Below are 230,686 nucleotides of genomic sequence, written 5' to 3'. Positions count from 1 at the left end.
CGTTGCTTTGGCTGAAAAGCTAAACGCCGCTGCACCGGGAAACACGCCAAAGAAATCCATCTTTGTGACAACGGGTGCGGAAGCAGTAGAAAACTGCGTGAAAATTGCTCGTGCTTATACCGGTCGCCCTGGCATTATCGCGTTTAATGGCGGCTTCCATGGTCGTACCAATATGACGATGGGGCTGACTGGTAAAGTGAACCCTTACAAAGTTGGATTTGGTCCTTTCCCAAGCGACATATTTCATGTGGCTTACCCAAATGAATACCATGGCATCAGTATTGAGCAATCTTTGGAAGAGCTTAAAATGCGCTTCACATGCGACATTGAAGCGTCTCGTGTTGCGGCTATTTTGATCGAACCTGTCCAAGGCGAGGGTGGTTTCTATCAAGCACCTGCTGAGTTCTTACAAGCTTTACGTAAGATTTGTGATGAGCACGGAATTTTACTAATCCTTGACGAAATTCAGTCTGGTTTTGCGCGTACTGGAACACTATTTTGCCATGAGCAAGCAGGCATTGAAGCGGATCTAATGACCGCAGCCAAAGGCATTGCTGGCGGTTTCCCTCTTGCTGCTGTCGTTGGTAAAGCTGACATTATGGATGCTCCAATTCCTGGTGGATTAGGCGGTACTTATGGTGGTTCTCCTGTGGGCTGTGCTGCGGCACTGGCTGTTTTTGATGTGATTGAAGAAGAACAATTGTGCGCTCGTGCTACAGAAGTAGGTACTCACTTCGTTAAATATCTGACGGCAATGAAAGCAGAATATCCACAACTAATTGGTGACGTTCGTAATGCAGGCGCGATGATTGCGATGGAGCTTGTTCATGATGGCGATGCGAATAAACCAAATGCAGAACTAACCAAAGCCTTGTCTGCAAAAGCAGCGCAAAATGGCCTGATACTTTTGTCTTGTGGTATTCGTGGCAACGTTATTCGCTTCTTACCAGCTTTGACGATTGAAATGAATATCATTGATGAAGGCATGGACATATTCAAACGCTGCTTTAAAGAACTTGTTTAAACGTTAGTAGCGCTTATTGGCGTTAACCCCTCCCATTGGCAGGAAACATTCTTGCACTCAAGCCACTGCATAAACACAGTGGCTTTTTTTATTCGTCCATTTTTTTATATATCTATAACAGGTAAGCCAAGCGTTAACAGCTCTAAGTCACTAAAAAGCACAGACAATCATTAGATAAGCTTAAGGCTGTCTCTTATCATTTTCATGTCGTGAACTATAAGGTGGAAGTCCCATGTCCCGACGTAAATATTCAGGAAGCTTACGAGAAAGCATCATTTGTTGAATATGTGCTTTTTTAGATTTTCGCTTTTTATGGCCTAATTTTAAAGATTTATAGCCATTCATTGCCTTTTCATTCAGCCACACTAATAGAATCCACATATTCTTACTTCCTCTTGATAAGAACTTTATTTTGTCGTTAAAAAAAGGTAAAAACGAATGGTGTTTTCTTACACATAGGATTAGAAAATCTTATAGGAAATGATTTATGAGGAATAGGTTATGAGCTATCGCGTTACACACTTAAAAGCATCTCATTACTTTTCTGTTGCAAGCCAGACTTTGAGTTATACAAAAGCAGCTGAACAACTTCATGTATCACAAGCAGCTGTTAGCCAACAGATTCGATTGTTAGAAGAATACCTTGGTGTTGCACTCTTTTATCGTTCTGGTCGAGAAATGCGCTTAACCAGTCAAGGGCAAGCACTGGCGGAACATTTATCACTAGCGTTTGATCATATAGGAAAGGGCTTAGAAAGCGTTAAGCTTGAACCCCTTGAGGGAACACTCCAAGTATCAGGTTTGCAAAGCTTCGTGTCTCTTTGGCTAATGCCAAAGCTGTGGCGTTTTTCAGATTTGCACCAAGGAGTAAATGTTAAACTTTTTTCATCGGATGAAAGGGAGGATCTTCATTCAGGTTCAATCGATATAAGCATTGATAATAGAGTTAATATCCAAGACAACACAATACAAAGTCTAATTTTGTCTTCTGAAGTGATTCCGATCTGCTCACCTGAATTGGCCGCAAGAAGATCTCTTAAAAAACCTACCGACTTATTGCAGTGTTGGTTGATACAAGTAGATCTACCAGCCTATCGCTGGATGACTTGGTTCGCAGAGCAGCATATTTCATCATTAAACAGTAAAGGCATTCTGTGGACAGAAGTCAGCTCTTGGTACATGGGTATTAATGCAGTAAAAGCAGGTCATGGTGTATTTCTATGCCCAAAATTCATGGTACAAAAAGAACTTGATCAAGGAACACTCATACACCTTTTTCCAAATACCTTACAAAATAGCATAGAATTCTATGTAAATTACTCTAAAAACTCTTCTAGAAAAGCAAGAATAGAAGCTTTCGTGAATTGGTTATCGCATGAAGCTAACATCAACTCCTAATGCTATAAAAACACCTAATAAGTACAGTTTTTTTATTATTGCTTTAAATATGTACAACTTCCTTTGTTTAATTTCAGCGCCTCTATTGACGCTAATCAAACCTAAATGTATTTTGTATCCAATATCCTACAAATAACAAAGGCCTTCATAATGAACACAGACATTTTTAACGGCGTAATACCCGCCCTAATGACACCATGTAAAGCAGATCGCACCCCGGACTACGATGCCCTAGTAAAAAAAGGCAAGCAGATGATAGAAGCAGGGATGTCTGCTGTGGTTTATTGTGGATCAATGGGAGATTGGCCACTATTAACTGACGAAGAACGAATGGAAGGGGTTGAGCGCCTGGTCAATGCAGGTATACCTGTTGTTGTTGGTACCGGTGCCATTAATACAAAATCTGCCGTTGCACATGCAGCACACGCTGAAAAAGTTGGCGCAGCAGGATTGATGGTTATTCCTCGCGTTTTATCTCGCGGCTCAGTAATCTCGGCACAGAAAAACCACTTCAAAGCCATTCTAGATGCAGCTCCTTCTGTACCTGCCATTATCTACAATAGTCCTGTTTACGGATTTGAGACTCGTGCCGAGCTATTTTTCACATTACGTGCAGAACATTCAAACTTAATTGGTTTTAAAGAGTTTGGTAGCAAAGAAGCTCTGCGTTATGCAGCAGAAAATATCACCTCAAAAGACGATGATGTTTTGTTAATGGTCGGCGTAGATACTGCGGTGTATCACGGTTTTGTTAAGTGTGGTGCCGTTGGTGCCATTACAGGAATTGGTACCGCCTTACCAAAAGAAGTTCTACTTCTATGTGACTTAGCAAAAAAAGCAGCGACTGGAAATGCGGAAGCACGCCTTAGAACACAGGAATTAGAAGAAGCTTTTTCAGTTCTCGCTAGTTTCGATGAAGGTCCTGAGTTAGTGTTATTCTTTAAATACCTACTTGTCTTAAATGGTGAAGAAGAGTATCGCTTACATTTCAATGAAACAGATGAATTAACAGCAGCACAACGTCATTACTGTGAAAATCAATATACAATTTTCAAAACTTGGTTCCAAGATTGGGCAAAGCAAGGTGGAGTAATTACTGAATGCTTATCGTAGATAGTCATACGGAAGGTGAACCTACTAGAGTTATTCTTGAAGGAGGCCCTGATCTTGGATCGGGGCCTTTGTCAGAGCGCGCAGCATGCTTAGAAAGAGAGCATAAAGACTTCTATCGTTCAATGGTCGTGGAACCATACGGACAAGAAGCCATGGTTGGCGTCTTGCTAGTTGAACCTGTCGACCCAGAATGTGTAACCGGTGTCATTTACTTCGACGCTGCGGCTGTTATTGGAATGTGTGGTCATGGAACAATTGGGGTCGCAGCCACCCTTGCTTATATCGGAAAAATTGGAATTGGTAGCTATAAAATAGAAACACCTGTTGGTATTGTTGAGGTGACATTAAGTGATAAAAATACTGTCACAGTGAAGAATATAGACAGCTATCGTTTCCAAAAATCCATTACAGTTGATGTGGAAGGGATAGGAAAGGTAACAGGTGATATTGCTTATGGTGGTAATTGGTTCTTTTTAGTCGATGATAGTCCAACACCTGTATTACCAAATAATATTCGTAGTTTAACAGAAACTGGCATTGCAATTCGAGAAGCCATTTATGCTCAGAACATTACTGGAGACAATAGCGGAATTATAGATCATATTGTCTTGTATGGCCCAGCACTTACTCAAAAAGGTCATACACGTAATTTTGTTCTTTGTCCTGATGATGCCTACGATCGCTCGCCTTGTGGAACAGCAAGTTCTGCTCGTTTAGCATGCCTTGCAGCAGACAACTTACTTTCAGCTGGTGACGAAATTTATCAAGAAAGTACCATTGGCAGTGGCTATACATTGAGTTATCAAATGTCTACCAACCCCTCTTCATCATCCAAGGCTAGTATTGTTCCTTCTATAACAGGTCAAGCTTTTATTACTCGTGAAGCCACTCTTATATTTAACCCAAGCGATCCATTAAAAAATGGCGTAGTGCTAGAAGCCTAGAACACGCAAGGAGGAACTATGAACGAGGCAATAAAACCAGATGTTATCGTGATTGGTGCTGGGATTATCGGTATTAGTATTGCACTGAAATTACAGTTAGAAGGTAAGCAAGTATTGGTTCTGGATAGAAAAGGTATCGCCTCTGAAACATCAGCTGGTAACGCTGGTGCTTTTGCTTTTTCAGACGTTATTCCTCTTGCTACACCCGGCATCATGCGCAAAGCGCCAAAATGGCTTATGGATCCACTTGGCCCTCTTTCTGTATGCCCCACTTATGCCCTCAAGATTCTTCCTTGGATGTTCCAATTTTGGCGTGCTAGCTGGAAAGATAAATATCAAGCGGCACTCAATGCTCAAACTGAGCTAATGAATTTGTCCAAAGCGGCTTTAGAACGTCAAATCATAGCCGTGAATGGTGAGGCTTTAATTCGTCGAGAAGGGCAATTACAGCTTTATGAAGGTTTGGCCGAATTCAACGACAGTCTTGCTAGTTGGAAGACTCGCCAAGATTTAGGCGTGGTATTTGAATTCTTAGAAGGCCCTGAAGAAATTGCGAAAATACAGCCGGGTATCGATCCTCGTTTTACTCATGCAGTTTTTACCCCTGAGTGGAAAAACGTTGTTCATCCTGCAAAATGGACTCAACACTTAGCTAATGCCTTTGAAAAACTAGGTGGTGAAATAGCCATAGAGTCCATTCAGTCTATTGATTTAAAAGAAAAAAGTGTCGTTTTAAAATGCGATGATAAAGATTATGAGACTGAGCATATAGTACTGGCTGCGGGGGCATGGTCAAAAGCATTCGCCAAATCTATTGGTGACAGTTTACCACTTGATACAGAGCGAGGGTATAACACAACACTTCCGGCAAATGCTTTCGACCTCAAAACCCACATTACTTTTAGTAATCACGGTTTTGTTATTAGTAAAGTAGGTCAAGGAGTTAGAGTCGGTGGTGCAGTTGAGTTCGGAGGATTAGACCTAAAACCGAACTACAAACGCGCCGACGTATTGCTTAACAAAGCCGCCAGTTTTTTACCAGAACTCAATATCACAGGAGGAGTGCAATGGATGGGGTTTCGACCTTCTATGCCTGACAGCTTACCTGTAATTGACTACTCGACCCAATCTAAACGAGTAATCTATGCCTTCGGACACGGACATCTAGGTCTCACTCAATCAGCAGGTACCGCAGAGTTAGTGAGCGATCTTTTGACAGAGAAGAAGGCTAGTATTTCAATGACACCTTATTCAGCAACACGCTTCCAATAAAATTTACGGAGAAAGTATGAGCGATAATGTCACTCTAGGTTTGGCAGAAATGTATGAACTAAGCAAAACCATACTCATGGATAACGGCTTTAACAAAGACCACGCCCATTCTATCACTAATATAATGTATGCCTGTCAGCGTGATGATTGCCACTCACACGGTCTTCACCGTCTGCTTATGTGCGTTGACAGTATAAAGTCTGGACGAATAGATGGTACAGCAGAACCGATTATTACAGACGCAGGCCCTTCAGTTGTTCGAGCTAACGCCAACAAAGGAATGTCTTTACTTGCTCTGCAAGCAGCACTTCCACTGCTGATAGAGAAAGCAAAAACAAATGGTATCGCCGCACTGGCAATCAATAATTGTTACCACTTCTCTGCGCTTTGGCCAGAAGTCGAAAAGCTTTCAGAAGCAGGGTTAGCAGGTATAGCCATGGTTCCTAGCCACGCATGGGTCGCTCCTGCTGGTGGCACACGCGGAACATTAGGCACGAACCCTTTGGCATTCAGCTGGCCACGCAGAGAAAATCACCCTTTTACCTTTGACTTTGCCACTAGCCAATTTGCTAGAGGTGAAATTGAGTTATATCGCAGAGCAGGAAAACCACTGCCTGAAGGCGTTGCAATAGACAAAAATGGGAAGCCAACCACAGACGCAGAAGCCGCTATGGATGGTGCCATGTTGACCTTTGGCGGTTATAAAGGCTCAGCATTGTCTATCATGATTGAATTGCTTGCAGGGCCTCTTATCGACGACCTGACCAGTAAAGAAAGCATGGAGTTTGCTGAAGGTAAACCTGAAGCGCCTTATCATGGTGAAATACTCATTGCGATAGACCCTAATTTACTAAGCGGTGGCAGGGCAATCGCTAATGATGAGAGAGCAGAGCGACTGTTTGCAGACATTATTGAACAAGGTGCACGTTTGCCATCTCAACGTCGTTATGCCGCGCGTGAGCACAATATAAAGCGTGATGCCGTAGAGATTCCAAGAAAGCTATATGACGAACTTCTTGCTTTACGTAAGAACGCATAAAGAAAAATAGGTGCATAAAAAAAGCCGTGTTACTAACACGGCTTTTTCGTCTGTCAGACTAATAATAGCTCTAAGCTTCTTAAACACTTTACCTAACGATAATGACCTTAGATAAGGTCATCTGGTAATAATCCAGCAGGAATGTCTTGATAGCAGACAGGCCGTACGAATCGACGAATAGCCATGGTACCTACTGAAGTAGCGCCAAAATTTGTTGTTGCTGGATAAGGACCTCCATGAACCATACTGTCACATACCTCTACACCCGTTGGGAAAGCATTAGCCAATATACGACCCGCTTTACGCTCCAGTACAGGTAAAAAGTTTTTTGCAGCATTAAGGTCCAAGTCATCAACATGGATGGTACAGGTTAACTGGCCCTCTAAGTTTTTAGCCACTTCTAACATTTCTTCAATAGAGGATGCCAAAACGACAATACCTAATGGCCCAAATACTTCTTCTGCTAACGCTTTATTTTTTAGCCATTCAGCCGCTGTCACAGAATAAAGGTAAGGTGTTGCACCGCGAGACTCACAAGAGGTAGACAATACTTCACGAACGCCTGTTGATGCAGATATACGTTGTTGACCAACACGATATGATGCAGCAATGCCATCTGTAAGCATGGTTTGAGTAGGTACTGATGATAAACTTTCACCAACAGTAGACACAAATAAATCCGTTTCAGGCCCAGCAATTAATACTGCAACACCAGGGTTAGTGCAAAACTGCCCAGCACCCATCGTTAAAGAAGCCGCCCAGCCTTTTGCTAACGCCTCACCACGATTGGATACGGCATTAGGAAACAAAAACATTGGATTAATTGAACCTAACTCACCAAAAAATGGAATAGGTTCAGGACGTGCCGCACATAAATTAAATAACGCGCGCCCTCCTGCTAAAGAACCAGTAAAGCCAACCGCTTTAATTAATGGGTGCTGTACAAGCGCAGCACCAACTTCATAGCCATTATCTTGAATAAAACTAAAGACACCTGCTGGCATATTGCATTTTATGATAGCAGCGTGAACCGCTTCAGCAATAATTTCGCCTGTTCCAGGGTGCGCACTGTGACCCTTTACAACAACAGGGCAACCGGCAGCCAGTGCCGCTGCAGTGTCGCCACCAGCCGTAGAGAAAGCCAATGGGAAGTTAGATGCTCCAAATACAGCAATAGGGCCAATAGGGCGCTGTATTAGCTTCAAATCATTTCTAGGAAGAGGCTGACGCTCAGGCAAGGCCGCATCATGACGCTTGTCCAGATATTCTCCCTGCATAATATGCTGTGCAAATAATCTTAACTGACCACACGTTCGACCACGTTCACCGATCAAACGGGCTTCAGGTAAACCTGTTTCAGAACAACCAATTTTTGTAATGTCATCGCCACGGGCTTCTATTTCATCTGCAATGGCATTCAAAAAATCAGCTCGAGCTTCACGTGATAAATAACCATAATCAATAAAAGCAAGCTCTGCGGCCTCAACTGCATCATTAACATTTACAACAGAGCCTTTAGAAAAATCATATACTTCGCCAACAGCAGGGGAGGATGCGAAAGTCTGTTCTGAAGTGATCCATTTTCCAGCAATAAGATGTTTACCATGTGGCATGAAAGTCATGTAATTCTTGCTCCATTAAAATTAGTTCAAAGTAACTCTTAGTGGATATTGTATCCAAAAATACACATTGTACAAGAGTATAAGCATAATGAGCATGCAAGCAAGTAGATGACGTAAAGCGTATTAAGAATATGAAGGAAGGATACTGAATGATGTCTTCTTATTTTGACAACATCATTCAGTTAACACAAAAGTACTTATTTTGATCTCGTTGCAGCAATTAGTTCTAGTATCTGTGATTTAGTATTTTCAAGATGTGAACACAGTAAATCAGCTGCGGCATCAATGTCACATAAACGTGCCAAGCGTAATAACTCTCGGTGGTCATGCTCTGCATTATCCGCTTTTCTTAGTTGATCTATATGCATGCTCACATAACGATTAGCTTGTATACTGACTCGATCAAGCAACTGCATCGTTAATTTATGATTAGCAGCCTGATAAAGCAGGCCATGATATTGCGCATTTAATGGCCCCCAATCCGCTACATTTCTAGCAGCGTATGAAGCTTCCATTTCAACAAGTAAATTTTCACACAGATCGAAGTGATTTTCTTCCATCAAGGGAATGGCTTTTTTAAGCAAATCGACTTCTAAGAGAATTCTAACATCAAAAATTTCAGCTATTTCAGCTAAAGAATGCTTAGTAACAGTGGCACCACGATTGTTAATAAATACAACCAGGCCTTCTGAATCAAGACGTTTTAACGCCTCTCGAACAGGCATTCGAGATACATCATATTCTTCAGCTAATAGCTCTTGCCGGATAAGTTCACCTTCAGCAAGATCACCAGACAATATTCGATTACGTAAATCTGCAGTAATAACATCAGGTAAGCTCTGACGTATAACAGCTCTTTTTTGAGCCAATTTTTAATCCTCTCTTAAAATACGTATGAAAGCGCTATCTTATCGACCACTCTGCATTTTTCAATCTATTTTATTAAAACACCTTTTGTAGATTCTAAATACCCGGAAACGAGCCTTGCCTAAATGGTTAATTAATAAGGTGCAACCCCTAGCTCTTTTACAGTCTGGTGCAACACATTTGAAAATAACTCTCTGGGCTTATTCGGCTGCGAAGTTTTCTTGCAGATCACGGCAACCCCCAATGTATAACTTCTAGTATTGGATGCAACTGTAACGATATCGCCTTGATCAAGATAAGGCTGAGCATACAACTCAGGTAAAAAACCGATGTACTGGCCTGATAAAATAAGCGCTAAACGACTGTCATAAAAATAAGAAATCGCAGCAAGCTTTAACTGTGATATTTGCTCACTCATGGCTTCATGAGGTTTTAAACCAGCGTGAGTTGCTGGATAGGTATTTGCTTGTTCCGATTGCTCTTCTTCTGTCATCGCCACTAAATCATGACCCTTCCCGCAATACAAAAAACACGTATCACGATAAAGATGAACATAGTCCAGCCCTTCTAGTTTTCGATGATAAGGAATAAAACCAATATCTGCTTCATCATTCAAAATCATTCTTTCAATGTTTGCCATAGAGGCAACGTTCGTTGTGATAGAAACGTCTGGGGCCTGTTGTGAGAATCTTTGAATGAGCTCAGGGAAGTAACTACGAGGGTCAAGACTGATCGCATCAGAGAGAGCGATTCTTAATTTTCCGGTCAAACTAACGTTTAAGTTATTCACCGTGGTACGAAACGCATCTAACGACTCTAGAAGGTTATCGGTCATTTTATAAATGATTTCGCCTTCTTCCGTCAGAGAAAATCCGCCTCGGCCACGCTTACACAAAACAAGATTAAGGCGGTTTTCTAAATTCGAAATATGAAGACTGATCGTAGAGCGACCAATATTGAGAGCCGTTTCAGCTGCTGAAAAACCACCACAGTCGACAACCGTTTTAAACACCTTTAGCTGTTTAATCTCATAGTCGCCGACTTGACCTAGTGAATAGTTTTTAGCACTCATTCTCTCTCCATGGATTGTCTCTTAACCTAAAAAGGTTTTAGTACCTAAGCATTAAGCGAGCTTAAGCCCATTTAAAAAGACAGTTTAACAGATACAAGGCAATGAGCGATCCAAGATATAACTAACTTAGTAACGTTTTAAGATAAGTGCTGCGTTTACACCACCAAAACCAAAGCCATTACACAAAACGTATTCAACATTTTTTTCACGTGAAACCAATGGAATAAGATCTAGATCAGCCATACTTTCTTCTGGTTGCTCCAAATTAAGCGTAGGAGGAAGAATGCCTGTTCTTAATGCTTGAGCACTAAAAATTGCTTCGACACCACCAGCAGCACCAAGCAAATGACCGGTGGCAGACTTAGTGGATGAAATAGCGACTTGCTGTATCTTATCTTTGAATATTTGTCTTAACGCACCAATCTCACCACGATCACCAACTGGAGTAGATGTCGCATGAGCATTCACATAGCCAATTTGGTCTGCTGAAATACTCGCCATGGTTAATGCTGTTTTTATTGCGCGTGCTGCACCTTCCCCACTTTCAGGACCAGAGGTTAGGTGATGCGCATCAGCACTGGTTCCATATCCAACGATTTCTACCAGTGGTGTGGCACCTCGAGCTAACGCATGTTCCAGCGTTTCTAGTACTACTAATCCTGCACCTTCTCCCATTACAAAACCTTCTCTACCTTTATCGAAAGGACGAGACGCTTTTTCTGGATCATCGTTTCTTGTCGAAAGCGCTTTTAGTGCACCAAACCCTGCAAGTGATAAAGGGTCAATACAAGCTTCAGTTCCACCAGCTAAAGCAACTTTTGCTTCGCCTGTGCGTAATAAACGCATAGCATCACCAATGGCTTGAACACCTGCAGCACATGCGGTCACAGGCGTGCCGATTGGGCCTTTGAAACCATATTTTATCGACACATTACCTGCAGCAAGGTTTGCAAGAAAAGCCGGCACAGTAAATGGCGATAAACGACGAGCCCCTTGATTACTTAGAACCGATTGCGCATGAGTAATTGTCGGTAGTCCACCAATTCCAGTGGCGATAATAGTTGCCGTCGCTTCTTGGTCTTCCGTTGTGCTTGGTTGCCAATTAGCTTGCGTTAAAGCCTCTTCAGCAGCGGCAAGAGCGAAAAGAGTAAACAGATCTACACGCTTACGCTCTTTTGGAGACAGATAGTCAGATTCATTTAATCCGTTATCTTGTTCCGTGTGACTTGGAACTTGTCCTGCAATATGCGTATTCAATCCATCGGAAAGGGTAGTTGGTAGTGTACGAATACCAGACTCACCTCGAATCAATTTTTCCCAAACAGCCTCTACGCCTAACCCTAATGGTGAAACTAATCCCATTCCGGTAATAACAATTCGTTGTTCTAGTGACATGATAAAAACCTCTTTTACTTACGTCAGTGATACGACTAATTCGACTAGAAGAAAGTCCTCATGTTAGAGTGAGTCTTTATATGATCAAGATAATATTTAGGAGACTAAATATGCCTTACACACCAAAGCATAAAGAACAGACTCGTCAGCGAATTTTACAAGCCGCAGCAAAGTTGTTTTGCTCGAATGGTTTTGATCGCGTCACCCTCACACAAATCATGAAAAAAGCAAACATGACCCATGGTGCGTTTTATGCGCATTTTTCTGGAAAGAGCAGTTTGTATGAAGCTGCGATGCAATTCGCTACCTCTCATGGTTTCTGGGCTCGAGATGACAAGCAAACTGAAAGTAAAGAAACTCATCTTAAGGCGCTCGTCATTCGTTATTTAAGCTGGAGCAAAAGCGACAAAGAACATCCCTCACCATTGGAGTTCCTTGTTACTGATGCAGCTCACAAAGAAGAAAAAGTCCGTCAAGCTTATCAAGCGTGTTTCGATAACCTAGTCGAACGCCTGACCGAGATTTTACAAAAGCGTGGCGCAAAAGAAGCCAAAGCATTGGCAGAAGAAACGGTTGTGTCTTTGGTAGGTACCGTGGCAATTGCACGTTCTTTTGCTCAACCATTACAAAATGACTTTTTGAAGCGAGCTCAAGAACGTATTGTTTCTAGGCTCAATAGCGGCCTGAAAGTAACGAATTAATAGAAGAACTCTGGGATTGATTTGGTTATTTGATTGTTTTGTAAGTCAATATACTGATGCGTGTTTCACGTGAAACATGGTTCGGTGTAGTGTCTAAAAATTCTAATTGGTTATAGACATAAAAAGGGAATGCAAAAAAAAGACTAAGGCCACGCTTTAGTCTTTTTTTATACACATCAATCTTTTTTATACCAGTCAATTACAGTTGGAGCGATTTCAGGGCCAGATACAAAGAAATGCCCGTTGAGAAGAGTCTCACGCTGGTTATAACGAAAAGGCTTTCCGGTTGGTGTCACTAACATTCCGCCAGCAGCTTCGATAATAGCTTGCTGAGCAGCAGTGTCCCATTCACTTGTCGGCCCACGACGTAAATGTAAATCCGCAATACCTTCTGCAATACGACAACCCTTTATTGAACTGCCTTTTGGTAATTCTCGGACTTGTTCATAGGTTAACTTCAAAGTTGCTTTCAGGTCTTTTGGCAATGCAGGCCCGTGACTACGACTGGTCATTGCAATAATGGGTTCACGAGGCTCTCGTACATTAATGCTTTCATATTCATCACCTTGCCATTTTACGGCACCCACAGGTAGACCTCTCCATGGACGAGTCACACCAAAGTAACCTTCTGTTGTCGTTGGTAAATAGACCATACCAAGAATAGGTTCACCATCTTCAACAAGAGCGATGTTTATACTGAATTCACCATTACGCTTAATAAATTCCTTCGTGCCATCTAATGGATCAACAACCCATAACATTGGCCACTGAGAACGCTCTTCAAACGCCACTACACCTTCTTCAGACAAAACTGGAATATCAGGTGTAAGTGACTGCAAGCCTGCTAATATGACATTGTGCGCAGCAAGGTCTGCCGCCGTGACAGGACTGTCATCAGACTTTTGTTCGATACCTAAATCTGAACGTTGATAAATATCCATGATCACATCGGCAGCATCGTGTATGATTTTTTGAAGAGCTTGGAAAGTAGGGTGTGTATTAACGTCCTTCATGACAGCCTCAAATATGACAACAAAATAGCGTCAATGTATTTTTAATGAGTAAAACAGACTTATGAGTAAAGCAGAAAAGCAGTCTACACCACAAGCCGTTCGTTTAGATAAGTGGCTATGGGCCGCACGATTTTACAAAACACGTTCACTTTGTAAGGATGCAATAGACGGTGGCAAGGTCTCTTACAATGGCAGTAAAGGCAAAGCGAGCCGTAATGTGGAACTCGGAGCCTTGATTGGAATACGAGTTGGTTGGGATGAAAAGATTATTGAGATCAAAGCGATTAGCGCTCAACGTCGTGGCGCACCAGAGGCTCAGTTGCTTTATGAGGAAACGCCAGGTTCAATCGAGAAGCGTGAGCGTCGCGCCCTTGAAAACAAATCCTATGGTGGTCGAATAATGGCAGATCATAAACCTAATAAAAAAGAACGCCGAGACATAAAACAACTTAAACACGATATCTTTAGTGATAAAGAGTAGTAATTAAGGACTAGGCAATAATATAGAGTTCTTAATAAGAGCTCTATATTTGCCCATATTATTTCTATTCAATGCTATAAATTTCTAACTGCGATAGTAAAGTCCTTCACGATTCATCACGCACTCCGATAGTTCTAATTCCATTAAAACCTGCATCATTGCGCCAGCATTCATTTCGGTATGGCGAATAAGACTATCGAAATCTAGCGGAGTCACTTCTTTTTCTAATAAAACAGCGACACTTTTAGCCTCATTTGAAAGCGTGTCAGGCAAAGCAGAAATTGATTTTCCTTTAACCATCTCTGAAGAAGTACCCTCAGAAAAAACCTTTGATGCATCAAGTGCGGCGGAACATTCCTCTAAGATTTCATCAACATTACGAACTAAGGTCGCTCCTTGTCTCAATAATTGATGACAACCCTCTGACTGTAGATCTGATAGCCGGCCTGGAAAAGCGAACACCTCTCGATTTTGTTGTACCGCATAACTCGCCGTAATTAAAGAACCACTTTTAAGAGAGGCTTCGGCCACTAGCACTCCCATACTTAACCCACTAATAATTCTATTACGTGGAGGGAATAGGTGAGGTTTGGGGCTAGTAGTAAGTGGGCATTCACTTATTAGCGCGCCACCTTGCTCCAATATATCCTCGAAAAGACGCGAGTTTTGATTGGGGTAACGATGCTGTAATCCCGTCCCCATGACAGCAATAGTTGGTGTTGTTTTCTTATGAAGTGCACCTTGATGGGCGGCCGTATCAACACCAAGTGCACCACCACTAACAACACAGACCCCGCGACTAGATAATTGTTCTGCAAATTGAAAAGTTGCATCGCGTCCGTAATGGGTGCATTTTCGCGCTCCAACAATACCAATTTTTGGAAGCATTAATGCTTTCTGTTCACCTTCTACATAAAGAAATGCAGGTGCTACATGTATCTCTTTTAATGCTTTGGGATAAAGTTTGCTCTCTCGAAGTATTAAATGGTGATTAGCATCTTCTAGCCATAATAAGGTTTTATCACGCTTTATCTTTTGCTCATCTGTGAGTGTCGTATTAGATAAATAGTCCATCGCTTCTCGAGCTGTAATGTCAGGCCATTTCAAGGCCTTTAATACGTTATAATTGAGAATATCTGAGGAGTCGCTTTCAAATAATGAACGACTTATATCAAGAATAGGTGGTGTGAGACTAAGCCAATTTTGAGAGTCAGTATCTTTTAGGCTTTCAGTTTCTTGATGATTGATTTCACACTCTGGTGTTTGTAAGTTATCTAAATAGGTATAAAGTCGAGAGAGTCGAGAAGGGCCAATGCCAGATAAAAAGCTAAGGCAAAGCCAATCGGTTTCAGTTAAGCCTGCTGATCTAGATGTATTCATAATAAGTCCGCTTCCTTGCGCATATGCATGACAGAATATCGTCACACTTAATAAAAGATTTACTCGCCAATACTCTCACGTATCAAGCTCATTGATAGAAATCAGAACTAAGCATTCCTTGCTTCGTTCAAATAGTCTTTGCTATAAAAGTCATTCAATCATATTGCACAAAAAACCGCCATTAGAAGACTGCTCAATAGGCAGAGTTGCGTTATAATAAAAAAATGAAAAGAGTAGGAGAGACCGTCTCCTCTCATGAAAAAAGACACATCGTTGGAAAAGATCATGACTGTTTTAACCGTACTTGAATACCCAGATAAGCGCTTACGCAAAGTAGCTGAGCCTATTACAGAATTCACTGATGCATTACAAACTCAAATCGATGACATGCTAGATACCATGTACGATGAAAATGGTTTGGGATTAGCAGCGACTCAAGTGGATTACCATTACCGTCTTGTGGTTATGGATTTTTCTGAAGAGCATAACAAACCACTTGTTTTCATCAATCCTGAATTCGAAGTATTAGATGATGAAGCCAATGAATGCCAAGAAGGTTGTTTATCTGTCCCTGGCTTCTACGAGCATATTTATCGTGCCGCTAAAGTAAAAGTAAAAGCTTTAGATCGTCATGGTAAACCATTTGAATTAGATGTCGATCAGCTTATGGCGGTTTGTGTACAACATGAAATAGATCACCTTGATGGTAAACTTATGGTCGATTATCTGTCTCCGTTAAAACGCAACCGTATCAAAACCAAGTTAGAAAAAGCTCATAAATTAGCCCTAAAAGAAGGCCAATAAAACCAGTCTTACGAACTCGACTAGATATTTCTAAACCTCTAGATTATTAACATACGTATTTAAAATCAGGCCTTGGCCTGATTTTTTGTTAAGGAACCTTTATGCCAACATCTCCACTTCGCATTGTTTTCGCAGGTACTCCTGAATTCGCAGCGACAAGCTTGCAAGCACTACTAGAACAAAAAGCAGAAAATCAATATGAGTTAGTAGGCGTTTACACTCAACCAGATCGCCCAGCTGGACGAGGTCAAAAGCTAGTTCAAAGCCCTGTTAAGCAATTGGCAATCGCGAACAGCATCCCTGTTTTTCAGCCATTGAACTTCAAGCAAGATGAAGACAAGGATCAGCTCAAAGCACTTAATGCCGACATTATGATAGTCGCTGCTTATGGAATAATTCTGCCTAAGCTTGTACTCGATACCCCTAAGCTTGGTTGCATTAATGTTCATGCGTCCTTGCTACCCCGTTGGCGTGGTGCTGCACCTATCAACAGAGCTCTAATCGCTGGAGATTTAGAAACAGGCATAACCATCATGCAAATGGATGTGGGCTTAGACACTGGTGATATGCTGTTAAAAAGCCATTGTGATATCACACCTGCAGATACTTTCTCGACGCTTCATGATCGCTTAGCGACCATTGGTGGCGAAGCATTAATCGAGGCATTAGAATTATTAAAACAAGGTGCTTTGATACCAGAACAGCAAGATGAAAGCCAAACCTGTTACGCGGCAAAACTGACTAAGCAGGAAGGTAATATTGATTGGTCACTGTCTGCAGCAGAAATTGAAAGACAAGTCCGAGGTTTATCTCCTTGGCCGGGGGCCTACACAAACAGTCTTACTGGCATCATGAAGATTCATACTGTTCAGCTATCAGACGTAAGTGACGATTCAAATTGTCCTGGTGAAATCGTTGTGGTGAGCAAAGACGGCATTGTAGTTGCCACTGCGAAGGGTTCCATTCTCATTACTGAAGTTCAATTCGCTGGTGGCAAACGAATGAAAGTTCAGGACGCATTGAACGGTAAACACAAAGGCGTATTAGAGATTCGTCAAACATTTTCAAACAGCACGCCAACACTTTAGCCTTACCGAGCAAATATTATGACTACATCAAACCCAATTCCATACAGCGCAACACCTTCTGAAGTATTGTCTATTCAGCACAGCGCTCGCCAAGTCGCTATAAAAGTTATTACGAACATATTGCTAGAACATGGCTCACTCAGCACCCAACTTGCTCGCCATCAAACAGACGTTGCTAATGAACATATACCTCTACTTAAAGAGCTATGCTTCGGCGTATGTCGTCAATACCCAACATTGAACAGCGTAGCTTTGAGTTTGTTGGCTCATCCTTTTGAAGAGAAGGACACAGATCTATATGCAACCTTGCTTTTAGGTTTATATCAATTGACCTATATGAACACGCCAGATCACGCAGCTGTCCATGAAACCGTAGAAGCTTGCCGTCTCCTAAAAAAAGATTGGGCAACAAAACTAATGAATGCTGTACTACGTCGCTATCAACGTGAAGAACATGAAATCTTAGACAATCTATCGTCGATGCCATCAATTGAGTACAACCAACCAAAGTGGCTTGTTAAACGTATTAATAAACACTGGCCTGATGACCTAGAGCAAATCATTGAAGCAAGTAACACGCATCCACCAATGTGCATACGCGTAAATGAAAGTCGCGTTTCACGTGAAACATATCAAAAAATGCTTAAAGATAAGGGTATAGAATCTGAGATTGGAAAGTTTTCAACATCAGCTTTGTATCTACAAACAGCCGTTCGAGTTAGTCAGTTACCTGATTTTGAAGAAGGCTTTGCTAGCGTTCAAGATGAAGCGGCTCAGTTATCTGCACATATCCTTTCTCCTAAACCTGGTGAAAAAATATTAGATGCTTGTGCAGCACCAGGAGGAAAAACAGGACACCTTTTAGAGAGGGGAAATAACTCTGAAAATAAAGGAGTTGAGTTAACGGCAGTTGAACTTGAACCATGGCGTATGGAAAAAATTGAATCAAATTTAGAGCGCCTAGGTTATTCGGCACATTTGATTTGTGCTGATGCAGGTGATTTGGATGCTTGGTGGGAAGGCGAGCAGTACGATAAAATCTTATTAGATGTCCCTTGTTCAGCAACAGGTGTCATCCGTAGAAATCCGGATATCAAAATCAATCGAAAGCCTGCCGACATAAACGAATTGATCGTTATTCAGCGTGAAATATTGACTCAGGTATGGAAAACATTAAAGCCTGGTGGCTTTATGTTGTATGCGACATGCTCTTTAATGCCTGAAGAAAATGAGCAGCAAGTACATCAGTTTCTTGAAGCACAGTCAGATGCTAATGAAGTAAAACTAAATACACTCAATAATGATGCAAAGATTGAATGGGGAACAGAGGTAAGTCATGGTCGACAAATGTTTCCTACATTAGAAAGCCATGATGGATTCTATTATTGCTTGCTACAAAAAACATCTACTTAACATGTAAACGACTCATATTATAAATTCCAACTCTAGTAAGTTATTGCATACTTAGATTAGACACAGAAAAAAATCGGAAATATAAGCAGTTATCCACAAATGTCCGGTAAATTGTTTCACATGAAACACAGTTTTCTGGGCATTTTTTATAACCCAATGTGGGTCATAATGAACGTATTAAGAACCAAGGTTAAATTAATGGTTAGGTGTAGGTCGAACTGAGAAAATAATTACGAGTATTTTTCGAATCAAGTTAAATTATTGCTTTTATATGGGTACACTTAAACCATTGTAGAGCGAACAATTATTCGTTTGCATCCACACAACTTTATCCATCAATCGACTCTTAAGATTTAGTACTTCAGTGCTAAGGCAGTATATGAAAATTATCATCATAGGTGCGGGCCAAGTTGGCGCCACACTGGCAGAAAATTTGGCAAGTGAAGACAACGACATCACAGTCATTGATAAAGACTCAGATCGCCTTAGAGAACTTCAAGATAGACTCGACATACAAACAGTCGAAGGCAGTGGTTCACATCCTGATGTATTAGAACAAGCCGGCTGTAATGATGCTGACATGCTGATTGCAGTAAGCAACCAAGACGAAACCAATATGGTAGCTTGTCAGGTTGCTCATACCTTATTTAAAACACCGACGAAGATTGGCCGTATTCGATCAAGCGCATATGCTAAATATCCAGAGCTTTTTTGCGACCAAGCGTTACCAATGGATGTTCGAATCAGTCCAGAAAAAGAAGTTACCAAACATTTAAGTCGATTGATTCGTTACCCTGGTGCATTACAAGTAATGGAATTTGCTGAAGGCAAGGTTCAATTAGTTGTTGTGAAGGCAGAAAAGGGTGGCCCACTTATTGATCAGCCTATCAGCTTCTTAAAAGAACATATGCCATCTATTCAAACTCGTATTGCTGCGATCTATAGAGAAGGTCAATCTATTTCTCCTGATGGCAATACTCACATACGAGCTAATGACGAAGTATTTTTCCTAACCGCACAACGAGACGTATTAGATGTCATGAGTGAGTTACGTCCACTTGATACACCTTATCGTCGCATCATCATTGCAGGTGGTGGCAACATAGGCGAACGCTTGGCACAGAGTTTAGAAAAAGAATACCGAGTAAAAATCATTGAGCGTGATCCAGAACGTTGCCGATATCTATCTGAGACCTTAGATAACACCATAGTGTTAAACGGTGATGCCTCTAAACAAGAGTTGTTGCTTGAAGAAAACATTGAATCTACTGATGTGTTTTGTGCTCTGACCAACAATGACGAAGCAAATATCATGTCGTCAATGTTAGCTAAGGTATTGGGCGTTCGTACTGTTATGACAATTATTAACAATCCTGCCTACGTAGACATAGTTCAAGAAGGCATGATTGACATCGCTATCTCACCTCAACAAACAACCATTGGTTCTTTGTTAAGTTACATTCGTCGTGGTGATGTGGTGAATGTACATTCTATGCGTAAGGGTGCTGCTGAAGCATTAGAAGCAGTAGCGCATGGCGATTACCGTTCATCAAAGGTAGTGGGGCGCAGTATTGCCAACTTGAATTTACCTGAAGGTGCGACAATTGGAGCTATTGTTCGTGAAGAAGATTTGATTATTGCGACTGGTGACTTAGTAATTCAGGCAGAAGATCACGTAATTATTTTTGTAACAAACAAAAAACAAATCCCTGCAGTAGAGCTACTCTTTCAAGTCGGTTTGAGCTTTTTCTGATTTTTACTTTTTAATATTATTAAAACAAGTTCCTGACTTAGTTGTTCAATTTTAGTCAGTCAGGATCTAGGAACCCAGTATGCATTTTAGTGTTATTTTACGTGTCATCGGTTTATTGGTTATGGTGTTTAGCGTGTCGCTAATTCCTCCAATTATCGTATCTTTGATTTATGCAGATGGCGCACTAAATGCTTTTTTATCCGCTCTAGGCATTAACTTATTGGGTGGCTTTTTACTTTGGTTCCCGGTAAGGAATGCTCGTGGAGAATTAAAAATTCGAGATGGTTTCTTGGTAACTGTTTTATTCTGGACGGTATTAGGCTTGTTTGGTTCAGTACCTTTTTTCTTGGCAGAGAGTCCCGATCTTAGCTTCACAGACGCCTTGTTCGAATCTATTTCTGGTTTCACAACAACAGGAGCTACCATATTAACGGGAATAGATGACTTACCTAAATCTATTCTATTCTACCGTCAGCTTGTTACCTGGTTAGGCGGCATGGGTATCATCGTATTAGCCGTGGCAATTATGCCAATGCTAGGTATCGGTGGCATGCAGCTTTACCGTACGGAAGCACCTGGGCCAGTAAAAGATACAAAACTTACCCCTCGAATTGCTGGAACAGCAAAGGCACTTTGGTACATATACGCAACACTAACAAGCGTCTGTGCACTTGGGTATTGGATCGCTGGCATGAGCTTGTTCGATGCTATTTGTCACAGTTTTTCGACGGTGGCGATTGGTGGTTTCTCTACCCACGACGAAAGTATTGGTTACTTCAATAGTGTTGCCATCGAGATGATATGTACCTTCTTTATGATTGTCTCTGCTTTCAACTTCGCTTTGCACTTTTTCGCTTGGCGTCACAAAAGTGTTTGGCACTATTTGAAAGACCCTGAAGCGCGCTTCTTTTTATTAATTTTATTCAGCACAGTAATCTTATCCACCTTAGTACTGGCGATGACTTCAACATTTGATTGGGGCACATCCCTACGTTACGCTGTATTCGAAAGTGTCTCCATTGCTACTACCTCAGGTTTTAGTACATCAGACTTTGCCAGCTGGCCGCACTTCTTGCCTTTCTTATTAATCGTCACATCTTTTGTTGGTGGTTGTGCAAGCTCTACTGGCGGCGGAATGAAGGTAATTCGTATTCTACTTATCCTCAAGCAAGGGGTTCGAGAAATTCAACGCCTTATCCACCCTAATGCCGTCATCCCTGTAAAAGTTGGCGGTAAAGCGATTCAGGAAAGAGTCGTATCTGCAGTATGGGGATTCTTTTCCGCCTATCTAATGGTCTACGTTATTTTGATGATTGGTTTAATGGCGACAGGTTTGGATCAGGTGACAGCATGGTCAGCAGTAGCTGCTACATTGAATAACCTTGGGCCTGGTTTAGGTGACGTGTCATCAAGTTTTTCTAGTGTTAGTGATCCTGCAAAATGGATGTTGTGTTTCTCTATGCTGCTTGGACGTTTAGAAGTATTTACTTTATTAGTATTATTTACACCGATGTTTTGGCAAAAATAAGGTCAGAATAAATGACACCAGCCATAAACCAACTCAAGAAAAAAAAGGTTCTATTTAGTATTCATGAGTACGAACACGACCATAACTGCGCTAATTTTGGCGAAGAGGCTGCTGAAAAACTCAATTTAGATCCTGCCTGTGTGTTTAAAACACTACTCGTAAGCGACGATAAAAATCTCTTTGTTTGTATAGTACCGGTTACTGGTACACTGAATTTAAAACGTGCTGCGAACGCATTCGGTGTCAAGAAACTGCACATGGCAGACATGAAAGTAGCTGAACGACTAACAGGCTATTTAGTTGGCGGCATAAGTCCTATTGGACAAAAGAAAAGCTTAGTGACTTGCATCGATCAGAGTGCGCTATCTCATCCAACCGTTTATGTCAGCGGTGGACAACGAGGTTTAGATATTGGCTTAACTCCAAAAGACCTTAGCTCAGCTTGCCGTAATGCTTCCTTTGCAGATATTGGCGAAAGCAAGTAACAACTTATATTGGCCAACGCTTTATAATTGATCATTATTTCCAATTTATTACTTTCACAAAAAGGCATTCCCATGGCGCGAATCAAACCTATTATTTTGTTAGACAGAGATGGTGTCATCAATAAAGACTCTGACGCCTATGTGAAATCCGTCGATGAATGGCAGCCAATTTCTGGCAGTATCAAATCTATCGCGGCGCTATCCAAAGCAGGTTTTCAAATATTTGTTGTGACCAATCAATCAGGTATCGCTCGTGGCTATTATGACGAAGCAACGCTGCAAGCAATGCACAATAAGATGAAAAATTTGGTAGAAGCAGAAGGCGGTGTTATTTCAGGTATCGAATATTGTCCGCATGGGCCAGACGACAATTGCCAGTGCCGTAAACCAAAGAGCGGAATGATAGAGGCGATTGAAACTCAACTTGGTTTATCATTCCAAGAACACCCAGCGATTATGGTTGGAGACTCTTTGAGAGACCTCCTAGCGGGCGCAGCACGTGGATGCTCCCCAGTATTAGTATTAACGGGAAAAGGCCGCGAGACTCAATATAAGAAAATAGACATTCCATTTGACGTTTACACAGACCTAGCTGCTTTCACTATTGCGACTTTGCATAAATTTTCTTAGTCTCTTTTTAAAAGAAACATACAGTTTGTGAGCACTTACTCCTTTTTTATACACTAATAAATAAGAACTATTTATCTAAGTTCTTATTTATTAGCCCGTCATTTTCTTTCTCCCTTTAAACTATACGTGTACAAAAAGTCATCATTCTTAGATGTATAGTGAAAGTTCTTCAGGTACAATCCCCAAAACAAATGAGAATCATTGACAACAAAAACTTATGCCAACAACAGCCACATTAACTCGTATTGAAAAAGTATTGGACTACATTCATGAACATCTGGATGAGCCGATTAACGTGACTAACTTGGCTGAAAAAAGTTGCTGGTCTCGTTGGCAGTTCCAACGTGTATTTGGCAATGCGACAGGTCTCACTGTTGCACAATATGTTAGAGAACTTCGATTAAGTAATGCAGCAGAACTGCTACTAGAAAACCAAAGTAGGCACCTAGAAATTGCTTTAGCCTGTGGATTTGAGTCTGAGATAAGTTTCAGCAGGGCGTTTAAGCAAATGTTTCAATGCTCACCAAGAGAATATCGTCAAAGGGGCAAAAGAATCGGGCTTAGAACACCGCTTAAATACAGCACACCAAAACGTACATGGATTACTCCCACTGCATTTACTCAAATCCGTATTGAAAATCGAGCAGCGTTTAGCATTACTGGAAGTTCCGATTGGATATATGGACCCTTTTCTGAAAAACCGGATTTTATAGAACGAGTTCCACAAGTTTGGCGCGCGCTTTGGCAAGCCATTGAAACAAGAAATATTAACTGTTTAATGGACAATCCAATTGGCGTCATTGATAACCGAAAGCAAACCGAGCGACCAGAACAGCTTTTGTATTGGGCTGGCTATCCTAGTGAAGCACAACAAAAACGAATGGAAATATTAAACATTCCAGAACAAGAATACGCAGTTATTCCAGTGCATGGTGAAATCAGTGCATTAGAATCTGCAGTAGAGTGGTTTATTGGTCACTGGCTACCTGAATCTAATTACTCAAGTATTGCTGGCTTTGAACTAGAGCTCTATTCACCAAATTACGATCCTGCTAGTAAAGACAGTTACATGGAGTATTGGCTTCCGATCGAACCTAGACGAATCCCTGATTCTAGAAAATTCTAAGCAATCTGAATAATTTAAACTAATCATGCACCAAAAGGTTAAGTTTCTTCCCGCGGCAATCAATAGAATGAGATCCATTCTCAATATCATCTATATTGTATTCTTGGAGCCCGAATGAAACGATCACAATATTTCAAACCTACATTAATAGCAGTCGCTATTGCCACTGCTTCATCTATGACTTATTCCGCTGAACAAGATACAAATATAATTGAAGAAAGCGTATTGGATACACTGGAAGTAAAAGGCCAGACTTATCGTAACACGGCGACAAAAACTCAGCTTGACTCTGAAGAGACACCTCAGCCGATTTCAATTGTTACAAGTGAAGAACTAGAAGAGAGAGGTGTAGAAAGTCTTTCTGAAGCACTACGTTATTCATCTGGCGTTCATACTGAACTACGTGGTGGTGCGATTACACGTTTTGATTTTTTCAATATTCGTGGGTTTAGTAATAACATCGCCTATTACGACGGTCTTCAACTACTTTTCAATGGTTGGAATATTCAACCACAAATTGACAGTGCAGCAGTTGAACAAATTGAAGTATTCAAAGGACCTTCATCAACCTTATATGGTGCAACCGCTACTGGTGGAATGGTCAACATGATTAGTAAATCCCCACAAGAAGAGGCTCACAATAGTATTGAGGTATCTCTTGGCAGCGACAATAAAAAAGAAGTTCAATTCGATAGTACAGGGTCCATCAGCGATAGTGTTAATTACCGAGTAGTTGGCCTAGTTCGTCAAAAAGAAGGGCAAGCGGTTACCTCTGATGAAGAGCGCATCATGATAGCGCCATCACTTGATATTAAAATCAGTGAAGACACGCTACTGAACGTAAATATGTATTATCAAAATGATCCAAGTATGGGAGTTTACTCAGCATTACCTTCCAAAGGCACGGTTTACAATAACTCTAATGGACAACTAAGCTCAGACGCTTACGTAGGCGATGACAACTGGGACAGCTACGAGCGAGAAGTCTTACTATTCGGTTACAAGCTAGACCATACAATCAACGATACGTGGAGTTTCTTACAAAATTCTCGTGTAACCCTTGCTGAAGCCTACCAAGAAAATACCTATTCAACGAGCTTAGACAGTGACGAACGCACCTTAAATCGTCGAGCTTATTTAACCGATGAATCGACAGAAGGGTTTAATATTGATAACCAACTCTCTGCCGTTTTTGATCTGGGTGAAGCTGAGCACAACGTATTATTTGGCTTAGATTATCTTACCTTAACATCTGATATTAAATATGAAGATGCGGTTGCTCCAACGATTGATATCTATAACCCAGACTATTCACAAATCACCTTCAGTAGCTTGGATTTTGCGGCATCAGGTTATAGCAGTGACTTCACAATTGAGAGAAAGCAACTCGGTTTCTATATACAAGATCAAATTCGTTTAGATCAATGGGTCTTCATCGTTGGCGGACGCTATGATCGATATGACTATGAAGAGAGCGGTACGAAATACGGCGCTAGTGCAACAGATACAGTCGATGCAAGTGAGTTTACTGGTCGAATAGGCGCATTATATGAATTCGAAAACGGTCTATCACCTTTTGTCAGTTACTCACAAAGCTTTGAAGCCTTAAGTGGTTCAGACAGTGGTGGCAATGTTAACGAGCCATCCATGTCGGATCAATTAGAAGCTGGTATTAAATACAGAGCAAATGGCTTCAATGCTGGTATTACAGCATATGAAATCATTAAGGATAACTTTCTAACGCCAACGACTAGCACCTATGTCACAAGACAAGTCGAGGAAGCTCGCTCTCGAGGTCTTGAAATAGATCTTCAAAAAGCACTAACGTCAGAAATTAGCCTTGCGGTTGCTCTTACCCTACAAGATGTTGAAATAACCAAAGACTCAACAAACGCTATTGTTGGAAACACACCAATAAGAACACCGGAAAAGCTACTTAGCACATGGTTATCTTATCAGCCACAACAAGGCAAATTAGCAGGTTCTAATTTCGGTTTAGGATTACGATATATTGGCGAAACTCAAGTTGATGCAGCTAATTCCGATACCGTTCCTTCCTATACACTTGTCGATTTATCTGTCGGCTATGACTTGTCTCAGCTATCAGCTAATTGGAAAGGTGCAAGTGTTAGTTTTGCTGTTTCCAATGCCTTTGATGAAACCTATTACACATGCTACGACACCTCTAATTGTTGGTTTGGGGCCGATAGGTCTTTCGAAATAAGCGGGCGCTATGAGTTCTAAAAATCAAAATGAATGAGATGAAAAGCCCTTTAGAGCATCTGTTTAAAACTAGCAAAGCCTGTATCTCCGTTCTTCAAGGAAGAGAACTAGATACAGATTTGATTACCAATGAAAGCCTTCTGTCGATTCATTCGACAGAAGGCTTCTTGGCAAATTTGCATCGAGAACTCAATAAGGCACATCCGGAAGCGGGTGTGCCTTATTGGCGTGTACGGTCGTGGGGATTAAGCTGTTGGCAGCCTATCTATTTGGCACTTATCTGTGTCTACCACCTTAAGCTTGTACCCAATTCCTTAAGTCGTTTACATCAAAACCAGCAAGCCGCTTATATCGCGGGCTATGCTCTTCCTAATGAAGTAAATGATGAGAATTGGTTTTCTGGTGATCATCAGCAATTAGTAGAATTTGCAGCGGCTCAGCTCAAAACCTTATTCAATGCTTTACAAGAAGAGCACCTCAAACAATTTGGAGGTCGACAAGTCTTGTATCAAGCCTTGCTGGCCGACCAATTCATGACGTCGATGTTGGTCGCTCAACAAATGGCTTTCCATGACGTAGAGGAAAAACCTTCTACCTATGAAAATGAAAGAGCCATCAAAGAAGAATATACCTTGTGGGCACACACTCTTGGTTTACCGCTCACACCAATAGAGCGTATGTACCACGAAGAATCTGTACTCACTTTTACCCGTCGCAGTTGTTGCCTACATTATCGTCGTGATGATGGTGAATTATGCGCAGAATGCCCGCGCCACAAAAAGAACAAAATACACAAGGAACAAGATGTTCGAATTAACTAACGTCTGCGTCGAACGCAACCAACGACAGATTTTAAACATCCCTCATTTAGAGCTTCCCAGCGACAAGCTGTGTGTCATTCTTGGTCACAATGGCTCAGGTAAAACGACTTTAATGCAGTGCCTTGCTCGCCAACTAGTGCCTGATGAAGGGCACATTACCTTTAACAAACAAACTCTCAGTCAGTTTTCACAGAGGACCTTGGCCCAACAAATAGCATTTTTACCACAGCAATTACCTGCGTCTTCAGGGTTAACGGTGCAAGAGCTTGTGCAGCTTGGTCGTTTCCCTTGGAGAGGAACATGGGGGAGGTTGCAAAACGAAGATAACAACATCATTGAACAATCGATTGATCAGGTCGGTATTCGTCATCATGCCAAACAATGTATAGAAGACTTATCAGGCGGCGAGCGTCAACGAGCATGGATCGCAATGCTACTCGCACAGCAGTCTCCCGTATTGCTATTAGATGAACCTACCTCGGCATTAGATGTTGCTCATCAATACGAATTAATGAATTTATTACAAACCTTAAACCGAGAAACAGGGCAGGGAATGATATTAATTCTGCACGATATTAATCTGGCTGCACGCTACGCAGATCACATATTGGCTATGAAAAAAGGCGAAGTTTTCTTTCAAGGATCACCAGAAGAGATCATGCAACCAGATCGCCTAAAAGACTTATACGGCATTCCTATGTCATTAATTAACCACCCAAAACACAACTCCAAGGTAGCTATCGTATGTTAGTACTTACTTCTAAATTTTCACTTATTAAAGGATTATTTCCTCTTCTCATATTAAGTCTATCAAGCCTAAGTTATGCAGAGATTCGCATTCAAGATAGCCTAGGTGAACAAGTATTTTCAGAAACACCGGTGCGTGTTGCAGCCGTAGGTTGGGGGCTTACGGAAAGTGTTATAGAACTGGGTGTGACGCCTATTGCTGTTGGTGATATGAAAGGCTATCAAGAGTGGGTAAAGCGACCTGCTATTCCAGCATCAACAGAAGACCTAGGTGTACGTGAAGAGCCGAATTTAGAAAAGCTCGTTGAATTGAAGCCTGATGTCATTTTAATTGGCGCCGAATTAAAAGACATAAAATCAACATTGGAAAAGATTGCTCCCGTCGTTCTATTTGATAGCTACCAAGCAGATCACAATAATGCAGAGCAAGTCGATAAAGACTTCATGACACTTGCAATACTATTAGACAAAGAAGCCGTCGCTGTCAAAAAGCTGCAACAACGAGATGAAGCGTTCAAGTACCTTAAAACTCAACTCGAACACGCTTTTCCGAATGGTTTACCAAAAGTCGCCACCATGCGCTTTGCCAACACAACGTCTGCCTATGTTTATGGCGGAAACTCCATGCCTCAATATGCGTTGGAAGCACTCGGTATACAAAATGCGCTAACAATCAAAAACAGCCAATGGGGGCTGGAGCAAAAACGGTTAAAGTTCTTACGCACGGTCGATCAAAACATCTTGCTGTACTTCCAACCGTTTTACGAAGAAGAAAAACTAAACGCTTCACCTTTATGGAAAGCCATGCCATTTGTACAACAAGGTAACGTCGCATCAGTTGAATCAACCTGGACGTATGGTAGCTCGATGTCGTTACAATATTTAGCAGAAGCCATGACAGATGCTTTGCTCAAGCTGGCGAATAAATAATGAGATTGCCCAGCACAGCATTACAATGCGGAGCGATTTTCGTTCTGTGCTTTTTTACTATTATATTTTTGCAAATAGACACAAACTTAAGTTTTTCGACTCAATGGGGAATAGTTACCGGTGGTATTCCTCAAAGCCTTATTGCACAAGACTTTGAACGAGTCGATTGGGCGTATGCTCGCTTACCAAGACTCGTTATGGCGCTATTAGTTGGCGCAAGTATTGGCTTAATCGGCAGTGTCATTCAACAGCTCACTCGCAATCCTTTGTTGTCACCCACAACACTTGGCACCTCTAGCGGCGCATGGCTTGGGTTAATCGTTCTATCCATTTTTTGGCCAGAAGGGCAAACACATTTCCAAGCAATGGCGGCTATGACAGGTTCACTGCTCGCATTGGCTTTGGTGTTATTAATCAGCGGGATTCGACAGCTTACGGGTTTATCCATTGTACTGTCTGGCATGGCGGTCAATTTACTATTTGGAGCAATTACCACAGCACTCATTTTATTAAATGAGAAATACGCCCAAAATTTGTTTATTTGGGGCGCTGGAGATTTAAGTCAAAACGGCTGGGATAAGGTTCAGTGGCTGTGGCCCCATTGTTTAATCGGTGTTGCCATATTGGCTTATGCTGGTAAACCTCTCACCTTACTTAAATTAGGACAAAGTGGTGCAGCAGGACGAGGATTAAACGTTACGGCTTTATTCCTCATTTTAATGATCGCAGGGCTTTGGATATTATCCGCTGCAATTACCATGGTAGGCATCATTGGTTTTTTAGGTTTAGTGGCCCCAAACCTTGCACGGCTAGTTGGGGCAAGAACGGCCACTTCTGAGCTGTATTGGTCCAGTTTACTGGGAGCTACCTTATTAATTATGTCTGATAATCTCGCCTTGATTATTGGTTTATTTAGCTTTGATATTGTTCCGACAGGATTAACCACCGCATTACTTGGCGCACCATTGCTAATTTGGCTAATTCGACAACGTTTAAACCACGCTGATAACAGCAGCTTCCAAGCTATGGCAAGAAAACAAGCGTTTACCCAAAACCGCTTATTCATGGTATTTGGTGTTTTTAGTGCTGTGATTTTATTAGGTGTGTTTTCTCACTTTCAACAAAACCAATATGTACTCCACTGGCCAAACGCTTTCAGCTGGCAATTGAAATGGCCTAGGTTAATAGCAAGCCTCGCAGCGGGCGCAGCCATGGCTGTTTCAGGCGTAATTATGCAAAGACTGATTCATAATCCACTCGCCAGCCCAGACTTGCTGGGATTGTCTGCAGGCGCCGTACTTGCCATGGTTGGTTGCAGTGCTTTCTTTGGTATCCGCTTAGGAGAGTTAGGGCCACTTATCGCCTTTTCTGGCAGCATGAGTGTGTTGTTTCTTTTACTTTTATTAGGAAGGAAATTTCGATTTTCTCCCGCGCCGATGATATTAACCGGCGTGGCATTATCAGCGCTAATAGAAACATTTGTTCAATTTAGTCTATTAAAGGGTACAGAAGAAATTTATGACATTTTACGCTGGTTAGCAGGGTCTACTTATCGAGTGACACCAGACCAAGCCATTCTACTCATGGCCTGCTCAAGCGTGTTTATATTGATCACTCTTAGTTTACACCGCTGGTTAACGTTAATGTCGATGGGAAAAATGGCGGCCGCAGCACGAGGTATTGCAGTTAAACCGACCTTTGTATTGCTATTAATACTGGCTGCAGCGTTATGTGCCACAGTAACCGCATTGCTCGGCCCCATTGCTTTCATCAGTATTGTAGCGCCACATTTAGCCAGTTTACTCGGAGCACGAACGGTACTTATGCAACTGTCGTTATCCGCTTTATTAGGAGCAACACTGTTACAAGCGTCAGATTGGCTAGGTCAAACCATTATTTATCCTAACCATTTAGCCGCAGGCACTATGGTGACGATTTTAGGCGGCGCTTATTTCATCGTCTTACTGCTTAAAAATCGCAGGAATACAGCTGTATAGCAACCTCGCAATTTTCTAGTTACGGCAAGCCAGAAGCAACACATATTAACTTGATAACAAAAGCGACACTGGCGCGAACTATCCATGATGTGTTACTTCTGGCTTTCTATTGTTAATGCAAATAATAGAAGATTTTTTGTAAATTGAGATTCGTCCCGAAAAATTCTTTCAACCATCGAGCTTTGAACCTAGACAACTGACCCAGTCTAAATAATCACTGTTTGACGTATTGGACGTGATAGAGAAACAAAAAGCTTTTTAGTATCAATATTGGAAGAATGATAAGGTGCATGCATACTATTAAAAGTTTGATATCGTCTGAAGGAGAAAGGTATTAAGTATTGGTGGATGGAAAATATATGGATTGAGCTTCAAGCGTCTTTATTCGCATGATAAAAGTTCGCCGCTTTTGCTCGATTCCCACAACGCTCCATGCTGCACCATCGGCGTTTTCTCGAACGGGATGTATCCAAAAATAACAGAATGCATTTCTCGTTCGAGCAAGATTTGATTTGTTGGCTTTGTGGCGAGGTTAATAATTCAGCCGCTTCTTTGGCTATTTTCCCAAGCAATTGATCAAGTGTTAGCGTCTGATATAAAGACTGTAGCGTGACGTCTTCACCAATCGTCAGTAATTGTTGCTGAGTGGGTGCATGACACAAATACTTATTCACAACGTCTATTGCGTCTTTAGAAAGCACTTGTTGATCAATCCGATTTGTCATCAGTGTTTTTATCGCATCTCTTAGTAACCAAACAGAGTCCATTTCTGAATCGTCATTATTGGCTTCTAACTCAATACCCACCTCAGTGCCCCATTGGCACAGGTCATCATAACAAGAGAGCAGATTAACGGCTTCTCCATGACATTCAAACTGAGTATTTATCAGGTCCATAGCGAGATGGTTACCCACATGGATAAAGGATCTTTTATGATTTTTCATGATAACCATTATAAAACACCTTTACAGGTTATAACAGGAAATATAATATAACCTCTATAATATAATTATAACGGTTATATTTTACCCTGATGAATAATCAATAAGGAACAAACAATGACTCATACTCAAGGTATACATCATCTAGGTCTTACGGTTTCTGACGTAAAAGCAGCAAGTACATTTTTCATTGAGGCTCTTGGCTTTAAACAAGTAAAAGAAGTATCCGCTTATCCCGCTATTTTTGTGAGCGATGGCACCATCATGCTGACTCTTTGGCAAGCAGAAGATCCTGCAACAGCAACACCATTTGACCGCAAAGCCAATCTTGGATTACACCATTTTGCATTGCGCGTTGCAGAGACGACAGTATTAGCAGAACTACACGAACAGTTGGTTGCTCGTGATGATGTCACCATTGAATTCGCACCAGAAGCATTAGATGACAGTGGAATAGAGCACATGATGTGTCGTATTCCTGGCAACATTCGCCTTGAGTTAATCAAGCTTTAAAGGAAAGTTTTATGACGCTCCCCAATAGCAATCTTAATACCATGAATACTACGCCTTCAGCTTTCCATAAGGGCGAAATTCAGGCACAGAAACATGTGGGTATGCATGAAGAAATGGCTCATTGGGGAGCCAAAGCGATTCGTCCTTTTTTCATAGAACAACATCGACTTTTTTTCAGTGAACTTCCTTTCGCCGTCGTATCGGCAACGGACAAAAAGGGCAAACCTTGGGTGACGTTATTAACGGGTAAACAAGGTTTTATGCACTTCCCTAATGATAAAACACTGCATTTCGCCACCCAGCCGATTCAAGGCGATGCCTTAGAAGAAGCCTTTGTAGAAGGCACAGACATTGGCCTGATTGGTATTGAACTGAGTAATCGCCGTCGCAACAGAGCAACAGGTTCGATAGCGAGTAAAAACGAGCAAGGCATCACTTTCAAAGTGTCCCAATCCTTTGGAAATTGCCCTCAATATATTTCAGAACGTGTCTGGGAATATACCGAAACTAACACCAATGAGATGAGCTCAACGCACCACAGTAGATTAACTGAATCCATGCAAAAGTGGATTTCATCCGCCGATACTTTGTTTATTGGTAGTGGTTACAAGGAAGAAGGTGAGCATAGATCAAACGGTATGGATGCTTCTCATCGCGGTGGTTCCCCCGGTTTTATGAAGGTGCTCAATGAGCACCAATTGGTACTTCCCGATTATTCTGGCAATAATTTTTTCAACACCATAGGCAATTTAATACTCAACCCTTTAGTTGGTTTGCTATTTCTGGACTTTGAAAAAGGCAATATGCTGCAAATAACAGGACGGGTGGACATTGATTGGGATTCAGAAAAAATTCAAGAACACCCTGGCGCGCATCGACTGTTAAACATTGAGATAGATGAAGTGGTGCAACTGAATGCTGTTTTGCCTTTACGCTGGAGCTTACAAAACAGTATCAAAGGTGGATTGCGTGTTATCAAAAAAACAATCGAGAGTAATTCTGTTACTTCATTCGAGTTAGCTTTAGCAGAACCAATGAGTGCAGAAACGCTTCCTCGCTTTTATGCTGGCCAACATTTACCAATACAGTTACCTCTATCCGAAGGCAAGCCACCTATCGAACGTACTTACTCTCTTTCTAACTCACCAATAGATGATTATTATCGAATCAGTGTGAAGCGAGAAGACAAAGGCATAGGTTCAAGTTATTTACATGACCACATTGAAGTAGGCGATATCATTGAGGCACGAAAACCCAATGGCGATTTCACTCTCAAATACGCCACCAGACCGATTGTATTAATCAGTGCAGGTATCGGCATCACGCCTTTATTAAGCATGCTGTACTCACTGACTCAGACGCAAAAGTCGTGGCCTGTGTACTTCCTTTATGGTGCACGAAATGGCAAAGATGCACCTTTACTGAATGAAGTCAGAGAGTGTCACCGCCAACACCAAGCATTACAGCTTGATGTGGTTTTTAGCCAACCCAATGAGCAGGACACGCTCGGCACAGATTACGATAGAGAAGGTCATATAAATGCAGAACTCATTAAACATTATGTTCCCGACCTCAATGCCGATTTCTACCTTTGTGGTCCAACCCCTTTTCTAAATGATCTAACGTCTGAGTTGGAAGCACTGGGAGTCAAGCGCGCCGCCATTTACTACGAAAGCTTTTAAAGAAGCAGCCTTCTTCTTTATATTCTTGCTTTCTGGGTGCATAAGCCTTGAGTTAGTAAATGCTTACCCATACTATGAAAGTCTCTGAATTTGAGGCGATCGAGTATGTATATAGGAAAGGTAAGCCAATTAACGGGCGCAACTAGAAAAGCCATTCTTCACTACGAAGAGATAGGCTTGTTGCGGCATGTTAAACGTTCAGGAAGTTATCGTGTTTACGATCAGAACCACATTGTCGTCATATCCCTCATAAAACACGCTCAAAGCTTAGGGATTAAACTGGCTGAATTAACGCCCTTGATTGTTGCTAAAGAAGCACAACAGAGCTTTCCTCTCGATCTCGCCAACGACCTAATTACCAGTAAAAGAGATCAAATCAAAACAGAGCAACAAACCTTAAAAGCAAAAGACAGTGGGTTAAAATCCCTCCAAGCAGAGCTTCAAAAAGTCTTCTCAGGCACCTGAATTAGAACCCCTTCACCCCAAATAAAAAATACATTGAAACCTCTGTTGACTCGCCCCTTAAGGGTTGGGTTTACCATGCTATTTATCGTAACTTATATAGGATAAATACAATGGCAAATATCAGCTTAGTCACAGGCGCAAACGGCCACTTAGGCAATAATCTCGTACGAGACCTTCTTAAACAAGGAGACACGGTTCGTGCGGGCGTGCGAGACATCAGAAATGCAGGCATTTTGTCTGGTTTAGACTGTCAACTCGTTGAAGCCGACATGCTAGATCGAGATTCCATGGAGAAAGCCTTAGTTGGTGTGGATGTGCTTTATCATGTCGCCGCGGTTTTTAAACATTGGGCAAAAGACCCAGAAACAGAAATAGTTCAGGCAAACATAAAAGGTACAGAAATTGTTCTAGCGGCAGCGGCAAAAGCCAAAGTAAGGAAGGTGGTTTATGTCAGCTCAGTCGCAGCTATTGGTCATGACGGTACCCCTTTAACAGAAAAGAACTGGAATGACGATTTATCCAATCCTTATTATCGTTCCAAAATTGAATCTGAAAAAAGGGCGTGGGAGCTGGCGAAGCAATATAACTTATGGATGGTTTCCGTGCTTCCTTCCGCTATGGTTGGCGCAAACATCGGTCGTTTAACCGATACCATGCAATTTATTGATAATATCCGCACCAATAAACTGGCCATGAACCCAAGCTTCTTTTTTAACTTCGTTGATCCTAGTGACGTCGCAAAAGGCATGATTGCCGCGACAGAAAAAGGCACATCAGGGGAACGCTACATTCTCGCCAACGATCATTCTTCTTCTTTAGAAGAGATACTAACAGCCGCGAAATCCATTGGCCTGAAAGTCAAAACACCACCAGCTTTTCCGAAATGGTTGTTGTACGTATTATCGGGAGTATTGGGATTAGGCGCAAAAATCACCGGGAAACCTGCTGAACTGATCGCCAGCCAAGTCACCATGTTCTTCAACGTGAAACAAGAATACGACATTTCAAAAGCGAGAAAAGAACTCGGTTACCAACCGAAAACACCACACGATACTTTAGCCGACACGTTCAAATACTTAGAAAATCGTCAAATCAAAAACACATAATTACGTAGGGCAGATGAGGGAGGAACGACCGTAATCTGCCGTTTTTATTCGCGAGTAAAAAGTCACGATATATATTAATAAATAGTTTTATATACTGAATCTAGCAGGAAAATTAAAAACCCCTTAGTATTAATTAATGGAGAGTAATAACGCACCATATAAAATATTAAAATTTATGAGGTTTGAATGAATATTTATGGATGAATACAAACTATTAATACATATGCTTGAACTTTGTGAAGATAACGGTAATCGCCATAATCATGTTCGCTTCGACGTTAATGAAGCATTAATAGAGGATCTTTATGACAGGTATGGAATACAAGTACCTATAGATGAACTGAAAAAAATAGTTGACCGATGCTATGCTAGAGAATGGTTAGAACATGCATACTTGGGAAGCGGTCCACATAATGGCCTTAAATTAACGACCAAAGGATTGGGAGTTGCAACTTCAAAACGAAAATCCAATGAATTGCGCGAAAATAGATCTCTCCTTAAAAAAACATCGGATTATATTGAAGATCACAAAGGCATTTTTTTGCTTTTGGGCTCGGTTATTGGAGCATCTGGGTTAATTATTGGAATTATTAAAGGAGGTTCTGGAAATGGATAACAGTTATTCTATTGAGGTGGTTTGCTTATTTTGTGATGCACCTTTAAGGATTGAAGATAATAAAGAATATCAGTCTGGGGACATGATCAATTGCTTTGAATGTAAAGAATTAAATGATTATGATTCCGTCTTAGATATTGCAAAAGAAAAAGGTATTAAATTAGCCAAGGATGAGTTTGAAAAAGAAATCAATTCGAGCTTGAAAAACCTATTTAAATGAAGGTTTAGCAAACATAAACCTTCAGATTAAAACCACAGATAACGGATCATGAAGGGTTCGCGCCAGTGTCGTAATGATCCGTTATCTGTGGTTGTGTGATTCAAAGAAGATGATGTCAATCACATGGCAGGTTCAAGCACAAAAAAAGCGGTTAGAGTCTTATATCTAACCGCTTTTTTATTCAACCTGACAACTTAACGTTCAAGGCGTTATCTTAGGATAAGTTACGACGCGTTGTTGTTACTCGCTAACACCACAGATTTCAATAATGCATAGGATGTAAATCCGCACGCAATTCAGGAATTGTTCTTTGCGTACGCGTTCATCTGGCATGGTATTAAATTCACCGCCGGGGCCACAGACAACGCCTTCCATTCCCGCAGCAGCGAGATGCGCTGCATCGGTTCCAAAGAAAGCCGCAGGCGCTATTGGCCCCGTTGGTTGAGCGTATCCCATTACCGATTCAAACGCAGAATTCAGAGTTTTAACGATACGAGAATCACGAGACACTTCAAACGGCGGCATGCGCAAAGCATTCTCCGTTGGTCCGCCGACTCGAAGTGAAGTTTGAAGCTTTGGAAACTCTAATTTAAGCGCTTCTAACAACAATTCTAAATCATTGGTCACACTCTCAATGGTTTGACCTGGGCCATAACGGCATGACCCTTTTAGCTTGGCTTGATCGGCGACTTGCGGTGGTCGCCATTCGTGATATTCACGACCTAATCCAGCACGCAATGAACCCACGTGACCTCGGTTTACGGCAATTTGATCCGGTGTTATTGCCCCCGTAAAGACGAGTTTATTAATTCGTTGAGCAAGTACAGTGGCCGCCGCTAGGGCATCACAGGCTTCTTCTCGTTTAGACAAGTGACGAGTATCGCCCACCAGCTCAATATCAAACATCACTGAACCAGCATGCATTGTGAGTGCTTGTAAATCCGTAGGCTCGCTGTTAATAAAATAGTCTGCACGAAGCCCTTGTTCGATAGCACGAACCGTTCCGATACCAGCCTGAAGCTCACCAACAACAAAACTAAGAACCACATCGCCTTTCAACTTAATACCGGCTTTTAGAATGGTTTCAACGGCACAGAAATACGCGGCATCACCTGCCTTCATGTTAGAAACGCCAATGCCATAAATGAATTCATCGTCGATCAATCCTGACCACGGATCTACCGTCCAGCCTTCTGTGGCTGGGTTTGTATCAAGGTGTCCGTTGAACAGCAAGCTAGCGCCGCCACCTGTGCCCTTAAGGCGTCCAATCGCATTTACTCGATCATCAACAACAGGCTGTAATTCACTGCTCATGCCCAACTGGGTCATACGATCATGCATTACGCCAGCCAGTAATCGTTCGCCTTCCGTTTCTGTATAACTCTTATGCTGCACCATAGAGGAAAGTAAATTTAAGCAGGAATCGACGTCGATATAATCGAAAATATCAGTTCCATTCATAACGGTATCTCCATAGTAATATTAAGATCGAGCCTTTTGCACGGTGTCATGTGAACTTCCAAACAGGCTCAATGTGTTCAAGGTCAACAATTTCATGATGACATTTCAAAACGTGGGATGATTCAACAACCTCTTTCATTGGAGCAGGCTGTTCATGGCAAATATCACCAATACGTCTAGGACAACGGCTTTCAAAACCGCACCCAGTTAACAAGGACGTCCGCACAGGCAAACTGCCTTTGAGTCGTACTTGGCGTGTTTCAGTTTTTGGATCGGGGCTGCTTGCAGAAGACAAAAGCGCTTCTGTATAAGGGTGGTAAGGCGCGTGATCGAGTCCAGAGATTGAACGTGTTTCTATTATTTCGCCCAAATACATAACCGCCGTACGGTGGGCAATATGTCGTAAAATTGCAAGATCATGGGTAATGAACAATAGCGCCACACCGGTATCTTGTTGAATTTTACGTAATAACGCGACGATCGCGGCCTGTACAGCCGCATCAAGGCCAGAGGTGATTTCATCACAAATAATGACTTTAGGATCTGCGGCAATGGCCCGTGCTATAGCAACTCGTTGCTTCTCACCACCAGATAATTGGTGTGGGTAGCGATTGCGGTAGTGAGCAGGCAAACGAACTTGTTCAAACAATTTTTGAATGGCTTCACTGCGTTCGTCAGTGGCAATGTCAGGGCGGTAAAGCTTGATTGCTCGTGACAAAATAGTTTCTAGCGTGTGTCTAGGGTTCAATGAACTATCAGGATTCTGGAAAATAATCTGAACATCGGCACGATAAGCCTCATCTAAGGCTTTGATATCACGTCCATTCAAGCGTAATTCACCCTCGAATGAATTTAGTCCAACCAGTGCTCGGGCTAGACTGGATTTACCGCACCCACTTTCGCCAACCAAACTAACCGTTTCACCGCGATGAATTTTAAGGTCAATGTTGTTAACGGCATGAACCTGAGTCGCTTCTTTGTTAAGTAATTCATCTAGAAGAGAGGTTCGGCCTAACTTAACAGTTAGATTCTTCACTTCTAACACAACGTCTGTTGTGGCCGGTAAAATATCAGATGAACTTGCCTGTGTTTCGTCAACAGCAACATCAGGGCGTACACACGCCAATTTACGATCGCCTTGTACTTCTAAAAACACACGAGATTGGTCACAGATTGCTGGATCGTGTTTAGAACAACGGTGAGAAAAATTACAAGAAGGAACCTCTCCTCGTCGTGGTGGCGGCGTGCCTTCATCGACCTTAAGACCTCGTTTGTTTCTAATATCTGAAGGCCTAGGTAGGCTGGCCAACAAAGATTGAGTATAAGGGTGCTTTGGATTAGCGAATAAATCGTCTACTGTCGCCACTTCAACAATTCTGCCGCCATAAATAACCGCTACTCGGTCTGCGACTTCAGCAACAACCCCTAAATCGTGACTGATAAATAACCCAGCGACACCGATTTTTTTCTGCATTTCAGCAAACAGATCCAACATATTGACTGCTGTTGTGGCGTCTAGCGCAGACGTTGGCTCATCAAACAAAATAAGATCAGGGTTGGAAGAAATAGCCATGGCCAAGACAACACGTTGTTTTTCACCACCAGAGACTTCATGAGGATATTTATTTGCCATCAAGATAGGATCAGGTAAACCAACCAGCTCGAATAACTCGTACACGCGTTTAAGCGTGTCCTCCTTACTGGCCGCTTGATGAGCTTGTAACGTCTCTACTACATGGTCACCCAGAGATTGAGTTGGGTCTAATGCGGTCGCGGCATTTTGGAAAACCATAGAAATCTGTTTTCCACGGCGATGCATCAGTTCTTCTTCAGTCATAGTCATAAGGTCTTCACCTTTTAACCACATAGACCCTGTTTCTAACTCTACCTGTCCCGGTAAGTCACGCATCACAGAATAGGCAAGAGAGGATTTGGCTGAGCCACTTTCTCCAACTAGTCCCAACACTTCACCTTTGGCTATTTGAAGGTTTATGTTTTCAAGAATACGTATCGGGCCTGACTGCGTTTGATAGGTCAGACTGTAGTCTTTAATGTCTAATACCATTGTCTGCGTCATAGTTTTATTCCTGTGAATGGGGATTCAAAACGTCACGTAAACCATCCCCAAGAAGGTTAAATGCAATAGCAACAAGCGCGATGGAAATACCGGGAGCAAGAATAGGCCAAGGACTACGGAACATATGTTCACGCGCATCCGCAATCATCAAGCCCCATTCAGGAGAAGGAGGTTGAGCGCCTAAACCTAAGAAAGACAAAGTTGCCAGCGTCATGATGGCAAAGGCCACACGAATGGTTGCTTCGACGATGACTGGCGCGACCATGTTCGGCAAAATTTCAGCAAAAATTATCCACAACTTACTTTCCCCACGAGCACGAGCCGCAGACACATAATCAAGCTCACGCACCGCTAATGTGGTTGAGCGTGAAATTCTTGCCATGCCGGGAGCAAATGCCACACCAATCGCAATAACAGCGTTCAGACTTGATGATCCAAGTACGGTTAATATCATCAATGCCAGCAATAAGCCGGGGATGGCCATAATGGCATCGATGGTTCGCATGATAAGTTCATCTACCCATCCGCCAACAAAGCCAGAAAAAATACCAATCAAAGCACCAGATGCTGTCCCTATAAAGGTCGCTAATATCGCCAACAACACAGTAGAACGAGCACCTACTAAAATTCGGCTGAACAAATCACGTCCAAACCAATCGGTACCAAAAAGAAACTCAGCAGAGGGTGGAGCAAAGCGAGAACCAAAATTAAAGCTTTCAGGATCTTGTGGTGCGAGAAGCGGACCGAATACAGATATCAATAACAATAAAAAAACCAGTACAGTACCCACAGCACCTTGTGGACTGCGCATTAACGCGCGCAGCGTTTTTATTAAAAAGAGCATTAGTATTTAATCCTTTTATCAAGAGCACCGTATGCCAAGTCAGCAAGTAGGTTAGCCACGGCATAAGAAGCCGCCATGATAAGCGCACCTGCTTGTATCATTGGTAAATCTCGATTTTGTATGGCTAATATCAATTGTCGACCAATACCAGGAAAAGCAAACACCTCTTCAACCACAATGACGCCGCCGATCAGGTAGCCCACATCCAGCGCAATGACGGTAATCGCTGGCAACATCGAATTGCGAAGCGCATGACGAAACAGAACTCGTCGTCTAGACAATCCGCGTAAACGACCCGCTCGGATAAAATCCATTTCGAGAGTATCTGCCATTTCAGAACGAATCATTCGACTAATATGAGCCGTTAATACAATCGTCAAGGTCAATACGGGCAGAGCGATATGATGCAATGCACCCCAGAAATCTTCTGAGAAAGGTACATATCCGGAAGCAGGAAAAAGTCCAATCGAAGGGCTTGCTAGCCATACTAATAACAAGGTTGCCAACACAAACTCAGGCATGCTGACACCGATATAAGACACCAAGGAAACAGCAAGGTCTGTTGGTTTACCACGACGAGACGCCGCTAAAACCCCAAGCGGAATCGCTATGATACAAACCAGCACAAGTGATGTGATTGCCAAGATGGCCGATCTTCCAAACGCATTTAGAATCGTCGGTCCCACAGGCTGACTAGTACGAAGTGAGATACCAAAATCCCCCTGTACTACATTCCCCAACCAACGGAAATATTGAACAACAGCGGGATCATCTAACCCCAGTTTGCTGTTCAATATCGCCAACGCTTCATCCGTGGCGTATTCGCCAAGGATCATTGTGGCTGCGTTAGCTGGCAAGAGCTGCGTGACGCTGAACACAATCAGAGAGACCAATAAAGCGGTAAAAACCAAATAAATCAGTCGTTTTATTACATAAGAAACAGTCATGTTCAGACGCCTTGTACCTTAATTTTTTCAGAGCCACCAGCTTTTCGTTCTAAAGATCGATTAGCTTTTTGTAGGAGGATTAGAACCAACCCAAATTTTATGGAACGCAAAACTAGCGCCGCGTGGATGCTGTTCATATCCGTTTACATAATCTGCTTTTGCGCCAAGAATATCGAAAAAACATGGGATCAATGCAGGTACTTCTTTTTGCATCAATGACTGAGCATTCGCATAAAGTTCCTTACGTTTTTCCGAATCTGTTGTTTCATCTGCAAGACGTACGTATTCATCGAACGTCGTATTGTTCCATTTCGTTTCATTCCAAGAAGCGCCAGAGGTAAACAGCAAATTGAATGACATACCTTCCGTTGGCATCATGTTGTAGAAACCAACATAGAATTTGCCTTTTTTCCAAACCTGATCAAGGTAAGACGAGTGATCCATGGTCTTCACGCTGATATTAAAGCCACCCGCTTTCGCCATTTCACGAAGCACAACTGCCATCGTAGAACGGTAACCTGGTTTCACAGATGCGATCAGTTCAAGATCCAATCCGTTTGGATATCCAGCTTCAGCTAATAAGGTTTTCGCTTTTTTCGGATCATAAGATTTATGCGGTGCATCGGCGTAATAATGGTAAGCCGCATTAATTGGAGTATCGTTACCCGGCGTTCCGTAGCCGTCAGCAACCAATTCAATCATGGCTTCGCGATCAACACAGTAAGACAAGGCTTGGCGTACTAAAATATTGTCGAAAGGTGCAACGGTTGTGTCCATGACAACATCGAGGAAGCGACCTGATGGTGTGCGTAGTCCACTCACTCCAGAAGCTTGATCAATTCGTGCAAAGTCGGTAGGTTGTACGTCATGAATCATGTCGATTTCACCCGCCAATAATGCCGCAGTAGAGCCTGCTGCATCAGGAAAAGTCTTAATTTCGATTTGATTAAGATAAGGTAAGCCTGCAACAAAATACTCAGGATTCTTCACCAAAACAGCAACTTCATCCACTCGGAATTCTTGTAATCTAAATGGACCAGAACCCACAGGAACTTGTGCAAGACTGTCGAAATTCGTTGCAATAATGTCGGCAGGAACCACTTTGGCTGTTGGATAAGTCAAAGCAACAGGTAAATCTGCAAACGGCGTTTCGGTTGTTACAACAACTGTGTAATCACCATCAGCCTCGACCATTTTGATTGGACCAAGGTTACGTCGGCCCGGTGCACCTGTTTCTGGATCGAGTAGTTTTCGAAGTGAGGCAACCACGTCTTTTGACGTCAATTCCTGACCATTCGAGAATTTCACACCTTGGCGTAAGGTAAAACGCCACTGTGTCACATCATCATTGGATGACCATTCTGTTGCCAAATCTGGTTGTGCAGTCATATCTGTGCCTAGTGACGTAAGGCCAGAATAAAGCATTTCAGACATCATGTATTCTGCCGCTGCACGAGACAACATAGGATTCAAAACACCCGGCGTAATATTTACACTTAATCTGAGTGTGTTATCTGCTCTCGTTGCCGCAACAGAGATACTAGATAGGCCAGAAGTTAATGCAACTGAAGCTCCAGCCGCACAAAGTTTGAGTAATTGCCGTCTATTCAATTCAGTTTTCATAGTGTTGATACTCCTTGATTTGACAAAGTTGGTCATATTTCATTAATTTTTAATCAAAATTGGCGCTAAAAAAAAGTGCGATTGAACGTGCTAAGCCCAGCAGATCTTCTTTTGTAGTAAATTCATCGGCCGCATGAACATTACGGTCAGGTCGAGATAAACCTCCCAGCATGATTTCACGATGCTTTCCGCCAGCTTGCTGTATCCAGCCAAAATCTGATGATGTTGTTGACCCGAAAGCCACAAACTCATCCAATGACACGTTATAGCCAGCAGACATTGCTGCGGTCCAACGGGGAGACAGGACACCTTGTGTGTTTTCGACAGGCGGTAAATGGCCTATTTCTGATACAGTCCATCCAACAAGGTCTGAATTCTTTGCTGCAGCCTCTACACACGCTTGTATTTCAGAACGTACAGCTACGACATTTTCTTCCGGTGCATAACGACGATTCACCACCACTCGGCATGTACCAGGAAGTGCAGAGCCTTTATCGCCCCCGTGTATGGCGGTGATATTGAGCAGGGCATGTAAAGGTCCAGTTGCTGTTGGAGGAGGCGGCATAGCCGAAGTACGTTTTTCGACTTCCATTTTTAGTGTCGTTAAGGCATTCAATACAGGCAATGCCTGTTCTATGGCATTAACACCTAATTCAGGTCGACCCGAATGAGCAGCTTTTCCTTCAAATTCAAATGAAAAATCCAACGATCCAAAGCTACCTGCCCAAATACGTGGCGTGGCAGAACCGTTTAAATTGATAATGGTGTCGCTCACAAGGTTTTGTTCGGCTAGGTAACGGATACCAGGATAAACACCACCTTCTTCATCCGTACAAAATGCCAGCACAGGTTGAAATGAAAATGTGTGACCTGCTGAACGTAATGCCTCAAGTCCAGCCAAAGCGGCCGCAATCGCTCCTTTCATATCAGCAGCCCCGCGAGCATAGACTTTGCTGTCTTCACAGGTCATTTGAAAAGCAGGGCGCGTCCAACCATCACCTACAGGTGCCGTGTCGACGTGAAAATAAATAGTAACTTCAGGCGAACCAACTGGTGCTAAGTCAGGGCGCACAATTAAATTCGTTCGTGCGCCATGGGTACCCTGTACTTTCCATAATGCTTCAGGTACATCAACTCGAACGCGAGTTCCGCCAAATTTCATTGTCATCTTTTCAAGCAAAGTCGCCATTTCTGGATAACTCGACCCAGGAGGAAAACAGCTATCTAAAGCAACAAGCTCACTAAGCATGTTAAGTAATGCGTCTTCATCAACATTTACGTTTATATTTGATTTAATCATTACTATATAAGAATGAAATATCCTTTTTTTTGCAAGTTTTATTTTTTAAAGGGTACAGGTATACATACTAATTATAATTTATCCTATTGATTAATAAGGGTTAAATTTTTAAAAAATGAACCTATTAAAAACATAATAAATTTGATCTAATACATGTATAGAATAAAAATATATATGATTAAAAAGGTATTTAAAACAGATGAAATCAAAGATAGATCTCAAGATGAGAGGCAGTATTGGACGGACATCATCTGCGACACCATTATATGAACAGGTGAAGGATCAGGTGATGCATCTTATTTTAGATGGTACATGGTCTGAGGGGCATATTCTTCCAGCAGAAACCGAGCTGGCACGTCAATTTGGTGTGTCCTATGGAACGGCACGTCAGGCTTTACAGATCCTAACTAAGCAAGGTGTACTTTTACGAAAACCTCGCATAGGTACTGTTGTTACAGGTCGTACACCACACCATACACTTGATCGATTTTATAAATACTACCGTCTGCATAATACCAAAAATGAGCTAATCAACACGCAAACGATTACTAAATCTGTAGAAATACGGCCAGCAACAGAAGACGAAAAACGTTACTTGCGTCTCGATGAGACAAGCAATGTTATTTCGTTGGTTCGGGTGCGACTACACAACAACTCGCCTGTTATGATTGACCATATAGCCATCCCCGAATACCTTGTTCCAGATTTTCCAAGCACACCAGATAGTGTCCCAGCACTGCTATTAAATAATTTACGCGATGAATATGGTTTACGTATTAGTGCAGTACGAGAAACATTAAGAGCGGATATAGCCAGTGCTGAAGATATGGATCTTTTGAATCTAAGCGTAAGAGATAACCCTACAGCGGTATTGGTTATAGACGACATTTGCTTTGACAGCAAAAACCAAGCGTTACTGACTGCCAGCCACCGTGCCTTGTCTGATAATTATCACTATATAAACGAAGTTCGATAACAAACTCATTTAAAAAACGACAAAGCAAAAAAGCCCCGATTTCTTATGAAATCGGGGCTTTTTAATAACTCAACCTTATACGATCACACGTCTAGGTTGGCTACGTTCAAGGCGTTGTCTTGAATGAAGTTACGACGTGGCTCTACTTCGTCACCCATCAAGGTTGTGAACATTTGGTCAGCCGCTACTGCGTCATCAATCGTGACACGAAGCATACGACGAGCATCAGGGTCCATTGTGGTTTCCCAAAGTTGCTCAGGGTTCATCTCACCCAGTCCTTTGTATCGCTGTGTTGTCATGCCACGGTTAGCTTCTTTCATTAGCCAAGTTTTCATATCACTGATGGTTGTAACATCTTGACGACGCTCACCACGTTGGATATAAGACTCTTCACCAAATAATTCAGCAACGATTTCTGCCATAGCAACAATGCGTTTATACTCAGGCGAGTTAAAGAATGTACCTTCAAAACGGTAACGATTCATCACGCCGTGAGACATAATTTCAACGACTGGTAGGTAGATATTACGTTCTTCATCTTTCTCTACAGAGAAGTCAAAGCGGAAGCCTGTGCGTGCATCTTGTGGCATTTGGCGACGAATCGCTTCAATCCACTCTGCAACAACAGCTTCTTTTCCTAAATCTTCTTGTGTCAGTGCTTTACAGTACAGAAGCTTAGTCATTACATCTTTTGGATACACACGAGATAAACGATTAATATCTTCTTCAATGCGAATATAGTCACGCATTAGATCCGCTAGAGGCTCACCTTGAATGCCTGGAGCGTCAGTATTAACGTGCATATGAGCACCATCAAGTGCAACTTGAATAAGATGCTGATCCAATGCGGCTTCATCTTTGATGTACTGCTCTTGCTTACCACGTTTGATTTTGAACAAAGGCGGTTGAGCAATAAAGATATGACCACGTTCGATAATTTCTGGCATTTGACGGAAGAAAAAGGTCAAAAGTAGAGTACGAATGTGCGATCCATCCACATCGGCATCGGTCATGATAACGATGCTGTGGTAACGTAATTTGTCTGCGTTGAACTCATCACGACCGATACCACAACCCAGTGCGGTAATGAGTGTGCCGACTTCAACAGAGGCTAACATTTTATCAAAACGTGCTTTTTCAACGTTAAGAATTTTACCTTTAAGCGGCAAAATCGCTTGTGTACGACGATCTCGACCTTGCTTGGCTGAACCGCCAGCAGAGTCCCCTTCCACTAGGTATATTTCAGAAAGTGCTGGGTCTTTCTCCTGACAATCGGCCAATTTACCTGGTAGACCTGCAATGTCTAACGCGCCTTTACGACGAGTCATATCACGAGCTCGACGTGCTGCTTCACGAGCGCGGGCCGCATCAATCATTTTATTCACGATGATTTTAGCTTCACCCGGTTTCTCAAGTAGGTATTCAGCAAAGCGTTTACTCATTTCTTGTTCTACTGCCGTTTTTACCTCAGAAGAAACGAGTTTGTCTTTGGTTTGAGAAGAGAACTTAGGATCTGGTACTTTCACAGAAACAATGGCCGTCAGACCTTCGCGGCTATCATCACCTGTTGTTGCGACTTTTTGCTTTTTGGCTAAGCCTTCTTTTTCGATGAAGTTATTTAGCGTACGAGTCAACGCACCACGGAAACCGGCTAAGTGAGTACCGCCGTCACGTTGTGGAATATTATTGGTGTAACAGTAGATATTTTCTTGGAAGCCTTCGTTCCACTGCAATGCGACTTCAACCGCGATGCCATCTTCTAGGTCATCACGTTGGCAGATAAAGTGGAAAATATCGTTGATCGGTGTTTTGTTTGTATTCAAATGCTCAACGAAAGAACGTAAACCACCATCGTAGTTGAAAAAGTCTTCTTTACCCGTGCGCTCATCTTTTAATCTAATGGCAACACCTGAGTTCAAGAAAGACAATTCACGTAGGCGTTTCGCCAAGATGTCATAAACAAATAAGATATTATTAAACGTATCCGCTGATGGTTTGAAATGAACCGTTGTACCAGCTCCGTCAGAATCACCAATGACAGCCAAAGGCGCTTGAGGAACACCGTGTGCGTAATGTTGCTCGTACACTTTACCTTCTTTACGAATGGTCAATGTAAGCGCTTCAGACAAGGCATTTACAACAGAAACACCCACGCCATGAAGACCACCAGACACTTTGTATGAGTTGTCATCGAACTTACCGCCAGCATGCAAAACAGTCATGATAACTTCGGCGGCAGAAATGCCTTCTTCTTCGTGAATATCAACCGGAATACCACGGCCGTTATCTGAAACAGAAATAGATTCATCTGGGTGAATCAATACGGTGACAGTGTCACAGTGGCCAGCAAGGGCTTCATCGATGGAGTTATCCACGACTTCAAAGACCATGTGATGCAAACCGGTACCGTCATCCGTATCACCGATGTACATGCCTGGACGTTTACGAACAGCATCTAGACCCTTAAGTACTTTGATACTGGACGAATCGTAATTATTCTCACTCATTTAACTCTCCTGAAAACCATTATTCAATAAAGACATTTCGCCGTTAATCATAGAAAACTGGCGAACGTCTGTTGTATCGGCCCAAGTAAAATCTGTTGTATCAGGCTCAACACTGGTAATAAAAATTTGGCTATTTAATGACTCTAATAACTGACAAAGTTTTTGTCGGTGATTAGCGTCTAATTCAGCGGGTAAATCATCCACTAAAAAAACCAAAGGACGGCCCATATCGATCAGAAGTTGTCCTTGAGCTATTTTAAGGGCAGATACAACAAGCTTAAGTTGACCACGTGAGAGCGAATCTAACGCATCTCCAGTGGCTGTTTTTACACGTAAATCCGCCCGTTGAGGACCAGTATGTGTGTAACCTAGCTCTATATCTCTGTCTCGCCCAGCTTCAACCGCCATTTGTAAGCTTTTCTGTGAATCCCAGCCTTGGAAGAAATGTAAATCCACCGACAATTCCGAGGTTAATGAAGACAGTACCTTCACGAAATGCGGTATCAACTTTTCAACATAAGCTTTACGAGACACATTTACTTGCTCACCAAGTCGGATCAATTCCTGATCAAATGCCGCCAATAAACTGTTGGATATTTTACCACGTCTAAGCAAGGTATTCCGCTGTTTTAATGCTTTTTGCCACCCACGCCATGCTTGAATGAAGTCTTTATCGAAATGAAAGGCTCCCCAGTCAATAAATTGACGTCTAATACTGGGTGAACCCTCTAATAATCGGAACGCATCGGGATTAATTAGCTGCACAGGAAGACGTTCCGCAAGCTCAATGACAGACTGCGCTCGCTGCCCTTGAATACGAACATCTATTTGACCATCACGGTGACGTTGTAAACCAACTGGAATTGGACTGCCTTGTGGCTGATCAAGTTGGGCAAACACCAAACAATGGTCTGTTTCATGCTGAATATAGGTTTTGTGTTTATGGCTACGAAAAGAGCGTCCGAAAGACAATAAATGAATGGCTTCAAGTACGGAGGTTTTACCACTGCCATTTTTACCAACAATAACATTTACTTGAGGCGAAGGTTCAAAACGCACACTAGAAAGGTTGCGAACATGAGAGATGTCCAAACGCACCAGCGGCATAGCTCTTAAACCTTAATCAGGGTAGGGAAGGCCCGCTTGGTAGTGAATGTTACACATACCAAGTGGGCAATGTCGCTATCATCTCATTAGAGACGCATTGGCATAACAACGTATTGTGCTGCATGACTTTCAGCTTCTTCTATCAAGGCACTGCTGTTGGAGTCGTTTAGTGATAAACGAACTTCTTGAGTGTCGACAACACCAAGAACATCCAGCAAATAACCAACATTGAAGCCAACTTCAATGTTATCGCCTTGGTATTGAACCAAAACGGATTCTTCAGCTTCTTCTTGTTCTGGGTTGTTTGCAAACACTTGCAACATACCATTTGATAAAATAAGGCGTACGCCGCGATATTTTTCATTCGAAAGTATAGAGGCACGCAAGAATACTTGGCGTAACTCTAAACGGTCTGCAATGACAATTTTTTCGTTATTGCGAGGAATAACACGATGGTAATCAGGGAATTTCCCGTCAACCAGTTTAGAAGTAAACACATAATCGGCCACTTTCGCGCGAATATGGTTTGTACCTATAATAAGTTCAACAACTTCATCTGTATCGCTCAAAAGGCGGTTAAGTTCTAAAATACCTTTACGAGGCATGATGACTTGCGTTAGATCTCCGCTCACTTGAGCATCTTCAACGGCTGTCGCCAAACGGTGTCCATCAGTTGCAACAACTCGTAACTGACCATCTGAAACTTCAAGCAACATACCATTTAAGTAATAACGAACATCTTGGTTTGCCATGGCAAAACCAGTGCGATCGATAAGACGGCGTACACTGTTTTGTGCAATAGAGACACTAAGGTCACCTTGCATGTCTTGAATATTCGGAAACTCATCAGCTGGTAAAGTCGATAAGCTGAAACGTGAACGACCAGAACGAATAACGGCTTTTTGATCATCAAGCGTAAATTCTATAACAGCGCTGTCTGGTAAACTTTTACAAATATCCATTAGCTTACGTGCAGGCACGGTAATACGGCCTTCTTCGCACTCATCCAATGGAACATGTCCTACCAATTCGACTTCTAAGTCAGAACCGGTAAGGGTTAGGATTTGGTCTTTAACTTCTACCAATACGTTGGCCAAGACTGGCATTGTTTGTTTGCGCTCTACAACGCCTGCCACTAACTGTAGTGGCTTAAGAAGTGTCTCGCGGACGACTGAAAATTTCATTATTTTCCTCGTAAACTCAAAGTCTTAGACCATCAGGTGGTCAGAATTCGCATTAATTGTTTATAGTCTTCACGGATATCAGAATCCGTGTCTTGCAGCTCTTTAATCTTACGAATCGCATGTAACGCTGTCGTATGATCACGGCCACCAAATGCATCACCAATTTCTGGCAAGCTGTGGTTCGTTAGTTCTTTTGCTAATGACATCGCCACTTGGCGAGGACGTGCAACAGAACGACTTCGACGCTTAGAAAGCAAGTCACTGATTTTGATTTTATAATATTCCGCGACAATGCGCTGGATATTATCAATGTTCACCAACTTATCTTGCAAGGCTAAAAGGTCTTTTAGTGATTCACGTACAAAATCTGGCGTAATTGCTCGTCCAGTAAAATGTGAATTCGCAATAACACGTTTCAGTGCTCCTTCTAACTCTCGTACGTTAGAGCGTATCTTCTGAGCAATAAAGAAAGCAGAATCATAAGATAACTTGAGACCACTTTCATCTGCTTTACGCATTAAGATAGCAACACGCGTTTCTAATTCTGGCGGTTCAACAGCAACCGTTAAGCCCCAACCAAAACGTGACTTAAGGCGATCTTCCAAACCTTGAATCTCTTTTGGATAACGATCACAAGTTAGAATCATTTGTTGGCCACCTTCTAATAGTGCATTAAAGGTGTGAAAAAACTCTTCTTGTGTTCTGTCTTTGCCGGCAAAAAACTGAATATCGTCAATTAACAAAGCATCCACTGAACGGTAATAACGTTTAAAGTCATTGATTGCGTTCAGCTGTAGGGCTTTTACCATATCCGCCACAAAGCGTTCCGAGTGCAAATACACAACTTTGGCATTCGGGTTGCGACGCATTAACTCGGTACCAACGGCTTGCATTAAGTGAGTTTTACCTAAGCCAACACCGCCGTATATAAAGAGTGGGTTATAAGCACCACCAGGATTTTCGGCAATCTGTAACGCCGCGGCATGGGCAAGCTGGTTAGACTTACCTTCGACAAAGTTATCAAAGGTAAAAGAGTTATTAAGGTTTGCGCCGTGATTAATACCACCTTCCACTTGAACTTTACGCTTTGGAGCAACTAAAGGTAGCTGTCCTTGGCCTTGTTCGTTTGGCTCAAGTTCACCACGTAATCCTTTACCAGTAGGCGATAAGGTTAACGGTGCTTCAAATTCGAGATCTGCATGCGGTGTACTTTCTTCATAATCCATTACTCCGAATCCTGGTCGATAACCAGAAACTCTTGCCACTTCATTATTTAGAGGGCTAGAAACGGGAGCACTAGGAATAGGCGGAGGAGGCGGAGAAATAGAGTTAGCTTGTGCGAAGTTTTGTGCTTTAACCTCTAGTTGTAGAGGAGGAGCAAGATCATCACCAGCAAACTCAGACAATAATTCTTGGATGCGCGTTTGATATTTGTTACTCACCCAATCCAACACGAATCGGTTCGGTGCGCTTAGACGCAACTCTCCACCAGGCAACATTTCAGCCTGTAGTGGACGAATCCAAGTGTTAAATTGAGATGCGGAAAATTCACCCTGCAAGCGCTGCAGGCAAAGATCCCAATGTTCCAAAGACACTGTAGACGTACTCCCTGGTTGAGTGACACATAAGAGACGAATTTTACCTTGGACACCTAAAGTTATCCACACATAAATAGAATAAAAGTAAAACGCAGCTTGAAAACTAATAAATGTTAATAACAACCAACTTTATACACAGCGGTTAACAAAATTATTTTGATGTGCATAAACCGATAGGTTATACACAAGTTTTGCGCTTATTATTTTTCTTTTGTTCACAACTGAATAGAAATACATCTTTTTGATTTTTATACATAATAAAAACAAACAATAGTTTTTTGTGGATATCTTTTTATCTATCAAATTTTTTTATCCACTCACAGGGTAGAAGTCTGTGAGTAAGTGATTAATTGATTGTGGGATTATTTATTTAATAAATAACCCTCGCTAAGCATTGAATTTACTAAGAAAAGGCACTAAAATCCGCGCCCTGATTTAACAATCAAATGTAGAGGCTTGGCTACCGCTAACCCTCAAAACTGAAACACTGCTTCAGTGAGAGAAGAACAATGAAAAGAACATTTCAACCTAGCGTTTTAAAACGCAAACGTAACCACGGTTTCCGTGCTCGTATGGCTACTAAAAGCGGACGTCAAATTGTCGCTCGTCGTCGTGCCCGCGGCCGTAAGGTATTAAGCGCATAAACACGCTAATTACCGATGATTATTGTTTTCCTCGGCATGTCAGACTTCTGAATGCCGGGGATTATCAATCTGTCTTTAACGACACCTCCACGAAAGTCTTTGCAGGCGAATTCCTTTTATTAGCTCGAAAAAGAGATGATAACCAAACTCGGTTAGGTCTTATTGTGTCTAAAAAAACGGATAAACATGCTGTAGGCAGGAATCGTATTAAACGTTTAGTACGTGATTCTTTTCGCCACCACAAAATAACGCTTGCTGGTCTTGATATTGTCTTTTTGGCACGACAAGGCATTAAAGAGCTAAATAATGAAATTTTGCACGATCGCATCGATAAAGCATGGGATCAGTTGGCAAAAAAAGCATTAAAACCCTCTCAAAGTAAAAAACGCGTCCACTCTAAGTAAAAATAGGCTGAAAAAACTGCCAAAGGCTGGTTTAATAACGCGTGATTTTAATCAGGGTTCTGTGAACCTATCGTCCAACCAAACAAATTAGTTGAATACCATGGATTTCAGACGTTACTTTTTATGGGGTGCGCTTTTTATCAGTGGCTACCTACTGTTCTTACAGTGGAGTCAGGATTATGGTCCTCAGTCCACACAAAGCGTAGCTCAAAGCACTCAAACAGAAACAGACGCATCAGCAAGTAATGATTTGCCTTCGGCATCTCAAAATACAGCAGAAGCAAATGCAGACATACCTTCAAATGTAACGAAAGTTACATCAGGGAAACTCATTGAAGTAACAACCGATACCCTTCGCGTTGCTATTGATCCAGTGGGTGGCGACTTAGTAAAGGCTGCGCTCTTAGATTATAAAAAGGTATTAGGCGAGCCTGAATCTTTTGTCATCTTGGAAAACGGTGCGGAACGTACTTATGTAACGCAAAGTGGCTTGATTGGTAAAAACGGTCCTGACGCGTCAGCTGAAGGTCGTCCTGTTTACCGATCTGAAAGTACTTCTTATACCCTTGCAGATGGTCAAGAATCTCTTGATGTGAATTTATATTTCACTGATGCAAGTGGCGTAAAATACACTAAAACCTTCCGTTTCTTAAAAGGCAAATACCGTATTCGCCAATTAATTACGGTAGATAATACGTCTTCAAGTATTTGGCGTGGTAATTTGTTTGCGCAAATTAAACGTGATAATTCAGACGACCCAAGTCAAGCAAGTGGCATGGGCTTACAACCTTACCTTGGTGGTGCGGTTTCTGACGAAGAAAACAAATACAACAAAGTTTCTTTTTCTGACATGGAAGAAGAGCCACTTAAAGTTACTACAACTAAAGGTTGGGTAGCGGTTTTACAACATTACTTTGTGTCAGCTTGGATTCCTGAGCAAGGCCAAAAGGTGACTATAGAAGCACGTAATAACAATGGTTTTAACATCATTGGCTTTACAGGTTCTGCAGTTGAAATTGCGCCAGGTAAGCAAGGTACATTGAGTTCAACTTTTTATGTAGGCCCTAAACTACAGGATCAACTTGAAGAAACCGCCGATAACTTAGACCTAACTGTCGATTATGGCTGGTTATGGTGGTTGGCTAAACCTCTGTTCTGGTTGCTGACTTTGATTCAGTCTTTCGTCATTAACTGGGGTATTTCCATTATTTTGATTGTGGTATGTGTGAAGGCTATCTTCTTCAAACTGTCTGCTGCAAGTTATCGCTCTATGGCGAAAATGCGTAAATTTGGACCTGAAATTGCGAAACTGAAAGAGCAGTTTGGTGACGATCGTCAGAAAATGTCGCAAGAAATGATGTCACTTTATAAGAAAGAGAAAATTAACCCATTGGGTGGTTGCTTACCTATTTTGGTACAAATGCCTGTTTTCCTTTCTTTATATTGGGTATTAATGGAATCTGTTGAACTACGTCATGCGCCATTCTTCTTATGGATAGATGACTTATCAGCAATGGATCCATACTTCGTACTGCCTATTTTGATGGGTATAAGTATGTTGGGGCAACAAATGCTTAACCCAACTCCTCCAGATCCAATGCAAGCTCGAATCATGAAGATTATGCCGATTGCATTTACCTTCTTCTTCTTGTGGTTCCCGAGTGGTTTGGTTCTATACTGGGTATGTAATAACACCTTGTCGATCGTACAGCAGTACGTCATTACCAAGCGAATCGAAAGAGCAGCTTAGCTTTATAAATTATCTTTCATTTCAGTAATGATTTAGAAAGTAAAAGGCTTCCCATTGGGAGGCCTTTTTTATGTTTAGATTGCCATCACAGTCTTGCTATCGGACAATGGCAAAACTTCCTGTTTCATATCTCAGAGTTTGATTATGACTGATTTACAATACGCCACAGACCAAGACACTATCGCCGCACAAGCCACGGCACCTGGACGAGGTGGCGTAGGAATTATTCGTTTATCAGGCCCAAAGAGTCTGACCATTGCTAAACAAATAGTGGGATTTGAACCAACACCACGTTATGCCCATTATGTTCCATTCAAAGATGCCCAAGATGAACAACTTGATATGGGGTTGGCACTGTACTTTCCAGGACCAAACTCTTTTACGGGTGAAGATGTATTTGAACTACAGGGACATGGCGGTCCTGTCATTATGGATATGTTGCTAACGCATTGTGTGGCACTTGGTGCACGTTTAGCACGTCCAGGTGAGTTCTCTGAACGCGCTTTCATGAATGATAAAATGGACTTAACTCAAGCAGAGGCTATCGCAGACCTTATAGACAGTACGTCTGAACAAGCGGCAAAATGTGCATTACGTTCATTACAAGGCGCATTTTCAAAACGCGTCGACGAACTAGTTGAAGCGTTAATTCACCTACGTATTTATGTGGAAGCCGCCATTGATTTTCCTGAAGAAGAAATCGATTTTATTGGTGATGGTAAAGTTGCTAGTGAATTAGCAGGTATTCAGGCTAGATTACAAGTAGTACTAAAAGAAGCCAATCAAGGTGCATTGATTCGAGAAGGCATGAACGTAGTTATTGCTGGCCGCCCAAACGCGGGTAAATCGAGCTTATTAAATGCCTTGTCAGGCAAAGAATCTGCAATTGTGACGAATATTGAAGGAACTACCCGAGATGTATTACGCGAGCATATACATATTGATGGCATGCCGTTACACATTATTGATACGGCAGGATTACGAGATAGCCCAGATGAAGTTGAGCGTATTGGTATTCAACGAGCATGGGATGAAATTACCAAAGCTGATCGTATTTTAATGATGGTAGACAGTCTTTCCATTGATAGTAGGAATCCAAGTGACATTTGGCCTGATTTTATGGATAAATTAGGCAATGCTCAAAATTTAACTTTGGTGCGTAATAAAATAGACTTGTCGAAAGAAGCCACAGGAATAGAAATCATTAACGGTGTCTCTGTCGTCTCTCTATCAGCAAAAACAGGAGAGGGCGTTTCTGACCTAACTGAGCACTTAAAAACCGTTATGGGCTTTGATAACACGACTGAAGGTGGTTTTATTGCTCGTCGTCGACATATAGAAGCACTTAACAAGGCTAACCGTTTTCTAGAGGCTGGTGAAGAACAACTTCACGGTCATGGAGCAGGTGAATTATTAGCAGAAGATCTAAAAGAAGCACAACAGGCCTTAAGCGAAATAACCGGAGCTTTCACCAGTGATGATTTGCTTGGGCGCATCTTTGGGTCATTCTGTATTGGCAAATAGTACAATCTCGAACAAAAACCATTAACTCTTTGTTTAAGGGTTAATGGTTTGCCCTAACTTCATAATTGCAGCAATATTTCGGGACGTGTTCATTAGGTTTTTTTCCGCATCTGCTAAAACCTGTTCTAAGCTGTCTAGAGCAGGAATAATAGGAAAAGTTGCCATCATTCCATGACTCAAAATAGCGTCTGAGTCTGTTCCAAGAGTGCCAGCGATACCAATTGTTGGTACACCTTTTTTATTTGCCTGTTTTAAAACGCCCATAGGGGTTTTACCAAAGACAGTTTGACCATCAATTCGACCTTCACCAGTAATCACCAAGTCTGCTTTTTCCAATTGTTCAGCTAGTCCAACCGTTTCCATAACTATTTCAATTCCTGGCTTAAGCTCTGCGTTTAAAAAGGTTTTTACACCCAATCCCATGCCTCCAGCGGCACCAACACCAGGTAAAAGACGATGATCTTCCAAACCATTTTGTACGATAATATCGGCAAAATGAGCCAGATTTTTGTCTAATAGCTCAACCATTTCTGGTGTTGCGCCTTTTTGAGGCCCAAAAATCGCAGAAGCACCATATTCACCACACAATGGGTTATCAACATCACAAGCGACTTCTATACGGCATTGTAAAAGTAAAGGGTGAATGTGTGACGTATCTATATGCGCTAGCTTAGCTAATGCACTGCCACCAAATAGCACACTTTTTTTGTTTTCATCTTGAAAATGAATACCAAGTGCTTGCGCTAAGCCTGCACCGCCATCATTTGTTGCGCTACCACCTAAACCTAAAATAATGTGTTTAATACCTCGATCAAGAGCGTCTTTAATTAACTCACCAGTACCATAACTAGTAGTGTAAAGCGGATTTCGTTTATCTCGAGGAACCAAATGCAAACCTGATGCAGACGCCATTTCGATGACAGCTGTTGTCGATTTTTCACCTTGTAGCGTACCTAAAATACCGTATTGCGCCATGATGTTATTACCGAGTGGGCCGGTAACTTCAAGATCAATAAAAGAGCCATTTGTTGCATCGACCATAGATTGCACGGTGCCTTCACCACCATCGGCCATGGGCACTTTAACAAACTCAGCATCAGTAAAAACAGACCGAAAGCCTGACTCAATAGCATTAGCAACTTCAAGAGCAGTTAGACTTTCTTTAAAAGAGTCTGGAGCAATAACGATTTTCATAGTGATCCTTTTACTATCGTAAATAGAAAAAACGTTTTCTAAGATACAGCTATTCTAAAAAAATGGTCAATAACTGATTAACAAACAAACGCTTTTATAAAAACCGAGAGACTATTTATTATTGAACAAATCAAGATAGTCGAACCAACACTCGGCCACGTACTTTACCATCAAGCAATTTATGGGCCGTTTCAACCACACTTTCTAAGCTAATCTCTGTACTAATTGTTTCATAATCTTCGGGGCAAAGTAGCTCACTTAAACGCTGCCAAGCTTCTATTCTGTCTGCTTTTGGACGCATCACACTGTCAATACCAATAAGACGAACCCCGCGAAGAATAAAAGGCGCAACAGAACCTGGAAAATCCATGCCTTGTGCAAGACCACAAGCGGTTACCACTCCACCATACTTAGTACTGGCACAAGCGTTTGCCAAGGTATGACTACCAACACAATCAATCACACCTGCCCAGCGCTCTTTTTGCAAAGGTTTACCGGCTTCAGACAAACTTGCTCTATCGATGCACTGGCTTGCACCTAATGACTCAAGATAACTTGTTTGTTCCATTCGTCCCGTTGATGCGACCACTCTATAGCCTAATCTATGTAACAAACGAATAGCAAAACTGCCCACACCACCATTTGCACCAGTGACCAAAATATCTCCTGAATCAGGTCTGACGCCTTGTTTTTCAAGTGCTAATACAGACAACATAGCAGTATACCCAGCTGTACCTATTGCCATTGCCTGTTTTGGTTCTATACCTTTTGGTAGGGGAATTAACCAATCGCTTTTTAAGCGGGCTTTTTCTGCAAGACCGCCCCAATGTCCCTCACCAACACCAAAGCCGTTTAATAGAACCCAATCACCTTTTGAAAATTCAGTTGAATCTGAATGATTAATTTGACCAACTAAATCAATACCAGGCACCATAGGAAAAGAACGAACAACACGACCTTTACCCGTTATAGCTAAGGCATCCTTGTAATTTAAAGTGCTATAAGACACATCGACAAGTACGTCGCCATCGGGTAATTGATCATCGTCTAATTCAACAACTGAAGCTTCACATAATTTATCTTTTTGAGTAATCAATAAACCTTTAAACATAATTTCTCCAATTTTAGACCATTCGTCTATTAAATTATTTTAAAAAACCAAACACTTAGGTTTGGCTCTCTGTATTAATTTCTATAGCCTATAAAAAGGCTATTTAGATTGAACTGCTTTTATAAAAAATTCTAAAAAAGCACTCAAGGGTTGAGTGCTTTTAACGAGCCTTGAACGATGAACTGCACCTTCCCAACCTACCCAAAAAATTTGAGCCATATTTTCAATATCACATTCAATCGCTACCTGTCCTTGCTGCTGGGCCTCTAACAAACAAACAGCAACACGTGATTGCCAACTAAGGTAAGTGACTTTTAATTGTTCACAAAAATCCTCTGACAATAACGTAGATTCTTGCTCTAGGTTTCCTACCAAGCAGCCTCGCTTAAAATCATGACGGACCATGCCATCTTGTGCATCTTTCGAAAATTTTTTTAATCTTTCTAAAGGTAAAACATCACGGTTCAAAAGAAAGCTATCTAACTTACTTTCAAAATATCGACGATAGGATTCAAGCACAGCAAAACCAAACGCTTCTTTACTCGCAAAGTAATGATAAAAAGACCCTTTAGGAACACCAACAGACTTTAAAATAGGGTCAATACTGCTATTAGTAAAACCTGTTTGCGTTAACACCAACATACCTGCATGCAACAAAGACTCACGAGTATCATAAGAATTACTTAATGATCTTTTTGGCCGCCCACGACGAGGCTTACTGGGTAAGTCTCTGGTGAAAGACTTTTCATTAATTACACTAAGCAAATTCAGCTACCTATTAAGATAAAAGTTATAAAACTAATTTAGACCAACCGTCTATTAAAAACAATACCTATTAATATCAATACCCTTTTAAATTTATGAATTCATTAAGTAGGTAATTTTTCTAATATTGTGTAGGAAGAATGGAGTTTCTTAATTTAGACGCTTAACAACGGAATCTGTAGAACAAAACAGAAAATATTGTTTTAGACTTATCTCATATTCAAGCAATGGAGTGAACATTATGAGTCAAGCAAAATCCTATGCAGCAAAATCTGCAACAACACCTCTAGAACCATTTTCATTTGAACGACGCACGCTTCGTGAAGATGATATAAATATAGATATTCTTTACTGTGGTGTGTGTCATTCAGATATTCATATCGCTGAAAGTGATTGGGGTCCAAGTATCTATCCTGTTGTTCCAGGTCATGAAATTATTGGTCGTGTAACAGAAATTGGTAACAAAGTTAGTAAATATAAAGTGGGTGATCTTGTTGGTGTCGGTTGTATGGTGGATTCTTGCCAGCATTGCTCTCAATGTGAAGCCGATCTAGAACAATATTGTGATAACGGTTCTGTAGGAACTTATGGTTTTAAAGATTTAATAGACGGTTCTATTACGTACGGTGGTTACTCTGATCACATTGTTGTTCGTGAAAAATTTGTTTTATCTATTCCTCAAGCTCTAGATGCTAGTAAGGCAGCCCCACTTTTATGTGCTGGTGTTACGACCTATTCTCCTCTTCGCCATCACGGCGTGAAGGCAGGCGATAAAGTAGGAGTTTTAGGTATGGGTGGCTTAGGGCATATGGGAGTTAAGTTCGCCAAAGCTTTTGGTGCAGAAGTGACTATCTTTACTCGCTCTGAAAGTAAGGTAGCTGAGGCAAAACTGCAAGGAGCTGATCATGTTGTTGTTTCGACAGATGAAGCTCAAATGAAAGCCTCTGTAATGTCTTTTGATTACTTGTTAGACACTATTCCTGTTCAGCATGATTTAAACCCTTACTTAAATTGTTTAAAAGTAGATGGTACACACATTTTAGTTGGTCTCATTGAACCGATAGAACCTGCGGTACACGCTGCTAATCTTGTGTTAAAACGTCGTGTTCTTACTGGCTCTTTAATAGGAGGTATTGCAGAGACTCAAGAAGTACTAGATTTTTGTGCTAAGCATGATATCGAATGTGACGCTGAGATGATTAGTATTCAAGACATAAACCAAGCTTACCAACGCATGAAGCAAGGTGATGTAAAATATCGTTTTATCATTGATATGAAAAGCTTAAAAAACAGCTAATCTTAACCATTAAGTCTTCTTTTAACATACTACCTATAAAGCCTTTGATTTTTACTTAAGTAGTAGGTCAAAGGCTTTTTTATGCGCATATAAAATTATGCCTTCCTGTTGACTAATTAATCTATTTTTAGAGCATCTTAGTACCTTTATGTGACTCTTTTTTTAAAATTTAAGCATAAAACCAAAGTTACTAACAATTAAGAGTTTTAGAGAACAACCTTTCATTTTCTACACATTGTTAAAAACCTATATAAATCAGTACTTTTCAACATTATCAACTTTCCTAAAGTCATTTTATTTAACTAAATACCACTTTTTTTATTTTTTTACTTGTGGATTAAATTTTTAATGTCGCCCCTCTAAAAGGCCTATAAAAAATAGTAAAATTCATACAAAACAATAACTTGTAATTTAATAAAATATAGAAAAAGGCTGTTGATAAGTACGGTGATAGATTGATAGGAAGTTTTGCACAGTTTTTAACAACTTAGAGGTTAAATTTGATCAGTGTATAAGTAGTGCTTTTATACACAGGATTAGGTTATCCACAACACAGGAAGAAAGGGGGGTAATTAACAAGATATTATCGATCTAATAAACTGATATATATGAAAAAAAATGACTTATGTACAGATTTTCTCTTACTATATAAACATAACAAATATAAAAGATCTTATATACTTACTTATATATATTAATATTGATGACCGGTTAACTAGAGTTCGATCGCTTTCTTTTTGAAAATTTGCCTATATACTAAGCGGCCTAAATCAAGCGTTGATCGTTTTTTATTCATTTTATCTGTTAATTTTGTAATACCGAGGTTCCCGTGGATTTCCCAAGTCGTTTTGATGTAATTGTGGTTGGTGGTGGACATGCTGGTACAGAAGCCGCTTTGGCTGCCGCTCGCATGGGTGTCAAAACATTATTACTTTCCCACAACATTGAAACTTTAGGGCAAATGTCCTGTAATCCAGCCATTGGTGGTATAGGGAAATCTCATCTGGTAAAAGAAATTGATGCTTTGGACGGTGCTATGGGTTTAGCAACGGATCAGGCTGGTATTCAATTTAGAACCTTGAACTCTCGTAAAGGCCCAGCTGTTCGAGCAACACGTGCTCAAGCTGACCGTATTTTATACAAAGCAGCTATTCGACATAAATTAGAGAACCAAGAAAATTTATGGCTTTTTCAACAATCTGCTGAAGATTTAATTGTTGAAGAAGGTGCTGCTAGAGGTGTTATTACACAAACTGGTATACGCTTTAACAGTAAAACGGTTGTTTTAACGGCAGGTACTTTCTTAGGTGGTATAATTCATATTGGCTTGCAGAATCATTCTGGTGGTCGAGCTGGTGATCCACCGTCTATTGGTTTAGCTGAAAAATTACGTGCTTTACCATTTCGAGTAGATCGTTTAAAAACAGGAACTCCACCCCGTATTGATGCTCGTTCAGTTGATTTTTCTCAAATGCAAGCACAACCAGGTGATGATATAACGCCTGTTATGTCTTACATGGGCAATCGTGCAATGCATCCTCGTCAAATTGAATGTTTTATTACTCATACCAATGAACGCACTCATGATATTATTCGTGCTGGTATGGACAGATCACCTATGTACACAGGTGTGATTGAAGGCGTTGGTCCTCGTTACTGCCCTTCAATTGAAGATAAAATAGTCCGATTCGCTGATAAAAATTCACATCAGATTTTTATCGAACCTGAAGGTCTAACAACTCACGAACTTTACCCCAATGGTATTTCGACTTCTTTACCTTTTGATGTACAAATTGAATTAGTTCGTTCAATGAAAGGGATGGAAAATGCTCATATTATTCGTCCTGGTTATGCGATTGAATACGACTACTTTAATCCTCAAGATTTAAAATATTCTTTAGAAACCAAACACATGCCAGGACTGTTCTTTGCAGGACAAATCAATGGTACAACAGGTTATGAAGAAGCTGGTGCTCAAGGCTTACTTGCTGGTTTGAATGCCGCACTGCTTACTCAAGAAAAAGACGCTTGGACGCCACGTCGCGATGAAGCTTATTTGGGTGTTTTGGTTGATGACTTGATTAGCATGGGAACAAAAGAACCTTATCGCATGTTTACTAGCCGTGCTGAATACCGCCTAATTTTACGTGAAGATAATGCTGACATGCGTTTGACAGAAAAAGGCCATGAACTTGGCTTAGTTTCTGATGAACGCTGGGCTGCTTTTTGTAAAAAACGTGAAGCCGTGGAAATTGAAACTCAAAGACTAAAATCGACTTGGATTGTTCCTAATTCTCCAGAAGCTGCAATTATTAATCCTAAACTTGAAGTTCCTATTACCCATGAATACAACTTATTAGATCTATTGAAACGTCCTAATATTGTTTATTCAGATGTGGCTAATTTAAAAAATACTCCAGATGATAGTGTTGACGAACAAGTTTCTGAGCAAGTTCAAATTGCAGTTAAATATGCTGGTTATATTTCTCGCCAAGCGGAAGATATAGAGCGTTTACGTCGTCAAGAAAATACAAAACTGCCTGATGATTTGGATTACTCGAGTATGGAAGGTATGTCGAATGAGGTGAAACAAAAGTTGAACCAACTTCGCCCTGAAACACTGGCTGCAGCATCTCGTATTCAAGGGGTTACACCTGCCGCGGTTTCTTTACTTCTTGTTCACTTGAAAAAACGTGCCATTGCACGTAAAAGTGCCTAAAATCATCAGCCGATAATTCCTTATAGCTAATTCTTTATTGAAATGGATCGACTGTGCCACACTTTGAGACTATTCAAAAAGGCGCCCAACAAATGGGCGTTGTTTTATCTGATGAGACTATTCAGATACTTGTAAACTATCTTGCTATGCTCGAAAAATGGAATAAGGCTTACAACCTGACTGCTATTCGTGATGTTGAGCAAATGATTTCTTTGCATTTGTTAGACAGTTTAGCCACCTTACCTTATATAACAGGTGAAAATATTATAGATGTTGGTACTGGGCCTGGCTTGCCTGGTATGGTGCTTGCTATATGTTATCCTGATAAACGTTTCACCTTATTAGATAGTAATGGTAAAAAAACCCGTTTTTTAACTCAGGTTAAAATGGAGTTAGGCATTCATAATGTCACTGTGGCGAATGAACGAGTTGAGAAACATCAATATCAGGGTCAATATGACCATGTTATTTCTCGAGCCTTTGCTTCTTTACAAGATATGATTAATTGGACATTACCTCTTCCAAAAGATTCTGGTAATTTTTTAGCCATGAAAGGTGTTTACCCTAGTGAAGAAATAGCGGCATTACCGAAAGAGGTTGAGTTAGTTTTTGCTGAACCTCTAAATGTGCCAAATGTTCAGGCTGAGCGTCACATGGTAGTGATGACGCGTAAAGGATAAAGAATGGCAAGAACCATTGCAGTTACTAATCAAAAAGGTGGTGTTGGCAAAACCACTACTTGTGTAAATTTAGCGGCATCACTTGCTGCGATGAAACGCCGAGTTTTATTGATTGATTTAGATCCGCAAGGTAACGCTACAACGGGCAGTGGCTTGATTAAAGGCGAGCTAGATACAAGCGTATACGATGTATTAGTTGGCTCGCATGGTGTAAAAGAAGTCATGAAAAAAAGTATGCCTGGTGAATACTGGGTATTACCCGCTAATGGTGACTTAACCGGTGCAGAAGTCGCTTTACTGGATTTACCAAGTAAAGAAACCAGACTTCGTGCTGGGCTATATGAAGTTGACAATGATTTTGATTACATTTTATTAGATTGTCCGCCTGCATTGAATATGTTGACGGTAAACGCATTAGCAGCCTCTCAGGGTGTTCTTATCCCTGTACAGTGTGAATATTATGCACTGGAAGGACTAACTGCCTTACTGCAGACTATTGAGCGTATTACTCAAACACTGAACCCATCTCTGGAAGTCGAAGGTATTTTACGAACCATGTATGATCCTCGTCCTAGTTTAACTCATGATGTATCTACACAGCTTCATAAGCATTTTGGTGAAAAAGTTTATGACACTGTTATCCCTAGAAATATTCGTTTAGCTGAATCACCTAGTTATGGTTTACCTGTATTGCATTATGAAAAACAATCGCGAGGGGCTATTGCTTACCTTGCATTAGCTGGTGAATTTATCCGTAAGTGTGTTGCGTAATAACTGTTTAGATCATATTTTAATTATTAGAATTTAAGTACCAATTAGGGTTAGTGAAATGACGATGAAAAAAAGAGGCTTAGGTCGCGGCTTAGATGCTTTATTAGCACCACAAACTACTGAAACAAAAGAAGTAAATGGTGGCTCTAATAATGATCAAGTAAAAGGTCTAACGTATTTACCTGTTGAATGGCTTTCAAAAGGTAAATTTCAACCTCGTCGTGACATGAACCCAGCACAGCTTGAAGACTTAGCTTCTTCCATTCGTACACAAGGTATTATGCAGCCTATCGTGGTACGACCAAATGGTCATAATCAATATGAAATTATTGCCGGTGAGCGTCGCTGGCGTGCGGCAAAAATTGCAGATCTGACTCAAGTACCGGTTATTGTTCGTCATGTAGAAGATGCTGATGCTGTTGTATTAGCATTAATTGAAAACATTCAACGTGAAGATTTAAATCCTGTTGAGGAAGCCTTGGCATTACAGCGATTAGTTGAAGATTTTAATCTCACTCAACAAGAGGTTGCTGATACGGTTGGTAAGTCTCGATCTACTGTTGCAAATTTATTACGCTTGTTAGGTTTAACGCCTGAAGTACGACGTTTATTAGAGCATGGTGATATCGAAATGGGTCATGCTCGTGCGTTACTTCCATTAGAGCATGACAAACAAATTCAAGCCGCTTCGCAAGTTGTTACTCAATCCCTTTCTGTTCGTGAAACAGAAAAACTGGTTAAAAACTTCCAAATAACAAAAAAAATTGAAGACAATAAACCTGTCTTGCCTGATTTAAGTGCAGAAGCTGAACGTATTAGTCAAAAAATCAATGCTGCTGTAAAAATACAGCCTTCAGCAAAAGGTAAAGGTAAACTCGTTATAGAGTATCGTAATCCAGAACACTTGGAACTCTTGATCAATGAACTGCTAGAAGTCAAATAAAATAAATTTTAAAAGTTATTTTATTTGACTTAACAAGATGTCTAGAAAGTTATTTTGCTTATCACTTTAAGTTGAATACAGCTGCTATTACCCATATAATGCCTCGAATTTTATAAATCATCACATTGATTGCACTTTTATAGTGCGAATAGAGAGCTAGGTAATGGGAGTAAATAAGCCGCTAAGTGCAAGCGCAATTATAAGCGCGAAAAAGCAGGCTGTATTTCGCTTTATCTTATTACAGTTTTTACTTACTTTTCTTATATCATTGGGAATTTTTTATATCGCTGGCGGTCTAAGTTCATATTCTTTTTTACTGGGTGCATTTTCTAGTTTATGCCCCAGCTTCTATATGGCTTTTCGAGTCTTCGGACATAAGAAAATACGTCCAGCAAAAGAAGTTGTTAGATCATTTTATCGCGGGGAAGCTGGTAAATTAGTAATGACAGCAGTTTTATTGTCGCTGGTTTTTCTTTTGATAAAACCTTTATCTGCAGAGTACTTTTTTGCAGGTTTTGGTACGGCTATTTTGAGCCATTGGCTCAGTCCTTTTTTGCTGAAAAACTAAAGCGAGAAAGAAAAAGATTTTAATCATTAAAAGAGCGTGGATGTAATTATGGCAAGTGAAAATCCAAATGCTTCCGAATATATAAAGCACCATCTTCAGAATTTGACCTACGGTCAACATCCTGATGGCAGCTGGGGTATAGCGGAAACATCACAACAAGCATCTGATATGGGCTTTATGGCCATTCATTTAGATACTATGGGTTTCTCTATTGGTCTTGGTGTATTGTTTTTGTGGTTGTTCCGTATGGCCGCTAAGAAAGCTTCTACTGAGACACCAACAGGACTGCAAAATTTTGTAGAAATGATGGTTGAATTTGTAGATAACTCAGTAAAAGAAAGTTTTCACGGTAAAAGTAAAGTTATCGCTCCATTAGCGTTGACTATTTTTGTCTGGATTTTCTTGATGAATCTTATGGATTTAATTCCAGTTGATTTTATCCCTAAGCTTGCGCACGACGTGTTTGGATTGAGTTACTTTAAAATAGTCCCAACAACGGATATAAATGCTGCATTAGGTATGTCTCTATCTGTCTTTTTCTTAATTATTTTCTATAGTATTAGTATTAAAGGCATTGGTGGTTTTACAAAAGAGCTAACATTACAGCCTTTTAATACACCAATTATGATCCCGTTCAACTTTGTGTTGGAAATGGTAGGCTTGCTTGCAAAACCTGTTTCATTAGCATTACGTCTATTTGGTAACCTTTATGCAGGTGAGTTGATCTTTATACTGATTGCTGTTTTACCTTGGTTCGCACAATGGGCTTTGTCGGTACCATGGGCAATATTCCATATCTTAGTAATCACATTGCAAGCATTTATCTTTATGATGCTAACCATTGTTTACTTAAGTATGGCGCACGAAGAACATTAATGATTTTGTAATACCCTTGTTTTTTAAACCTTGTAAATTAAAACTTAAAGTTAGGAGTTAAAATGGAACTAGTAGTAAGTATGACGGCTATCGCAGTAGCAATGCTAATTGGCTTTGCTGCATTGGGTACAGCCATTGGTTTTGCCATCCTTGGTGGTAAATTTCTAGAAGCAAGTGCTCGTCAACCTGAACTTGCACCTATGCTACAAACTAAAATGTTTATCGTAGCTGGTCTTTTGGATGCAGTTTCTATGATTGGTGTTGGTATCGCTTTGTTCTTTACATTCGCGAATCCTTTTATTGCTCAGGTTGCTGGCTAAGTTTTCAACTTAATTTGAAAACTTTTTTAAACGACTTAGAGCGAGGATATTAGCGTGAATTTAAATCTCACACTTATAGGCCAAGCTATTTCGTTTGCGATTTTTGTCTGGTTCTGCATGAAATATGTGTGGCCACCAGTGATTGCTGCGCTCGAAGAGCGCAGTAAAAAAATTGCAGACGGTTTAGAAGCAGCAAATCGTGCTTCACGTGACCTTGAATTGGCGCAAGAACAAGCCACTCAACTTATACGTGAAACCAAAGATGATGCGGCCGATATAATTGAACAAGCCAATAAACGTGCTAACCAAATGATTGAAGAGGCTAAAGAACAAGTGATTGCTGATGGCAAACGCTTGCGAAAAGCAGCTCAAGCAGAAATTGAACAAGATGTATTGCGTGCTAAAGAAGCATTGCGTGCTCAGGTTTCAGTTCTTGCCTTTGCTGGTGCTGAGAAAATTTTGGGTGCCACAATTGACGAAAAAGCACATAGCGAGATCGTTGAAAAACTCGCTAAAGAGCTTTAAGCGAGGGTTTAATGGCTGAATTAAAAACAGTCGCGCGACCGTACGCTAGAGCCGCTTTCGAAGTTGCTCGCGAGCAAGGACACATTACAGAATGGGCTGATATGTTAAACATATTAGCTACTGTAACAGTTGATCCTAAGCTTAAAGTAGCACTTGGAAACCCAGCTTTTAGCGCGGAAGAGAAGGCAAACGCTCTAGCGGACGTTTGTGCTGAAGTAACAACAGAACAGGGTAAAGCATTTTTGCTTACTCTTGCTGAGAATAAGCGTTTAACTCTTATCCCAGCAATTTCTATGTTATTTCAACAGTTCAAATTGAATTTCGAAAAAGCCGTAAATGTTAATTTTACGTCAGCATTCGAATTATCAGCTGAGCAAGCACAAGCATTAGCCGCTTCATTGAGTAAAAAGTTAGACCGTACTGTTAACTTGATCAATGAAACTGACGCGAGCCTGATTGGTGGCGTGATTATACGTACAGGTGACTTAATCATCGACGGTTCAGTACGCGGTAAATTAGCGAAACTGTCCGAGGCGATAAACTCCTAGTGTTTCGTTAAATCGAAACCAGGGTTGAGGAATTTAGCATGCAGCAACTGAATCCATCTGAGATCAGCGAGATTATTAAGAAGCGCATCGACAACCTCGATGTTACTTCTGATGCCCAAAATGAGGGCACAATTGTCAGTGTGGCAGACGGTATCGTTCTGATCCATGGCTTGGCAGATGTTATGTACGGGGAAATGATTGAATTCCCTGGTGGTATTTTTGGTATGGCCTTAAACCTAGAGCGTGACTCTGTTGGTGCGGTTGTATTGGGTCAATACCAAGACCTTGTAGAAGGTCAAAAAGTTAAATGTACAGGTCGCATTTTGGAAGTTCCAATTGGACCTGAATTGCTTGGTCGTGTTGTTGACGCATTGGGTAATCCAATCGACGGCAAAGGCGATATCAATGCAAAATTAACTGATAAAGTTGAAAAAGTGGCGCCAGGCGTTATTGAACGTCAGTCAGTAGATCAACCGATTCAAACTGGTTATAAAGCCATTGATGCAATGGTGCCAATCGGTCGTGGTCAGCGTGAGTTGATCATCGGTGACCGTCAGATTGGTAAAACAGCATTAGCTATCGATACCATTATTGCTCAGAAAAACAGTGGCATTAAATGTGTTTACGTAGCGATTGGTCAGAAACAATCTACTATTGCAAACGTAGTACGTAAGCTTGAAGAAGCTGGCGCGATGGAATACACCACTGTTGTTGCAGCGGGTGCATCTGATCCAGCGTCTATGCTTTTCTTAGCGCCATATACTGGCTGTACTATGGGTGAATATTTCCGCGACCGCGGTGAAGACGCTTTGATCATTTATGATGATTTGACGAAACAAGCTTGGGCTTACCGTCAAATTTCTTTGCTTCTTCGTCGCCCACCAGGTCGTGAAGCGTATCCTGGAGACGTTTTCTACCTCCACTCTCGTCTTCTTGAGCGTGCGTCTCGTGTAAACGTTGACTATGTAGAAAAATTCACTAACGGTGAAGTGAAAGGTAAAACAGGTTCTTTAACTGCTTTGCCAATCATCGAAACCCAAGGTGGTGACGTATCTGCTTTCGTACCAACTAACGTTATCTCCATCACAGATGGTCAGATATTTTTGGAAACGAGCTCGTTTAATGCGGGTATTCGTCCAGCGATGAACGCCGGTATTTCGGTATCTCGTGTTGGTGGTGCAGCGCAAACTAAGATTGTCAAAAAACTTGGCGGTGGTATTCGTCTTGCTTTGGCTCAGTACCGTGAATTGGCAGCATTCGCTCAATTCGCATCTGACCTAGACGAAGCGACTCGTAAGCAGCTAGAACATGGTAAACAGGTTACAGAACTGATGAAACAAAAGCAGTTCTCTCCTATGGATGTAGCTGATATGGGCGTAGTTCTTTACGCTGCTAATGATGGCTTCCTTGAAGATGTTGAAACAAGCAAAATTGGTAGTTTTGAAACCTCTTTGTTGGGTTACATGAACAGCGAACACGCTGATCTGATGGCTGACATTAACAAAACTGGTAATTTTAACGGCGAGATTGAAGCGACATTTAAAGCGGCAATCGAGAAGTTCAAAGCGACGCAAACTTGGTAATTATTTTGGTGGCAGGCTAATTTAGCCAGCCACCATTTTGTTGCAGTTTGTGAAATAACATTCTCACAAGGGCAGTTCATTATGGCAGTCGGAAAAGAGATACGTACTCAGATTTCGAGCATTAACAATACGCGTAAAATTACTCGTGCTATGGAAAAAGTAGCTGCAAGTAAAACGCGTAAAGCTCAGGATCGTATGGCCGCTTCTCGTCCGTATGCGGAACGAATTCGCCAAGTAGTTGGTCATTTGGCTAACGCGAATCCTGAGTATAAACACCGTTACCTTATCGAGCGTGAGGCGAAGCGTGTTGGTTATATCGTGATCTCTTCTGATCGTGGTTTATGTGGTGGTTTGAACGTTAACGTGTTCAAAACAGCCATTAGAGACATGAAACAGTTTGCTGATTCAGGTGTGGAAATTGACATTTGTACAATTGGTTCTAAAGCTGTTTCATTCTTTCGTAACTACGGTGGAAATGTAACATCTGCTTTCACTGGCTTAGGTGATGCACCTAAAGCTGACGACTTAGTCGGTAGTGTGAAAGTTATGTTAGACGCGTTTGACGAAGGTCGTATCGATCGTCTTTTTGTGGTTTCAAATGAGTTTGTTAATACAATGACTCAGAAACCAACGGTTGAACAACTTTTGCCATTAAAAGCAGAAGAGAATGCAAAATTAAAGCACCACTGGGATTATATTTATGAGCCAGAACCTGTTGAAATTTTAAACGAGTTATTGGTTCGATATATTGAATCTCAAGTATATCAATCAGTTGTTGAAAATATTGCGTGTGAACAAGCAGCTCGTATGCTTGCGATGAAAAATGCGACGGACAACGCTGGTGATATCATTGATGAATTACAGCTGGTGTACAACAAGGCTCGTCAAGCAGCAATTACTCAGGAAATTTCTGAGATAGTCAGCGGCGCGGCAGCGGTTTAAGGTATTTAGGTTTTTAAGAGGATCCGAACATGAGTAGCGGACACATCGTACAAATTATCGGTGCGGTTATCGACGTGGAATTCCCACGTGATAACGTGCCAAAAGTATATGATGCCCTGACCATCGAGGGCAAAGAGTTGGTGTTGGAAGTTCAACAGCAACTTGGTGACGGTATCGTTCGTACCATCGCCATGGGTTCTACTGACGGTATGAAACGTGGTTTGGCTGTTGAAAACACAAACAGCCCAGTTTCTGTTCCTGTTGGTACTAAAACATTAGGACGTATTATGGACGTTCTAGGTAACCCAATTGATGAAAAAGGCCCAATCGGCGAAGAAGAGCGTTGGTCAATTCACCGTTCAGCTCCTTCTTACTCTGAGCAGTCTTCTAGTAATGAATTGTTAGAAACAGGTATCAAAGTAATCGACCTCGTTTGTCCTTTCGCAAAAGGTGGTAAAGTTGGTCTGTTTGGTGGTGCCGGTGTTGGTAAAACCGTAAACATGATGGAGCTTATCCGTAACATCGCAATCGAGCACAGTGGTTACTCTGTATTTGCTGGTGTTGGTGAGCGTACTCGTGAGGGTAACGACTTTTACCATGAGATGACTGATTCGAATGTAATCGATAAAGTATCTCTTGTATACGGTCAAATGAACGAGCCACCAGGTAACCGTCTACGTGTTGCATTGACTGGTTTGACTATGGCAGAGAAATTCCGTGACGAAGGTCGTGACGTACTTTTCTTCGTAGATAACATCTACCGTTATACGCTTGCTGGTACGGAAGTATCTGCATTGCTAGGTCGTATGCCATCTGCGGTAGGTTACCAGCCTACACTTGCTGAAGAGATGGGTGTTCTTCAAGAACGTATCACCTCTACTAAGACTGGTTCTATCACGTCTGTTCAAGCGGTATATGTACCTGCTGATGACTTGACTGACCCGTCTCCAGCAACGACGTTCTCTCACTTGGACGCAACAGTTGTATTGTCTCGTGATATCGCATCTTTGGGTATTTACCCAGCGATTGATCCACTAGACAGTACTTCACGTCAGCTTGATCCTCTTGTAATTGGTCAAGAGCATTATGACGTAGCACGTGGCGTACAAATGGTATTGCAACGTTATAAAGAGCTTAAAGACATCATCGCAATCTTGGGTATGGACGAGTTATCTGAAGAAGATAAGCAAACGGTTAACCGTTCTCGTAAAATCCAGCGTTTCTTGTCTCAGCCTTTCTTCGTAGCAGAAGTGTTTACTGGTTCTCCAGGTAAGTATGTTTCTTTGAAAGACACTATTCGTGGCTTTAAAGGCATCTTGGATGGCGAATTCGATGACCTTCCAGAGCAAGCGTTCTACATGATTGGTAGTATCGACGAAGCGGTCGAGAAAGCTAAGAAACTTTAACCATCACACGTAGCAAGAGCGTTGTAAGGCGCTTTTGCTAAGTATGACTAAGAGAGGCAACTTATGGCTATCACAGTACACTGCGATATCGTAAGCGCTGAACAAGAGATTTTTTCCGGTACGGTTCAATCTCTTGTGGCTGCAGGCAGCTATGGTGATCTAGGTATTTTTCCTGGCCACGCTCAGTTGTTAACAACTCTGCAACCAGGTCCTGTTCGTGTGGTTAAAGAAAATGGTGATGAAGAGCATATCTTCGTGTCAGGTGGCTTCCTAGAAGTTCAACCTCACCGTGTCACTGTTTTGGCTAATACAGCTATTCGTGCAAGAGACTTGGATGAAGAAGCGGCTCTAAAAGCTCAAAAGCATGCTCTTGAACTTTTAGCTGAGCAGAAACCTGACGTCGACTACACTCGTGCGACAGCGGAACTAGTGGAAGCTATGGCCCGTTTGCGTACAATTCAGCAGTTCCGTAGTAATAAATAAGCGGTAATGTTGAGTTTGAAAGTCAAAAAAAGCAGCCTAATGGCTGCTTTTTTATTATCTGCTTTTTGTCGTTAAGTCTATTTCTGGAGTGTTAAAGCATTTTCCAGAGTGTATCGAAGATAATTTGCTGAGCTTTGGCGATGTCTTTTGATTCTAAAACGACAGCAGAAGGAAAGTTGTTACTTGCCAATGAAATGATGGCACATTTTGGTGGATAAATAGCAATATAACTCGCGTCAACGGCACCTTCAGTTTTTATCCATTTACGTTCTGATAGTTCAGCTTCTTCGCCACCATCTCCTAAAGCTATTACCTTTACATTAATACCTAATTTTACTCGTTGCTTGGTGTAGTTTGGAAATGGGCGATATAAGAATGGGCGAATAGGTTTAGACGAAAATACACAGTATTCTTTATGGTCTTGTTCGGACACCACGTTTAAAATATCGCGCAGTACCCATTCAATACCGTCGTCTCCTTCGTAATAACGGACGTTAGTATGATGATAGTCCGGTTGCTGTTGGTGTAGGTTTGGAATAATCGAAGTTTTTAAGTTTTCAATGGTCTTATCTAATCGGTTACGCTTTTCTTCTGCGAGATTTAGCAAAATATCTGGGTTTTCAGCCGTAAAGAAGCGTCGTTTACCCTTAGGGAAATAACTAACAACGCCTTTGCTTTGTAATTGTTTAAGCGATTCATATGCCGTTCCTCGATTGATACCGCTGTGCTCTGCAATATCTCTAATAGAAGACGGGCCAAGCTTCAATAATGTTTGGTAAAGCTGAGCTTCTCTTGGTGTTAAACCGAGTTGTTCAAAAGCTTGTTGAATCATAAGGCTCACAGTATTTGGTCATAATTTGTAGAATGTAATCAGTATTCATATTTTTCAAAGAATACACGTATTGAAAGAAAAAAGCGCAAGACTATAGGCTAGTAAGGAGAAGAAAGTGACAGATGAACAACGATTTGGCGGCATTCGACGCTTATATGGCGATGCTGCATACGAGGCTTTTTCTCAAGCACATGTCTGTGTCATTGGTATTGGTGGAGTTGGTTCTTGGGCCGCAGAAGCATTAGCTCGTTCAGGTATTGGAAAAATCACACTAATCGATATGGATGACATTTGCGTTACCAATACAAATCGTCAGATACATGCTCTAAGTAGCACTATTGGTGAATCCAAAGTCGATGTTATGACAGAACGTGTTAAACAAATAAATCCAAGCTGTGAAATCACTCCGATTGAGGACTTTGCAACCGCCGATAACATGTCTGAGCTCCTCGCTGAGCCTTTTGATTACATTATTGATTGCATTGACAGTATTAAACCAAAAGCCGCTCTAGTGGCATGGTGTAAGAGTAATAAACGTTCTGTTATTACCATTGGCGGTGCGGGTGGGCAAACTGATCCTACCAAAATTCAGACGGCTGATCTGGCTAAAACCGTTGGTGATCCATTAGCGGCTAATTTGCGCAATTTTTTACGTCGTTATTATAATTTCAGTCGAAATACAAAAAGACGCTTTAACATCGAATGTGTTTATTCCATAGAACAATTGAATTATCCACAAGGGGATGGAACTGTATCTAAGCAGCGTTTAAAAGGGGATACAGAAACAAAAATGAACTGTGACACAGGTTTTGGCGCCAGTACTGCAGTCACCGCCACTTTTGGGTTTGTGGCAGTTTCTAGAGTACTTGAAAAGATAGCAAAAAAGGTTAGTTAAGTAGGGTGCAAGGCCTTTTGGCTCCCTACTTATTACTAGATTTTATAGTGATGATGACAATAATTGATGTACTTCATAAGCAGCAAGTACTGTTTCAGTTTGTACGGTGTGACCAGTAATGAAGTCTTTTCCATAAAGTGTTTCATCAGGGTATTCGGTGATAAGTTGCATTGGTATATCCTCTGGCTTGCTTTGAGATATCAGACAAGGGAAGCTATTTATTATGCGAAAATCTGTTTCACCTGCGTGTTGTTTATAAAGCTCAATTTGTTCGTTGTTAAAATCAAGCACACCCGGAATTTCAATTAGTTTTAACGTAACTAGGTGAGCAAATTCTTCTGCGTAGGCTGACCACTTTTCTTCTGGGTTATGTCGAAGAATTAGGAAAAAACCTTTAGGTATGGTCCACATATCAAAACCGCGAGGGACATAACCTGAAAGAGGGCGAGTCCATTCATGAGATGGATAACCATGAAGGTTTATGTGCAACTGAGCTTTACTAATCGTTCTTGCCTTATGGCGAATTTCCTTTTCATATAGGCGCTTTTTATTGCGATATTCTAAATCGTCGCCTAATGCTGTATATCGAGAAGCGTGGTGCATGTGAAAAGGGTTATCTGTAATTAATCTTTGGTGTAAAGCATAACCATCAGGGTTTTCTTGTGGAGAGATTGTAAAGTGGCTGCCTTCTTGTTGATTCAAAATTTTAGCTGCTCGCAATGTACCAATTACACCAGTTGTTTCATTCGCATGCTGACCTCCACTGATCATAACTGGAAAGTCTGATCCTTTATGGTAACGAGCGTTAACTATTCTTCCTGTTATGGTTTCTGCTGTAAAAGTAGACCCTATAATAGCCTCTAATTCTGTTTGAACTTGTTCCATACTTATTGGTGCATGGGCAATATCCAGCGTTTGCTGTCCTTTGGTATTTTGGACATTGTAAGGTCTAGTTTCTATAGAAATACTAAGGCTATTTTCATTTTTATAATTTATTTCAGGTACGATTTGTCCTGGTTGACCGTTTCTGTCAGTTGGGTTGTGCCCCGCTTTTACTTTGAACCATTCTTGTATCGAAAAGTACAAATCTTCATGTAAAGCTTCACTAAGACTGATTACTTCGTGTTTATAAGGAAGTGGCTGGTCTTCCCAAGGTAAAAATACCTGAATATTAAGTTCTTCAAAGTAAGGCTCTGAGTCTTTCCATGTGTATTCTGAAATAGCCTTCATGCCTTGAGAGAATAGATGCTCATAATCCGTCATGAGGCGCTTGTCTAAAGCAATATCACCTTCTAAGTTGGTTATTTTTAACCAACCAGTTGGAGATAGGTGAGTTTGCTTAATCAGATCTTGATGGAGAAAGTTCGGAGAAAAAACGGCATATTGAGTCTGAATACCAGTACTAGAATATAGAATAACCTGATAAGAATCGGTCGCCTTTTTATTGGCAAAAAAATGAATAGGTGTTTTTTTTATCAGTGAGGAAAGAGGATAGGTTTCTAGTAAAAACCGCTTCTCTGACGCCGCCTGATGCTGTGGATAATGCACTTCTACCCTATTAATATCGTTAGATAATAAATCTATATCTTCTAAAAAGAAGTGTAATAGAGGTTTATATGCACTGCGTAACTTGGCAATAATGCCAAGTTTTAAAAACGCGGCTTCAGCCCGTTGACGATTTTTTTGATCGTCAAATACCCATGCTTCTATAAGCTGACCTTTGTATTCTAGATTTCCAAATTCTTCTATTAATTGGTCTATTGTGGGTGTAATAGTGGTTGAAAAAATACAAGTCATCGAGAAGCCTTACCAGTAGGGTCAAGACTGTCACGAAGCCAATCACCTAATAGGTTTAAACCTAAAACTGTTAATAAAATTGCCAATCCAGGAAATACACTAACCCACCAAGCATTTTGAATATAAGTTCGGCCATCCGCTAACATACCGCCCCAACTTGGAGTGAGAGGGTCTACGCCAAGACCAAGAAAAGTCAAACTACTTTCTAATAGAATGTTATTAGCAACATTTAGGGTTGTTAGAACAATGACTGGGCCTATTAAATTAGGTAAAAGATGACGGAACAAAATATTGAAATGACTAACACCAATAGCTTCAGCTGATTGAATAAACTCTCTATCGCGTAATGAAAGAACCGAGCCTCTTACTAATCTCGCATATTGAACCCATTGAGAAATAATCAATAGAAAGATCATATTGCCTAGTCCACCACCGACAATGGCAATAAAAGTAATGGCCAATAAAATAAATGGCATCGCTAATTGAACATCGGCAAAGCGCATAACAATGACATCCCAAAAACCACGGTAGTAACCGGAAATTAGACCCATAATTACGCCTAATACAACGGCTCCAGCAACCGACAAAAAGCCAACTTGTAGAGATACCTTCCCGCCAGCAATAACGCGAGCCATAATATCTCGACCTAGAGGGTCTGTACCAAAGTAATGTTCTGAGTGGGTAAAAGGCTCTAATAAACGAGCGGATAAATTAATTTTATCCGCTCCTGGAAATAAGAAATCAGAAAAGATAACTAGGAAGCAAATACCGCCTGTGAGAAGAGCGCCCAGAATAAACTCTAAGCTCTTATAGTTAGATAGGGTTGTACTAAAACGTTTCACTGACATTTTATTACTCCGTACGAATACGTGGATCGATTAAGCCGTAGGCAATATCAACCAACAGATTAACGCCAACGATAAGCATCGATAGAATGGTGATAACGGCTTGCAATACAGGATAATCTCGACCACTTACTGCATCAAAAGCGAGTGTGCCAAGACCTGGCCAGTTAAAAACTCGTTCGATAACGACGATACCGCCTAATAGGCCACCGAATTGCAGGCCAAAATAGGTAATAAGAGGGATCGCACAATTACGTAAAGCGTGTTTATAAAGTACCGTGTTTTCGCTTAAGCCTTTTGCTCTAGCAACCATAATGTACTGAGCTTGAAGCGTTTCCAGCATAGAAGACCGTACTAATCGAACATTGGTAGCCGTTAGAATGATAGCCATAGTAAAGGCTGGCATTAGGAAGCTGGCAAATCCGTCCATACCACTTGGCGGAAGCCACTGTAGCCAGATAGAAAATATCAAGACCAGCATTAGAGCTAACCAAAAATTTGGGAAAGACAAGCCAATTAGAGAAACGATTCTTATTGTTTGATCAGCCCACTTACCTTTAGAAACAGCGGCTTTGATACCTAATGGAATAGAAATAATAATTGAGACAAACATAACGGTTGCGGCAAGCATTAAGGTAGCAGGTAAGGACTTACTAATGAGATAGGATACAGATGTACCTCCCATAAAACTGCGACCAAAATCAAAGGTGAATATGCCTTTTAGAAAATCGAAATACTGTACAAAAAAGGGCTTATTAATCCCTAGAGCTTCGCGAATCATCATAAGATCCGCTTCTGTCACACTGCCAGCGCCTTGGGTAAGCATAAGGGCTGGATCACCAGTTAGACGTATTGCAAAAGCAACAATTAAGGTAACGACCAGCAGCACAAAGATAGCCTGCAGAAATCGTTTCATTAAAAAGTTCGCCATGACTTTTCCTTTAATAAGAGAGACGATTCAAAAAATCGTCTTTCAGAAAACAGTGAGAACAGTTCAGCTATCGAGAAAGCAAATAACCAAACTGTTCTGTTGACCTCACTCTTCTTAAAACCTGTCTATAAACAAACAACTGACAAGCTGTAAGAGTTATAGGCAGAGTGTTTAGTCAACGGTTACATCATTTAAACGTAAACGGCTATCAGGTACAGGAGTGAAATTTTTTACTCTTGTAGATACACCGAAAATAGCGTTTAGATTATACAAAGGCATTTCTAAAGCACGGTTTGCAGCATAGTTAGCAATAGACTTAAGAATTTCTTCACGTTTTACTTGGTCAGTAATTGAACGTTGTGACTCTAGTAACGCATCTAGTTCAGGATCACTGTCATATGGGTTCCACTTTTCGCCAGTGTGGTACATGAAGTAAGCGGTATTATCATAATCAAGTGTCCAGCCACCCCAAGATTGCTGGAACATTTCACCAGTCTTACCAGCAGGAATAATGTCATTCAGCAGTACATTTGTTTCGTAAGGTTTTATGGTGGCATTCAATCCAATGACTTGTAGGTAACTAGCAACGGCTTGAGAAACTTCATTAAACGTCGAGTTATTGCCACGGATGTCGATTTGAATCTTAGTTCCAGGCTTAATTCCAGCGGCTTTTAAAAGCTGCATTGCTTTGCTTGGATCATAAGGCAAAGGTTTCATTGTTGGATCTTCACCAAACGAAATCGCACTTTGAAAACTAGCGATAGGTGCAGCTTGACCACCCAGAATGGAGTCTATGATTGCTTGACGATCTACTCCGTAGATCATGGCTTTACGAACTCGCTCGTCTTTTGTAATGCCATTTTTTGTATTAAAGCGCAAAGCATAGACTGTCGGACTAACGGTTGTAACAACCTTAAGCTTAGGGTCTTTTTCAATGGTAGAGATCATGCCAATTGGTATGGTTGGAGGGATAACCAAATCAACGCGACCTGACTGCAGTTCTGCAACAGCGGTAGAAGGTTCACTGATAAAGCGATAATTGAGGTTTGTTAGTTTTGGTGCACCGCCCCAATGATTCTCAAAGCCTTCTAATTTAATACCAACTTTAGGCTCGTAAGATTCGAATTTGAATGGTCCTGTGCCCATAGGGTGAGTATTAAAGAAATCTTCACCTTTTTCTTTAATATAGGCTGGCGGTACTATCATGGCACCATAGCCTGCCAGTTTAGTAAGTAATACAGGGTCTGCGGCTTTTAAGTGGAAATCGACTGTGTAGTCATCAATTATTTCAACTGACTCAATTGCTGCATAGTTGGAACGTTGAGGGCCTTTTCTGCCTTCATCACCCATTAAACGATCAAATGTAAATTTAACTGTGTTTGAGTTAAATGCCTCACCATTATGAAATGTGACGCCTTGACGTAGGATAAAACGAATACGAGTGCCGTTATCCAACTGTTCCCATGACGTTGCTAATCCTGGTTGTAATTTCAAATCTGGACCACGATAGGTCAAACCATCGTATATGTTGGTTGCAACAGCAGCCCAATTCACCAAAAAAGTATCAATTGGGTCCCAGCTACCTGGATCTTGCGGTGAAGAAACCGTTAATGTGCCAGCAAAACCCAAAGTAGCCATGGTTAAACTGCTTGTGACCGCGATGGCCTTAAATGCCTTCGTTAGTGCGCTTTTGTTATTCATTATTAACTCCGTTCTTTTGTGATTAGGGGTGGAAGTTATTATTGTTGTCATGGTGTGCCTGCGACAAAATGCCCCGGCGCTATTTCTCGGTGCGGAACAATAGAGGGCTCATTACCTACTTGACGTACTGGACTTGGAATTTCTCCACGAAGACGACCTAAATTGCGGACAATAGTGGGATCTGCAACAGGAACAGCACTGAGTAAGCGTTGGGTATATGGATGAGACGGTGTTTCAAGTACTTGTTGGCGGGAGCCTAATTCAGCTACTTGACCTAGGTACAAGACGGCAACTCGATGACTCATTTTTTCGATAACAGCCATATCGTGGCTGATAAACAAGTAAGCAATACCGTGCTCTTCTTGAAGCTCCATGAAGAGGTTAATAATTTGCGCTTGAATAGAAACATCAAGAGCTGATAACGCTTCATCTGCAATGATTAATTTAGGGTTTGATGCCAATGCTCTGGCAATACAAATTCGCTGGCGCTGTCCACCTGAAAACTGATGCGGGTAGCGTTCGGCGTGTTCTTGAGTTAAACCGACTCGTTCCAATAACTCATGAACTCTCTGTTGAATTTTTTGCTCGCCACGAATCAAATCATGAGTTTTGATCGGTTCTGCAATCGAAAAACCAATGGTTTTTCTTGGATCAAGAGAAGCCAAAGGATCTTGAAAAATATATTGAATTTCCTGACGTAAGCGCTGCTTCTCAGCCTTAGTCATACCGGAAAAAGGGTTACCCTCAAAACTTATATCACCGCTGGTGGCTTGTTGTAATTGCTGAATAGTCCGACCGATTGTGGATTTTCCTGAACCAGACTCACCAACTAGTGCAAGTGTTTCCCCATGAAAAATATCAAAACTGACTTTTTCCACCGCATGAACACGGTGAGTTACACGACCTAAGAAGCTTTTTTTACTATCAAACCGAGTGATAAGATCGCGTACTGACAACAAAGGTTTTTTATCATAACGTGCTGTTTCTTGAGTTTTCTCTTCACCAACTAAACGTGTGCCATCACCATCCATAACAGTAATAGGAAAACGTTTTGGGAAAGGCTCGCCTGCCATGCTTCCTAGTTTTGGAACCGCTGCCAGTAACGCTTTTGTATAAGGATGCTGAGGGCGAGCAAACAATTCTTTTACAGGGCCTTGTTCTACTTTTTTACCTTTCCACATAACAACGACATCATCTGCGATTTCGGCAACTACACCCATATCGTGAGTGATGAAAATGACTGCCATATTCAGTTCTTTTTGTAGGTCATTTAGGATGGTTAAAATTTGCGCTTGAATGGTAACGTCTAACGCTGTGGTAGGTTCGTCTGCAATAAGTACTTTTGGGCGACATGCCAAGGCCATCGCAATCATCACTCTCTGTCTCATACCGCCTGATAGCTGATGAGGATAACGTTTGAGCATATCCTCAGCGTCAGGTAGCCGAACCATTTTCAAGAGTTTAACACTCTCTTGGAGAGCTTGTGTTTTACTCAGTTTTTTATGCAAAGAAAGAGATTCTGAAATTTGATCGCCTATTGTGAAAACGGGGTTAAGCGATGTCATTGGCTCTTGAAAAATCATAGCGATATCTTTGCCACGAATAGAGCGCATTTCTTGTTGTGACTGAGATAAAAGGTCGATTTCTCCATTTTCTGTAGAGAATAGAATGCGTCCAGATGGGTAACTGGCACCGGTACTTTCGGCGAGGCGCATAATGGATTGTGATGTGACCGATTTTCCTGACCCTGACTCTCCGACAATGGCGAGTGTTCGTCCTGCCATAACAGAAAAATTAAGGTCATCAATAACGCGGGTATGACCGAACTCTACGGATAGATTTTCGACTGTCAGTATTGGAGAAGATGAAACATCTGTCACTAAATAATCCTTACTATCAAAGTGCGTTTGATTACAGGTACTTTCGTGTCATTGTGACCTGTTAAAACGGGTGTTTATTACGAATAATAACGACTCTATAAATATTCATATTTTTTACTTACTTTTATAATGTTAATTTAATGCCATGACTTCCACTTATATTATTGTATGCTTGATAACTAAATGTTATTGATTGAGATGTTAGCTATATGAAATTCAGACAAGTAGAAGCTTTTCGCTACATCATGCTGCGAGGAACAACCGCAGCAGCGGCGGCAGAAATGCATGTTTCTCAACCTGCAGTCAGTCGTTTATTGAGTGATTTAGAATATTCTTTGGGCTTTTCTTTGTTTGATCGTCGAAAAGGGCGTTTACATCCAACACAGGAAGCGACCGAGTTTTTTCGCTCTGTCGAAGAAAGTTTTCTTGGAATGGAAAAATTGGAATCAGTCGCTTCAAAGATTCGAACTCGTACCCCAAGTGAGTTAAATATTGCCAGTACATCGGCTATCGCAAGTACCTTATTGCCTCTCGCATTACAGGAACATAAGAAATACTTTCCCGATGAACGAGTGACTATTCATACCGATGCTATGTCTGCATTGGTTATAAAGCTCCAAACGAGTTCTGTGGATTTGGCTATTGGTTTAGAGCTGCCTCAGCTGATTGGTATTGAGCGTGAATTTATCGGCAATGCTCGCTTTGTTTTTGCTGCACGATCAGATCACCCTTTGGCTAAAAAAGACGTTATTACAGCGCAAGATTTGATTGGTGAATCTGTATTAACTGTTGTAGATGATTCACCTGTCTATTGGAGTGAATTAGGAGGCGCGCTTAGTTCTGTTAAATCGCAACTTAAACAAAATATTATGATAGACACTTCGCATACTGGCTATGCCATGATAGCCGCTGGTATGGCGGTTGGTGTACTAGAGCCATTTGCTGCAAGAGTTTGGGAAGGAAGGGATGTGGTCATTCGTCCTTTTGAACCTGCTATTTATTATCCTTATGGGCTTGCGTATCCAACGAACGCTCGACACCATAAATCCTTATATAGCTTTACTCAATCTATTCAGAAAGTCGCTCAAGGTATGCTTGAATTTAAAGTAGATCCCACTGCTATGACAAAATAGGCATAAACCTAGTTTGAGGCTATTTTTTTTAGTATTGCTAGTACGCCATTAGTACGTGAACTGGTGAGATAACTGGATAAATTAAGTTCTACCAGTTTATTTGTTAACTCTATTGCTTGAATCTCGGCGATGGTTTTTCCTTCAACCAAGCTTAATACTGCTACGAGTACGCCACGCATTAGTTTGGCATCACTGTCTGCTTTAAAGTGTCTTATATTGTTGGTTTCTTCAGTGATAAGCCAAACGGCGCTTTCACAGCCTTTTACTTTATATTCTTCGATTTTTTCTTCTGCCGAAAGACGTGGCAATTTTTTGCTCAAGGTAACCAAGGTTTTAAAGGTTTCTTCTTTACTACGACAAGCTTGCAGCTGCTCTTTTATGGCTAGTGTCTGATTTGAATTAGTCATTACTTGTTACTCATCGTCTAATAATAGGTCTATGGCTTCTAGTAAAACGTTGCAGAAACGATCCGCTTCTTCCATTGTATTATAACAAGCAAAGGATGCTCTTAAGGTGCCTACTACACCCAGTTGTGCCATTAAAGGTTGGGCACAGTGAGATCCTGCTCGAACGCCTATTCCTTGGCTATCTAGATAGGCATTTAAATCTAAGATATGAATATTGGGTACACTTAGAGATACTAGGGTTGTGTTTTTTTCAGGTGAGTAGATCTCTATATTTGTTTCTCTATGAAGGCGTGAGTAAACATGAGAAGCAAGTGATTGCTCCCATTTTAGTAATGCTGAACGATCTTGATTGCAAAGGAAATCACAAGCTGCCGCTAAGCCAATGGCACCTTCTATATTGGGGGTTCCTGCTTCTAGTCGATACGGTAAAATATTAAATTCTGTCGCTTGATAAGACACCTTACGCACCATTTCTCCACCGGTTTGGTAAGGTATGAGAACTTCTAACGCATGATTTTTTCCATAAAGCGCGCCAATACCCGTAGGACCATACATTTTATGTCCAGAGAATACATAGAAATCACAGTCTAAAGCCTGAACATCAACAGAGTAATGTGCCACGGCTTGAGCACCATCTACTAATGTGAAAGCGCCTTGTTGCTTTGCATAGTTGAGCATCATTTGTAGCGGGGTGCTGACACCTATTGCATTTGATACTTGGGTCGCTGCAAAAATACGTGTGCGATGAGAGAAGTACTGACTGAATTCGTCTTCCCATTCACCATTTGATGTCAGTGGAAGAACTCGCAATCGTGCGCCAGTTCGAAATGCTAATTGCTGCCAAGGGACTAGGTTGGCGTGATGTTCTAAACTTGTTATAAGAATCTCGTCACCTTTTTCAAGAAGGTGCTCTAAACCAAAGGCCACTATATTAATGGCTTCCGTAGTACCTTTACTCCAAATTACATGGCTTTGTTCTGGCGCATTGATAAAACGTGCGATGGTTTCTCTAGCTTGCTCAAAGTGGTTTGTTGCCCTGTTGCTTAGGAAGTGTGCCCCTCTGTGTACATTTGCATTGTTATTACGGTAATAATGCTGAATAGCATCTAAGACAAGTAATGGCTTTTGTGTGGTTGCCGCATTGTCTAAATAGATTAAAGGGTGGTCATTCGCTTGCAGTGACAGAATAGGGAAAAGGTGACGGAGCGATGAAGGGTCAAAAGCCATGAATATTCTTCTTTATATTAGAAATAGTTACTTTTAATGAAAACAATACTGTGTTTTTAACGAATGTTTGTTTTGTTAAAAAGCATAAAATTAGCCATAAACGAGTGAAATTGTACCTTAACACCCATCAAAATCGCGAAATATTGGTCTTTTACTTGCGTTTTTTTAAGGTAACTATAATGATTGATAACAGATACTAGATGACAAACTAGAAAAGGTACAAACTGTGGCGGATTTTTTATACAAAGGTGTGGTGGATTGGTTCCTAGATCAAATGTCTCAGGAAGCCATTGTTCCAGGTGATCGGATGCCTTCTCTACGTGCTTTATCGAAAGAGTTAGGCCTTAGCTTAAATACTGTGATTCATGGTTATGAACTTCTGACCACAGATGGTTGGATCGAGTCGCGACCAAAGTCTGGTTACTTTGTTTGTCATCGAAGTAATACAAAGCCTGCCTTATTATTAGCTGGTGAAGTCTTACAAGCATTACCAAATGACGGTTCTAAGCCTGCATGGTCTTGTCTTGCTCACCGTAGTGCATTGGTTGATCAAAGCGATGCATTTTTGACACCGATTACTCGTCAGGAAGAAGTGAATTTACCTATTCTAGGTAAAGGGCATTTAGTGGTACGTGAATCTGTTAGTGAATACCTGAAAGGTTTAGGTATTAAGTCTCATGCTTCTCAGCTTTGGCTAGGCCGTTCACCTCTGACTATGTTTACTCAAAGTGTGCAAAACCTCACCGGACGTGGTGATACCGTATTGGTATTAACCCCATGCGATCCTAGAATCACGACAACGTTGCAAAGCTTAGGGCGTAAAGTTATTGCTTTAAACACCGGAGAACGTGGTGCTGATTTAGATTTGGTGATTCAGTGTTTAAGAGATGAATCGATTAATCTTATTGTACTTCCCGGACAATTTTCGTTCCCGGCAGGACAAGTAGTAAGTAATTTAAGCCTGCGTCGATGGCTCGCTATTATTGAAGAAATGCAGTTGCCCGTGATTGAATGGGATCTGTGCTCTCATCTGGCATATCGTCCAGGTCCTATTTTGACCTATAAATCATTGGATCAATCTGATCATATTGTTTATATCGGCGGCGTAGAGTCAAAAGGCGTTGATCGCTCTGCTAGTTGGTGTTTACCAGGTCGACATCAAGCTGTATTAGAAGGGGCTTTTTTAGGCGCGGATATGGCTCTAAATGATGCACAACAAACTGCATTAAGTGATGCATTACAGCCTAATAGTAAACGCTCATTAACCAAACGAGCGAGAGCTGTTTGGGCCAATTCAGAACGTGTTAAATCGCATTTAGAAACCCGCTTAGGTGACAATGTTAGCTTTGCAACAAGTAAAGGCGGTATGTCACTTTGGATGCGTTTATCTAAATCATTAGATGTCACTAGCATTGCTTCGTTATTGGTTAACTTTAGACACGCTATCGTCCCTGGTACATTAGTTAGCCATGAACCTGATGCGGGTCATTGGCTTGCCGTGAACGTCACCTTAGATGACGTTGAGCCTTTGGCACAAAGTTTGGCTGAGCACTTGTCTATCGATGAAGAAAAGTCTGAAGAAACAGTGGCAGAAGTGGAATCAAAAGAAGTTGTTGAGCAAGATGAACCTATCTCAAAAGAGCAGGTTGAAGATGTCTCAAAATCGATAGAGAGCGATCTACCGACTGCTGATGAGAGTGATAAGAAAGCGTTGGATGCGACAACTGAGCCGCTTTATAATCCAATGCTAGATCTCATCAATCATGATTTTGGTTAAAGGGTAGGCACCATCACTATCTTCAATAAAAAAGGCGCTATGAAAGCGCCTTTTTCATTGTGTTTAACATGCTTGAATGATCTTTGTAATCCAACGGAATCGGGATTAGTTTATCGCCAATAAGCAAGGCCAACGAAGGAAACGAATTCAGCCCAAGGTGCCTTGCTTGTTCTATTTCTTCTTCTAATAACCCTTCACTTTTTACATGCGCCATGGCTTTTTGAAAACTCTCTGCTTTTAGGCCAATTTGCTCTGCACATTCCGTTAAAGTATCCAGATCAGATGGATTTTTTGCGTCTAGGTAATATGCTTTTTGAATTGCATGATACATATCGTCTTCTGACCCCATGTCTCGTGCAACGTAACATGCTCGACAAGCAGGGTAGGTAGAGCGACGAGGCGAAGCGGTACGCCAAAAATCAAAATTAAACTCTGTACCTAGTGTCGCTTGGATATTCTTCCAAGTGCTTTCAAGGCTCGCTTTCATACCTTCTGGCATAGGAACATCTGAATCAACCGCTAATCCACCAAGTAAAGGCTGAATGACTAGTTGATCCGAATCGACTAAGCCTTGTAGTGCTTTTTGTAATTTGGTCCAGGTTGGGCTAAATCCCCAACACCAGCTGCACATAGGGTCATAGCAGTAAATTAAAGTGGCCGTCATAATGGCTCCAGTATTAGGTATCGATAAAAAAGAATGCCATAAGGTAACAGCCTCTTTCACTATAAAACAACCGCCGGTAAGGATAGACCTAAAAAAGTATATAAAAAAACGGTTTTTACTGAAGAAGTAAAAACCGTTTTATGTTTCTAGATAACAATTTTCTATTGGAAACTAATTGTTTAAGATTTCGGCAATAGCACTACAAAGTGGTTCCATGTTGTCATGGGTTAAACCCGCAACACTAATACGACCAGAACCTACTATATAAATACCATAGTCTTTACGCAGCTGAGTCACTTGATCTGGCGTAAGGCCAGAAAAAGAAAACATGCCTTGTTGTTGAGATATAAAAGAGAAGTCTTGGCTAACGCCTTTCACTCTTAGTGTATTAACAAACAAACTACGCATTTCGTGAATGCGAATACGCATGTCTTTTAATTCACTTTCCCATAATGCGTAAAGCTCCGGATCATTTAGGATTTCAGCGACAATAGCTGACCCATGAGACGGTGGGTTTGAATAGTTTGTACGAATACAGCGCTTTACTTGTGTGAAGGCTGTTTCTGCTTGTTCTGCTGTTTCACAGATAATAGTTAATGCGCCAACACGTTCGTTATAAAGACCAAAATTCTTTGAAAACGAGTTTGCGATTAGCATTTCAGGAACGTGTTCCAAGAAAGTACGTAATCCTTTCGCATCGTCATTTAAGCTTTGACCAAAGCCTTGGTAAGCAAAATCAAATAAAGGCAAGAAACCTTGTTTACTGGAAAGCTTCGCTAGTTGATACCACTGCTCTGGTGTTGGATCTATCCCTGTTGGGTTGTGGCAACAACCATGAAATAAAACAACGTCACCTTCAGGAATCTGCGACAAGCTGGCAAGCATAGCTTCAAAGTCGAGTGATTTGTTTTTAGCATCGTAATAAGCGTAACTACCTACTTCCAATCCAACAGATTGGAAAACAGATTGATGGTTCGCCCAAGTTGGGTTACTGACCCAGATAGTTGCTTCTGGTAAATGCTTTTTAATAAATTCTGCTGCTACACGTAATGCTCCAGTGCCGCCAGGTGTATGGGCGGTTTGAGCAAGCTGCTTGTTAATAATATTGTGATCATTACCAAACAAAAGCTTTTGTACAGCGCTTCGATAAGCTGGTGCGCCTTCGATGCTAAGGTAACTTTTTGTTTTTTCTTGAGTCAATAAGCGTTCTTCAGCTTGTTTTACCGCTTTTAAGATAGGCGTATTGCCTTGCTCATCTTTATAGACACCAACACCCAAATTAATTTTATTAGGGTTTAGGTCACTTTTGTAAGCATCGTTCAAACCAAGAATTGGGTCTGCAGGTGCCGCTTGGATATGTTCAAACATGGTAACTCCCCCAAGAGGGTTATTGTCTGTTTTTATTGTGAATTGAAATATGTAAAAAATCAGAGCATATGTTACTCCAAGACGCGAGTAACCGCTATAAATGGGAAGGCAGAGTAAGGAAATTATTGTGCTTTCATTGAATTATTCCATAGAAGTCATGTTTTTTTGGAGTAAAGAAGTGTGATTACCAATAATACAGATTGGTAAAAAGGAGATTTTTGAGAGAAGCAGGTACATTCACCTAAATATATTGTTAGGCTAATATCTTTTCTCTATATGACTCGTTTGACTTAGATGAAACTAATCATCCCAACCATTCGAGGTATTATCGTGCAAACGTTTTTGTTCTAAATGCTGTTCAATTGCACGCCGTGCTTTTAACATACGTGCGGCATCTTCTTTTTGAGTTAGCTCTTTTTTTTCATTTTCTAAGCTAATCGAAGCATGAAGAATGTCAGTTTTTACTGTTGTTAAAGTTTCTGAAAGATTGCTCATCGTTATACCCTTTTGGCCCTTCAATGACATTCAAGTGAATTGACCACTGTCATCGCTTGTTGAAAAAAGTCAAAATACACAGATATCGCATTATTCAATGCTAATAAAAAACGTAAATCGGTCAAAAATCAATCTATTTTTGTACACGTGTTTTATTACAAAAAAATTAATTAACCATGGCGGAATGTAATGGACGTTTCTTTTATCCTCGACTCACTGAATGACAATCAACGAGAAGCCGTTGCGGCACCGTTGCAAAACAGCCTTGTTTTGGCTGGTGCAGGGTCAGGAAAAACCCGAGTATTAGTGCATCGTATTGCATGGCTAATGCACGCTTATGAATTATCGCCTTACAGTCTGTTGGCCGTAACGTTCACCAATAAAGCGGCTCGTGAAATGCAAGGTCGGATAGAGCAATTAGTTGGAGTGCCTCCACAGGGCATGTGGGTTGGTACCTTCCATGGTTTAGCGCATCGACTATTGCGGGCCCATTGGCGCGATGCAGGACTGAAAGAAAACTTCCAGATTATGGACAGTGACGATCAGCTTCGTCTTATCAAACGAATTATGCGGTCACTAAGCATTGACGATACTCGCTGGCCACCTAAGCAAGTTTCTTGGTTCATAAATGCTCAAAAAGACGAAGGACGCCGTGCCGCACATGTACCAGATAGCCATGACCCTTTCTCTAAAGGCATGAGAGAGCTTTATTATCATTATGAAGAAGCATGTGAGCGTGGCGGCTTGTTGGACTTTGGCGAGCTGCTACTGCGTGCTCATGAGCTAATGCTAAGTACGCCAGCATTGTTGCGTCACTATCAAGATCGTTTTAGACACGTACTGGTAGACGAGTTTCAAGATACCAACACGATTCAATACGCTTGGCTACGCGTCATGGTTGGCGATAAAGGCACGATTACCGCCGTAGGTGATGATGATCAGTCTATTTACGGCTGGCGTGGTGCAAAAATTGAAAATATTCAAAGCTTTACTAAAGACTTCAAAGACGTTGGAACCATTAAACTAGAACAAAACTATCGTTCAACAGGCCATATCTTGAACGCAGCTAACGGCTTGATTAAACACAACGATGATCGTCTAGGTAAAGAGCTTTGGACAGACAGCGGTGAAGGGGAGCCTATTTCTCTTTATGCTGGATTTAATGAACAAGACGAAGCTCGTTTTATTACCGGTATCGTTAAACAATGGCGTGATAAGGGCACGGCGCTAAGTGATATGGCGGTTTTGTATCGCTCTAATGCTCAGTCCCGCGTAATAGAGGAATGCCTTGTTAGGGAACAGATTGCGTATCGTATTTATGGTGGGCACAGATTCTACGATCGTTTAGAGATTAAAAATGCCTTGGCATACGCTCGATTGGCCATGGACCCTAATGACGATGGCTCTATGGAACGTATTATCAATGTACCGCCTCGCGGAATTGGTGAGCGTAGCATTGGTATGTTACGAGAGTTTGCTCGTGATCATGGTTGTTCCATGTGGAAAGCGGCTCAAGAAGTCGTTAGTCAGTCTCTGATGCCAGCCAGAGCAACGAATGCGATTAAAGCCTTTTTACAGCTTATGGAAGGCCTAAGCACAACCGTTCAACAACCTGATTTGAACTTGAATGATATCTTCGAGCAAATTATTGAAGAGGCAGGTCTGATCCCTTTCCATGAAAAAGAAAAGGGTGAGAAAGGCGAAGCTCGTATTGAAAACTTGAAAGAGTTGGTTGGTGCGGCTGGTGGTTTTAGCTGGAACGATGAAGACGAAGAGTTTAGTTCGCCACTCATGGCGTTTTTGGATAAGGCTGTCTTGGACGCAGGTGATGCTCAAGCAGATGAATATCAAGAAGCTGTGCAATTAATGACGCTTCACTCCGCTAAAGGTTTGGAGTTCCCGTTGGTATTCTTAACCGGTGTAGAAGAAAATCTTTTCCCAAGCAAAATGTCCTTTGAAGAGCCGAGTCGACTCGCAGAAGAGCGTCGTCTTTGTTATGTAGGCATCACACGTGCAATGGAAAAACTCTACATTACCTATGCAGAATCTCGTCGTTTGTTTGGTAGTGAGTCTTTCAACAGTCCATCACGCTTTATTAAAGAAATTCCACCTGAATGCTTGGAAGAAGTGCGTTTACGTTCTCAAATTAGCCGACCGGTTTCTTTGGAACGTCCAGATTATCAGTTCGAAAAGAATAAGCTGAAAAACAGCAGTGTCTTGAACAGCTACAAAGCACCTGAAATTACTGTCAGCATGGGAGACCGAGTGAATCACCCTGTGTTTGGAGAAGGTTTAGTCATCAACTATGAAGGCCAAGGCCCACAAGCTCGTGTGCAAGTTAACTTTGATGACGAAGGCAGTAAGTGGCTAGTGTTGTCGTTTGCTAAATTGGAAGTTTTATAACTTATTGAAAAATAAGCAATGTCAGGTATATGTCGCTTAAATGTCGTAACGGTATTTGTTTTTCTTAATTACTCTGGATTGAAACAGCGAAAGGACATTTAGCATGATTATAAAAAAACTAAGGTTGCAACGAGGTTGGTCTCAAGAGCAGCTTTCTCTATTGAGTGGGCTAAGTACTCGTACTATTCAACGTATTGAGAAAGGGCAAAACCCAGGTTTGGAATCACTTAAGTCTTTGGCTGCTGTTTTTGAAACATCCGTAGCTATTTTACAAGAGGAACCAGACATGAATACTGAATTTAGTGTGAGTATCGAAGAGCGCTTGGCTTTTGAACGAGTGAGAAAAATTAAAGATTTTTATCAGCATTTGATAAAATATTGTATGGTTGTTCCAATACTTTTTGCCATCAATTTTATCACTTCCCCAGGTTATGTATGGGCTTTTTGGCCTATGTTGGGTTGGGGAATAGGCTTAGCTGCCCATGGGATAAAAGTATTTAGTGTAATACAACTATTTGGCCCTGATTGGGAAAAACGTCAGGTAGAGAAGCAACTGAATAGAAAGTTGTAACGTAGACTCTACCTAGCTCTTTACAGGTATAAAAATAAATAAAAGGAGTAAGGCATGTCTATTCGAGTAGGTTTGATTGGTTTTGGTTTGTCTGGGCGTATTTTCCATGCGCCGTTTGTTATGAATGATCCAGAAATGGAGTTAGTGTGTGTTTGCACTAGCCAATCGAAAGATGTCACTGAGTTTGCACCTGAGGCTCGTATTGTGTCGACGGCTGAAGCTGTTTTTCAAGCTGATGATGTCGATTTAGTGGTGATTACTACTCCCAATGTATTGCACTTCGACCAAGCAATGCTGGCGCTGGAAAGCGGTAAACACGTTTTATTAGAAAAACCATCTGTAACCAGTGTTAATGAAATAGAAGCTCTTTGTACCTTATCTAAACAAAAAGGTTTGGTATTTTGTGTGTATCAAAATCGTCGTTTTGATGGTGATTTCGGACGTCTTAAAACCTTGTTGGCAAGTGGTGAGTTGGGTGAATTGAAGCATTTAGATTCTCGCTTCGATCGTTTCCGTCCTTTGCCACAAGTTAGGTGGCGTGAAGAGCCTGGTGTTGGCGCTGGAATATTTTGGGATCTTGGTCCCCACTTATTCGATCAGGCATTAAGTTTATTAGGCACGCCAGATTGGGTTCAAGCGAGTATCGATACTTTGCGTGAAGGTGCTCAAACACCTGATTGGTTTGAGTTGGAATTGGGTTACGGAAAAACGCGTGTTCGTCTCGGTCATACTTCATTTGAAGCAGGTGAGGTGCGCCGTTTTAATGCGCGCTTTACGAAAGGTAGTTGGCAATGTATTGGATTAGATCCGCAAGAAGAAGCATTACGCGCAGGCCAAATGCCATGGGAAGGAAACTTCCCATCAAAAGGTGAAAATCAAACTATTCAGCGTTTTCGCGCTCCTGATCAATTAACCATAGAAGCCATGTCTGAATCTGCAACAGCGGGTGAATATGTTGAGTTTTATGCCCAATTAAGAAAGGCTATTTTAGCTGAAGGTGAAGCGCCAGTTTCTTTAGTTGATGCCTGTCACTTGGTTTACGGTTTATGTCTAGCCGAGGAGTCTGCAAAAAGAGGACAGCGTTTACCTTGGCGTTATGTCGCTAATATTTAACCTTTTTACCCGCAATGTCCTGAAAAAGGCAATTATTCACGAAATAAGAACTTTTTTCATTGAAAAGGGTTGAGCAAAATTACTGCACTTCTTATTATCTCTCGCCCCTTACGTGTTTTATGCATATAAGGTGTGATTGTTTAAGGATAACTGTCTGTCTGATGCCATAATAAAAATACAATATTAGGCCGTGTTTAGAGCACGCCTTTTGTTGACTATATCAGGGCATTTTGATGCAAAGCATCATTTTTACATGCCATAAAACAGGTCCATATTTAGTAACTGGCTTCCTGAGGGAAAAAAATGCGTAATTTAATGGTATTAGGTAAATTGGCTATCGCCAGTTTATTAGCTTTGTTGTTGGTCGCTTGTGGCGGATCAGAAAAAAGTGAAGAACAGGTTTCATCGGTAAAAAAAGTTGAAACCTATGAGTGGAAAATGGTCACTTCCTGGCCGAAAAATTTTCCTGGTATTGGTACCAGCGCTGAGACATTAGCTAAAGATATTACAGAAATGTCTGGTGGCCGTTTAACCGTTAAAGTGTATGCTGCTGGTGAATTAGTACCTGCACTAGAAGTATTTGATGCCGTCTCTCGTGGCACGGCAGAAATGGGCCACAGTGCGTCTTATTATTGGAAAGGTAAGGTGCCTGCCGCACAGTTTTTCACAACGGTACCTTTTGGCTTAACTGCTCAAGAGTTTAATGCATGGGTTTACTATGGTGGTGGTTTAGAGCTGTGGGAAGAACTTTATGCACCGTTTAATTTGATTCCAATGCCTGCTGGTAATCCAGGCGTGCAAATGGGTGGCTGGTTTAATAAAGAAGTAAATTCGCTTGCTGATTTCCAAGGCCTAAAAATGCGTATGCCGGGTTTAGGTGGCGAAGTACTTAATAAGATCGGTGGTACGCCAATTAACTTGCCTGGTAGTGAAATTTTTACTGCCCTGCAAACTGGCTCTATTGACGCAACTGAATGGGTTGGCCCTTATAACGATCTTGCTTTTGGATTGTATAAAGCTGCGAAATACTACTACTTCCCAGGTTGGCATGAGCCAGGTTCTGCAGTAGAAGCTATTTTCAATAAAGATGCTTTTGAGGCGTTGCCAAGTGACTTACAAGCTATTGTTCGAGTGGCTGCGATGAAAGCCAACTTAGATATGCTTAGTGAATTTACAGCTCGTAATAATGCGGCGCTTAAAACATTAGTTGATGAGCACGGTGTTATTCTAAAAACGTATCCAAAAGACTTGTTAGAAGCGTTGAAAAAAGCGTCTGATGAAACACTGAAAGAAGTGGCTGCGAATGATCCAGACAGCCAACGTGTTTATAATTCTTTTAAAGCATTTTTAGACACGGTTAGTGCGTGGCACGATGTGTCTGAGCGCGCTTTTATTAATGCTAGGTCAAATGATTAAGCGTTAATAACGAATTAATGACCTGATAAAATTCAGCTATTTAATCTCTTTTAAAGCTCCGTTATCTAAGATAGCGGAGCTTTTTTAGTTTTTATATTGTGGTATTTAAATCTTGTAGACGGGAAAAAAATAAAAAATCGCTTGAGAGGTGAAGCATCAATCCATACTATCTCATTAACTTAGTGCATAAAATGTGTTTGAAACGTCGACATTTGTCCTTATTCTAAGGATGACTAATGTTATTAGAATCGTATTAAAAGCTGTTGTAGAGCGTTAAGTACTGAACAATAAAAATAATGAAAACTAGCCTCCTGAGGGACAAGCAATGAAAAAAATTAAAACATGGAGCAAACTGGCACTAGTCGGTTTAGCAACAGCTACTTTGGTAGCTTGTGGTGGATCTGAGAAAGCGGAAGATACTGCGAAAGTAGAAAAAAAAGCAGATGTAATTAATTGGAAAATGGTCACCACTTGGCCAAAAAATTTCCCAGGTTTAGGGACTGGTGCTGAAAGTCTTGCTAAAAACATCACTGAAATGTCGAACGGTCGTTTGAACATCAAAGTTTATGCTGCAGGTGAATTAGTGCCACCGTTGGAAGTTTTTGATGCAGTCTCTCGTGGTACTGCAGAAATGGGCCATAGCGCAGCATATTACTGGAAAGGTAAAGCGCCAGCTGCACAGTTCTTTACAGCGGTTCCTTTTGGTTTTACGGCACAAGAAATTAACTCTTGGATTCACCATGGTGGTGGTTTAGAGCTATGGGAAGAAATCTACGCACCGTTTAATTTGATTCCAATGGCCGCTGGTAACACAGGTGTTCAAATGGGTGGTTGGTTCAATAAAGAAATCAACTCTCTAGAAGACTTCCAAGGTCTGAAAATGCGTATCCCCGGTCTTGGTGGTGAAGTCCTGAAGAAAGTAGGTGGAACACCAATTAACTTGCCTGGTGGTGAAATTTTCACTGCCTTACAAACCGGTACTATTGATGCGACAGAGTGGGTTGGCCCTTATAATGACCTAGCGTTTGGTTTGTACAAAGCGGCTAAATTTTACTATTTCCCAGGCTGGCATGAGCCAGGTTCATCAATGGAAGCTATCTATAACAAAGATGCGTTTGAAGCTTTGCCAAAAGATTTACAGCTAATCGTTCGTTCAGCAACTCGTCAAGCCAATGCTGAAATGTTAGATGAGTTCACCGCGCTGAATAACTCTGCATTACAAACCTTGGTAAACAAGCATAATGTTCAACTAAGGCCTTTCCCTGCTGATGTATTGTCTGCATTGAAAAAAGCCTCTACTGAGACATTAGAAGAGGTTGCGGCAGCGGACCCAATGAGCCAGAGAGTTTATAACTCATTCAAAGAATTCCGTAATAAAGTAAGCGCATGGCACGAAGTATCAGAACGTGCTTACATTAATGCTCGAGAAGTTGAATAGTCTATAACGCTTAGCTTCAATCACTGTGAGTTATGTGTATAGGCTATACGCTGATTGAAGTAAGTTATTTAGACTGTTTTTTTAAAGCCCCGTTATTCTAGATAACGGGGCTTTTTTATTTTAAGGACCAAAATATAAAATAAAAGAAATCAAAAAGGTCTTGAGAGAGGGCGTCGCAGTTAATATTATGAATTTACTTAGTATTAAATATATCTAAAACGCCTTTTTTGTTTTTACCCCAGACATTGGCTTGATGCGATTATCGTTGCATTAACTGATTGTTTAGAAAGCTAAGCTTTGTAACCTTTAAGTATTATAAAAATAACTAGCTTCCTGAGGGAAAATAATGAAAACAATAAAAACATGGAGCAAGCTCGCATTAGTCGGTTTAACCGCTACCTTAGTTGCTTGCGGTGGATCTGAAAAAGCAGAAGATACGGCGAAGGTTGAAAAACAGGTAGAGGTTATTAATTGGAAAATGGTTACTACTTGGCCGAAAAACTTTCCTGGTCTGGGTACCGGTGCTGAAGGGCTGGCAAAAAGCATTACAGAAATGTCTGGTGGTCGTTTGAATGTTAAAGTATATGCGGCTGGTGAACTTGTTCCTGCACTAGAAATTTTTGATGCTGTTTCTCGCGGTACTGCTCAAATGGGACACGGCGGCGCCTTCTATTGGAAAGGTAAAGTACCTGCGTCACAATTTTTCTCAGCGGTACCTTTTGGCTTTACTGCTCAAGAGATGAACTCTTGGCTTCATAATGGTGGTGGTTTGGAGCTATGGGAAGAAATCTATGAACCCTTTAACTTAATTCCTATGGCCGCTGGTAACACAGGTGTGCAAATGGGCGGTTGGTTCAACAAAGAGATCAATTCTCTTGATGATTTTCAAGGTCTGAAAATGCGCCTTCCAGGCTTGGGTGGCGAAGTACTCAAAAAAGTGGGTGGTACACCAGTTAACTTACCTGGCGGTGAGATTTTTACAGCCTTACAAACTGGTACAATTGATGCGACAGAGTGGGTTGGTCCTTATAATGACCTAGCATTTGGCTTGCATAAAGTGGCCAAGTTTTACTACTACCCAGGTTGGCATGAGCCAGGCTCAACGATGGAAGCGCTTTTTAATAAAGATGCCTTTGAAGCCTTGCCAAAAGATCTTCAACTGATCGTACGTGCAGCGACTCGCCAAGCGAATGCCGTGATGTTGGATGAATTCACAGCGCGTAACAATGCTGCACTAGAAACTTTGGTGAACGAGCATAACGTTATCTTGAAGCAATTCCCGAAAGAGGTATTCTCTGCGCTGAAGAAAGCTTCTGCTGAAACATTAGATGAAGTGGCGGCAGCCGATCCAATGAGCCAGAAAGTTTATAATTCATTTAAAGATTTCAGTAAAAAAGTACGCGCATGGCATGAAGTGTCTGAACGAGCTTATATTAATGCACGTGCAGATAATTAAGCGCGACTGACTATTCGTTATTAATGATTTAGATCTTTCAATGCAAAAAGCCCCAATATCATTTGATATTGGGGCTTTTATTTTTGCTAGACTCTTTAGATTTTTTACTCGTTATTAGCTCGCTAAACTACAAACGAGATAAGTATAAACGATACTCTATAGGAGAAATTTCGGTACTAATTTCCTCTACTTCATTAAGTTTCACTTGAGTGAAAACGTGATGATAATCTTCTCCATATAATGATTTTGCAAATGCAGAGTTGGAGAAACGAGTAATGGTTTCAAGCCAGTTTGAGTCTAGTGGCTCTATGGCATTCTGAGAGTCTGTGTCTAATGGTGGAGTAAGTTGAGGTTTAGTTTTTAAACCATGTAACATTCCGCCAAGTATTGCTGTAATAGCCAAGTATGGGTTCACATCAGCACCACAGATACGGTGCTCAAGTCTGGCTCCTGGACCGTTAACTTCAGGAATTCGTATCGCCGCTCCACGGTGATCATATCCCCATTCTGGCGCATTTGGTGCGAAGCCATTTAGGCCAAATCGGCGTAGAGAATTCATATGAGGGGCAAAGACTGCTTGCATCTCACGCATAGTATCCAATACGCCAGCAACAGCATACTCAAGAGGTAGAGAGATATGTGTTTGCTCTTTATCCTCAGGAGTGAAAATATTTTTGCCATCATCGTCAAGAACAGAAACATGAAGGTGCATACCGCTGCCTGGATAGTTTTTATATGGCTTCGCCATAAATGTTGCTTCCAATCCATGTTTTTTCGCTACATAGCGGACAATACGACGGAATAGCAATGCAGTATCTGCGGCTTTAAGTATGTCATTTGTATGGTGGAAGTTGACTTCAAATTGACCTGGGCCAAATTCTGCAATCAAGGTGTCCGTGGCTAAACCTTGTTGCTCACTTGCTTGCAATATATCGTCGAGCATCCCCTGAAATCGACTGAGCGATTCCATATCGTAATTTTGAGCTTCTGGTGATCCAATCGGTGGTACAGGGGCTTCATTCGGGTCTTGTCGCTCCTCAATGACGTAAAATTCCAATTCCGCAGCAGCGACAGGGTGCCAACCATTATCATTGAAGTTTTTAGCTACGCGAGTCAGTTGTTCACGAGGTGATAAGTATGAAATCTCACCTGTTTCATCTAGCATATCTATCATTAATTGAGCGGTTGGCTCTTCTGCCCATGGCACTGGTTTTAGGGTTCCTAGTATTGGAACAATAATGCCATCTGGGTCGCCATTAACCAAGCCAAGGCCGCTAGAGTCAACTCCAACCCCCATTATGTTCGGCGCATAGGTTGATAATGGAAGGCGAACCTTGCCATTAATAAGATTGTCGACTTGATCACCAGGTAACCATTTTCCTCTAAGAACAGCATTAAGGTCACATAGCAAAAGTTCTATTCGTTCTGGCTTGCCATATTGTTGGCAATAATCTTCAAATTCTTTGATAAATGTCATTATAAATTCGCTCTAATTTTTTCACTTTCATATTTTTTTATGGACTGCTTAGAAATGATAGAAGCAGTAATAACGAACACAGTCACAATACCTATCATGATGGTAGATAAAGCATTAATTTGAGGGCTAACACCCAATCGAATAGATGAATATATTTTTATTGGTAGTGTCGTGGAGGACGGGCCAGCAGTGAAAGACGCAATGACTAAATCATCTAAAGACAGAGTAAATGCTAGCAGCCAACCTGAAGCCACTGCTGGCATAATGATAGGCAGCACTACTGATTTAAACGCATCAAATGGTGTGCAGCCTAAATCTAGGGCCGCTTCTTCTAGTGACTTGTCAAAACTAGTTAAGCGTGAAGAAACCACAACAGAAACAAAGCACATTGAAAAAGTAATATGAGCAAGAGTGATGGTTAGAATGCCTCGATCAAGGTCAATGGCAATAAAAAGTAACAGCAAAGATAGCCCTGTAATTACCTCAGGCATCACTAAAGGCGCAAAAATCATTCCTGAGAATAAAGCCCTCCCTGTAAATTTTTTTGTTCTTACGAGTGCATAAGCCGCCATAGTGCCGAGTACGGTAGCGGCCGTTGCCGAAAAGAATCCGACTTTGAGAGTAACCCATGCTGCTTGCATGAATTGTTCGTCTTGGAATAGCTCACCGTACCATTTTGTTGAAAATCCAGCCCATACCGTCACCAGCTTAGACGAGTTAAAGCTATAGATGATGAGTATCAACATAGGCAAGTATAAAAACGCAAAGCCAAGCACAAGAGAGGTCGTGTTAAACCAACTTAAAGAGCGATTATTCATTCATATTCTCCTTTTGCTGGTGACGTTGGAATAAAATAATTGGGATCATTAAGATTGCTAACAATACAACCGCAACAGAGGAGGCTACAGGCCAGTCTCGATTGGAGAAAAATTCTCCCCATAAAACCTTACCTATCATGTTAGTAGAGGATCCACCCAGTAAAGAAGGAATAACAAACTCACCAATAGCAGGTATAAATACCAACATACAGCCAGCGACTATACCGCTTTTTGCCATGGGTAATGTGATGGACCAAAAGGCACCTATACGAGAGCAACCTAAGTCTTCAGCAGCCTCAATTAAGCTAGAATCCATTTTTTCTAGATTGGCATAAATAGGCAGAATCATAAAAGGGAGGTAGGTGTAAACAATGCCTATATACACCGCTATATTGGTGTTTATTAGGCGTAAGGGTTGATCAATGATGCCAATCCATAATAAAAAATTATTAAGAATACCTTCATTCGCGAGAATCCCTATCCAAGAGTACACTCGAATCAAAAATGATGTCCAAAATGGAAGAATGATCAACATCATCAGCATTGGTCGTAAATGCAACGGCGCTTTAGCGATACCATAAGCAATAGGAAAGGCGACTATCAATGTGAAAACAGTAGAAAAGAAGGCTATCTTTATTGAAGTAAGATAAGACTTCCAATAAAGGTCGTCTGTAAGCAAGAATTCGTAGTTTTCAAAATCAAGTTGAGAGAAAAAAGTTCCAATAGCACTCCATCCGCCCGATAAATCAAAGTTTGGGGTATAGGGAGGAATAGCCAATGCGGGATCTGACAGTGATATTTTGAACACGATAATAAATGGAATCAGGAAAAGAGCGATTAACCAGAAATAGGGTGTGAAAATAAGAGTGAAACGACGAATATTCATAATTTGATTACCGCGTTAGCACGATACCTGCTGTATCGTTCCAGTTAAGCCATACTTCATCATCCCAGGTAAATTCTTGCTGACCTGTACGTAAAATATTGGTCATTTGAGCAGAAATTACCTGCCCAGATTCTAGTTTAATATGATAAATAGACAGGTTTCCTAAATAAGCAATATCGACAATCAGTCCTTTAACGTTATTTGGTAAAGAGACATCTTGTTCTTTTGCTATCCAAATTTTTTCAGGTCTTACTGCAAAAGAAACACTTTGTCCGTCATGAATCTGGTTGTTGGTATTTTCTGTTTGGATAGGTGCTGCGGTTTCTGAATAATGTATAGAAAGTAGTCCTTCAGCATCAATTTTGGCTTCACCTTCAATGATGTTTATATCGCCAATAAAATTAGCTACATATGTTGAGTTAGGCGCTTCATAAACATTATTCGGTGTATCAACTTGCAGTAATTTACCATTGTCCATTACGGCGACACGGGAAGCCATTGTCATTGCTTCTTCTTGGTCGTGGGTCACGATAACAAAGGTGGTTCCTGTTTTTTCTTGAATGTCCATCAACTCAAATTGTGTTTCTTGACGAAGTTTCTTATCCAAGGCGCCAAGAGGCTCATCGAGTAATAACAGTCTTGGCTCTCTCGCAAGTGAGCGTGCAAGAGCCACTCGCTGTCGTTGTCCACCTGATATTTGATGAGGTTTACGACTAGCAAATTTTTCGAGCTGTGTTAGACGTAGCATTTCTTCAACACGTGCTTTGATATCACTAGACGCCATTCTTTTTTTAGTACGTTTTAAACCGAAAGCAATGTTGTCCCAGACATTAAGGTGAGGAAATAACGCATAACTTTGGAACATCATGTTGATAGGACGTTCATTAGGTGGCGTGTTACTAATTTCTTCGCCGTCCAACCAAATTTTACCGCTGGTAGGTTGTTCAAATCCCGCAAGCATGCGTAATACAGTACTCTTACCTCCGCCTGAAGAACCTAGTAATGCAAAAAATTCCTTTTCATAAATCTCTAAATTAAAATTTTCTACAGCCGTAAAATCACCAAATTTTTTGGTAATGTTCTCAAACTTTATTAGAGGCTTATTGTCTCGGTTAAGCCAAGGGCTAAATACATTCGTGGTTTGTTTTGCTTGGGTCATCAAGAATACCTATTTCGCCTAGATTCTAATTACTTTTAGTGTTTTGTAGGATCAAACCTCGTAAGAAAGGCTTGATCCTACATTGTAGAAAGTATTAGATTCCTGACTTTATTTTTGTCCAAAGACGGTTTACAAAACGCTGAACCTTTGGTTGGTAAGTTGTTAGTGTATAAAGGTTATCAAGTGTTGCCTTATCAGGATAAATTGCAGGGTCTCCGATAACGTCTTCTTCTAAGTATTCTTGCGATGCAAGGTTACCATTTGCGTAATACACGTAGTTCGATGCCGCTGCCATATTTTCAGCGTCCAATATAAAGTTAATAAACTTATGAGCGGCTTCAGAATTTGGGGCATCAGCTGGAATCGCTATTTGGTCAAACCACATAAGAGCGCCTTCTTTAGGGATGTTGTAGGCAATTTCAACACCATTATCCGCTTCATCGGCACGGTCTCTTGCTTGAAGTAAATCACCTGACCAAGCAAAAGCGACGCAGATTTCGCCGTTTGCTAGGCTGTTAATATATTCAGAACTGTGAAACTTACTTACGTAAGGTTTGATATCTGATAATATTTTTTCTGCTTTTGCTATTACCTTAGTATCTTTTGAATCTGGGTCTTCACCAATATAGGCAAGCGCTGCAGGGATAACTTCAGTAGGTGCATCAAGGAACATCACGCCACACTGAGCAAGTTTTTCCATATTCTTTTTGTTGAATATTAGATCTAGGCTATCGATAGGGGCATCTTCACCAAGAACCTCTTTCACTTTGTTTACATTGACGCCGATACCTGTGGTTCCCCACATGTAATTGATAGAATATTTATTGCCTGGGTCATATGGCTCAATACGAGCTTGAACAACGTCCCAAAGGTTTTTTGAATTTGGTAGCTTGCTAAAGTCTAGCGGTTGAAAGGCGCCTGCAATAATTTGTCGAGATAAGAAATCAGCGGTTGGAACAACAATATCATATCCAGTTTTTCCGGCTAAAAGCTTCGTTTCAAGTACTTCATTACTATCGAAAACATCATAAATTATGTCAATTCCAGTCTCTTTTTCAAATTTTTCCAACAGAGCGGTATCTATATAATCTGACCAATTGTAAACATGAACTTCTTCAGCAAGCGCTGTCGTGCTAGATAGCGCTACTAAAGCGAGGGATGCAAAACCTTTTCCAGAATACTTCATATCGTTAATGCCTCAAGAGTTAATAAAAACTTATCAAAAATCATGAACTGAAAACATTTGATCAAATTGTATATAATATTGCAAGATGAAATTCCTATGATCATCTATTACAATATTGTTTATATTTTATTGATTATAGCTGGAGTAAAAATTGAGCATAGATGCTGATAATCTTAAGCAGCCGGTTCACTTACATGTTTATCAACGTGTACGAGACATGATTCTGTTTGGAGAGCTGACCCCTGGAGAAGCGGTAACTATTCAAGGGCTAACGAATGTACTAGGTGTGGGAATGACCCCAGCTCGAGAAGCTATTCGGCGATTAACGACCGAAGGTGCATTGGAGTTTCTAGGAAATCGTCGAGTATGTGTTCCTTTATTGACGATAAGTGCATTAGAAGAATTAGCATTTGCCCGCTGTGCTATAGAACCTAAGCTCGCTTACTGGGCTACAGAGAACATGTCGGCTAGTAAAATTAATGAGTTAAATATAATTGATCAGGCCGTCAATTCTGCTGTGTCACACGGTAACGTCAGAGATTATTTGATTCAAAATCATCGCTTTCATATGGCCATTTATCGTCAAGCAAATAAGCCTGAATTGTTATCAATTATTGAGCGTTTGTGGTTAAAGACTGGGCCTTCTATGCGAGTGATCTGCGGACGAATTGGCACTCAAAACCTGCCTGATACCCATCAGATTGCGTTAGATGGTTTGCGTAACAATGATGCAGAACAAGCAGAAAAAGCCATCTATGATGATATTTTACAAGGGGTTGATAGCCTCAAAATCATACTTAAAGAGTCTGAAAAACAATAAATTTGATCAAATCGCATTGACATTATTTTTTTTGATCATATTCTATTAGGCAACGTTAGCTCTTAGTTTGAGAGTTTTTAGTGCAGATTTTTTAAAATAAATATGCAATTTAAGTAATTTCTAAATAGGTGATTTGTGATTAAGCAAAATAACCAGAGTTGGTTGGCGGACTTGCCTGAAGCGTTTCAAAATATTAGGCAAGGTAAACGAATTGAAGAAGTCGAGTGTATTATTCCTGACATAGTTGGCTTGTCTCGGGGTAAGTCGATGCCCTGCTACAAGTTCTCTCCTGATGCTACTTTCTTCCTGCCTGTGTCGCTATTTTATCAGACGATTACAGGTGATTATGTTGAGCTTGAAGAGATAAAGGACCAATGGACTGAAAAAGACATGGTGCTTCATCCAGACATGAGTACTGCTTCCGTTGTTCCTTGGGCTGATGATTTAACGTTACAAGTTATTTGTGATTTAAAAGATCAAAATGGTGACCCGGTTGATATATCGCCTCGAAACGTTCTAAAACGTGTGCTATCTCTTTACGAAGAAAAAGGCTTGAAACCAATCATCGCGCCTGAATTGGAATTTTATTTAACCAAACCGAATACAGATCCTAATGAACCGATTGAGCCTCCTGTCGGGCGTACAGGCAGGCCGGGAGCTGGGCGTCAAGCTTACTCTATGGTTGCCGTGGACGAATACGGCTCAGTAATTGACACCATTTATGATTTTGCCGAAGCGCAAGGCTTAGGTATTGATACCTTGATACATGAAGGCGGCGCTGGCCAGATTGAGATTAACTTATTGCATGGCGACCCATTAGCCTTGGCAGATCAGGTTTTTTACTTTAAGCGAGCGATAAAAGAAGCCGCTTTAAAAAATGGTATTTTTGCAACGTTTATGGCGAAGCCTATGCGTGATGAGCCTGGCTCAGCGATGCATATTCACCAAAGCATTATCGATATTAAAACAGGCAAGAATATTTTCTCTGATGCTGAAGGAAACGTTACGCCAGAGTTTTTTCATTTTATTGGTGGCTCACAAACTCACCTTTTAGAAATTGTTCCGCTATTAGCTCCTTATGTTAATAGTTATCGTCGTTTAATTGGTGGTGAAGCCGCTCCAGATAATTTGGAATGGTCATGGGATAACCGAACTACAGGGTTACGTATTCCTATTTCTGGGCCAGAAGATCGACGAGTTGAAAACAGAGTCACTGGGATAGATGCGAATCCTTATTTGGCCATTGCTGCCAGTCTTGCGGCAGGTTATTTAGGACTAGTAAATAAGATTGAACCTAGACCAGAAGCCGACGGTGAAATTTGGAGTGCAGAGGGCGAAGGTGAAGATCTAGCCGTAGAGGCTGTTTTACCTGAAGGCGCAGCAGAAGCATTGGCAAAGTTCAATGATGCAAAAGAGATGAGAGAGGTTTTAGGTGAATCTTTTTGTAGCCTTTTCGCGGCCATTAAAAATGCTGAGTTAGATGAATTCCGTCGTGAAATCTCTACTTGGGAACGTGAGCATTTAATGCTTAATGTCTAGTTTAACTTAAGGTTTTTGATATGAAATCAATTGATTCTACTGAAAATTTACAACGTATTGATGCTGCTCACCATATTCACCCATTTACAGATGGGAAGCAGCTTGCCGAAATAGGCACTCGAATTATTACCAGTGCCGATGGTGTTTTTCTTAAAGACAGTGAAGGTAATACGTTATTAGACGGCATGGCAGGCTTGTGGTGTGTTGCTATTGGTTATGGACGTAAAGAATTAGCCGACGTTGCTGCTCAACAGATGTTAGAGCTTCCTTACTATAATACCTTCTTTCAAACATCTCATGTTCCTGCGATTCAACTATCAAAACGATTGGCTGAACTGGCACCAGGTGATTTGAATCATGTCTTTTTTAGTGGTTCAGGCTCTGAAGCCAATGATACTAACTTACGATTAGTGCGACACTATTGGGCTGCTAAAGGTAAGCCTAATAAACAAATTATTATCTCTCGATGGAATGCTTATCACGGCTCAACTGTCGCAGCCGCTTCGCTTGGCGGTATGAAAAGCATGCATAAGCAAGGTGCTTTACCTATTTTCGGTATTGAGCATATCAATCAGCCTGACTGGTGGAGCGAAGGCGGAGATATGACGCCTGAAGAGTTTGGCCTTGCGCGAGCTCGCGAGCTAGAAGCAAAAATTCTGGAAGTCGGTGAAGAAAATGTTGCTGCGTTTATTGCTGAGCCTATTCAAGGTGCTGGAGGCGTTATTATCCCTCCAGATAGCTATTGGCCAGAAGTACAGCGGATTTTAAATAAATACGAAATATTGTTCATTGCAGATGAAGTGATTTGTGGCTTTGGGCGTACTGGTGAGTGGTTTGCTACACAGGTTTATAACCTTAAACCTGATGTAATGACGATAGCAAAAGGATTATCTTCAGGTTACGCACCTATCGGTGGTTCCTTGATTAGTGATGAAGTTGCCGAAGTTATTAAGAATGCTGGTGATTTTAATCATGGCTACACTTATTCTGCACATCCTGTATCTGCTGCAGTAGCGTTAGAGAATCTACGCATTTTAGATGAAGAAGGGATTGTCGATCGTGTCAGTGACACCTTAAGTTCATACTTCGCTAAAAAGTGGGCCAGTTTAAGTGAACATCCAATGGTTGGTTCTGCCAATAGCAAAGGTTTGGTTGCTTCCTTGGTATTAACGCCAAATAAAGAAAGCCGGGCTAAATTTGCTTCAGAAGCTGGAACCGTAGGACTTATTTGTCGTGAGCGTTGCTTCTCCAATAACTTAGTGATGCGACATGTGGGCGATAGAATGATTGTTTCTCCACCGCTTATTATTACCGAAAGTGAAATCGATTTACTGATTGAGCGTGCCTGGAAGTCTATTGATGAAGCCTACGAACAAGTTAAGAGCCAAGGGTTATGGAATGAGGCTTAATTCACCTATTAACGAGACAGCATATTAATGGATATTTTGACAATCAATGACGAGATTGGTAAATACCCAAACTCTTATTATGCTGGAACCGCAAAATTACCTGATTCATACCCTCAAGCTGAGGGTGAAATCAGCGCGGATGTTTGTGTTGTTGGTGGTGGTTTTTCAGGTTTATCTGCGGCATTGCATTTAGCTCGTCAAGGGATGAATGTTGTCTTGTTGGAAGCAAACAGACTTGGTTCTGGTGCATCAGGTCGTAACGGAGGCCAAGTCGGTACAGGCCAACGAGTAGAGCAGATCGAACTAGAAAAAAAAGTCGGTATGGAGCAAGCTCAAACCTTATGGGATATGAGTCTTGAATCGGTTCAATTGGTAAAAGATTTAATCAGTGAATCTGAAGCCGACTGCAAATTTGTTAATGGCATTATTCATGCTAATCACAGGCAGCGTTATACAAAAGAAACTGAGCATTTTGTTGAGCACATGAGCAGAGTGTATGGCTATGACCAATTTCGATTTTTAGACGAAACAGCCATTAAAGAAGAAATAGGTTCTCCTGATTACCATTCAGGGTGCTTAGATTTAGGCAGTGGTCATATAAACCCATTACTGTATGTCTTTGCACTTGTGAAACTAGTAGAGAACTCTGGCGTGACAATATACGAACAATCTCGTATGACCCAATATACCAAGGGCGATGAGGTTAAAATCCAGACAGACAAAGCCGTTGTTAAAGCAAAATACGCTGTATTTGGCCTTAATGGTTATCATAATAATATTGACCCTTCTTTGGTTTCTAATGTGATGCCAATTAATAACTTTATTTGTGCGACAGAGCCCTTAAGTGACGATTTGGCGCAATCACTTATTCGCAATAACTATGGTGTAGCTGACAGTCGATTTGTTATTAATTACTTCCGTTTGTCAGAAGATAATAGATTATTGTTTGGGGGTGGTGAGTCCTATGGTTATAAATTCCCAGCGGATATAAAGGCGAAGACTCGTAAACCTATGTTGGAAATTTTCCCAAATCTTAAAGACACTCGCATTGATTATGCATGGGGTGGAACATTAGGTATTACTATGTCTCGTCTACCTCATTTTGAGCGTGTGGATAATAATATATTGTCAGTTGCTGGCTTTTCTGGACATGGTATTGCAATGGCGACATTAGCTGGAAAAATGGCAGCGGAAACCATTTCGATCCAAGCGACAACATTCGACTTCATGGCGCAGCTGCCTTCTGCTACTTTTCCTGGCGGTGTGTTACTGAGACAACCTTTATTGGTGTCGGCTATGCTCTGGTATAGCATGCTTGATAAACTGTAATTCATTTCAATTTCTGAATCTAAACACTGAAAAATAAGAGTAAGTAATGAATCATTTACACACTAACAAATTTTATATTAATGGCTCTTGGGTACAACCTGATGGGACAGACACATTAGATGTTATTAACCCAGAAACAGAGAAGAGTATTGCTTCTATTGCGATGGGCTCTGCTAAAGATGTGGATAACGCCGTTGCGGCTGCAAAAGAAGCCTTTAAGCATTTCTCAAAAACGACTAAAGAAGAACGTTTAGCACTTTTAGAAAAAATACTGGAAGTTTATGAGCGTCGCTCTGATGAAATGTCGCAGATTATTACAGCGGAATTAGGTTCTCCTATTTCTCTTAGTATAAATGCACAAACGGTAGTGGGCTCAGGGCATTTAAAGGCAACTATAAAGACATTAAAAGCCTTTGATTTTGAAGAAACGAACAGTGAAGGTGATTTAATTATTCGTGATGCAATAGGTGTGTGTGGACTGATTACACCTTGGAACTGGCCTATGAACCAGATTGCATTGAAAGTATTTCCAGCGCTTGCTGTTGGTTGCACCATGGTTTTAAAACCATCGGAAGTAACACCACTTAATGCACTATTATTTGCAGAAATTTTAGATGAAGCAGGTGTTCCAGCTGGTGTTTTTAATCTAGTGAATGGTGAAGGTGCGATTGTTGGTTCTACGCTTTCAAATCATGAAGATGTTCAAATGATGTCGTTTACTGGCTCGACTCGTGCAGGAACATTAATTACCAAAGATGCTGCTGATACTGTTAAGAAAGTGACATTAGAATTAGGTGGAAAATCACCGAATATTATTCTTCCTGATGCGGATCTTACTGCGGCTATTTCGCGAGGCATCAAACACTGTTTCCAGAATACTGGTCAGAGCTGTAACGCACCGACTCGTATGTTGATTCATGAAAGCCAATATGAAGAAGCGATTGCCATCGCAGCCACCATCGCGCTTGAAACTAAAGTCGGATCACCTAGCCAAAAAGGTGGCCATATTGGCCCACTTGCTTCAGAAATGCAGTTCAATAAGGTTCAAGCATTAATTGAAATCGGTATAAAAGAAGGTGCTGATGTTCTTGTTGGTGGCCTTGGTAAGCCAGAAGGTTTTGAGACGGGCTACTTTGTGAAGCCAACAATCTTTATTAATGTAAATAATGATATGGAGATTGCTCGAGAGGAAGTATTTGGTCCTGTCTTGGTAATGATTCCTTATAAAAATGAGGAAGAAGCCATTGCTATCGCTAATGACACGCCTTATGGCTTAGCCGCTTTTATTCAAGCAGGTGATGTTGAAAAAGCGAAGTCTGTTATGCGTTCTTTACGTGCGGGAATGGTTCGAATTAATGGTACCGATATTGGCTATGCTTCCCCATTTGGTGGTTATAAACTATCAGGAAATGGTCGTGAAGGTGGTCTATTAGGGCTAGAAGATTTTTGCGAAGTAAAAGCAGTATCTTACCCTAAATAACGCTATCTAATAGAGCCAAATACAGGTGCATTTCTGATCTGTATTTGGCTCTTTTTTTTATGTCTAATCGTCCATGCTACCCAATTCAAGCAAGGTCGCATTACCGCCAATCGCCGTCGTGTTATTCGACACTGTACGTTCCGTCACAAAACGTAGTATGTAATGTGGCTTAGCAATGGTGCTTAGCTGCTCTATATCTGTTTCTTCTATCAATTGGCAGATAAGCCCTTGTTTAGCCGCAAGTCGTTGGCTTAACTGTTGTGCTTGTGTGTCATCACACAATGTAGCCACACCAGCAAGGTGATCTGCTTCAATCAAAGAATCCAGTGCTGAATCAGCGATGTTCTGGATCACACCTTCTGCAACATATGGAGTGATTTTATCCATGATGTCTTGGCCTGCTTGGCCGACAGTAATCACTGGGTTTCCAGCTATTAAAGCGGTAAAAACTTGTCCAACTAACCCTGTTGTTACTTTGTCATTCTCAAAGAATGAAGTGCAAAGAAATGGGCCGCGGCCTTGGCTAGAAAGCTCATTTCGTTCGCCTGTTGGCCCTGGCATTACTCGTGTTTCTGCAATGGATTTTTTGGCATTTTCTATTTGCCAAGAGGCCATTTTTTGCTGTTCATCCGTAAACGATGAAAGGCTTTTCTGCAGTTTTTCTGCGCGGCCGTTTACACCGAGTGTATCCCATTCTTCAAAAGTAGCTTGAGCGACCTTAACTTGGATAGGTTGTACGATTGTCATTATCTTATCTCCTTAAAGGTCTTGCTCAATGGCAAAGCGTTGTAGGTAGTGTGGGCCGCCAGCTTTAGGACCTGTGCCAGACAAACCTTGTCCACCAAAAGGCTGAACGCCGACGACGGCACCAACTTGGTCTCGGTTAATGTACAAGTTACCGACGCGAGCTCTGTTTGCAATGCGCGCGCAGGTAGTTTCGTTACGGCTATGAACACCCATAGTCAAACCAAAGCCTGAGCAATTAATTGTGTCGATTATTTTGTCCAGATCACGTGCTTTATAGCGAATTACATGCAAAATAGGGCCGAATTTCTCGTCGGTTAATTGGTCAATACTGCTTATTTCAAACGCGGTTGGTGCAACGAAGGTGCCCTTATCTGCAAAATCAGGTAATGCAGATTGAGCGATTAATGTGCCAACTGATTTCATGTGTTCAATGTGTTCTAACAGTATAGTTTGTGCTTTTTTATCGATCACAGGACCTACGTCAGTGCTGTGTAAGTAAGGCAAACCAACACTTTGTTCTTGCATCGCACCTCTGATCATAGGAATAACACGATCCGCAATGTCTGCTTGAACAAACAAAACACGTAATGCCGAGCAACGCTGACCTGCTGATGCGAAAGCCGAATGAACAGCATCACGAACTACTTGTTCTGGTAATGATGTGGAATCTACCAACATGGCATTTTGACCACCCGTTTCTGCAATCACAGGAACCGGTGCAACACCACGAGCAGCCAACGTTCGGTTGATTAATTGTGCGGTACCAGTAGAACCTGTAAACGCCAAACCTGCGATACGTTTATCGCTGGTTAACGGTGCGCCGACAGTCGCGCCGTCACCAGGAAGAAGGTGAAGTGCATCCGTTGGTATGCCTGCTTGATGCATCAATTCAATGGCACGCATGGCGATTAAGCTAGTCTGTTCGGCTGGTTTAGCAATAACCGTATTACCAACAACCAGTGCTGCAACGATTTGACCTGCAAAAATAGCCAATGGAAAGTTCCAAGGGCTGATACAAGTAAAAACACCACGGCCTTTAAGTTGTGCTTGTTTGTCCTGACCTAAGAAATCGATGTAGGTCGTTGGTGCCGCAAAATGACTGCGAGCTTGTTGTGCATAGTAACGACAAAAATCCACCGCTTCACGAACTTCATCTATGCTGTCTTGAATGGTTTTACCGGCTTCGCGATGGCAGAGTGCAATCAGTTCAGCGTAGTTATCTTCCATCAAATCTGCAGTACGGTCTAAGCAATCAGCACGCTCTGATGCTGAATGTGCAGACCAAGCTGGAAATGCGGCCTGTGCAAGATCAATGGCTTTACTGACAGTATTAGCATCCGCCCAATCAAGTTGACCTGCTGTTTGACTGTGATCGTAAGGGCTTTGTACTAAATGGGTGTTACCTGTTTCGACTTTTTCCCCACCAACAATTGGATAAGCACGCCATTGCTTGTCTTGTCCCATGAAACTATCGATTTTAGCTTTGAATGGAGTCCATTCAGATTCAATTTCGATATTAGGGCCAAAAGAATTTTTGCGATCGTCGAACAGATTACCCGGTAAATTAATGTGTGGATTTGCTAATGATTTACGGCTTTCTAACGTAGTAACAGGATGATCAACCAAGTCTGTAATTGGGTAGCTCGCATCAATCAAACGATGTACGAAAGAGCTGTTTGCGCCATTTTCTAGAAGGCGACGAACCAAGTAAGGTAGTAAGTCCTTATGGCTACCAACAGGTGCGTAGATACGGACACAGATATCATTTTCTTTTATTAAGTGGTTATAAAGTGCGTCACCCATTCCATGCAAACGTTGGAACTCAAACTCTTCTGACGTCGCACCTAGCTGCTTAGCTAAGCAGCTAATCGTCGCAATAGTATGAGCGTTATGGCTGGCAAATTGAGGGAATATATTAGCGCGAGTGTGCTCGCTTAATAGGAAATTTGCACAGGCAAGGTAAGATACATCAGTCGATTCTTTGCGTGTGTAAACTGGGTAACCATTAATGCCACGTTGCTGGCATAGTTTAATTTCTGAATCCCAGTAAGCGCCTTTAACAAGACGAACAGGAATGCGGTCACCGTGTTCTTTTGCCAATGCGGCAAGCCACGCCAAAACAGGTAGGGCACGTTTTGAGTAAGCTTGTACAACCAAACCAAATAAACCCCAACCGGAAGTGGATTCATCACGGAAAAGCTTCTCAAAGAGGTTTAGAGAGAGTTCCAGACGGTCTGCTTCTTCGGCATCTATGGTAATACCAACGTTAAGCGCACGCGCTTTAGTGATTAAGCCTTTTACGCTGGTGAAAAGCTCTGTCATGACACGCTCTTCACAACCTACTTCATAGCGAGGATGTAAAGCGGAAAGCTTAATGGAAATGGTCGGGCGATGCTTTTGGCTGTAAGTATCTTTACCTACAGATTCGATGGCTTTTTCATAAGACAGTAGATATTTTACCGCGTCGTCAGACGTTAATGCTGCTTCACCTAACATGTCGAAAGAGTAGGTGTAACCTTTGTCACGATAACCTTTGCCTCGAGATAAAGCCTCTTTGATATCACGACCCAGTACAAACTGGTGTCCCATGATCTTCATTGCTTGATTCATCGCTTTGCGAATTACTGGCTCCGATACACGATTGACCATGCGATTGACAAGATTGGCTGGCGTGCCATCTTTGTTTTCATCCATAGTGACGATTTTGCCTGTTAGCAATAATCCCCAAGTAGAAGCATTAACGAAGAATGAATCTGAATTTTTTGCGTGAGAAGCCCAATCTGCAACACTTAAACGGTCTTTGATAAAAGCATCGGCAGTTTCTTTGTCTGGAACACGCATTAACGCTTCGGCAAGGCACATTAGCAAAATGCCTTCTTTAGTATCCAAACTGTATTCTAATAAGAGAGCGTCAATCATCGACATGCTGTCGTCGTCTTTGCGCACTTGGGTAATTAGTTGAATGGCTGAATCAGTTTGCTCTTTTAACTCTTGGTCTGTTGGCTTTGCTAAAGGCAAAAGCTCTTTCAACCAGCTTTCTTCATCTGCCTTATAAAGGGGAGAAATAAGTTGCCATAACTCATTCAATGGACGCTCAATAAAGTTAGGCTGTAACACCTCAATCGCTTTAAACATGGTTGACTCTCCCGCGTAATATAAAAAGCAGCATGGCTTTTTATTAAGGCTGTATATGGTTGTAAATAATGCAGCCACTTTAGTGACAGAGGGGATAAAGTGTCTTTCGGAAACGTCGGTTTTTTTTATAAGAAAGTCTGGCTTAATGTACGAATTTAACAATAAATTTATGAGTGTTTAATTGTCGTGCGAAAAACCTTGGTAATGCCCATCAATAGGGCGCTTCAGTAGATTAGTGATATAGGCTTAACGGGTACCAAATTGTTTCTGATATTTGAGTGGCGTGATCCCAAGAGCTTGTGAGAAAAGTGTCGTCATAGCGCTTTGACTTGAAAAACCGCACATCTCTGCCACTTGAATAGGTGGGAAGCCTTCTTGCAGTAAATTTTGTGCGCGCTCTAAGCGTTTACGCATCAAATACTGGTGAGGAGTGATGCCTGTTTTATCTTTAAATCGCTCATGAAATTGACTGACACTCAAAAAACAAAAATTAGCGAGCTGATCGATGTGCACACGACGTGATAAGTTGAGCTCAATAAATTGATCTAACTTGTCTATATCAAGCTGATTACCACGGGTGCGGACGTCTTTGTTATTGATCTGATGGCGAATGGCGCTAAGCAATGTGTTGCCACAGGCGCGAGCGAGCGTCGTGTCATCTGGATATTGTTGTAATTCACCAGACAACGCCGACGCCAATACTTGTAACCGTGGCGTTAACTGAAAGTAAGCGGCTTGATCGAATAAGCGAGAGACTATTTCGTATTCTTCATCGGTGATCGCTTTTTGTGGTGGAATAGGAAGATTCACCACCATGATTTGATTTTCCCCCAGACCTGCAAACGCATGACTGTTCTCCGAAGGAAGAATACAGCCTTCGCCAGAATGCAGCTGTTTGCCTTTGCCTTGTATATCGAAATCGGTATTACCATCAAGCACAACAACCAATTGATGGTAATCGTGATCATGGGTATCGGCTTCGCTTGGCAAGCTGAAAACATCAGAGTCAAGGTGAGTCAAAATGCGCCTTTAAGTGTAAATGGTTGTTATTAGTATAATCACCTTATGTGTAATTGAGTAGAGAGGGGGCGATAATTCCAAATAATATTACGTTTTAATCTGTTTGGAATCGTTAATATTAATAGGGTTACTTAAAACTGAGTTCCAGTTTTTTTGCAATGCTAAGGAGCTTTGTATCATCTCCGTTTGCAGCGATCAGCATGACACCAATATGATTTCCTTGATGCTGATAAGGTATAGAGATACTGCAACCATCTAAAACATTCGCTAGGCTGGTGTTACGTAAACACAAGTTATTGATGCGATCGTAATCATCATTTGATTCTATTGTACTTAACCTTGGAGGTAAGATAGCGACAGTGGGTAATAACAAAATATCGTTATTTTCTTCTTCCGCATAGCGATGAATTAATGCCTCTTGCTTAACCTTTGTCGCTTTAAAATCACTATCCTGTAAGTGATCTGCTCTTTTTAATCGGGAGGCGACTCTAGGGTCAAGCTGCTCCCATTGGAAATGGAACCTTTCTTCATAATAATGTTTTGCCTCGAATGCTGCAAAATGCCAAATCGGTAACGTTTTATAATCGTCTAAAAATGAAAGGTGCTTTTCTTCTATTGTGATGCCTTCAGTTTGCATTAATTGAAGCTTCATTGCTTGAAAAGCATTTTTGACTTCTATATCTAAGTCGTCAAAGCCAAAGTTGGTTGGGACAACCAATTTAGCTTGTTTTGCCACCGAACTAGATGTTTTAACATCCGATAAAATTTGCCAAACATACTCACACTCAGAAACGTTATGAGCAATCGGGCCAATGCTATCTAGGCTAAATGATAAAGGTAAGCAGCCTTCTCGTGAGACACTATTTTGAGAGGGTTTAAACCCAGTGACACCACAAAAAGCCGCTGGAATACGTAATGATCCACCTGTATCTGTACCTAAAGCAATGTCTACAATACCTAACGCAACAGATACTGCTCCGCCACTGCTTGATCCGCCAGCAATACAGCCTTTATACAAGGGCGTTTCTGGCGTTCCGTAATGAGGGTTAATCCCTAGCCCTGAGAAGGCCAATTCCGTCATATTAGTATGACCTAACAATGTCGCACCTGCCGCACGTAACTTTTGTACAGCAACGGCATCTTGTGTCGCTATATCTGTAGCCTCTAAAAATTTCGATCCTGCTTTCGTTTTATAGCCAGCGACATTAATTAAATCTTTAATACTAACCAATGCATTGTCTAATGGCCTATTCTTATCAGCCTGCTCTGTTTTCACATCAAAAATTTGAGTAAAAACAAAATGACCTTTAGCCTTAATTAAGGCATATGACTTAGCCAATTGCTCTGTTATATTGCGGTTCTCCCAAGGAAAGGAAGTTTTTTTATTATTCATTATAAAATCCCCAAGCATTAGGTTAATAATTAATTTGAAAATGAAAAATCACCATAATTTAGGTGCTTCAGAGCTTAGGCCATATATTTCTGGGAAAAATAACATGGATGCTAGTACGGCTATTTGAATGAAAATAAAAGGTATAACACCTTTATATATGTCTAAAGTTGTCACTCCTTTGGGAGCTATTCCTTTCAAATAAAATAAAGCAAACCCAAAAGGTGGTGTTAAAAAAGAAGTCTGTAAGTTCATTGCGATTAAGATAGCAAACCAAACTGGATTAATCTGTAGCGCTTCAACAGCAACGTATACTAAAGGTAAAACGATATAAGAAATTTCGATGTAGTCTAAGAAAAATCCTAAAAGCATTATTAGTGCCATTGTGAATATTAAAAATCCCCATTTTTCTCCAGGAATACTTAATAATAAATCTGCGACTTCTTCTTCTCCACCAGTGTAAGAAAAGCCCATAGAAAAGATAGATGCGCCTATAATGACTGCAAATACCATCGCTGTAATTTTTAATGTTTCTTTAGAACTTTCCCATATCATATTAAAAGAAAATTTCTGATAGGCAACAGCCAAAATAGTTGCGCCTAAACAACCAATAGCAGAAGACTCTGTTGGTGTCGCGATACCAAAAAATATTGATCCTAGTACAATCAAAATTAACATTAATGGAGGAATGACTGCTGTTGCGGCATCAATAATGACTTTTGAGCGAGATGTATTTTCATTTTCCAGTGGAATGGGTGGCGCTGATTCAGGATTAATAAGGCAATAAATTACAATGTAAGCAATATAACAACCGATTAATACTAGACCTGGTTTAATTGCTGCTTGAAATAAATCTCCTACGGGTATATTTAATACGTCACCCAATACAATCAGTACAATGGATGGGGGGATTAATTGTCCAAGCGTACCAGAAGCACAGATAGTGCCAGCTGATAGAGATTTACTGTAGCCATAGCGTAGCATTATTGGCATAGAAATTAGGCCCATAGCAACAACACTGGCACCAACAACTCCCGTAGAAGCCGCAAGTAGTGAGCCGACTAAAACAGTCGAAATAGCCAAACCACCACGAACCGAACCAAATAAGCGTCCCATCGATTCCAATAGTTGCTCTGCTAGTTTCGTGCGCTGCAGAATTAACCCCATAAAAATGAAGAGAGGTATGGCCATTAATACTGTGCCACCACCGCTTTCACCCATGTTTGAGAAAATTCGATAAGGTATCTGAGCTAACTGATCCGGTTCCGAGAAGAAAACAATAAATATGATGCCAACACTGGAGAAGGTAAATGCTACAGGAAAGCCGAATAACAGCATAACCAGCGCTAATACAAAAATAGAAATCCCAATCATTTTTAAACCTTAAATGTAATTTTTTATAGATGTTTTTTAATGAAAATAAATAAAATTTCTTAAGGGGTCACGCCTGATTCTTCTTTGCTCTGACCCATTAGAATATTTAAGTTTTTAAGGAAAAAAGACACAGTACTGAGTGCCAGTAATAAAAAGGATAAAGGAATCATACCTCTAATAATAAAGCGGTTTAATAGTCCTCCAGGATCTGAGCTTTTCTCGCCAATTCCTGTTGTGAAAAACTGCTGTAACCACCCAGAAATAGTGTCAGGATGCGAACCTAATTGATAGGAATCCATCATGAAGCCCCATCCGTAATAGATAACAATCAAACACAAAGGAAACAAAGCAACCAATGAACCTACTACATTGATGATTGACTGCGTTTTGATGGACAGGTTTTCGAAAATAATATCAACACGAACATGGGATTCCGTTCTTAATGCATAGGAAATTCCCAATAAAAATAGGGATGAATATAGGTGCCAAGAAAACTCTTCTAGGGCTACTGAAGATATGCCGAATGCATAACGGCCAACTACATTATATGAAATAACTAAAACTAAAATAATTAATAACATGCCGGCAATTACTCCAACAGCGTCTATTAATTTATTAATAGAATTTTCAATTTTTAATAGCATGGAAAATACCTGATAATTAACATAGTTTTTTAGTTGTTATTAAATATATTTAATTTCTATATTAGAAAAAGCACTCTGAATTTTTAATAAAGAGTGCTTTTTTTTGGATATTAATTATTAAGGTATGCTTTATCTGAAATATTTGTCCAAGTACGCACTTTTCTTAAATACTCTCTTTGCGATTGAATGATTTCAGCCGTTAAGCCACCTTGGTCCTCAAGTTCTCCAATAAGCTCGCTATTTGCAGCTCTAAGTGCTGACATAACTTCTGGTGGAAATGTCTTTACTTCAATATTAGGATATTCTTTTTGAATCTTATCCCAATTCTCGGAATGTTCGTGTGTCATACGATTAGAAATACTGAAAGCAGAGCTCATCATGGCTGATTTTACTATGCCTTTTAAGTCATCTGGTAGTTTAGCAAAGGCTTTATCATTAACCATATACTGTAAACCAGAACCTGGCTCATGCCAGCTTGTGTAGTAATAAGGCGCTATCTTATGGAATCCCATGCGTAAATCCATTGCTGGACCAACCCATTCAAGAGCATCGATTGTATTGCGTTCTAGCGCTGTATAAAGCTCTCCTGGTGGAATATTAACAACCGCGGCTCCAACTTTAGCCATTACTTCACCCGCAAAACCTGGGATTCGCATTTTTAGACCTTTAATGTCATCAATACTATTTATTTCTTTTTTGAACCAACCACCCATTTGGTTGCCACCATTACCACCTGGATATTGAGTGATACCATATTTTCCATATACTTTTTTCGCGAGTTCAGCACCACCACCATAGTAATACCATGCAAAACGTTCTGCTGTGATCATTCCAAATGGCATGGTTGTAAAGAACAAGGTATTGATGTCCTTTCCTTTCCAGTAATAGGACGCAGAGTGGCCCATTTCATACTGTCCTGATCTTACTAAATCAAAAATACCTAACGGTGCTTTGTGTTTATTTGCAGAATCAATAGAAATAATCAATCTACCGTTGGACATTTCTTTTACTTTTTCTGCAAATTCATGACTTCCTTCGCTGTATATAGGTAAGCCTGCGGGCCATGTTTCAGCTAATCGCCATTTAATAACCTTATCTTCGGCTACTGCTGCTATTGAAGTGGTTGCAGTAAAAAATACTACACATAAAGATATTATTGCTTTCTTCACAGTTATACCTACCTTGAGGAAATGAGTTCCACGTTTGTCAGAGGGAGAATTTTTCATGAATAATGAAAAAAAAATGAATCAAAAAATATTTTTTAGCGCTGAAAATACATTAATGATTATTTATTGGATTAACAAACAATATATATTGATCATTAGTGATTACATTTTTAATGATTTTTCCTCGTGATTATAGGTTTAAACTTTGCTCATTTAGCTCGATAAATATGAATTGATAGATTGATAATCTTGAGTGATAGTTCACAATAAAGGGAGGCTTATTGCATTTTTAGAATGTATATTTTTTATTGCGTATAGATACTGGTTTTTTATGAATATTAGGTTTATTGAAGCTTTTCTTTGGGTTGCTAAACTACAAAGTTTCCGTGCCGCAGCAGAGAAACTTAATGTATCTCAGGCTACTATTTCAAGTCGGATTTCTTCGGTAGAAACTGAATTTGAGTGTCGATTATTTGATCGAGATAAAAGGGAAATAACGTTAACAAATCAAGGCAGTTTACTACTGGATAAAGCAGAAAGACTATTGATGGCAGAGAGTTCATTGATAGATTGCTTGAAAAATCATACAGACATCGTCAGAAATGTGAGGATAGGAGTAATAGAGTCTGTCGTGCATACATGGTTTGGTGCGTTTATAAGCCAGTTGAAATTGACTTATCCTAATATCGAATTTGAACTAACGACAGAAACCACTGTGCATTTAAAGTCACTTTTTAATAAAGGCGCGCTTGATATTATTATTCAAACGGATCCCATTTTAGACAGTTCCGTAATTAACACAGAAGTAGAGCCTTTAGATTTCAGGTGGGTTTGTTGTGAAGGAAGCGCTTTTGTACATAAAGAAGTGCAATTAACCGATATTGCTAATGCAGAAATTATGACATTTACTCGAGGCTCTCTTCCTCATTTGAACGTTGTTTCTATGTTTCAAGAAGCAAGGTTAAAGCCATTAAAAGTGCATTGTATTTCGTCAATCGCTATTATAAGTCAACTTGTTCAACAAGGGTTTGGTGTTGCAACGCTTCCTGCTGCTGCGATTATTAAAGACCTAGAGCAAGGCAAATTGGTTCTGCTTAAAGGAGTAAAACCTCCTGCTCCTTTGCGGTTAATAATCAGCTGGCAAAACTTATCTGATGGGGCAATGAACACAAATATAGTTGAAGTGGCAAAGTCTATATCAAAAGCATTTTCACAGGAAAATACTCTTGATTAGACCTTTATAGTTGGAATTACTGAGTTTTTCTACGCAATACGAATAACCAAATTACCTAAAGCACCCGATTTCATAACGTCTTCATGGGCTTGTGGCAATTCTGTGAGCGCATAAGCATGACGAACGACAGGCTTCAACACCCCTTTTTCAAACAAAGGACGCAACGCTTTAGCAATCAAGGCTAATTCACTTGGTTTAACATTCGCTAAGGCCACACCGACAATAGACGCATCGCGAGACATTAAGTCTCTTGGATTAATCTCCACAGTTCCACGGTTACCAATTACAGCAACACAGCCACCAAAGGCTAAGGCTTTTAGGTCTTGGTCTAGGTTATGGTTAGCCAGCATTTCGATAATGATATCAAAACCATCGGCATTGCCTAATGTTTGATAAGGCGCAAGGTGATCGGTTTCGTTGTGCATGATAACCGTATCGACACCTTGGTTACGCAATAATTCTGCGCCTTCAGGTGTACCTGCACTGGCAACCACATCCATACCAGCCGCCAAGGCTAACTGAATTGTTGCGATACCCACAGCACCTGTTGCACCGTGAACCAATACTTTGTCACCTGTTTTCGCGTGAGCTCGGCCAAACAAGGCACGATGCGCTGTCGTATAAGGAACACCAACACAGGCACCTTCTTCAAAAGATAAAGCATCTGCTAAAGGGTAGGTATGAGTGGTCGCACAAGTCGCAAATTCAGCAGAAGAACCCGTTAGGTTACGGCTAAAATACACACGTTGGCCAACGTCAAATCCCGTCACATTCTCGCCTAGTTCAACAATGGTACCGGCACCATCAGAACCCGGTGTGTGAGGAAACGTCGCTTTATAATTATTCGCGCCGGAACGGATGTAGGTATCTACTGGATTAACGCCAGCGGCGCCTACTTTCACTAAAATTTGATCTGAATTAATACTTGGTGTATTGGCTTCTACCAGCGAAAGATCACTGGCTGGGCCGTAAGCTTTTATTTGCATTGCTTTCATATTGTGTGCCCCTAACGGTAATGAATTTATTTTTTTAAATCGTCAGTCGTTTTACTTATTAATCTGCATAAACTTGTTCTGGTAACCACGTTGCTAGCTCTGGCCAGAGAGATAACATCAATAAAACAAAAAGCTGGATAACGATAAAAGGCAACACGCCTTTATAAATAGATTGTGTCTTGAGCTCTGGTGGCGCAACACCACGTAGATAGAACAAAGCGAAACCAAATGGCGGCGTCAAGAAAGATGTCTGTAAGTTAATTGCCATCATAATGCCCAACCAAACAGGATCTAACCCCATAGCAAGTAATACAGGAGCAACAATAGGCACCACAACGAAAGTTATTTCAATAAAGTCTAAAATGAAGCCAAGGAAGAACATTAGCAACATAACGACAATCATAGCGCCAACTACACCACCTGGGAGCTGTGAAAAAAAGTCTTGAATTAATTCTTCACCACCAAACCCACGGAAGACTAAAGAGAAAAGTGATGCACCGATAAGAATCATGAACACCATGCAAGTGACTTTAGTTGTCGAATAGACTGCGTCTTTTAGTGTTGGGAAGCTAAGCTTGCCACTTGCCCACGCTAATAAGGCCGCGCCTAGTGCACCAACACCAGATGCTTCCGTTGGTGTTGCAACACCACTAAGAATTGATCCTAAAACCGCGAAAATCAAAGCTAGCGGAGGCACTAAACCTTTGATTAACTGAACGGCCAAAGATTCCGTTGATCCATTACGCAATTCTTCACGAGAAACGGCAGGAGCTTTATGAGGTTGTAGCCAAGCGACAACAAGAACATAAGCGATATACAGAGCTACCAAGATCAAACCAGGAATCAAAGCACCAACAAATAAATCACCCACAGAAACGGTTTTAGGAGAAAAGATCCCCATTTCTAATTGTGCTTTTTGGAAGGCATTGGACATAACATCGCCCAATAAAATCAACGCAATAGAAGGTGGAATAATTTGGCCTAATGTACCTGTTGCACAAATAGTACCAGCCGCTAAAGAAGGGTCGTAGCCACGACGTAACATGGTTGGTAATGAAATCATGCCCATAGTTACAACCGTTGCACCAACAATACCTGTGCTTGCGGCTAGCAACATGCCTACTAGAATGACAGAAATACCCAGACCACCACGCATGGTGCCAAACAGCATTGCCATAGACTCAAGTAGCTTTTCAGCTAGTTTGGATTTCTCTAAGAGCACCCCCATCAAAACAAATAAGGGAACGGCAATCAGTGTTTCATTACCAATAATGCCGAATAAACGGTTTGGTAACGCTTCAAGGAAAACACCATCAAAGGTGCCAAAAAGTGATCCTACTGCGGCAAAGATTAGCGCGGTTCCGCCCAATGAAAACGCCACAGGGTAACCAAACAATAAGCAGGCACAAACGCCAGCAAAGAGCCATAAAGGGAGAAATTCGGCCATGACTTAAGTCCTCTTAGCGGATTTAACGGCGTTAATAATGCCAATATTTTTCACAATATCCGCTACACCTTGAATAATAAGACTCACCATCATCATAGGAATCAGTGTTTTTAGTAGATATACAAAAGGTAAACCACCCGGTTCTGCGGAGGTTTCTAGTACTCGCCAAGATGCGCTTACGTAATCAATGCTTAGGTAAGCGGTATAAAGTGTAAATGGCAGTAACAAGAAAACTCCGCCAATAATATTTACCCATGCTTTTTTAGAAGTAGAAAACTCACGATAAAACACATCCACACGAACATGCTCGTCGTCTTTAAAGGTATAAGCCGCACCTAACATAAAAACTAAAGCGTGCAGGTAAAGGACAGATTCTTGTATTGCAATAGAGCCTATATCAAAACCATAGCGTAGCAGTACGATGAGGCAAGTCAGCAGCATCATCATTAGAGTAAGCCAAGCAACACATCTCCCTGTGTATTGGGAAACGGTGTCGGCCAAACAGACCAGTTTGTTTAACATTGAAATACCCACAGTGTTTTTTTCATCATTGTTTTCCCAGTCTTTTTTAAGATGCCATCTAAATAATGAAATAAAGAGTAAAAAACCGGATCGCTAGTTTATGGGATATCGCCACGCATGTGAATGTTTCAGTGGGCTACAAGAGGGCGTTAGGTGGTTTTTTTGTATAAAAGTGCTCTAAAAGAGGTTTTTTATAGTATTTAGGGCTTTATGCTTCGTTCAAGCGCTTTGTATCAACTCGCCTCTTTCCGCCCTGCTGGGCGGGTAACTTTTCCCCAGAGCCGCAAAAGTAACCAAAAGGTCTCTTTTAGATCTTTAACGTCTCATTGCTTATAGATACGACGAACACTTCCTAGTCGATATTTTACGTAAGGTATGGATTAGCACTATTGGATTGAAGAGAGAGCGCCATTCAATGACTAATAAATTCCGTGTAGTCGTTCAATCGGGATTGAATCGAATAATTTCCGCTGGATGTTTGAGCGGTTAATAATGAATAAAGTACTTAATCCAATACAGATAAGGCTTTTCAGTTTTTAAGCAATAACTGCGTAAGTGAAGTTCGGTTCTAATTAAGTTAAGAGAAGGGGTCAATGGCATCACACACTCCTTGTGGATAAAATTAAAAAAACGGTATTAATGCACAGTCTATTTTTCGATAGCCAGTTCCTTGCTCGTTTTGTCTAAAAAATAATCATTGATTTGCGCGTTTGTACTGGTAGATAAATAAAAAGTCTTTTAATATCAATGGATAAGGGTTTTCAGCGCAGAGATAACGCGCTGGGGATAAAAATGATAACGCGCATGCGCACTATTAAGCTGTTAGGTGATCGAATGGGATTGTTCAGTATATTCAAAAGGAAAAAGCAAAAACCTGACTTAGAGTTTGAAAATTGCGCTAAGGAGGTAATGGACGATTTCCAAAGAAATGATTTTCTTGGCAAGGCTGCTGAGGCTGGCCACAAGGCTAAGGCGGCGGTTAAAAATAAGGAATATGATAAGGCCTGGGGTCATTATCAAGAGCAAAAATCATTCTATATGCAGCACGCTAACCGATCAGGGTTTACTGCTAATCAAGCTCTAGCGCTTGACGCCAGCGTCCATGAAGATATGGCCAATATTTTAAGGCTGGAGGACAAGCATGAAGATGCATTTGTTAGTATCGTGTATTGGATTTTAGCTGGGGCTGATAGGCCTATCAAACGACACCAACAAAAGCTTAAAAGCTATTTTAATAGGTGCAAACTGAAAAATACTGAATTATCTGAGGCAGAGAGAATTATCGCCTCTAATACGAAGTTACCTGAATTCACGCTTGCAAGGTCTATCGTCTCTGAATGGGTGTCTCGTGGGTAATCACCTAACAAGGTTGTCATGCGGGACTTCCGTTTCGTTGCCGCTTTTTGTGGTGGAAACCACAAAAATCAGCAACTGCACTCCAGCCCCATACAACGGCGTTGAGGCTGTAGAATTTCTCCAAAAAGAACATTTCCATGTTCTTTTTTTATTGCTTCGAGTTTGTACGATAAACGAGTCTGATTGAATCGTTCGTCTGTTATCTCATCACTATTATTCGTCCTAAAGGGGCAGGCCCTTTCAAAACAATTATGTCTTTCGGCTTAATTTGATCCTCTCTTCAAATTTTTTTTGAAATATTTCACTATGTAACATTATTGTCACATCCCTTTTTTATAGTAACCCCATCGAACGAGATATGAGCAGCCGCTCATTAATTTTTGACTATAACCATTGGGGTTTATGTGATGAAAAAACTAGTTGCAAGTTTAGCAGTAACTGCGGCAATGGGCGTTTCTGTTAACGCTATTGCAGATGTTGATTCAGGTCTTATGTCTTACAACAAGGCAAGCGGCGTTTCAGGAAATATTTCAAGTGTTGGTTCTGATACGTTGGCCAACCTTATGACATTGTGGGCTGAAGACTTTAAACGTCTATACCCAAATGTAAACATTCAAATTCAGGCAGCAGGTTCTTCAACTGCGCCACCAGCATTGACTGAAGGTACTTCTAACTTCGGCCCTATGTCTCGTACTATGAAAGACAAAGAGATCGCAGCGTTTGAGAAAAAATTCGGTTACAAGCCTACTGCAATCCCTGTAGCGATCGATGCATTAGCGGTTTTTGTTCATAAAGATAACCCAGTAAAAGGTTTGTCTCTTCCTGAAGTAGATGCAATTTTCTCTTCTACTCGTAAAGGTGGACACAGCGAAGATATTACAACTTGGGGCAAAGCTGGTTTGACTGGTGCTTGGGCTAACCGCGACGTGCAATTGTTTGGTCGTAACTCAGTATCTGGTACTTACGGTTACTTCAAATCAAACGCCCTTTTCAAAGGTGATTATAAAAACAGTGTAAACGAACAGCCTGGTTCTGCTTCTGTTGTTCAATCTGTTTCTACATCACTTAACGGTATTGGTTATTCTGGTATCGGTTACAAAACATCTTCTGTACGTGCGTTAGCATTGTCTAAGAAAGAAGGTGACGCTTTCGTTGAAGCAACACCAGAGAATGCAGCAACAGGTAAATACCCACTGTCTCGCTTCCTTTACGTTTACGTAAACAAAGCACCGAACAAGCCATTAGCGCCTCTACAACGTGAGTTCGTTAAAATGGTTCTTTCGAAAATGGGTCAAGAGGTTGTTGTAAAAGACGGTTATGTCCCTCTACCAGCTAAAGTTGCTGACAAATACCTTAAAACTCTAGGTATTAAATAAGTAAGCTTAGCGATTCGGATGAAATGCAAAAGCAGGGTGGCGTAACGCTATCCTGCTTTTTGCTGATCCTTCCTTGTCATAAAATTGTCACACTAAAAAGATGAATTCGGATGACTAAACCAACTGACCATCAAGTGCCTGAGCTGGATTTCAATACACCTGCTCTAAAGCGCCATCGCAAACTTCGAGCCTTAAAAGACAAAGCGGCTGGAATGGGTATTGCCATTGGCGGTAGCAGCGTAATTCTTGCTGTATTGCTGATTTTTTTCTACCTTCTTTATGAAGTGGCTCCTTTGTTTTCAGGTGCTTCTATCGAAGCTAAGGCAAGCTATTCTTTACCTGCAGAAGATCAAGGTGAAAGCCTTTATTTAACAACGGAAGAACAGTCTGAAATAGGGATGCGTGTTGCAAGTAATGGCAGCATTGTCTTCTTTACGATTGCTGACGGTTCTGTTCTTAATACGATTGAAAGCCCTCGTGATGAGAAAGTAACAGGTTTCACGGTAGAGTCTGATACAAACCATTTACTAGCTTTTGGTTATGAAGACGGTAAGGTTTTGATCGTAAAACATAATTACCGGATTACTTATCCTGATAGTGCTCGCTTAATTACGCCTTTCCTTGAGTATCCTTATGGTGAAGAGGCCATTGATGTAGCGGACTTCGCGATCAATAGTCTTGCGATTCGTGACAGTGAAGACGGTTTAACTATCGCGGCATTGGGTGCTTCTCAAAGCGCTATTTTAAAAGTGACGAAAGACGTTAATTTCATCACGGAAGAAGTTGAGCTGACTGAACAGCGTGAGTCTCTACCCTTTATTACAGACGTTAAAAGCGTATTGATCAGTGGTAATCAACGCTCTTTGTACGTGGCGACAAGTACGGGTGAGTTGAGTGAGTTTGATCTTCGTGACTTTGATGACATCAGTCTGAAAGACAGTATCTCTTTATTAGAAGGCGACGCCAAGCTGGTTTCTATGACGTACTTGTTGGGTCAGACATCGGTTATGGTGGCAGATTCTTCTGGTCGTGTGAGTCAATGGTTTAATGTTCGTGATGATGCAACCAATGAAGAAAAATTGCATTTTATCCGTGATGTTCAGCAGCCAAAACCCTTGGTGAATATCGCAATGGAGCAGCGTCGTAAAGGATTTGCGACAGTGGATGATCGTGGTTTAGTCGCGATTTACAATGCAACCTCTACTCGTAAAGTGATTGATGAACGGTTGAGCGATGACACTGCGCGACTCATTAGTTTTGCACCACGCGCAAATGGATTGTTGTTAGAAGACGGTAAAGGTTTGCATTTTTATCATGTTGATAACGAGCATCCTGAAGTATCTTGGTCTTCCTTGTGGTCACAGGTTTGGTACGAAAGCTACCCAGAACCGACTTACACTTGGCAGTCTTCCGCGGCCAATAATGACTTCGAGCCTAAATACAGCTTGATGCCTTTGGCATTTGGTACGTTAAAAGCCGCGCTTTATGCGATGTTAATGGCTGTGCCATTGGCGATTTGTGGCGCGATTTACACGGCTTACTTCATGGCGCCAGCGTTGCGCCGTAAGATCAAACCTGTGATCGAGTTAATGGAAGCCTTACCAACCGTTATCTTGGGTTTCTTAGCGGGTTTATTCTTCGCTCCTTTCTTGGAAGAGAACTTGGCAGCGACCTTTAGTATTTTGGTTGTTTTGCCGGTGGGTATTCTTTTATTCGCTTACCTTTGGTCGCGTTTACCGACAAACATTCGTTGGTTAGTGCCAGACGGTTGGCAGCCATTGTTATTGATCCCTGTGATCGTGTTCCTTGCGTGGTTTTGTTTGGCCTTGAGTCCAATTATTGAATTGAACTTTTTTGGTGGAAACGTACGCGGCTGGATCACACACGATCTTGGTGTGACTTTCGACCAGCGTAATGCGTTGGTGGTTGGTTTTGCGATGGGCTTTGCGGTTATTCCGACGATTTTCTCTATTACCGAAGATGCGATTTTCAGTGTGCCAAAAGCGTTAACGCAAGGTTCATTAGCCTTGGGTGCAACGTACTGGCAGACAATGACTCGCGTGGTATTACCAACGGCGAGTCCAGGTATTTTCTCTGCAGTGATGATCGGTATGGGTCGTGCGGTAGGTGAAACCATGATCGTTCTTATGGCGACAGGTAACACTCCGATTATGGACTTCAATATCTTCGAAGGAATGCGTACCTTGGCGGCGAATCTTGCCGTAGAAGTACCTGAGTCCGAAGTAGGAAGTTCACATTATCGTATCTTGTTCTTGGCAGCGTTTGTTCTGTTTATATTTACCTTTGTAGTGAATACGATCGCTGAAACCGTGCGTCAGCACCTACGCAAAAAATACGGATCATTGTAATGAGTAGCGAAATTAAGATGGAAAAGAAAACCGTATCCGAATGGGTGAAATCTGGTGATCCATGGGTGTGGTTGAATGCAGGTGCTGTGGCGATTTCTGTCATCATGGTTGTGGGTTTATTATTGTTGATTGCTGTTCGTGGCTTAGGGCATTTTTGGCCAGCTGACGTAATGCAAGCAACGTATTCTTTACCAGGTGAGAAAGCTTACACGGTAGCAGCTGAACGCGTTGAAAGCGTTGATGTAACCTCTGCTCAATTGCGTGAGGCGGGTGTCAATCTTCCAGAAAATGAAGATGCGATTTTGCAGCGTACATTATTGAAAATGGGTAACCGTGATGTATACGGTGCGGATTTTGGTTGGGTACTTGATAAGTATTTAAGCGATATCAAAACACCAAGCATGTTGTTTGCGGCAGAGCGTCATGAATGGGGCAACCTTTACGGTTACCTTAAGTCGGTTAAAAATGACGGACAAATTATTTCTCAAACAAATGATTTAACGGAAACTGATTCTTCATTGGCGACATGGGCTGCGTTTGAGAAAAGCATTGAACGCGCGTCAACTATCCATGAAGACATCAAAGAAATCGAAAAGTCAGAAATCGGCACAATCAACTATGCACTTGAGCGAATTAGACTTAAGCAGCGTCGCCTTGAATTGAGCGGTGACTTGACGCCAGCAGTAGAAGCCGATTTAGCGGTTGAACGCAGTGTTCACGATGCTGAATACGCTGTATTGCAAGAAAAATTAGCCGTTCTTTATCAAGCTATTAATCGTGATTCTTTCACGGTTCAAGTGATGGATGGAACGCTTCATGAGGTGCAAGTTTCTAAAATCGTTCATGCTTTCCGTCCTAATGCGATGGGTGTTACGGCGAAACTGGGATTCTATTTCAATAAAGTATGGGAATTCCTAACGGACGATCCTCGTGAGGCAAATACAGAAGGTGGCGTTTTTCCTGCGATCTTCGGTACGGTGATGATGGTATTGTTGATGACCGTTTTGGTTACGCCTTTTGGTGTTGTCGCTGCGGTTTATCTTCGTGAATACGCTACACAAGGTATTGTGACTCGCATTATTCGTATTGCTGTAAATAACTTAGCAGGTGTGCCATCGATTGTTTATGGTGTATTTGGTCTGGGCTTTTTTATCTACTTCCTCGGCTCTGGTATTGATGAAGCTTTCTTCCCAGAAGCACTTCCTTCTCCAACGTTTGGTACGGGTGGCTTGATGTGGGCATCGATTACCTTGGCGCTATTAACTGTGCCTGTGGTTATTGTAGCGACAGAAGAAGGTTTATCACGTATTCCTCGTAATGTTCGTGAAGGCAGCTTGGCATTGGGTGCGACAAAAGCAGAAACCCTATGGCGTGTTGTCTTGCCAATGGCGAGTCCTGCGATCATGACGGGTGTTATCTTAGCTGTGGCTCGTGCCGCCGGTGAAGTGGCGCCACTGATGCTGGTGGGTGTGGTAAAACTTGCTCCAACCTTGCCATTGGATGGAAACTACCCATTCATTCACTTAGATCAGAAGTTCATGCACTTAGGCTTCCATATCTATGATGTTGGTTTCCAAAGCCCGAACGTGGAAGCGGCACGACCGCTAGTTTATGCAACAGCGTTCTTACTTGTAATGGTTATTGCTTTGTTGAATTTATCAGCAGTAACGATCCGAAATCATCTACGTGAAAAATACAAATCGCTAGAAATGTAAGCGGTGGAGAAGAGATTATTATGAGCGAAGTAAAAACACACTCAATTGATATTTCAGCAATGCAACGCAGCCAACAGGCTTTGCGCATTGAAGATGAAAAAGTTTGTCTTTCTGTAAACGATTTGCACCTGTATTACGGTGAAAAAGAAGCGTTAAAGGGAATAGATATGATTATTCCTGAAAAAAAGGTTACCGCGTTTATCGGACCGTCTGGTTGTGGTAAATCAACCTTGCTACGCTGTTTTAACCGTATGAATGATTTGGTGGATAGCTGTCGTATTACGGGCGAAATTAACCTGCATGACAGTAACATTTATGCGAAAGGCACAGATGTGGCTGAATTGCGTCGTCGTGTTGGTATGGTGTTCCAAAAGCCAAACCCATTCCCAAAAAGCATTTACGAGAATGTTGCCTACGGTTTGCGTATTCAGGGTATTAATAAGAAACGTATTCTGGATGAGACGGTTGAGTGGGCATTGCGCTCTGCGGCATTGTGGGACGAAGTAAAAGACCGTTTACACGAAAGTGCACTTGGTATGTCTGGTGGTCAGCAACAGCGTTTAGTTATTGCGCGTACGGTTGCTGTGAAACCTGAAGTTCTGTTGCTAGATGAGCCTGCTTCTGCGTTGGATCCAATTTCTACGCTTAAAATTGAAGAGCTTATTCATGAGTTGAAAAAGGACTTCACTATTGCGATTGTGACGCACAATATGCAACAAGCGGCTCGTGTATCGGATTATACTGCATTCATGTACATAGGGGATTTGGTTGAATTTGGAGACACAAATACCTTGTTCACAAATCCAAGTAAGCAACAAACAGAAGACTACATCACAGGTCGCTACGGCTAGGCGGAGGACGAACTATGAAAGAACTAACAACGGATCATATTTCTCAGCAGTTTAACAATGAGCTGGAAATGCTACGCCAACACTTTTTAACCATGGGTGGTGTGGTCGAAACACAAGTACAAGATGCTGTTCAAGCTTTGCTAGACAGCAATGGCGAGTTAGCGGAAGTCGTGAAGGGAAAAGACGCAACGGTTAATCAGTTAGATGGTTTGATTGACGAAGAGTGTCGACGTATTTTAGCAAAGCGTCAGCCTGCTGCATCTGATTTACGCATGGTCTTATCGATCAATAAAGCGGTTAGCGAATTGGAGCGTATTGGTGATGAGGCGAAAAAAATTGCCAGCTTAACCCTGAACCTAATTCATGAAGGTGAGTCCCCACGAGGTTATGTGGAGATTAATCGAATTGGACAAAAAGTGTCTCGCATGATCCATGATGCACTTGATGCATATGCTCGATTGGATATTGACGCGGCGATTAAAGTCGTAAAACAAGACCGTGACGTAGATAGAGAATACGAAGCGGCACTTCGCTCATTAGTGACTTATATGATGGAAGACCCACGTAGCATTTCCAGTGTAATCAATGTGATTTGGGTGCTCCGTTCTCTTGAGCGTATTGGCGATCACGCTCGTCATACTTGCCAACATTTGATATTCATGGTGAAAGGTATAGATGTGCGTCATGTCCATGTAAACGATCTGGCTAGTGAAGTAAAAGACGTTTAGGAGATGCCGACCTCTTGTTATTGATACTAGTGTTGTCTTGTATTGTAATCACAAGGGGTCGATTCTTTCTTAGGCGTTTTATTTTTCTCTTTTACATACTTTGCTATCATCAATTTTTTATTTGATCTGGTGTAAAGTTCGATGTTTACCATAAAAGTTGATTCTACTGTTTCTCCTCAAGATAACTACAACGAACTCAATGTTCAACTAGCCGCTTTGTTAAGTGGAGAGCGTGATTTAATTTGTAACGCCGCTCAGTTTGCTGCTTTTGTCATGCAAACTATTCCAGATCTTAATTGGTCTGGCTTCTATTTTTCTCGTGAAAAGTTAGTAGACGGTAAATCCCTTGGTGAAAGTGAGCTTGTGCTTGGGCCTTATGTTGGCAATGTTGCTTGCACTCGTATTCCTTTTGGCCGAGGTGTTTGCGGTAATGCTGCTAAAACACTTGAAACACAGCGTATTCATGATGTGCATGCGTTTGAAGGGCATATCGCATGCGATGCTGCATCCGCATCTGAAGTAGTAATACCTGTTGTGGTTGAAGGGAATCTTGTTGCCGTATTTGATATGGACAGTCCAAGTGTGGGACGCTTTTCAGAGATTGATCAGCTTGGGTTGGAAAAGTTTGTTGTTACCTTTATTGAAGCGACTGATTTTACATGGAGCTTTCCACTTAAAGCCTAGGTAATCGAATGACTCAATCGATAAAGTAGGCTTGAAGCTCTTTTAACGATTGCTGATGTATTTCGGATAAGCCATCCATCACGTTGGCTATATCCAGTTCATTTTTTTGTCCTGCAGCATTTTCAATACATTGACACTTTGCTGCAAAAAATTGCATTCCCATGTTCAAGCTGGAAGATTTGAGTGAGTGGCTTATGTGTTGAAGTTGTTCATAATCTTTTGTATTCCAAGCCTCCTCTAACCCTATCATTTTTTGTGTACTGTCTTCCTCATAATCTAATCGAATTTGGTTTATAACACTTTTTCCTAATAAATCAGTGAGAGAGTCTAAGTGAGAAAAATTAATCATGTTTCTTTGTCCTGTGTACTCTCTTGAGTGCTAAATAGATCACAAATAATCTTCTCTAGCTGACTTTGTATTAATGGAAAGTAAAGAGGCGTGATAGGTCGTTGAGCTTCTTTAATAACTTGAGGGTAGTAGCTGAGTATTGGAAAACCCCTGTCACTCCATTGCTGAATTGCTTCATGACCATAGTGTTCAAACCAAGTCATATTGCCTAGAATGATAAGGTCATAATGCTTGTTTTCATAAATGTTAACTTCTTCTAAACATAAAGCCTCAATATTTAAAGCAGCTAGCTGTAGTTCTATTACTTGCGCTAAATGTTTATCTGTTTCTATTAATAATGCTTTTCTTTTGTTTTCTACAACAATGCTCGTATTCAATTTGGCTTCGTTATTATTACTGGTGACATGAAAGGGAATGTCGAGCCAAAATTCACAACCTTTTTGAGGAATGCAGGAAAAGTGCATTTCTCCTTTCATTAGATGAATTAACTTATGGCACAAGGCCAAATTTAAGTCGACCTTACTTAGTATAGGCTCTTCAGGCTTTATCAATAAAGAAGGGTTAATTCTTAACTTTTGTTGAGACTGGTTAGACATGCCCAGCCCTGTGTCCTTGATTGCGATCTGCAGCATTTTTACTTCTTGTGTATTTATTGGTGGGGGCACAAGCGGTGCGCTTAATAATGAGGACCTGATTTGCACACTGATACTGCCAGTAGGGGAATGGATAATGGCGTTTTGAAGTAAGGCTGTAATAATCTCTTTGACTCGAATAAAGTCAAAACTCACATAGGTTGATAACGTAGGATCAATGTAAACAATACTCTGTAGTCCTTTACGAGACATCTGAGGCTCCAGAATAGAAATACAGGCTTCAATATTGTTTTGTAAGTGCTCAGTAGTGGACGATAACGTCAGCTTGTTTGCTTCAATAAGAGCCAAGTCAGAAAACATTTCTATGGTTTGAAGTAACTGGAGTCCAGACTCTTCGATGTTTTTAGACAGCATCATAGGAGAGTGTATAGCTTTGCTGTTTTTTAGCGATTTAGCGATGCTCAAAATAGCGTTTATTGGATAGCGGACTTCCTGGTGAATAAAAGATAATATGTTTGCTTTATCCTCATTGTTTGTTTGTATTATGCCTTTGATTTTCTCGTTGTCATTGATTGCTACTTTTAGCTCAGACAATATTTTCACGGTGAAAAAACAGAGTAATAATAAACAAGTAAGCAAGGTAATAGAAAGGAGTTCAATCGCGTTTAAGTTATTTTTTAGCTTCTGATTTTGATTGTTTTTGTACTCAATATTGCCTTTGTTAATCAATGTCATTAATTCGTTGATTTGTTTTTCAATACGCTGAATTCGACTAATTAAGTTTGGAAGGTAGGAGGTGTCTCCATTTTCTAGCTGAGAGACATTAAAACTAAGGAGTTCCAACTCACCATTAGCAATGTTCATCAATTTAACAATACGTCCTTCTTCGAAGCTACGAATGAGGGAACCGACTCTACTTTCTGTAAGTAAATCGACCCGACTCATTAATAAATCATATTCAAAAAGTGCATTGCCATTCAGAGGGTAGTCGCTGTCCTCAAGTTCAATTAGGTAGTTGAGAAAGCGGTATGACTGTATTTGTAGCTGAAGAGCGTTCCATAGCGAGTTTTCGAGCACTCTACGATTATTATCTTTAGCACTGTCATTGGTGTAGGTGATGATGCCGGATACCGCCACCGCTATTGCTATAATAAGTGTAATAAAGCCATATAAAATCCATTTTTTTAATTTTGATCGCCACGCATTCTTCCCGAATAAAGGCACTGTTCATTACTCCGTTATGATAAGTGTATTTATCTGGCTAACCTGCCAAACGGAACGACCATAATACACTTCAGTTTTAAGGTCGTTGTTGGTATCAAATGGATAGATGACCATAATAGGACCGAGCTTTCTGACGCTCATTGGTTTACCGTCTTGATGGGTCGCAAGAATAGCACCTTCAACTGTGTAGTCCTTCAAAGGTGCCTCCGTCATGTATTGATTGAGGGCAGAAATTTGCAATAGAGTACCTTGGTTACCCAAACTGTCTAGTAAATCTTTAAGAGAAAAGCCTTGATAGGTATGTTCACCTTCAGTCCATGGATTGTGCGTTGTAATAGTATGTTGTGGCAGTGCTTGTAGCATCTCCAAATCAAATTGAGCCTCTTGTCCTACATTCGTTGTACTTATTGCTCCTGATATGGTCAATATCACTCTATCTTTTGGCTTGTCTAACGCATAAGACGATGCAGATAGAAGAGAGAGAAACAGTAATGTTGAAGAACATAAAAAACGCATAATAAAAAACCTTAAATTCCACTTCATAGATTATTTCTCTATCATAAACAAAAAAAACATATTTGTGTGATTAATACACAGTGAATAAAGTGGTATTACATTATTCACTGTACTGTGTGGAGCCATGAAAGCGGTCGTGATATTCTGCACCTAATTATATTAATGAAAACAAAAGGCAAGAGATTCTGTGATTACACACCCCTTTAAAGCCGCGAGTGCTTTTTTAAGAGCTTTACCCTTAGTCCTATCAAAAGAATTACGATTGTTTATATTAGTACCGCTATTGGCGAATTTTTTTCTGATGGGCTTAATCTATATGGTGGCATTCAGCTATTTTCAGAGCTTATTAGATTCCGCTATGGGGTACGTGCCTGAGTGGGTCTCTTTTTTGAATTGGCTGTTTTATTTGATTTTTGGCGCGATTATTAGTGTCCTTTTATTTTACAGTTTTTCAGTCGGTATCAATATTTTAGCGGCACCGTTTATGGCATTTTTGGCTGAAAAGGTAGAAGAAAAACAAACAGGAAAAATATTTGATGAAGAATTAACGGCAACGGTGGTTTTATTAATCATTGGGCGATCCTTGCAAAGAGAGCTTCAAAAGATACTGTATTTCTTACCTCGTTTTATTTTGTTACTTTTGTTGTCTTTTATACCAATAGTGAATGTTATTGCGCCTGTTTTGCTATTATTGTTTTCATGCTGGATGTTATCGATTCAGTATATGGACTATGCATTTGATAATAATAAAGTGAAATTTCATGACATGAGAATGGCATTACGTACTAAGCCTTTGTTGTGTTGGACTTTTGGAGGGATTGTGATGGTGGGCTTAACCATTCCTTTCTTTAACTTATTTGTAATGCCGATTGCTGTTGTGGCAGCAACACTTTTGTGGATTTCGGTTTTTAGATCAGAACATGGCGATTTTTCAGCCTTGCTAGATCGCTCTAATGGAACATTGTGATGTCGCTAAAAATATTGGTTGTAGATGATGCTTCATTTACTCGTGATTTAATCCGTCGAGCTTTACGAAAGCAATTTCCTGCAGTTGAGGTTGAAGACGCGATAAATGGCCGTAAAGCACAGCAACTTCTTTTAAAAACGAAGTTTGATATGATTTTATGTGACTGGGAGATGCCTGAAATGACAGGTGTTGAGTTACTTAAATGGTGCCGAGAACAGCCCGAATATAAAAAAGAAGATGTCCCCTTCGTCATGATTACTAGTCGTGGTGATAAAAGTCATGTGGTGGAAGCGGTACAGGCAGGTGTGACAGATTATCTCGGCAAGCCATTTTCAGGTGATCAGCTGGGCAGTAAAGTACTTTCAGCCGCTAAAAAACATGGTTTAGAAAAGCGTTTGACGGCAAAAGACCCTCGAAGCTCTGGCGGGGCTGGTGGTGTGCAAGCAGCTTCTATTGATGTGTTAATGGGCGCTAATAAGTCATCGAAGCCGGTGGAAGCGACAAAATTCACTACACCAGAGGCACCAGTAAAAGCCGAAAAACTCCTGAAAGATCCCTCTATAAAAGACGTCAAGGTTCCAACAATTGTTCGTTTTGAAGGTAAGCAATTTCGTTGCATGGTCATTCAGTTTAGTAAGCAAGTAGCGACTATGTTGATCAAAAGTGATGACGTTGTTCCTCAAGTGTTAGGGCAGGCTGTATTGGATTTAGAACATAAAGGTACTGTGAATCGTTTGAACTATTATATTCAAGCTGTAGCGACCACTGAGAAGAAGCATGACTCAACGTTTTTGACGGTAACACTAGGTTTGATAGATCAAGATAAGGAAAAAGAAGACTTTATTGGTCAGTTGTTTGATAGTTTATAATTCAATTTAGAGTAATTAAAAAAGGGGAGTTGGTATATTGCTAGCTTCCCTTTTTCATTTTTTACATGGTTGGCTCATCATTATGAGTGGGTGATATCGTCTGAATACTGTCCGTTCTGGTCCTGCTTACTGGGAAGTGACATGAAAAAGTACTTCCGTAATTAGGTTGACTCCGTATCTGTAGCTTCGCGTCATGGTGTAGTAATACATGCTTGACGATAGCTAGACCAAGACCTGTTCCTCCTGTTTTAGAGCCCCGACCTTTATCTACTCGGAAAAAACGTTCTGTTAATCGAGGAATGTATCTAGGATCAATGCCTAATCCAGAGTCCTTAATAGAAAAAACACCATTTAAATCACTCGATTCCCATTTTATCTCTATGTTGCCACCATCAGGTGAGTATTTCACTGCATTGACGATGAGGTTAGAGAATGCGCTGTATAACTCTTTATAAGAGCCGTATAAACGTGCGTCATCGGGAATATCGATAATCAGCGTATGCTCACCAGTCAGAATCGGTTCTATTGCTTTCTGAATAGACTGAGTTAAATCTGATATTTTATGCCATTGATTTTCTTCTCGTTTGTCATCGCTTTCTAAGCGAGAAAGCAGCAGAAGATCTTCAATTAGCTGTTCCATACGTTCAGATTGCTCAGACATGTTGACGATGCCTTTCTGCATGCTTTTTGGCAAACTGTCTGCAAACATACTAAGCGTTTCTAAATAGCCTTTGATAACGGTTAGAGGGGTTTTGAGCTCGTGAGATGCATTGGCAACAAAGTCTTTACGCATTTTTTCTAATAGGTGCAGACGGGTTACGTCACGAACAAATATTAAATGATCGTTTTTATCGTACAGTGTGGTTTGAATTTCTAAATAAACGCCTTCTTTGGCTGGAGACTGAATAACCAAAGGTTCACCAAAACGCTTTTGAGAAAAGTAGCGGAAAAACTCAGGACTGCGGACAATGTTGGTAATTATTTGACCTCGATCTACAGGACGCATAAGACCGAGAAAATGCGCAGCGGAGTTGTTCCACCATTCCAAATTACCCTGATTATCCGCCATGATGACACCTTCTTTTAAGGCGGTGGTCGAGCTTTCAATTCGAGTTAGGGCTTGGCGCATGCGACGCTTAGATTTACGTTGTTTTTTCTGTAAACGATAAACAGCATCAAATACTTGCCCCCAAATACCACTGGCTTCAGGAGGTGCCGCTTTTCCAGAGTAGCGCAACCAATTATGGAACTGGTAGAGCTGGTAAAGTTGCCAATACAGAGAGCCTAGAACATACAGCAGCAAAACACCGAGTAACTGTCCAAGAATAAGGCCGATGACAACACAGGCTGCTAATCCGATGAGCCAACTAATAATGGTGTTTCGCCAAACGTTTTTCATGCGGACCTTTTTGCTGAAAATCGGTAACCTGTCCCTCGCACTGTTTGTATCAAGGAGTCATGGGAGCTGCCAATGGCTTTACGTAATCGACGAATATGAACATCAACGGTACGTTCTTCCACATAGACATTACCACCCCAAACTTGATCCAAAAGCTGTGCTCTGGAGTAGGCTCGTTCTTGGTGAGTCATTAAAAATTTTAGTAATCGATATTCCGTTGGTCCCATGTCTAATGGGCGGTTTCCGATGGTTACTCGCTGACTAATTGGATCAAGAGTAAGGCCCTCAATTTCAATTGGCTCGTCAATACCTTGAGGTGTTGCGCGACGTAATACTGCTTTCAACCTTGCAACCAATTCACGAGGTGAAAAAGGTTTGGTGATGTAGTCATCCGCACCGACTTCTAGACCTTGTATTTTGTTGTCTTCTTCACTTTTTGCCGTCAGCATAATCACAGGGATTTCAGCCGTGGTGGTGTCTTTTTTCAGACGGCGCGTGAGCTCAATGCCACTGCCGCCAGGCATCATCCAATCCACAAGAATAAGATCAGGTCGATGGTCGACAATGATTTCATGAGCTTGCTGGATATTTTCTGCTTCCAAATACTCGTAACCTGCCATTTCAAGTGCAATGGCAATCATTTCGCGTATGGAAGATTCGTCGTCAATTATTAATACTTTTTTACCGGTCACAGGATATACCCTCATCTCAGGAACGGTTTCATTAAATCGACCTTATGTGACAATTAGATTACATTGTCACAACTTTGCCATATATTACATAAAAAAGTTCGCGGCTAAACCAATGAATACACAATAACCAACACGGTTATTGTCTAAAAAAGACCGAAAACAAGCCTGTTCTTCGCGATCTTTGGCTTGTTGGAATTGCTGATAAAAGAGTCCAACACAAACCAATAGTGAAATAAAGTATAACCAATGAAGTCCTGCTAGTAAGCCAATACACGTCAAAAGAGACAGGGTTAAAGCTTGCAAGCAAAGGATGACAAATAAATCATATTCTCCAAATAAGATCGCCGTCGACTTTACGCCAATTTTTAGGTCATCTTTACGGTCTGTCATCGCATAATATGTGTCGTAAGCAATCGTCCAAAAACAGTTGGCAACAAATAGCATCCACAATATCGGGTCACTTAAATCACCACCTTGAGCACTGTATGCCATTGGGATCGCCCAAGAAAAGGCCAAGCCAAGGAACAATTGAGGTAGGTGCGTATATCGCTTCATAAATGGATAAAGAGCAGCAAGCCCTAGTCCGACAACAGACAATAAGATCGTTCTTACATCAGTGAAGAGTACTAAAACAAAGCTTAATATACAGAGTGCTGCGAAAAGACCTAAAGCTTCTTTTTCTGACACACGACCCGATGGCAAAGGTCTATTTTTTGTTCGCTCTACACTGCCGTCGACTTTTCTATCTGCGTAATCATTAATGACACAGCCAGCCGACCGCATACTAAATACCCCTAAAACGAAGATAATTATTAAGTGCAAATCAGGTATGCCATCAGATGCTAACCATAATGCCCACAATGTTGGCCACATCAGTAAAAATGACCCAATAGGGCGGTTAAAACGCGTGAGCTCTGTATAATCTTTTAGCTTACTCATAAAAATCCAAGCGGCGCTGTTAGGTGATTAATTTCATCAAAGAAGGCTTCATTGACTAATATTCCCGGACCGAACTGCTGAAATACTGAGCGTCTTGCCCATAAAGGCTCAGGCTGGTTTGGGAACATGCTTTTAGGTAATTGAGTGACCTCTATACCGCTTCTAGTAAGCGCTCTATGTTGAAATAAATAGCCACCCAATGGTTTATCTTTTAAATGTTTTACCTGTCGCCAATGTCCTCGTAGAGATCTTGCTGGAATAATAGAGCGCGCATAAATCACTGCAATTCCATCTACTTTTAATAATACGGTACGAATTCTAGCGGCTTCACGAGGGCGCAGGTTAAGACGTCTCCGCTCGCGGGTTGTAGGTGTTCCCCATGCGTCATCAATGACTTCAACCGCCAATGTGCCAAGGCTTTGTAACTTTGCAGTGAGAGAGGTCTGAGTGATCAACCAAGGCCACAATGCTTGGGATACTTTTATCTTATTAATTCGATGTATAGGCGCCCAGCGGTAGTCAAACTGTAGCGCGGCCGATTGATTCATCAAAGTCATAATAAAATTAAGCGCTTATGTTATTAATTAAATCAGCCATTTTATGTAGCTCAGCGGACGATTGATAGACTTCTTGCTGACATGCTTCTGCTTCTTCAAGAGACAGGCCTATCTGGCTTAGTACTTCAGGTTCAATCTCTACATCATTACGAAGTTGGTGTGATACATAAAGTAGCTTTGCCAAAATAGCGTGTTCCCCATAATAGTGGGGCTTTTTACTGTATCGAATGGCTGTCCAAATATTATCTGGTAGGCTCCAATAGCGTAATAACCAAGACCCTAGCTGCTCTTTTGTGAAGTGCAATATTTGCATCTCAATCAGCTCAGCCGGTAGATGTGAATTCGCTTCTTGATATCGAGACAGAATAGAAAAATGAGGTGGTAAAATAGTGCTGATGGCTAAGAAGCCAAAATTATGCAACAAGCCAGCAAGGTACGCGTGACCAATTTTAGGACGTTTTTCTGCGGGCATTGCTTTTACTAAGGATTCCACTAAAACAGCGTTGGTTACAGAGTCTAACCAAAAATCTTGGTAATGTCGTGGTCCTTCTTCTGGTGTTTTGAAGGCATTTTTCATAGAAAGCCCCAGGGCTAAATTCATCACCATTTCAAAGCCTAATACACGAATAATAGCGTCTTCAACAGATTCTATTGACCCTGGGGCTCCGTAATAAGGAGACGATGCCCAGCTGACAACTTGTGCCGCCAAGCTAGGGTCTAACGCGATAACGTCGCACAACTCATCTGTACCAGAACTGTTATCAGATGAAAGGCGAATAATCTTATTTGAAGATGCAGGTAATGGTGGAATTTCCAATGTCTCTTCAAGTCGTTGTTTAAGACGAATAGACTGAAACCGTCCCAGTGCTTGTAGAATTTGTTCCTCATCATCTTCATGATTATCGACGGGCTTTTTTATCAAGGGTGCGTCAATAGATATATTGTTGAAGCTGTTTAATGGTCCAGAAAATAGCTTTTTCAATTCACTACTAGAGATATCTCTACGCTGACCATTACTTTTGGTGCGAATTGAAAAAGAGCTACCAGCAAGCATATCTGCTTCTAATATTGTCATCACGCTGTTTGGCTTGATAAGAGCATCACCATTACTATGGGAATGTGCAATAGGCTCAAAGCGACGTTTAGTAATACGAGAAACAGCCGCAATATCGAGCATGCTACTTTCTGGAAAAAGAACCTGTAGGCGACCTGTGTGATCAGCTAAATGCACAACACGTATTTTTTGACTGGGCTGAAGATCTGAAGGTTGTTCCATAAAAATCTCTGCTAAAACATGCATTAAGTGACAGATGTAAAAAAGCCCCTCTCGGGGCTTTTCAATATACCAGATTTTAAAACCAAGTTATCAATTAGTGATTTAGAATTTGGCTTAAAAACATTTGAGTACGGTCGTGTTGAGGATTATCGAAGAATTCGTGAGGCTCATTTGCTTCAACAATTTCACCTGCATCCATAAATACAACACGGTCAGCAACGGTTTTAGCAAAACCCATTTCGTGCGTTACACACACCATGGTCATGCCTTCTTCAGCTAACTGAACCATAACATCCAATACTTCTTTGATCATTTCTGGATCAAGTGCAGAGGTTGGCTCATCAAAAAGCATGATGCGAGGCTGCATACACAAGCCTCGTGCAATCGCTACACGTTGCTGTTGACCACCAGAAAGCTGACCTGGATATTTCAATGCTTGGTTAGCGATTTTTACACGCTCCAAATAATGCATAGCCATTTCTTCCGCTTGCTTCTTAGGCATCTTACGAACCCAGATTGGTGCCAACGTCAGATTTTCTAGAATCGTTAGGTGAGGAAACAAATTAAAATGCTGGAAAACCATGCCCACATCCTTACGGATAGCTTCGATGTTCTTCAAGTTATTGTTCATTTCTATACCGTCAACGATGATTTCGCCTTTCTGGTGCTCTTCAAGGCGGTTAATGCATCGTGTCATTGTAGACTTGCCTGAACCAGAAGGTCCACAAACAACAATACGTTCACCTTTCTTGATACTGAAGTTAATGTTCTTCAGTACGTGGAAGTCACCGTACCATTTATTAACATCGTTAAATTCGATGATTGATTTCTCGCCCGGCGCAAGTTGGGCACGAGCCATATTCATGTCTGTCATTGTATTGACCTCAAATTCTTAACTAATTTCGCTTGTGCCCAGTTTCTAACTTACGCTCGATTCTCATACTGTAGCGAGACATGCCAAAACAAGCCGCCCAATAAATAAATCCTGCGAATGCATAGCCTTCGATTGTTGTACCTAACCAGCTTGCATCATGAGTCGCCGCTTGAATCCTGCCAAGTAAATCAAACATACCCACAATGTAAACTAGGGTAGTGTCTTTAAACAAACCAATGAAGGTGTTTACGATACCAGGAATAACCAATTTCAATGCTTGTGGCAAAATGACTAAAACCATTGACTGCCAGTAGGTTAGTCCCATTGCATCAGCTGCTTCATATTGACCTTTCGGGATAGCTTGTAAACCACCACGAATAACCTCAGCCATGTATGCCGCAGAGAATAGGGTAATACCGATCAACACTCGTAATAGCTTGTTAAAGTTCATGCCTTCAGGCAAAAACAATGGAATCATTACTGACGCCATAAACAAGATAGTGATTAAGGGAACAGCACGAATCGTCTCAATGAAAACGATACAAACAGATTTCGCTATAGGCATATTAGATCGGCGACCCAGCGCCAATAAAACACCTAAAGGAAATGAAGCTACAATCCCAACAACACCTAAAAGAGTTGTTAAGAACAAGCCTCCCCATAACGAGGTTTCAACGACTTCCAGTCCGAATACACCACCGGCAAACAAGAAGTAAGCGATAACAGGGTAAACAACGATAATCCCAATGGATAAATACAACTTATTAACTGTTTTAACAGCAAAAGTACCTATTAAAATCACCAACAAAATCAAGGCTAAGTTGATACGCCAAGTTTCTTCTGATGGATATAAGCCATACATGAACTGATCAAAGTAAACTCCAATGAAAGCCCAGCATGCGCCGCCGCCAGTACATGCTGCTTTAGATGCACCATCAAAAGTTGCAGTGAGAATACCCCACTCGACAACAGGTGGAATCAGTAAATATAAGACATAAAAACTGAATAACGTTAAGAAAATGTTAAGCGGAGACGACAATAAGTTTTGACGAATCCAGGCCACAGCACCAACAGAATTCACTGGTGGTGGAAGGCTTGGTAATGGTTTAAATTCAATAGCCATGATCTTCCTCCTAGCGTTCCATTAATGACATTTTTTTGTTATACCAGTTCATGAACATTGAAATAGTAAGACTTAATGTTCCGTAAACCAACATACAAAGACCTATGTTTTCTATCGCTTGACCTGTTTGGTTCAGCGTCGTCCCCATAACGACAGCAACTAACTCAGGGTACGCAATAGCGGCACCCAGTGATGAGTTTTTCGCTAAGTTTAGGAATTGGCTAGTAAGCGGTGGAATAATGACTCGTAGTGCTTGAGGTAAAACAATTAAACGCTGAGTCAAACTGTCTTTTAAACCTAAAGAACGAGCAGCTTCCGTTTGTCCCCAATTTACAGACAATATGCCAGCACGGACGATTTCGGCAATGAAGGCTCCTGTATAAGTAGAAAGTGCGACAAGTACTGCAACAAATTCAGGAGGAAGAACCATCCCGCCAGTGACGTTAAAACGACTCTTTTGTGGAAGATCAAATTCAATAGGGAATCCAGATACAACCAAGGCTAGAAAAGTAATAACGACGATCACACCAAGGGAAGACCAATAAGCAGGAAACCAAAGCCCAGTTCGAGTTTGGCGTTTCTTCGCCCAAACAATTAAAGCAATAGAGGCAATAATTGATAGGATAAAGCCAGCTATTACAATACCAAAACCGTCTTGAAAAATAGGGTTTGGAGAGTAAATACCACGTTTATTTAAGAAGAAATCTGCAAATATAATACTGTTTTTAGGGTGAGGTAGCGTTGCTAGAACAGCGAAATACCAGAAAAACATTTGTAACAAGAGAGGTATGTTACGCAAAGTTTCAACATATACCGTTGCTAGGCGTGCTACTAACCAATTATTAGAGAGTCGGGCTAAACCCATGACAACACCAATAACAGTGGCTAAAACAATACCCATTAAAGAGATAACAACAGTATTAATGAGGGCGACAATAAACGCTCGTCCGTAAGTGTCAGCCTCGGTGTATTCAATTAGGTGAATAAGAACGGGAAATCCGGCTGGTTGGTTTAAAAATCCAAAACCAGTGGAAATACCTTGATCAGCTAGGTTAGCTTGTAAGTTACTAAATAAGTAATAACCTACGAAGACTACCAGAGCGAGAAGCACAACTTGAAAGATTAGGGCGCGATTGCCAGCGTCATTCAAAAAGCTTTTGTTACTTGAAGTAGTTTTATCGGTCATCTTGGTTCAGGCAAATGAAATGCTCGTCAGATGTGGTAGGAAAGGGGGAGAAACTCAGCGACGAAGACGCCGCTGAGTGAATACCCTAAGCAGGTGCTTTTAGGTATTAAATATTAACGTACTGGTGGCGCGTACATAACACCACCTTCAGTCCATAAATTGTTAATACCACGTGGAAGACCTACTGGAGTAGATGGTCCAACGTTACGTTCAAACACTTCACCGTAGTTACCTACTTGAGCGATGATGTTGTAAGCCCAATCAGCTGGAAGACCTAGCTGAGCGCCCATATCACCTTCAGCACCTAGAAGACGTTTAATACCTGGATCAATTGTTTCGCCTTTGATTTTAGCAACGTTTTTAGACGTAATACCCATTTCCTCAGCGTTAACTTGAACGAACATAGCCCAAGTTACGATATCTTTCCACTGGTTATCGCCATGGCGAACTACAGGGCCTAAAGGCTCTTTAGAAATAGTTTCAGGAAGAATCATGTGAGCATTTGGCTCTGCTAACTTAGAACGGTGAGCAGCAAGACCAGATTTATCTGTTGTGAATACATCACAACGACCAGAAGCATAAGCAGCTAGAGCTTCGTCTGCTTTCTGAACAACAACTGGAACGTAAGATAGTTTGTGCTTACGGAAGAAATCGGCCATGTTCAATTCTGTTGTTGTACCTTGCTCCGTACAAACAGTCGCACCGTCAAGATCCATTGCAGATTCTACGCCTAGGTCTTTACGAGCCATGAAGCCTTGACCGTCATAGAAGTTAACCGCTGTGAAGTCTAAACCTAGAGACGTATCACGAGTATAAGTCCAAGTTGTGTTACGAGATAAAACATCGATTTCACCAGATTGAAGAGCAGTGAAACGTTCTTTAGCAGAAAGAGGTGTGAATTTTACTTTTTGAGCATCACCGAAGATTGCAGCGGCAGTTGCACGACAAGCGTCTACATCAATACCTGTCCAGTTACCTTCAGAATCAGCATTAGAGAAACCAGGAACGCCTTGGCTTACACCACATTGGATAAAACCTTTTGATTTAACGTCATCTAGTGTAGATGCCGTTGCTGCAGTACTAATAGTCGCTGCAATAGCGGCGGTAGAGAGTAATTTACCAACATTTGATTTCATTATATTAAGCCTCCCAGGCGTTTTTATATATTTTATATATATGTTGTTATCTTGCTTAACTAAACGGCAGATCTAAAATCTGTGTAGATAAAATAAAGCAAAGTTAGTGCCAACATGTAATTATTCTTGTTGTTAGATATATGTAGATGATTCCTCTATAAAGACCATCACATACCCCTATAGAAGTACTCTTTTAGAGTGTAGTCAAGAATAAAATATTATAACGATAGTCAATTTTGCGTATTTCTTACACCTTTTGTCTGCTCTATAGCGTTTTTTTCAAATCTGGAAACCGGTATTTTGTTAGCTAAAAGCAGTAAATATAAGGCTTTGAGGTTTTTTTTATGAATGTTGCACAAAAATGGAGCGAGTTTTCAGAAAGAATGTTCTGTTTTGTACTAAAAACAGTTTTCGCATCGATATGGTGCTTTCGACGTGCGAAGTAGGCTATAGACATAATATATTGAATAAAGCATTTTCCATAATTTGTTATCTGCATGGTAGACTTAAGAATCAATTGAAGCCATGTAAGGAGATCCACATCAGATGGATAACTCAGCAAAACCACTTGATCGCTTAGATAAAAAAATTCTGCGGGAGCTACAAATAAACGGTCGTTTATCTAACGTAGAATTGGCGAGCCGTGTCGGGCTAAGTGCCACTCCTTGTTTAGAGCGTGTACGTCGTTTGGAGCGAAATGGCTATATTACAGGCTATTGTGCGTTAGTAAATCCTAAGAAAGTGGATGCTGGTTTACTGGTTTTTGTCGAAATTCGTCTTAAGACTACATCGCCTGAAGGCTTCAATGAATTTAAAACGGCCGTTGCTGAAATTCCAGAGATCTTAGAGTGTCATTTGATTGCTGGGGATTTTGAGTACCTTTTGAAGGCGCGAGTATCCAATATGGATTCTTATCGAATATTGTTAGGTGAGACGTTATTGACGCTGCCACATGTTCGAGAATCTCGCACTTACGTTGCTATGGAAGAAGTTAAAAGCACCACGGTTGTCAATATCCCTTAATTCTATTGAATGAAGATACGAGTAAAGAGTAGTTGTTCGTATCTTCATTCAAAGTCCTATTTAGCCTGCTAATTCAGCAAGTATTTTCTTCAGCATGGCTGGACCTATTCCTTTTATATTAAGAATGGCTCTTTCTGATTGAAAAGGGCGCTCTAAAATTAATTTTTCTAGTGAGGCTTTCGGTACGCCTTTCACATTCAAAATTCTTTGTGCCTTTGATTTGTTAATCGCCAGATAACCTTCAACTAAGCCACTATCCTCCACTTTATCGACTTTTTTACGTCTTCGTTTTTGTGACTTCTGAGGAGGCACAATTGAAGGTGTTAATGTTTGAGTATCTGGAACTAAACTTGATTTCGTGACTGGATTCATAGAGTCAATATTTAGGTTTTGTGGATTAGGTGTGGCTTGTTCAATCGCTGTATTTTCAAGAGAGACGTTACTTATAGTAGTGCTACTTATTGGTGTTTGATAAGGAATATCGAAATAAACAGTATCGTATAATGCGTAATCTATACCATTCCACTCGCTCAGCTGTAATGCTAATTGCCAAATGCCGGTGGATGGTTGTTGGAAAATTAAATCGTAGTGACCATCGGGAATAAAGTGTTGGCCTTTGATTTCACCAATGGTTGTCGAAGCCAAGACTTCATTTTCTAAAGCATTCATATTTTGTGGGAAAGCGCATAATTGAAGGCGTAATGTTCCACTGATACTGTCTTCGCTTCTATGGTTCCCAATATGCTCAATAGAAATAATGACGCGATCATTTTCGATTCTATAGCCACAACCTTGGATGCTTAGTGCTGTATCTTGATATATTTGATTAAGTGAAGTCATGTCTGTTCCTTTCGATGAATAAGAGAATACACAGAACTTTATTAGCTTGAGCAATCTTTGATTATATTTTGTTCATGTGCAAGCAAATATAAAGCCAAAACTGATATAGATAGAAAAGGCAAAGAGCGAAATGCACTAGTTGACAGGTGTCTAGCTCAAAAATTAGACGTTGAGGTATTGGTCATGATTTGGCAACCATCTCGATAGAAGTGGAGACACACACTCTGGGTGATGCGTATGTAATAACGTGGCAGCTATTTGAACGTTATCTAGTAACTCTTTATCTCTTTGTAAATCTGCAACTTTAAACTCCCAGAGACCCGTTTGTCTGGTTCCGAGTAACTCCCCAGGGCCTCGTAGCTCAAGATCTTTTTCTGCGATTTTAAAACCATCACTGGTCTCGCGCATAGTTGAGAGGCGTTCTTTACTGTTCTGACCCAAAGGCGATTTATAAAGCAATACACAGTGGCTGGCTGCCTTACCTCGTCCAACGCGACCGCGTAATTGATGCAGTTGAGCAAGTCCAAGTCGTTCGGGGTTCTCAATGACCATTAAACTGGAATTCGGTACATCGACGCCCACTTCAATCACCGTAGTCGCGACTAATAATTGAATATCACCCGCTTTGAATTTTGCCATAATATCGGCTTTTTCTTGAGCTTTAAGCCGCCCATGAACCAGGCCAATAGACAAATCGCTAAGTTGCTCTTGAAGTAATAATGCTGTGTCTTCTGCTGCTTGGCACTGCAATGCCTCAGACTCTTCAATTAGTGTACAAACCCAATACGCTTGTTTTCCCTCTTCGCAACCACTTTTGACCCTATCAATGACTTCTTGACGGCGTTGGTCTGATACCACAATGGTATTAACAGGCGTTCGTCCTGGTGGGAGTTCATCAATTATGGAACAATCTAGATCTGCGTAGGCTGACATAGCTAAGGTTCTGGGTATCGGCGTCGCTGTCATTATTAATTGATGTGGCTGAAAACCGTGCTTCATACCTTTTTCACGTAACGCCATGCGTTGATGTACACCAAAGCGATGTTGCTCATCAATAATAGCGAGTGCTAGGCGATCGAATTCAACGGTATCTTGAAAGAGGGCGTGGGTTCCAACAACGATTTGAGCTGTACCAGAAGCAATATCAGCAAGCTCTTTCTCCCGCGTTTTCCCTTTTAACTTACCTGTCATCCAAGCAACCTGCAGACCTAATGGCTTGAACCACTGGGTGAAGTTGATGTAGTGCTGTTCGGCAAGAATTTCCGTTGGAGCCATTATAGCCACTTGATAGCCAGCCTGAACAACCGAGGCCGCTGCCAACGCTGCGACCAATGTTTTTCCTGATCCAACATCACCTTGTACTAAGCGAAGCATTGGATGACCTGTATTTAGGTCTGTGAGTATTTCCTGAAAAACACGTTGTTGGGCATTGGTGGGTGAGAAGGGCAGGTTACTTAATAATCCTTCACTGAGTGCGCCAGCGGTTGATACCTGAATCGCTAAATCCTTTTTGGCTTCAATACGTTTTCCGATCAAAGACAGTTGATGCGCCATGAGTTCTTCAAATGATAAACGATATTGTGCTGGATGCTTGCCAGATCTTAGTAAGTCTAAGTCTGCTTCTCGTGATGGGTGATGTAAAAACTGAATGGCGTCGCTAAGTTGTGGCAAGCTGAATTGTAAGCGAATATCTTCCGGCAGCCACTCTTGTAAGTTGTAAGGTGTTAAGCGTTCTAGAGCTTGCTCGCACAGCTGGCGTATCTTGTTTTGAGTCAAGCCTTCGGTAAGTGGGTAAATGGGTGTGAGCTGAGAGGACTCTTCTTGTGTTTCGTCTTCGCCAATGACTTTGTACTCAGGGTGATAAATTTCGAAGCCTGAGCTACCTCGACGAATCTCTCCGAAACAGCGAACATGCTTACCTGACTCTAGCTGTTTCTTTTGGGCGGCAGAGAAGTGGAAGAATCGTAAACATAAAGTGCCCGTAGTATCTTTTATACGACATAACAAACTGCGACGTTTGCCCATTTTGATTTCGCAGCCAGTAATTTGGCCTTCAATGACGGCCTCATCACCGAAACGCAGGTGACCAATAGGAACCACTCGAGTTCTATCTTGGTAGCGAATCGGCAAATGAAACAGCAAGTCTTGAACCGTGTTCAAGTGAAGCTTGGCCAATTTCTCAGCCATCGCATCACCTACCCCTTTTAGTTCGCGAACATCCTGAGTGTCTAATCCATCAATCATGCTTGTCTCTACAAATTTAGATGTTTACAAGCGTCACGGATGGATTGGCTAACCGCTTCGATGGCTTTAGGGCGAGGAAAGCTTGCTCGCCAAGCTAATGCAACGGTTCGCTTTGGTGCAGGTGCAGAGAAAGGGCGCACTTCTAGCATGTCATGGTTGATATTAGTGACGGCCGATTTAGGTAATACAGTCACTCCTAAACCAGATGCAACCATGTAGCGAATAGTTTCTAGTGAACTGCCATTCACGACCGTACGTCCATCATCAAGGGAGCTGGCTGTTACTAAAGGACAAGCTTCTAATACCTGCTCACTGAAGCAATGGCCCTTACCAAGAAGCAACAGGTTATCCGTAGAAAGTTGGTCTGTTTCTATACTCTCTAATTTAGTCCAAGCATGGTCTTTAGGCATAAGCACGACGAACTCTTCTTCATAAATCGGCTGAGTAACTACATCTGGTTCATGAAAAGGTAGGGCTACAATGATCGCATCTACTTCGCCATTGCGTAACTTTGGACGCAAGTTTTCAGTAAGATCTTCTTCAATAACCAGTGGCATGCCAGAGACTATTTTATGTAAAGAAGGGATCATAAAAGGAAATAAATAAGGGGCAATAGTAAAAATAGCACCAATTTTAAGAGGGCCTTTTAGTTGGTTTTTACCCGATGCCGCTAACTCTTTGATCATATTTGCTTGATCTAAGACCCGCTTGCCTTGGGCAATGATTTGTTCGCCCAGTGGTGTGATATAAACGGAGCTTTTACTACGCTCAAAAATAGCCACACCTAACTCTTCTTCGAGCTTTTTGACGGCAACACTTAATGTAGGTTGTGATACATAGCATCGTTCAGCGGCACGGCCGAAGTGTTTTTCTTCGGCTAGCATTACAATATATTTCAATTCCGTTAATGTCATAACTCACCTTTTTGATAGGCTGATTCATTGTTAATAGCTATGATAATACACCATTCAATAAAGTATACTCGTTCATTTTTGAATTGCTGATTATTTCTTCATTTCAAGCTTATTGTCCGTTTTATACCGTTAAATAATGAAAAATAGTTATTCTGGAGGCATGACATGGCAAACATATTGATCGCAGGTTGTGGAGACCTAGGTGCGGGTTTAGCAATAGATTTGGTCGCACAGGGTCATCATGTCACAGGCATTCGTCGGACAGGAAAAGAGTTTCCAGTTGGTGTTAAAGGTATCACAGGCAACCTTGTTGATATGAAAGGCGATGACCTTCCTGACGCTGATGTTGTGTTTTTGATTGTGACGCCAAATGGTCGAAATGAAGCTGCGTACCGTGCTGCCTATTTTGATACGGCACAAGCCTTGATACGACGGTATCAAACAGTGGAAAAATCGCCTAAAGTATTTTTTGTCTCAAGTACCAGTGTGTACGGGCAAAGCCAAGGTGAATGGATAGATGATACAACAACAGCAGAGCCGAAATCTGCTACGGCCAAAGTGTTAATTGAGGCGGAGCAGGCATTGGCGTCGGTGTTTCAAAGTGTGGCAGTACGTTGTTCTGGTATTTATGGCGCTGGGCGATTTCGACTATTAGAAAAAGTAGAGCGCGAAGATGATTGGGGGCCGAACAGTTGGACAAATCGCATCCATCGGGATGATGTTGTATCTGCTTTAGTTGGATTGGCTAGGTTAGCACTAACTGACAGCAGCTTACCTGAGCATATTATAGTGACAGATCAAACGCCCGTTTCTATGTGGGAAGTAAAGCTTTGGTTAGCGACTCATTTAGACGCAAAGGTCGCGGTTAGTAACATTAATGACTTCAACCCCTCTGCGGGCAAACGTATACAAGGCCAGTATCTTTTATCCCAAGGCTGGACGCCTCGTTACCCAAGCTATGTGTCTGGTTATAAGCCCCTATTACGTGAATACAGAAACGAAAATTAAAAGTATAAAAAAAGAGGCCTCGGCCTCTTTTTTTGCATTTCTTTGTTCTGGTGTTGGAGGAGATTAATCCTCTAATACCATGATGCCTTCGATCTCAATTTGTACGCCTTTTGGTAATGCACGAACACCCATAGCAGCACGAGCTGGGTAAGGCTGTTTAACGAATTGAGTCATTACTTCGTTTACTGTGGCGAAGTTGCCTAGATCAGTCATGAAAATGTTGAACTTCACTACGTTCTCTAAAGAGCCTCCTGCCGCTTCACATACTGCTTGCAGGTTTTTAAAGACTTGTGTCGTTTGTTCTACGATGTCTTCGCTGATAATTTCCATGGTCTCAGGAACCAAAGGAATCTGACCCGAAAGGTAAACAGTGTTGCCTGCACGAACAGCTTGAGAGTAAGGGCCGATAGCCGCTGGCGCGTTTTCAGTATGAATAACTTGCTTTGACATGGTGAGTAATCCTAATAGACATCAAACATTGCTACGGTAGACACCGTAACGCATAAAATATTTTATTTATTAATAGGTTAGCGACCAACAATGGTTTCGCGTGATACTTTTTCAACACAACGAACTGCTTTGATTCTACGCATTACATCCGCTAAACCAACACGGCTAGAAATAGTAATGTTAAGCCGTAAACGACTGACTCGTCCGCGTTCAATAATATCAAGGTTCGATACTTGGAAATCAGTATCACTTATTGAGCTAGCGATATTAGCTACCGCGCCACGTTCGTTAATGTAAGTAACGATTAGGCTAATGTTTAGCTCTTCTTCAATGTCTTTGCCCCATGCCATATGGATAAAACGTTCGGGGCTGGATAAATGATCTTGAACATTTGGGCAATTAAGGTGATGTATTAAAATGCCTTTATCAACCTGTACATAACCGACAATAGGGTCGCCGGGAATAGGGGAGCAACATTTTGCATAAGAAATAAGCATGCCTTCAGAACCATTTACTTTAAAGGACTTAGGCGTAATTAAGGTGTTCTCATCGTAATTCGGGAAGAGCTCGCGAGCCACTAAATAACCTACATGACGACCTTTACCAATGGATTCTAATAAATCGTCCATAGAAGGTAGTTGGTGGGTTTCTAATACTTGCGCTATTTGTTCTGTTGTTAATTCATCAATGTTCGTTTTAAACGAATTTAAAGAACGCGTTAACAGACGTTGCCCGATAGATATGGCATTTTCGCGTTGTTTATCTTTTAAGTAATGACGAATGTTAGCGCGTGCTTTACCTGTAATGGCAAAACTGAGCCAAGCAACATTAGGTTGCGCATTTTTAGCCGTAATGACTTCAACGGTTTGACCGCTTTCAAGCTGAGTGCTTAATGGTGCTAGACGACGGTTAATTCGACAAGAAATGCAGGTATTACCAATTTCCGTGTGAACGCCATATGCAAAATCGACTGGCGTTGCGCCAGAAGGCAACTCAATAATTTGTCCATTAGGGGTGAAAACATACACCTCATCAGGGAATAGATCGCTTTTTACGCTATCAACAAATTCGATAGGGCTATGGGCTTTCTGTTGTATTTCCAACAGGCTTTTTACCCATTTTGTCGCACGGTCATGGTTACTTGGTGTGTTTGATGTGCCGTTGGCTTTGTAAGCCCAATGTGCAGCAATACCGTTGTTGGCAACCAATTCCATTTCTTCGGTACGGATTTGAACTTCCATTGGAATACCGTTGGTACCCAATACTGTAGTATGAAGAGATTGATATCCATTGGACTTAGGAACGGCAATGTAATCTTTAAAACGCCCTTCAATAGGTTTGAAGAGTGAATGGATAACACCCAGTATTCGATAACAACTGTCATGACGGTCTGTCACGATTCGCACACCAGTAACATCCATTATTTCATCTAAAGAACGGCGCTTCTTGTCCATCTTTTGATAAATACTGAAGATATGCTTTTCTCGAACACTAATGCTGGCTTCAATATAGTCAGCCGCCAGCTCTGATCGAATTGTATCTTCAATCTTTTGTGTGTCTTTAATGCGCTGTTGGCCATACTTTTTATGAATGGCTTTTTGCAACATGCGTGCGCGCATTGGGTAATAAGCTTGAAAGGCCAGAGATTCCAAATCGACTCGTACATTGTACATGCCTAGACGATTTGCAATTGGTGCGTAAATATCTAAGGTTTCACGGGCAATGCGGCGCTTTTTATGAGCGGGCATAGCGTCCAATGTACGCATATTGTGTAGGCGATCGGCTAACTTAACTAAGATGACACGAATGTCGTCTGCCATGGCCATGGCCATTTTCTGGAAGTTATGCGCTTGTTTTTCGATTTGGCTATTGAATTCAAGGTGGGTCAGCTTACTAACACCATCAACAAGACTCGCTACGCCAGCTCCAAATTGTTCCGTGAGAGCGTCGCGGCTAATGCCAGTATCTTCAATTACGTCGTGCAGAAGTGCCGCTGTCAATCCATCACAATCCATTCGAAGTTCAGAAAGAATTTCGGCGACAGCGAGAGGATGGGTGACATAAGGCTCGCCACTTTTACGTCGCTGCCCATCATGGGCTTGCTCGGCGTAATAATAGGCGCGCTTTACCTTAGCCACTTGGTCGTAAGGTAAATATTGGCTTAACGTTAGTGCTAAATCTTCAATGGTATACATCGCTCACCTCACAAAGGCAAAAAGGAAGTGCGACAGCTGTGCAATGAGCGACACCATTGAAATTAAAACTCGTGAATTGGGCGTTTTTGTAGATCAACATTACCTGCGTTGATTACATTTTCTGCTATTTCACGTAGTGCAACTACAGTCAATTTGTCGCCTTCTAAAGGGACTTTTGCTTCTTCGCCACCAGTGGCAAGTTGACGGGCACGTTTTGATGCGACCATAACCAACTCAAAGCGGTTATCAACATTTTCTAAACAATCTTCTACGGTAACTCGAGCCATTTTGACCTCTGCAGTCTGTTATCTATTTTTCCAAGGGTAATTCTACTTAACGGTCTCTTACATTGACAAGAGATCATTTATAAGATTTGTATGTTTTTGCTCTATAACAGATGTTTTTGAGCGCATTGCCATAAAAATAGACGCCATTTGAGAAAGCGCGTCTTTTAAATCGTCATTTACGATAACAAAATCGTATTCTTTGTAATGAGACATTTCATCAACTGCTTTTGCCATTCGTCGTTGAATCACATCATCAGTATCCGTTGCTCGACCTTTTAGACGTTCTTCTAATGCTTTTAATGATGGTGGAAGGATAAAAATACCAATGGCTTCAGAATATAATTGGCGAACTTGGCGAGCGCCTTGCCAGTCGATTTCTAAAATGACATCTAAGCCTTGTTCTAGCATGTTAAATATAGACGTTTTTGAAGTACCATAATAATTATCAAACACTTGAGCGTGCTCAAAAAAAGCATCTTCGGCAATCATGTCTAAGAAAGATTCAGGGTCGGTAAAGAAATATTCACGGCCATCTTCTTCACCTTCTCGTGGTGCTCTCGTTGTATGAGAAACAGAAATACGTACTTGTTGATCTTGCTTCAACAACGCCTTGTATAAGGTAGACTTACCCGCACCAGAAGGTGCCGATAAAATGAATAAGTTGCCTTTTTTTTTGTCCATGAGATTTCTTTAATCCACTATTTGATGTCTTTTTACGACCTATTACTATATCACAAACTAATAAAAACAGAGTGTTCAGATTATTTTCTCACCTGGTACCGTCTATTCTGGCTTTGGGCTGGCGATCCAGCCAAATACCATCCAAATAAAGCAAAGTACTAGAAGAATATATAAAGGTATTTGCCAAGATTGCTGCCAATCGTAAATCATACCGATTAGAAACGGGCCTATTGCTGCTAAAGTATAACCAATTAATTGGGACATCCCAGATAGTGCTGCGGCTTGTTTTGGGCTACTTGTTCTTAAACCAATCAAAGACAAGCCTAAAATAAACCCCATACTGATACCAAAGCCAAAACAAACAGACCAAATACCAGACCAATTTGGTATGTATAAGAAGCCAAGTAAGCTCAGCCATGTTAACCCTGTAGCAAACAAACAAAGCCGTCTCTGGCTGCCCAGACGATGAATAAAGGGCGTTAAAATTAATGAAGGTAAAACCCCGGCGAGCTGTAAATAGCCTTGATATAGACCTGCTGTTGAATCAGCATAACCATTACTCATTAATATAGACGGCATCCAAGCCAATACTATGTAACAAACTAATGAATTGAACGCGAGAAACCCCGACACTTGCCAAGCGGTTTTAGAGCCCCAGATAGACCCTCCTCCACTTACTCCGCTCATTTTAGGCAATTGATGCTGTGTTATTTTACAGCTAAACCAAACAACAATAGGCAAAACAATGATTATGGTTTGGCAAGCCAGTGCAAATGACCAGCCGCTCATATTTAATGGAAAATTTGGTCGTTCAGCGAATTGGCTTAAAGGAACCGCAAAGCTTGCCATCAAAAAACCACCTATGTTCATCATCAATACGTAAACAGCGGTTAATTGAACGATGTGATTAGGGAATTGGCGCTTTAATAAGCTTGGAAGCAAGACATTACCGATCGCAATCCCCATTCCAATAAAGGTTACTCCCAAATATAAAGTACTGGTAAAACCAAAAGATCGTGTAACCATACCTATAGCGATTAATCCCACGCCAACCGCTAATACTCGCTCAATAAGAAAGCGCTGAGAGAGCCAAGAAGCAACAGGTGCAAATAACGCAAAGGCCAGCAAAGGCACACTTGTCAGTAAACCAGATTGAGAACTGCTCAAATTCAAATCAATACTGATACGTTCGAACAGAGGCGGTAAACCTGTGATTGGGCCTCGTAAATTTAATGCTACTAAAAAAATAAACAGCAGTAAGTAAGCGGCATCGTGTTGCATTAAACGTTGAAGCGGTTTCATGTGAGGTCCATCAAACGATAAAAATAAGAAAAATGTAACAATCAGTCTGGTATTATAAGTGAAAAGCCCTTAACCGCTTCGATGTAATGAAGGAATAGAGCTGAACTTTGAATGATATTAATGTTTATTTCGTTTTTACATCATTAAAGTGATACGTTTTCTAATATTAAACGTAAGTACACTGGTTTCTGAATTTAATCGTATCATCCTAAATAAAGGGGTTATTGTTATGAAAGCTAAATCACTTGTTACCGCACTTGGTCTGTCTATTCTTAGTACAAGCGCATTGGCTTTCGATGCTAAGTTGTCTAATTCAGCATGGGATGGCAAAACAGTTCCAGCCGCAGAACAATGTCAAAAATTCGGTGGCCTTAGTCCTGCTACGCCGGAGTTGTCGTTGATGGGCCTTCCAAAAGGTACCAACACTATTGTAATGGAATACAGTGATCGTGATTCAAAAGGCATGAATAATGGCGGACATGGTCAAATTAGTTACAAATTAACCTCTACTGAGCCATCTGCTGAGATTCCAGCGATGTTAGGTCATACGTTTGATTTGCCTGCGCCATTTACTATGATTGCAGCGCATCGCGGTCCAGGTTGGGATAAAGCAGGCGCATACATGCCTCCTTGTTCTGGTGGTAAAGATCATGCTTATTACGTAACTATTAAAGCCGTAGAGGGTGCCAACGTTCTAGCAACAACTGTACTTGAGTTAGGTAAGTACTAGATTTATACCTGTTTAGAATGAATAAAGCAGATTAGTAGTTATGCTAATCTGCTTTAGTTGTTCTAACGCGCACACTTAAATTCAGCCCCATTCGATTTTATTTCTTCCAGACTCTTTTGCTTTATATAGTGCTTTGTCTGCTCTTTGGAACCACTCTCTAAAAGATTCTTTCGGTTTTACTGTTGCTATACCTGCACTAAAGGTTAATCGTCCAACGGGGTCGAAATTTACCTTTGATATTTTTTCTCGTAGCGCTTCGATATACGTTGAGGCGATATTGGACTGTGTATCAGACAGTAAAATAACAAACTCCTCGCCACCCCAGCGACAAATAAGATCTTTATTGTCATCATTGGCGAGCTCTCGAGCTAAACGGTATAAAACATCATCACCAACATCGTGTCCGAATTGATCATTTATCTTCTTGAAATGGTCAATATCTAAAACAATAAGAGTTGCAGGAATGTCATGATGATCAGCTTGCAGCATCTCTTCGTCAATTAAGGCACTGAATGCACGGCGGTTGTACAACTTGGTAAGAGAATCTGTAGACGCAATTTTTTCGAGCTGATCATTTTTCTCTTTGAGTATTAAATTCTTTGCTGAAATTTCTTTGGTTCGATTACTCACCATTTCTTCTAAGTAGTGAGTATGTTGATGGATTTTTTGAGTCGTTTCACAAAAGGCTTTATAAAGCTGGCCGATTTCATCATTAGAATGTATGACGGTAAATTGTGAGTTTTTATTATCAGCAGACAATTTCACGTCTTTAGTAAGCTGTATAAGAGGCTTTGTTATTTTCCCTGAAAGCTTAATAATGATAATTAAGAAGACAATCATTAAGAAGAAAGAGGTAATTAGTACATTGTATAAAACCTCATAAATATCATGAAAGACTTCAGTCTCTTCTGTCGTTACAAACAAATTCCAACCAGGGAGGTTCTGTATTTTAGAAAAAGTGACGATTTTCGATTCATTCATATTTTTGTCAAGGTACTGTCCATAACCATCTTCCTGCAGCGCCGCCTTTCTAATAAGGGACGATAAACCAATGAAGTTGTTATCGGATGACGAGCTGATTTTCGTCATAAGGAAATCTTTATTCGGATGGGATACGACAACATTCTCTGAGTCTGCTATCCACGCATAGCTTCCTTTTGCCACTTTAATGGCGGACAGTTTTTCATCAATAATCTTAATAGGTACAGCCGCTGCAATGGTTCCTACCCACTCTTTTTTAGAGTCTAAAATAGGGACAGCAACAAGAATAACGGGCTTTTTTTCGAATCTACTAAACAAAGGTGTAGTGATGTTATGTTTTTTTCCTGTCCATTGATCTCCCTTAAGAAAAAAGGGATGAGTCACTTTGTTTTTGTTTCCATGTGAATCAATTAAATTCAAATTTATATCGACATAGACTGTATTAATGAAGTCACCATCACCTACCGTCATTAATCTTTTTAGTTGTGATTGGATTTTTTCTAAGTCATTGGATTTTATTTCTGAGCTATCACTTAATACTTTTAGCATCGCAATGTATTGACTAAATTCTTGGTTAAGTAGCTCAGCGTGCATTTTAGAGATCTCTGTCGATTTTTCTAATGCTAGCTCAAGTACACGGCTGCGCTCATTGAAAAAAGTTGACAATAAGAGCGTCGATATAAAAGCGACCATAACCAAAGAGTATGTGATTATGATTTTAGTTCTTATTGTTTTAAGCATGCCGCCTCTTAGGATTGCTGCGTGTAAAGTATGAAAAATAAGCCAATGTAATATGTACGATATGAAAAAATTCTAACGTTCAGTTTTCAAGAAAAGAAATCGATTTAGCACCCTCAGATAATCATAATGGATACTAAATACACAATTATAAAGGGTTTATTTAATAGACTTAAACGAACAATTACTACTGTTCTTTTGTAACCAAAATCGAAAAATTGTGAACTCAAGTACTGAGGTCAAAAAGTATATGAAAGGTTGGTCGTGGATTACTTTAATAACAAGCATTCAAGGGCTGTTATAGTGCTATATTTCATGAAATTAGGATAAATTAACTAGCAGACCATTTTACAAATTCTAGTTTCTCTATATTTGAATGAGATACTTTTAATCGATATCGTTCTATTTTTTTACTATTTAGACGAACAATAATATTAAGATCATGCAATCTTGAGAATTTACGTTTTACGAGCGCTCCCTTTTCAAAGCTAGAATACCTTAGGGTAGTGTCTGGCAGCAGCTCAAGCAGTGTATTAAGGTTTATATTCATAGTATCTCGAAGCTGAGAAAAGCCGTTTAAGAAACTGTCATTCGCATCGTATTTTTTCTTGTAATAGAGAACGACTTCTCCTTCTTCCTTCTTAGTAAATTTCCCTTTCCCTCTTATGGCTAGTATGTCTTCATCGGGTGTTGTAAATTCAGCAAGGTCATAACAATGGGCAACAACTTGTTCCTCACTATCAATCAAGGTGCTTTTGACACTGAACTTTCCTTTGCCCATTTTTTTAGCAACATAATTACGAAACAATTCTTTAAATCGATCCTTAAAAATGTAGCTGACACAAAGTGCCATAAATACAGCAAATGACACTGTGCCGTAACCTCTTTGAAAATAGAACACGATTAATGTGGTTAACGACATCGATAAAAAGGCACTGATACTAAAGGCAATTTGCTCTCTCATTAAACCTAACGCTCGATTTTGTTGAGATATATTGATGGATTTACAGAAGAGATCTTCCTTTTTACGCATGTACTGAGCTTCTTTAGACTTTAACCCGTATTTTTGCTTTCGATATTCCCGCTCTTCACTAACAAAACTGACAAGCTCATCAAAGTTTACTCCACTGACTTTTCTCTTTTGGCATTTATCATAGTAGGTAAGCGTCATTTGTTCTGCGTAGTAAGAGCAAAGCTCATCGGCAGAGCAAAAATCTTTAAGATTAAAATCTGTTGTTGGCGTGCTTCTAAGGTCACTCAATAGTGACTCGGCGACTTCTAAAAACTCTCTATTTTTAGTCTTAGCATTACTAGCGGTAATGTCTTGAATCATCTTAGAAAGTTTTAGCTTGAATGCTTTCAAAAAAACGGGAAAGTCACTCTTACTTCCAGGTTTTTCTGCTTTTAGCTTAAGCAATGGAAATTTAGATTTGGAGACCGAGTAATGGTAGCGAGAAGCTTTTGAATCTAATAACACGCTGGCAGGGATATCACGCTCCCGTATAGCCATGTCTGTTGGTAAAAATATGAACATCTCAAGCAATGATTCTTTATTTTTAGTAACAGTCGTTCTTACTTCAATAGAAGTGTCTAATACTTCAACGTCTAACTTCACGCAGCGATTCACTCCTCAGATGTGTTTTTAATGAATGAGTATAGACCAGAGCATCATCTTATTGATCTGGATGGTTTATTCCCAATTACTTAAATTTCCCCTAAAAACGTCGAATTTTCAAGTAACTTATATTACTCAATATTATAGGTTAGCTCGATGACCAATAGATAAGGCCTTAATTTATTGAGCTTGAGTAATAGTTTCAAATAGAAAGTGAAATACTCTGCAAGACGGTAATGTCGTTGGGGTGGTTGTTCACATGATTGATATCAATTGCAAAAATGGAGTTTCTAATATTTAATAAATACCCCTATTTTTAACGAATTATTAAAAAATGGTAACTTTTGGGGGTATCTTTTTTTAAGAGATTGTCAATTTGATCATTTTTCTACACTTATAGGTAGCGTATGAATCATATGCAAGACAGGGCGTTGAGCGAACTTATTAGAGTGGTTGGACAGGCGAATTTTCCTGAAACACTGAGTTACTTTTTTAGCAAACTAGCGTCTTTTGATAATCTGTTAGTAATTGCTTATTACAAAGACCATAACCCGCATATTTTGTATCGAGAAAGGCTAAACCCAGACATCCACAAGAATATTGATAGCCACTATATAAAAGCCGCTTACTTACTCGATCCTTTTTATCATGCTATTTGCAATGGTATACAACGTGGTGTGCATCGCCTTTTTGACATAGCACCGGATAAGTTCAAACAAACCAGCTACTTCAAAGAATATTATCAACAAACAACTAATCTCGACGAGGTCGCCATTTTTGCACGTGTTAATCATGACACGACCATAACAGCCTGTTTTGGTCGTGACTGCACCAGTAATAAAGCTTTTACTAAAAATGAAATTAACTTATTGAAATCATTTGAAAAAGTACTAATTACCTTATGTGAAATGCAATGGAAAAATTATCAGCCGTCAGAAGGCAAAGGTATAATACTCGGGTCGGTAGTTAGTCGACTAAGAAGTTCATTGAACAATAATACGGGTATTGCTCTAAGTCCTAGACAAGCCGAAGTCGCCTTGTTGATATTACAAGGCCACTCGTCATTGTCGATTTCATTAAATCTGAATATCAGTAAAGAGACAGTGAAAGTCTTTCGTAAGCAGCTTTATGGCAAATGCAATATTAGCTCTCAAGCAGAGTTGTTTGCTCTGCTGCTACCAATGATGTCTTTGCTCTAGCGGAATTGCTTTACGCTACTTTTCCAATCAACTGAAAACCTAAGTCGCCTGCAAAAATCCTTTTAAAACATTAGCCGTGTTATAGCCAATATCTTCCACAGCATAACCACCTTCCATAATGAATAACGTTGGTAACTCCAGGCTTGCTAGCTTCTGCCCCATTTTCAGGTACTCATCCGTCTTTATTTTAAAGGAACTGATCGGGTCGTTTTCGAACGTATCTAGCCCTAAAGAGACAACCATAACGTCGGCGCCATACGCTTTAAAAGCAATTAGACTTTCTTCTAGTTTGGCTTCCCACTCACTGTAGGACGTGCCAGCAGGCAATGGATGGTTTAAGTTATATCCAAGACCTTCCCCAGCACCTTTTTCTTCGGCATAGCCTAAATAATATGGAAATTCATGAGTAGGATCACCATGTATAGAACTAAAAAAGACATCTTTTCGGTCATAAAAAATCGCTTGAGTTCCATTACCATGATGAAAGTCGACATCCATTAAAGCGACTTTTGCAAAGCCGTTGTCTAATAAATATTGCGTGGCGACTGCCGCATTATTGATAAAACAATAACCGCCATATTGATCTTTAGATGCGTGATGACCCGGTGGTCTAGCGAGTGCAAAGCAAGACGTTTCACCCTGTACAATAGTGTCTGCCGCTGTCAGTGCAATGTTAGAGGAAAGCCAAGCCGAACGAGCGGTATTCGCTGCAATAGAGGTTTCCCCCGCCAATGCGTAATAACCTAACTTACCATCTATAAACTCAGGGATACGAGGGCTTGTCATCGATCTTGACGGCCATGCAGTAGGAATTGCCTCACCCTTCATTCCCGCTGCTTGCCATTCTTCCCAACAGCTATCCAGAAATTCTAAATAGTTCTTAGAATGAATTTTTTCGACATGAGATCGAGGATATTGACGTGGTTCAATCAGAGGCCCCAAGTCATATTCTTTTAATGCTTTACAGATGTATTCCATTCGATCTGCACACTCAAACGGACTAACCAACTCGCCACCTGACAATTCCGTTTTGGTGTTGTGCTGGCTGTGCTCTGGCGAATATATAATTTTCATTTCAGCTCCTACTTCCCGTTACCATGATGCTCTTATAGTAAGCAAATAGATCAAGAGCAAACAATAACCTTAAAGGGTTATATGGTTTGCCTTGATGAGTGACGAAAAGTTAATAGCATTAAGCTTACAAAGCGTCTTTTTTACAAAGTCATCACTCAATATTCTGGATCTGTTCTCTCATCTGCTCAATCAATACTTTCAGTTCTACCGCGCTTTGTGTGGTTTCAACGACGATAGATTTGGACGACAGGGTGTTGGCTTCGCGGTTGAGTTCTTGCATTAAGAAGTCTAAACGGCGGCCGATTGGGCCTTTTTGTTGCAGTTGGCGGCGCACTTCTTTGGTGTGTGTCGCAAGGCGATCCAGTTCTTCCGCGACATCGGCTTTTTGTGCCAACAAAACGATTTCTGCTTCTACGCGCATTGGATCAAGGTCGGCTTTTGCAGCTTCGAGTTTGTCTATAAGGTTTTGCTTCTGCGCGGCGATGATTTCAGGTAATTTGGCTTGTACTTCGACGACGATGGCGTCGATGGCATCTAAGCGTTGCTCAATAATTTCTTTTAGCTGCTCACCTTCGCGTAGTCGAACTTGAATGAGTTCATCCACACTTTTGTTAAACAGTTCCACAACGGCTTTCTTCATCATCTCGGCCTCTGTGCCTTCTTCGCTTAAGATGCCTGGCCATTTTAGTATATCCAGTGGGTTTGCTGGATCTAGGTCTTTAAACCAAGTGCCAAGCGTTTCAACCGCAGTTGCTAGCGCTTGGGCATTAGTTGGGTTAATTGTCAGGCTGGTTGACGCTTTGTCGACTGCTTGAAAACGCAGTTGGCATTCTAGTTTTCCGCGATTCAGTTTTTTGCGCAGTACATCTCGAAAAGAAAACTCAAGTTCACGGAAGTTTTCTGGTAGACGAAAGTTAGGCTCTAAGTAACGTTGATTGACTGAGCGAACTTCCCAGCTGATTGTGCCCCAGTCGTATACGGCTTCTTGGCGTGAGAATGCTGTCATGCTTGCAGTCATGTTGAGTACCTAGGTAATAAATAGAGAAAACAAAGGCGGTATTGTAGCGCAACGATAAGGGGTTCGACAGTTTCTCTTGCTGTAGGTTTTTCCGCTTATTGTGATGCTTTCTGATTGCTGAGCGCGCAATTTTATATGGGTTCGTTATAATTGTCCCTTTACGATATTAACCAACAGAGAGAGCCAGTATGCGCCCAAGTGGAAGAGCAGTAGATCAATTACGTCCCCTTAAGATTACACGTAATTTTACAAAATACGCCGAAGGGTCGGTATTGATTGAATGTGGCGACACTAAAGTAATTTGTACGGCGACGGTGGTTCATGGTGTGCCGCGCTTTTTAAGAGGCAAAGGGCAAGGTTGGATCACGGCTGAATACGGTATGTTACCTCGTTCTACTGATAAACGGGTGGATCGTGAAGCCACTCGCGGTAAACAAAATGGACGTACGATTGAGATTCAACGTTTAATTGGTCGCTCTTTGCGCGCCGCTGTTGATCTTAAAAAGCTAGGTGAAAACACCATCACGATTGACTGCGATGTTATTCAAGCCGATGGAGGAACTCGTACTGCGTCTATTACGGGTGGTTTTGTTGCCTTAGCGGACGCTATGAACAAGCTAGTGGAAAGTAAAAAAGTAAAAACAAACCCCATTGTTTCTCAAATCGCTGCTATCTCTGTTGGTGTTTACAAAGGAGTTCCCGTTTTAGACTTAGATTACCCAGAAGACTCTAATGCAGAAACAGATATGAACGTGATCATGAACGACAAAGGCGGTTTCATTGAGATTCAAGGTACGGCTGAAGGCGAAGCATTCAGTGATGAACACATGATGGGAATGCTGGCTGTAGCGCGTAAAGGTATTGCTGAAATCATTGCCGCGCAAACAGCTGCTTTAGCTGAGAAATAAGTCACCATTATTTTTAGTTCTTCTAAAACCTCGCTTCGGCGAGATTTTTTTTCTCTTTTTTGAACTTTTCGATTTGTTTATTCTGATATTTTTCCTACATAAACTCTGATAATGCTTGAGTGCTCAGAAGTTCTGCTTCATATTGATATAATTGGTATTTTTACGAAACAAAGACATTTTCCTGATACTTCATTAGCCAACAAAAGTGAGGAGTTATGTTAGCTCTGCGTAAACGTCTTTCTTATAGGCAAGCTAAATGGGCTTTGTTGCTTTTATTTATATTGAGCTTAACCATTAGTGCCTTTCAGGTTTTTACAGACTGGGAAGAAGAAAAAGCAAACATTCAAAGTAATGTCATGTCGACGCTTTATATTATTGAGAACTCGGTCACGGAAGCGGCATACCTGTTAGACGAAGACTTTGCGAAGAAAGTACTTCTTGGATTAATGCGTTCCAATGACTTCCATAAAACAGAACTTAGAGATGATTTAGGAAAAGTACTTGCCAGTACCTATCGGCCTTTGGTACCTCTCTCGTTTCATTGGGTCTCTGAAAAAATATTTAGAGGCTTGCCTCTGCAATTTAGTTTACCGCTTGTACATAACGAACGCTTGTCACCTGTTGGAACTCTCACGGTAGAGATTGATAGCGGTGTTGTTAAAAACAGTTTTATTCAACGGAATGTTCGTTTGATTCTCACTTCTCTTATGTCGGCGCTGCTACTTGGTGTCACCATATTCATGTTGTTTTATTTTCAAATTTCTCGTCCACTTTCACGTTTAATTGAACGTTTGAGTTTGTTAGATAACGATGAAAATGATCCAGTGCAGTTGAAGTTTAAACAAACTGCGCGTGAAGATGAATTAGGTATTTTAGCACGAACCATTACCGCTCTTTGGCACAAAAGAAGAAAAGTGGAAACGAAACTTGCGAAAAGCGAAGCCTACTTTAAAGCGGTTTTGCATCAGTCCAGTGAATCTATGTTGCTCACTGATTTGAACGGAAAGATTTTAGACAGTAATGATCAAACTTGTCGGTTATTAGGCTATGACACAGAAGCACTCCTTACCTTAAATATCCAAGAAATTGATCCTGAACAAACTCCCAGCTTACTCAAACAATGGTCTGACGCTTCTATTCAAAAGGCAAAGACCTATGACGCCGATTATTTCAGAAAGAACGGTGATCGATTTCCTGTAGAAGTGTGCGGAAATATAATCACCTTGGATCAAGATGATTATTTCTTAGCGTCTTTTAGGGACATTACTCAACGTAAAAAAGACGAAGAACAGGTTAAGTTTTTAGCCTATTACGATTCATTGACCAATTTACCTAATCGACGATTTTTGAATCAGAATCTAGAAAAAGTAATCACTCAGGCTCGTGAAAACGGTTATGTTGGTGGCTTGATATTTCTCGATTTAGATCGTTTCAAGAGTATTAATGATTCTATGGGACATCATGTTGGCGATTCGCTTTTAGAGGAGGTCGCCCAGCGCATTATTTCTGCTTTATCTGAGCCTGAGATCGCCGTCCGCATTGGTGGTGATGAGTTTGTTTTATTGCTTCCTGAGCTCGGTAAAAATTTTGAAGAAGCGCGATATAAAGTGACTCAATTGGCTGAGTCGTTGTTGTTCAAACTCTCACAAATGTTTCGGTTAGATGAAACGGATGTGTTTATTTCAGCCAGTATTGGTATTAGCTTGTTTCCGTTTGAAAATGAGGACGATGCTCAGATACTTCGCCAAGCCGATACGGCTATGTATGAAGCGAAGATGAAAGGGCGTAATCAATACTGCTTCTATCGACAGGAGATGCACCAAGAAGTGGCAGAGAAACTGGCACTGGAAAAAGCATTGCACGGGGCCATAAACAAAAATGAATTTATCCTAGTCTATCAGCCTCAAGTGAATACCCACGGTCAATTGATTGGTTTTGAAACCTTATTACGCTGGTTCAATGATGAACTTGGACAAGTACCTCCTAGTCGCTTTATTCCTGTGGCTGAAGAAGCTGGACTAATTGACGAGGTTGGTTATTGGGTACTAGACAATGCTTGCCGACAATTAAAAATATGGCAGGAAGAAGGTTTACCATCTCTGTTTGAAAGCATCGCAATTAACATTAGTCCTTATCAATTTGCCAAAGACGATTTTGTCGATACCATTAAAAAAGTAATAGAAAAGCATCAAATTGATCCTAGCTTATTGGATCTAGAAATTACAGAAGGTATGTTGGTAGAAAAGATATCTTCAGTGACTGAAAAAATGTGGCAACTCAAAGAGCTAAATATACGTTTTTCTATCGATGACTTTGGTACAGGTTATTCGTCATTACGATATATACAGCATTTTCCGCTCACTCAATTAAAAATCGATCAGTCATTTGTTAGAGATCTTTCTGGTGATAGTAGTAATAGCTCGATTATTAATACGATCGTTTCCATGGCGTCTCATATGGCGTTATCCGTCTTAGCGGAAGGTGTGGAGAATCTAGAGGAAAAGGTATTGTTAGATCAGGCCGGCTGTTCGCGATATCAAGGTTATTATTTTTCTAAACCTCTTGAAGAAAGTATGGCCAGCCAATGTTTACATGAAAACGTTCGGTTTCCTTTGATCTCTCATGTATAAGAAATAGCTACTTTAATGGGAAATTATGATTGATTACCGTTTTATCTGAAGCAAAAAAATCCCCAGTAGACGATGTCTATGGGGATTTTTTATTGCCTCTCCTAGCATTAGAGAATCCTAACTATAGGGCGCTATCACGCCTTCTAGGAAATGGATATTAACGCTTAACAGCACCTGTAGGCGTAAACTTAGCACCATCAAGTGGGTAGTTGTTTTGAATGTATTCAACCATAACATCAGCATCTACATAACCAGAGTTAACGTAGTTTGGATGGTCTGTTACTTTAGGGTAACCGTCACCACCTGTTGCAACATAATTATTGATCGCAACACGGTATGTTTTGCTTACATCTAATGGGCTGCCATTTACTACGATATTGGTTGCTTTGCCGTCTACAAGAGTAAGCGCAACACCATCAAATTGGCCGAATGCGCCAGACCCTGCTTCTTTGCTAGCAATAACAGAAAGGTAATCTGTCAATTCTGTTGCGTTTAGATCAACGTAAGAAACTGTGTTACCGAAAGGTTGTACTTGTAAAACGCTTTTATAAGTCACAATACCTTTTGCTAGGTCGTCACGGATACCACCAGAGTTCATTACACCAATGTCAGCGTTTACTTTTTCTTTCATCGCGCGTGCAATTAAGTTACCCAAGTTTGTTTCTTGTTTACGAACAACACTACGATCACCGATGAAATCAGCGTTTGAGAAGCCAATTTCAACATTAAGTTCTGTCTGACCTTTTTCTTGGAAAGGCGTTAACATAGCTAACATTTCAGGGTCTTGTGCAATTTCATTTTCAATGAAAACGCGAACAGATTTGCCTTCAGCGTCTTTTACTTTTTTCTTCAAGTTAACAGGGATCAGGCGATACTCAGAAGAAATGATTTCACCATTTTTGATAACAAGATCTAAACGGCCAACATATTTACCCCATTCGTGAGCTTGTAGAATCAAGGTGCCGCTTTGTACATCTGGTTCGAACAGTGGGTTTTGAGAGTGTCCACCAACGATAACGTCAATACCAGGAACCGTACGCGCTAACGTCACATCACCTGGTGCATTACCACCGTAGTTACCATCTTTGTAGTGACCCATATGAGTCGCTGCGATAACAAGGTCTGCTTTTTTATGTAATTTAGGAATCAAATCTTTAGCGACTTCTGCAGGAGGTAGAATGCTAAGACCTTCTAAGTATTCAGGGTTACCAATTTTTACAGTGTCGTCTGTCGTGAAACCAACAACGGCAATTTTTAGATTATTGATGTCAAAAATTTTATAAGCATCAAATAATGGCTTGCCAGTATCTTTTACCAAGATATTAGCGGATAAGAATGGAAATCCAGCCCAATCACGTTGCTGCATTAGCACGTCACGAGAGTTATCAAATTCATGATTACCTAATGCCATTGCATCGTATTTCAGCATGTTCATGCCTTTGAAGTCAGGCTCTGCATTTTGTAAATCGGATTCAGGTACGCCAGTGTTAATGTCGCCACCCGATAAAAGTAGTGATGAACCGCCATTTAAAGCAACTTCTTCACGAATATTGTCGATCAAGGTCTTACGTGCCGCCATACCGTATTCGCCGTTTCTGTTTTGCCAGAAGCGACCATGATGGTCATTCGTATGAAGTATGGTTACTTTATATTCTTGATCTGCTTCCCAAGCTGGCTGATATCCACCTAGTGATGAACAACCTGTTACAGCAATGGCGATTCCGGTTATTGCTAAATGAGGAAGATAGCGTTTTATTGGTTTCATTATGTTGTTTCCTAATGTGGTATTAATCGTCGGTCATTTCAGTAATTAATCGCAGCGCTATTAGTTATTGAATTGCGTTATTGAGCAGCATGGTTAATTACAGTTAGCAAAATGTATCTCATATTTGCGACAAGTTCGAGACACTGTGCAGTAATTTTGACCATTTGTGCAAAAACAGAGCTGTTTTTTATCAAAAACAGTAATAGAGAGAAGAAAGCCGTCAGATAAAAACTCTGACGGCTCTTTTAGAGAGGTGTTTTAAATCAGTTATTTCACTAAAGGTGTAGGTGATTACTTATCAAGACGCTCACCTGATTTTTCATCAAAAACAACCGCTTTGGATGTGTCGAACATCATTTTAATAATAGAGCCTGATTCTGCTGGGTAAGCTGGATTTGAACGACAATTAATCTCTGCGCCATTTACACGAGTAAGAATCATCGTATCAGCGCCCATTGGTTCGGTGACTTCTACTTCAATTTCCGTTGTCGTTACAAAAGGTTGACCTTCTTTATGAGGCTGAGGTTCAGTGATCATTTCAGGACGTAGACCAAGTAAGATGGTTTTACCTACGTGCGCAGTTAAAGATTCTGGCTTAGGGAAAGGCAAAGCAACTGCTGAGTTGGTCGCTAGCTCTAACATTGGAATGTCGTCTTTTAAGATGACGTTAACAGGAACAAAGTTCATGGCTGGAGAGCCCATGAAGCCAGCAACAAATAAATTAGCTGGATTGTCGTAAATCTCTTGCGGTGTACCTAGTTGCTGAACTTCGCCGTCTTTCATTACCGCGATACGATCCGCTAAGGTCATTGCTTCAATTTGATCATGAGTTACATACACAATAGTTGTGCCTAGTTTTTTATGCAGCTTCTTGATCTCTGTACGCATTTCTACACGTAGTTTAGCGTCTAGGTTGGAAAGTGGTTCATCAAACAAATAAAGCTGAGGGCGGCGTGCTAAGGCACGCCCCATGGCGACACGTTGACGCTGCCCACCAGACAATTGAGCAGGTTTACGGTTTAGAAGATGACTAATTTGCAACATATCAGCAACGCGTTGTACTTCGGTTTCACGCTCTTCTTTTGGTACTTTACGCATTTCTAAGCCAAATGAGATGTTTTGTGCAACCGTCATGTTTGGGTACAAAGCATAAGACTGGAAGACCATAGCGATGTCACGGTCTTTTGGACTGGTGTAAGTCACATCGTTGTCTGCGATTAAAATACGGCCTTCAGTGACATCTTCAAGCCCAGCGATAGAGTTCATCAGTGTAGATTTACCACAACCAGATGGCCCAACCAAAATTAAAAATTCACCCGCTTCAATAGTGATGTTAATACCTTTTAATACTTCTGTGGTGCCGTAGCGTTTTTTAACATTTTCAATGACGAGATTAGCCATGTTATTACTCCAAATTTTGTCTAATCACTCATGCTGTGAAACGTAAAAGGCACGAGTGTTTTTATTTTTTGAGATTAAATACTTTTTAAGATTAAAGATTCTTTAATCTAGAAGGTTTGAGTCTAGTTAGTTAGCCCTTCACCGCACCAGCGGTTAAGCCACGAACAAAGTATTTACCTGCAAACACGTAAACCGCGAGTGTGGGTAGTGCTGCGATAATCGCTGCAGCCATGTCTACGTTGTACTCTTTACCGCCAAAACTGGTGTTGACCAAGTTATTGAGCGCAACGGTGACTGGTTGAGTGTCAAAACCAGAGAAGGCCACGCCAAATAAGAAATCATTCCACACTTGAGTAAACTGCCAGATCACAGTCACCACAATAATGGGCGTGGAGACAGGCAAAATAATGCGGTAAAAAATGGTAAAGAAACCAGCACCATCTAAACGAGCTGCTTTTACTAATTCGTTAGGGATAGACTGATAAAAGTTACGGAAAAATAGAGTAGTAAACGCTAATCCATAAATAACGTGAACAAACACTAGGCCCATTGTTGTGTTTGCAATGCCCAACCAGCCCAATGTACGTGCCATAGGTAACAAAATAACTTGGAATGGAATGAAGCAACCCACTAATAACGCAGCGAAAAAGATATCACTACCACGGAATTTCCAGAGTGAAATAACGTAACCGTTTATCGCTCCTAATAGAGTTGAAATCACCACCGCAGGAATCACAATTTGAAATGAATTCATCAAGTAAGGTGAAATACCTTCACAACTACTACCAGTACAAGCACCAGACCAAGCTTTTGACCAAGAATCAAAATGCAGTGAGGTAGGTAAAGAAAGCAAGGTTCCAGTACGAATTTCTTCTACATCCTTGAGAGACGTAATCAGCATGACGACAAACGGCATCAAATAGAAAGCTGCGACAATGATTAAAACCGCATACAAGGCAAAGCGTAAGACTTTATCTAGGCCAGAGGTTTTACGGCCAACCGTGTGATTACTCATGACGCTCACCTCGTAATTCTGAATACAAATAAGGAATCAATATGGCCAACACACAACCAAGCATAATCATGGCAGAGGCTGAACCTAAGCCGACTTGGCTACGGGTAAATGTATGTGCGTACATGAAATTGGCTGGTAAATCGGAAGAGTAACCTGGGCCGCCATTCGTTAACGCGGCAACCAAGTCAAAGCTCTTAATCGCAATGTGCGAAAGAATGACTAAGGCGCTGAAAAAGACAGGTTTTAGTGATGGTAAAATAATACGACGGTATGTCGTGAATGTGTTCGCACCATCAAGATGAGCGGCTTTAATTAAGTCGCTATCAACTCCGCGAAGGCCTGCGAGGAATAATGCCATGACAAAACCAGATGCTTGCCACACGGCTGCAATCACCAAGCAGTAAACAACCATGTCTGGATTAATAAGCCAATCAAATTTAAAGTCTTCAAACCCTAAGTTGACCATCATTTTTTCTAGACCGTTGGTTGGGTTAAGCAGCCACTTCCAAGCGGTACCTGTGACGATAAAAGAGATCGCCATAGGATAAAGATAGATTGTGCGAATTGCGCCTTCGGCACGAATTTTTTGATCTAAAAAGATCGCAAGTACAACGCCAAGGAATAAACAGATAAGAATAAACAAACCGCCAAAGACACCGAGGTTTGTCAGGGATACGATCCAGCGATCATTGTTAAAAAGACGTTCATATTGATCGAAGCCAACAAAGTCATAAGAAGGCAACATGCGAGAATTGGTAAAGGATAGTATGGCCGTCCAAATCATATACCCGTATATGCAGACTAAGGTGACAATCATCGTAGGGGCCATTACGATTTTTGGCATCCAGTCAGCCAGACTTAGGCGTGCACGACGTCCTGACTGAATCGGTGAGGATTCAGAATTGGTGGCGTTAGTATTCATAATTGATGCTTCACTACTGAGGATAACGAAGAGGCTGGTCACAAGACCAGCCTCGTGTACTTTAAGTGCTAGTAACGCTTATTACATGCTTGCTTTAACGGCACGCGCTAGTTTGTCTACCGCTTCTTCTGATGTCATAGATTCATCGTTGAAGAAGTTAGTTACTACGTCAAAAATAGCACCTTGAGCCATAGAGTTAACGGCCATTCCGTGAGCCATACTTGGCAATAACTGACCTGTAGTAGAACTTGCTAAGAAAGCGTCCATTGAAGACTGTGCGCAAGAATCAAACTTCTCACGAGACATATTCAAGCGAGTTGGAATAGAGCCTTTATTCAAGTTAAATGTTTCTTGGAATTTAGGTTCTAGAATCAAACGAGCAAGGTCTTTTTGAGCCGCTTGTCTTTCGTCGCCGTCTACTTTGAACATTGCTAAAGAATCAATGTTGAAAGTGAACGCGCCGCTTGTGCCTGGCGCTGGGTAACAAACGTAATCAACACCTGCTTTTTTGCCTGCAGCCGTAAATTCGCCCTTAGCCCAATCGCCCATGATTTGCATTGCAGCATCGCCATTGATGACCATAGACGTTGCTATGTTCCAATCACGACCAGAGAAACCTGGGTCAACGAATTCACGCATTTGTTTAAACGTTGAAAATACATCGATCATGTCTTGGCTACGTAACGCTTTATCCGACAATGCAAGGAAAGCGCTGTTATAGAATTTAGTGCCTTTTGATAACGCAATGGCTTCAAAAAGAGTGGCGTCTTGCCAAGCTTGACCGCCATGAGCAAGAGGAGTGAAACCTGCCGCTTTGATTTTTTTCGCTTCTACAATGAATTGATCCCATGTTGTTGGGATAGATGCGCCTGATTTACGGAATACTTCAGGGTTTGCCCACATCCAATTTACACGGTGAACGTTTACAGGAGCTGCAACATAGTGACCGTCGTATTTCATTACTTCACTGACAACACGAGGTAAAATTACATCCCATTCGCCTGCTTTGGCAACATCATCAAGATTGGTTAGAAAGCCTAGGTCGCCCCATTCTTGGATTGTTGGTCCTTTGATTTGAGCAGCAGCAGGAGGATTGCCAGCAATGGCGCGAGATTTTAGGACGGTCATGGCTGATTCACCGCCACCACCTGCAACAGCAAAATCTTTCCATGTATGGCCAGCGTTGACCATTTCTTCTTTAAGTACGTTGATCGCAGCAGCTTCACCACCAGATGTCCACCAATGTAAGACTTCTACGTCGCCAGCTTGACTTGTTGCTGCTGATAGAGACAGTGCAACCGCGGTTAAACCGAAAGCAATTTTTTTCATGATAAAAACCTTTTTTATTTTTTTATGGTTATGTTGCGACATCAAATACCTTAAGTACTGTGATATTGCTTTAGTCATTTCGACCTCGTGTCCTGTTAATCAGTTTAAGCGAGCGGTCGAGTTATCGAATTTAGCAAAGGATTTAGCAAGAGGGGGTAAAGTAGAGCAACCTATTGTAACGAAACCTTGCATTGTCTGTTTTTATGGTGAGAAATTAGTGTCTAGGTAGCCAGATTTTTGCTTCGAGTCCTTTCTCTGGTGCGTTGCTTAGCGTGACCTCTCCTCCATGCGCTCTGGCGATATTACGCGCAATACTTAAGCCCAACCCCATGCCTCCGGGGTGGCCAGAATGATCTGGTGTCAGTCGAGTATAGGGTTGGAATACCTTATCTATCTTATCAACTGGGATGCCGGGGCCTTGGTCGCAGATACGAATGCAAACTTCATCTTCGTTATCTTCGATAAACACCATGGCTGTTTTACCATAGTACAAGGCATTATCTACGAGATTCCCGAGACAACGTTTAATTGCTAAGGGTTTACCAATGAAAGGGTGTTTTAACTCACCGATAACAGAGAGCTTTATGTCATTCAGGTTAGCAGTGGATTGCATGTCTCTGAGCATACGAGAAATATTTACTTCGATACGATTTTCATGAATGTCTGTTTCTTTTACGCTCTGAAGGGCTCCTTTTACTAGCATGTCTAAATCTTCTAGGTCGCGAATCATGGCGTCTCTGATGTCATCTTCATCTAGCATTTCTGCCCGTAAATGCAGACGAGTTAAAGGGGTTTTCAAATCATGTGAGATAGATGCAAACAGCCTTTCTCGATCATTTAAATAACGTTGTATGCGTTGTTGCATATCGTTGAAGGCTTTCGCTGTATTGCGTACTTCGACACTGCCTATTTCCTCAATAGGTTTCCAGTCACCCTGACCAAAGCGTTCTGCTGCACGCGCTAACGTGGCAAGAGGGCGAGTGACTCGCCTTAGTATAAGAATGCTGAGTAGCAATACGGTAATGACAGACATAGCCATGGAGAACAAACGGTCGCCACTGAGCGCAGAAGTGCCATCCAAGAAATAAGGGTCTGGCATTAAGCTAGCAAGGTACAGCCAATCTTTGTCGTTGATAGGAATTTGAATAACGATAATGGGTGGTGTCAGTGGTTTGACTAATAAACTGTGATGCCCCCATCTTTCTGGAAGATCAGCTAGACGAGTGTGGTTATTGATAACGTGTAAATCGTTCGGATTAGAAAAAGCTATCTGTGCGTTGTGAATGCCAAGCTGTTTTATTAGGGTTGATCGTACTTCATTTTTTACAATATCTTTTAGAGGTGAATCGGGGATGTTATTAATCATGATTTCTTCTTTGTTTAGTGTCACAAAGAAGCGAGTACCGCCCATATCTTGGAGTTGATCGATAACGATATGTCTGTAATTAGTGGGTAAAGATGTGAAGTAACTGACGGTGGCTGCAATACGGAACGCCATGTGTTTGGAGACTTCTAAGACATTTTTTTCAGTATCAGATTCTAGTTGGCGTAACCAAATAGTAGAACTGATGAACTGTGCGCTGGCCACACCTAATGCCATAATGATGAGTATTTGTCCTGTTAAAGACTGAGACCAGCGTTTTATGTATGAACGCTTTTTACCTGTTGAATTAACTGGCATCACTGACTGCTTGAACGTTAGAGGTTAAAATATAACCTTGACCACGAACGGTTTTAATTAACATCGGCTGTCGGGCATCTTCTCGTAAGCGTTGACGTAAGCGGCTAACATGAACGTCAATAAATCGGTCCAAAGGTGCACTGTCTCGTCCTCGTGTATTTTCTGCAATGAGCTCGCGCGTTAAGACTTCACCAGGGTGAGTGAGAAACAACATTAGTAAGTTGTAATCTGCCCCAGATAGAGACTCTTTTTCATCTGCAAACTGCAATTCTCTGGAAAGTGTGTCTAAAGTGAATTGTGCGAAATGATAAAAACGATGTGCAACAGGCGATGGTTCAATGACTTCGCTGTGCTCCATACGTCGTAAGATGGCTTTGATACGCGCTAACAACTCACGCGGGTTAAACGGTTTGGCGAGATAATCATCGGCACCAATTTCTAAACCAATAATACGATCCATTTCATCTGAATTCGCAGTGAGCATAATCACAGGCACTTGAGATTGAGTTCGCAGTGAACGACAAACGCTAAAGCCATCTTGACCAGGAAGCATGATATCTAGAATAACCAAGTCAAGGTCTGGCGCAGATTTAAAGTCAGCGAGAAAGGCTTCTCCTGAGTCTGCGGTGAGTACCGTAAACTGATGCTTTTCTAAGTAGGCTTTGAGCAAAATTCGGATGTCGTCGTCATCGTCTACAACATAGATGCATTTGGCTTTGGTCATACGGGTGCTCAATGATAAGTGAGTGTTTTATTTATTATATTTTGGAGTCTAGCAAGAAAGTGCTAGTGAACCAATTCAAGAAAATCTAGTGAATCTTGAAAAGGCATTAACAAAAAGTTAAATAAATTAGATTGATTTAATATTTTCTCCCCCGCATAATTTTTAGTCTAACCTAATTTATATCCGTGTAATTACAGAGAACAAAATAATGACAACAAAAGTAATGGCGTTCGGTGAAGCCTTAATCGACTTTCTTTCCAATGGTGCGACTCAAGTTGGTGAATTGGAGTCTTTCACTAAATTCCCTGGTGGCGCGCCTGCAAACGTTGCTGTTGCCGTTGCTAGATTAGGTGGAAATAGTCATTTTGTTGGTCAAGTAGGTGACGACGCTTTCGGTCACTTTCTGAAAGATTCCCTCGATAGTTACGGTGTTAATACGACTAATATGTTGATGACGACGGAAGCCAAAACCGCATTGGCTTTTGTTAGTTTAGACGATACAGGTGAACGCAGCTTTGAATTTTATCGCAGCCCATCTGCGGATATTTTATTCCGTGAATCTGATTTTAACGCGATGTGGTTTGCTGAATCTCAAGGTGTTTTCCATACCTGCTCAAATACATTGACCGATGCTGATATTACCAAAGCGACATTGGCAGGTGTCAGTATGGCTCGCTCTGCGAACTGGGTTGTGAGTATCGATGTGAACTTACGTTCTAACCTTTGGCCAAATAAACAAGTAGACAGTCAGCGTGTTATTGATTGGATGCAAAGTGGCGATGTGGTGAAAGCCAGCTTAGAAGAGCTTGAGGTATTGTCAGACGAACCGTTTACTTTAATTCAGCAAACTTTGGCTGCTGGCGTGACGTTATTTGTATTAACGGACGGTCCAAATTCTATTCGTTTTTATACTGCTGTTCATGGAGAGAGTGTAGTTGCAACACCAAAAGTTGAGGTGAAAGATACAACAGCAGCGGGTGATGCGTTTGTTGGTGGTTTACTTTATAAATTGGCAGAAGAAGGGGGCGATCGTGTTACTTTATCTTCTTTGTCTCAACAATCATTGATCAATATTGTTCGTTTTGCGGCAGCTTGTGGTGCTGATTCAGTGACTAAATTAGGAGCGTACCCTTCTTTGCCTTCTTTATCTGAAGCTCAAGCGCAACTTAAGTGTTTTTGATGAATAAAAATCAATACAAAAGGTTCTATTTTATTTAGATTAAAGCTTTAAAGTGAAGCTTAGGATTTTAAGTAAGATAAAAAGAGCGTGCCCAAGGTGCGCTTTTTTTGGTATAGGAAAAAGTTGTGTGTATGCAAAAACGAGCTTAAAAATTGATACTTTTTAATGGTTTTTTAATCGATAACTTACTGAATTTATAATGAAATCCCTCCTTATTCGAGTTTTAAGTAATATGCTTAGAAAAAAATCACTTGAGTATTTCTTCTCTCTATTACTAAGCTTCAGAAATAATTAAGACAATATTAAGGGCTTTGTGTGCTTGATGCTCAGGTTTTGATTGTTAATAATCATTTTTCTTCTTAATCCTTATAGAAGACATGTTTTACCTTGTTTCGACCTATAATAAAAACAAAGGCGTACTAGGGAAGGAAGCCTTCCGAGTGAGCCTGTAAGGAGCACTTAATTATGAAAAAATTATTATTGTCTTCGGCAATCGCCGTGACTCTCTCTGTTAATGCCGCGCATGCTGCTGACTTATTTATTAAACCAGGTGAAGATTCTCGTTTTAATTGGGCTAGTTATGATGCTCTGAAATCTGTTCAATTGTCAGGTGAAACTGTTTCTGTGTTTGGTCCGTGGATGGGCGATGAAAAAGCCAACTTTGAACGAGTTGTTGCTTATTTTGAACAGGCTACAGGTGCAAAAGTTAATTACGCAGGTTCAGATTCTTTTGAACAACAAATTGTTATTGATGCCCAAGCTGGTAGTGCACCGAATGTGTCTGTATTCCCACAACCTGGCTTAGCGGCGGATTTGGCTGCGAAAGGTTTTTTAACCCCTCTTAGTGATGATGTAAAAGCTGCTGTCGTAAAAGATTATGCAGCAGGTCAATCTTGGGCAGACCTTGCTACTTTTAAAAACAGTAAAGGAAAAGAAGACTTTTACGGTGTTTTCTATCGTGCTGATTTAAAATCTTTGGTTTGGTATTCACCAGATAACTTTGCTGATGCTGGTTATGATGTACCTGAAACAATGGAAGACCTAAAAGCATTAACTGAAGAAATTGTTGCTGATGGTGGTACTCCTTGGTGTATCGGTCTGGGTTCCGGTGCGGCAACAGGTTGGCCAGCAACAGATTGGGTTGAAGATTTATTACTTCGTACACAGCCTGCTTCTGTTTATGACCAATGGGTAAGCAACGAAATTAAATTTGATGATCCACGTATTGTGGGTGCTATTGAAGAGTTTGGTTGGTTTGCTCGTAATGATGCCTTTGTTGATGGCGGTGCAGGTGCTGTGTCCTCTACCGATTTCCGTGACAGCCCAAAAGGTATGTTCCAGTCTCCACCTAAGTGTTACTTGCATCGTCAAGCGTCTTTCATTCCAGCTTTCTTTCCTGAAGATGTAGAGCTTGGAACTGATGCAGATTTCTTCTATTTCCCATCGTACGAGTCTAAAAAGCTAGGCAACCCTGTTCTAGGTGCTGGTACGTTAGTAAGTGTCACTAATGATTCTAAAGGCGCTCGTGCCTTTGTTGACTTCATTCGTTCGCCGATTGCTCATGAACTATGGATGACACAAACGGGCTTTGTATCGGCTCATTTAGGGGCTAACCCAGAAGTGTATGCTACTGAGGTGGCTAAAAAACAAGGTGAAATCATACGTTATGCGACCACATTTCGTTTTGACGGATCGGATTTAATGCCTGGTAAAATCGGTGCAGGTTCTTTTTGGACTGGCATGGTTGATTATACTGGCGGTAAAGACGCAAAAGAAGTGGCTAAAGACATCCAAAAAACATGGGATGCATTGAAATAAGTCCTGATAAAGCCCCTAGGTGAGTAATCGCTTAGGGGCTTTTTTTATTTGTTACAGAATTAAGTGTGGATAGTATTTAGCATCAACCGTTCTCAGAATAGGGGGGTGGTGATTCATCCACGTGACTATCGTTTTTTGGAGATTCTATGGCTCAGCTCGCTTCTGCGTTAATGACCATGATTGTAGGTATTTTAGGTTGCGTCGTTTATTTTTACGGCTCTAATATCTTGCTAGATAAAATTTTCCCTACAAAAAATCGACCAGCACAAGATGTTGCTCGTAATTTGCGCATTGCTAATAATGTCCGTCCTTGGTTGTTTTTAGGGCCAGCGGTTCTATTACTGACGTTTTACTTGTTTTACCCTGTTATTGATTCCATTCGTTTGTCATTCTTTGACCGTAGTGGTGACGAATTTGTAGGCATTTCAAACTACGTTTGGTTATTTGGCAACGATGAATTTTTCGAATCTTTTCAGAACAATATGCTTTGGTTAATTGTTGTTCCTACTATGTCGACTTTCTTGGGCTTGGTTATTGCAACCATGACCGATCGTATTTGGTGGGGCAATATTGCAAAAAGTTTGATATTCATGCCAATGGCGATTTCCTTTATTGGCGCATCGGTTATTTGGAAGTTTATTTATGATTTCCGTAGCGGTGGTGATGCTCAAATTGGCTTGCTAAATGCGATAGTTGTCTTTTTTGGTGGCGAACCTCAAAACTGGATTACTATGCCGTTTTGGAATAATTTCTTCCTAATGGTTATTTTGATCTGGGTACAAACAGGCTTCGCAATGGTGATCTTATCCGCTGCGTTACGTGGTATCCCAGACGAGACAATTGAGGCCGCTGTGTTAGATGGCGCGAGTGGTGTACAAATATTTTTCAAAATTATGGTGCCGCAAATTTGGGGAACCATCGCTGTGGTGTGGACGACGATTACTATTCTTGTATTAAAAGTATTCGATATTGTGTTGGCCATGACAAACGGTCAATGGGACACACAGGTTCTTGCCAATCAGATGTTTGACTGGATGTTCCGAGGTGGCGGCGACTTTGGTCGTGGTGCGGTGGTCGCGATTGTTATTATGGTGATGGTGATACCTATCATGGTTTGGAATATTAAGCGTGCGAACGCAGAAATGGAGGGTCGTTAATATGATTACATCATCAAAACGATCTCCATTAACCTATTTGGTTCATGCCACTGTGTTGTTTCTTGTGGTGATTTGGACGATACCTACGGCAGGTTTATTTATCTCGTCAATTCGTGATAAAGATCAGTTGTCTGTTTCTGGCTGGTGGACTGCGCTATCAACGTCTGAACAGCGTATTGTTACTCGAGCTAATGACCCTGAAACACAAACTAAAGAAGGCGATCTCTTTGTTATTCGCGGCAACTTATTAGAAGGTGGCTCCGGTGTAGTTGTTAAATTTGGTTCAAGCTCTTTGAAACCAGAAGCCTTTAACGTTGAAACATTGGCTGAGCTTAAAAAAGGTAAAACCTTACAAGTATCTGAGAACGGCGATTATGTTCTTTCTTCGCCTGACGAATGGAGGGGCTCTCGTGGTCAACGTATCTTCTATACAGCTGAGATTCCTCCACGCTTCACGCTAGATAATTACCGAGAAGTTTTAGGTACTGAAGGATTAGGGCAGTCTTTTCTCAATTCTTTGACTGTGACTATTCCGGCGACAGTCATTCCTATTTTAGTGGCCGCATTTGCAGCTTATGCGCTGGCTTGGATGCGATTCCCGGGTCGTGCATTATTACTTGCTTCGGTTGTTGGTTTGTTGGTTGTTCCTTTACAAATGTCACTGATTCCTTTATTGAAAAGCTATAACCTAATCGGTGAGTTTTTCGGTGTTGGCTCAAAAACCTATGTGGGAATTTGGCTCGCTCATACAGGGTTCGGTTTGCCGTTGGCTATTTATTTGCTGCGTAATTACATTGCAGGTTTACCGAGGGAAATTATTGAATCGGCTCGTGTTGATGGTGCATCAGACTTTGATATTTTCCGTAAGATCATTTTACCTTTGTCTTTCCCTGCATTGGCGTCATTTGCCATTTTTCAATTCCTTTGGGTTTGGAATGACTTATTGATTGCGATGGTTTTCTTGGGTAATAACGAAGAACATTTAGTGTTAACTGGACAGCTTCGTGAGCTTTTAGGGTCACGCGGCGGCAATTGGGAAATTCTCACCGCGTCAGCGTTTATCACCATTATTATCCCTTTGTGTGTCTTCTTTAGTTTGCAGCGTTATTTAGTACGTGGCTTGCTGGCAGGCTCTGTTAAGTAATCTATTTTACGAGAGTGAGTTGAGCTCTGCTCCTCACTCAAGACCAGTATAAATTGAGGCAATTGAATCATGGCAGACGTTAAATTAACCCATGTTAAAAAAATATATTCCAATAAAGTAGAAGTGTTAAAAGACATCAACTTAGACATCAAACAAGGCGAGTTCATCGTGTTTGTTGGACCATCAGGTTGTGGTAAATCTACTTTGCTTCGCATGATTTCTGGCTTAGAAGAAATAACTTCAGGCACATTGGAAATTGACGGTCAGGTTGTGAATGATGTACCGCCAGCGTTACGTGGCATTGCAATGGTGTTCCAGAGTTATGCTCTGTACCCGCATATGTCTGTGTATGACAACATGGCATTTAGTTTACAGATTGCGAAACTTAGTAAAGAAGACATTGATCAGCAAGTGAGAAAGGCGGCGGATTTATTGCAACTTACGCCTTATCTAGATCGTTTACCTAAAGCGCTTTCTGGTGGGCAACGTCAGCGCGTCGCAATTGGTCGTGCGATTGTTCGCCGTCCTAAGGTCTTTCTATTTGACGAGCCTTTATCTAATTTGGATGCAGCGTTGCGCGTTGCGACTCGTATGGAAATAGCGAATCTGAAAGAAAGTATGCCTGATTCGACTATGATTTATGTGACCCATGATCAGGTAGAAGCAATGACATTAGCAGACAGAATTGTTTTATTGTCTGGTGGTGACGTGGAACAGGTGGGTCCGCCATTAGATTTATATGAGCATCCTGCGAATGTGTTCGTTGCGAAATTTATTGGTTCACCTTCGATGAACGTTGTGCCATGTAAAATTGAAAAGGCAGGTGAGCAAACTAGTGTGTCAATCTGTCCTTCTATTGTGGTAGATACGCCGATTGTGACAGACGTAAAGGAAGAATCTAAAGCGGCTTTCTTTGGTATTCGTCCAGAAAATTTAGTGGTTGTTGAAACTGCAGAAGAAGGCTTTTTAACTGGTGAAGTGACGTTTGTAGAATCATTGGGTGAAGCAACATTATTGTATGTGAAAGTGCCAGGTTGTGACGAGGCGATGATTGCAAAGCAAGCCGGTACGCTAAACATTAAGCGTGGTGATACAGTGCATTTATCTGCTTTGCCTGAAAAAATGCATTTATTTGATAGTAATGAATTGTCTTATCTTCGTTAAATCTTAAAAATGTTTTCTATGTAATTTTATAAGGATGATGCTTTGCATCATCCTTAGTTTTATCTGTTTTTGGAGAGTCTTTATGACAACTAATTTGAATTGGTGGAAAGGTGGGGTTATTTATCAAATTTACCCACGTAGCTTCATGGATGCTAATGGCGATGGTGTTGGCGATTTAGCAGGCATTACAAGCAAGTTAGATTATGTCGCGTCTTTGGGTGTAGATGCCATTTGGTTGTCCCCTATTTTTACGTCACCGATGAAAGACTTTGGTTACGATGTTTCAGATTATTGCGACATCGATCCTATGTTTGGTTCTTTGGATGATTTTAAGAATCTGATTAATCGCTCTCATGACTTAGGTCTTAAAGTAATGATTGATCAGGTTATTAGCCATTCTGCTGATGTTCATCCTTGGTTTGAAGAAAGCCGTCAAGATAAAACCAATGAAAAAGCGGATTGGTACGTTTGGGCTGACCCCAAGCCAGACGGTTCACCACCTAATAATTGGTTGTCTATTTTTGGCGGCAGTGCATGGAAATGGGACAGCCGTCGTTTGCAATATTACTTACACAATTTTTTAGAGTCTCAACCGGACTTGAATTTTCATAATCCAGATGTTCGCCAAGCACATTTAGACAATATGCGTTTTTGGCTGAAGCTTGGAGTAGATGGTTTCCGTTTAGACACTGTGAACTTTTACTTCCACAGTGAAGGTTTAGAAGACAATCCACCGGTTCCTGTCGGTGAGCCTAAAACGATGGGTGCCCCACACGATAATCCATACACCTATCAGCGTCATGTTTATGATTTGAGCCGTCCTGAAAATCTGGATTTCTTGAAAAGCTTGCGCGCTATGATGGACGAGTTTCCTGGAAGTACAGCAGTTGGTGAAATTGGTGATGATTTCCCTTTGAAACGTATGGCTGAATACACTTCTGGCGGCGATAAGCTTCACATGGCCTATACATTTGATTTTCTTAATACGCCTCATTCTCCAGAATACATTCGTGAAGTATTGCAAAACATGCAAGACATTGTGGGTGATGGTTGGCCTTGCTGGGCTTTATCTAACCATGATGTGGTTAGGTCTCGTTCTCGCTGGGGGGCGGATGAGGATGGTGAAGCGTATCCATTAATTACATTGGCTTTGATTTTGTCTTTGCGCGGAAGCGTATGTTTGTATCAGGGTGAAGAACTTGGCCTGCCAGAGGCTGAAGTGCCTTTTGAGCGTATTCAAGACCCTTATGGCATTCCTTTGTGGCCTGTGTTTAAAGGTCGTGACGGTTGTCGTACGCCAATGGTATGGGACAAGTCACCACTAGGTGGCTTTTCAACTGTAGAGCCTTGGTTACCTGTTGACCAAAAACATTTGTCATTGAGCGTTGCTGAGCAAGAATCAAATCCAGATGCTTTATTACATAAAGTACGTCAACTTATTCATTGGCGTCAGCAACAACCAGCATTAGTAAATGGCGAGCTGTCACAGCTTGATGTTGGCAATCCAAAATTGGTGACTGTGGTTCGTGAATATGATGGCGAGCGTTTGTTGGCGGTACTGAACATGACGAATGAAACACAGCAAGCGACATTGAATTGTGGTGAGATTGAACTCTTGCAAGGTCATGGTTTCCAATCAATATTGGAAGGTCAAAACTTGACGTTACCAGCTTATCAAGCATGCTATGCTAAGTTATCTTAGTGATAATATTACTGCGTTTTTTAGCCAAACCAATTTACGTGTTACGTAAATTGGTTTGTTTTTAGAGACTCTGTATTTAAATGGATATTTAGTATGAAAAAAGGGACGAAAAAATTAACACTTAAAGACGTTGCGGAACGGCTGGAAGTGTCTACTGCAACCATTTCTAATGCTTTTAACCGACCTGATCAGCTGTCGGCGAGTTTGCGCGATAATATTTTGAGTGAATGTGAAAAAATGGGGTATTTTGGCCCCAATGCAGCTGCCCGTAGTTTGCGTACTGGCCGTACTGGTATCGTCGGGATTGTGCTGTCTGATGGTCTTAGTTATAGCCTGACAGATCCTGTTGCCAATCAATTCCTGAAAGGTATGGCGGAAGTCTTTGATTCTAATGCTTATAACATGTTGCTTTTATCCTCTGATGAAATTGAACAAGATGCGCAGAGTCGCATGCAATCGTCTATGGTCGATGGCTTTATCGTTTATGGCCATAAGCCTCAGCAATGTCAAAATGCACCTTGGCTAATGCCTCATAAAAACATCATCACGGTTGATAGCTTTATTCCTGGTACGACTTCAGTAAACGTCGAGAACCATCGTGGAGCCTACATAATTGCAAGTCATGCTTTAGCACATAAGCCAAAAGCCGTCGCTATTTTAGGTTTGAGTCTAGTTGATACCGACCGAGTATGCCGGATACGAGAAGATGAGATGTTTGACCGCGCTGCTTCTATTTCTATTCAGCGTTTGCACGGTTATTTTGAAGCGTTGAAAGAACATAATTTGTCAGTTCCTTCTGAATGTATTTGGAATATTCCAGAGAATAATCATCGATTAGCTTATCAGGCTGCCCGCGAAGCGTTAACAATGGCAAGTCGCCCTCAGCTGTTATTGTGTATGAGTGATTGTATTGCTATTGCTGCAGTGCAAGCTGCCTTGCAAATGGGATTGCGTGTCCCTGAAGATTTACAAGTGGTTGGATTTGATGGAATTGCAGAAAGTGAAAACTTCCATCCGTCTATTACGACCATGCATCAACAAACGGTAGAAAAAGGCCGAGTGGCTGCGGAAGTGTTTCTAGGTTTAAGAGAAGCAAAAGACATTCTTTTAGAAACCGAACTAGTGGTACGAGAAAGCTGCCCTTCTGTTTGAGGGGGAGCCTATTAATCTAGTTTGCTTTGATTGAGTATTATATCCAATAGTCTGAAATGTTGGCATTAGAGTCTAAATGATAAGCAATTTGCGCTTGCAATAACTCTGCAGAAGAAAGCGCATCCGTTAGTGCGTGATGAGCCTTGTAGCGAGGTAGTTTGTAACGCTGTCGACAGGCATCTAAGCGTAATGATGGGGGCCTGCCAAAACGTTTCCACCAAGGTTTATAGGTCGCCTGTCTTTCAATATCCATCGTATCTAGTACTGGGAAGTACAGGGGATAGCCGTAAGTTTCCATTGCCGCTTTTAGTAAAAACTGACGCTCTATTGAAACACAATGAACCACCACAACTTTATTCGTGAGAGCGATTAATATTTCATCTAGAATAGCTCGAAGAGGCGGAGCTTCTGCTAGTTCAGCATGGGTGATTTCATGAATAGTAACCGATTCTGCATGCAGAGAACGCTCCGGTTTTGCCATCCAATACTGTGCCCCTTGGCAACGAATCGTTTTGTGGCTGAGTGGGATTAAACCAAGGCTGATAATTTCATCTTTTTGAGAATCTAATCCGGTTGTTTCCAAATCCAGCGCTAACAAAGGCGTGTCTTTCAATAGCGTATTCGGCGCTATCATTCCTGCAAGATAATAATTTTTTAGCGGACCTTCTGGTGCTTCTTCCGCCCATTCGGCGAACATGGCTTGCCAGTCTTGGGTGTCAGCTTGTGGTTTCTTCTTAAATACAGTCATCTAGCTTCGCTTCCCTGCATAGCGGAATTTAATAAATTCCTGCTGGCGAGCAACAATATGAAACGCATCTCTTAAATGGCGCTTTTCAAACGATGATAAATTTTCAGGGTTAACGTGATTATTTGGTTGTTCGCCAGCCTCAATTTGGTCTTTTTGATGGCGAATTCGGACTATACCTATCATTTCTAACGCTAAGGCGAGGTCTTTGGCTCGTCCATCTGGCAGTAATCCCGCGGCTTCTATATCTTCGATTCGTTCTAAGGTATTTAGCTTGTCACTACCACAGGCAAGTGCATGTACTCGAACGATATCTATAATAGGAGCGATGCCTCTTTCTTTAAGGTTAAAGGTACGTGATTGCTTACCTTCACCGTCTAATACAAACTGTCTGAAAAAGCCTAACGGTGGCTTTCGTTGATTCGCATTACGTGCCAGAAAGGTTAAAAATCCAGTATGTTGTTTGGCTTCTTTACGTATGTGTTGGTTAAGTTGTTTGGCTAATACTTTATCGCCATAGACGCCGCGTAAGTCAAAGAATATAGACAAACGCAAAAGTGCCTCTGCTTTAGGTTGCTGTATCCAATCGCTAAAGTTTTCTTTCCAAACACTCAACGGCTGACGCCAGCGGGGGTTCGACGCCATAATATCGCCTGAGCAAAGTTCGTAACCGCATTGATCAAGGTTATGACAAACCCAATCGGTAAAGGCTTCGAAGTATTCTCCGTGTATTTCTTTGTTATATTTATCGCTTAGGATGAGAGCATTGTCTTGATCCGTTTTAATTGTTTGTTCTTCTCTGGCTTGTGAACCAAGTGCAATAAAGCAATAAGGGATAGGTGGTGGACCAAATTTTTCTTCAGCAAGTTGAAGTAGTCGCTTCACAAAGGCCGTGCCTATATGAGACATAGCGTTGCCTATCATTTGAGTATTTGCATCGGCGACGACAAGCTGAGTGAAGGTATGAGTCATTTTATGACTAATGGCTTTCAAACCTTCAATGCTGGTTTGGTTAAAAATATCACTGATTAAATAAACGCTGCCGTGACTCTCTTTTTGGACAATATCACCAGTGCTGACAACGCCAATTGGTCGACCATTTTTGATAATGGGGATGTGATGGATATTTTTTGACATCATTTTCAAAACGGCTTCTGAAGCATAATCGTGGCTGTCCATTACAACAGGGTTACGAGTCATGATTTCCGAGATAGGGGTGTCATAAGCAAGGCTTTGAGCAACGGCTCTGGTGCGTAAATCTCTGTCGGTGACTATGCCAATAAGTTCGTCGTTATCTGTGATTAATAAGCTGGAAACATGTTTTTCAGTCATTACTTGTGCGGCTGAACGAATGTCTGCATCCATGTGTATGGTGATTGGTGGTCGTCTCAATAAACTGGCAATAGGGCAGGTCATTAAGGACACTTGGGAGCTTTGAGAATCCATGGCGACGCGCAAACGAACTTCACGAGCCAGTTCAAAGAAGTCTGAGAAGGTATCGTTTTCTTCATAGAATTTAATAAACCAACGGGCTGGAATACGATACAGCAGACTGTCTTCGATGGTTCGCATGGATTGCGAAGATTTACCGCCACGTAATAAAGAGGAATAACCAAATATTTCGCCTTCGTTCATGCGACGAATTAATTTCTCTTCTTTGCTGAGAACTTCAATTGCACCACTGCGAATAAAGAAAAGTGTTTTATTCAATGAATTAGGCTCTATAACCCATTCCCCAGAACGTAAATACTCTATTTCTATCTCTTTTGACATGTCACTAAGTTGCGGGTCTTCAGCAATCTCATTAAAGGGTGCATGCTGGCAAAGTGCTTCGAGTATTTCTGTTAATTCGACTTCCATTGTAAGAGTCCTATTTAGCGAGCAGAGGCGACACCATGGTCACGACTCCTATAATGAGAAAGAGTAAGCAGGCAAGTTGTCGAGTTCGTTTGGCATTTACCTTGTCAATTATCCATCGACCTGCACAAACAACAGGTACATTGGCGAGCATCATACCAATAGTTGAACCTAATAAAACCATCCAAACACCGCCATAATGAGCGCCTAATAGAACGGTAGCGATTTGTGTTTTGTCGCCTATTTCGGCAAGGAAGAATAGCACCAAGGTGGCACCAAAAGCGCCGTATTTTAAGACTTTTCTGTCTGCACTTTCGTCTTTATCTGGAATGAGTAACCATAAACCGACCAAGATAAAGCTTAACCCAACAATCCAACTTATCCAGTCTTGAGGGAGCCAATAAGCTACTTCAACACCAAACCAAGCCGATAAAGCGTGATTGAGTAGTGTGGCCAGTAATATGCCAAATACAATGGATAGTTTAGATGAAAAGCGGGTTGCAAGAAATAATGCTAAAAGTTGGGTTTTATCGCCCATTTCAGCCAATGCAACCGTTGAGATAGAAGTAAGTAAGGCTTCCATTTTTTGATGATTTCCTAGGTGGGCAATAAAACAAAAGACAATCCACTTACGCCCACCAGAGCTAAGTTGTTGTCTTAAGTCTCACCAATCCCGAGAATTCGTATCGAATCAGGACTTCTTTACCATGAGCATGAGGCTCAATTATGTTGATAAAGAATCTCTGCAATACACGTATTCGTATATTCAAAGAAGATTACTCCCTTAAGAGGGCACGAATCATAGAATATTTACCTTTATAAAACAATGCGAACGACAGTCAGACCATCGTTCGCATTTCATTTTCTATCAACACCAAATATCAGTGCTTTATCTTTATAAGTAAAAAATTACTTATAAAGATGCATATCACTTTTCAGACCTTTCCATAGGCTGATACACATGATCAACATTAGGAAGGTGAAAGGTAATCCGATAGTGATCGCTGCGGCTTGAATTGCGCCAAGTGCTTCTGAACCACCGCCGATTAGCAAAGCAATCGCAATGATACCTTCTAGAACAGCCCAAAAAACACGTTGAATCATAGGGGCGTCAGTTTTACCGCCTGCTGTGATGCCATCGATAACCAAAGAGCCAGAGTCAGAAGAGGTTACAAAGAAAACCAATACCAAGACAATCGCTACAAAAGAAGTGATCGAAGTTAATGGCATACTTGCAAACATTTGGAACATAGCAAGAGATGAATCACTAATGCCATTTGCTAATGCACCAACACCTGCTTCTGCTTGTTCTAATGCAGAGCCACCAAAGATAGCCATCCAAACAATGGACACAACAGTAGGTACTAATAATACAGCCACAACGAATTCACGAACTGTACGGCCGCGAGAAACGCGAGCGATAAACATACCAACAAATGGTGACCAAGAAATCCACCAAGCCCAATAGAATACTGTCCAGCCATGGTAGAAGGTTTCGTCTTCACGGCCAATCCAGTTACTTAGAGGAATGACATTTTCAACATAGTTTAGGAAGAAAGAACCTATCGCTAGGAAGATTTCGCCAGTATGTCCAACAATAACAATAAACAAAGCCAAAACAGCTGCGATGATCATGTTGATATTAGATAGTAGCTTAACACCACCTTCTAGACCCCGTGCAACAGAGATAATTGCCACGGCTGTTACTGCACAAATAACGATAATCTGAGTTGTTAACGTATTTGGAATATCAAACAAGAAGTTTAAGCCACTGGTTGCTTGTTGAGCACCAAAACCAAGGGACGTTGCTAAACCAAAGATAGTTGCAATCACCGAGATAACATCGATGAAATGACCAATACCGCCCCATACTTTTTCACCAAATAATGGGTAAAAAGCAGAACGAATCGTCAGTGGCAAGCCTTTGTTGTAAGCGAAAAAGGCTAAAGATAAACCAACAACAGCGTAAATAGCCCAAGGATGAAGACCCCAATGGAACATGGTGGCTCCCATCGCTAAATCTTTTGCTTCTGGTGTGTTTGCAATTGCATTAAAGGGTGTGCCGTACCAGCCTGTGTAATAAGCCACTGGTTCTGCAACACTCCAGAACATTAGGCCTATACCCATGCCTGCTGCAAATAACATTGAAAACCAAGACATGGTTGAATGGTCAGACTTTGCTTCTTTTCCGCCAAGGCGAATTTTACCGAATGGAAGAACAATTAGGGCCAGACAGAAAAGTACAAAAATATTGCCAGAGACCATAAAGAACCAATCAAAATTATTGATGGCCCAATTTTTTGCTCCGGATAAAATTGCGCTTGCATCAGTAGGGAATAAAATACTCCCAATAATGAAGGCAAAGATAATAATGGCGCTTGTACTAAATACTGGATTTAAAACATCCAAACCAAGAAACTTTACGTTATCTTGCCCTACTTTGTAGGACGTGTTGTATTCTGAGCGACCACTGTCGTCAGGTACTTTATTACTCATAAACATTCTCCCGAATTAGTGAGTATCTTCCCAATCTTTCTAAACGAAAACCAACATGAGTTTTTTATGTAATTTCGTTACTTCACACTAAAAGAATTCACATTGTTAGAGTGTTCTTAATGCGACGTATTTTGTTCTCTTTCAACTGAGAGACGATAATTTCATGTTGTAAATTATGCCTTTTTTATTCAGCGCGTCATCACAATCGGATGTAAAGTAGGTAACTACTAAATCGCTGAAAAATAAGACAAAAATTGATCGTATAGGAAGCGATTCATTCGCTTAAAAAGATATTTCATAGAAAAATATTAAGTTATGTATTTCTAAAAAAAGTAAAAAAGGCCATCTAAGATGGCCTTTTTTGCTTTATAACGGTGCAAGGGTCACATCAATTTACTTAGATGTCAAATTATAGTCAGAAAAATGATCTGTTTAGGGAAGGAACAACTCAAGTAACTCGTTAAGAAATAATTTGCCTTTTTCGGTTGTTTTGACTCGATGTTTTTTCCATTCATCCGCATCTAGTAAATCCCGCTTTATCGCTATTTCACAAGCATTTATTAAAGATATAGGCGGTTTTTGGTAGGTAAATCGCTCATAATCTTGCAAGTCAAATGTTTCAAATAAACGTAATCGGTTCATCATAAATTCAAGAGGCAAGTCTTCTTGTTCTATAGCATCTTTAATAACTAAAGCTTCAGGTAAATTATTGAGGTAATGACTTGGGTGGCGAGTCTTTCGTGTACGAAAGATTTGACCGTCTTCCAACGTGATTTTTCCGTGTGCGCCAGCACCTATTCCAAGGTAATCACCGAAGCGCCAGTAATTCAAATTATGTGCAGCACGATGATTTACTTTTGAGTTGGCAGATACTTCATATTGCGCATAACCATGCTTCGCTAGTAGGTCTTGGCCTGCGTCTTGAATCCCCCAAAGTGTATTATCTTCAGGTAAAGCGGGTGGGCGGCGATAAAACTCAGTATTTGGCTCTATTGTAAGTTGATACCAAGATAAGTGCTCAGGATTCAGGTCAATAGCAATAGATAGATCCTCTATCGCCATTTCTAGATTTTGGTCAGGTAAGCCATGCATTAAATCTAGATTAATATTGTCAAACCCAGCGGCTCTCGACTTGTCCACAGCGTGTATGGCTTCTTCACGATTGTGGATTCTTCCTAGGGTTTTCAACAGGCTTGGCTGGAAACTTTGAATACCAATAGATAATCGATTGATACCCGCTTGGCGAAAGTGACTAAATTTATCTTGTTCAAAGGTGCCAGGGTTCGCTTCCATAGTAATTTCAGCGTTATAAACCCAAGTAAGCTTTTCTCGTAGTGCATCCATGAGCTTATAGTAAAAGTCTTCACTCATTAAGCTTGGTGTGCCGCCACCAATAAAAGCTGTTTGAATCGAACGGTCTGCCACATAGGGTAAGTCTGCATCAAGGTCCGCTAGTAGTTGTGCCAAATAAGCGTCTTCTGGAAGGTGACCGTTTGTTTCAAAACGATCAGCTTGATGCGAGTTAAAGTCACAGTAAGGGCATTTTCGTACACACCAAGGTAAGTGAATATACAAACTCAATGGTGGTAAGGGTTTGCTCACTGTGCATTGCCTTCTTTTTGGAAGGCTGCAAATAATTGTTTCAATGCTTTTCCACGGTGACTAATCTGATTTTTGACTTCTTTAGGAAGACTCGCGGCACTACAACCACATTCTGGTACGTAAAAAATAGGGTCGTAGCCAAAACCTTCTTGGCCTGTGCTCGATTCCAGAATACGGCCTTCCCATGTGCCATGAAACACTAATGGTGTTGGGTCATCTTTATGGCGCATGTAAGCCAAAACACAATGGAAGCGAGCGGTACGTTCTAACTCGTCTACGCCTTCTAGTTTTTTTATTAGTAAATCGTTATTCGCTTGGTTGTTGCCGTGTTCACCAGCAAAGCGAGCAGAATAAATACCAGGTGCACCATTAAGGTAATCTACCTCAATACCAGAATCATCTGCTAATGCGGGCAAACCTGTATGAGCGCAAGCGTTACGAGCTTTTAGAATCGCGTTCTCAATAAAGGTTAAGCCAGTTTCTTCCGCTTCCACAACATCAAATTCACTCTGTGGTTTTACTTCAATACCCATGTCACCGAGTAATGTGTTGAATTCTTTGATTTTACCTGCATTGTTGCTGGCTAATACGATGGCTTTGTTCACCGGAGTATCCTCTTAATGTGTCAGACACTAAGATTCTTTTAGAACCTTAGTGTCTGTATTTTATTGGTTGAGTTGGACGTTTTAGATTATCGACTAATGTGAAAAATTGCAGTTTCACTGAATAGGTTTGGCATAGAGCGAATCCACCAATGGTCTTTCAACTGACCATCGACAGCGGCCCAACGTACAATTTTTATGTTCTTTTCGTGGCATAAACGTTCGAAGTCTTGAAAGGTGAAAAAGTGAATGTTTGGTGTGTCATACCAATTGTAAGGTAAAAACTCTGACACCGGCATGCGACCTTTCACCGCGAGATGGATTCGGTTACGCCAATGACCAAAATTTGGAAAGGTAATGATGCATTCTTTACCGATGCGAAGCATTTCATCAATCAATAGATCAGGGCGACGAAATTGCTGTAGGGCGTGTGTCATCATGACTAAATCAAAGCTTTGGTCTTCGAAATTTTGCAGTCCTTCATCAATATTTTGTTCTAAAACTGGAATTCCTTTTTCGATACAAGTATTTAAGTCTTTGGCGCGAATTTCCAGACCATAGCCACTAACCTTTTTATTTACCATTAGGTGATGGAGCAATTCACCTGGTCCACAGGCCAAATCCAATACACGGCTATTTGGTTGAATCCATTCATCGATTATTTCTAAATCAGCGCGCATTATTTGCTCTCCGTCGTTAAATTATTGGCAATACGGGTTAAAAATGCATTTAACACAGCCATATAGCGAGGAATAGGGAACAAGAAGGCATCGTGACCTTCAGATGCTTCTATTTTTGCATAAGACACGGGCTTTCCTGATTTCACCAAGGCATTAACGATTTCTTCACTGCGCTCTGGCGCAAAACGCCAATCTGTTGTAAAAGACACAAGTAAAAATTCGCAAGTAACCTGGCTTAATACTTTTGCCAGATTATTGTCGGCTTTTGCGGCAGGATCAAAGTAGTCGAGCGCTTTTGTCATCAACATATATGTGTTGGCATCAAAACGTTTTGTGAAGGCTTCGCCTTGGTAACGTAAGTAACTTTCAACCTCAAAATCAATATCATAATTGTATTGGTAGTCGGCGTGACGCATTTGACGACCGAACTTCGCACCCAATGCATCATCAGACAAATAGGTTATGTGTCCTAGCATGCGAGCTAAACCTAATCCGTTAGTAGGTATGGTTTCATTATTTAAGTAGTTACCATCAAAGAACTCAGGATCTCGACGTATGGACTGGCGCGCTACTTCATTAAAGGCAATATTCTGAGTCGATAGCTTAGGCGCAGACGCGACAAGTACCGCAGATTTCAAACGATCAGGATAACGAATGCTCCATTCAAGAGCTTGCATGCCTCCAAGGCTTCCGCCCACAATGGCTGCAAATGTTTGAATGCCGAGTAAATCGGCTAAACGTGCTTGGCTTACCACCCAATCTTCAACTGTAACCATCGGAAAAGTCGCTTCCCAGCGTTCACCAGTGTCTGGATTGATGCTAGATGGGCCAGTTGAGCCGCAACAACCTCCTAAATTATTTAATGCAATGACAAAGAACTTATTGGTATCGATAGTCTTTCCAGGTCCAATGGCAGAATCCCACCACCCCGGTTTTTTATCAGACATGTCATGATAGCCAGCAGCATGATGGTCACCACTAAGTGCATGACAAATGAGAATGGCGTTAGATGCACTGGTATTTAGCGTGCCATAGGTTTCATAAACGAGTTGGTACGACAACAGAGTTTGTCCGCAAGAAAGCACCAAGGGTGTTTCGAATTGCGCAATCTGCGGCGTAATAATACCAACAGAGTCGACGGGAATGACGTCCGGCATAGCGTTTGATTATCCTAATGAAGGTACTCGAATTCCCATTTTAAAAAGTGGGAAGATTCATCGATGAATGATGATGTACAGTCTAGCGGTTGCGACTAGTGTCATCAAGGGATTGCAGGATAAAACAAGAGTAGAAAGAAAAATGCTTCTATCATTCATGAGACGAAATGATAGAAGCATTTTGATAGAAAGGATTAAGCTTAAACGAGCGTAAATACTTGTGTTTTACTCGCTAGTTGCTCTGATATTTTTTGAATTTGTTTGGTTTTATCCGCCATCATGTCAATTGATAGAGTGTCTTTAGTTAATTGCTGGGCGATTTGCTCCATCTCTGTACTCATTTGAATTGCAGTACTTGCTACGTCTTCAATAGCACCTGCCATAGAGTCGGTAGATTGAGATCCAGTCATGGCGTTATTTTCGATATCACGCATGGCTTCTTCAGCTTTACTACCATTATCACCAATGATCTTAAGGTTATCTTGGCCACTGGCCATGGTAGTAATAGCGGTTTGGGTCGAGTTCTGAATAACATTAACGATATCCGTAATGCTTGATGTTGCCTCTACGGTTTTTTCAGCTAAAGAGCGAACCTCGTCAGCCACAACAGAGAACCCTCGCCCAGCTTCGCCGGCTCTTGCTGCTTCAATGGCAGCATTTAACGCGAGTAAGTTAGTTTGACTCGCCAAGTCATTGATCATACCAATGACATTATCAATATCTTTAGATAACTTACCTAATTCATTTAGCTGATTGCTTGTCGTATTGACGATAGTAACAGTGTCAGAAATACTACTGAGTACTATTTTTATGGTATCTGCGCCAGATTTTGCCGATTGGTAAGTATCATTAGAGTGTGCTTTAAGAGTATTTGTTGTATTCGACAGCTGCGTTAATCTATTTGAGATGTCGTCTGTTGCTGTAGCTAATGAGTGAGTGCGTTGATTCACTAAATGATTGCTGCTAGCGATGCTACCGATAGTGTCGTTTAAGTCAGTGGACATAGCACTAACATCATCCGTTGTTAGGACTACATCCTTGAGTACAGTACTCAACCCTTCGGTCATTTCATTCAACGACATACTTAACTGATCAAATTCGTCGTTACGCTTCAAATTAACTAACGCTTTAGAAGACATGTCGCCTTGTTTTACTTTGTTTAAATCCGCAATGATATTTTGTAGTGTGCCGTTCACACTACGGCCAATGGCAATCATAAGTAATGTAGAGAAGAAGATGACTGTTGCACTGACTCCCAAAAGCATTGCATTTGCTCTGCTTGCGCTTTCTTCTGCACCGTTTTCTGCTCGTAGCAGTTGTTCATTAATAAGCTTATTTGCTTTAAGCTGGCTTTCATTAAACTGATTTTTTTGGTTTGTGAAGCTAACTTCTGTGTTATTTAAAAGCTCGTATTCTTTACCATATTGAAGAAGTGCATCTCGGTATGCATTTAACTTTACGCCATGCGTTTCTTGAAACCCAAAGTTCTCGATACGACTGTCAAGGCGTGAAAAGCTGGCGGTGAAAGAAGCCAAATTTTCTTCCGCAGGCCCACTTAAGTAACTGGCTTCAGCTTGACGTACGTTGGTAAATTCACGCTTTAATAGACTAAGTTTTTTAATATCTTCACTGATTTCCGCGCCCATTTTATCAATGCTACCGCGTAAGCCTGAGGTGGAGTCAAAGCCAACAGTATGTCGTTTATTAGTAAGATCTATCAATGCTTGGCTGTATAAGTTTATTTCAATTAGATTTTCTTCAAGGGCATTTTTTAATGTTTGGTTTACCGCTTTTTCAATACTGTTATTGATCGTATTGGTGTTTTGTTCGATTTGTTGATTAACATTCTCTAGGTAGTTGGCGTAATTATCCTCAGAGATAGCACGTAATTTATCGGTAAGTTCTAACATCTTGATACTAAGCTGGTTGTTTGATGTCTGGATTTTTGAGAACTTTCTTAGTTCGTTATTGGCTTTTTGCTCGGAAGAAAGCCCTTCCATGGCAACGGATGTGACAATGATAAATCCTAAAATAGCTGTGATGAGTAAAAGTAACAGTTTGGTTTTAAAGGATAAATTTACCAGCATGATGATTTTTCCTGACGACTGAGTGATTAAAAAATATTCAAAAAGTGTGGTGCTTTATACAGAGCAAGTACTGCAATTGTAGACTATGCAATCATCATGCTAACAATAGAATTGGTAAATATATGGTGGTGTTTATTGAAAGGATATATAGATTTTTTATCGGGCGCACTATTTTTGTGCGATCGTGTTGTGAGATCTAAAAGAACGCCCTGTTTCGGATAGGGCGTAGAGCGCTGTTTATTTACTGATTTCAAATAAACGATAAACTAGTTGCCCTGCTACTTTTTCTTTAATCAAAGACCAGTGCACAGGCAAAACAGGAAGGGCAGCTTCTTTCTCCATTTCAATATAGATAAGGGCGTCATCAGTCAGCCAGCCTTTCTCTAACAGAGGAATAATTTGCGCCAACCAGCCTTTACGAAACGGCGGGTCTAAGAATACGATATCTAGAGGTGTTGGAGTGGCTGAGTCTAAAAAAATCGCCGCATTTTGAGCGGTCACATCAGCATTTTCTGCCTTTAGGGTTGCTAGGTTATCGGTCATTTGCTGAATGACGACTCGGGAGTTGTCTACAAAACTTACGTGTTTCGCACCCCTTGATAGTGCTTCTAACCCTAGTGCGCCAGAACCACAGAAAAAATCGCCACAAACTGCGCCTGGAATAGAGTAATTAATCCAGTTAAATAAAGTCTCTCGTACTTTGTCTGGTGTTGGCCTTAACCCTTGTACATCTGGAATAGGTAACTGACGTGAGCGCCACTCTCCAGCGATAATACGTAACTTAGAGGCTTTGGCTTTGCTGTTATTAGATGCTTGTTTTTGAATACTTTTTTTCATTGGTAGACCTGAATCTCTTGGTATGTCGATTGCTTCAATAGGTGTTTTAGAGAGCGCTGATAATCTTCCATTGTAAAAGTATCAATGGCTTCTTTGTAATTATTAGCAAACTCCTTCAAGGTGAGTTGTTCGCCTTCATGGGTGACTTGTGTCGCAATGTAGCTCCACCAAGTCGGCGATTGTGTCTGTTGTTCTAGTTGTGTTTTAAATGTCTCTAATAATGTAGAAAAGGCTTTTTCATTGTTGAATGATGGGATTTTTTCAGTAAAAACAAAGCGTTTAACGGCTGCTAATTGTTGGTCCTGCTTACCTTGAATATTTTCGTCAGTAACTAGGTGGTTAGCATATTGAGTGTTCCATTCTACCCAAGGCCGTTTTGCTGAAAGGGTTAAACCGAGTTGTACAAAATCGATGGAAGGTTGTTTGTTTAATGTAGACACTAAGTCTGCGCCCCAAATTTGTAAGCTAACCCATTCTGTTACGGATGATAACGGGTTGATTGCCACAGCACTTCGGCTTTGCCATAGTGTGCTTGTTTCTTGTTTGTTGATTTCAATTATTTGGCTATCGATTTGATTTTTTTCACTTTTTTCTACTAAGTTTGCCAAGCGATAGTTTTGGCTAATAGTGTCGAGTGCTTTTTCTACGGCAAGTTTTGCTGTTGGTGGCATGTCACCAATCACATAAATGGCAATAGAAGAGGACTTCAGTGCTTGGTAATGGCTTCTGACTTGATCTAATGAAATTGGTGTCGTTGCCGTTATATGTTCTTCAGTAGATGGCTGATTCGTAACGTTTTTTCTTGTAAATAAAAGTTGCTCAACAGTCTGTTTAAATGAATTTTTTTTATGCTGTCGTTGCCAGCGGTCGAAGGTTCGCTGCTTGAAATCAGGTTGCTTAAGCCAGTTGGTGACTAAGGAGAGGGTTGGTATTAAATACTGAAGTTGATTGCTTAATGTGAGGCCAATTATTTGACTCTCATGGTCATAATGGCTGTTTGCATGCGCTGCCAATGGCACTAACCTTTGATTGATTGAGGCGGTGCTTAACGGTAGGGAGTTGCTCATTAACATGGCTAGTGTCGTTTGAGAAAGAGCAGCGTCTGCTGTGTTAGATTGAAATACAAATCTGATTTCCAATTTATCACCGTATTTCCAGTCAGTTTGCTTTAACCAGATGACTGGAATGCCAGAAGTGGTATTCCATTTTTCTATTTCAGGTGTCGGTAATTTGCTACTAGGAGCCGTTAAGCTTAATACCCAAATCGCTAAGGTACAGAAAAGCATGACCATTGCTAAAACAGGTCGACTAAATAGAGGTTTGTTATTATCAGCCATGAAAGAGCCTTGAAACAGTGTGTTAGGTGTGTTTTTCGATGAAACTAGGCCTGTTTGCGAACCAGAATGATGATAAAATAATCATTTTAGCTGTCAATGTTTGATGGCGCTGATACCAATCATAGCATTTCAATAGTGTTTTCGGCATCAGTCAAAATAAAGAGACTAATTTAATAAAAGTAAAAAGAGACCAATTTAATGGAAATTGTTAATCAGATTATTATTTTTTTCACACCTTATCTTGGTGAGTATGCTCGTTATGTTCCTATTGCGATAGGAACAATATTGGCAGTCATTGCCTTTGTTATTCGTCGACGTTTTACGAAGAAAATGAATGCCAGTATTACGGCAGCTAAACGCCAAGACAAAGCTGTTAAAAGCTCGCTTCAAAACGAGCCTAGCGAAGAGATATCTGACGTTAACGAGCTTCCTGAAGAAGTCGATAATATTCAGAATTCCAAAGAAAAGGAATCCGAAGCATTAAATGAATCCATTGAACCTCTTTCTTGGACACAGCGTATTAAATCTGGCTTATCGCGAACACGCGGCGGTCTTGGTAATGGTTTATCTTCTGTTATTTTAGGCAGTAAGAAAGTAGATGATGATCTGTTGGAAGAGCTTGAAACTCAATTGCTGATGGCTGATGTGGGTATTGATGCGACACAGACATTGATAAACGGTTTAGCAGAGAAATTAAATCGGAAAGAGCTTAAAGACGCTGATACGTTACTCACGACATTGAAAACAGATATGACTGAAATACTTGGCCGATCACAGCAAGAGCTTGATCCAACCGCCGTTGGTGGCCCTTTTGTTATATTGATGGTTGGAGTAAATGGAGTTGGTAAAACGACCACTATTGGTAAGCTGGCTAAGAAATATCAGGCCGAAGGCAAAAGTGTTATGTTGGCCGCAGGTGATACATTTCGGGCTGCAGCTGTAGAGCAGCTTCAAGTTTGGGGCGAGCGTAATAATGTCCCTGTTGTTGCACAGCATACTGGAGCGGATTCTGCGTCTGTTATTTATGATGCAATTGAGTCTGCGAAAGCTAAAGGTGTTGATGTTGTTATTGCTGATACAGCTGGGCGTTTACAGAATAAAGCCAATTTAATGAATGAACTGTCAAAAGTCGTTCGAGTAATGAAAAAATTAGATGTAAATGCACCTCATGAAGTGATGTTGGTGTTAGACGCAGGTACCGGGCAAAATGCCATTAGCCAAGCTCAACTTTTCTCGGAAGCTGTCGGTGTCAGTGGTATTTCATTGACGAAACTAGATGGAACAGCGAAAGGCGGTATTATCTTCGCGATTGCTAAGCAGTTTGGTATACCTATACGTTACATAGGCGTTGGTGAGCAGGCAGATGATTTGCGACCTTTTATCGCTCAAGAGTTTGTTGATGCGTTGTTTGATAGTGAATAAGTGGTTTGGTAGAGAATAAAACAGTTTGATAGCGAAATAAGAAGAGTTGAATGATCTGCTCGATCATCATTCAAGGCTTCTTTTTCCAATTTAAGGATAGTGGGTCGACGTGGAAATTGAATTTCAGCGAGTGGGCAAAAAATACGAGAGCGGACAAGAAGCGCTGTCGAATGTGAATTTTCATTTACAGCAAGGTGAAATGGCATTTCTGACAGGGCATTCTGGCGCCGGTAAAAGTACCTTAATGAAACTCATGATGATGATTGAGCGTCAAACGTCTGGGCAAATTTTAGTTGATGGTATTGATTTGCGAACTTTGAGCCGCCGAGCAATCCCTCAACATAGGCGCCGCGTTGGCGTGGTTTTTCAGAATCACCAGCTACTATTTGATCGAAGTGTTTTCCATAATGTCGCTTTGCCGTTACAGGTGAGTGGGGCAGACCCTCAGCAAATTGCTAAGCGAGTACGAGCGGCACTGGATAAAGTAGGCCTTCTGGATAAAGAAAAATACAATCCAATGGCCTTATCTGGTGGTGAACAACAGAGAGTTGGCATCGCGAGAGCAGTGGTTAACAAGCCTGAGTTGTTATTGGCTGATGAGCCAACAGGCAACTTAGACCCCAAGTTATCTACTGAAATTATGAATCTTTTTCAAGAGTTTAATCGTGTTGGTGTTACGGTTTTAGTGGCGAGCCATGACTTGGCGCTAGTGGCTCGTATGCGTCATCGTGTATTGACCTTGAATCAAGGTCGTATGGTGAATGATGGAGGATTTGGCTAAATGGCACAAAAACCAAATCAACAACGAGGCGCAACAAGAGAATCGATTAAAGCGACGAAGCACAATTTGCAGACACGCTCTTCTTTTCATCTAGGTAAGTACTTGAGACAACACCAGACGACATTAACTGAAAGCTTTATGCGTTTAGTTGGTTACCCCTTGTCTAGCGTGATGACTGTTATGGTAATAGCTATTGCCTTGTCTTTACCTGGTGGTCTGTATGTTTTGTTAAAAAATGTTCAGTCTGTGACGGATCAATGGGAACAACAGTCAGTTATTACTCTCTATTTGTTCCCCGGGCTAGAAGATACTCAAGCGCTTGCTTTATCTCATCGAGTGTCTGCTCAGATAGATGTTGCATCAGTCGAATATATTTCTAAAGAAGAAGGCTTAAGGTATTTCGAGCGTTCTAGTGGGTACGAACAAATTTTGTCTGCATTACCCGAAAACCCCTTGCCGATAGTTTTGCGTGTTATCCCCAAAGAGTTGGTTGATGTGACGACTTTATCAAATTTACAGGCATTGCGAGATCAGCTAGCATCACAAGAAGAAGTTGAATACGCTGAATTAGATGCACAATGGTTACAGCGTCTTGCGAATATACTGAGTTTTGGGCAGCGGTTTGCTTATGCGTTATCGGTTTTGCTGGTTGTTGCTGTATTTTTGATAGTGGGCAACACCATTCGAATGGCAGTAGAGAGTCGGCGAGATGAAGTCCTAGTAATGAAACTGGTAGGTGCAACAGATGCCTACATTAGGCGGCCATTTTTATACATGGGTTTTTGGTTTGGTGTTCTAGGCGGGTTCTTTGCCAGCCTTTGTATCTTCTCACTTAGCTGGTGGGTAAGTGCTCCTGCTGAGAGGTTGATAGACCTGTATCAAAGTGGTTTTCAATTGCAGACTTTTAATGCAGATGAGATCGTTTTGTGTTTAACTATTAGTGCATTTGTTGGTGTGATTGGAGCTTGGATTGCTGTTAATCGCCATATAGCAAATATTGAACTGCAGTGAGCATAAAGGGCTAAAATCAGTATTGAGGTAATAGCCATAGTTTATTCACATTTATGTCACACATATGCAGAGTTTACTTGGTAATATTTTGTCATACACAGTATGAACAATTAGAAAGGTGGAAATAGAGATGAGTAAAACTCTCCAGCCTACAGATATGATGATCCCAGGTCAGAACCTTGAATCTTACATACAGGCCGTTAGTAAAATTCCAATTTTATCAGCTGATGAAGAAAAGACATTGGCCGAGCGTCTGTACTATCAAGAAGATCTTGAGGCGGCGCGTACTCTTGTTATGTCGCATTTGAGATTTGTTGCTCACATTGCAAAAAGTTATTCTGGCTATGGTTTAGCCCAAGGCGATTTGATTCAAGAAGGTAATGTTGGCTTGATGAAAGCGGTTAAACGCTTTAATCCAGAAGTCGGTGTGCGTCTTGTATCTTTTGCTGTGCATTGGATCAAAGCTGAAATTCATGAATTTATTCTAAAAAACTGGCGCATCGTTAAAGTTGCGACAACAAAAGCTCAGCGTAAAATGTTTTTCAATTTACGTAGCGCGAAAAAAACTTTGTCTTGGTTTAGTCATTCAGAAGTTGAGTCTGTTGCCAGTGACTTAGGTGTTACGCCTGAAGTAGTTCGTCAAATGGAAGGACGTTTAAGTTCGTCTGATATGGCGTTTGATGCTTCTGCAGATGACGATGACGAAAGTGCTTTTAAAGCACCATCACAGTATCTAGAAGATCATAGTGCCGACCCTGCGACTTTGCTCGAAAATGGCGATTGGACGGAAGACTCTAACCAGCGTCTTCAAGAGGCTATGGCTGATCTTGATGAGCGTAGCCGTAATATTTTGGTTCAGCGTTGGTTGTCTGATGCGAAATCAACATTGCATGAATTGGCAGATGAATATGGTGTGTCTGCAGAACGTATTCGACAGCTTGAAAAGAATGCAATGAAAAAAATACGTTTTGCCATGGGCGACGGTCAATTTGATTAATACTGAGATCTAATCTATTTTAAAAAAAATTGATGTAAAAACAAAGAAACCCTCCTAGTGAGGGTTTTTTTATACTGGTTTGAAATAGCTTGGGTGATTTTTATAGGAAGGGCTCGAAATGACAATGGTTTAAGAGTGTAAGTTAATAACTAGTGGGGTAGAGCGTGAGGTGGGTTATAAACTACGTAATTGGTTACCTGGAACAAATCGCCAAGTACGAATGATTTCGAGCTTATCGACTTCTTTTTTAAGTTCACTAGGAAATGCTTGGAATGGTGCGGCTAAACGAACAATACGCATAGCTGCATCGTCTAGCACTCTCATGCCGGATGAATGTAAGATCTCAATGTCATCAACATAACCATTGGGTAGTATAATGACGGCAAGACGTAACTCGCCATACAAACTATTACGTTTTGCTTCTTCCGGATAATGAATGTTACCGATACGCTCAATTCTACGTCGCCAATCGTCTAAGTATTGTGCGTCTATGGCTGCCTTTGCAGACACAGAGGTCAAGCGGCGAATTCTCGGCCGTTTGGCATAAGATTGTCTCTGTTGATCTAATAATGCTTCTAATGTGGCAATGTCATTTGATAAGTGGCTTGGGATTTGAGTTTGTCCACTAAATTGTTCTTCAAGTGTTTTAGGCTCTTCTTCTGGCTCGTCAGCAATCTCAAATATCGCTTCTTGGTCTTTTGAAGCCAATAGACTTGGCTCATCATTGGGCTTTGCTGATGCAAGCTGAGGCTGAACGGGAGGAGATATCTCTTGAATGGTGTCTGATAAAAATTGAGCGTTTTCTGTTGTGGTAAGCTTTTGTTTGCGTAATTCTGTGCCACTAGCTTGCTGATTCGCTTGAGCAATGAAGTCCGCATCCTTAGGTGCTTTTGTCGTATGTTGAACCAAGGTGATTTCCAATGTTTTTGGCTTTGGTGTAGGAAGCTCAAAATCAAAGCCAACGATCATCACCATTAGTACATGAAAACTAATGGCGATGAACAGTGCGACGGAAAACTTATCGATTACTCGCATACTGGATTACTGAAGACGCTCTTCAATAGCTTCTATTAACGTCATAGCAATGTTAAGTCCAAACTGGTCGTTTAACTCACGAACACAGGTAGGGCTAGTAACATTTATTTCAGTAAGGTAATCACCTATTACGTCTAAGCCAACAAACATTAAACCTTTCTCTTTCAGAGAGGGAATAATTTGATCGCAAATCCAACGGTCTCTATCGCTTAATGGTCGACCTTCACCGCGACCACCTGCTGCTAAGTTACCACGTGTTTCTCCAGATGCAGGAATACGGGCAAGCGCGAAAGGTACTGGCTCACCGTTTACGACTAAGATGCGTTTATCACCCTGTTTGATTTCAGGAATAAACTTCTGCGCCATGATTTGTTCTGTACCTAAGCTGGTTAGTGTTTCAATAATGACACTGACGTTTGAATCATCTGGCTTTAAGCGAAAAATAGCGGTTCCACCCATGCCATCTAATGGTTTGAAAATAACGTCACCATGTTCTTTGTGAAAACTCTTTAGCAAATCGGCACGTCGTGTCACTAATACTGGTGGGCAGCATTGAGGAAACTGAGTTGCAAATAATTTTTCATTGCAATCTCGTAAGCTTTTAGGGTCGTTGACGACCATGGCACCATCTCGCTCAGCTTGTTCTAAAATCATGGTGCTATAGACGAATTCACTATCAAACGGAGGGTCTTTACGCATCAGAATAACGTCAATATCGCCGAGTGGCATTTTACTTTCTTCGCCTAGGTCATAGAAGTGTTCTGGGTCTTTATGAACGCTAAGTGGACGAGCCATGGCATAAGCTTTGCCATCGTCTAGGAACAAGTCTTTTTGCTCCATATAAATTAGTTGCCAGCCTTTTTCAGCAGCAGCCCATAGCATTGCAAGTGACGTGTCTTTTTTGTAATTAATGGACGAAATTGGATCCATTACTATGCCGAGTTTGATAGTCATAAGGCGGTTCCTAAAGCAAAATTAGCGTGTTTGTGCTTTGAAAAATAAGTTGATAGGTATTGATGCTATAGAAATATGGGGGCACTGAGAAGAAAAAACACCCATGCTTTGCAGATAGTTACTCTGGATGTCGAAAATAGAGATACGTGAAAGAGTTATGGAAATCAACAAGACGCTCGAATTGTTTCATATCGTCCTGTTGATTCAGTCTTATTATTTAATCTAAGCGTGAAAGGTTACCAGCTTCCACTATTTTCATCAGCATCCAAAAACAGTTCACTTTCAACATCGTTTGTGTTGTTTTTTATTATCGGTTCGCTCTGTACTGTATTCTCGACTTCTGTTAGTTCTTCTATTGCACTGGTTTTTTGCATTGAAATGTCTTTTTCATCAAACGCGTCATTGAAGCCAAGTAATTGAGGGCGGTAAATACGGAATGCACGCATTAATTCACCTTTAGCATTAAACAAACGGAATTCTGAAAACAGCTCATCGTAGTCCGCGTTAACGTAGTCTTGACGTGCTTGGAATAGCTCGTTTTCACTATCAAGAACGTCTAGCAAGGTGCGTCGACCTAAACGGAATTGCTTTTCATAAGCGACTTGTGATTCCTTGGTTGCAACAACGTATCGTTGGATATGCTCTTTTTGTCCTGTTGTCGCCTCGTAAGCGGCCCACGCTAATCGTACTGTTAGTTCTGTATCTCTTATAGTATTGCGACGTATCTCTGTAGCCTGAATATATTGTTGTGTTGCTGCTTCTTTTTTGTGTTTGTGAGAGCCGCCACTGTAAAGGTTATAATTCAATCGCACCATGGCTAATAAATCTTCACTTGAGCCTTCATCACCGTCCAGATTATTGTCCCAAGTTCGCTCTAAAACAAAGTTAATTGTTGGGTATTTATCTGCATTAACAATGTCTTGAAGGCTTTCTGTGGCTGCAATATCCCAATATGCGCCTTCAATTGCAGGGTTTTTCTTTAAAGCTTCACTAATTGCCGATTCTAGGTCTTGTGGTAATAAATCACTATCTGGCACTGGGTAAATTAGCTCTTCAGGAGGAAGTTCTCCTATAATGTTTTGATAGCTACTTTCTGCATCTCTAAGGTTGTTAACCGCTGCAAGGTAGTTTGAATGAGCTTTAGCAAGGCGAGCTGTTATTTGACTAAGGTCTGATTGACGACCTATACCAGTATCACTTTTTAATTTGATTTGGCCGTAAATGCGTTCATGTGTTTCAAGGTTGAGTTTTGCTAGGGTGACAAGCTCTCGATAACGTAAAACATCAGCATAAACTTGGGCCACTTCTAATGCTGTATTTTCAACAGAAATTAATGCTGTCCAGCGATCTGCTTGAGCTTCTCCGTTGAGTCTTTTGATTTCATTTTGAGTTGAAAAGCCACTAAAAATAGGCTGATTAAGAGATAATGTTAATTCTCGACGAGTAAGATCTACGTCACTTGAGCTGTTGTCATCAGCGTAGGTCGTTTCACGGCCTATTCCAGCAGAAAGATCGACACTTGGGTAGTAGCCAGTGCTGCGAGCAAGGTCGGAGTTTTGTTGTGTTTCACGATATTTCGCAATTGCTTGTCGAACTTCAGGGTTACTTTCTATTGCAGTATAAGTCGCCTCTTCAAGCGTGATTGCTTGGGCTGTCACAGATAAAAAAGCCACCCCTAGGCAGCTCATTGAAATCATAACTATTTTGTAAAACATGTGTTCATCCATTCCTTATGTTACATATGATTTAAATTTTAAAGCTATTAGGGCCGTTAATATGTAGTGATTGTGTTAGTTATACGACTATTTATACTCCATATTATTTAAATTAAATATCACCCCATAGCGTATTAATCACACTCAGGGCGACAATAGGAGCGGTTTCTGTTCTGAGTACTCTTGGGCCTAGTGTAATAGCATTAAATCCATTGCTTTCAGAGAGTTGCACCTCTTTCTCGCTCAAACCTCCTTCAGGCCCAATAAGTAACGCTACTTGCTTATTTGCTGGACATTCGAACTTATTTATAGGCTTTGCACTGTGGTGATGCAAGGTGAGCTTTAACATATCTTTACATTCAACCAACCAATCGGTCAGTTCTGCAGGTGGATGAACAACAGGAACAATACCTCTACCACATTGTTCTGCGGCGCTTATTGCAACTTGTTGCCAATGTTGTAGACGTTTTTCAATTCTGTCACTTTGTAATTTTACTTCACATCGTTCACTAAACAAAGGTTGAATGGCATAAACACCAGCTTCAACCGATTTTTGAATGGCATAGTCCATGCGCTCGCCGCGGGATAAAGTTTGTCCAACAGTGACGAGTATGGGAGATTCATTATTAAGTGGCTCGAATTGAGTGATAGATATGCTGGCAGAGCGTTTTTCCACATCACATAGCGTGGCATGATATTGGCCGCCTCTACTATTAAATATACGAAGTGGGTGATCGGACTTTAAGCGTAATACTTTACAAACGTGTTGAAAGGTAGAATCGGGCAACGTAATAGTCGTATTCTCATTGAGATCTGTGTCGATAAAAAGTCGTGGAATACGCATACTTTGTCCTATGAGCGTGAATTTAAGCGGAGAATACATAAATAGCGGACATAAAAAAAGCTTTCTACCGTATTAAGTGTACTCGGTAGAAAGCTTTATAGAGTGGTAGGTCAGAAAGTTATAAGCCAGCTGCTTTACGTAATGCTTCAGCTTTATCTGTTCTTTCCCATGTGAAGTTCTCACCTTCACGGCCAAAGTGACCATAAGCGGCTGTTGGTAGATAAATTGGGCGTTTCAGATCCAACATCTTAATCAATCCAGCTGGACGCAGTTCAAAATTCTCGCGAACAAGCTGACTGATTATTGCATCACTTACTCTACCGGTACCAAATGTATTGATACTGATCGATGTTGGTTCAGCCACACCAATAGCATAAGAGATTTGAATTTCACATTTATCAGCTAAACCTGCAGCAACGATGTTTTTCGCTACATAACGGCCCGCATAAGCGGCTGAACGGTCTACTTTGGATGGGTCTTTACCAGAAAACGCACCGCCACCATGACGGGCCATGCCGCCGTATGTGTCTACAATGATTTTACGACCCGTTAAACCGCAGTCACCAACAGGTCCACCAATGATAAATTGGCCTGTTGGATTGATAAAGTATTTGGTGTCTTTGGATAACCATTCTGCTGGTAAAACAGGCTTGATGATTTCTTCCATTACTGCTTCACGAAGGTCCGCTTGTTTTACCGCTGCACTGTGCTGTGTTGACAAAACAACCGCATCAATCGCGCAAGGCTTACCATTTTCATCATAGCGGAAAGTAACTTGGCTTTTTGCGTCTGGGCGAAGAAAGTCTAACGTACCATTTTTACGAACTTCAGCTTGACGTTGAACAAGGCGATGGGCATAAGTAATAGGAGCAGGCATCAATACATCGGTTTCGTTTGTTGCAAAACCAAACATTAGACCTTGATCGCCCGCACCGAGTTCTTTTTCGCTGGCTTCATCGACACCAACAGCGATATCAGCAGATTGTTTACCGATGGCATTCATGACAGCACATGATTCCCAATCGAAGCCCATTTCTGAACTGTTATAGCCAATATCACGGATAACGCCACGAGCAATTTCTTCAATATCAACCCAAGCGTTAGTACGGACTTCACCCGCAACCAGAACCATGCCTGTTTTTACCATAGTTTCACAAGCAACACGGGCTTCAGGGTCTTCTGCAAGAATCGCATCAAGGATGGCGTCAGACACTTGGTCTGCAACTTTGTCTGGATGGCCTTCAGAAACGGATTCTGAAGTAAATAACGAATATTCTGACATATTTAATGTCTCCTCTTAATTAGCTGAGTAAGTCACCAAACAGGCATAAAAAAACCTGTTTGGCATCTAAAAGTGCTAAACAGGTCTAACTGAATCTGTTTAGCAGCATTTATATAGCGTCCGCAAGCCGAGACAAATCGACGCTTTTATTTAAGTGTTGATAATGAACTAGAGCTGTTTAAATATCAACCCAATAAGCAGATTTTAGCGAGTCATGGCATGGTTTTTTTGTTAGGATGGTGCAACTTTTATATTATTTCATTTTCTTTGCCCATTCTTTGGGCATAACAGTGGTGTCAGCATTGTATGGTGGCTCTATTATGAAGAAAATGTTCTTTTTATCATTCGTTAAGCTATCAGGAGTGGAATAACCATGCCGTCTCGTAAACAACTTGCTAACGCCATACGCGCATTAAGTATGGATGCCGTACAAAAAGCTAACTCAGGTCACCCAGGTGCACCGATGGGAATGGCGGATATCGCTGAAGTATTATGGAATGATTTTCTAAAACATAACCCTAATAATTCAAAATGGGTTGATCGTGATCGCTTTGTATTGTCAAACGGACACGGTTCTATGCTTATCTATTCTTTGTTGCATTTGTCTGGTTATAAATTATCAATTGAAGATTTAAAGCAATTTCGTCAGCTGCATTCTAAAACACCAGGTCATCCAGAATATGGTTATACCGACGGTGTTGAAACGACAACGGGCCCTTTGGGGGCAGGTGTTAGTAATGCTGTTGGTATGGCGATTGCTGAAAAAACCTTGGCTGCACAATTTAACCGTGAAGGTCATGATGTTGTTGACCACAACACCTATTGTTTCCTTGGTGATGGCTGTTTAATGGAAGGTATTTCCCATGAAGCATGTTCATTGGCTGGTACACTGGGTCTTGGTAAGTTGGTCGCGTTTTGGGATGACAACGGTATTTCTATCGATGGTCATGTTGAAGGTTGGTTTACAGATAATACGCCACAGCGTTTTGAAGCGTACGGCTGGCATGTGATTGCTGACGTAGATGGACATGATCCTAAAGCGATCAAAGCGGCTATCGAAGCGGCAAAAGCAGAAACAAACAAACCAACATTGATTTGCTGTAAAACAGTTATTGGTTTTGGTTCTCCAAATAAATCAGGCAGTCACGATTGCCACGGTGCACCATTAGGTGACGCTGAAATTGCAGCGGCTCGAGAATTTCTTGAATGGCCGTATGCGCCATTCGATATTCCTGCAGATGTTTACGCTGGTTGGGATGCGAAAGACACTGGCTCTGTTCTTGAAACTGAGTGGACGGCTAAGTTTGACGCTTATAAAGCGGCTTACCCAGAATTGGCGGCTGAATTTGATCGTCGCGTTGTGAAAGGCGAATTGCCTGCAGACTTTGAAGCGAAGGCTCAAGCCTTTATTCAAGAAAGCCAAGACAAAGGCGAGAATATTGCGAGCCGTAAAGCCTCGCAAAATTCTATTGGTACTTTTGGTGCCATGTTGCCTGAATTGTTGGGTGGTTCTGCTGATCTTGCAGGTTCTAATTTAACACTTTGGTCTGGCTCAAAAGGTATTCAAGAAGACCCTGCTGGTAACTATATTTATTACGGTGTACGTGAATTCGGCATGAGTGGCATCATGAATGGTGTTTCTTTACATGGCGGTTTCATTAACTACGGCGCGACTTTCATGATGTTCATGGAATATGCACGTAATGCGGTTCGTATGTCTGCTCTAATGGGTATTCAAAATATCTTCGTTTATACCCATGACTCTATTGGTCAAGGTGAAGATGGTCCAACGCACCAGCCGGTTGAACAGCTTGCTAACTTGCGTATGACTCCAAACATGATGGTATGGCGTCCATGTGATGCAGCTGAAACGGCTGTTGCTTGGACGGCTGCGATTCAGCGTCGTGACGGTCCAACGTCTTTGATCTTTTCTCGTCAAGGCTTATCTGCGCAAGCACGTAACGCTGAGCAATTAGATAATGTTGCGAAAGGTGGTTACATCTTGCAAGACTGTGCGGGTACGCCTGACCTTATTCTATTAGCGACCGGTTCTGAAGTCGGATTGGCGATGGCATCTGCTGAAGCATTAACGGCAAAAGGCAAAAAGGTTCGTGTGGTTTCTATGCCGTCAACGAATGTCTTTGACGCGCAAGATGCGACTTATAAAGAATCTGTGCTGCCACGTAATGTGACTAAACGTGTTGCAATTGAAGCGGCGCATGTGGACTTCTGGTTCAAATACGTTGGTTTTGATGGTGCAACGGTTGGCATGACAACGTTCGGTGAATCTGCTCCTGGTGGCGATTTATTGAAACACTTCGGCTTTACGGTTGATAACGTTGTTGAGACAGCTGAGAAAATTTTAGCTGTTTAATTCTTATCATTGAATGGTAAGTGGTTCGATAAGAAAAAAGGGGCGGTATTTTATCCACCCCTTTTTCCTTTTTCCTTTTTTAGAAAGAAAAGTGAAAACGATAGTAGATCGTTTTTCGATGAAGTAGGGCTTATGTTGCGAGTCGCTATCAATGGTTATGGTCGTATAGGGCGTTCAGTACTGCGTGCTCTCTATGAAAACGGTTACCGCGATCACATTCATGTGGTGGCGATCAATGAGTTGTCTGATATTGAGACAATTAGTTACCTTACACGCTATGACACAACACATGGTCGCTTTCCACTTCCTGTTACAATAAAAAACAACGCCTTAATTATTGGTGATGATTCCATAGAATGCTTCGCCTGCACGAAAGCAAGTGAGCTCGATTGGGCATCTCTTAATTTAGATATGGTGTTTGAATGTTCGGGGAGCTTTGCAGATAGGGATGGTGCTCAGGCGTATTTGGATGCGGGAGTGCCTCGTGTACTACTTTCTCAGCCAGCCGCAGCGGATGTAGATGCAACTATAGTCTATGGTTTTAATCATGAGGACATTCAGTCTGATGATTGCATTGTCTCTGCAGCCTCTTGTACAACAAATTGTTTGATTCCCGTTTTGGACGTGATTAAACAGTTTTCTGGAGTTGAGCACGGTACAACTCAAACTATTCACTCTGCAATGAATGATCAGCCTGTTATTGATGGATACCATACTAAAGACTTACGTTTAACGCGTGCCGCGCTAAGCTCTATTATTCCTGTTGATACGGGGTTGGCTAAAGGTATCACTCGTATGATGCCGGAGCTTGATGGGAAAATGGGGTGTAATGCTGTTCGTGTGCCGACGTTGAATGTTTCTGTTATTGATTTAGTGTTACGCACAGGTCGAGATGTAACGGCAGAGCAAATAAATAAACAATTAGAACAAGCAGCCAACGGTAAATACGTCGAATTAATGGGGTTTTCTAAAGAGGCGCATGCCTCTGTTGATTTCAACCACGACCCTCGCTCTGTCATTATTGATAGTACGCAAACGCAAGTAATAGATAAGCGTATGGTTAAGCTATTGTGTTGGTTCGATAATGAATGGGGCTATGCTAATCGTATGTTGGATGTTGCTAAATATTGGGCTAATGTGATTAAACTCTAGTATTTGTATTACAATATAAAAATTAAATGACGAGGACATCGTACATGACTGTAATAAAGATGAAAGATTTGGATTTGGCAAACAAGCGCGTATTAATTCGGGAAGATTTAAACGTGCCACTGAAAGACGGTAAGATCACAAGCGATGTACGTATTCGCGCAGCATTACCAACAATTAAGCTGGCCCTAGCGGCTGGTGCAAAAGTGATGGTGATGTCTCATCTTGGTCGTCCTACAGAGGGTCAATATGAAGAGGAGTTTTCTCTTCAGCCAGTAGCAACACATTTGTCTAGTCTATTAGGTCAAGATGTTCCTTTGGTGAAAGATTGGTTAGAAGGTGTTGATGTAGAAGCTGGTCAGCTTGTTTTGGTTGATAATGTCCGTTTCAACGTCGGTGAGAAAAAAGATGATGATGCTTTGTCTAAAAAAATGGCAGCCTTGTGTGATGTGTTCGTAATGGATGCATTTGGTACTGCACACCGTGCTCATGCTTCTACTCATGGTGTGGCAAAATTTGCTCCTGTTGCTTGTGCTGGGCCGTTGTTATCAGCTGAATTAGAAGCGCTAGGTAAAGCATTAGATAACCCTGCACGCCCTTTAGTTGCGGTTGTAGGTGGTTCAAAAGTATCAACGAAACTGACCGTTCTAGAATCTTTGTCTAAGCTTTGCGATCAACTGATTGTGGGCGGCGGGATTTCAAATACATTTGTTGCGGCTCGTGGTTACAATGTAGGTAAGTCTTTGTATGAAAAAGATTTAATTCCCCAAGCACGAAAGCTGATGGCGGATTTAGATATTCCAGAAGTCACTGATGTACGAGTGGGAACAGAATTTTCGGACACAGCTGTTGCAACGGTTAAACCTGTTGATCAAGTGGCTGATAATGAAGAGATTATGGATTTGGGTCCAGATTCTGCTCAAGTAATGGCTGATATCTTAAAGAATGCAAAAACCATATTGTGGAATGGCCCATGTGGTGTATTCGAGTTTGATAATTTCTCTAAGGGCACAGAAATAGTTGCTCAAGCCATTGCAGACAGTGATGCATTCTCTGTTGCTGGTGGTGGAGACACGTTGGCAGCAATTGATAAGTATGGCTTAGCTGATAAAATTTCTTATATATCAACGGGTGGTGGTGCTTTCTTAGAGTTTGTTGAAGGAAAAGTTCTTCCTGCTGTCGCTATGTTGGAATCTCGCGCAAAAAATTAATATCAAAGAATGACATTAGATTATTCTAAATTATAAAGGCGAAAAGCCTGTTTCGTTAACATTGTTTAATGTAGAAAGAAATTAATCAATGTTAACGATCATCAAACTAGAGCGTAACTTATTCGGCGTTAAGATCGAATATGACAAACACTATAAGGCGTAAGCCACATGATTGGTTATTAAGCTGAATCATGATTATAAAGATCGGAACATTAGCTCACACCCTAATGTTGTCCGTGATAAATACAATATAAGACAAACTGTCAGAGGAAAATTTGTATGCCTTTAATTAGTATGCGCCAACTGCTAGATCATGCTGCGGAACACAGTTACGGTTTACCCGCTTTTAATGTGAATAACATGGAGCAGGTTAAAGCGATCATGGAAGCCGCAAATGAAGTCAATTCACCGGTTATTATGCAAGCGTCTGCTGGCGCTCGTCAGTATGCTGGTTCACATTTTTTACGTCACTTGATTGCGGCTGCTATTGAAGATTACCCTCATATTCCTGTGGTTATGCATCAAGATCACGGCACCTCACCTGCTATCTGCCAGCGTTCTATTCAGCTAGGCTTTTCATCTGTCATGATGGACGGTTCTTTAATGGCTGATGGTAAAACACCTGCAAGCTATGACTATAATGTCGATGTCACTCGCCGTACGGTTGAGTTCGCACACGCTTGTGGTGTGTCTGTAGAAGGTGAATTGGGTGTTTTAGGCTCACTTGAAACCGGTGAAGCAGGTGAAGAAGACGGTGTTGGTGCTGAAGGTATTTTGACGATGGATCAAATGCTGACAGACCCTAAAGAAGCCGTGGATTTTGTTAATGCGACGGGCATTGATGCTTTGGCTGTTGCTATTGGTACAAGCCATGGAGCATACAAGTTTACTCGCCCACCGACTGGCGACATTCTTGATATTGAGCGTATTGCAAAGATTGTTGAATTGTTACCTAACACGCATATCGTGCTGCATGGCTCTTCTTCTGTACCACAAGACTGGTTAGAAATTATCAATGAATTTGGTGGTGAAATTCCAGAAACCTACGGGGTTCCTGTTGACGAAATTGTGAAAGCAATTCGTTATGGTGTTCGCAAGGTTAATATTGATACAGATTTACGTCTGGCGGCAACGGGCGCGATTCGTCGTAGCTTAGCGGAGCACAAAGGTAACTTTGATCCTCGTAAATATTTAACGGAAAGTATTAAAGCGATGAAAGCAGTTTGTATTGACCGCTATGAAGCGTTTGGTTCCGCTGGCCAAGCTTCTCGAATTCAAACGATGGATTTGGAAGAAATGGCTGTTCGTTATGAGCGTGGTGAATACCGTAACGGACGCTCATTTTAACGGATATCTATGAGATGGGTGAGTAAAATAGGCTTATGTTAGTGTTTTTTAGATCATTTTAATAAATAATCAAAAAAACTATTGACCGAAAAAATCATTTGCCTATAATGCTCGCCATTCCTTGCGGGAGTGGTGGAATTGGTAGACACGCTGGATTTAGGTTCCAGTGCTTCACGGCGTGAGAGTTCGAGTCTCTCCTTCCGCACCAAATTTAAAAAAAGCTGACGGTATGTCGGCTTTTTTTATGTCTAAATTTTATCTTAATACCTCATTTATTTAAGATTGACTGTCTTTGTCCATATTTTATTGCTCTTCCTCCCACGAAAGTTTGTTAATTTGGTTAGAATAACAACTCTATGTGTTTTCACTGGGTGCAATAATGCGAAGATTACGTTGTTTTATTTTGTTGACTGTTCTTGGAAGTTTTGCCGTTACGGCACATGCTTCCAGAACCATGCTTAACCTGATGGATAGCGATGATTTCTATCAGGCTAACCTCGAACAGATTTCTTTGGCCGAACAATTTACATCAATGGTCTATTCTCTTTCTATACCTATAAGAATTCCTCAAAAAAAAACTGTACGTATTGCTGTGTTGTTATTTGGGGAAATAGACTCAATAGGCAATAGAGCGCTTCTGCTATCTTTTAAAAAACGTATGCGGGAGTTAAAGATCGATTATCGATTGGATGCTTATGTGGATCGTTCTGAACATGGCAAAGATCTAGAGCCCTATTATAAAATAACAGAAGCTCAACCTGATTATATTGTCATAACAAAGTTTGGGTTTGCTCAGCGTCGTTTTGTAGAGCGTTTCTTGCGATTAGGTGCGCCTAAGGTGATTCTATATGATTTTGCATCACCACTAAGATACTGGGTGGATCATCCCCCATTAATGTATATTGGTTTCGATCAAAAAAAAGCTACAAAAAAGTTGGCTAGTTATCTTAATCGTCAGCTGACTAAAGAAACAAGAGTGTCGGCGTTAGTATTGGCAGATAGCTATCTTGGGCGTGTGCGCTGCGATCTATTTTTAGATGAAATGGTTAGATATGGTCGTCATGTAGGTGCCATCCGAGTTGTGTCTGATGATAAAAAACAAGCGTTTGATGCAGCTCAGTTACTATTGAGTGAAAAATCAACCGATTTTATTTTTAGTTGTTCTCAGAATATATCAGATGGTGTGGTTGCAGCATTGCAAGGAGATGAGTTTGGGGCGGTGCAGACTAATTCTTGGGGGCTTTCATTCAATGGTATCGGAGATTTAGAAAGCAAAAGAGTCAACGTTAGTGTTTTTTTCATGAAAGATTATTTGTCTATTGCAGCAGCGGAAGCGATTAAGCTTGATCTAGAGGGAGGGAATATGCCAAATCTTTACATCGCTCATTCTAATTTGGTGTCTTCAGAATTGGATTCGCAGAGTTTGCAACTGATGGCAGAGCAAGCTTACGGCTATTCGGTGGTCCTATGGCAGAAGTAGCTATCAGTTTACAGCACCGCTTACAAAAAAGAATTTTGCTGTTGGTCAGTGTAACTTTTTTAATCATTACTTTAATGATTCTGCTTTTTATTGAAGCCTTGAACCAATCTTCGGTAGAAGAAAAACTGGTGTTAAAGCATCAGGTCGTCGAGCAGGTCTTTAACAGCTATTTGGCACACGCCGAGGATGAGATAAGTTTAATTGGTCAGGATTTATCCTTGAGTGATTATGAGCCTGGACGTGAACTGGACCTCTTATTTAGTCATCATGAAGTATTATTTTTTGGTGCTTTAGACTTTTTTTATATTGAATGGGAAGATCGTCGAGATGCCATGGACCCTAGGGCGCGTTTGTTTACGGAAGTGGAGTTTAAATCGATATTACAGCAAGGGTTAATTAATCGATGGGTATCCGTTTTTACAGATGATGGCTCTATTTTACTGATGCAAAAGAAAAAAATTCTTTCTGAATCGTCAAAAAATATGGGTTTTTTATATGGTTTTATTTCATTAAATGACAATCTAACATTAACCAGCGAGTTGCTTGATCGAGCAAAAATAAGTGCTGTACGAATTTATGATAAAACAAACAAAAAAAACTTATTGGAAGGGAGTAAAAGTGGTGTTGTTTTATCAGAGTCTATTCTGAGTTCTAGTTTACCCTTAAGATCTTCTATACAAACCAGCTTACAATTAGATATTAGTCAAGGAAATGTATTTTCCTTTACTCGTTTCGTCAAAGCACTTCCCTTTATCACAGCCCTTGGCGTTATTTTATTTGTTTTTTACTTGCTGTTAATTCACAGAATAAAAAAATCAATTTTTGAGCCGCTCGATTATATTGCTTCTCGTCAAGAAGGGACATTATTACCTTTTATAGAATTGCAGCCAATACAGCTAAAAAACAATCAAGACAAAGCCTTTATTGAGGCTAAAGATAGTCGATTTAAGTTGCTAGCAGAATCAAGCCATTGTGCAGTTATTTTTTGTAATGAAGTGACTGATGTTGAAATGATTAATGCAGAGGGGCGAATGCTTTTTCCTGACTCTGATAAAGCACGAAGTGTGTTTGATTTTATGCCCCTTTCTTGTCATCAAGCAATTCAAGAAGCACTCAAAGGAGACATTGGTGTAACGTTTGATTTAACAATTGGCAGGCATGGGTATATTTATAAATGGCAGGCGTATTCTTTTATTAATGAAAGTTCCTATCAAGGGTTGTTGTTGGTAGGGCGAAACATTACGAAAGAAACCAGTTTAATCTGGCAATTAGAGCAGTTGCAACCATTGTTCTCAATAGAAAAAAATAAAGTAGACTCAGGGGCGATATTGAATGAGCTTACTTATCTTTCTACACTGCCACACTATATTTCAACAACTCAACTTCAGGGGTGGCTTTCCTTATTGATTTCTGTCTTTGATGATATTAGTCATGAAAGTAAAAAAATTACTTATTTACCTATTGGTGATGCTCTTGCTCAGGAAAGTGCTCAGGTTATGATGGCAATGGGGGTGGAAGCAAATAGAGCGTTACTGAATTGTTCATTAGATGTCGGTGTAAGAGTGATTGCAGTAAGCCCAAGCCTCAGAGGTTTAATGCGAATTTTATTTATGATGGTCATGTCGAATGATATGGCAGAGCGTCATTTGAATGTTCGATTTAACAATGAAGAGCTTGAGTTAACGGCTATGCATGATATGTCATCTAGACCTTTATTCTTTTGGATGATTAAAATGTTGCTAGCTCACCTCAATGGCGAGCAAAAAATATTACAAAACAATGCATTACAATTGAGCTTTATAACACAAGAAAGTGAGGAGGAAGGTTCACTTGAGGCATTACCCTCAGGTCAGGTTGTAGCCTGGGTCGCGAATGATTATCCGAATGCTCATACTATTAGAGAAGTTTTAATAAGGCTTGGATTAAAGGTTGAAGAATATGCTTCGACCGATAGCTTTTTCACACAATCAAGCGAAGTTACTAAATTCGATGCAGTGCTGATTGGTTGTGATAAAGCTGTTGATTCTCAACTGGATATGACGCGAGCTCTGAAGCTTAAATATAACCGAGACCTGCTTCCAATCATTTGGCTAAACAGCATTCTTCCTGCGAAAACTGACCCAGACGTACTCACATTATTAGGTTGTCCGTGTGACTATAGTTTGCATCAGGTCTTAGTAAAGGCGTGTGAATTAGATGGCATTGTACCTAGCCAATCGAGTAATAAAAATGAATCGTGGATTATAGTCGGGGGGAGCCGTGTATCTAAAGCTATTTGGTATACAGAATTAAGCGAATATGATATCGCCACACAATGGCTGGCAGACTTATCTAATTATCATGTTGTGCTATCGTACCACTCTGATGCGTTTGTTGTGCTATTAGAGTCTCAGACTAAAGATCTATTACAGGCTATTGAGACAGAGTTTCCTAATGTACGTTTATTTTCAGTACAAAGGTGGGAGGGAATGCCTGATAATGTTGCTCTTTCTGAAATGACTCAGCCATATTCAGGACATCAAATAAAAGTGTTCACACAGAATATAATGCAAAAAATTGAAAATAATGAATAAGTAGGAGTAAGGAATGAGTGTTATTGGATTAATTGGTGCCATGGATGAAGAAGTGGCAGTTATTAAGGCTTGGATGACAGATGTACGTGAAGAAAGTATTGCTGGTTGCGACTTTTTTATCGGGCATTTTGAAGGTAAAGATGTTGTGTTACTTAAATCTGGTATAGGTAAAGTGAATGTTGCTGTCTCTACAACCTTGCTACTGTCTCAGTTTAAGCCTGAATATGTGATTAACATCGGTTCTGCAGGTGGTTTTGATCCTGACTTAAACGTTGGTGATGTCGTTATTTCTGATCAAGTTGTTCATCATGATGTAGACGTGACTGCGTTTGGTTATGTTATGGGACAAGTGCCTAATATGCCTGCAACGTTTTCTGCTGATCAAAAGCTTATTAATCAGGCAAAAGTTGCCTTGAATTCTGTGACTCAAGTTCAAGCAAAAGTAGGTTTGATTGGTACAGGGGATAGCTTTATGAGTGATCCTGCTCGTGTTGAATCAGTACGATCGATCTTTCCATCTTTAGTTGCCGTTGAAATGGAAGCGGCTGCTGTTGCGCAGGTGTGTTTTAAATTTGGCATTCCTTTTGTTGTGGTTCGTTCTCTCTCTGATATTGCGGGTAAAGAGTCACCTCAGAGCTTTGAAGAGTACCTTAAGGTCGCAGCAGAGAATTCGTCTTTGATGATTCAGCAAATGTTGAAAGGCAATTAAATAGTGTTCTTTCGCAACGACTATGCATTTTTTAGTGTTGCGATTTATTTATTTTCCTTGTTGCTATCTTCTCCAATTTTCTCTGTTGAGCCTAGGTTTGATAGCGAGATAGAGCTTGGAAGTAACATCATGGATTCAAAAGACACTACGGTTGATTTAGATAATAACGATTTTTTTTGGTGGCAACATACTCATCAATCCGTATCGGAAATTATTGGTAGTTGGTCTAATAATATGGATACTTTTTTATCTGGTAAGCCTAGTCTAGGGAAATCAGATAGTCAGGTAGAAATTCGATTTGGTCCTATACTTGATAAGGATGCCACTACCGGATTCTTTGAGTTTCATGCGCAACTGAAATTACCTAATACAAAAGACCGCTTACGCTTGGTAATAGAATCGGATGGGGACTCAATCACACCAGAAAATGTGCGAAACGAGGCGACAGAAAATAGTAGTGTTATTAACTCTGCGCTAGAGTCTAATTTCTCTGCCGCAGTGCGGTATATTAAGTCGGATTTAGGCGCCGACATTGATGCTGGTGTGTTAGTGGATTTTCCATTGAACCCGTTTCTACGTTTGCGCTTTCGGCAGCACGATAGAGAGGGAAGTTGGACGTGGCACCAAAAGCAGGAGGCGTTCGCGTATTACTCTGAAGGTCTTGGTGTACGGTATGGGTTAGGCGTTAATCATCAGTTCAGTTCATCATTAAATTATGGCTCCGATTTCAGTATTGTGTGGTTGGATAATAAAGGACTTTTTTATGCAAGAGAGAACTTTTTTATCCATCATTATGTAAATTCAAAAAACAAATTGAGTTACCAATTGAGTTTTTTGCAATCAGGGGAAGATGGGCTTATACCTGACTCATTTTTATATAACTTACAGTATGAACGTTTTTTGCATGAAGATTGGCTGATTGGGCAAGTGAAGCCTCAATTTACTCATGAGGCTGAAGAGAATTATAGTGGCAATTTTTCACTGACCTTATCCCTTGTTATTTTATTTGGTCCTAAATACGTACATTAAACCATTCAATGTTATTCACCCGTGTTATTAGATTTGTTGCCAAGGAGCTCGTATAATGCGGCATTTTAAGACCTATCACTTTTAAGATAGCTCGTTATTATTGCTTTCAAGAGAATCAGTCATGAGACCGGATCAAATCCAACCAGAAATGTATGAGCAGCAACTGCAAGATAAGCAGAATGAACTGACTGAATTAATGGCTACCTTATCATTGCCTGAGATGGAAGTGTATGCGAGCAAGCCGACTCATTATCGAATGAGAGCGGAATTTCGAATTTGGCACGATGGTGATGATTTATATTACGCTATGTTTGATTCTGAAGATCCGAGAACGCCGATTCGTACAGATCAATTTCTTGCTGCATCAGAACTTATTAATGAGTTAATGCCTAAATTGATCAATGCGGTTCGTGATGTTCCTATCTTACGTTATAAGCTTTTCCAAGTAGACTTTTTGACAACAACTACAGGTGAAGCGCTTATTAGCTTGCTCTATCACAAACCAATTGATGAAGAGTGGAATGCAGCTGCGCAAGTCTTAGATAAAGCGTTTCCTGCATGTCACTTTATTGGCCGTAGTCGTAAGAAAAAACAAATACTAACACGTGATTTTGTAATGGAAACACTTACTGTTCACGGTGAGAAGTTTCATTATCAACAAGTTGAAAATAGCTTTACTCAGCCGAATGCTGGTATCAGTGAAAAAATGTTGGAATGGGCATTAGATGTCACAAAAGGAGCATCAGGTGATTTGTTAGAAATGTATTGCGGGAATGGTAATTTTTCCATTCCACTAGCGAGACGATTTGATCGGGTTGTGGCGACGGAAATTTCTAAAGTGTCCGTTAATTCTGCGCAACTAAATATTGCAATGAATGGTATGCAGAATGTTCAAGTGGTTAAAATGGCCAGTGAAGATGTATCTGCTGCGCTGAACGGTGATGTTGAATTACCAAAAACCTTGATACAAGCTGGTGTAAGCGAGCTTTCTCCATCTGTTGTCTTGGTTGATCCTCCGCGTGCTGGATTGGATGATGCAACAGTTGAACTTGTTCGGAAAATTGATTCCATTCTTTATATATCTTGTAATCCAGAAACGCTGAAATCGAATTTAGAAGCGTTAGCCAGTACACATTATGTAGTTCGTTACGCCATGTTTGATCAGTTTCCTTATACGCACCATGTAGAAACAGCTGTATACCTGACTCGAAAAATACAGAATTAATTATTTTTAAAGTGAAAAATGTATGAATAAAAGCTCATGAAACGAATAAGGTTTATGAGCTTTGTTCTCTTTATAATGAATGACATTCCTGTACCAGCGATTAGGTTACAGATTGTTCTGTGTTAACATAAACAAATTATTTCCCCCCACCACCATAGAGAAGTCGAACGAGCCATGAGTAATAACTCACTAGACAAAAATAAAATCAAAATCTTGCTGTTAGAAGGCGTTCATCAATCAGCATTGGATGCGTTGCATGAGGCCGGTTATACCAATATCGAGTATCACAAGACTGCATTAGCGGAAGATGTGTTGATCGAAAAAATCTCGGAAGCACATTTTGTTGGTATTCGATCTCGTACTCAGCTAACAGCTAAAGTACTAGAGAAAGCCAATAAACTGGTTAGCATTGGTTGTTTCTGCATTGGTACAAACCAAGTAGACCTTGATGCGGCAAGCGAGAAAGGCATTGTTGTATTCAATGCACCTTTTTCAAATACACGTAGTGTGGCTGAACTTGTGCTTGGCCAATTGATTTTGTTGCTTCGTGGTATCCCAGCTAAAAGTGCGGCGTGTCATCGTGGCGGCTGGATTAAATCGGCTGTTGGTTCTTATGAAACTCGTGGCAAGCGTTTGGGTATTATTGGCTACGGAAGTATAGGAACGCAATTAAGTGTCTTGGCTGAGTCCTTAGGCATGGAAGTATTTTTCTATGACATAGTAACTAAGTTGCCATTAGGGAATGCTCGCCAAATCAAGAGTTTAAAAGAGCTTTTGTCTACTTGTGACATCATTAGTTTGCATGTGCCTGAAACCAATTCAACGAAATTGATGATTGGAGCGAAAGAAGTTTCTCAAATGAAGAAAGGTTCTATCTTCATTAACGCTTCTCGTGGAACTGTCGCTGATTTAGATGCCGTCGCCGAAGCAATTAAGTCAGGTGACTTGAGTGGTGCTGCAGTGGATGTATTCCCAGTTGAGCCGAAAGGTAACGACGAAGAATTTGTGTCACCATTGCGTGGTTTAGACAATGTGATTCTAACGCCTCATGTTGGCGGTAGCACAATGGAAGCTCAAGAAAACATCGGTGTTGAAGTAGCTGAAAAGCTGATTAAATACTCTGATGTTGGTACAACGATTGCGGCGGTTAATTTCCCTGAAGTCGCTCTTCCTGCTCAAACTGATAATCATCGCATCCTACACATACATGAGAATCGTCCTGGTGTATTGTCTAAAATCAATGCGATTTTCTCTGACAATAACATAAACATCACAGGTCAATACCTTCGTACAAATGAGAAGTTGGGTTATATGGTAATGGATGTGGACGCAGATGATGCAGAATTCGTGCTTGAGAAAATCAAGCAAGTTGAGTGTACTGTTAAAGCGCGTGTCTTGTTCTAATCTAAATAATTTGAGCAATAACTGAGTAACATAAAAAATCCAGTCTCGGCTGGATTTTTTATGTATTGAAACTTTGCGATTGACAAACATTAGTTGCTAATTTTTAGTGTTGTTGTAATTTGTTGAATCTTCTCTTTAATGCTGCCTGTTACTTCTGCCATAAAGGCTTCAGACTCATTAGCTTGTTTTCTGATATTGATTACGGCGCTATTTAAATTATTCATTCCCTGTTTTTGGTCTGCTGCATAGCCGGTGGCTTTCTTCGCCAAACGAGACGACTGCTCTGATTTACCTAGTACGTCTTGAGCTGATTCTCCTAACGCTTTAGTTAAGCTAATTTGTTCCGTTGATGCATTTTCAATAAGGTTAACGTTTTTCGATAACTTGCTGGTGGCTGATGTTAATAGTGAAAAAATACTAGTAATTTCTTCGAGAGATTGCTGGGTTCTGCTTGATAATGTGCGGACTTCATCCGCTACAACAGCAAAGCCTCGGCCTTGCTCTCCTGCTCGTGCTGCTTCAATGGCTGCATTTAGGGCAAGTAGATTTGTCTGCTCTGAAATGCCTCTAATACCATTCACAATTGAAGATGCATTGGATACTGAACTCTCCAAATCAATTAGCGTGTTTTTGCTGCTATTTAAGCGATCTACGGTGGTTTGATTCGCTAATGCTAAAGACGCGGCTTGATCGACACTGAGTGTCATTGCACTGTTTGTATCAGTAGCATAGTTTTCTACTTCTTTTGCGCGTATCTCAGCTTTACTCGCAAGTTTTTCGACCTGAGTCGACATTTCTAACGTTTTATCTAACTCGTGTTTGGATGAAATGTTAAGAGCATGAACCTGTCCGAATGCATTTAACATATCGTTTAATGAAAGAAATATATTGTTAAGTTCTATATCTCTTTGTTGGCGTTGGACGGCAATTTGTTCTAGATAGCGATTCAAATAATGAGCGATATCAGATAGTTCGTTTTTATTTGCACCGACTTTTAATGTTGTAATGCTTTGCAGCTCAACTAAGTCTTTCACGGCAACATATAAATCTTTTGCACTTTTTACGACGACTTTATTTTGAAAAATATGTACAGCAATGGTTGTAAATATCATCAATATAACGAACGCTGAGAAAGCATATAGCGTCTGTTGTTGGGTGACTTTTGCGCTTTGGCGAATGCTTTCGGTACCAAGTTTTAATGTCGTTTCAAGCTCGTTGATTAATGCGCGAATTTTAGCCTGAGCAAGGCTGGCTTGTTCGATGTTAATAAGGCTGGTATCGACATCTTTTAAGTATCTAACTGACCAAGCATGAAGCTCAATTTTCACTTCTTCTAGAGGATCGACTAATTCGTCCTCTGCATTGTCTGCCCAGCCCATTAATGCTGATAAATCATCATCAGTATTCGTGGACTCCTCTTTGCTTAAGTTAAGTATAGGAAGTTCATTGAATTCTTTAATATGTGATTGGAAAATATTTATTTCTTTTTCTAAACGCTGTCGATTATGTTCTGTTTTTGCGCCTAAAAATTGATCTTTAATACTGCTTATATGTGCAAGGTCTGCATACAGTTTAGCTTGGTTTGCTAAATAAGGTGCTGCCATCATAAAGTCGTTCTTAGATTGAAATTGTTGAACCTTATCGGCTAAGTCATCTAAGGATAAAAGTATTTGGAGCTCATTGTTTTCTATTAAAGCGAATGGATTTCCGGAGAGCTTTCCTGCAGCTCTAATGTCTGATTGTAGGCTTGCTTGAATCAGCGTTAATTGTTTGTTGATTGGCTCTTTAATGGTATTTGGGAGCGTGTTTAAAGTAGGGCGAATACTTTGCTCAATAAATACTTGAGCTGGTATCAAAAGAGATGCTTCACCAGAGGATAAGTACTCTTCAACTTGTTGTTTTAAAGTAATCGAAGAATGCTCCCATACGAGAGTGTAGTTATCTTGTTGTTCAAAGGCGTTGCGGAATTTCATTAAACTCCACAAAAGAAGGCTGATGAGCATAGCCGCTATTATTAAGTAGCTGATGGTTGTGGTACGGGTAACAGAGGAAATTTTCAATAGACAACCTTATTAGAACATTTCACATTTTTATGAATGCAAGCTACTCTAATGTGGTGATGTGACAAATATGTGACAAAAAATAATAAGCCGATATTACTGCTCTATAAATAAATGTTTGCAGCCAGTAACACTGATTGTTTAGGGTATTTTAAGTAATTTTCATTAAAATTTAAAAAAAACTCTGCAGTCATTTTTTTGTCATTAGTTTGTATTAAATTGAAAAGATTATTAAACGAGTGTTTAATAAAAGTGTATTCTCGGCTTTGAGCCGCTTTTAAAAATGAAATAGCAAAACAATCCTATAAACTAAAAGGAGTTTACAATGACCCTTTCACGTCGTCAGTTTGTTAAAGGTGCCTCTGCAGCAGGTGCTGTTGCCGCTACACCATTTGCAATGAATCAAGCCATTGCAGCTAATAAAGAGCTACGTATTTATGCATGGGCTGGTTACATAACGGATGAAATGTTAGCAGACTTTAAAGCAAAAACAGGTATTAATGCGACCTTTACGCCATACGGTACAAATGATGAGTTGTTAAACTCTCTACGTGCGACCGATGGAACGGGTTTTGACATCATTATGCCAACCGTTGACCGTGTGCCTGGATATGTGGACTACGACCTAGTTCAACCGCTTGATGTAAAACGAGTTAACTGGAGTGGTTGTTTAGACAGTGCTTTAGCTGGTTCTGACGTTGGTGGCATAGTAAACGGTAAACGTTATTTTGCACCATCAGACTGGGGTACAGAAGCTATTGCTTACCATAAGCAAGACGCAAGCGTTGATCCAAGCAATTTAAGTTACGGTGATCTTTGGAAGCCAGAAAATGCGGGTGGCGTTACGGTTCGTGGCCATTCTGCATTGGTAGGTATTGGTTTATGGTTAGAAAAAGCCGGCAAATTACCTTACCCATTACTTGAGTCATATAAGAATGAGAAAGCGATGCGTGCGAACTTTGATGTGATTTTGAAAGTGGCATCAGAGCACAAAAGTTCATTGGCTCAATTCTGGTCAACAGAAAATGAAGCGCAAGGCGCGTTCCGTGCAAATGGTGCGGTTATCGGACAAACATGGGATAGCACAGCATTTAAATTACAATCTGAAGGCGAACCTATTGCCTACGGCGCACCAAAAGAAGGTGCGCTGGCTTGGATGGAAGGTTTTGTTATTCCTAAAAATGCCAATAACATTGATTCAGTTTACGAATTTATTAACTGGTATTACACACCAGAAGCGGGCGCTATGTTCGTAAAAGCGACAGGTTATAACTCAACGGCGAAAGGTGCTGATGCACTATTGCCAGCAGCCACTAAGCAGTTCTTCCAAGACTCTTACAGCAAAGAAGACCTTGCTAACCTTTGGTGGTGGCCAATTCAAGAACCTTGGTATGTTGCACTACGTAACGAATATCAAGATCGTTACTTGTCAGCATAATACCTAAAAGCCCCTTGTGACATTTGCTCGCAAGGGGCTTTCTTGTGTTTAGAAAAAATAATTAGCGAGAGAAATATGGATAGTAGTGTTCATTTAGACAACACAATAATGCAATTTGGCGATTTTACAGCAATACAAAAAACAGATTTGAAAATTGAATCTGGTGAATTTTTTAGTTTTCTCGGGCCTTCTGGTTGCGGAAAAACCACGATACTGAACATGATTAGTGGCTTTCTAGATCCAACGGAAGGTGATGTGAAAATTGGCGGTCAAAGCATGAAAGGTGTTCCAGCCAATAAACGCCCTACGTCGATGATTTTTCAAAACCTCGCGCTTTTTCCTCTTATGACAGTGGCTGAGAATATTGAGTTTGGTCTAGAGGTTCGCGGTGTTTCGAAAAGTGAGCGTAAGAAAGCATCGGATAGATTGCTTGAACTCGTAGCGTTAGAAGACAGCGGAACAAAGAAAATTTCGGAATTGTCTGGTGGTCAAAAACAGCGTATCGCGATTGCTCGAGCGTTGGCTGTTGAACCGCAGGTGTTATTACTTGATGAGCCATTGTCTGCGTTAGATTTGAAATTACGCCAACATATGCGAACTGAGTTAAAAGAGATTCAGCGTAAAACAGGTATTACCTTTATTTATATTACCCATGATCAGGGCGAAGCCTTAACTATGTCTGATCGAGTTGCTGTTATGTCAGCAGGCCGAATTCAGCAGGTTGCAGATCCTATTACGCTTTATCGCGATCCACATACTCCTTTCGTGGCCTCATTTGTTGGCGAAAATAATGGCGTGCGTGGGAAAGTGGTAGCGGCAGACTCTAATCTTGTTGTATTGGATTGTGGTCCTTTAGGTAAGTTATCTGGACGTTCTCAAGGTAATTTGACGGTTGGAAGTGATGCGACGCTGTTTATTCGTCCAGAGCATTTTAGACTTCAATCTGAAGAGGGTATGCACACACTGAAAGCAACTATCGACGAAGTGAACTTCGAAGGCGCATATTTAACTTTGAATGCAAATACGCCGGCAAATCAGGCTTTGTCTATTCAACTTGGGACACATCAATTCTCAGAATCGTTGAAAAAAGGCGCACCAGTTAGTCTTTCTTATAATGAGCTGGATGCCATTGTTATCGCTGGAGAGGGCCATGTTTAATCAACTTAAGTCTCGCTTCGGTAGTGGGTTAGCTGTTGGTATTGTGGGAATGGTAGCTGTTTGGTTAATTGCTTTAGTAATCTTGCCGCAGATCTTAATGATCGATTACTCACTTCGTCCAAATTTGTTACCTGTAGACATAGGTGGGCCAAAAGATACGTTTTCTTTGGTCAACTATGAGACGCTATTTAATAACAAGATACATTTGTCTATCTTTTTCAAAACCCTTTGGTCGAGTGTTCTAGTAACAGGATTGACCCTATTGGTTAGTTATCCTATTGCGTTTTATTTAGCGAAGGTCGCAACACCACAAAAAGCGGCGTTGTGCTTGTTGTTGTTGATTATTCCTTTTTGGATCAATGAGATCCTACGTACCTTTTCTTGGTACATTATTCTTGCTTATAAGGGACCGTTAAATGCCTTGCTGCTAGGATTAGGGTTTATAGATCGTCCTATTCGTTTTTTGTCAGGCGATGGTGGTGTTTTGATCGGTATGGTCTATGCCTATATTCTTTTCATGATATTCCCAATTTATAATGCCATTGAAAGTTTGGATACGAACCAGATTAAGGCCGCTCGTAATTTAGGTGCTGGTTGGATTAGAACGCATTGGCGAGTGGTTATACCTCATGCTAAACCGGGTATTGCGACAGGTTGTATTATGACCTTCATGCTGGCAGCTGGTAGTTATGCTGTTCCTGCATTGCTGGGTTCACCAGGAAGTCGATGGTTCACGCAAATTATTTATAATTGGTTCTTTGAGGGTGGCAACTGGAATCAGGGGGCGGCCTACGCGTTCTTACTTTTGATTATGTGTATTGGTTTTATTGCCTTGGTGATGCGTGTATTCAAAGTTGGCTTGGGAGATATTGCAAAATGAAGTCTGAAACCATTATGCGATTCGGTGTGCGTTTTTATATCGGCATATTCTTTTTATACCTATTTACGCCACTTATTATTATGGGGTTGGCGACATTTAACGACAGTCGTTTTCCTACGGTATCGCCATGGAAAGGCGCAACCCTTAAGTGGTTTGAGGCATTAGCCCAAGATGGCGCTATGTGGGATGCGTTATGGACGAGTATTATCGTGGCTGCTGGCGTATTAGTCATTGCGGTGCCTATTGGTATTTGCTGTGCCTTGCTATTGTCTACTTACCAAGGAAAAGGCAAAACTTTCATCTATACTTTAATGATGTCTCCATTGCTTACGCCGGGTGTTATTGTTGGTATTTCTACTTTGATCTTTTGGCGTAGTTTGTCTGTGAGTGGCGGTGTATTTTTGACCGTTGTTGCTCAGACAACGTTTATTGCTGCTTATGTGATGCTTATGGTGCTGGCGCGATTGCAACGGTTTGATCGGACTTTAGAAAACGCGGCGTTAAGTCTTGGTGCTACTCAATGGCAAGCCTTTCGTCGAATTCTGCTTCCGTATTTGAAGCCTGCTATTATTTCCGCTGCAGCCATCGCTTTCTTACAATCATTTGAAAACTATAATACGACTTTGTTTGTGAAAGGCTATGACACAACATTAACGGTCTACATAGCGTCAAAAGTGAGAACAGGCTTAACACCTGCGGTTAATGCGCTTGGGTTGGTTATGATCTCAGTAACCGTTTTGATTGCTATTGTTTACGAGATTAAGCGACGTAGAGAAATCGCTGCACAATAGAGTTTGTGTTTTGTTATCTTGAAGGCCCATTTTCCTATTGGAAATGGGCTTTTGCGTTTGTGATTGATTAGTGTTCTATTTTGTGGGTGTTTTGATCGTTTATTAATCGAATGTTACTGTTTTACGAATTAAACGCTATTAATTGGTCTTTTTTCGTTAAAAGGGTTGCACAAAATCTGTAGATCCTTAATATACGCCCTCGCTGACACGGACAACGCTTCACGACAACGAAGTTGATGTTCACCTTTTTAGGAAGGAAACAAGTTAGCAACGCTCTTTAAAATAGATAATCAGATAATTTGTGTGGACGTTCGCTGGAGACTTCAGAAGATCTACATTTACAGACTTTTGTTTGTGGGTGAGAGATCAAAAAAATTGAAGTCTTACGAAACGTCTACATATTAATTCGCTTTATGTTGATTTGGTTCCTCCCAA

General features: G+C 41.0%; 196 protein-coding genes, 1 tRNA gene and 1 riboswitch (1 of these 198 cut by a window edge). Of the genes, 102 read left to right on the top strand and 95 right to left on the bottom strand.

Annotated features, from left to right (window positions below; all coding sequences use genetic code 11):
* On the top strand, positions 1-1,024 hold the 3' portion of the coding sequence (gabT, locus tag IF202_RS06250) for a 4-aminobutyrate--2-oxoglutarate transaminase (protein ID WP_191594032.1). 254 nt of this gene lie to the left of the window's left edge; the window shows 1,024 of its 1,278 coding nt (coding positions 255-1,278); the start codon falls outside the window, past its left edge; its stop codon occupies positions 1,022-1,024.
* A gap of 180 nt (positions 1,025-1,204) precedes the next feature.
* On the opposite strand, the gene IF202_RS06245 is transcribed toward gabT, so the two are convergent.
* Entirely contained in the window at positions 1,205-1,405 is a 201-nt protein-coding gene (locus tag IF202_RS06245) for a hypothetical protein (RefSeq protein ID WP_191594031.1), read from the bottom strand.
* Between the two features lie 120 nt (positions 1,406-1,525).
* Between IF202_RS06245 and IF202_RS06240 the strand changes: the two genes are divergently transcribed.
* The 5 genes from IF202_RS06240 to IF202_RS06220 all read left to right on the top strand — a co-directional run bounded on the left by IF202_RS06240 (position 1,526) and on the right by IF202_RS06220 (position 6,790).
* Complete coding sequence (locus IF202_RS06240; RefSeq protein WP_191594030.1) at positions 1,526-2,422, top strand: LysR substrate-binding domain-containing protein; 897 nt, start codon at positions 1,526-1,528, stop codon at positions 2,420-2,422.
* A 150-nt stretch (positions 2,423-2,572) separates the two neighbouring features.
* Positions 2,573-3,535, top strand: coding sequence for a dihydrodipicolinate synthase family protein (locus IF202_RS06235; protein ID WP_191594029.1), 963 nt, complete (start codon positions 2,573-2,575; stop codon positions 3,533-3,535).
* Positions 3,523-4,479 (top strand): 4-hydroxyproline epimerase, encoded by a 957-nt coding sequence (locus IF202_RS06230; RefSeq protein ID WP_191594028.1) that lies wholly within the window; start codon positions 3,523-3,525, stop codon positions 4,477-4,479. The genes IF202_RS06235 and IF202_RS06230 overlap by 13 nt, the downstream gene beginning before the upstream one ends.
* An 18-nt stretch (positions 4,480-4,497) precedes the next feature.
* Positions 4,498-5,751 (top strand): NAD(P)/FAD-dependent oxidoreductase, encoded by a 1,254-nt coding sequence (locus tag IF202_RS06225; RefSeq protein ID WP_191594027.1) that lies wholly within the window; start codon positions 4,498-4,500, stop codon positions 5,749-5,751.
* A gap of 16 nt (positions 5,752-5,767) precedes the next feature.
* On the top strand, positions 5,768-6,790 hold the full coding sequence (locus tag IF202_RS06220; RefSeq protein ID WP_191594026.1) for an Ldh family oxidoreductase: 1,023 nt from the start codon (positions 5,768-5,770) through the stop codon (positions 6,788-6,790).
* A 107-nt stretch (positions 6,791-6,897) separates the two neighbouring features.
* Here the strand turns inward: IF202_RS06220 and IF202_RS06215 are convergent, their stop codons facing one another.
* From IF202_RS06215 to fabF, 4 genes are all read right to left on the bottom strand, one after another.
* Positions 6,898-8,412, bottom strand: coding sequence for an aldehyde dehydrogenase (NADP(+)) (locus IF202_RS06215; RefSeq protein ID WP_191594025.1), 1,515 nt, complete (start codon positions 8,410-8,412; stop codon positions 6,898-6,900).
* A 197-nt stretch (positions 8,413-8,609) separates the two neighbouring features.
* Positions 8,610-9,281: a GntR family transcriptional regulator gene (locus tag IF202_RS06210; protein WP_191594024.1), complete on the bottom strand. Its 672-nt coding sequence runs from the start codon at positions 9,279-9,281 to the stop codon at positions 8,610-8,612.
* A gap of 131 nt (positions 9,282-9,412) precedes the next feature.
* The gene (locus IF202_RS06205) at positions 9,413-10,351 is read right to left on the bottom strand and encodes a LysR family transcriptional regulator (protein ID WP_191594023.1); all 939 of its coding nucleotides are present in this window, start codon (positions 10,349-10,351) and stop codon (positions 9,413-9,415) included.
* 126 nt (positions 10,352-10,477) lie between these two features.
* Complete coding sequence (fabF, locus tag IF202_RS06200; RefSeq protein ID WP_191594022.1) at positions 10,478-11,746, bottom strand: beta-ketoacyl-ACP synthase II; 1,269 nt, start codon at positions 11,744-11,746, stop codon at positions 10,478-10,480.
* Between the two features lie 110 nt (positions 11,747-11,856).
* Between fabF and IF202_RS06195 the strand changes: the two genes are divergently transcribed.
* Positions 11,857-12,447: a TetR/AcrR family transcriptional regulator gene (locus tag IF202_RS06195; protein ID WP_191594021.1), complete on the top strand. Its 591-nt coding sequence runs from the start codon at positions 11,857-11,859 to the stop codon at positions 12,445-12,447.
* 176 nt (positions 12,448-12,623) lie between these two features.
* Here IF202_RS06195 and cysQ read toward each other — a convergent pair whose 3' ends face one another.
* Positions 12,624-13,460, bottom strand: a complete 837-nt coding sequence (gene cysQ / locus IF202_RS06190) for a 3'(2'),5'-bisphosphate nucleotidase CysQ (RefSeq protein ID WP_191594020.1) — start codon at positions 13,458-13,460, stop codon at positions 12,624-12,626.
* A 61-nt stretch (positions 13,461-13,521) separates the two neighbouring features.
* On the opposite strand from cysQ, the gene IF202_RS06185 reads away from it, so the two are divergent.
* Complete coding sequence (locus IF202_RS06185; RefSeq protein ID WP_191594019.1) at positions 13,522-13,941, top strand: RNA-binding S4 domain-containing protein; 420 nt, start codon at positions 13,522-13,524, stop codon at positions 13,939-13,941.
* Positions 13,942-14,025: 84 nt separating this feature from the next.
* Here IF202_RS06185 and dprA read toward each other — a convergent pair whose 3' ends face one another.
* Positions 14,026-15,321, bottom strand: coding sequence for a DNA-processing protein DprA (dprA, locus tag IF202_RS06180; protein WP_191594018.1), 1,296 nt, complete (start codon positions 15,319-15,321; stop codon positions 14,026-14,028).
* A 285-nt stretch (positions 15,322-15,606) separates the two neighbouring features.
* Here dprA and def point away from each other — a divergent pair, with 285 nt between their 5' ends.
* The 13 genes from def to fhuB all read left to right on the top strand — a co-directional run bounded on the left by def (position 15,607) and on the right by fhuB (position 30,866).
* The gene (def, locus tag IF202_RS06175) at positions 15,607-16,125 is read left to right on the top strand and encodes a peptide deformylase (protein WP_191594594.1); all 519 of its coding nucleotides are present in this window, start codon (positions 15,607-15,609) and stop codon (positions 16,123-16,125) included.
* Positions 16,126-16,226: 101 nt separating this feature from the next.
* Positions 16,227-17,213 (top strand): methionyl-tRNA formyltransferase, encoded by a 987-nt coding sequence (fmt, locus tag IF202_RS06170; RefSeq protein WP_191594017.1) that lies wholly within the window; start codon positions 16,227-16,229, stop codon positions 17,211-17,213.
* Between the two features lie 18 nt (positions 17,214-17,231).
* On the top strand, positions 17,232-18,626 hold the full coding sequence (rsmB, locus tag IF202_RS06165; RefSeq protein WP_191594016.1) for a 16S rRNA (cytosine(967)-C(5))-methyltransferase RsmB: 1,395 nt from the start codon (positions 17,232-17,234) through the stop codon (positions 18,624-18,626).
* Between the two features lie 379 nt (positions 18,627-19,005).
* Positions 19,006-20,379 carry a Trk system potassium transporter TrkA gene (gene trkA, locus IF202_RS06160; protein WP_191594015.1) on the top strand — a complete coding sequence of 458 codons (1,374 nt, stop codon included), beginning with the start codon at positions 19,006-19,008 and terminating at the stop codon, positions 20,377-20,379.
* Between the two features lie 79 nt (positions 20,380-20,458).
* Entirely contained in the window at positions 20,459-21,907 is a 1,449-nt protein-coding gene (locus tag IF202_RS06155; protein WP_191594014.1) for a TrkH family potassium uptake protein, read from the top strand.
* A gap of 11 nt (positions 21,908-21,918) precedes the next feature.
* Positions 21,919-22,392 carry a Cys-tRNA(Pro) deacylase gene (gene ybaK, locus IF202_RS06150; RefSeq protein ID WP_191594013.1) on the top strand — a complete coding sequence of 158 codons (474 nt, stop codon included), beginning with the start codon at positions 21,919-21,921 and terminating at the stop codon, positions 22,390-22,392.
* Positions 22,393-22,464: 72 nt separating this feature from the next.
* Entirely contained in the window at positions 22,465-23,022 is a 558-nt protein-coding gene (gene gmhB, locus IF202_RS06145) for a D-glycero-beta-D-manno-heptose 1,7-bisphosphate 7-phosphatase (protein WP_191594012.1), read from the top strand.
* A gap of 217 nt (positions 23,023-23,239) precedes the next feature.
* Positions 23,240-24,148, top strand: a complete 909-nt coding sequence (locus tag IF202_RS06140) for an AraC family transcriptional regulator (protein ID WP_191594011.1) — start codon at positions 23,240-23,242, stop codon at positions 24,146-24,148.
* A 114-nt stretch (positions 24,149-24,262) separates the two neighbouring features.
* On the top strand, positions 24,263-26,392 hold the full coding sequence (locus IF202_RS06135) for a TonB-dependent siderophore receptor (RefSeq protein WP_191594010.1): 2,130 nt from the start codon (positions 24,263-24,265) through the stop codon (positions 26,390-26,392).
* 17 nt (positions 26,393-26,409) lie between these two features.
* Positions 26,410-27,192, top strand: a complete 783-nt coding sequence (locus tag IF202_RS06130) for a siderophore ferric iron reductase (RefSeq protein ID WP_191594009.1) — start codon at positions 26,410-26,412, stop codon at positions 27,190-27,192.
* Complete coding sequence (locus tag IF202_RS06125; protein WP_191594008.1) at positions 27,176-27,943, top strand: ABC transporter ATP-binding protein; 768 nt, start codon at positions 27,176-27,178, stop codon at positions 27,941-27,943. The genes IF202_RS06130 and IF202_RS06125 overlap by 17 nt, the downstream gene beginning before the upstream one ends.
* Positions 27,937-28,869, top strand: coding sequence for an iron-siderophore ABC transporter substrate-binding protein (locus IF202_RS06120; protein WP_191594007.1), 933 nt, complete (start codon positions 27,937-27,939; stop codon positions 28,867-28,869). Before IF202_RS06125 ends, IF202_RS06120 begins: the two co-directional genes overlap by 7 nt.
* Positions 28,869-30,866: a Fe(3+)-hydroxamate ABC transporter permease FhuB gene (gene fhuB, locus IF202_RS06115; protein ID WP_191594006.1), complete on the top strand. Its 1,998-nt coding sequence runs from the start codon at positions 28,869-28,871 to the stop codon at positions 30,864-30,866. Before IF202_RS06120 ends, fhuB begins: the two co-directional genes overlap by 1 nt.
* Positions 30,867-31,237: 371 nt before the next feature.
* Here the strand turns inward: fhuB and IF202_RS06110 are convergent, their stop codons facing one another.
* Entirely contained in the window at positions 31,238-31,819 is a 582-nt protein-coding gene (locus IF202_RS06110; protein ID WP_191594005.1) for a CGNR zinc finger domain-containing protein, read from the bottom strand.
* Positions 31,820-31,924: 105 nt separating this feature from the next.
* Here IF202_RS06110 and IF202_RS06105 point away from each other — a divergent pair, with 105 nt between their 5' ends.
* The 6 genes from IF202_RS06105 (at position 31,925) to IF202_RS06080 (ending at position 36,409) form a co-directional block, all read left to right on the top strand.
* Positions 31,925-32,320: a VOC family protein gene (locus IF202_RS06105; protein ID WP_191594004.1), complete on the top strand. Its 396-nt coding sequence runs from the start codon at positions 31,925-31,927 to the stop codon at positions 32,318-32,320.
* A gap of 11 nt (positions 32,321-32,331) precedes the next feature.
* The gene (locus IF202_RS06100; RefSeq protein WP_191594003.1) at positions 32,332-34,002 is read left to right on the top strand and encodes an FAD-binding oxidoreductase; all 1,671 of its coding nucleotides are present in this window, start codon (positions 32,332-32,334) and stop codon (positions 34,000-34,002) included.
* A 105-nt stretch (positions 34,003-34,107) separates the two neighbouring features.
* Positions 34,108-34,467 (top strand): MerR family transcriptional regulator, encoded by a 360-nt coding sequence (locus IF202_RS06095; protein ID WP_191594002.1) that lies wholly within the window; start codon positions 34,108-34,110, stop codon positions 34,465-34,467.
* A 110-nt stretch (positions 34,468-34,577) separates the two neighbouring features.
* Positions 34,578-35,573 (top strand): NAD-dependent epimerase/dehydratase family protein, encoded by a 996-nt coding sequence (locus tag IF202_RS06090; RefSeq protein ID WP_191594001.1) that lies wholly within the window; start codon positions 34,578-34,580, stop codon positions 35,571-35,573.
* A 196-nt stretch (positions 35,574-35,769) separates the two neighbouring features.
* Positions 35,770-36,189 (top strand): hypothetical protein, encoded by a 420-nt coding sequence (locus IF202_RS06085; protein ID WP_191594000.1) that lies wholly within the window; start codon positions 35,770-35,772, stop codon positions 36,187-36,189.
* Positions 36,182-36,409 carry a hypothetical protein gene (locus IF202_RS06080; RefSeq protein ID WP_191593999.1) on the top strand — a complete coding sequence of 76 codons (228 nt, stop codon included), beginning with the start codon at positions 36,182-36,184 and terminating at the stop codon, positions 36,407-36,409. Before IF202_RS06085 ends, IF202_RS06080 begins: the two co-directional genes overlap by 8 nt.
* A gap of 240 nt (positions 36,410-36,649) precedes the next feature.
* On the opposite strand, the gene IF202_RS06075 is transcribed toward IF202_RS06080, so the two are convergent.
* Genes IF202_RS06075 through IF202_RS06050 form a run of 6 tightly spaced genes read right to left on the bottom strand, consistent with a single transcriptional unit; the run spans position 36,650 to position 44,661 of the window.
* Positions 36,650-37,870, bottom strand: a complete 1,221-nt coding sequence (locus IF202_RS06075) for a M20 family metallopeptidase (protein ID WP_191593998.1) — start codon at positions 37,868-37,870, stop codon at positions 36,650-36,652.
* A 46-nt stretch (positions 37,871-37,916) separates the two neighbouring features.
* Complete coding sequence (locus tag IF202_RS06070; protein WP_191593997.1) at positions 37,917-39,947, bottom strand: dipeptide ABC transporter ATP-binding protein; 2,031 nt, start codon at positions 39,945-39,947, stop codon at positions 37,917-37,919.
* Between the two features lie 4 nt (positions 39,948-39,951).
* Complete coding sequence (locus IF202_RS06065) at positions 39,952-40,791, bottom strand: ABC transporter permease (protein WP_191593996.1); 840 nt, start codon at positions 40,789-40,791, stop codon at positions 39,952-39,954.
* Positions 40,791-41,738, bottom strand: a complete 948-nt coding sequence (locus tag IF202_RS06060; RefSeq protein WP_191593995.1) for an ABC transporter permease — start codon at positions 41,736-41,738, stop codon at positions 40,791-40,793. Before IF202_RS06060 ends, IF202_RS06065 begins: the two co-directional genes overlap by 1 nt.
* Positions 41,739-41,798: 60 nt before the next feature.
* Positions 41,799-43,361, bottom strand: coding sequence for an ABC transporter substrate-binding protein (locus IF202_RS06055; protein WP_191593994.1), 1,563 nt, complete (start codon positions 43,359-43,361; stop codon positions 41,799-41,801).
* Between the two features lie 49 nt (positions 43,362-43,410).
* Complete coding sequence (locus IF202_RS06050) at positions 43,411-44,661, bottom strand: M20 family metallopeptidase (protein ID WP_191593993.1); 1,251 nt, start codon at positions 44,659-44,661, stop codon at positions 43,411-43,413.
* 199 nt (positions 44,662-44,860) lie between these two features.
* On the opposite strand from IF202_RS06050, the gene IF202_RS06045 reads away from it, so the two are divergent.
* Positions 44,861-45,637 (top strand): GntR family transcriptional regulator, encoded by a 777-nt coding sequence (locus IF202_RS06045; RefSeq protein ID WP_191593992.1) that lies wholly within the window; start codon positions 44,861-44,863, stop codon positions 45,635-45,637.
* Between the two features lie 83 nt (positions 45,638-45,720).
* On the opposite strand, the gene gyrB is transcribed toward IF202_RS06045, so the two are convergent.
* The 4 genes from gyrB to dnaA form a co-directional block, all read right to left on the bottom strand.
* Positions 45,721-48,144: a DNA topoisomerase (ATP-hydrolyzing) subunit B gene (gene gyrB, locus IF202_RS06040; protein ID WP_191593991.1), complete on the bottom strand. Its 2,424-nt coding sequence runs from the start codon at positions 48,142-48,144 to the stop codon at positions 45,721-45,723.
* The gene (gene recF / locus IF202_RS06035; protein ID WP_191593990.1) at positions 48,145-49,251 is read right to left on the bottom strand and encodes a DNA replication/repair protein RecF; all 1,107 of its coding nucleotides are present in this window, start codon (positions 49,249-49,251) and stop codon (positions 48,145-48,147) included.
* Positions 49,252-49,337: 86 nt separating this feature from the next.
* On the bottom strand, positions 49,338-50,435 hold the full coding sequence (gene dnaN / locus IF202_RS06030; RefSeq protein WP_191593989.1) for a DNA polymerase III subunit beta: 1,098 nt from the start codon (positions 50,433-50,435) through the stop codon (positions 49,338-49,340).
* Positions 50,436-50,467: 32 nt separating this feature from the next.
* Positions 50,468-52,030, bottom strand: a complete 1,563-nt coding sequence (gene dnaA / locus IF202_RS06025) for a chromosomal replication initiator protein DnaA (RefSeq protein ID WP_191593988.1) — start codon at positions 52,028-52,030, stop codon at positions 50,468-50,470.
* A 512-nt stretch (positions 52,031-52,542) separates the two neighbouring features.
* Here dnaA and rpmH point away from each other — a divergent pair.
* The 4 genes from rpmH (at position 52,543) to mnmE (ending at position 56,355) form a co-directional block, all read left to right on the top strand.
* Complete coding sequence (rpmH, locus tag IF202_RS06020) at positions 52,543-52,677, top strand: 50S ribosomal protein L34 (protein WP_084035504.1); 135 nt, start codon at positions 52,543-52,545, stop codon at positions 52,675-52,677.
* The gene (gene rnpA / locus IF202_RS06015; RefSeq protein ID WP_328797214.1) at positions 52,665-53,081 is read left to right on the top strand and encodes a ribonuclease P protein component; all 417 of its coding nucleotides are present in this window, start codon (positions 52,665-52,667) and stop codon (positions 53,079-53,081) included. Before rpmH ends, rnpA begins: the two co-directional genes overlap by 13 nt.
* A 100-nt stretch (positions 53,082-53,181) precedes the next feature.
* Positions 53,182-54,831 (top strand): membrane protein insertase YidC, encoded by a 1,650-nt coding sequence (yidC, locus tag IF202_RS06010; protein ID WP_191593987.1) that lies wholly within the window; start codon positions 53,182-53,184, stop codon positions 54,829-54,831.
* Positions 54,832-54,975: 144 nt separating this feature from the next.
* On the top strand, positions 54,976-56,355 hold the full coding sequence (mnmE, locus tag IF202_RS06005; RefSeq protein WP_191593986.1) for a tRNA uridine-5-carboxymethylaminomethyl(34) synthesis GTPase MnmE: 1,380 nt from the start codon (positions 54,976-54,978) through the stop codon (positions 56,353-56,355).
* 33 nt (positions 56,356-56,388) lie between these two features.
* On the opposite strand, the gene IF202_RS06000 is transcribed toward mnmE, so the two are convergent.
* The 3 genes from IF202_RS06000 to acuR form a co-directional block, all read right to left on the bottom strand.
* Positions 56,389-57,549 carry a glycerate kinase gene (locus IF202_RS06000; protein ID WP_191593985.1) on the bottom strand — a complete coding sequence of 387 codons (1,161 nt, stop codon included), beginning with the start codon at positions 57,547-57,549 and terminating at the stop codon, positions 56,389-56,391.
* Positions 57,550-57,679: 130 nt separating this feature from the next.
* Positions 57,680-58,660 carry an acrylyl-CoA reductase (NADPH) gene (acuI, locus tag IF202_RS05995; protein ID WP_191593984.1) on the bottom strand — a complete coding sequence of 327 codons (981 nt, stop codon included), beginning with the start codon at positions 58,658-58,660 and terminating at the stop codon, positions 57,680-57,682.
* Between the two features lie 99 nt (positions 58,661-58,759).
* Positions 58,760-59,425 (bottom strand): acrylate utilization transcriptional regulator AcuR, encoded by a 666-nt coding sequence (acuR, locus tag IF202_RS05990; RefSeq protein WP_206705405.1) that lies wholly within the window; start codon positions 59,423-59,425, stop codon positions 58,760-58,762.
* Between the two features lie 241 nt (positions 59,426-59,666).
* Between acuR and IF202_RS05985 the strand changes: the two genes are divergently transcribed.
* The 14 genes from IF202_RS05985 (at position 59,667) to IF202_RS05920 (ending at position 73,086) form a co-directional block, all read left to right on the top strand.
* A complete protein-coding gene (locus IF202_RS05985; RefSeq protein WP_191593983.1) occupies positions 59,667-60,722 on the top strand; it encodes an NAD(P)-dependent alcohol dehydrogenase in 1,056 nt (351 codons plus the stop codon).
* An 829-nt stretch (positions 60,723-61,551) separates the two neighbouring features.
* Positions 61,552-63,441 carry a tRNA uridine-5-carboxymethylaminomethyl(34) synthesis enzyme MnmG gene (gene mnmG / locus IF202_RS05980; RefSeq protein WP_191593982.1) on the top strand — a complete coding sequence of 630 codons (1,890 nt, stop codon included), beginning with the start codon at positions 61,552-61,554 and terminating at the stop codon, positions 63,439-63,441.
* A 53-nt stretch (positions 63,442-63,494) separates the two neighbouring features.
* Positions 63,495-64,121: a 16S rRNA (guanine(527)-N(7))-methyltransferase RsmG gene (gene rsmG, locus IF202_RS05975; RefSeq protein ID WP_191593981.1), complete on the top strand. Its 627-nt coding sequence runs from the start codon at positions 63,495-63,497 to the stop codon at positions 64,119-64,121.
* Positions 64,122-64,124: 3 nt separating this feature from the next.
* A complete protein-coding gene (locus IF202_RS05970; protein ID WP_191593980.1) occupies positions 64,125-64,892 on the top strand; it encodes a ParA family protein in 768 nt (255 codons plus the stop codon).
* A 58-nt stretch (positions 64,893-64,950) separates the two neighbouring features.
* Positions 64,951-65,835, top strand: coding sequence for a ParB/RepB/Spo0J family partition protein (locus tag IF202_RS05965; protein WP_191593979.1), 885 nt, complete (start codon positions 64,951-64,953; stop codon positions 65,833-65,835).
* Positions 65,836-65,998: 163 nt separating this feature from the next.
* Complete coding sequence (locus IF202_RS05960; RefSeq protein WP_191593978.1) at positions 65,999-66,403, top strand: ATP synthase subunit I; 405 nt, start codon at positions 65,999-66,001, stop codon at positions 66,401-66,403.
* Positions 66,404-66,451: 48 nt separating this feature from the next.
* Positions 66,452-67,279: a F0F1 ATP synthase subunit A gene (gene atpB, locus IF202_RS05955; protein WP_191593977.1), complete on the top strand. Its 828-nt coding sequence runs from the start codon at positions 66,452-66,454 to the stop codon at positions 67,277-67,279.
* Positions 67,280-67,341: 62 nt separating this feature from the next.
* Positions 67,342-67,599, top strand: coding sequence for a F0F1 ATP synthase subunit C (atpE, locus tag IF202_RS05950; protein WP_036157682.1), 258 nt, complete (start codon positions 67,342-67,344; stop codon positions 67,597-67,599).
* Between the two features lie 54 nt (positions 67,600-67,653).
* Positions 67,654-68,124, top strand: coding sequence for a F0F1 ATP synthase subunit B (locus IF202_RS05945; protein WP_191593976.1), 471 nt, complete (start codon positions 67,654-67,656; stop codon positions 68,122-68,124).
* 11 nt (positions 68,125-68,135) lie between these two features.
* Positions 68,136-68,672: a F0F1 ATP synthase subunit delta gene (locus tag IF202_RS05940; protein ID WP_191593975.1), complete on the top strand. Its 537-nt coding sequence runs from the start codon at positions 68,136-68,138 to the stop codon at positions 68,670-68,672.
* A 38-nt stretch (positions 68,673-68,710) separates the two neighbouring features.
* Positions 68,711-70,255 carry a F0F1 ATP synthase subunit alpha gene (gene atpA, locus IF202_RS05935; RefSeq protein ID WP_191593974.1) on the top strand — a complete coding sequence of 515 codons (1,545 nt, stop codon included), beginning with the start codon at positions 68,711-68,713 and terminating at the stop codon, positions 70,253-70,255.
* An 81-nt stretch (positions 70,256-70,336) separates the two neighbouring features.
* Positions 70,337-71,197 carry a F0F1 ATP synthase subunit gamma gene (gene atpG / locus IF202_RS05930; protein WP_191593973.1) on the top strand — a complete coding sequence of 287 codons (861 nt, stop codon included), beginning with the start codon at positions 70,337-70,339 and terminating at the stop codon, positions 71,195-71,197.
* 29 nt (positions 71,198-71,226) lie between these two features.
* A complete protein-coding gene (atpD, locus tag IF202_RS05925) occupies positions 71,227-72,603 on the top strand; it encodes a F0F1 ATP synthase subunit beta (RefSeq protein ID WP_191593972.1) in 1,377 nt (458 codons plus the stop codon).
* Between the two features lie 63 nt (positions 72,604-72,666).
* Positions 72,667-73,086 carry a F0F1 ATP synthase subunit epsilon gene (locus IF202_RS05920; protein WP_191593971.1) on the top strand — a complete coding sequence of 140 codons (420 nt, stop codon included), beginning with the start codon at positions 72,667-72,669 and terminating at the stop codon, positions 73,084-73,086.
* Positions 73,087-73,177: 91 nt separating this feature from the next.
* On the opposite strand, the gene IF202_RS05915 is transcribed toward IF202_RS05920, so the two are convergent.
* Positions 73,178-73,918 (bottom strand): TrmB family transcriptional regulator, encoded by a 741-nt coding sequence (locus IF202_RS05915; RefSeq protein ID WP_191593970.1) that lies wholly within the window; start codon positions 73,916-73,918, stop codon positions 73,178-73,180.
* 115 nt (positions 73,919-74,033) lie between these two features.
* Here IF202_RS05915 and tcdA point away from each other — a divergent pair, with 115 nt between their 5' ends.
* On the top strand, positions 74,034-74,813 hold the full coding sequence (tcdA, locus tag IF202_RS05910; protein ID WP_191593969.1) for a tRNA cyclic N6-threonylcarbamoyladenosine(37) synthase TcdA: 780 nt from the start codon (positions 74,034-74,036) through the stop codon (positions 74,811-74,813).
* A gap of 42 nt (positions 74,814-74,855) precedes the next feature.
* On the opposite strand, the gene IF202_RS05905 is transcribed toward tcdA, so the two are convergent.
* The 5 genes from IF202_RS05905 to IF202_RS05885 form a co-directional block, all read right to left on the bottom strand.
* Complete coding sequence (locus IF202_RS05905; protein WP_191593968.1) at positions 74,856-76,610, bottom strand: M14 family metallopeptidase; 1,755 nt, start codon at positions 76,608-76,610, stop codon at positions 74,856-74,858.
* Positions 76,607-77,458 carry an ABC transporter permease gene (locus IF202_RS05900; RefSeq protein WP_191593967.1) on the bottom strand — a complete coding sequence of 284 codons (852 nt, stop codon included), beginning with the start codon at positions 77,456-77,458 and terminating at the stop codon, positions 76,607-76,609. Before IF202_RS05900 ends, IF202_RS05905 begins: the two co-directional genes overlap by 4 nt.
* Positions 77,459-77,462: 4 nt before the next feature.
* Positions 77,463-78,386, bottom strand: coding sequence for an ABC transporter permease (locus tag IF202_RS05895; protein ID WP_191593966.1), 924 nt, complete (start codon positions 78,384-78,386; stop codon positions 77,463-77,465).
* Between the two features lie 171 nt (positions 78,387-78,557).
* A complete protein-coding gene (locus IF202_RS05890) occupies positions 78,558-80,087 on the bottom strand; it encodes an ABC transporter substrate-binding protein (protein WP_191593965.1) in 1,530 nt (509 codons plus the stop codon).
* 47 nt (positions 80,088-80,134) lie between these two features.
* Entirely contained in the window at positions 80,135-81,967 is a 1,833-nt protein-coding gene (locus tag IF202_RS05885) for an ABC transporter ATP-binding protein (protein WP_191593964.1), read from the bottom strand.
* A gap of 209 nt (positions 81,968-82,176) precedes the next feature.
* Here IF202_RS05885 and IF202_RS05880 point away from each other — a divergent pair, with 209 nt between their 5' ends.
* Entirely contained in the window at positions 82,177-83,100 is a 924-nt protein-coding gene (locus IF202_RS05880) for a LysR family transcriptional regulator (RefSeq protein WP_191593963.1), read from the top strand.
* Positions 83,101-83,108: 8 nt separating this feature from the next.
* On the opposite strand, the gene IF202_RS05875 is transcribed toward IF202_RS05880, so the two are convergent.
* Both IF202_RS05875 and IF202_RS05870 read right to left on the bottom strand, forming a co-directional pair.
* Positions 83,109-83,507: a SufE family protein gene (locus IF202_RS05875; protein WP_191593962.1), complete on the bottom strand. Its 399-nt coding sequence runs from the start codon at positions 83,505-83,507 to the stop codon at positions 83,109-83,111.
* Between the two features lie 6 nt (positions 83,508-83,513).
* On the bottom strand, positions 83,514-84,734 hold the full coding sequence (locus IF202_RS05870; protein ID WP_191593961.1) for an aminotransferase class V-fold PLP-dependent enzyme: 1,221 nt from the start codon (positions 84,732-84,734) through the stop codon (positions 83,514-83,516).
* A gap of 226 nt (positions 84,735-84,960) precedes the next feature.
* On the opposite strand from IF202_RS05870, the gene IF202_RS05865 reads away from it, so the two are divergent.
* A complete protein-coding gene (locus IF202_RS05865) occupies positions 84,961-86,511 on the top strand; it encodes a GntR family transcriptional regulator (protein WP_191593960.1) in 1,551 nt (516 codons plus the stop codon).
* A gap of 37 nt (positions 86,512-86,548) precedes the next feature.
* Here the strand turns inward: IF202_RS05865 and IF202_RS05860 are convergent, their stop codons facing one another.
* The 3 genes from IF202_RS05860 to IF202_RS05850 form a co-directional block, all read right to left on the bottom strand.
* Entirely contained in the window at positions 86,549-87,175 is a 627-nt protein-coding gene (locus IF202_RS05860) for a DsbA family protein (RefSeq protein ID WP_191593959.1), read from the bottom strand.
* A gap of 171 nt (positions 87,176-87,346) precedes the next feature.
* A complete protein-coding gene (locus tag IF202_RS05855) occupies positions 87,347-88,543 on the bottom strand; it encodes an amino acid aminotransferase (protein WP_191593958.1) in 1,197 nt (398 codons plus the stop codon).
* Positions 88,544-88,843: 300 nt separating this feature from the next.
* Complete coding sequence (locus IF202_RS05850) at positions 88,844-89,038, bottom strand: PA3496 family putative envelope integrity protein (RefSeq protein WP_191593957.1); 195 nt, start codon at positions 89,036-89,038, stop codon at positions 88,844-88,846.
* A gap of 189 nt (positions 89,039-89,227) precedes the next feature.
* Here IF202_RS05850 and uvrD point away from each other — a divergent pair, with 189 nt between their 5' ends.
* The 6 genes from uvrD to IF202_RS05820 all read left to right on the top strand — a co-directional run bounded on the left by uvrD (position 89,228) and on the right by IF202_RS05820 (position 97,435).
* The gene (gene uvrD, locus IF202_RS05845; RefSeq protein WP_191593956.1) at positions 89,228-91,441 is read left to right on the top strand and encodes a DNA helicase II; all 2,214 of its coding nucleotides are present in this window, start codon (positions 89,228-89,230) and stop codon (positions 91,439-91,441) included.
* Positions 91,442-91,544: 103 nt separating this feature from the next.
* Positions 91,545-92,012, top strand: coding sequence for a helix-turn-helix domain-containing protein (locus tag IF202_RS05840; RefSeq protein ID WP_191593955.1), 468 nt, complete (start codon positions 91,545-91,547; stop codon positions 92,010-92,012).
* 54 nt (positions 92,013-92,066) lie between these two features.
* Entirely contained in the window at positions 92,067-93,125 is a 1,059-nt protein-coding gene (locus tag IF202_RS05835) for a Gfo/Idh/MocA family oxidoreductase (protein WP_191593954.1), read from the top strand.
* A gap of 303 nt (positions 93,126-93,428) precedes the next feature.
* Positions 93,429-94,541, top strand: coding sequence for a TRAP transporter substrate-binding protein (locus tag IF202_RS05830; RefSeq protein WP_191593953.1), 1,113 nt, complete (start codon positions 93,429-93,431; stop codon positions 94,539-94,541).
* Positions 94,542-94,866: 325 nt separating this feature from the next.
* A complete protein-coding gene (locus IF202_RS05825; protein ID WP_191593952.1) occupies positions 94,867-95,979 on the top strand; it encodes a TRAP transporter substrate-binding protein in 1,113 nt (370 codons plus the stop codon).
* Between the two features lie 346 nt (positions 95,980-96,325).
* Positions 96,326-97,435 carry a TRAP transporter substrate-binding protein gene (locus tag IF202_RS05820; protein ID WP_191593951.1) on the top strand — a complete coding sequence of 370 codons (1,110 nt, stop codon included), beginning with the start codon at positions 96,326-96,328 and terminating at the stop codon, positions 97,433-97,435.
* A gap of 127 nt (positions 97,436-97,562) precedes the next feature.
* Here IF202_RS05820 and IF202_RS05815 read toward each other — a convergent pair whose 3' ends face one another.
* From IF202_RS05815 to IF202_RS05795, 5 genes are all read right to left on the bottom strand, one after another.
* On the bottom strand, positions 97,563-98,912 hold the full coding sequence (locus IF202_RS05815) for a glutamine synthetase family protein (RefSeq protein ID WP_206705404.1): 1,350 nt from the start codon (positions 98,910-98,912) through the stop codon (positions 97,563-97,565).
* The gene (locus tag IF202_RS05810) at positions 98,912-99,730 is read right to left on the bottom strand and encodes an ABC transporter permease (protein WP_191593950.1); all 819 of its coding nucleotides are present in this window, start codon (positions 99,728-99,730) and stop codon (positions 98,912-98,914) included. Before IF202_RS05810 ends, IF202_RS05815 begins: the two co-directional genes overlap by 1 nt.
* Positions 99,723-100,616 carry an ABC transporter permease subunit gene (locus tag IF202_RS05805; RefSeq protein ID WP_206705403.1) on the bottom strand — a complete coding sequence of 298 codons (894 nt, stop codon included), beginning with the start codon at positions 100,614-100,616 and terminating at the stop codon, positions 99,723-99,725. The genes IF202_RS05810 and IF202_RS05805 overlap by 8 nt, the downstream gene beginning before the upstream one ends.
* A gap of 7 nt (positions 100,617-100,623) precedes the next feature.
* Positions 100,624-101,775, bottom strand: a complete 1,152-nt coding sequence (locus IF202_RS05800; protein WP_191593949.1) for an ABC transporter ATP-binding protein — start codon at positions 101,773-101,775, stop codon at positions 100,624-100,626.
* Between the two features lie 94 nt (positions 101,776-101,869).
* On the bottom strand, positions 101,870-102,961 hold the full coding sequence (locus IF202_RS05795; protein ID WP_191593948.1) for a polyamine ABC transporter substrate-binding protein: 1,092 nt from the start codon (positions 102,959-102,961) through the stop codon (positions 101,870-101,872).
* Positions 102,962-103,112: 151 nt separating this feature from the next.
* On the opposite strand from IF202_RS05795, the gene IF202_RS05790 reads away from it, so the two are divergent.
* The 5 genes from IF202_RS05790 (at position 103,113) to IF202_RS05770 (ending at position 109,538) form a co-directional block, all read left to right on the top strand.
* On the top strand, positions 103,113-103,781 hold the full coding sequence (locus IF202_RS05790; protein ID WP_206705402.1) for a GntR family transcriptional regulator: 669 nt from the start codon (positions 103,113-103,115) through the stop codon (positions 103,779-103,781).
* A 135-nt stretch (positions 103,782-103,916) separates the two neighbouring features.
* A complete protein-coding gene (locus tag IF202_RS05785) occupies positions 103,917-105,320 on the top strand; it encodes a glutamine synthetase family protein (protein WP_191593947.1) in 1,404 nt (467 codons plus the stop codon).
* A 20-nt stretch (positions 105,321-105,340) separates the two neighbouring features.
* Positions 105,341-106,729: an aspartate aminotransferase family protein gene (locus tag IF202_RS05780; RefSeq protein WP_191593946.1), complete on the top strand. Its 1,389-nt coding sequence runs from the start codon at positions 105,341-105,343 to the stop codon at positions 106,727-106,729.
* Positions 106,730-106,756: 27 nt separating this feature from the next.
* Entirely contained in the window at positions 106,757-108,058 is a 1,302-nt protein-coding gene (locus tag IF202_RS05775) for an NAD(P)/FAD-dependent oxidoreductase (protein WP_191593945.1), read from the top strand.
* A 46-nt stretch (positions 108,059-108,104) separates the two neighbouring features.
* On the top strand, positions 108,105-109,538 hold the full coding sequence (locus IF202_RS05770; protein WP_191593944.1) for an aldehyde dehydrogenase family protein: 1,434 nt from the start codon (positions 108,105-108,107) through the stop codon (positions 109,536-109,538).
* Between the two features lie 63 nt (positions 109,539-109,601).
* Here IF202_RS05770 and IF202_RS05765 read toward each other — a convergent pair whose 3' ends face one another.
* The 7 genes from IF202_RS05765 to IF202_RS05735 all read right to left on the bottom strand — a co-directional run bounded on the left by IF202_RS05765 (position 109,602) and on the right by IF202_RS05735 (position 119,017).
* Positions 109,602-110,285 carry a 1-pyrroline-5-carboxylate dehydrogenase gene (locus IF202_RS05765; protein ID WP_191593943.1) on the bottom strand — a complete coding sequence of 228 codons (684 nt, stop codon included), beginning with the start codon at positions 110,283-110,285 and terminating at the stop codon, positions 109,602-109,604.
* 12 nt (positions 110,286-110,297) lie between these two features.
* Complete coding sequence (gene putA, locus IF202_RS05760) at positions 110,298-113,420, bottom strand: bifunctional proline dehydrogenase/L-glutamate gamma-semialdehyde dehydrogenase PutA (RefSeq protein ID WP_191593942.1); 3,123 nt, start codon at positions 113,418-113,420, stop codon at positions 110,298-110,300.
* 246 nt (positions 113,421-113,666) lie between these two features.
* Positions 113,667-114,440 carry a helix-turn-helix domain-containing protein gene (locus IF202_RS05755; protein ID WP_191593941.1) on the bottom strand — a complete coding sequence of 258 codons (774 nt, stop codon included), beginning with the start codon at positions 114,438-114,440 and terminating at the stop codon, positions 113,667-113,669.
* 127 nt (positions 114,441-114,567) lie between these two features.
* On the bottom strand, positions 114,568-115,833 hold the full coding sequence (locus IF202_RS05750; RefSeq protein ID WP_191593940.1) for an amidase family protein: 1,266 nt from the start codon (positions 115,831-115,833) through the stop codon (positions 114,568-114,570).
* Between the two features lie 48 nt (positions 115,834-115,881).
* Positions 115,882-117,204, bottom strand: a complete 1,323-nt coding sequence (locus IF202_RS05745; protein WP_191593939.1) for a TRAP transporter large permease — start codon at positions 117,202-117,204, stop codon at positions 115,882-115,884.
* Between the two features lie 59 nt (positions 117,205-117,263).
* Positions 117,264-117,848, bottom strand: coding sequence for a TRAP transporter small permease subunit (locus IF202_RS05740; RefSeq protein ID WP_191593938.1), 585 nt, complete (start codon positions 117,846-117,848; stop codon positions 117,264-117,266).
* Positions 117,849-117,958: 110 nt separating this feature from the next.
* Positions 117,959-119,017 carry a TRAP transporter substrate-binding protein gene (locus IF202_RS05735; protein ID WP_328797203.1) on the bottom strand — a complete coding sequence of 353 codons (1,059 nt, stop codon included), beginning with the start codon at positions 119,015-119,017 and terminating at the stop codon, positions 117,959-117,961.
* Between the two features lie 328 nt (positions 119,018-119,345).
* Between IF202_RS05735 and IF202_RS05730 the strand changes: the two genes are divergently transcribed.
* A complete protein-coding gene (locus tag IF202_RS05730; RefSeq protein ID WP_191593936.1) occupies positions 119,346-120,248 on the top strand; it encodes a LysR family transcriptional regulator in 903 nt (300 codons plus the stop codon).
* 29 nt (positions 120,249-120,277) lie between these two features.
* Here IF202_RS05730 and IF202_RS05725 read toward each other — a convergent pair whose 3' ends face one another.
* From IF202_RS05725 to IF202_RS05715, 3 genes are read right to left on the bottom strand one after another with little or no spacing between them, the layout of a single operon-like run.
* On the bottom strand, positions 120,278-121,243 hold the full coding sequence (locus IF202_RS05725; protein WP_191593935.1) for an NADPH:quinone reductase: 966 nt from the start codon (positions 121,241-121,243) through the stop codon (positions 120,278-120,280).
* Positions 121,244-121,301: 58 nt separating this feature from the next.
* Complete coding sequence (locus IF202_RS05720; protein ID WP_191593934.1) at positions 121,302-122,690, bottom strand: TRAP transporter large permease; 1,389 nt, start codon at positions 122,688-122,690, stop codon at positions 121,302-121,304.
* Positions 122,691-122,693: 3 nt separating this feature from the next.
* Positions 122,694-123,212 carry a TRAP transporter small permease subunit gene (locus IF202_RS05715; RefSeq protein ID WP_191593933.1) on the bottom strand — a complete coding sequence of 173 codons (519 nt, stop codon included), beginning with the start codon at positions 123,210-123,212 and terminating at the stop codon, positions 122,694-122,696.
* Positions 123,213-124,004: 792 nt separating this feature from the next.
* On the opposite strand from IF202_RS05715, the gene IF202_RS05710 reads away from it, so the two are divergent.
* The 7 genes from IF202_RS05710 to IF202_RS05680 all read left to right on the top strand — a co-directional run bounded on the left by IF202_RS05710 (position 124,005) and on the right by IF202_RS05680 (position 132,291).
* Entirely contained in the window at positions 124,005-124,568 is a 564-nt protein-coding gene (locus tag IF202_RS05710) for a hypothetical protein (protein WP_191593932.1), read from the top strand.
* A gap of 407 nt (positions 124,569-124,975) precedes the next feature.
* Positions 124,976-125,944, top strand: coding sequence for a PstS family phosphate ABC transporter substrate-binding protein (locus tag IF202_RS05705; RefSeq protein ID WP_191593931.1), 969 nt, complete (start codon positions 124,976-124,978; stop codon positions 125,942-125,944).
* Between the two features lie 110 nt (positions 125,945-126,054).
* Positions 126,055-128,313 carry an ABC transporter permease subunit gene (locus tag IF202_RS05700; protein ID WP_191593930.1) on the top strand — a complete coding sequence of 753 codons (2,259 nt, stop codon included), beginning with the start codon at positions 126,055-126,057 and terminating at the stop codon, positions 128,311-128,313.
* Positions 128,313-130,028 carry a phosphate ABC transporter permease PstA gene (gene pstA / locus IF202_RS05695; RefSeq protein ID WP_191593929.1) on the top strand — a complete coding sequence of 572 codons (1,716 nt, stop codon included), beginning with the start codon at positions 128,313-128,315 and terminating at the stop codon, positions 130,026-130,028. The genes IF202_RS05700 and pstA overlap by 1 nt, the downstream gene beginning before the upstream one ends.
* Positions 130,029-130,048: 20 nt before the next feature.
* The gene (gene pstB, locus IF202_RS05690; RefSeq protein ID WP_191593928.1) at positions 130,049-130,879 is read left to right on the top strand and encodes a phosphate ABC transporter ATP-binding protein PstB; all 831 of its coding nucleotides are present in this window, start codon (positions 130,049-130,051) and stop codon (positions 130,877-130,879) included.
* Between the two features lie 14 nt (positions 130,880-130,893).
* Positions 130,894-131,607 carry a phosphate signaling complex protein PhoU gene (gene phoU, locus IF202_RS05685; RefSeq protein ID WP_191593927.1) on the top strand — a complete coding sequence of 238 codons (714 nt, stop codon included), beginning with the start codon at positions 130,894-130,896 and terminating at the stop codon, positions 131,605-131,607.
* A gap of 141 nt (positions 131,608-131,748) precedes the next feature.
* Positions 131,749-132,291 carry a GAF domain-containing protein gene (locus IF202_RS05680; RefSeq protein ID WP_191593926.1) on the top strand — a complete coding sequence of 181 codons (543 nt, stop codon included), beginning with the start codon at positions 131,749-131,751 and terminating at the stop codon, positions 132,289-132,291.
* A gap of 13 nt (positions 132,292-132,304) precedes the next feature.
* Here IF202_RS05680 and IF202_RS05675 read toward each other — a convergent pair whose 3' ends face one another.
* The 3 genes from IF202_RS05675 to IF202_RS05665 are packed head-to-tail and all read right to left on the bottom strand — an operon-like array spanning position 132,305 to position 134,973.
* Entirely contained in the window at positions 132,305-132,640 is a 336-nt protein-coding gene (locus IF202_RS05675) for an Hpt domain-containing protein (protein ID WP_191593925.1), read from the bottom strand.
* Positions 132,637-134,457 (bottom strand): sensor histidine kinase, encoded by a 1,821-nt coding sequence (locus tag IF202_RS17670; RefSeq protein ID WP_191593924.1) that lies wholly within the window; start codon positions 134,455-134,457, stop codon positions 132,637-132,639. Before IF202_RS17670 ends, IF202_RS05675 begins: the two co-directional genes overlap by 4 nt.
* 6 nt (positions 134,458-134,463) lie before the next feature.
* The gene (locus IF202_RS05665) at positions 134,464-134,973 is read right to left on the bottom strand and encodes a molybdopterin-dependent oxidoreductase (RefSeq protein ID WP_191593923.1); all 510 of its coding nucleotides are present in this window, start codon (positions 134,971-134,973) and stop codon (positions 134,464-134,466) included.
* Between the two features lie 187 nt (positions 134,974-135,160).
* Between IF202_RS05665 and cysZ the strand changes: the two genes are divergently transcribed.
* Positions 135,161-135,940: a sulfate transporter CysZ gene (gene cysZ, locus IF202_RS05660; RefSeq protein WP_191593922.1), complete on the top strand. Its 780-nt coding sequence runs from the start codon at positions 135,161-135,163 to the stop codon at positions 135,938-135,940.
* A complete protein-coding gene (locus IF202_RS05655; RefSeq protein ID WP_191593921.1) occupies positions 135,940-136,809 on the top strand; it encodes a response regulator in 870 nt (289 codons plus the stop codon). The genes cysZ and IF202_RS05655 overlap by 1 nt, the downstream gene beginning before the upstream one ends.
* 61 nt (positions 136,810-136,870) lie before the next feature.
* On the opposite strand, the gene phoR is transcribed toward IF202_RS05655, so the two are convergent.
* The 9 genes from phoR to IF202_RS05610 all read right to left on the bottom strand — a co-directional run bounded on the left by phoR (position 136,871) and on the right by IF202_RS05610 (position 145,991).
* Positions 136,871-138,208, bottom strand: coding sequence for a phosphate regulon sensor histidine kinase PhoR (gene phoR, locus IF202_RS05650; RefSeq protein WP_191593920.1), 1,338 nt, complete (start codon positions 138,206-138,208; stop codon positions 136,871-136,873).
* Positions 138,205-138,900 carry a phosphate regulon transcriptional regulator PhoB gene (gene phoB, locus IF202_RS05645; RefSeq protein WP_191593919.1) on the bottom strand — a complete coding sequence of 232 codons (696 nt, stop codon included), beginning with the start codon at positions 138,898-138,900 and terminating at the stop codon, positions 138,205-138,207. The genes phoR and phoB overlap by 4 nt, the downstream gene beginning before the upstream one ends.
* 84 nt (positions 138,901-138,984) lie before the next feature.
* Positions 138,985-139,839, bottom strand: coding sequence for a 4-hydroxybenzoate octaprenyltransferase (gene ubiA / locus IF202_RS05640; protein ID WP_191593918.1), 855 nt, complete (start codon positions 139,837-139,839; stop codon positions 138,985-138,987).
* Positions 139,836-140,396, bottom strand: coding sequence for a chorismate--pyruvate lyase family protein (locus tag IF202_RS05635; protein ID WP_191593917.1), 561 nt, complete (start codon positions 140,394-140,396; stop codon positions 139,836-139,838). Before IF202_RS05635 ends, ubiA begins: the two co-directional genes overlap by 4 nt.
* Positions 140,397-140,403: 7 nt before the next feature.
* Positions 140,404-141,672, bottom strand: coding sequence for an HDOD domain-containing protein (locus IF202_RS05630; RefSeq protein WP_191593916.1), 1,269 nt, complete (start codon positions 141,670-141,672; stop codon positions 140,404-140,406).
* Between the two features lie 94 nt (positions 141,673-141,766).
* Positions 141,767-142,546: an amino acid ABC transporter ATP-binding protein gene (locus IF202_RS05625; RefSeq protein ID WP_328797202.1), complete on the bottom strand. Its 780-nt coding sequence runs from the start codon at positions 142,544-142,546 to the stop codon at positions 141,767-141,769.
* 22 nt (positions 142,547-142,568) lie between these two features.
* Entirely contained in the window at positions 142,569-143,669 is a 1,101-nt protein-coding gene (locus tag IF202_RS05620; RefSeq protein ID WP_191593915.1) for an amino acid ABC transporter permease, read from the bottom strand.
* A 10-nt stretch (positions 143,670-143,679) separates the two neighbouring features.
* The gene (locus tag IF202_RS05615; RefSeq protein ID WP_191593914.1) at positions 143,680-144,855 is read right to left on the bottom strand and encodes an amino acid ABC transporter permease; all 1,176 of its coding nucleotides are present in this window, start codon (positions 144,853-144,855) and stop codon (positions 143,680-143,682) included.
* Positions 144,856-144,968: 113 nt separating this feature from the next.
* Positions 144,969-145,991 (bottom strand): amino acid ABC transporter substrate-binding protein, encoded by a 1,023-nt coding sequence (locus IF202_RS05610; protein ID WP_191593913.1) that lies wholly within the window; start codon positions 145,989-145,991, stop codon positions 144,969-144,971.
* A 546-nt stretch (positions 145,992-146,537) separates the two neighbouring features.
* Here IF202_RS05610 and lrp point away from each other — a divergent pair.
* Entirely contained in the window at positions 146,538-147,014 is a 477-nt protein-coding gene (lrp, locus tag IF202_RS05605; protein WP_191593912.1) for a leucine-responsive transcriptional regulator Lrp, read from the top strand.
* Positions 147,015-147,074: 60 nt separating this feature from the next.
* Here lrp and IF202_RS05600 read toward each other — a convergent pair whose 3' ends face one another.
* The 3 genes from IF202_RS05600 to IF202_RS05590 all read right to left on the bottom strand — a co-directional run bounded on the left by IF202_RS05600 (position 147,075) and on the right by IF202_RS05590 (position 151,012).
* Complete coding sequence (locus tag IF202_RS05600) at positions 147,075-147,854, bottom strand: hypothetical protein (protein ID WP_191593911.1); 780 nt, start codon at positions 147,852-147,854, stop codon at positions 147,075-147,077.
* 162 nt (positions 147,855-148,016) lie between these two features.
* Positions 148,017-150,098, bottom strand: coding sequence for an ATP-dependent DNA helicase RecG (recG, locus tag IF202_RS05595; RefSeq protein WP_191593910.1), 2,082 nt, complete (start codon positions 150,096-150,098; stop codon positions 148,017-148,019).
* An 8-nt stretch (positions 150,099-150,106) separates the two neighbouring features.
* The gene (locus IF202_RS05590) at positions 150,107-151,012 is read right to left on the bottom strand and encodes a hydrogen peroxide-inducible genes activator (RefSeq protein WP_191593909.1); all 906 of its coding nucleotides are present in this window, start codon (positions 151,010-151,012) and stop codon (positions 150,107-150,109) included.
* A gap of 165 nt (positions 151,013-151,177) precedes the next feature.
* Here IF202_RS05590 and IF202_RS05585 point away from each other — a divergent pair, with 165 nt between their 5' ends.
* Complete coding sequence (locus IF202_RS05585) at positions 151,178-152,020, top strand: Rossmann-fold NAD(P)-binding domain-containing protein (RefSeq protein ID WP_191593908.1); 843 nt, start codon at positions 151,178-151,180, stop codon at positions 152,018-152,020.
* 63 nt (positions 152,021-152,083) lie between these two features.
* Here IF202_RS05585 and IF202_RS05580 read toward each other — a convergent pair whose 3' ends face one another.
* From IF202_RS05580 to IF202_RS05560, 5 genes are all read right to left on the bottom strand, one after another.
* Positions 152,084-152,470 carry a RidA family protein gene (locus IF202_RS05580; protein WP_191593907.1) on the bottom strand — a complete coding sequence of 129 codons (387 nt, stop codon included), beginning with the start codon at positions 152,468-152,470 and terminating at the stop codon, positions 152,084-152,086.
* A gap of 77 nt (positions 152,471-152,547) precedes the next feature.
* A complete protein-coding gene (locus IF202_RS05575) occupies positions 152,548-154,665 on the bottom strand; it encodes a RelA/SpoT family protein (RefSeq protein WP_191593906.1) in 2,118 nt (705 codons plus the stop codon).
* 62 nt (positions 154,666-154,727) lie between these two features.
* Positions 154,728-154,952, bottom strand: a complete 225-nt coding sequence (gene rpoZ / locus IF202_RS05570) for a DNA-directed RNA polymerase subunit omega (protein ID WP_191593905.1) — start codon at positions 154,950-154,952, stop codon at positions 154,728-154,730.
* A gap of 57 nt (positions 154,953-155,009) precedes the next feature.
* Complete coding sequence (gene gmk, locus IF202_RS05565; RefSeq protein ID WP_191593904.1) at positions 155,010-155,633, bottom strand: guanylate kinase; 624 nt, start codon at positions 155,631-155,633, stop codon at positions 155,010-155,012.
* Between the two features lie 102 nt (positions 155,634-155,735).
* Entirely contained in the window at positions 155,736-156,935 is a 1,200-nt protein-coding gene (locus IF202_RS05560) for an MFS transporter (RefSeq protein ID WP_191593903.1), read from the bottom strand.
* A gap of 229 nt (positions 156,936-157,164) precedes the next feature.
* Between IF202_RS05560 and IF202_RS05555 the strand changes: the two genes are divergently transcribed.
* Positions 157,165-157,665: a hypothetical protein gene (locus tag IF202_RS05555; RefSeq protein WP_191593902.1), complete on the top strand. Its 501-nt coding sequence runs from the start codon at positions 157,165-157,167 to the stop codon at positions 157,663-157,665.
* Positions 157,666-157,746: 81 nt separating this feature from the next.
* On the opposite strand, the gene IF202_RS17805 is transcribed toward IF202_RS05555, so the two are convergent.
* Complete coding sequence (locus IF202_RS17805; RefSeq protein WP_191593901.1) at positions 157,747-159,387, bottom strand: sensor domain-containing diguanylate cyclase; 1,641 nt, start codon at positions 159,385-159,387, stop codon at positions 157,747-157,749.
* A gap of 328 nt (positions 159,388-159,715) precedes the next feature.
* Positions 159,716-160,999 (bottom strand): hypothetical protein, encoded by a 1,284-nt coding sequence (locus IF202_RS05545; RefSeq protein ID WP_191593900.1) that lies wholly within the window; start codon positions 160,997-160,999, stop codon positions 159,716-159,718.
* Positions 161,000-161,406: 407 nt separating this feature from the next.
* On the opposite strand from IF202_RS05545, the gene IF202_RS05540 reads away from it, so the two are divergent.
* A complete protein-coding gene (locus IF202_RS05540; RefSeq protein WP_206705400.1) occupies positions 161,407-162,198 on the top strand; it encodes a helix-turn-helix transcriptional regulator in 792 nt (263 codons plus the stop codon).
* A gap of 39 nt (positions 162,199-162,237) precedes the next feature.
* Here IF202_RS05540 and IF202_RS05535 read toward each other — a convergent pair whose 3' ends face one another.
* Together IF202_RS05535 and IF202_RS05530 are read right to left on the bottom strand one after the other, a co-directional pair.
* Complete coding sequence (locus tag IF202_RS05535; RefSeq protein WP_191593899.1) at positions 162,238-163,272, bottom strand: histone deacetylase family protein; 1,035 nt, start codon at positions 163,270-163,272, stop codon at positions 162,238-162,240.
* Positions 163,273-163,423: 151 nt separating this feature from the next.
* Complete coding sequence (locus tag IF202_RS05530) at positions 163,424-164,290, bottom strand: YicC/YloC family endoribonuclease (RefSeq protein WP_191593898.1); 867 nt, start codon at positions 164,288-164,290, stop codon at positions 163,424-163,426.
* 188 nt (positions 164,291-164,478) lie between these two features.
* Here IF202_RS05530 and rph point away from each other — a divergent pair, with 188 nt between their 5' ends.
* Together rph and IF202_RS05520 are read left to right on the top strand one after the other, a co-directional pair.
* On the top strand, positions 164,479-165,198 hold the full coding sequence (rph, locus tag IF202_RS05525; protein ID WP_191593897.1) for a ribonuclease PH: 720 nt from the start codon (positions 164,479-164,481) through the stop codon (positions 165,196-165,198).
* Positions 165,199-165,413: 215 nt separating this feature from the next.
* Positions 165,414-167,828 (top strand): putative bifunctional diguanylate cyclase/phosphodiesterase, encoded by a 2,415-nt coding sequence (locus IF202_RS05520; protein ID WP_191593896.1) that lies wholly within the window; start codon positions 165,414-165,416, stop codon positions 167,826-167,828.
* Positions 167,829-167,985: 157 nt separating this feature from the next.
* Here IF202_RS05520 and ushA read toward each other — a convergent pair whose 3' ends face one another.
* The 7 genes from ushA to IF202_RS05485 form a co-directional block, all read right to left on the bottom strand.
* Positions 167,986-169,593: a bifunctional UDP-sugar hydrolase/5'-nucleotidase UshA gene (ushA, locus tag IF202_RS05515; RefSeq protein WP_191593895.1), complete on the bottom strand. Its 1,608-nt coding sequence runs from the start codon at positions 169,591-169,593 to the stop codon at positions 167,986-167,988.
* Between the two features lie 291 nt (positions 169,594-169,884).
* Positions 169,885-170,994, bottom strand: a complete 1,110-nt coding sequence (locus IF202_RS05510; RefSeq protein WP_191593894.1) for an ABC transporter ATP-binding protein — start codon at positions 170,992-170,994, stop codon at positions 169,885-169,887.
* A gap of 130 nt (positions 170,995-171,124) precedes the next feature.
* Complete coding sequence (locus IF202_RS05505) at positions 171,125-172,009, bottom strand: carbohydrate ABC transporter permease (RefSeq protein WP_191593893.1); 885 nt, start codon at positions 172,007-172,009, stop codon at positions 171,125-171,127.
* The gene (locus IF202_RS05500) at positions 172,002-172,931 is read right to left on the bottom strand and encodes a carbohydrate ABC transporter permease (RefSeq protein ID WP_191593892.1); all 930 of its coding nucleotides are present in this window, start codon (positions 172,929-172,931) and stop codon (positions 172,002-172,004) included. The genes IF202_RS05505 and IF202_RS05500 overlap by 8 nt, the downstream gene beginning before the upstream one ends.
* An 81-nt stretch (positions 172,932-173,012) precedes the next feature.
* Complete coding sequence (locus IF202_RS05495) at positions 173,013-174,260, bottom strand: ABC transporter substrate-binding protein (protein WP_191593891.1); 1,248 nt, start codon at positions 174,258-174,260, stop codon at positions 173,013-173,015.
* A 214-nt stretch (positions 174,261-174,474) separates the two neighbouring features.
* Positions 174,475-175,941, bottom strand: a complete 1,467-nt coding sequence (locus tag IF202_RS05490; RefSeq protein ID WP_191593890.1) for an ATP-binding protein — start codon at positions 175,939-175,941, stop codon at positions 174,475-174,477.
* Complete coding sequence (locus tag IF202_RS05485) at positions 175,931-176,665, bottom strand: response regulator (protein ID WP_191593889.1); 735 nt, start codon at positions 176,663-176,665, stop codon at positions 175,931-175,933. The genes IF202_RS05490 and IF202_RS05485 overlap by 11 nt, the downstream gene beginning before the upstream one ends.
* 208 nt (positions 176,666-176,873) lie before the next feature.
* Between IF202_RS05485 and IF202_RS05480 the strand changes: the two genes are divergently transcribed.
* The 7 genes from IF202_RS05480 (at position 176,874) to IF202_RS05450 (ending at position 185,982) form a co-directional block, all read left to right on the top strand.
* Positions 176,874-177,845 carry a carbohydrate kinase family protein gene (locus IF202_RS05480; protein WP_191593888.1) on the top strand — a complete coding sequence of 324 codons (972 nt, stop codon included), beginning with the start codon at positions 176,874-176,876 and terminating at the stop codon, positions 177,843-177,845.
* A gap of 465 nt (positions 177,846-178,310) precedes the next feature.
* Positions 178,311-179,663 carry an ABC transporter substrate-binding protein gene (locus IF202_RS05475; RefSeq protein ID WP_191593887.1) on the top strand — a complete coding sequence of 451 codons (1,353 nt, stop codon included), beginning with the start codon at positions 178,311-178,313 and terminating at the stop codon, positions 179,661-179,663.
* A 146-nt stretch (positions 179,664-179,809) separates the two neighbouring features.
* A complete protein-coding gene (locus tag IF202_RS05470) occupies positions 179,810-180,820 on the top strand; it encodes a carbohydrate ABC transporter permease (protein ID WP_191593886.1) in 1,011 nt (336 codons plus the stop codon).
* A 1-nt stretch (position 180,821) separates the two neighbouring features.
* On the top strand, positions 180,822-181,964 hold the full coding sequence (locus IF202_RS05465; protein WP_191593885.1) for a carbohydrate ABC transporter permease: 1,143 nt from the start codon (positions 180,822-180,824) through the stop codon (positions 181,962-181,964).
* 69 nt (positions 181,965-182,033) lie between these two features.
* Positions 182,034-183,128 carry an ABC transporter ATP-binding protein gene (locus tag IF202_RS05460; RefSeq protein ID WP_191593884.1) on the top strand — a complete coding sequence of 365 codons (1,095 nt, stop codon included), beginning with the start codon at positions 182,034-182,036 and terminating at the stop codon, positions 183,126-183,128.
* A gap of 82 nt (positions 183,129-183,210) precedes the next feature.
* Positions 183,211-184,830: an alpha-glucosidase family protein gene (locus tag IF202_RS05455; RefSeq protein ID WP_191593883.1), complete on the top strand. Its 1,620-nt coding sequence runs from the start codon at positions 183,211-183,213 to the stop codon at positions 184,828-184,830.
* 93 nt (positions 184,831-184,923) lie between these two features.
* A complete protein-coding gene (locus IF202_RS05450; RefSeq protein ID WP_191593882.1) occupies positions 184,924-185,982 on the top strand; it encodes a LacI family DNA-binding transcriptional regulator in 1,059 nt (352 codons plus the stop codon).
* 37 nt (positions 185,983-186,019) lie between these two features.
* On the opposite strand, the gene IF202_RS05445 is transcribed toward IF202_RS05450, so the two are convergent.
* The 11 genes from IF202_RS05445 to IF202_RS05395 form a co-directional block, all read right to left on the bottom strand.
* Positions 186,020-186,730, bottom strand: a complete 711-nt coding sequence (locus IF202_RS05445; RefSeq protein ID WP_191593881.1) for a 3'-5' exonuclease — start codon at positions 186,728-186,730, stop codon at positions 186,020-186,022.
* A complete protein-coding gene (locus tag IF202_RS05440) occupies positions 186,731-188,587 on the bottom strand; it encodes a DUF294 nucleotidyltransferase-like domain-containing protein (RefSeq protein ID WP_191593880.1) in 1,857 nt (618 codons plus the stop codon).
* 10 nt (positions 188,588-188,597) lie between these two features.
* A complete protein-coding gene (locus tag IF202_RS05435) occupies positions 188,598-189,167 on the bottom strand; it encodes a TMEM165/GDT1 family protein (protein ID WP_191593879.1) in 570 nt (189 codons plus the stop codon).
* A 326-nt stretch (positions 189,168-189,493) separates the two neighbouring features.
* Positions 189,494-191,080, bottom strand: coding sequence for a BCCT family transporter (locus tag IF202_RS05430; RefSeq protein WP_191593878.1), 1,587 nt, complete (start codon positions 191,078-191,080; stop codon positions 189,494-189,496).
* A gap of 432 nt (positions 191,081-191,512) precedes the next feature.
* Positions 191,513-192,682 (bottom strand): radical SAM family heme chaperone HemW, encoded by a 1,170-nt coding sequence (gene hemW / locus IF202_RS05425; RefSeq protein ID WP_191593877.1) that lies wholly within the window; start codon positions 192,680-192,682, stop codon positions 191,513-191,515.
* Positions 192,679-193,287, bottom strand: a complete 609-nt coding sequence (locus IF202_RS05420) for an XTP/dITP diphosphatase (protein WP_191593876.1) — start codon at positions 193,285-193,287, stop codon at positions 192,679-192,681. The genes hemW and IF202_RS05420 overlap by 4 nt, the downstream gene beginning before the upstream one ends.
* Positions 193,288-193,373: 86 nt before the next feature.
* The gene (gene metW / locus IF202_RS05415; protein WP_191593875.1) at positions 193,374-193,964 is read right to left on the bottom strand and encodes a methionine biosynthesis protein MetW; all 591 of its coding nucleotides are present in this window, start codon (positions 193,962-193,964) and stop codon (positions 193,374-193,376) included.
* Positions 193,964-195,121, bottom strand: coding sequence for a homoserine O-succinyltransferase MetX (gene metX, locus IF202_RS05410; protein WP_191593874.1), 1,158 nt, complete (start codon positions 195,119-195,121; stop codon positions 193,964-193,966). The genes metW and metX overlap by 1 nt, the downstream gene beginning before the upstream one ends.
* A 200-nt stretch (positions 195,122-195,321) precedes the next feature.
* Positions 195,322-197,208 carry a methyl-accepting chemotaxis protein gene (locus IF202_RS05405; RefSeq protein ID WP_191593873.1) on the bottom strand — a complete coding sequence of 629 codons (1,887 nt, stop codon included), beginning with the start codon at positions 197,206-197,208 and terminating at the stop codon, positions 195,322-195,324.
* A gap of 237 nt (positions 197,209-197,445) precedes the next feature.
* Positions 197,446-198,045 (bottom strand): 16S rRNA (guanine(966)-N(2))-methyltransferase RsmD, encoded by a 600-nt coding sequence (gene rsmD / locus IF202_RS05400; RefSeq protein ID WP_191593872.1) that lies wholly within the window; start codon positions 198,043-198,045, stop codon positions 197,446-197,448.
* Positions 198,042-199,382 carry a peptidase M16 family protein gene (locus IF202_RS05395; RefSeq protein WP_191593871.1) on the bottom strand — a complete coding sequence of 447 codons (1,341 nt, stop codon included), beginning with the start codon at positions 199,380-199,382 and terminating at the stop codon, positions 198,042-198,044. The genes rsmD and IF202_RS05395 overlap by 4 nt, the downstream gene beginning before the upstream one ends.
* Positions 199,383-199,580: 198 nt before the next feature.
* Here IF202_RS05395 and ftsY point away from each other — a divergent pair, with 198 nt between their 5' ends.
* The 4 genes from ftsY (at position 199,581) to rpoH (ending at position 203,593) form a co-directional block, all read left to right on the top strand.
* Complete coding sequence (gene ftsY, locus IF202_RS05390; RefSeq protein ID WP_191593870.1) at positions 199,581-200,804, top strand: signal recognition particle-docking protein FtsY; 1,224 nt, start codon at positions 199,581-199,583, stop codon at positions 200,802-200,804.
* A gap of 109 nt (positions 200,805-200,913) precedes the next feature.
* Positions 200,914-201,585 (top strand): cell division ATP-binding protein FtsE, encoded by a 672-nt coding sequence (gene ftsE / locus IF202_RS05385; RefSeq protein ID WP_191593869.1) that lies wholly within the window; start codon positions 200,914-200,916, stop codon positions 201,583-201,585.
* Positions 201,586-202,596 carry a permease-like cell division protein FtsX gene (gene ftsX / locus IF202_RS05380; RefSeq protein ID WP_191593868.1) on the top strand — a complete coding sequence of 337 codons (1,011 nt, stop codon included), beginning with the start codon at positions 201,586-201,588 and terminating at the stop codon, positions 202,594-202,596. It abuts the gene before it with no gap.
* Positions 202,597-202,726: 130 nt separating this feature from the next.
* Entirely contained in the window at positions 202,727-203,593 is an 867-nt protein-coding gene (gene rpoH, locus IF202_RS05375) for an RNA polymerase sigma factor RpoH (RefSeq protein ID WP_191593867.1), read from the top strand.
* 174 nt (positions 203,594-203,767) lie between these two features.
* Here rpoH and IF202_RS05370 read toward each other — a convergent pair whose 3' ends face one another.
* The 5 genes from IF202_RS05370 to metK form a co-directional block, all read right to left on the bottom strand.
* Positions 203,768-204,628: an energy transducer TonB gene (locus IF202_RS05370; protein WP_191593866.1), complete on the bottom strand. Its 861-nt coding sequence runs from the start codon at positions 204,626-204,628 to the stop codon at positions 203,768-203,770.
* A 6-nt stretch (positions 204,629-204,634) separates the two neighbouring features.
* Positions 204,635-205,582, bottom strand: coding sequence for a glutathione synthase (gshB, locus tag IF202_RS05365; protein ID WP_191593865.1), 948 nt, complete (start codon positions 205,580-205,582; stop codon positions 204,635-204,637).
* 236 nt (positions 205,583-205,818) lie between these two features.
* Positions 205,819-207,297, bottom strand: coding sequence for a TolC family outer membrane protein (locus tag IF202_RS05360; protein WP_191593864.1), 1,479 nt, complete (start codon positions 207,295-207,297; stop codon positions 205,819-205,821).
* A 112-nt stretch (positions 207,298-207,409) separates the two neighbouring features.
* Positions 207,410-208,141, bottom strand: coding sequence for a 16S rRNA (uracil(1498)-N(3))-methyltransferase (locus IF202_RS05355; protein WP_191593863.1), 732 nt, complete (start codon positions 208,139-208,141; stop codon positions 207,410-207,412).
* A 118-nt stretch (positions 208,142-208,259) separates the two neighbouring features.
* The gene (gene metK, locus IF202_RS05350; RefSeq protein WP_191593862.1) at positions 208,260-209,423 is read right to left on the bottom strand and encodes a methionine adenosyltransferase; all 1,164 of its coding nucleotides are present in this window, start codon (positions 209,421-209,423) and stop codon (positions 208,260-208,262) included.
* A 78-nt stretch (positions 209,424-209,501) separates the two neighbouring features.
* A riboswitch (SAM riboswitch) is annotated at positions 209,502-209,577 on the bottom strand.
* A gap of 219 nt (positions 209,578-209,796) precedes the next feature.
* Between metK and tkt the strand changes: the two genes are divergently transcribed.
* The 11 genes from tkt (at position 209,797) to serA (ending at position 223,924) form a co-directional block, all read left to right on the top strand.
* On the top strand, positions 209,797-211,797 hold the full coding sequence (gene tkt, locus IF202_RS05345) for a transketolase (protein WP_191593861.1): 2,001 nt from the start codon (positions 209,797-209,799) through the stop codon (positions 211,795-211,797).
* A gap of 132 nt (positions 211,798-211,929) precedes the next feature.
* The gene (locus IF202_RS05340) at positions 211,930-212,949 is read left to right on the top strand and encodes a type I glyceraldehyde-3-phosphate dehydrogenase (RefSeq protein ID WP_191593860.1); all 1,020 of its coding nucleotides are present in this window, start codon (positions 211,930-211,932) and stop codon (positions 212,947-212,949) included.
* Between the two features lie 44 nt (positions 212,950-212,993).
* The gene (locus tag IF202_RS05335; protein WP_191593859.1) at positions 212,994-214,157 is read left to right on the top strand and encodes a phosphoglycerate kinase; all 1,164 of its coding nucleotides are present in this window, start codon (positions 212,994-212,996) and stop codon (positions 214,155-214,157) included.
* 279 nt (positions 214,158-214,436) lie between these two features.
* Complete coding sequence (fba, locus tag IF202_RS05330) at positions 214,437-215,504, top strand: class II fructose-bisphosphate aldolase (RefSeq protein WP_191593858.1); 1,068 nt, start codon at positions 214,437-214,439, stop codon at positions 215,502-215,504.
* 123 nt (positions 215,505-215,627) lie between these two features.
* Positions 215,628-215,712: transfer RNA gene (locus tag IF202_RS05325), tRNA-Leu, on the top strand.
* Positions 215,713-215,883: 171 nt separating this feature from the next.
* Positions 215,884-216,984, top strand: a complete 1,101-nt coding sequence (locus IF202_RS05320) for a type 1 periplasmic-binding domain-containing protein (protein ID WP_191593857.1) — start codon at positions 215,884-215,886, stop codon at positions 216,982-216,984.
* On the top strand, positions 216,972-219,557 hold the full coding sequence (locus IF202_RS05315; protein WP_191593856.1) for a hypothetical protein: 2,586 nt from the start codon (positions 216,972-216,974) through the stop codon (positions 219,555-219,557). The genes IF202_RS05320 and IF202_RS05315 overlap by 13 nt, the downstream gene beginning before the upstream one ends.
* A 13-nt stretch (positions 219,558-219,570) precedes the next feature.
* Positions 219,571-220,266 (top strand): 5'-methylthioadenosine/S-adenosylhomocysteine nucleosidase, encoded by a 696-nt coding sequence (gene mtnN, locus IF202_RS05310; protein WP_191593855.1) that lies wholly within the window; start codon positions 219,571-219,573, stop codon positions 220,264-220,266.
* A gap of 3 nt (positions 220,267-220,269) precedes the next feature.
* Entirely contained in the window at positions 220,270-221,295 is a 1,026-nt protein-coding gene (locus tag IF202_RS05305) for a hypothetical protein (protein WP_191593854.1), read from the top strand.
* Between the two features lie 121 nt (positions 221,296-221,416).
* Positions 221,417-222,520, top strand: coding sequence for a tRNA (uridine(54)-C5)-methyltransferase TrmA (trmA, locus tag IF202_RS05300; protein WP_191593853.1), 1,104 nt, complete (start codon positions 221,417-221,419; stop codon positions 222,518-222,520).
* Between the two features lie 174 nt (positions 222,521-222,694).
* Entirely contained in the window at positions 222,695-223,924 is a 1,230-nt protein-coding gene (serA, locus tag IF202_RS05295; protein WP_191593852.1) for a phosphoglycerate dehydrogenase, read from the top strand.
* An 89-nt stretch (positions 223,925-224,013) separates the two neighbouring features.
* Here serA and IF202_RS05290 read toward each other — a convergent pair whose 3' ends face one another.
* Complete coding sequence (locus IF202_RS05290) at positions 224,014-225,984, bottom strand: methyl-accepting chemotaxis protein (protein ID WP_235963339.1); 1,971 nt, start codon at positions 225,982-225,984, stop codon at positions 224,014-224,016.
* 325 nt (positions 225,985-226,309) lie between these two features.
* Here IF202_RS05290 and IF202_RS05285 point away from each other — a divergent pair, with 325 nt between their 5' ends.
* The 4 genes from IF202_RS05285 (at position 226,310) to IF202_RS05270 (ending at position 230,251) form a co-directional block, all read left to right on the top strand.
* Positions 226,310-227,422 carry an extracellular solute-binding protein gene (locus IF202_RS05285; RefSeq protein WP_191593851.1) on the top strand — a complete coding sequence of 371 codons (1,113 nt, stop codon included), beginning with the start codon at positions 226,310-226,312 and terminating at the stop codon, positions 227,420-227,422.
* Positions 227,423-227,497: 75 nt separating this feature from the next.
* The gene (locus tag IF202_RS05280) at positions 227,498-228,580 is read left to right on the top strand and encodes an ABC transporter ATP-binding protein (RefSeq protein WP_191593850.1); all 1,083 of its coding nucleotides are present in this window, start codon (positions 227,498-227,500) and stop codon (positions 228,578-228,580) included.
* Complete coding sequence (locus IF202_RS05275; RefSeq protein WP_191593849.1) at positions 228,573-229,460, top strand: ABC transporter permease; 888 nt, start codon at positions 228,573-228,575, stop codon at positions 229,458-229,460. The genes IF202_RS05280 and IF202_RS05275 overlap by 8 nt, the downstream gene beginning before the upstream one ends.
* Positions 229,457-230,251: an ABC transporter permease gene (locus IF202_RS05270; protein ID WP_191593848.1), complete on the top strand. Its 795-nt coding sequence runs from the start codon at positions 229,457-229,459 to the stop codon at positions 230,249-230,251. Before IF202_RS05275 ends, IF202_RS05270 begins: the two co-directional genes overlap by 4 nt.
* The last annotated feature ends 435 nt before the right edge of the window (positions 230,252-230,686 follow it).

The organism is Marinomonas colpomeniae (assembly GCF_014803385.1).
In the GTDB taxonomy this organism is placed as follows: Bacteria; Pseudomonadota; Gammaproteobacteria; order Pseudomonadales; family Marinomonadaceae; genus Marinomonas; species Marinomonas colpomeniae.
The sequence above is the reverse complement of the archived record's forward strand: the minus strand, read 5'-3'. Positions and strand labels throughout refer to the sequence as shown.

Excerpts from the sequence above, each read along its gene's own strand:
- IF202_RS06245 (WP_191594031.1), bottom strand. The coding sequence starts at position 1,405 with ATGTGGATTCTATTAGTGTGGCTGAATGAAAAGGCAATGAATGGCTAT.
- IF202_RS06240 (WP_191594030.1), top strand. The coding sequence starts at position 1,526 with ATGAGCTATCGCGTTACACACTTAAAAGCATCTCATTACTTTTCTGTT.
- IF202_RS06235 (WP_191594029.1), top strand. The coding sequence starts at position 2,573 with ATGAACACAGACATTTTTAACGGCGTAATACCCGCCCTAATGACACCA.
- IF202_RS06230 (WP_191594028.1), top strand. The coding sequence starts at position 3,523 with ATGCTTATCGTAGATAGTCATACGGAAGGTGAACCTACTAGAGTTATT.
- IF202_RS06225 (WP_191594027.1), top strand. The coding sequence starts at position 4,498 with ATGAACGAGGCAATAAAACCAGATGTTATCGTGATTGGTGCTGGGATT.
- IF202_RS06220 (WP_191594026.1), top strand. The coding sequence starts at position 5,768 with ATGAGCGATAATGTCACTCTAGGTTTGGCAGAAATGTATGAACTAAGC.
- IF202_RS06215 (WP_191594025.1), bottom strand. The coding sequence starts at position 8,412 with ATGACTTTCATGCCACATGGTAAACATCTTATTGCTGGAAAATGGATC.
- IF202_RS06205 (WP_191594023.1), bottom strand. The coding sequence starts at position 10,351 with ATGAGTGCTAAAAACTATTCACTAGGTCAAGTCGGCGACTATGAGATT.
- fabF (WP_191594022.1), bottom strand. The coding sequence starts at position 11,746 with ATGTCACTAGAACAACGAATTGTTATTACCGGAATGGGATTAGTTTCA.
- IF202_RS06195 (WP_191594021.1), top strand. The coding sequence starts at position 11,857 with ATGCCTTACACACCAAAGCATAAAGAACAGACTCGTCAGCGAATTTTA.
- cysQ (WP_191594020.1), bottom strand. The coding sequence starts at position 13,460 with ATGAAGGACGTTAATACACACCCTACTTTCCAAGCTCTTCAAAAAATC.
- IF202_RS06185 (WP_191594019.1), top strand. The coding sequence starts at position 13,522 with ATGAGTAAAGCAGAAAAGCAGTCTACACCACAAGCCGTTCGTTTAGAT.
- dprA (WP_191594018.1), bottom strand. The coding sequence starts at position 15,321 with ATGAATACATCTAGATCAGCAGGCTTAACTGAAACCGATTGGCTTTGC.
- def (WP_191594594.1), top strand. The coding sequence starts at position 15,607 with ATGACTGTTTTAACCGTACTTGAATACCCAGATAAGCGCTTACGCAAA.
- fmt (WP_191594017.1), top strand. The coding sequence starts at position 16,227 with ATGCCAACATCTCCACTTCGCATTGTTTTCGCAGGTACTCCTGAATTC.
- rsmB (WP_191594016.1), top strand. The coding sequence starts at position 17,232 with ATGACTACATCAAACCCAATTCCATACAGCGCAACACCTTCTGAAGTA.
- trkA (WP_191594015.1), top strand. The coding sequence starts at position 19,006 with ATGAAAATTATCATCATAGGTGCGGGCCAAGTTGGCGCCACACTGGCA.
- IF202_RS06155 (WP_191594014.1), top strand. The coding sequence starts at position 20,459 with ATGCATTTTAGTGTTATTTTACGTGTCATCGGTTTATTGGTTATGGTG.
- ybaK (WP_191594013.1), top strand. The coding sequence starts at position 21,919 with ATGACACCAGCCATAAACCAACTCAAGAAAAAAAAGGTTCTATTTAGT.
- gmhB (WP_191594012.1), top strand. The coding sequence starts at position 22,465 with ATGGCGCGAATCAAACCTATTATTTTGTTAGACAGAGATGGTGTCATC.
- IF202_RS06140 (WP_191594011.1), top strand. The coding sequence starts at position 23,240 with ATGCCAACAACAGCCACATTAACTCGTATTGAAAAAGTATTGGACTAC.
- IF202_RS06135 (WP_191594010.1), top strand. The coding sequence starts at position 24,263 with ATGAAACGATCACAATATTTCAAACCTACATTAATAGCAGTCGCTATT.
- IF202_RS06130 (WP_191594009.1), top strand. The coding sequence starts at position 26,410 with ATGAAAAGCCCTTTAGAGCATCTGTTTAAAACTAGCAAAGCCTGTATC.
- IF202_RS06125 (WP_191594008.1), top strand. The coding sequence starts at position 27,176 with ATGTTCGAATTAACTAACGTCTGCGTCGAACGCAACCAACGACAGATT.
- IF202_RS06120 (WP_191594007.1), top strand. The coding sequence starts at position 27,937 with ATGTTAGTACTTACTTCTAAATTTTCACTTATTAAAGGATTATTTCCT.
- fhuB (WP_191594006.1), top strand. The coding sequence starts at position 28,869 with ATGAGATTGCCCAGCACAGCATTACAATGCGGAGCGATTTTCGTTCTG.
- IF202_RS06110 (WP_191594005.1), bottom strand. The coding sequence starts at position 31,819 with ATGGTTATCATGAAAAATCATAAAAGATCCTTTATCCATGTGGGTAAC.
- IF202_RS06105 (WP_191594004.1), top strand. The coding sequence starts at position 31,925 with ATGACTCATACTCAAGGTATACATCATCTAGGTCTTACGGTTTCTGAC.
- IF202_RS06100 (WP_191594003.1), top strand. The coding sequence starts at position 32,332 with ATGACGCTCCCCAATAGCAATCTTAATACCATGAATACTACGCCTTCA.
- IF202_RS06095 (WP_191594002.1), top strand. The coding sequence starts at position 34,108 with ATGTATATAGGAAAGGTAAGCCAATTAACGGGCGCAACTAGAAAAGCC.
- IF202_RS06090 (WP_191594001.1), top strand. The coding sequence starts at position 34,578 with ATGGCAAATATCAGCTTAGTCACAGGCGCAAACGGCCACTTAGGCAAT.
- IF202_RS06085 (WP_191594000.1), top strand. The coding sequence starts at position 35,770 with ATGGATGAATACAAACTATTAATACATATGCTTGAACTTTGTGAAGAT.
- IF202_RS06080 (WP_191593999.1), top strand. The coding sequence starts at position 36,182 with ATGGATAACAGTTATTCTATTGAGGTGGTTTGCTTATTTTGTGATGCA.
- IF202_RS06075 (WP_191593998.1), bottom strand. The coding sequence starts at position 37,870 with ATGAATGGAACTGATATTTTCGATTATATCGACGTCGATTCCTGCTTA.
- IF202_RS06070 (WP_191593997.1), bottom strand. The coding sequence starts at position 39,947 with ATGACGCAGACAATGGTATTAGACATTAAAGACTACAGTCTGACCTAT.
- IF202_RS06065 (WP_191593996.1), bottom strand. The coding sequence starts at position 40,791 with ATGCTCTTTTTAATAAAAACGCTGCGCGCGTTAATGCGCAGTCCACAA.
- IF202_RS06060 (WP_191593995.1), bottom strand. The coding sequence starts at position 41,738 with ATGACTGTTTCTTATGTAATAAAACGACTGATTTATTTGGTTTTTACC.
- IF202_RS06055 (WP_191593994.1), bottom strand. The coding sequence starts at position 43,361 with ATGAAAACTGAATTGAATAGACGGCAATTACTCAAACTTTGTGCGGCT.
- IF202_RS06050 (WP_191593993.1), bottom strand. The coding sequence starts at position 44,661 with ATGATTAAATCAAATATAAACGTAAATGTTGATGAAGACGCATTACTT.
- IF202_RS06045 (WP_191593992.1), top strand. The coding sequence starts at position 44,861 with ATGAAATCAAAGATAGATCTCAAGATGAGAGGCAGTATTGGACGGACA.
- gyrB (WP_191593991.1), bottom strand. The coding sequence starts at position 48,144 with ATGAGTGAGAATAATTACGATTCGTCCAGTATCAAAGTACTTAAGGGT.
- recF (WP_191593990.1), bottom strand. The coding sequence starts at position 49,251 with ATGCCGCTGGTGCGTTTGGACATCTCTCATGTTCGCAACCTTTCTAGT.
- dnaN (WP_191593989.1), bottom strand. The coding sequence starts at position 50,435 with ATGAAATTTTCAGTCGTCCGCGAGACACTTCTTAAGCCACTACAGTTA.
- rpmH (WP_084035504.1), top strand. The coding sequence starts at position 52,543 with ATGAAAAGAACATTTCAACCTAGCGTTTTAAAACGCAAACGTAACCAC.
- yidC (WP_191593987.1), top strand. The coding sequence starts at position 53,182 with ATGGATTTCAGACGTTACTTTTTATGGGGTGCGCTTTTTATCAGTGGC.
- mnmE (WP_191593986.1), top strand. The coding sequence starts at position 54,976 with ATGACTGATTTACAATACGCCACAGACCAAGACACTATCGCCGCACAA.
- IF202_RS06000 (WP_191593985.1), bottom strand. The coding sequence starts at position 57,549 with ATGAAAATCGTTATTGCTCCAGACTCTTTTAAAGAAAGTCTAACTGCT.
- acuI (WP_191593984.1), bottom strand. The coding sequence starts at position 58,660 with ATGTTTAAAGGTTTATTGATTACTCAAAAAGATAAATTATGTGAAGCT.
- IF202_RS05985 (WP_191593983.1), top strand. The coding sequence starts at position 59,667 with ATGAGTCAAGCAAAATCCTATGCAGCAAAATCTGCAACAACACCTCTA.
- IF202_RS05970 (WP_191593980.1), top strand. The coding sequence starts at position 64,125 with ATGGCAAGAACCATTGCAGTTACTAATCAAAAAGGTGGTGTTGGCAAA.
- IF202_RS05965 (WP_191593979.1), top strand. The coding sequence starts at position 64,951 with ATGACGATGAAAAAAAGAGGCTTAGGTCGCGGCTTAGATGCTTTATTA.
- IF202_RS05960 (WP_191593978.1), top strand. The coding sequence starts at position 65,999 with ATGGGAGTAAATAAGCCGCTAAGTGCAAGCGCAATTATAAGCGCGAAA.
- atpB (WP_191593977.1), top strand. The coding sequence starts at position 66,452 with ATGGCAAGTGAAAATCCAAATGCTTCCGAATATATAAAGCACCATCTT.
- atpE (WP_036157682.1), top strand. The coding sequence starts at position 67,342 with ATGGAACTAGTAGTAAGTATGACGGCTATCGCAGTAGCAATGCTAATT.
- IF202_RS05940 (WP_191593975.1), top strand. The coding sequence starts at position 68,136 with ATGGCTGAATTAAAAACAGTCGCGCGACCGTACGCTAGAGCCGCTTTC.
- atpA (WP_191593974.1), top strand. The coding sequence starts at position 68,711 with ATGCAGCAACTGAATCCATCTGAGATCAGCGAGATTATTAAGAAGCGC.
- atpG (WP_191593973.1), top strand. The coding sequence starts at position 70,337 with ATGGCAGTCGGAAAAGAGATACGTACTCAGATTTCGAGCATTAACAAT.
- atpD (WP_191593972.1), top strand. The coding sequence starts at position 71,227 with ATGAGTAGCGGACACATCGTACAAATTATCGGTGCGGTTATCGACGTG.
- IF202_RS05920 (WP_191593971.1), top strand. The coding sequence starts at position 72,667 with ATGGCTATCACAGTACACTGCGATATCGTAAGCGCTGAACAAGAGATT.
- IF202_RS05915 (WP_191593970.1), bottom strand. The coding sequence starts at position 73,918 with ATGATTCAACAAGCTTTTGAACAACTCGGTTTAACACCAAGAGAAGCT.
- IF202_RS05905 (WP_191593968.1), bottom strand. The coding sequence starts at position 76,610 with ATGACTTGTATTTTTTCAACCACTATTACACCCACAATAGACCAATTA.
- IF202_RS05900 (WP_191593967.1), bottom strand. The coding sequence starts at position 77,458 with ATGTCAGTGAAACGTTTTAGTACAACCCTATCTAACTATAAGAGCTTA.
- IF202_RS05895 (WP_191593966.1), bottom strand. The coding sequence starts at position 78,386 with ATGGCGAACTTTTTAATGAAACGATTTCTGCAGGCTATCTTTGTGCTG.
- IF202_RS05890 (WP_191593965.1), bottom strand. The coding sequence starts at position 80,087 with ATGAATAACAAAAGCGCACTAACGAAGGCATTTAAGGCCATCGCGGTC.
- IF202_RS05880 (WP_191593963.1), top strand. The coding sequence starts at position 82,177 with ATGAAATTCAGACAAGTAGAAGCTTTTCGCTACATCATGCTGCGAGGA.
- IF202_RS05875 (WP_191593962.1), bottom strand. The coding sequence starts at position 83,507 with ATGACTAATTCAAATCAGACACTAGCCATAAAAGAGCAGCTGCAAGCT.
- IF202_RS05870 (WP_191593961.1), bottom strand. The coding sequence starts at position 84,734 with ATGGCTTTTGACCCTTCATCGCTCCGTCACCTTTTCCCTATTCTGTCA.
- IF202_RS05860 (WP_191593959.1), bottom strand. The coding sequence starts at position 87,175 with ATGACGGCCACTTTAATTTACTGCTATGACCCTATGTGCAGCTGGTGT.
- IF202_RS05855 (WP_191593958.1), bottom strand. The coding sequence starts at position 88,543 with ATGTTTGAACATATCCAAGCGGCACCTGCAGACCCAATTCTTGGTTTG.
- IF202_RS05850 (WP_191593957.1), bottom strand. The coding sequence starts at position 89,038 with ATGAGCAATCTTTCAGAAACTTTAACAACAGTAAAAACTGACATTCTT.
- uvrD (WP_191593956.1), top strand. The coding sequence starts at position 89,228 with ATGGACGTTTCTTTTATCCTCGACTCACTGAATGACAATCAACGAGAA.
- IF202_RS05840 (WP_191593955.1), top strand. The coding sequence starts at position 91,545 with ATGATTATAAAAAAACTAAGGTTGCAACGAGGTTGGTCTCAAGAGCAG.
- IF202_RS05835 (WP_191593954.1), top strand. The coding sequence starts at position 92,067 with ATGTCTATTCGAGTAGGTTTGATTGGTTTTGGTTTGTCTGGGCGTATT.
- IF202_RS05830 (WP_191593953.1), top strand. The coding sequence starts at position 93,429 with ATGCGTAATTTAATGGTATTAGGTAAATTGGCTATCGCCAGTTTATTA.
- IF202_RS05825 (WP_191593952.1), top strand. The coding sequence starts at position 94,867 with ATGAAAAAAATTAAAACATGGAGCAAACTGGCACTAGTCGGTTTAGCA.
- IF202_RS05820 (WP_191593951.1), top strand. The coding sequence starts at position 96,326 with ATGAAAACAATAAAAACATGGAGCAAGCTCGCATTAGTCGGTTTAACC.
- IF202_RS05815 (WP_206705404.1), bottom strand. The coding sequence starts at position 98,912 with ATGACATTTATCAAAGAATTTGAAGATTATTGCCAACAATATGGCAAG.
- IF202_RS05810 (WP_191593950.1), bottom strand. The coding sequence starts at position 99,730 with ATGAATAATCGCTCTTTAAGTTGGTTTAACACGACCTCTCTTGTGCTT.
- IF202_RS05805 (WP_206705403.1), bottom strand. The coding sequence starts at position 100,616 with ATGAATATTCGTCGTTTCACTCTTATTTTCACACCCTATTTCTGGTTA.
- IF202_RS05800 (WP_191593949.1), bottom strand. The coding sequence starts at position 101,775 with ATGACCCAAGCAAAACAAACCACGAATGTATTTAGCCCTTGGCTTAAC.
- IF202_RS05795 (WP_191593948.1), bottom strand. The coding sequence starts at position 102,961 with ATGAAGTATTCTGGAAAAGGTTTTGCATCCCTCGCTTTAGTAGCGCTA.
- IF202_RS05780 (WP_191593946.1), top strand. The coding sequence starts at position 105,341 with ATGAAATCAATTGATTCTACTGAAAATTTACAACGTATTGATGCTGCT.
- IF202_RS05775 (WP_191593945.1), top strand. The coding sequence starts at position 106,757 with ATGGATATTTTGACAATCAATGACGAGATTGGTAAATACCCAAACTCT.
- IF202_RS05770 (WP_191593944.1), top strand. The coding sequence starts at position 108,105 with ATGAATCATTTACACACTAACAAATTTTATATTAATGGCTCTTGGGTA.
- IF202_RS05765 (WP_191593943.1), bottom strand. The coding sequence starts at position 110,285 with ATGACAATCGTACAACCTATCCAAGTTAAGGTCGCTCAAGCTACTTTT.
- putA (WP_191593942.1), bottom strand. The coding sequence starts at position 113,420 with ATGTTTAAAGCGATTGAGGTGTTACAGCCTAACTTTATTGAGCGTCCA.
- IF202_RS05750 (WP_191593940.1), bottom strand. The coding sequence starts at position 115,833 with ATGAATAATAAAAAAACTTCCTTTCCTTGGGAGAACCGCAATATAACA.
- IF202_RS05745 (WP_191593939.1), bottom strand. The coding sequence starts at position 117,204 with ATGATTGGGATTTCTATTTTTGTATTAGCGCTGGTTATGCTGTTATTC.
- IF202_RS05740 (WP_191593938.1), bottom strand. The coding sequence starts at position 117,848 with ATGCTATTAAAAATTGAAAATTCTATTAATAAATTAATAGACGCTGTT.
- IF202_RS05730 (WP_191593936.1), top strand. The coding sequence starts at position 119,346 with ATGAATATTAGGTTTATTGAAGCTTTTCTTTGGGTTGCTAAACTACAA.
- IF202_RS05725 (WP_191593935.1), bottom strand. The coding sequence starts at position 121,243 with ATGAAAGCAATGCAAATAAAAGCTTACGGCCCAGCCAGTGATCTTTCG.
- IF202_RS05720 (WP_191593934.1), bottom strand. The coding sequence starts at position 122,690 with ATGGCCGAATTTCTCCCTTTATGGCTCTTTGCTGGCGTTTGTGCCTGC.
- IF202_RS05715 (WP_191593933.1), bottom strand. The coding sequence starts at position 123,212 with ATGTTAAACAAACTGGTCTGTTTGGCCGACACCGTTTCCCAATACACA.
- IF202_RS05710 (WP_191593932.1), top strand. The coding sequence starts at position 124,005 with ATGATAACGCGCATGCGCACTATTAAGCTGTTAGGTGATCGAATGGGA.
- IF202_RS05705 (WP_191593931.1), top strand. The coding sequence starts at position 124,976 with ATGAAAAAACTAGTTGCAAGTTTAGCAGTAACTGCGGCAATGGGCGTT.
- IF202_RS05700 (WP_191593930.1), top strand. The coding sequence starts at position 126,055 with ATGACTAAACCAACTGACCATCAAGTGCCTGAGCTGGATTTCAATACA.
- pstA (WP_191593929.1), top strand. The coding sequence starts at position 128,313 with ATGAGTAGCGAAATTAAGATGGAAAAGAAAACCGTATCCGAATGGGTG.
- pstB (WP_191593928.1), top strand. The coding sequence starts at position 130,049 with ATGAGCGAAGTAAAAACACACTCAATTGATATTTCAGCAATGCAACGC.
- phoU (WP_191593927.1), top strand. The coding sequence starts at position 130,894 with ATGAAAGAACTAACAACGGATCATATTTCTCAGCAGTTTAACAATGAG.
- IF202_RS05680 (WP_191593926.1), top strand. The coding sequence starts at position 131,749 with ATGTTTACCATAAAAGTTGATTCTACTGTTTCTCCTCAAGATAACTAC.
- IF202_RS05675 (WP_191593925.1), bottom strand. The coding sequence starts at position 132,640 with ATGATTAATTTTTCTCACTTAGACTCTCTCACTGATTTATTAGGAAAA.
- IF202_RS05665 (WP_191593923.1), bottom strand. The coding sequence starts at position 134,973 with ATGCGTTTTTTATGTTCTTCAACATTACTGTTTCTCTCTCTTCTATCT.
- IF202_RS05655 (WP_191593921.1), top strand. The coding sequence starts at position 135,940 with ATGTCGCTAAAAATATTGGTTGTAGATGATGCTTCATTTACTCGTGAT.
- phoR (WP_191593920.1), bottom strand. The coding sequence starts at position 138,208 with ATGAAAAACGTTTGGCGAAACACCATTATTAGTTGGCTCATCGGATTA.
- ubiA (WP_191593918.1), bottom strand. The coding sequence starts at position 139,839 with ATGAGTAAGCTAAAAGATTATACAGAGCTCACGCGTTTTAACCGCCCT.
- IF202_RS05635 (WP_191593917.1), bottom strand. The coding sequence starts at position 140,396 with ATGACTTTGATGAATCAATCGGCCGCGCTACAGTTTGACTACCGCTGG.
- IF202_RS05630 (WP_191593916.1), bottom strand. The coding sequence starts at position 141,672 with ATGGAACAACCTTCAGATCTTCAGCCCAGTCAAAAAATACGTGTTGTG.
- IF202_RS05625 (WP_328797202.1), bottom strand. The coding sequence starts at position 142,546 with ATGACAGACATGAATATGGCTCGTGCCCAACTTGCGCCGGGCGAGAAA.
- IF202_RS05620 (WP_191593915.1), bottom strand. The coding sequence starts at position 143,669 with ATGGCTATTGAATTTAAACCATTACCAAGCCTTCCACCACCAGTGAAT.
- IF202_RS05615 (WP_191593914.1), bottom strand. The coding sequence starts at position 144,855 with ATGACCGATAAAACTACTTCAAGTAACAAAAGCTTTTTGAATGACGCT.
- IF202_RS05610 (WP_191593913.1), bottom strand. The coding sequence starts at position 145,991 with ATGAAATCAAATGTTGGTAAATTACTCTCTACCGCCGCTATTGCAGCG.
- lrp (WP_191593912.1), top strand. The coding sequence starts at position 146,538 with ATGGATAACTCAGCAAAACCACTTGATCGCTTAGATAAAAAAATTCTG.
- IF202_RS05600 (WP_191593911.1), bottom strand. The coding sequence starts at position 147,854 with ATGACTTCACTTAATCAAATATATCAAGATACAGCACTAAGCATCCAA.
- recG (WP_191593910.1), bottom strand. The coding sequence starts at position 150,098 with ATGATTGATGGATTAGACACTCAGGATGTTCGCGAACTAAAAGGGGTA.
- IF202_RS05590 (WP_191593909.1), bottom strand. The coding sequence starts at position 151,012 with ATGACATTAACGGAATTGAAATATATTGTAATGCTAGCCGAAGAAAAA.
- IF202_RS05585 (WP_191593908.1), top strand. The coding sequence starts at position 151,178 with ATGGCAAACATATTGATCGCAGGTTGTGGAGACCTAGGTGCGGGTTTA.
- IF202_RS05580 (WP_191593907.1), bottom strand. The coding sequence starts at position 152,470 with ATGTCAAAGCAAGTTATTCATACTGAAAACGCGCCAGCGGCTATCGGC.
- IF202_RS05575 (WP_191593906.1), bottom strand. The coding sequence starts at position 154,665 with ATGTATACCATTGAAGATTTAGCACTAACGTTAAGCCAATATTTACCT.
- rpoZ (WP_191593905.1), bottom strand. The coding sequence starts at position 154,952 with ATGGCTCGAGTTACCGTAGAAGATTGTTTAGAAAATGTTGATAACCGC.
- gmk (WP_191593904.1), bottom strand. The coding sequence starts at position 155,633 with ATGGACAAAAAAAAAGGCAACTTATTCATTTTATCGGCACCTTCTGGT.
- IF202_RS05560 (WP_191593903.1), bottom strand. The coding sequence starts at position 156,935 with ATGAAACCGCTTCAACGTTTAATGCAACACGATGCCGCTTACTTACTG.
- IF202_RS05555 (WP_191593902.1), top strand. The coding sequence starts at position 157,165 with ATGAAAGCTAAATCACTTGTTACCGCACTTGGTCTGTCTATTCTTAGT.
- IF202_RS17805 (WP_191593901.1), bottom strand. The coding sequence starts at position 159,387 with ATGCTTAAAACAATAAGAACTAAAATCATAATCACATACTCTTTGGTT.
- IF202_RS05540 (WP_206705400.1), top strand. The coding sequence starts at position 161,407 with ATGAATCATATGCAAGACAGGGCGTTGAGCGAACTTATTAGAGTGGTT.
- IF202_RS05535 (WP_191593899.1), bottom strand. The coding sequence starts at position 163,272 with ATGAAAATTATATATTCGCCAGAGCACAGCCAGCACAACACCAAAACG.
- IF202_RS05530 (WP_191593898.1), bottom strand. The coding sequence starts at position 164,290 with ATGACTGCAAGCATGACAGCATTCTCACGCCAAGAAGCCGTATACGAC.
- rph (WP_191593897.1), top strand. The coding sequence starts at position 164,479 with ATGCGCCCAAGTGGAAGAGCAGTAGATCAATTACGTCCCCTTAAGATT.
- IF202_RS05520 (WP_191593896.1), top strand. The coding sequence starts at position 165,414 with ATGTTAGCTCTGCGTAAACGTCTTTCTTATAGGCAAGCTAAATGGGCT.
- ushA (WP_191593895.1), bottom strand. The coding sequence starts at position 169,593 with ATGAAACCAATAAAACGCTATCTTCCTCATTTAGCAATAACCGGAATC.
- IF202_RS05510 (WP_191593894.1), bottom strand. The coding sequence starts at position 170,994 with ATGGCTAATCTCGTCATTGAAAATGTTAAAAAACGCTACGGCACCACA.
- IF202_RS05505 (WP_191593893.1), bottom strand. The coding sequence starts at position 172,009 with ATGAGTAATCACACGGTTGGCCGTAAAACCTCTGGCCTAGATAAAGTC.
- IF202_RS05500 (WP_191593892.1), bottom strand. The coding sequence starts at position 172,931 with ATGAATACTAACGCCACCAATTCTGAATCCTCACCGATTCAGTCAGGA.
- IF202_RS05495 (WP_191593891.1), bottom strand. The coding sequence starts at position 174,260 with ATGAAAAAAATTGCTTTCGGTTTAACCGCGGTTGCACTGTCTCTATCA.
- IF202_RS05490 (WP_191593890.1), bottom strand. The coding sequence starts at position 175,941 with ATGCCAGTTAATTCAACAGGTAAAAAGCGTTCATACATAAAACGCTGG.
- IF202_RS05485 (WP_191593889.1), bottom strand. The coding sequence starts at position 176,665 with ATGACCAAAGCCAAATGCATCTATGTTGTAGACGATGACGACGACATC.
- IF202_RS05480 (WP_191593888.1), top strand. The coding sequence starts at position 176,874 with ATGACAACAAAAGTAATGGCGTTCGGTGAAGCCTTAATCGACTTTCTT.
- IF202_RS05475 (WP_191593887.1), top strand. The coding sequence starts at position 178,311 with ATGAAAAAATTATTATTGTCTTCGGCAATCGCCGTGACTCTCTCTGTT.
- IF202_RS05470 (WP_191593886.1), top strand. The coding sequence starts at position 179,810 with ATGGCTCAGCTCGCTTCTGCGTTAATGACCATGATTGTAGGTATTTTA.
- IF202_RS05465 (WP_191593885.1), top strand. The coding sequence starts at position 180,822 with ATGATTACATCATCAAAACGATCTCCATTAACCTATTTGGTTCATGCC.
- IF202_RS05460 (WP_191593884.1), top strand. The coding sequence starts at position 182,034 with ATGGCAGACGTTAAATTAACCCATGTTAAAAAAATATATTCCAATAAA.
- IF202_RS05455 (WP_191593883.1), top strand. The coding sequence starts at position 183,211 with ATGACAACTAATTTGAATTGGTGGAAAGGTGGGGTTATTTATCAAATT.
- IF202_RS05450 (WP_191593882.1), top strand. The coding sequence starts at position 184,924 with ATGAAAAAAGGGACGAAAAAATTAACACTTAAAGACGTTGCGGAACGG.
- IF202_RS05445 (WP_191593881.1), bottom strand. The coding sequence starts at position 186,730 with ATGACTGTATTTAAGAAGAAACCACAAGCTGACACCCAAGACTGGCAA.
- IF202_RS05440 (WP_191593880.1), bottom strand. The coding sequence starts at position 188,587 with ATGGAAGTCGAATTAACAGAAATACTCGAAGCACTTTGCCAGCATGCA.
- IF202_RS05435 (WP_191593879.1), bottom strand. The coding sequence starts at position 189,167 with ATGGAAGCCTTACTTACTTCTATCTCAACGGTTGCATTGGCTGAAATG.
- IF202_RS05430 (WP_191593878.1), bottom strand. The coding sequence starts at position 191,080 with ATGAGTAATAAAGTACCTGACGACAGTGGTCGCTCAGAATACAACACG.
- metW (WP_191593875.1), bottom strand. The coding sequence starts at position 193,964 with ATGCGCGCTGATTTAGAAATAATCGATGAATGGATTCAACCAAATAGC.
- metX (WP_191593874.1), bottom strand. The coding sequence starts at position 195,121 with ATGCCGGACGTCATTCCCGTCGACTCTGTTGGTATTATTACGCCGCAG.
- IF202_RS05405 (WP_191593873.1), bottom strand. The coding sequence starts at position 197,208 with ATGCTGGTAAATTTATCCTTTAAAACCAAACTGTTACTTTTACTCATC.
- rsmD (WP_191593872.1), bottom strand. The coding sequence starts at position 198,045 with ATGAAAAAAAGTATTCAAAAACAAGCATCTAATAACAGCAAAGCCAAA.
- IF202_RS05395 (WP_191593871.1), bottom strand. The coding sequence starts at position 199,382 with ATGGCTGATAATAACAAACCTCTATTTAGTCGACCTGTTTTAGCAATG.
- ftsY (WP_191593870.1), top strand. The coding sequence starts at position 199,581 with ATGGAAATTGTTAATCAGATTATTATTTTTTTCACACCTTATCTTGGT.
- ftsX (WP_191593868.1), top strand. The coding sequence starts at position 201,586 with ATGGCACAAAAACCAAATCAACAACGAGGCGCAACAAGAGAATCGATT.
- rpoH (WP_191593867.1), top strand. The coding sequence starts at position 202,727 with ATGAGTAAAACTCTCCAGCCTACAGATATGATGATCCCAGGTCAGAAC.
- IF202_RS05370 (WP_191593866.1), bottom strand. The coding sequence starts at position 204,628 with ATGCGAGTAATCGATAAGTTTTCCGTCGCACTGTTCATCGCCATTAGT.
- gshB (WP_191593865.1), bottom strand. The coding sequence starts at position 205,582 with ATGACTATCAAACTCGGCATAGTAATGGATCCAATTTCGTCCATTAAT.
- IF202_RS05360 (WP_191593864.1), bottom strand. The coding sequence starts at position 207,297 with ATGTTTTACAAAATAGTTATGATTTCAATGAGCTGCCTAGGGGTGGCT.
- IF202_RS05355 (WP_191593863.1), bottom strand. The coding sequence starts at position 208,141 with ATGCGTATTCCACGACTTTTTATCGACACAGATCTCAATGAGAATACG.
- metK (WP_191593862.1), bottom strand. The coding sequence starts at position 209,423 with ATGTCAGAATATTCGTTATTTACTTCAGAATCCGTTTCTGAAGGCCAT.
- tkt (WP_191593861.1), top strand. The coding sequence starts at position 209,797 with ATGCCGTCTCGTAAACAACTTGCTAACGCCATACGCGCATTAAGTATG.
- IF202_RS05340 (WP_191593860.1), top strand. The coding sequence starts at position 211,930 with ATGTTGCGAGTCGCTATCAATGGTTATGGTCGTATAGGGCGTTCAGTA.
- IF202_RS05335 (WP_191593859.1), top strand. The coding sequence starts at position 212,994 with ATGACTGTAATAAAGATGAAAGATTTGGATTTGGCAAACAAGCGCGTA.
- fba (WP_191593858.1), top strand. The coding sequence starts at position 214,437 with ATGCCTTTAATTAGTATGCGCCAACTGCTAGATCATGCTGCGGAACAC.
- IF202_RS05320 (WP_191593857.1), top strand. The coding sequence starts at position 215,884 with ATGCGAAGATTACGTTGTTTTATTTTGTTGACTGTTCTTGGAAGTTTT.
- IF202_RS05315 (WP_191593856.1), top strand. The coding sequence starts at position 216,972 with ATGGCAGAAGTAGCTATCAGTTTACAGCACCGCTTACAAAAAAGAATT.
- mtnN (WP_191593855.1), top strand. The coding sequence starts at position 219,571 with ATGAGTGTTATTGGATTAATTGGTGCCATGGATGAAGAAGTGGCAGTT.
- trmA (WP_191593853.1), top strand. The coding sequence starts at position 221,417 with ATGAGACCGGATCAAATCCAACCAGAAATGTATGAGCAGCAACTGCAA.
- serA (WP_191593852.1), top strand. The coding sequence starts at position 222,695 with ATGAGTAATAACTCACTAGACAAAAATAAAATCAAAATCTTGCTGTTA.
- IF202_RS05285 (WP_191593851.1), top strand. The coding sequence starts at position 226,310 with ATGACCCTTTCACGTCGTCAGTTTGTTAAAGGTGCCTCTGCAGCAGGT.
- IF202_RS05280 (WP_191593850.1), top strand. The coding sequence starts at position 227,498 with ATGGATAGTAGTGTTCATTTAGACAACACAATAATGCAATTTGGCGAT.
- IF202_RS05275 (WP_191593849.1), top strand. The coding sequence starts at position 228,573 with ATGTTTAATCAACTTAAGTCTCGCTTCGGTAGTGGGTTAGCTGTTGGT.
- IF202_RS05270 (WP_191593848.1), top strand. The coding sequence starts at position 229,457 with ATGAAGTCTGAAACCATTATGCGATTCGGTGTGCGTTTTTATATCGGC.